This is a genomic window from Mesorhizobium sp. 1B3 (genome assembly GCF_050958605.1).
Taxonomy (GTDB): Bacteria; Pseudomonadota; Alphaproteobacteria; order Rhizobiales; family Rhizobiaceae.
Window position 1 is genome coordinate 1 of record NZ_JBJHDO010000014.1, and the last position, 161,770, is coordinate 161,770.

A 161,770-nucleotide genomic window follows, 5' to 3' on the forward strand; every position below is an offset into this window, starting at 1 on the left:
CTTGGGGAGAAGGTGGCCTCGCGAAGCGAGGTCGGATGAGGGGGGCTCCAGGAAGTGCCGACGATACGCGAGATGTGTGAATGTCGTAGCCCACAAGGGGGGAGATTGGCAGTTTCGGCGTCAGTGCCTCTTCCGCCACGTCGATGATTGGTCAGAACGTGCGTGACAGCCAATCTCCCCCCTTGTGGGGGAGATGTCCGGCAGGACAGAGGGGGTGCCGGGCGCCGACCTTCCCGGGGCAATGTTTGTGTTCAAGAAAAAAAGCCAAGCTAATCGTCGAGGCTGCGATCCAGATGCGCCACTTCGGAAGCGTTCACGCTATGCTCGGGAGCGATGTCGGTGAGCTGGTCTCGTGGACGGGGCGGAGACGAAGCGGCGGACCTCGACAAAACCTTATCGGGATTGATGTCGAGAACCATCGCCGCGACGGCGAGCCGCAGATAGCGCGGGCAGGCGGGACCATCCAGCGAGCGCAGCGCCGCCACCGAAAGCCCCAGCTCCTTCGCGATTCCGCGTTCTGATTTGCCAAGCAGTCTGGCGACTTGCGCTAAGAGACCACCAAATTTCATCGGCGCAGACTCGATGCGATCGAGGCGGCCGTGGCGGAAAGGCATCGCCCTCTTCTGCTTCTAATGCGGCGGCCGTGGCCGATCGGGTCGCCGATGGCGTCCGTGGTAGCAGGTTGCGCGTCGCTGATTGCAGAAAGGGAAACAGATCCCCAAATCAGGGCTATTCCGGACGGACTAAGCCGCAGCCGGAAACTGGTGGTACGACGCTGCATCGTCCTCGCTCTCGATGTAAGGGTTCAGCTCGCGCTGAAAACATCCCATCAAGCCCCAGGAAATAAGACACACGTTAATTGACCCACGGCAATCGCAAAATTGACGTGGTTTCGCCTCTTTCTCTCGATGGTTGCATTTCTGCAACAATAGGCTGAAGCGCAACGCTGTTCAGCGCGCCCTTCGAGGTTCGCTGCCCTACTCCGCCGCCTCCGCATAGGCTGCGGGCACGTAGTTGAGGATCGGGCCGAGCCAGCGCTCGACCTCGCCGATCTCCATGCCCTTGCGCCTGGCATATTCCTCGACCTGGTCACGCTCGACCTTGGCGACGCCGAAATAATAGCTTTCGGGGTGCGAGAAGTAGAGGCCCGAGACCGAGGAACCCGGCCACATGGCGAAGCTCTCGGTGAGGTTCACCCCGGCTTGCCGCTCCGCGTCGAGCAGCGCAAAGAGCGTCTTCTTCTCCGTATGATCAGGCTGGGCGGGATAGCCCGGCGCGGGGCGAATGCCCTGATAGGGCTCGCCGATCAGCTCTTCCGGCGTGAAGCTTTCCTCCGGCGCGTAGGCCCAGAATTCCTTGCGCACGACCTCGTGCATGCGCTCCGCGAAGGCTTCGGCGAAACGGTCGGCCAGGGCCTTCACCATGATGGAGGAATAATCGTCATTTGCACGCTCGAAGCGTTCGGCGACTGCCACCTCTTCGATACCCGCGGTCACCACGAAGCCGCCGAGATAGTCGGCCTTGCCGCTGCCCTCCGGCGCCACGAAATCGGCCAGCGCCATATTGGCCTTGCCGTCGCGCTTCGTGAGCTGCTGGCGCAGTGTGAAGAAGGTGGCTAGCTCCTTCGAGCGGCTCTCGTCGGTGAAGAGACGGACATCGTCGCCCACCGCATTGGCGGGCCAGAAGCCGATCACGGCCCTGGGCCTGAACCACTTCTCGTCGATGATCTTCTTCAACATCGCCTGCGCGTCGGCGAAAAGCTGACGCGCGGCCTCGCCCTGATGCTCGTCGTCCAGGATCTTGGGGTAGCGCCCCTTGAGTTCCCAGGTCTGGAAGAAGGGTGTCCAGTCGATATAAGTGGCGAGCTCGGCCAGGTCCCAGGTCTCGAACACTTTCGTCCCGAGGAACTTCGGCTTGGGCGGCTGGTAGGCCGGCCAGTCGATGCGATGCGCGTTGGCCCGCGCCCGCTCGAGCGGCAGGCGCTGCTTTTCCGCTTCCGAGCGCGCATGGGCGTCGGCCACCTTGCGGTATTCCTCGCGCAGCCTCTCGACATAGCCGGGCTTCATTTCGGGCGACAGCAGGGAAGACACCACGCCGACGGCGCGGCTGGCGTCGGTCACATAGACCGCCTGGCCGCGTTCGTAGCGCGGATGGATTTTCACCGCCGTGTGCACCCGGCTGGTGGTCGCCCCGCCGATCAGCAGCGGAATATCGAAACCCTCGCGTTCCATCTCGGCAGCGACATGCGCCATCTCGTCGAGCGAGGGCGTGATCAGGCCGGAAAGCCCGATGATATCCACCTTCTCCACGCGGGCGGTTTCGAGGATCTTCGTCGCCGGCACCATGACGCCGAGATCGATGATCTCGTAATTGTTGCAGGCCAGGACCACGCCGACGATGTTCTTGCCGATGTCGTGGACGTCGCCCTTCACCGTCGCCATCAGCACCTTGCCGGCGCTTTCGCGCGTCGCTCCGCCATTGGCCAGTTTCTCGGCTTCCATGTAGGGCAGGAGCACGGCCACGGCCTGCTTCATGACGCGTGCCGACTTCACGACCTGCGGCAGGAACATCTTGCCCGCGCCGAAGAGGTCGCCCACCACGTTCATGCCGGCCATCAGCGGCCCTTCGATCACATGGAGCGGGCGCTCGGCATTGACCCTCGCCTCCTCCGTGTCGGCTTCGATGAATTCGGTGATGCCGTTGACCAGCGCGTGCTCGAGCCGCTTCTCGACCGGCCATTCGCGCCAGGCGAGATCCTTTTCCTTGGCCTCGCGAGCCCCGGCGCCCTTGTAGCGCTCGGCGAGCTCCAGCATGCGTTCCGTCGCCGTGCCCCCCGCTTTGGGCTTGCGGTTGAGCACGACGTCCTCGCAAGCCTCGCGTAGCTCGGGATCGATCGACTCGTAGACGGCGAGCTGGCCGGCATTGACGATGCCCATGTCCATGCCCGCCTGGATGGCATGGTAGAGGAACACGGCATGCATGGCCTCGCGCACGGGCTCGTTGCCGCGGAAGGAGAAGGAAAGGTTCGACACGCCCCCCGACACATGCACGTGAGGCAGCGTACGGATGATCTCCCGGGTCGCCTCGATGAAATCGACGCCGTAATTGTCGTGTTCCTCGATGCCGGTGGCGATGGCGAAGATGTTGGGGTCGAAGATGATATCTTCCGGTGCGAAACCCGCTTCTTCCGTGAGCAGGCGATAGGCGCGGGTGCAGATCTCGACCTTGCGCGCCTTCGTGTCGGCTTGGCCCTGCTCGTCGAAGGCCATGACGACGACGGCCGCGCCATAGGCGCGACACAGCCTGGCGTGGTGAAGAAAGGCTTCCTCGCCTTCCTTCATCGAGATCGAGTTGACGATGGCCTTGCCCTGCACGCATTTCAGGCCGGCCTCGATCACCTCCCATTTGGAGCTGTCGATCATGACCGGCACGCGGGCGATGTCGGGCTCGGCGGCGATGAGGTTGAGATACTCGACCATCGCCTTTTTCGAGTCGATCAGGCCCTCGTCCATGTTGACGTCGATGATCTGCGCGCCGTTGGCCACCTGGTCGCGCGCCACGTCGAGCGCGGCGGCATAGTCGCCGGCGGTGATCAGCTTGCGGAACCTGGCCGATCCCGTGACGTTGGTGCGCTCGCCGACATTCACGAAGGGGATCTCGTCGGTCAGCGTGAAGGGCTCGAGCCCGGAAAGCTGCATCAGCGGCTTGTGCTCGGGCACGGCGCGCGGCGGATGCTTCTTCACCGCCTCGGCGATGGCGCGGATATGGTCCGGTGTCGAGCCGCAGCAGCCGCCCACCACGTTGACCAGCCCTTCCCCGGCGAATTCCTCGACCTGGGCGGCCATATAATCCGGGCTCTCGTCATACTGGCCGAAGGCGTTGGGCAGGCCGGCATTGGGATAGGCGCAGACGAAGGTGTCGGCCACGTCGGACAGTTCGGAGAGATGCGGGCGCATGGCCGCCGCGCCCAGCGCGCAGTTCAAGCCGATGGTGAAAGGCTTGGCATGGCGCACCGAATGCCAGAAGGCGCTCGGCGTCTGGCCGGAAAGCGTGCGGCCGGAAAGATCGGTGATCGTGCCGGAGATCATGACGGGCAGGCGCACGCCTTTCTCGGCGAAGATCTCCTCCGCCGCGAAGATCGCCGCCTTGGCGTTCAGCGTATCGAAGATCGTCTCGATGAGGACGATGTCGGCGCCGCCGTCGATCAGACCGCGAAGCTGCTCGCCATAGGCGATCCTGAGATCGTCGAAGGTGACGGCGCGGTAGCCGGGATTGTTGACGTCGGGAGAAATCGAGGCCGTGCGGTTGGTCGGCCCGAGCGCGCCGGCGACGAAGCGGCGCTTGCCGTCCTCCTGCTGGGCGCGCAGCGCGGCGCGGCGCACCAGCCGCGCGCCGTCGCGGTTGAGCTCGTAGACCATGTCCTCCATGCCGTAATCCGCCTGAGCGATCGATGTGGAGGAGAAAGTGTTGGTTTCGATGATGTCGGCGCCGGCGATCGCGTATTTATAGTGGATCTCCTCGATCGCCTTGGGCTGGGTGAGGATCAGGAGGTCGTTGTTGCCCTTCTGATGACAGGCGCAGCCGTCGAAGCGGTCGCCGCGGAAATGATCCTCGTCGAAGCCCAGGCCCTGGATCTGCGTGCCCATGGCGCCGTCTAGAACGAGGATACGTTCGCGTGCCGCGGCCTGCAGCGCGGCGAGCACCTCCGAACCGTCGGGCTTGGGCGCTACCGCGCCGAACAGGTTATCGAGCGGCGACGGTGATTGCGACATCTTCAATCCTTACTGCGACAAGCCCCTCCAATCACATAAAGACATCTTTATGTCAATATGCGGACGTGCCCCGTGTCGTCATGGAACGGCCCGATCCTTGCCGGTTCCATCTCTCACCCGCCCCTTCGGCCCACCCTCTCGCAGGGCGCGTACGACGAGCCCCCCTCTCCGTCTCGGCTTCGCCGAGCCACCTCTCCCCCATTTCATGGGGAAGAGGAAAGGCGCCGAGCGTGCGGCGGGCAATTCCTCTCCCTCACGAATGTGTGGGAGAGGTGGCTCGGCGAAGCCGAGACGGAGAGGGGGAGGAGGCTTTCGGCGCGTGAGCAGGACGAAGGGCTTTTCCTCTCCAGGGTTCGCCACACCGGTTCATGCTCGTATTGACACCCGGCATGCCATGCTGTCGGGTGCGGGGATCGCCTGTCACGGGGGTGGTGCGCCATGCCCTTGCTGATATGGACAGTGTCGGAGCATGCGGGGAGGAAATGCATGACCAGCCGAAAGGGGCCGCTTTCCGGCCTCAGGGTTCTCGAAATCGCGGGCATCGGGCCGGCGCCCTTCTGCGGCATGCTGCTTGCAGATCTCGGCGCGGACGTGGTGGTCGTCGACCGGCGTGAGCCCAACCCCGAGAACATCGCGCTCGGCAAGGCGGCCATCACCAGCCGCGGCAAGCGCTCGATCGCGGTGGATCTCAAGTCTGCTGAAGACGTCGCCACCGTCCTCGACCTCGTCGAAAACTGCGACGCCCTGATCGAGGGCATGCGGCCGGGCGTCATGGAGCGGCTGGGGCTCGGCCCGGAAACCTGCCTGGGACGCAACCCGCGCCTCGTCTACGGGCGCATGACGGGCTGGGGCCAGGAGGGGCCGCTTGCGCACGCGGCGGGCCATGATCTCAACTACGTCGCGCTATCCGGCGCGCTCTGGTATTCGGGTGAGCCTGGAGAGCCGCCGCTCTCGCCGCCGACCCTGGTCGGCGACATCGGCGGCGGAGCGCTTTATCTTGCGGTGGGCATCCTCGCCGCCGTCATGAACGCGCGAGAAAGCGGCAAGGGTCAGGTGGTGGACGCGGCGATCGTCGACGGCAGCGCCCACATGATGAACCTGATCCTGAGCCTCAAGGCCGCCGGCCAGTTCGTCTCGACGCGCGGCGAAAGCATATTGGACGGGCCGCATTGGTATTCGACCTATCGCTGCGCCGACGGCCGCTTCGTTTCGCTCGGGGCGCTCGAACCCAAATTCTATCGGCTGCTGCGCGAGAAGCTCGGCTTGGCCGACGATCCCGAATTCGCCAATGGCTACGACGCCAAGGCCTGGCCCGAGCTCAGGCGCCGGCTGGCGGAGCTCTTCGCGATGCGCTCGTCCGGCGAGTGGTGCGCCCTGCTCGAAGGTACCGACGTCTGCTTCGCGCCCGTGCTCGATCCCGACGAGGCGGCGCGCCACCCGCACATGGCCGCCCGCGGCGTCTACCGGGAGATCGACGGCGCCCTCCAGGCCGCCCCTGCCCCGCGCTTTTCCGCCACCCCCACGGCTGATCCGGGCCCGATCCCCCGGACGGGAACGGATACGGACTCGGTGCTAAGGGATTGGGTGGAAAAAGCGTGACCACCCGGGGAGGGTGAAAGATCGCGCGATGTGCTCGTGCACCGTGGAAGGCTGCAGACCAGGGTGGAGGGGCCGGTTATTTGACCTCTTCGAGATCATCGGGTCTCCAGCTCTTGTCGAACCAAGGCTCGAGCGGGCCATAGAGCCGCAGCAGCACATCCCTTCCCCGGCACGGTCTGCACCCATTTTCTTCCTGCCCTGCAGGGGCTGTCGGGCCAAACCAGACTGTCGCCGAGCCATCGGCATTCATCGCGAAATTCGGTAGCGTGCTGTCAAGCCCGGCAAGCTTCTGGTCTGTCTCGAGCATGGACCGCGTCTGGTTGCTGTAGACAGTGAACGACCAAAACCGGTTGGCTGGAATCGTCGCCGGGAGCGTGACCTTGTCGGTCTTGCCGCCGTCCAGGTACTCGCGGTTGGGATCCCGCGCCGTTCCGGTATAGGCCGACCCTGTGCCGGGCTTGGCCGCGGCCATTGCCGGCGTGATCCCGGTCGCCATGTAGTGGAACAGGGTCCGGGCATCGAGAATGCGTTCGCCGCTATCTATTCTGCATTCTGCAGCGAGAAAATCAGCGATGCTGCACGCGTCGACGCAAAGCGTTCCCGCGGGCTGTTCCAGGCCGCGCCTTCAAATCGTACGGCCCCTCAGGCCGAGGCCATAGGTGATATAGGACAGTCCCTGGAACATCAGGTCGACGGCCAGGAAAATGCCGAGTATCCAAAGGCTGTTGACCGGCCAACGCAGGAAGATCACCACGCCGACGATCAGCGTGAGGATGCCCGCGGCGACCATCCAGCCCCAGCCGCTCGACTGCCGCTGCGTGAAGCCGGCAAAAATCCTCACCACGCCTGCAGCCACGAGGCTCGCGGCAATAAGAAGCGTCAGGATCGCCGAGGCGAGAAGCGGGTTGTAGAAGGTCAACAGGCCAGCGATCGCATAGAGAACGCCGGTCAGGAACCACAGGATGAACCGGCCCCAGGATTTGACGCCGAAGGAGTGCACGATCTCAAGAATGCCTCCCGCGAACATCATCGCCCCCACGAACAGGACGCTGATGACCGTCGCGAGAAAAAGATTGGCCGCGGCAATCAGGCCGGCAGCAAGGACGATCACGCCCAGCACAACGAACCAAAAAGACTTCTTCCCCGCTTGCTGGGCTTCCGGCGGGTTTATCGATGCTTCGGCCATGACATCACCATTATACGTTTCAATAAACAAAAATATCCAGAAGACGTAAGCTTAGACCGAACAACGTACCGGCCGCAAGCGGACCGAATGCTGGCACCGGACAAGTATTCATTGGATGAGCCGGCACCGCATATTCTCTCATTGCGAGGATCGCCTCGACCTGAGAACGCCTCGAAATCCGACGCCAACGCTACAGCCATGCTGGCGCCGCCTAGAGCAATTCCAGCAAAAGTGCGAAGCGGTTTGCGTCCGGAATTTGCGTAAAAACAATTAGATAGAGCGCTGTCGCGTTTTGAAGAAAAGTGGAAATGCTCCAGGTTTTGCCTCGAACATCTTGTTCCCTATGGGACGTGATGCAAAGTTCCGGGATTTGTCGCTGATCACAAAAGCATCGCAGACGGCTAGTGTTTCAGATCGAGAATTCAGCCCCACCAGCGTCTAGAAACATTCCGACCAGTCCGAGTCATGGAAAGAGCCCAGCAGCAGCGTTTCTCGTTCACGACCTTGATGGCGATGGTCGTCGGATCGATGGTGGGAGCCGGCATTTTCTCGCTCCCGCAAGCCTTCGGCCGGGCCACAGGCCCGTTCGGCGCGATCTTCGCCTGGGCGATCGCCGGCGTCGGCATGCTCATGCTGGCATTCATCTTCCAGACCTTGTCGCGGCGCAAGCCGGAACTCGACGCAGGCATCTACGCCTATGCCAAGGCCGGCTTCGGCAACTATCTCGGTTTCCTGTCGGCGCTGGGTTACTGGTCGGCCGCCCTTCTGGGCAACGTGTCCTATTTCGTTCTGATCAAGTCGACGCTGGGCCTGTTCTTTCCCGTGTTCGGCGACGGCAACACGGTTGTCGCGGTGGTGGTTTCCTCCATCCTGCTCTGGACGATGCATGTCATGATCCTGCGAGGCATTCGGGAAGCGGCGGCACTCAACAGGATCGTCACCTTCGCCAAGATCATACCGATCCTGCTGTTTATCGTCGTTGTCGGCTTCGCTTTCGATGCCGAGATCTTCGCCGCGAATTTCTGGGGCGGAGAAGAGGTGAGCTTCCAAAGCGTCGCCGGGCAGGTGCGCGCGACGATGCTGGTCACTGTCTTCGTGTTCGTCGGCATCGAAGGCGCAAGCGTCTATTCACGCTACGCGAGGAACCGCGGGGATGTCGGCCTCGCCACATTGCTGGGCTTCCTCGGCGTGCTGTGCCTGCTCGTGCTGGTGACCATCCTGTCTTATGGCGTTCTCTTGAGGCCCGATCTGGCGGCCCTGCGCAATCCGTCCATGGCGGGTGTTCTCGAAGCGGTGGTCGGTCCCTGGGGTGCCGTATTCGTGAGCGTTGGGCTGCTCATCTCGGTTGGCGGAGCCTATCTGTCCTGGGTGCTCCTCGCGGCCGAAATCCTGTTCAGCGCATCGAAGGACGAAACCATGCCCCGTTTCCTGGCACACGAGAACAGGAATGGCGTGCCGTCGAGCGCCCTTTGGCTGACCAACCTCGTCGTGCAGGTCTTTCTGGTCCTGACGCTCTTTGCCGAATATGCATTCACGCTGGCGCTCGAGCTCACCAGTTCGATGATCCTGATCCCCTATTTTCTCGTCGCGGCCTATGCCCTCAAGCTGGTCTGGACCGGCGAGACATACGGGGCGGATCCAGAAGGCCGGCGCAACGATTTCTTTCGCGCCGCAATCGCGGTGATCTATACGGCGGGGCTGATCTACGCGGCAGGTGCGAAACACCTGGTCTTGTCGGCGGCGATCTATGGGCCGGGAACGATCCTCTACCTGATTGCGCGCAGGGAGCAGAACAGGCAGGCCTTCGCAAAGGCCGAAACTCTCGTGTTCGCCGTAGCCGCAATTGGGGCCGTGATCGCGATCCTTGGCCTCCTGACGGGGCGGATCACCGTTTGAGCGCCCGCGTATCCGAGATCCCGACGTAGAGCCAACCGGCCGATATCAGCGGCAGCGTCCCGAATGAATAGGACGAAAACCGTCGGCGCGTGCCAGGCACGCATTGTCGAACGTAAGCGAGAAGTTGCCGCGCCGCGCGCAGACCGGTGCGAATTCGCGCGTGCAGGCGCCGGGTCGGCCGGCGATCGGCCCGGTGCTTGAACGGCACTGCCCGCGATGCAGGATCTGAAACCCGGCGGAGCGAGCCAGGCAAGGATTGTCAAAGGTCCGCTCCCGGTTGCCGCGCCGGGCGCAGACAGGCGCGAACTCCCGCGTGCAAGCGACGGGCCCGCCGGCAACCGGACCACCGCCTGGACGACATTGGCCACGATGCAGGACCCGGAACCCGGAGGAGCGCGCCAGACACGCATTGCTGAAGGTCCGCTGCTGGCCGCCGCGTTGTGCACAGACCGGCGCATGCTCGAAGGTGCAGGCCTGTGGACGCGAGGGAACGGGGCGCTGGTCCACTTCGACCGTGCAGGCCGCCGTCGCCCCGAGAACGAGGAAGAGAGCGAGGAACTGACGTGCGCCGATCGACATTGCGTCACCTCTTTTGATCCAGAAAAGTATCAGCCTTTAATGAGTGCCCTGACGAAGCCAGCAAGCGCAACCAGGATCACTCCCCCTATCAACCCTGCTATTGCCGCTCCGATCAGGACTGTCGGCGTCAAGCCGTTCGCCGCGTGACCGATGAAACGTCCCACACCTGGAAAGCGCGCGGAGGGCCATACGAAGAGCAGTCCGCCGATGCCGCCGATCAGACCGTCGGTCAGCCGGCCCCAGCTCAGGCTGTGAACCCGGCGGCCAAGCGCGATGCCGACGGCTGCGCCGCAGAGAAATTCGATGACCGTCACGATGGCGAGCTCGGGGCCGGACATGCGCTAGACCTGCTTACGGTTGTCGAACGGCATCATGATACCTCCGCAGTCATGGGACCGGACATGGATCGACTCGCTTTGAAGTCAAGCCGTTGGGCGCAATCTATCTCGCTTGGCGCGAGAAGAGATTAGCGGAGAATCCCGAGATTGTGCTGGCCGTCCCCTTTGGCGACTTCACTCAGCCCGTCTTGCGGCGGGCGATCTCGGCCCGGATATCGCCGCCGTGCTCGTCGAGCACCGGCGGCGGCAGAACTTCCAGCTCCGGTTTTCCGTCGAAGCTGTAGGGCGCCCGCACCGTTCGGAACGGCCCCATCGTGGGATGCATCGCCTCAACGGCGATGTTGAGGTGCTTCGCCTGCGGATCCTCCAGCGCTTCATCGGAATCATAGGCCGGCGAATGCGGGACCTCCCCGGCCAAGAGGATCTCGCACCATTCCGCACGGCTGCGTGTGGCGAAGATCGGCGTCAGGATGTCGATCAGGCCCTGCTGGTTTTGGATGCGGTTCGGGCGTTCGGCGAAGCGCGGGTCCGTCAGAAGGTCCGGTCGGTCGACTGAAGCGGCCAGGCCTTCCCAGAACTTCTGCGGCGACGACAGGTGGATGGCGATCCATTTGCCGTCGGAGCAGGCGAATGTGTAGGATTGCGACACCATGGGCCGGCTGAGCGGTCCCATTACCTCGCCGACGCTGAAATAATGGGTGAAGCTGTCGAGGTTGAAATGGCACATGGCTTCCAGCATCGAAATGTCGAGCCGGCGCCCTTTGCCTGTCTTCGACCTTTCCAGAAGCGCGGCCGTGATGCCCAGTGCCGCATAGTGGCCGGTCACGGCATCGGCGATGGCCGGACCGATCACGCGCGGGCTGGCCGGGGGCGTGAGCAGCCTGAGATAGGCGCTCGCCGCCTGCGCCACCGTGTCGTAGGCGGGCCTGTCCCGAGCCGGGCCCGTCTGGCCGAACCCGCTGATCGCGCAATAGACGAGGCCCGGATTGATGTGCCTCAGTTCCGCGTCGCCGGCTCCCAGCTTTTCGGCGACGCCCGGCCGGAAGTTCTGGATGAACACGTCGGCCGTCGCGATGAGGTCGTGAAAGACCCGCCTGTCGTCGGCCTCGGCCGTGTCGAGCGCGATAGAGCGTTTGTTGCGGTTGTAGGTCTGGAAGTGGGGCGAATAGAGTCCGCCCTTGAAGGCCCGGAACGGATCGCCCGAACCCGGCCGCTCCACTTTGATCACGTCGGCGCCGAGATCGGCCAGATGCATGGCCGCCGCCGGCCCGGTGATGTAGGTACCCATCTCCACGACGCGGAAATCGGCCAGGATTCCAGTCATTCCGTGTCTCCGGGAAGCGGCTCCGCAACGCCGCCGTCATAGGCGATGGCGAGATCGGCGTGATGGGACAGGATGAAACCGATCGAACGCCGTGATTCCTCGTAGAGATGGGCGACAAGCCCGGCCGCGCGCGCCAGGAGGGGTACGCCCTTCAGCGCCTCGACCGGCCAGCCGGCGTCCAGCATCACGGCGGGGATCGCGCCGGAGATATTGATCGGAAGCGGCCGCTCGATGATACCGGGCGCGAGATCGCTGAGGACGCGCAGCGTCCTGACATGGTCGCCGGAGACGCCGAGATCGTCGGCGAGCTCGAGCAGCACGTCGGCGCGCGGATCGCCGGCGCTGTGCTGGGGGTGGCCGAGGCCGGGCACCTTGCTTCGGCTGGCCTTGAGCCTCTCGAGGCTGCGCCGGGCCGCCGCCTCGAGGCCGACGCCAGGCTCTCGGCTGCTGCCGAGCACCTCGACGATGTAGCGACCCGCCGCTTCGGAGCTGCCGGCCACCACCGAGCCCATGCCGAGCAGGCCGGCGGCCATCGCGCCCTGCCAGGCTTCCGGTCCGGCGGCGAGCGTCATGCGCGCCGTCTGCACGCTCGGCACCAGCCCGTGTTCGGCGATCGCCACAAGGCACGCATTCGTCACGGCGCGCTGCGTGTCGGTCGGCCGTGCGCCCGTCACCAGCAGCCAGAAATAGTCGGTGAAATCGATCTTGCCGATAAGGTCGCGGCACAGATCATGGCCCCGCACCGTTATGCTGTCGGCATCCGAGGTTGCGATGGCCGTGAGAGCCTTGTCCTGTTTTCCGATCCGCATGCGTCTCGCCCGCCAATATTTCGCATTCCGAAAAGATTTTCACTTGCCGCAAGCTACGGTAAGGAATAGGCTTCTGTCAACCGGCCGATGAGCTGTCAGCGGCCGCATGGCCCGAAAATCGGCCCGAAAATCGGAAGGTACGATGGAGGCTCTGGAGGGAGGGATTGCATGAAAGATATCAACCAGTTCACGATCACCGAAGCGGTCAAGAAAAGCTTCCGCACGGAGGAAGGCTCGCGCTTCAAATTTCTCCTGGAGAAGCTGATCGATCACCTGCACGACTTCACGCGGGAGACCAACCTCAGCCAGGACGAATGGATGCGGGTGCTCACCTTTCTCTACGACTGCGGCAAGATCTCCACGCCCGAGCGCCATGAATTCATCCTGCTGTCGGACGTGCTGGGCTTCTCCGCGCTCGTCGACATGATCAACACGCGCGGCGGCGCGACCGAAGGCAGCAATCTCGGCCCGTTCTATCTCGACAACGCCCCGCGCAAGCGGCTGGGCGCGGATATTGCCGGCGAGCGGGAGGGCGTATCCGTGCTGTGCCACGGTGTGGTGCGCGACACGCTCGGCCACGCCCTGCCCGGCGCGATCGTCGACACCTGGCAGGCCGACGGGTCCGGCACCTATCCGATCCAGGAGGCGGGCCAGGACAAATACGACCTGCGCGGCATCTTCGAGGCCGATGGAGAGGGTCGCTATTACTACACCACGGTGCTGCCCAAACCCTACACCGTGCCTTATGACGGCCCCGTCGGAGACCTTCTTCGCGCCGGCGACAGGCACGCCTGGCGGGCAGCCCATCTTCACTTCATGATCCGGTCCCCCGGCATGCGCAGCATCGTGACGGAGCTCTTCTTCGAGAACACGGATTACCTTGACAATGACGCCGTGTTTGGTGTTCGCAGATCGCTGGTGGCAAAGCTCGAGCCTTACAAACCCGGCAAGGCTGGCGATATCGAACTGGAGCGCCAGCCCGACGCGATGATCGGGTTCGACTTCGTGCTTGCCCCGGCATGAATGTTGTTTGGCCGCCTTTGAGTTCGGCCTTGTCCTGGAGCTCCGATGCTTGACGTTCCCACGAAAGACGACCGTCCGGCTGAGTTCGTCGAGGCCCTCGCCAAGGGCCTCTCGATCCTGGAGAGCTTCGGCTCCGATCACCCCGAGATGACGCTGAGCGAGGTCGCGCGCCGGGTGGGCTTGAGCCCAGCGGCGGCACGCAGAAGCCTGATCACGCTTCAGGCGATGGGTTATGTCGGCCAGACCAACAAGCGCTTTCACCTGCGCCCGAAGGTCATGAGCCTGGGCTCGGCCTTCTATTTCTCGGCGCGGGTCGACGAGGTGCTTCAGCCGGAGCTGCGCCAACTCGTCGGGACCTTCGGCGATGCGTCCTCCGTCGCCACGCTGGAGGGCCACGACGTGCTCTACATCGCGCATTATTCGGAGCAGCGGGCGCGGCGGCCGACCGCGGTGGTCGGCGCCCGCTATCCCGCTCATGTGACTTCGCTCGGACGCGTCCTGCTTGCCGCACAGTCGGACGCCGAGTTCAACAACTATTTGAGGGCCGTCAAGCCGGTGGCGCTGACGGCAAAGACCGTCGTCGACAAGGAGGAGCTGCGCCGCATCGTCGAAGAAGTGCGCCAGCAGAATTTCGCCACCACCGTCGACCAGCTCGACTACGGCATCACCGCGCTCGCCGTACCGATCCGCGGCAGTTCGGGCCGCACCATCGCCGCGCTCAACACATCCGGCTACAGCGGCATGACGACGGCTGAAGACCTCGTCGCCCATCGCCTGCCGGCCCTGCGGGCCTCGGCTGCCCGCCTGGCGCAGACCTTGTCGCGTTATCCCGTGATCGAGTCCATCATCGCGTCGCGGTAGAAACCCCGCGCCTCCCATTGTCCTGCCCCGTGGGGCGGGCGGCCGCTTGAGAACGGAATGGATACTCGGATCAACCTCGCCCGCTGGCGCGGGCTCGGGTCCGAGTATGACGAACTGCGTTGAGGTGCTTCCCTTAACCACCGACGTTTGCGATTGGCGTTTGCCACGGCACCTATCGTCATACTCGGACCCGAGCGAAGCGAGGTGATCCGAGTATCCATTCCCTGGCGGCCGGCTGCCCGACGGTGCAGGACATAAAACCTGCCGACGGCGACGCGTGCCGACCCAGGCGGTCGGCCCAAAGCGTTTGACAGGGCTCAAGTCTACAGAATACGCTTACCCTGCGAAATTATTTTCGTATAGCGAAATCTTGTGTCCTTGGGAGGAAAATCATGTGCCGCTATTGCCTGGAATGGCGCCCGCAATCCGGCGCCGGTTCGCATCGCGATTTCCTGCTGGCTTCGGGCGCGGCGGGCGTAGCGGCCCACGCATCCAACTACCTGGCCGCCGGCGTGGCCGGCGCGCATGAGATCCCCGCCGAAACCGGCAAGGCCGGGCGCAAGATGCTGATCCGCGGCGGCGCGGTGCTCAGCATGGACCCCGCCGTCGGTGACTTCGCGAAGGCCGACGTACTGATCGACGGCCGCACGATCGCCGCCGTCGGTCCCGACCTCGAGGCGGGCGATGCGCAGGCGGTCGACGCCGAGGGCATGATCGTCATGCCAGGCTTCATCGACACGCATCACCACCTTTTCGAGACGGCGCTGCGCAGCTTCCTGGCCGATGGCATCCTGGTCAATGACGGCCAGCCGCACGGCGCGGTGAACTATTACGAACACATCCTGCAGAAGTTCTCGCTGGCCTATCGGCCCGACGACGTCTACGTCAACGAACTGTTCGGCTCGCTGGCCCAGCTCGACGCCGGTGTCACCACCGTCATGGACGTCTCGCAGATCCATCATTCGCCCGAACACTCGGACGCGGCCGTAAAGGCCCAGGTCGATGCCGGCCGACGCTCCGTCTTCGGCTATTTCGAGGGCTGGGGCGACAAGACGAAATATCCCGACGACGCTCATCGCCTGAAGTCGCGCTACTTCTCATCCGACGACCAGCTCCTGACGATGGTGATGGGTGGCGAGATCTACATTCCGGGCTACGAGAACTCCTGGCGCATCGGGCGCGAGCTCGGCATCCCCATCGCGCTGCACGTCGTCGGCACCTTCGGCATGGCCCCGACCTTCGACGAGCTGGCACGCTCCGGTCAGTTCGGTCCGGACAATATCTTCATCCATATGACAGGGATGACCGATCTCGCGTGGAAGGCGGTCGCCGACGCCGGCGCCCACGTCTCGCTTTCCGTTCCGATCGAGATGACCATGCGGCACGGCACGCCGCCCATCCAAAAGGCGCTTGGCCTCGGACTGCAGCCCTCGCTCTCCACCGACGTGGAATGCACCATGACCGCCGACTTTTTCACCCAGATGCGCTCGGCGCTCACCTTGCAGCGTGTCTTCGTCAACGAGGCGGCGCTGCGCGGCGAAGAAAACCTGCCTCCCCTGCTCGCCTCGCGCGACGTGCTTCGTTTCGCCACGATGGAGGGCGCGAAAGGCCTGAAACTCGACCACAAGGTGGGCTCTCTGACGCCGGGAAAGGAAGCCGACATCATCCTGCTCGATGCCAAGGCCATCAATGTCGCGCCGCTCAACCACGTGCCCGGCGCCGTGGTCACGCTGATGGAGCGCAGCAATGTCGACACGGTGATCGTCGCCGGCAGGATCCGCAAATGGAAGGGCCGGCTGCTCGATGCCGACCTGCCCAAGCTGCGCGGCGAGTTGGAAGCCAGCCGCGACTTCCTGTTCGAGGCGGCTGGCGTGCCGCAAGACCTGTTCAGGGCGTAGGGCCGGCTGCAACGAAAGGATTGAACGACGGAGGGCGAGCAAACCGCAGCGAAGGGAGGTGTCATCGCAGGGCGAGGGCATGTTATGGTCGTCACCATCCACGAGACCGGAGACATGCACATGTGGCCTGATGAGCGCATTCAGAATTTGCTCGGCATCGAGCTGCCGATCATCCAGGCTCCAATGGCAGGGCCGGTCCTTTCCGACATGGTGGTCGCGGTGGCCGAGGCGGGCGGGCTAGGCTCCCTGCCATGCGCGCTGCTCAGCCCCGATCAATTCCGGAACGAGCTCGGCATAGTCAGGCAGCGGACATCGAAGCCCATCAACGTCAACTTCTTCTGTCACAAGCCGCCGAAGCAGGATGCGGAGCGGGAGAGAGCCTGGCGGCAGCGGCTCGCCGGCTACTATGCTGAACTGGGCATCGATCCGCAGGCCCCTGTTCCGACGTCGAATCGGACTCCGTTCGACAGCGAACTCTGTGAACTTCTCGAAGAATCCAGACCCGAAATCGTCAGCTTCCATTTCGGCCTGCCGGAGCAGGCGCTTCTCGAACGCGTAAAGGCGACCGGAGCAAAGATCCTGTCGTCGGCAACCACGGTCGCGGAGGCACGCTGGCTCGAGGAACGGGGATGCGACGCCATCATCGCGCAGGGCTCCGAAGCCGGCGGCCACCGTGGCATGTTCCTGACGGACGACATCGCCAGCCAAGTCGGCACGATGGCCCTCGTGCCCCAGGTCGTCGACGCCGTGAAGGTGCCCGTGATTGCAGCCGGTGGCATCGCCGACGCGCGCGGCATCGTAGCCGCCTTCGCGCTGGGAGCGTCAGCGGTCCAGATCGGCACCGCCTATCTCTTTTGTCCGGAAGCCCGCGTCGCAGCGCTTCATCGCCAGGCGTTGAAAGCCGCAAGAGACGATGAGACCGTGCTGACCAACGTGTTCACCGGGCGGCCGGCGCGTGGGATATTGAACCGCGTGGTGCGCGAGGTCGGGCCGATGTCGGAGCTTGCTCCGGCCTTTCCGCTTGCCGGAGGCGCGCTGGCGCCGCTGCGATCCGCATCGGAACCCAGGGGATCGGGCGACTTCATGGCGCTTTGGTCGGGTCAGTCCGCCCGCCTGGGCCGAGAACTCTCCGCCGGCGAACTGACCAGACGGTTGGCGGACGAGGCGTTGGCGAAATTCGGAGCCGCCTGACGGGCGTGCCGCGCGAGCATGTGATCTGCATCGTCGGGTGGCCGGCCGATAGCTAACGGAATGGATACTCGGATCAACCTCGCCGTTTGGGCTCGGGTCCGAGTATGACGAATGCGTTGAGAGTATCCGCCAATCGCCGACGTTGGCGACTGGCATCGCCCTAGAAGCTTCGTCATACTCGGACCCGAGCGAAGCGAGGTTGATCCGAGTATCCATTCCGTTACATGGCCGCATCCACGACGCCGAAGACTGCCCGCGTTACGCCCCGTTGACTCCCCCTCAAATCTCCTGCACCTTGAATTGGTCAGGCCAATTGACCGCCTGAGGGAGGAAACATGCCCATCGAGGCCATCGTTCCGCGCCGGCTCTATCGCCAGGTCGCCGACCAGCTTCGGCAGCTGTTCGACAGCGGCGAATATGCCGTGGGCGATCGGCTCCCCACGGAGCGCGAGCTTGCCGAGAAGATGGGCATTTCCCGCCCGACCATCCGCGAGGCCTTGATCGCGCTGGAGGTCGAGGGCCGTGTGCGCATTCGCGTCGGCTCCGGCATCTATGTCACCGAGCCGCCGGGCAACGCGCCCCTGCCCCTTCCCGGCGAAGGTCCGTTCGAGTTGCTGCGCGCCCGCGAATTCATCGAGGCGGCGCTCGCCGAGGAAGCCGCTCGCCACGTGACCCCTGGGCATATTGCCGAGATGGACGAGGTGCTCGACCGCATGGCCGGGGAAGATCATCCTTCCCGCTCCACGATCGAGCTCGACCGCCGTTTCCACACCACCGTCGCCGCCATGCTGGACAACGCTGTCCTGGTGCGCGTGGTGGGCGAACTCTTCGACCAGCGCATGAACCCCTATTTCGAGCGGCTCTCCAGCTATTTCGAGGACCAAGAGACTTGGCGAGCGGCGCTCGAGGAGCACAGGGCCGTTCGCGACGCCATCTCCGCCGGCAATCCGGCCGCCGCGCGCGCGGCCATGAAGGAGCATCTCCAGCGCTCGCAATCGCGCTTCTCGGGGGAAGGTTTCGGAACGAGCACCGCCGTCGGGGGGCGGCGGCGCAAGGAGGCAAGATCCAAGCATACGGGGTGATGGTAACCCCGGCGAAACAGCACAAGGAGGAAGTGCATGAAACGCCTGACCACGACAATTCTCGGCCTAGTCGGGGCGCTCGCCCTGCCGATCTCGGGAGCGCTCGCGCAGACCGCGCTCAAATGGGCTCATGTCTACGAGACCTCGGAGCCCTTCCACACCGAATCCGTCTGGGCTGCGGAGGAGATCGCGAAGCGCACCGACGGCCGCTACAAGATCGACGTGTTCCCTGCCTCGCAGCTCGGCAAGGAGTCCGACATCAACCAGGGGCTCACGCTCGGCACGGTCGACATCATCATCTCCGGCTCGAGCTTCGCGGCGCGCGAGTTCCCGCCGATCGGGGTCACCTATTTCCCCTTCATCTTCCGTGACGCCGACCATCTCCTCGCCTACACCAAATCCGACAAGTACAAGGAACTGACGGCCGGCTACGAGGAAGCTTCGGGCCATCACATCACCGCCACGACCTATTACGGCACACGCCACACGACCTCCAACAAGCCGATCGAAAAATGCGCCGACATGCAGGGTCTGAAGATCCGCGTGCCCGACGTCCCGGCCTATCTCGCCATGCCGCGTGCTTGCGGCGCGAACACCACGCCGATCGCCTTTGCCGAAGTCTATCTCGCCCTGCAGCAGGGCACCGTCGAGGCGCAGGAGAACCCGCTCACCACGATCGAGGCCAAGAAGTTCTACGAGGTGCAGAAGCATATCGTCCTCACCGGCCACATCGTCGATCACCTCAACACAATCGTCTCGCAGTCGCGCTGGTCGCAGCTCTCCGACGAGGACAAGAAGATCTTCACAGAGGTCATGCAGGAGGCGGCGAAGAGGGCGACCGACAAGATCGTCGCGCGCGAGAAGGAACTCGTCCAGGGCTTCAAGGACAAGGGCTTGACGGTCACCGAGGTCGACAAGAGCGACTTCGAGAAGACGGTGATGGAGAAGGTCACCTTCGAGGAATTCGGCTACCGCAAGGAAGACTGGGAAGCGATCAAGGCGGTAAAATAGCGAGGGAGTTTACCCTTTTTCCGCAAGGGGAGAAGGGAAGACCGGCCGCAACGCCGATGCCAAACGCCAGCGTTTGCGATTGACAGGAGCGCCTCGGCAAAACTCCACCTTCTCCCCTTGTGGGAGAAGGTGGCCGCGAAGCGGTCGGATGAGGGGTCCCCTCCCGCAAGGACCAACCAACAGCATCGAGGCCCATCCCATGACGCAAACCGCCGCCGACGAACACCACACCCAGGTCACCGCCGAGGAGTTGGCGCATGCCTTCGAGGAGGAGACGGCGCCCGCCGATCTCTCCCGCTATGCCGTGGAAGACTGGGTCACGCTGGCCGTGTTCTGGGGCATGGCCGTCTGCGTCTTCCTGCAGTTCTTCACCCGCTACGTGCTGAACGACAGCTACGCCTGGACCGAGGAGATCGCGATCAACTGCCTCGTCGTCGTTGTTTTCCTTGGCTCGGTGATGTGCACGCGGATGATGCGCCATATCCATGTGGACCTGCTCTACCGCTATCTGCCCAAGCGCGCCGGGCGTGTGCTCGCCCTTGCGGTGAGCCTCCTCACCATCGGCTTCTTCGCCTATATGAGCTGGCTGCTTTGGCGCTATACCGGCGTCGTCTATCGCGAGCGCATGGTCACCATCAACCTGCCGCGCAACATCGTCTTCTATTCGGTCTTCGCCGGATTCGTCCTGATGCTCGTGCGTCAGATCCAGGTCTTCATCGCCGATGTCAGGCGCGGCTATTCGGTGCTCGAGCGGCCCGCCGAATTCGACACCTATGGAGTTTGAGCCATGCTGCTGCTGATCGGCTCCTTCCTCTTGCTTATGCTCGTGGGCGTTCCCGTCGCCGTGTCGATGGCCGTGGCGTCCCTCCTCTATCTCGTCCTCTACGGCGTCGCGCCGGACATCATCGCGGCGCAGCGCATGATAGCGGGCGTCGAGAGCTTTCCCCTGCTTGCCGTGCCTTTCTTCATCCTCGCCGGAAACCTGATGAACACCGCCGGCGTCACCGGCCGCATCTACACCTTCGCGCTCGCCGTGGTCGGCTGGATGAAAGGCGGCCTGGCGCAGGTCAATATTCTGGGGTCGGTCGTCTTCGCCGGCATGTCGGGCGCCGCCCTTGCCGACGCGGCCGGCCTCGGCACGGTCGAAATCAAGGCGATGAAGGACCACGGCTATCCCGTCGAGGCCGCCGTGGGCGTGACCGCGGCTTCCTCCACGCTCGGCCCGATCTTTCCACCGTCGCTGCCTTTCGTGATCTACGGCATGATGGCCAATGTTTCGATCGGCGCCCTCTTCATGGCTGGCATCCTGCCCGGCGTGGTCATGATGCTCCTGATGATGGCAACGGTGGCCTTCTTCGCCTATCGCCGTGGCTGGGGCTCGGACACGCCTTTCAGCATGCGCCGCCTCGCCGCCGCTTCAGCAGAGGTCCTCACCGTCGCTGCGTTCCCGGTGGCCGTCTACCTGCTCATGCTGGCGGGCCTTTCGCCGAACCTCGCCGTCGGCATCGCACTCGTCGCGCTGGTCGCGCTCGACTGGTATTTCGACTTTTCCGCCGTCATGGCGCTGATGACGCCGATCATCCTGATCGGCGGGATGACGATGGGCTGGTTCACGCCGACGGAAGCGGCGGTGGCGGCGGTCATCTGGTCGCTTTTTCTCGGCCTGGTGCGGTACCGCTCGATGACGCTGCGCTCGCTGGCAAAGGCGAGCTTCGACACGATCGAGACGACGGCCTCCGTGCTTTTCATCGTCACCGCCGCCTCGATCTTCGCCTGGCTGCTCACCGTCAGCCAGGCAGCGCAGTATTTCTCCGACTTCGTCTTCTCCCTCACCGACAACAAATGGGTGTTCCTGATCCTGGTGAACCTGCTCCTGCTCGGGATCGGCTGCTTTCTCGACACCATCGCCGCGATCACGATCATGGTGCCCATCCTGATGCCGATCATCGCCAAATTCGACATCGATCCCGTCCATTTCGGACTGGTGTTGACGCTCAACCTGATGATCGGCCTGCTCACCCCGCCGGTCGGGGTCGTGATGTTCGTGCTGTCGCGGATCTCGAAGATGTCGATCGAGCGCACGACCATGGCGATCCTGCCCTGGCTGGTGCCGCTGCTGGTGGCATTGATGATCATCACCTTCATACCGGCCGTCTCGCTGTGGCTGCCGCAGCAACTGGGCCTGATCCGATGAAAACGACTGCCGCCACGCTCTACGGGCCGGAGGATCTGCGCCTCGTCGAACATGCCCTCGCGCCACTCGCTCCCGGCATGGTGCGGATCGAGTTCGGAGCAGGCGGCATCTGCGGCTCGGACCTGCATTACTTCCGTCATGCCAGGACCGGCAATTTCGTGGTGACGGAGCCGCTCATCCTCGGTCACGAGATCGCCGGCACGATCGTCGAAACGAAGGGGGACGTCGGCGGCCTCGAGCCGGGCGACCGCGTCGCCGTCAACCCCTCACGCTGGTGCCGTGCCTGCTCCCGTTGCCGCGAGGGTCGGCCGAACCTCTGCGAGAACATCTATTTCATGGGGTCCGCCTCGAAGACCCCGCATATGCAGGGCGGCTTCGCCGAGTTCTTCGACGCGGTGCCGGCGCAATGCACGGTGTTGCCCGAAAGCGTCTCCCTGGCCGATGCCGCGCTGGCCGAGCCTCTTGCCGTCGCGCTGCACGCAGCCGCCCGCGCCGGTGCGATTGACGGCGCCCATGTCGCTCTTTTCGGCGGCGGCCCGATCGGGCTTCTCACCATGCTCGCCGCGAAGCTCGCGGGTGCCGGCGCCGTCACGGTCGTCGACATCGCCGAGGCGCCCCTTGCCTTTGCCCGAAAACTCCGCGCGGATCACACGGTCGACATCTCGGGCGGCGAAGCCGAACTCGAGGCGCTCGCCGGAGACCACGCCATCGACGTCGCCTTCGAGGTCTCCGGCACGGCAGCCGGGCTTGCCTCGGCGATCCGCCATGTCCTGCGGGGTGGAACCCTCGTCCAGATCGGCAACCTGCCAGGCGGCGACATTCCCGTGCCGGCCAATTCGATCATGGCGAAGGAGATCGACATCCGCGGGTCCTTCCGCTTCGGCGACGAATTCACGAAAGCCGTCGAGCTGATTGCATCCGGCACGATCGAAGTGAACCGCCTCGTGACATCCAGCCGCCCGCTCGCGCAAGCGCCTGAAGCCTTCCGCCTCGCGCTCGACCGCAGCCAAAGCGTCAAAGTGGTGCTGACGGCATAACCCCTTCGATCTTCGTTTCGAGAATACGCGCTGGATTGACGATCGGCCAACTGCAATTTATGGTTGATTTCGGGGTTAGGGAGGGGCAGATGTCCGTAGTGTCGGCAGACGGTCCGGAGGGATTCGCTATCGGCAGGGCAATCGCCGACACGTTCGGCGTCATCGGGCGCAATATCGGCCTGATCCTGGGGCTTGCCGCGCTCCTATGCGGATTGCCAATGCTTATCTTCGAATATTTCGTGCCGGGCGCGGTACTCGAAGATACGGTAATCCTGCCCGAATCGTCTCAGTTGGCCGAAGCAGTCGTCTTATTGCTGATCGGGCTGATCAAATTTGGCCTGATGGTGATCCTGTTGGCCACAGTATCGCGGATAGCCATCGACGATTTGGAGGGAAGGAAACCCTCCTTCGATACTTGTCTGGAGACAGGCGTTACCGTCGCGCTGTCGATCGCCGGCATCGTCTTCCTCTCATGTCTGCCGATTTTCTTCTGCATGATGCTCCTGGTCGCCTTCGAAACATTCCTTCCCGACCAGCAGGCCCTTGGAATCGTCGTGTTCGTCATTCCCACCGTTTACATACTGCTGCGCTGGTTTCTCGCCATCCCCGTTCAGGTCCAGGAAAGGTGCGGCGTACTCACCAGCATGAAGCGCAGCGCCACGTTGAGCAGGGGCAGCCGCTGGGGTCTTTTTTCCCTGATAGTCGTCGTTGCTACGGTCGCGTCCGTCCTGTGCGTGCCTATCGCATTCCTTGCGGCCTTGCTTCCGGCGCGAGGCGTCGCATTCGGCGCCGGAATAGTCTTTGCAGTGTTCCCGACCGTGCTGGTCGTCGCCGCTGGAGTGAGCTATCTGCAGCTGCGAGTGATCAAGGAAGGAAGCGGCATTTAGAGCACGCTCCAGTTTCGGTCAGCTTTTTCCAGACCGGCGCGAGGACACAGAGCCCATCGATCGCTGGTACCGGCCAGGCACTTCGCCTATCTTCTGGCGATGAAGTTCTTCACGTGGAATGAACATGGCGCGTAGGGCGGGAAGCGCGGACCTGCCGCTGCATGGCGGACGCGTGCCGCCCTGGCTCGCCAATCGCATGACGCGGCTCGGCGCCGTCGTCACCGAGGCAATCGTGCATCACTACGGTCGCGACGAGCTCTTGCGCCGCCTTGCCCATCCCTTTTGGTTCCAATCCTTCGGCGCCGTCATGGGCATGGACTGGCATTCCTCGGGCATCACCACCAGCGTGATCGGCGCGCTGAAGCGTGGGCTCGGGCCGCTGTCGGGCGAGCTCGGCATCCATGTCTGCGGCGGGCGTGGCAAACATTCCAGGCAGACGCCGCATGAGCTCGTCACCATTGGCGACAGGGTCGGGTTCGACGGCGCGGTACTTGCCCAGGCGAGCCGCCTCGTCGCGAAGGTCGACAGCGCCGCCGTGCAGGACGGCTTCGATCTTTATCTTCACGGTTTCGTGGTGACGAACGAAGGCAACTGGGTCGTCGTCCAGCAGGGCATGAACGACGAGAGCCGCAAGGCACGGCGCTATCATTGGCTCTCGGAAGGGCTGAAGAGCTTCGTCGACGAACCGCATTCGGCGATCGACGGCGAAAAACAGGGCAAGATCGTCAACCTGACCGACCACCGCGCCGAAGCCTCCCGCCGCGCCCAGCTCGACCTGCTCGCCGAGATAGGCCCCGACGGCATCGCCCGCGAATTCGCCACGCTCGAAGGATGCAGGGGAAAGCTCAACTCCGAGCAACTCGTGCTCCCGCATCTCGTCATGCCGGCTCATCACGACGTTCGGGCAAAGGATGTGCTGGCGCCGCGCTTGCACGCCACGCTCGCGGCCGCCGCCGATCGCGGCCCCGCCGATTTCGCCGAGCTGCTGCTTGTGCCCGGCGTCGGCGCGCGCACCGTGCAGTCGCTCGCCATGGTCGCCGAAGTCGTCCATGGCACGCCCTACCGCTTCACCGACCCCGCCCGCTTCTCCTTCGCCCATGGCGGCAAGGACAGGCATCCGTTCCCCGTGCCGACCCGCGTCTACGACCAGACCATCGGCGTGCTGAAATCGGCGGTGCGCAAGGCCAAGCTCGGCAATGACGAGGAGCTCGCCGCGCTGAAGCGGCTCGACGACCAGGCTCGGATGCTCGAACGGCGCGTCTCCGGCCCATCGGTCGAACAGTTCATCGCCGAGGAGCGTTTCCAGTCGCATGCGCTCGGCGGCCGCAGCGTGTTTGGGTGGGAGCCAGAGCCGGAGGAGAAGGGGGCGGGCGGTCTTCGCAATTGAACCACGTCGGCGGCGGTTGGCCCACACCCCCCTCTGTCCTGCCGGACATCTCCCCCTCAAGGGGAGATTGGCTGTCCCGGATGGTTTCGCCAATAGTCGACAAGGCAGAAAGGGCGCCGACACCAAAGCTGCCAATCTCCCCCCTTGAGGGGGAGATGTCCGGCAGGACAGAGGGGGGTGCGACGCGAACCGCCAAATCACCGACACGCCCGGTATAGACGCCATCGTCAAACTCCATTCCCACTTGCGGCTCTGATGCTGTAGCCTCCGCGCCATGCCGCAAGGAAAGCTCAAGACCTATCGCGAGAAGCGCGACTTCTCGAAAACCGCCGAACCGCCGGGCGGCGGGGCCGGCGAGGCGGGCAATCGCTTCGTCGTGCACAAGCACTCCGCCACCTCGGATCATTATGATCTGAGGCTTCAGGTCGGTGACGTCCTCAAGAGCTGGGCGGTGCCGCGTGGCCCCTCTCTCAATCCGGCCGACAAGCGCCTGGCGGTCGAGACGGAGGCTCATCCGCTCGAATATATCGATTTCGAGGGCGTCATCCCTGAGGGCGAATATGGCGGCGGGCCGATGATCGTGTGGGATACCGGCACCTGGGCGCCGATGGACGACGTCGAGAAGAGCCTGAGGACCGGTGCTTTCAAGTTCCGTCTCGCCGGTGAGAAGCTCAATGGCGGCTGGATGCTGACGCGGCTCAAGAAACGGCTGGGCGAGGACGACGAACGAAACAACTGGCTGCTCTTCAAGGAGCACGATCTCGCCGCCGACGAAAAGCTCGATATCCTCGCCGCGCGGCCGGAAAGCGTGAAGAGTGGACGCCGCATCGAGGAGCTGGTCGAGGCGCCGAAGCCAAAACCGGTCGTTGCCCGTCCAGTGCCGGGCAAACTGCCCAAGGCTGTCCGCGCGCCGATGCCCAAGCGCATCTTGCCGCAACTCGCCACTGCGGTCGACGAACCGCCGCATGAAAAGGACTGGCTGCACGAGATCAAGTTCGACGGCTATCGGACCATGGCCCATGTCTCCGACGGCACCGTGCAATTGATCACACGCAACGGGCTCGACTGGACGAAGCGCTATGGCGATCTCGGCATGGCTTTCGCCAAGCTTCCATGCCGGGAGGCGATCATCGACGGCGAAGTGGTAGCGCTCGATGAGACGGGCGCCAGCCGCTTCGCCGCCTTGCAGGACGCGTTGTCGGAGGGCGCTGGCAACCGGCTGATCTTTTACGCCTTCGACCTGCTTCATCTCGACGGCTGGGACCTGCGCGCAGTGCCGCTCGCCCGGCGCAAAAAGGCGCTGGCCGGTTTGCTCGCCGGGCACGTCTCGGGCAACTCGGCCATCCAGATCAGCGACCATGTGGAGGGAGACGGCCGCGCATTCTATGAACAGGCGTCCAAGCTCGGCCTCGAAGGTATCGTGTCCAAGAAGGTGGACGCGCCATACCAGGAGGGTCGGTCGCAAAGCTGGTTGAAGGCGAAAGTGCCCGAGATCGAGAACTTCGTTATCGTGGGCTACACCATCTCGCCCGCCACGGACGGGCTCGGCGCCTTGGCGCTCGGCGAATGGGAAAACGACGAGCTTCGCTATCGAGGCAAAGTCGGGTCCGGTTTCGACGCCCCGTCGCTGCGCGACCTCCTGGAAAGGCTCGAGCCGCTCGCAGCAGGCGCGGCCCCGCTCGAAGGCGCACCGAAGGAAACTATCTTCGTGCGACCTGTGCTTTCGGCCCGCATCCGCTTCGCCAACCGCACCCATGACGGCATGTTGCGCCACGCCGTCTTCCTCGGCCTGCGCGAGGCGGAGATTTCCGCCCCAGCCACGGCGGAGCGGCGGCGCCTCATCACCGACGCGGACCTGGCCTCGATCTGGGTCACCAATCCGACGCGGCGTCTCCTCGGCAAGTCCGGCCCGACCAAGCTGGACATCGCGGTCTATTATGCGCTGATCGGCGACTTCATGCTGCCGCACATTATCGGGCGGCCTGTGTCGCTGTTCCGCTGCCCGACGGGAAGGCTACAGGACTGCTTCTTCCAGCGCCACGCCTTCACCGGCATGCCGGCCACGGTCGCGGTCATCAACACCACCAATTCCGACAAGGAAGAGAAGACCTATATTTCGGTCGAGGACGCCAAGGGTTACCTCGCGCTCGCGCAATTCGGCGTTGTCGAGTTCCACGCCTGGGGCGCGCTTCGGCAGAAGCTCGAGAAACCGGACCGGATCGTCTTCGACCTCGATCCCGGCGAGGGCATCGGCTGGCGCGAAGTGGTCGAGGCCGCTATTCATCTGCGCGGCGAACTCTCCGCGCTCGGCCTCGTGCCCTTCGTCAAGACCTCCGGCGGTAGGGGCGTTCACGTCGTCGTGCCGATCGCGCCGCGCCTCGGCTGGAAGGAAGTGCATCGGGCGACCAGCGAGATCGCTACGCGCCTTGCCGCCGCCGAGCCCGGCACGTTTACGGCGATCATGGGCAAGGAGAACCGCAAGCGTCGCATCTTCATCGATTTCCACCGCAATGCCAGGAGCGCCACGGCGGCGGCCCCCTACTCGCTGCGCGCCCGCACCGGCATGCCCGCCTCGGCACCGCTTTCCTGGCAGGATCTCGAAGCAATCGACGCGCCGGAGGATTTGAACTATTCTTCGCTTCCCGCGCTGGTGGCCAGCTCCGGCGATCCTTGGGCCGATATCGACGAGTTCGCCCGGGAACTGGCTGCGCCGCGCGGTGCTGGGCGCCGTTGAATCGCTCCGGAGCGGCGGACAGCGTGACGATGGGTCCGGGGAGAGAATACCCGCCGGGAATGATCAGAACGTTTTCTTAAAACATCGGGCCCGAAAGTGGGAATGGGTTCGGGGTCGGTGCGAAACCTAGGTATCGCGTAGGAGTAACCCATGGCGCCGAGAGCCAGTTGGAAAGGTTATCTGAAGCTCAGTCTGGTGAGCTGCCCGGTGCGGCTTTATCCCGCCACCAGTGCAAGCGAACGCATCAGCTTCAACCAGCTTCACAAGAAGACGCACAACCGCATCAACATGAAGCCGGTCGATCCGGAGATGGGGCTGGTCGAGCGCTCCGATCTCGTCAAGGGCTATGAATACGAGCCCAAGCAATATGTCATCATCGACGAAACGGACCTCGAAGCAGTCAAGATCGAATCCAATCATACGATGAACATCGAGGCTTTCGTCGAGGAAGGCTCGGTCGATGTCATCTACCAGGATGCGCCCTATTATCTGGCGCCCGATGGGGCCATGGCCGAAGAGACGTTCATCGTGTTGCGCGAGGCCTTGCGCCGCACCGGCAAGCTCGCCATCGCCCGCCTCGTGCTCTCCAGCCGCGAGCGCGTCGTGACCATCGGCGCGCGAGAGACCGGCATGTTCGTCTCGACGCTGCGCAATCCCAACGAGGTGCGCGGTACCGCCGAATATTTCGGCAACATCCCTGTCGGCAAGCCCGATCCCGAGATGCTGCAACTCGCCGAGGCGCTGATCGAGCAGAAGGTCACGACCTTCGATCCCCGGAATTACGAGGACCGCTACGAGATCGCGCTGATGGCGATGATCAAGGAGAAGCTCAAGGGCCACAAGCCGATCGTCGCGGCCGCGCCCGAGCGCGGCAACGTCATCAACCTGATGGACGCGCTGAAGGCGAGCCTGTCGCAAACCAAGCCGCCGGCGAAGAGCAAGACCAAAGCCGCTGCCGAGGCCAAGCCGGCGGCAAAGACATCGGCAAAGCCGAGCCGGAAAAAGGCGTGATGATATTCGAAGGGAGTGCCGCCACGTCGGGCTTCGCCCCCTCACCCGGCCTCCGCTCCGCTCGGCCGACCTCTCCCCAGAGGGGAGAGCGGGTTACCTCTGTCTGTGCCAAGCTGGATGCCCTTGATGATCGAACACAGCGGCTGACGATCCCCTCTCCCCCCTGGGGAGAGGTCGGCCGAGCGGAGCGGAGGCTGGGTGAGGGGGCCTCTCCAAGAGGACTTCGCCCATGACCACCGCCCCCGTCGCCGGCGTCACAATCGGCCTTGTCGGCGCGCTAGCCGCCTTCCCGCGAAGGCTGGCCGCGCGCGAGGTCGAGCGCCAGGGCGGCCAGCTACAGCGAGGCATAACCCGCCGCACCACCCATGTCGTCCTCGGCAGGAATCTGCTGGATCGCTGGAGCGAATCCGAGATCGAAGCTCGTTTCGAGGCTGAAACGAGTGCCGGCAGGGAACCGCTTTCGGAAAGCGGGTTCCTGCACCTGCTTGGTCTGATGGACGCGCCGGAGGGCTCGACCATGGCGGCCCAATCGCTCATCGATCAATCCGGATTGACCCCGCGCGATTTTGCGCTCCTCTCCCTGTTCGATGCCTTCGAGCACGACGCCGAGCCCTATTCCTTCCGCGACCTCATTCTGGCCAGGAAATATGCCGGGTTGATCGCCGGCGGCGCGACCTGGAGCGCGATTGCCCGCTCCGTTCACCGCTCGGGTCCCGTCGCCTCGCTCACCGCCCTGTCGCTGCAGGCACAGGGGCGCCAGGCCATTTATGCGCGTCTGGGCGACAAGCTCAGCGAGCTCGATGGCCAGATGCTGCTGCCGCTCGCCTCCCCCGATGATGCGGAGGTCGAGGAGCTTTTCGCGACCGCCGAGACGCTCGAGGCGGAAGAACGATACGAGGAGGCAGCCGCTGCCTATCGGCGCTGCCTCGCAGCCGATCCCCGCGATTCAGTCGCCGCCTTCAACCGCGCCAACTGTCTGCGCGCGGCGGGTCTCGCCGCTGAAGCGGCACATGCCTACAAACAGGCGCTAAAGCTCGATCCCGATTTTGTGGAAGCCTGGTTCAATCTCGGCGGACTGCAGGCCGAGCGCGGACATGCCGACAGCGCCCGGCGAACTCTCGCCAAGGCGATCGCCCTGGACGGAGCCTATGGCGATGCCGTCTTCAACCTGGCCAAGCTCGAATATGACGCCGGCAATCTCCTGGAGGCGCGGCGCTGGTGGACACGCTATTTGGAACTCGACCCCCACTCCGAATGGGCGCGCACCGCCGCGCGCGGCGTGCGGTATGTCGACCTGCACCTGGCCCAGAAATCGGCGGGCTAGCACCTGGTGATTGAAGCGATGGGCGCGATGGCATCGTCATGGAATGGATCCTCGGATCACCTCGCTTCGCTCGGGTCCGAGGATGACGATCGCGTTGAGGACCTGCCCAACTACAAGGTTGGCGGTTGGCACCGCCCTCTCCACTTCGTCATCCTCGGACGGGAGCCCGCACCAGCGGGCGAGCTGATCCGAGGATCCATTCCGTGACGTTGCGGCTGGCCCTCATGACCGACAAATTCCTTTTCGACGGGCCCGAAGGCGCTGATGTCACCATCCTTCTCGCGCATGGCGCCGGAGCGCCGATGGATTCGGCCTCGATGACGGCGACGGCCAAGGCGTTCGCGGCAGCGGGCTTCCGCGTCGCCCGCTTCGAGTTCTCCTATATGGCGAGCCGCAGGCAGGGTCTCCGCAAGCCGCCGCCGCGTGCCGAGTCGCTCAATCCGGAATATCGTGGGGCCATGGTCGAACTCGGTGCAACGGGGCCGCTGATCATCGGCGGCAAGTCGATGGGCGGCCGCGTCGCCAGCATGGTGGCCGACGACCTCCATGCGCAAGGTGCGATCGCCGGCCTGCTCTGCCTCGGCTACCCCTTCCATCCGCCGGACAAGCCGGAGCAGCTTCGCACGAAGCACTTGGCCGAACTCAAGACCCCGACGCTCATCTGCCAGGGAACGCGCGACGAGTTCGGCACGCGGGACGAGGTTACCGGCTACGCGCTTTCCCCAGCCATCGAAATCCTCTGGCTGGAGGATGGCGATCATGACCTCAAGCCGCGCAAGAGCATCTCGGGTTTCTCGGCCGCCGACCACTTGAAGACGCTTGCCCAGGCAGTCTCGGACTGGTCGACCCGGATCGCATGAAGATCGCCACCTTCAACATCAACAACGTCAATCGCCGGCTCGAGAACCTGCTTGGCTGGTTGGAAGCCGCCCGGCCGGACGTGGTCTGCCTCCAGGAACTCAAGGCGGCCGACAATCAGTTCCCGCGCTCGGCGATCGCCAGCGCCGGTTACGGTGCGGTATGGCGGGGCCAACGAACATGGAACGGCGTGGCGATATTGGCGCGGGGCGCCGATCCCGTGCTCACTCGCGACGCGCTTCCCGGCGATCCCGCCGACGGCCAGGCCCGTTACATCGAAGCTGCGGTGGAAGGCATCCTGATCGCCTCGCTCTACGCGCCGAACGGCAATCCGCAGCCAGGCCCGAAATTCGACTACAAGCTCGCCTGGTCGGAGCGACTGATCTCCCATGCCGCCGAACTGTTCGCCGCCGGCCTACCGGTGGTGCTCGCCGGCGACTACAACATCGTACCGGAGCCGCGCGACATCTACCCGACGAAGTCCTATGACAAGAACGCGCTGGTCCAGCCGGAGAGCCGTGCAGTCTTCGAGCGACTCCTCGACCAGGGCTGGGTCGACGCGATCCGCAAGATCCATCCCGACGAAACCGTCTACACCTTCTGGGACTATATGCGGAACCGCTGGCCCAGGAATGCCGGCCTGCGGCTCGACCATCTGCTGCTCAGCCGCAAGGTGGCGCGGCGGCTGAGGGACGCCGGCGTCGACAGGGAGGTGCGCGGCGTGGACGGCGCCAGCGACCACGCGCCGGTGTGGGTGGAGTTGAGGTAGAGGCGGAGGCCGCCGTACCCTCCCCTCTCCTACGCCCTCTCCTCCCAGACCTTCACCAACTCCACCACCGTCGCCACCGCCTTCTCCATGTCCTGTCGGCTGATCCATTCGAGCGGCGAGTGGAAGGCATGCCCACCGGCAAAGAGGTTCGGGCAAGGCAATCCCATGAAGGACAGGCGAGAGCCGTCGGTCCCGCCCCGGATGCTGCCACGCACGGGCGTCATGCCGGCGCGGCGGATCGCCTCCATGGCGTTCTCCACCACTTCGGGATGGCGGTCGAGGATCCGCTTCATGTTGCGATACTGTTCCTTGACCTCGAACGTGTAGGTGGAGCCGGGATAGGCGGCCAGGACATCCCTGATCAGAGCTTCGAGCAGGGCTTCCTTTTCCGCCAGCCCTTCATCGCGGAAGTCGCGAATGATGAAGCTCAAGGCCGCCTTCTCCATCGACCCGCTCATTGCGATCGGGTGGATGAAGCCCTCCCGGCCCGAGGTCGTTTCGGGAGCGATGTCCCGGGGAAGGCGATCGACGATGGCCCCGGCGACCTTGATCGCGTTCTCCATCCTGTCCTTGGCGAAGCCGGGATGGATGGCCACGCCCTGGATGGCGACCTCGACGCCGTCGGCGGAGAAGGTCTCGTCCTCGATGTGGCCCGCCGTTTCGCCGTCGAGCGTATAGGCGAACTCGGCGCCGAGCTTCTGAAGATCCACCTTGTCGACGCCGCGGCCGATCTCCTCGTCGGGCGTGAACAGAAGCTTGATGGTGCCGTGTTTGACACCGGGGTTGTCGAGCAGGAACTGCGCGGCGGTCACGATTTCCGCGATGCCCGCCTTGTCGTCCGCGCCGAGCAGCGTCGTGCCGTCGGTGGTGACGACATCGTTGCCGATCTGGTCGTTGAGGGCGGGATTCTCGGCGACGCGGATCACCTGGAGCGGGTCGCCCGGCAGCTTGATGTCGCCACCTCGATAATCCTTCACGACCTGCGGCTTGACGCCTTTGCCGGAAAAATCCGGAGCCGTGTCCATATGCGAGCAGAAGCAGATGACTGGCACCTCTTTCTCCACATTGGACGGAATGGTGGCGTAGACATAGCCGTGCTCGTCGAGATGGGCATCGGAAACGCCCATGGCGAGAAGCTCGTCGACGAGAAGACGGCCGAGATCCTTCTGCTTTTCCGTGGAAGGCTGCGTCTGCGATGCGGGATCCGACTGCGTGTCGATGACGACGTAACGAAGGAAGCGGTCGAGAACGGTGTCGGTCATGGGCCAGGTCCGGAGAGGTTCGTGGGACCATAGCTTTACAGCATCGCGGCCGAAAATGGGCGGGTTTTGCCGCCCGTTTGCGCATCGACGGTTCTGCGGCTTCGGCTCGATCTGGCCTCGTCATCCGGTCGTTCGCCGGCGCCGTTTGTATAGTATTCATCGATCTCGATTTAGCTTTGACAAGAAATGCCGGGATAAAACCGATGGACGCAATGTCGACCCCAAAGCCTATCTTGGAACTGGTACTCGGAACCCTTGGAATGATCGCGATAATCTTCGTCCATGGGGCTGGGATCAGGATCATCAACCAGCGCTTCAGCGATTCCTGGGTCCACGTGAACGAGATGACAGCGCACTGGCGTATCAACGCGCTGCTCGCATTCACAATCGGTTCCCTGGCGGGGCTGCACTTCGCCGAGACGCTTCTCTGGGCCATTCCCCTGTCGTTGGCAGGCCTGATCCCGTCGATGCGCGACAGCTACTACTACGTGCTCGAAAACTATACGACGCTGGGCGAGGGTACGGTCAGTCTGCCCGATCGATGGCGGCTTATCGGACCCATCATCGGTATGTCCGGCCTGTTCACGTTCGGATGGACCGGCAGCGTCCTCGTAAGCATCATGACTGAATTCGGGAAGGTCGACAGGATAAGGGCCAAGCAGAAGAGCAGCCCGGGGCCGGATGGCTGACCGACCCGTTGACGTCGCGCGTCAATCGTGAAACGGCTCCACGACGCGGCGTTTGCCGAGCATGAAGGCGTCGGCGACATGCTTTAACGGTGAGAGGTCGACATCCGACACGCCGGCGCGCACGATCTCGGCAAAGCGTCGATAAAGCATGGGATATTCCGCCTCCGGCTGGCGGTCGACGATCTTTCCGTCGATCGTCAGTTGCGAGCCGCCACCGGAGAGCAGCATGGATCCCGCGTCGGTATCGGCAACGATTTCCCAGCTCTGCGGGCCCGTCTGACGCCAGTCGAATTCCGCCGCCACGGCTACGCCGTCCAATGTCCTGAAGGCGATTTGCGCGGCGATCGGCGCGTCGCGATTTTCAGGAAAATCGAGAGTGGCGGCCGTGACGAACATTCCCGGAAGAATATGCGTGGCGATCGACAGCGCATTGATACCGGGATCGAAGACGCCGAAGCCGCCGGGCTCCCAGATCCATTGCTGGCCTGGATGCCAGCGGCGCACGTCCTCCTTCCAATTGATGGCGGCCGACCTGATGCGGGTCGAGGCCAGGAAGGCTCTGGCGGCCTCTACTGCCGGCGCATAGCGCGAGTGCCAGCTGGCGAACAGAGACACGCCCTTTGCCGCGGCAAGTTCCGTAAGGTGCTCGACTTCGCTGACGGTAGCGCCAGGCGGCTTTTCAAGAAAGACGTGCTTGCCGGCTTCGAGCGCGGCGCGTGCGGCGGCCGAGCGGACCTGAGGCGGCATGCACAGCGAGACCGCATCGAGCTCCGGAACCGCGTCGATCATCGCCGTGATGGAGGAATAATTGTCGATGCCATCCACCTTGCCATGACGGCTTGCCGCGGCGACGAGGCGATAATGGGGATCGTTGGCCAAGGCCGGCAGATGCTGATCGCGGACGATCTTGCCCACACCGACAATTCCGATCCTGATGGGGGGTGAAGGCATGTCGCTCGACCGCTGGTGACGTGCAATTCATACCAGAGGGCAAGCGAAGGACAAGCCGGATTTGCGGAAGGGCCTTGCACCGTCTGGCGCCCGGCGGAAAGGTCACGGAATGGATACTCGGATCACCTCGCTTCGCTCGGGTCCGAGTATGACGAAGCTTCTATAGCGAATGCCAATCGTCAGCGTCGGTGATTAGCCGAGCACATCAATGCAGTTCGTCATACTCGGACCCGCAGGCGAGCGAAGCGAAGCCGGAGGTGATCCGAGTATCCATTCCGTGACCTGGCCGGATCTACTGCGCTGAAGATTGTCGTCGCCACGCAAGCGCACAATTATCAGTGTCGGCCAGCCTTCTATGGGGAGGTCCGCACCACCAGCCGGCTATTCCTCCACCACAGGCTCCAGCCCGAGATCCCGCTTCGGATCCTTGCCCGCCTGCAGCATTGCGAGTTCCCGTTCATCGACGTCATAATATTCGCCGTCGATCAGGACGCGTGCCGACATGCGGCCTTGCGAATAGCGTTGGCTGGCAATGTGGAGCTTGTGCCGTTGGAGCGCCCGCCGCACTGCGGCGCGGGCCTTTATTTGGTTCTCGACTGCCTGGCGTCTTTCCCTCATCCCCCTACGTTAGCATGCGCCCGGCGGCGAGGAAACCGGAAGGGGCTTGAGCTTCCAGCAGGTGGAACGATTAGCGTTCGTAGTGCCGGTGATTCGTATGAGGGAAAACGGCGGCTGAACTGATGGACAAAGCCATAGGACATTCGCGATTGAGGACCACGCTGCTGGCAGCGCTGTTCTTCGTTCTGTCCTCGCTCCAGCCCGGGCTGTTCGCCACGGTGAATGCTGCGGGCTTCCATGCCGATGGTTGCATGGCATTGTCCATGCTGGGCTCCGCGGTACAGGCAGACGACGCCTGTCATGGCTCGGCCCATGCCACGCATGGGGCGGCAGCCGATGACGGCGGACAAGGCGCCCAGCACCATCACAAGCCCCAGGACGCCAAGAACAAGAGCTGCGAGATTCACTGCGCGCCGGTATTCGCCGTCCCCGTCGATTGCCCGGTCCTGGAGCGTACTTCCGTGCGCTGTTTCGCGCCCGTCGCCGCGGCACGCCTGCCTCTCGACGACTACGCCGAATTGATCCACCCACCTCGAAGCCTGATCTGACGCGGCCCGCAAGGGCCGGCCATGCGCGACGTCCGGGATCCGTTCCGGCGTCGCCGAACGCCTACGTCAAGATTTCAGGTAAGACATGAAGATCGCAAGCCTTGCGATGCTTTCCGCATCGCTGTCCATTGCCGGCTGCGCGGCGAGCACGCCGCCCACCCTGCTGCCGAGCTACAACCCCGTCGACCCCGCCATGGGCATCCACGAGACCGGTTACCGCCCCATCGTCGTCTATACCAGGCGCGAGCCGGTCGACCCGCAGGACTGGCGCGGCCTCAATGACAGGCTGTCACCGGCCTCCGACAATTCGACAACCAAGAACGGAGCCGGCTCGTGAACCGCCGTCTCCTCAAATCTCTTGTCGCGATCGCTCTGCCCGTCATCGTCGCCGGTTGCGCGACCACGGCCACTGGCGACGTGACCGACCCGATGGCGGGCTTCTCGACCGTCTCGGCGCGCACGGACGCCGCCACCGGAAGACAGGCCATTTGGATCCAGTCGACCGACGAAGCGCGTGCCGTTTCCGAGCGCGTCAAGAAGCTGGTGCGCAAGAAGACCATCAGCGCCGACGTTGCCGTCCAGGCGGCGCTCCTGAACAACCGGGGCCTGCAGGCCGCCTATGCCGATATTGGGCTGTCGGCCGCGGATGTGTGGCAGGAGAAGCTTCTGGTCAACCCGCGCGTCGGCATCGGCATCAGCGGGGTGGGCATCGGCCGCACGGTGGAATCGGCGGTGACATCGAACATCCTGGCGCTGATCACCCGACCGCGACGCGTGGCGGTGGCCGACGTGCGCTTCCGCCAGGCGCAATTGCGCGCTGCCGAGGAGACGCTGCGGCTTGCCGCCGACACGAGGCGCGCCTGGATCAACGCCGTCTCGGCGTGGGAGAACGTGGCCTATCTCAACCAGGCTCAGGCCGCCGCCGACGCGGCTTCCGAACTCGCCAAGAAGCTCGGCGAGACCGGCGCCATGCCCAAGGCGGGCCAGGCGCGCGAGCACGCCTTTTATGCCGAGCTCTCGGCCGAGGTGGCACGGGCTCGGCTCGACGCCCGGCTGGCCAAGGAGGAGCTGACGCGGCTGATGGGCCTGTGGGGCTCCGACGTCGACTATTTCGTGCCGAACGCGCTGCCGGCCCTGCCCAAGGGCGCCTCGGCCAAGCGCGCCATCGAGGCCGAGGCGCTCAAGAACCGCGTCGACCTAGAGGTCGCCAAGCTCGAGCTCGACGCGCTCGCCAAGTCCTACGGGCTGACCGAAGCCACCCGCTACGTTACCGATCTCGAGCTGATAACCGGCGTCGAGGTCGAGAAGGAGGAAGAGGACGGTTCGGAGAAGAACATCACCTCAGGCGCGTTCGAGCTGGAATTCGTCATCCCCGTCTTCGACACCGGCAAGGCGCGCATGCGCCAGGCCGAACTCAACTACATGCGGGCGGCAAACCTGTTGGCCGAGAAGGCGGTCAATGTCCGCTCCGAAGCGCGCGGCGCCTATGACGCCTACCGTTCGAGCTACGACATCGCCCGTCACTACCGCAACAACGTCGTGCCGCTGCGCAAGAAGATCGAGGAAGAGTCGATCCTCACCTACAACGGCATGATCACCAACACCTTCGAGCTGCTCGCCGATACCAGGGCCAAGATCGACGCCAATGTGCTGGCCCTCAACGCCAAGCGCAATTTCTGGCTGGCCGACGTCAATCTCGGCACCGCCATCCGTGGCGGCGGCGGCGTGGTCGCGGCCGAAGGCGGCGGCGAGACGGTCGCGGCGGCTGACGCCGGCGGCGGCCATTAAGGAGAAACACTGATGTTTTCCAGACGACAGATCCTCGGCGGCGCCGCCTTCCTGGCCAGCGTCGCGGCCTGGACCAAGACTTCCGCGCAACGGCTGCCCGAAGCGCCGATCATGGATTCGCCCGACATGCAGCCGCCGCTGTTCCCCAGCAGCGGCCCCGACTACCAGCCGGTGGTGACCCTCAACGGCTGGACCTTGCCGCACCGCATGAACAACGGCGTCAAGGAATTCCACCTCATCGCCGAACCGGTCGAGCGCGAGCTCGCGCCGGGCACGACCGCCTATCTGTGGGGCTATAACGGCCAGTCGCCGGGGCCGACGATCGAGGCGGTCGAGGGCGACCGCGTGCGCATTTTCGTCACCAACAAACTGCCCGAGCACACCACCATCCACTGGCACGGCATGATCCTGCCCAACGGGATGGACGGCGTCACCGGTCTGACCCAGCCCGGCATCCCGCCCGGCAAGACCTTCGTCTACGAGTTCGACCTCGTGAAGAGCGGCACCTTCATGTACCACCCGCATGCCGACGAGATGGTGCAGATGGCCATGGGCATGATGGGCTTCTTCGTCATTCATCCCAAGGACCCGACGCTTCACCGCGTCGACCGCGACTTCGTATTCCTGCTCAACGCCTATGACATCGAGCCCGGTTCCTACGTGCCGCGCGTCATGGAGATGACCGACTTCAACCTGTGGTGTTTCAACAGCCGGGTGTTCCCGGCGATCAGTCCGCTGGTGGTGTCGAAGAACGATCGCGTGCGGGTGCGCGTCGGCAACCTCACCATGACCAACCATCCCGTCCACATGCATGGTTACGATTTCGAAGTGACCTGCACGGATGGCGGCTGGGTGCGGCCGGAGGCGCGCTGGCCGGAAGTGTCGATCGACATCCCGGTCGGGGCCATGCGCGCCTACGAGTTCGACGCCAAATACGAAGGCGACTGGGCGATCCATTGCCACAAGTCGCATCATACGATGAACGCCATGGGCCATGACGTGCCGACCTTCATCGGCGTCGACAAGACCGAGGTGGCGGCCAAGATTCGCAAGGTCCAGCCGGACTACATGCCGATGGGCAATCGCGGCATGGCCGACATGGGCGAGATGGAGATGCCGCTGCCGGACAACACCGTGCCGATGATGACGGGTTGGGGCCAGTTCGGGGCGATCGAGATGGGCGGCATGTTCTCGGTGGTGAAGGTGCGCGAAGGCATCTCCGCCGACGATTACGCCGATCCCGGCTGGTACCAGCACCCCCATGGGACCGTCGCCAGGGAGTGGACCGGCGACACGCCGGAACCGGCCCGCGCGACCGAGCCCGCGACCCAGCCGCCCAAGCCGCGGCAAGGCGGACATGGTGGCCATGGCTGAAACACACCCCCGGAAGCCTGACTTGAAGCAAACCTTGGAGATGAAAATGAGAATCGGAATTGTTCTTGCGGCCCTGAGCGCCCTTCTGCCCGCGGCGGCTTTGGCCGCGGGCAGCCACAGCGGCGGCCATGACGAGATGATGGCCATCGGCAAACCCGGGGCGAACGCCGAGGCCGGGCGCACCGTCGACATCGTCATGGCCGAGAAGGACGACGGCGCAATGGTCTTCGAGCCGGCCGTCCTCGAGGTTAAGGCCGGCGAGACGATCCGCCTGAAGTTCACCAACAAGGGCGAGACCGACCACGAGTTCGTCATGGATACCAACCAGGCGGTGCTCGAGCACAAGGCCCAGATGGAGAAATTCCCCGAGATGGAGCATGCCGACGCCAATGCGCTGCGGCTGGCGCCCGGCGCGTCGGGCGAGATCGTCTGGACCTTCGCCCATGCCGGCGACTTCACCTTCGCCTGCCTGATTCCCGGCCATTACGAGGCCGGCATGAAGGGCGACATCACGGTTGCCCGCTGACTTGCCCCAATCCTCAACTGCAAAGGACATCGACATGAAATCCATCGTCAGGATCGCCCTCGCCGCCGCCATGACGCTGTCGGCCACGGCCGTCTTCGCCGCCGAGTACACCAAGGGCCAGGTGACCAAGATCGACGCCAAGCAGAATAAGATCACCATCAAGCACGAGGAACTGAAGAATCTCGGCATGTCGGCCATGACCATGGTGTTCGCCGTCGCCGACGGCGACATGCTCGACAACGTCAAGGAGGGTCAGGCAATCGAGTTCGTCGCCGACCGCGTCAATGGCCGCCTCACCGTCACCGAGATCAAGTGAATAGACCGGCCCCGGCCAGCACCGGCCGGGGCCGATCACGCTTGCCCAGAAAGACAAGGAGGAGGAAAATGCCCCTTCAGGAGATGAACATGAAAAAGAAGTTCTCGCTTGCCCTGCTTGCCATGCTGGCCGCCGCGCCGCTCGCGTGGGCGGGAGAAAAACCCGAGGTGGTCGTCTACAAGAATCCTTGGTGCGGCTGCTGCGAGGAATGGGCGGAGGCGCTGCGCAAGAACGGCTATCCCGTCGTGACGCACGACCAGGAGGATCTCAGCCATACCAAGAGGGCAGCAGGCGTCCCCAACGACATGGAATCGTGCCACACGGCGAAGGTCGACGGTTACGTGTTGGAGGGTCACGTGCCGCTGGAAGCGATTTCCAAACTGCTTTCGGAACGGCCGGCCGTAGCCGGTCTGGCCGTGCCCGGCATGCCGCAGGGCTCTCTCGGCATGGGCGACGATCCGAATGCGCGCTACGACGTCATGACACTGCCCGAACTCGCCGGTGCAAGGCCGCAAGTGTTCTATCAGGCCGGCGCGCGATAGGGCATCGCTCGGACAGAGCCGTGGCGGATCCGGCGCTGCATCTGTCCGTTCCCTGCAGGCCGGCTGCCCTACGGACATTCCACTTGGCTGCAAAATGCTCTACCAAGCTCGCATGGCCAAGAAGATCCTTTTCGATACCGATCCCGGCGTCGACGACGCCACCGCGCTGCTCTTCCTGCACAAGCACCCTGAGGCCGAGCTCGTCGGCATCACCACCGTTTTCGGCAACACCGACATCGACCGCGTCACCCGCAACGCGCTTTATTTGAAGGAGCGCTTCGACGTGGCGGCGCCGGTGGCGCGCGGCGCCGGCCGGCCTCTTGTTTGCGAGCCCGGGCCTTTGCCCGTCCTGGTCCATGGCGACAACGGCCTCGGCAACGTGACAATCCCGGAAAGCATTGCGGGCGATCTCGATCCGCGCCCGGCTGCGCGCTTCATCATCGATACGCTGCGCGAGCATCCCGGCGAGATCACCATCGTCGCGGTCGGCAGGCTCACCAACCTGGCGCAGGCGCTCGCCGAAGCGCCGGAGATCGCGGGACTTGCGAAGGAGGTCGTCATCATGGGTGGCGCCTTCGCCCTTTCGGGCCACAACGGCAATGTCACGCCCGTGGCCGAGGCCAACATCCTTGGCGATCCCCATGCCGCCGACCTCGTGTTCGGCGCCGCTTGGCCGGTGGTTGCCGTCGGTCTCGACGTCACCCGCCAGGTGATGATCACACCCCGGGATCTCGCGCGCCTTCACGGCGAAGGTGGCGATGCCGGGCGTTTCATCGCCGAGATCTCCGATCATTACAGGCGCTTCTACAGCCGCTTCGGCATCGAAGGCTTCTACTGCCACGACGCGTCGGCGGCCGCGCTCGCCATCGACCCTTCACTCTTCACGACACGCGCCGGCCCGGTAAGGGTCGCGACGGAAGGCATCGTCATGGGCCAGACGATCCAGCGCGACAACCGCATCCCGTTCGGACCCAACGCCTGGGACGGCGTGCCGGACCAGCATGTCTGCGTCGAAGTCGAGGCCGACCGGCTCAAGGCTCTGGTGATGGGCACGCTGTTGGGGTGATGTAGCCTCCGGCAGCGCCGTGTTCGTTCTGCACGGTTGGGCGGCCGGCCGCTTGGGAACGGAATGGATCCTCGGGTCAGCTCGCCCGCTGGCGCGGGCTCACGCCCGAGGATGACGATTCGCGTTGAAGGCCTGCGCCAACCCGCCAACGTTTGTGGTTGGCATCGACAGAGAAGCTTCGTCATCCACGGACCCGAGCGAAGCGAGGTGATCCGTGGATCCATTCCGTTCCCAAGCGGCCAGCCGCCCAGCCGTGCAGAACGAAGCAGCCGAACGGCAGCGACAACAGCCCACCATCCGCTCCTTCCGTACCGCCCGAGACGTGGGAATCCGGTGGGGCAGTGCCCTGCGACGGAAGTCACCCCGCCGTTGCGAGGCCGGTGATCATCGAGACGATCTCGTTCTTGTCGGTCTCGGCCGTTCGGCGGATGCCGATCTGGCGGCCGCGCCGTAGGACGCAGATGCGGTCCGAAAGGCGGAACACCTGGTCGAGGCTGTGGCTGATGATCAGGATTGGCAGGTTCCGCGCCTTGAGACCAAGGATGATGTCCTCGACCTTCGCCGTCTCCGCGACGCCGAGCGCCGCAGTGGGTTCGTCCATCAGCACGAGGTTCGTCGCCCAGTGGGTTGCCCTTGCGATCGCCACTCCCTGCCGCTGGCCGCCCGAGAGGTCGCGTATGATCGACTTGGCGGAGGGAATGCGCACGTCGAGCTCGCGCACCAGCTTCTCCGTCTCGGCGATCATGCCGGCCCGATCGAGCTTGCCGAACGGCCCCTTCGTCTTCTCGCGGCCGAGGAAAAGATTCATGTAGACGGTCTGGCTGTCGGCCAGTGCCAGGTCCTGATAGACCACCTGGACGCCCTTGGCCTGCGACTGGCTCGCATCGCTGAAATGGACGAGTTCGCCGCCGAGCCGGATCTCCCCGGAGGTCGGCTGGTACATGCCGGAGACGATCTTGACCAGCGTCGACTTGCCCGCGCCATTGTCGCCAACCAGCGCGACGACCTCGCCGCGATCGATGTCCAGGCTGAAATCCTCGATGGCGACGATACCGTCGAAGGATTTGTGGATGTTGCGAAGGCTCAGCGCCGATGTCGTGCTCATGGCGCTCACCATTCCGGCCAGTTGATGGGCCGGCCATAGGCATCGTGGATCGCTTCCACCTTCGGCGCGGCCGAAGCCAGGCCGGAAACGCCGATGACATAGGCGCGGGTGACGAAGGCCTGCGCGCGGAAGCCGAACACCACGCTGTCGCCGACTCGCGGCGCGGCGGCGCCGGTAGCGTCGATCATGCCGTAATAGTCGATCGCAGCGGGCGGCGGGATCTCGACGCTGCGCAGCGCCGAGGCTGCCGAAGTCGGCTCGCGCGAAACGATCGCCTTCACGTCGTAGTCGGGGAAGACCGGGTCGATATAGAGGCCGCCGCCGAAGCAATAGGCCCGCCCGCCATGGAGATGCGAAACCTCGCTGAGATAGACGACGGCCGGCACTTCCGGCAGGTCTTCCAGCGCGTGCAGCGGCGTCGTGCCGGTCAGTCCGTGGCCGGGCTCGCATTGCGTGGCGCCGACCTCGGCAAGAGGGGGAATCATCACCGACGATGTCGTTCCGGGCGCGTTGATTTCAATGTCCTTGCGTCCCGCGGCCGCCAGAGCGTCGGCAGCGCGGCGCAGCGTCTCGGTATTGTGCGTCGGCTTGATCTTGCGCGTCGCCGCGTCGAAGAGCTGGGCTGGAAAAGTCGTGATGCCGGCAAAGCGGCCTTCCCCTAAGCGATCGATGCGCTCGGCGACCTCGACGATGTCAGCGGCGGGAAAGCCGCCCTCATGCCCCCGGTAGAACGTGTCGCCCTCTGCCTGGATGCGGGCGAGCAGCCGCCCGTCATGACCGGAGGCCTTCAGCGCGGCATCGGCTTCGGCCGCTTTCTCGTCGTTGAAGACCGTCCAGTAGCGCGGCTTCATCCGCGCGGCGGCGGCCGCCTCGGCGCGAGGCACCTGGACGAGATGGCCGAGGTGGCCGAGGCCCAGCCCGGCACGATGCGTGGCGCGGGCGCATTCCATGTCGACCGCGACGGTTTCGTCGACGCCACCCCGCTGCACGGCCTCGCAGAAGGAAGCGTTGCGGCCCATCTGCTTGGTCATGGCGAAGACTTTGAGCCCGTGGCGATCGGCGATCTCGCGGATAATGCGGGCGTTGGCTTCGACGGCGTCCGTATCGATCACATAGCTATTGGCGGGCAGCCTGCCCTCTTGATGCAGCCGGATCGCCGCCTCGATGAGGCGGGGATTGCGGCGGCGAAGTACATCGAGAAACATTGTCTTATCCTCGCTAGGGCATTTTGCGGCCAGGTGGCATCACTTGGCGTCGCACAAATGCGGCTCGAACAATCAGCGCTGCGGTTCGCGCAGCGTCAGCGCCACGGCCGCCAGGATTATGAGGCCGCGCACGATCATCTGCTCGGAGACGGCAAGCCCCATCAGGATCAGGCCGTTGTTGAGCATTCCCATCAGCAGGGAGCCGACGAGCGCTCCCACGACCGTGCCCGTGCCGCCATTGAGCCGGGTGCCGCCGACGATGACGGCGGCGATCACCGTGAGAAGGTCGGTCTCGCCGAGCGTGTAGCGTGCGCCCTGGATGCGGCCGAAATAGAGCAGCCCGGCGAGCGCCGCGCACGTCGAGCCCAGCACCAGCACCTTGAGACGCAACCTGTCGACCTTGATGCCGGCCGCGCGCGCCGCCCTCGGGCTGTCGCCCGTCGCCAGCACATGCGCGCCGAAGCGCGTCTCGCGATAGACATAATGGCCAATGGCGACGGCGAGCACCGTCCAGATGACGAGAGACGGGATGCCGAACAGCGAACCCGAACCGAACAGGCCGGTGAAGGTGGCGTCCGTCACCGGCACCGACTGGAGGTTGGTCATCCAGCGCGCGACGCCGGCAAGCAGCCCCATCGTGGCGAGCGTGACGAGAAACGAGGGCAGCCGGCCATAGGCGACCAGCGCGCCGTTGATCAAGCCGATCACGACACCAGCCCCGAGCCCGGCGGCGACCCCGAGAAGCCAGTGATGCTCGCGCATGACCACGGCGGCCGTGAGCGCGGAGACCGCCACGACCGAACCGACTGAAAGGTCGATCTCGCCGGCCGTCAGCACATAGACCATGCCGATCGCCATGATGGTGACCGGGGCGGTCTGCTGCACGATGTTGAGCAGGTTGGACGCGGTCAGGAATCCGTCGTCCCGCAGAACCACGGCGAAGACGGCCAGGATCAGCAGGAAGCCGACATAGACGACATAGGCGCTGGGGTCGAGACGCCCGACCAGCGGCAGGCGGCGCAGGGTGTCTTGAACGGACATCACTCTACCCCGAGCGAGGCCGGCGGGTCGCGGTGCAGCGACCGGTTCCAGCCTTCTTTCACGTCTTCCTTGGTGACGGCGATCGCATCGACGGCGAGGAAGGGCGGCACCTTCTCGCCGAGCAGGCCGAGGGCCGCGGCGCGCGCCGCGGTCGTACCGATCGCATAGGCTTCGTCGGCGACGATCGCAGCGACGTTGCCGTCCCTCACCATGTCCAGCGCCAGCGGCTCGGAAAGGTCGAGCGTCACGATCTTGGTGTTCTTGTTGCCGGCGTTGCGTAGCGCGGCGAGCACCAGTTCGGCCGGTTCCGCCCAAGTGACGTAGATCGCGTCGAGGTTCGGATTCTGCGCGATGAAGGCATTGCCGATGTCTTCGGCGCGGGCGGGATCGGCAAGACCCTGCTCGGCGACGATCTTCATGTCGGGAAAGCTCTCGATCGTCGCCTTGAAGGCACGGTCGCGCTGGTTGGTCACGTAGAAATCGGCGTCGTGGAAGATGTAACCGACATTGCCCTTCCTGCCGAGCTTTTCGGCAAGCGCCTTACCGGCCTTGGCGCCCATCTGCGACAGGTCGGCGGAAGAGATGGCGATGTAGTCCGTGCCGTGAACGAAACCTCTGGGGGCATTGTCGACGAACATCAGCTTGGTGCCGGCCGCGAGCGCGGGACGATAGGCTTCGGGCGCCGTTTCAGGATCGACCGGCAACGAGACGATGACGCTGGGCTTCTTGGCCAGCAGCGTTTCGATATCGCTCTTCTGGCGCGCCGCGTCGAAGCCGGCGTCCGTCTCGCCGACGACATCGATGCCGAGCCTGGCGAATTCGTCCTTGGCGCCCTGGCCGACGGCGCCCGACCAGTCGGACGTCGTGTGCCAGGAGAGAGCAGCGGTGAACTTGCCCTCCTTCACCCTGGCTTCCTGCTCGGGCGTCAGCGTCACGCTTGCGGCTGACGTCGCCGCCTCGCCATGCGGCCCCTTGGTGGCATCGAGAGCGAAAGCCGGCGTGGCCAGCATCGCGGCGACGGCGATTGATGCCGCGGTCATTCTAAACATGATCTTCTTCCTCCTTGAGCTGCGGCGCCACGCGTCCAGTCAGGGCGCAAGGACATGCCGGCACGTTCAACCCGCGCATCCCCTGGAAAGCGGTCGCGGGCCGATGCGCCTGGCCCGCGACCCGCCGAACCTACTTGGCCGCGTCCAGAACGGACTGCGGCGCATCGCGATTGAGCGATTCCTTGTAGCCGTCGGCGACGTTCTCCTTGGTCACCGTGATCGCCGGGGCGACGACGAAGGCTGGGGCTTCCTTGCCGAGCAGCCCATAGGCGGCCGCGGTCGCCATGGCGCGGCCGAGTTCATAAGCCTTGTCGGCGACGATGCCCGCGACATTGCCGCCACGCACCATGTCGAGCGCCACCGGTTCGGAAAGGTCGAGGGTGACCACTTTCGTCTTGGCGTTCCCAGCCGAGCGCAGGGCGGCGAGAACGCCTTCGGCGGGCTCGGCCCAAGTCACATAGATGCCGTCGAGATCGGGCGTCTTGGTCAGCAACGCCTGTCCGATCTCCTCGGCGCGCGCCGGATCGGCGATGCCCTGGCTGTCGACGATCGAAATGTCGTTGTAGTCCTTCTCGATCGTGGCCTTGAAAGCGTTGTCGCGCTGGTTGGTGACGTAATATTGCGCGTCATGGAAAATCCAGGCGACCTTGCCCTTGCCGTCGAGCGACTTGGCGAGCACGTCCGCCGCCTGCTTGCCCATCTGGAAGAGGTCGTCGGTCACGATCGCGACATAGTCCGTGCCTTGCTTGTAGCCGGACGGCACGTTGGACAGGAACACCAGCTTGACTCCCTTGTCCTTGGCCGCCTGGAAGGCCTTCGCCGAGCCGACCGGATCGAGCGGCAGCGCCAGGATGGCGCTGGGCGACTTGGCCAGAACCGTCTCCACGTCGGAAAGCTGCTTGGCGGAATCGAAGCCGGCGTCGGTCGTCGCCACCACCTCGATGCCGAGCCGCTTGAACTCGTCGGTGGCGCCGGCCGTCACCGCGCTCACGAAATCCGACGAGGTGTGCCAGAGGAGAGCAGCGGTAAACTTGCCCTCCTTGAGCTTGGCGACCTCCGCGTCGCTGAGCGTCAGTGCGCTCGATGGCGTGGCCGCCTCGCCATTGGGACCGACGGTTTGCGCCACCGCGAAGCCAGCCGCGCCGAAGGCGAGCATGCCGCCCAGGGCGGCCACCATGATTTTCTGCTTCCACGACATGATTGCTTTCTCCCCTTTTATTTGCCCATGCCGGGCGGTTAAGCGATGACGCTGCGCTCTAATCTCGCGAGAACGCTTCGGTCGAACCTCGCCAGGAAAGCGGCGAAGGCGACGATGCCGTCGAGATATTCCTGGACGACCACATGTTCCTCGAGCGTATGGCAATTGCTGATGTCGCCGGGCGCGCAATAGACGGTCGGGATGCCGAGGCGGTTGATCAGGAAAGGCGCTTCCGACCAGTAGGGCGCGCCTTCTATCCGGCCGCGATCCGGGCGCGTTGCAAGGATCGCCTCCCTGAGCAGTCCGACCGCCCGCAGGTCGGCGGGCACTTCCGACGGCGTGCCGCCGATGGCGTGGTCCCGCCCTGCCGGATAGGCAAACGAAATCGTGATGCCGTCGGCGACGGGTGCGCTGCGCACCGCCGCCTCGAGGCCTGCCACGGCGTCGTCCAGGCTTTCCCCCGGAAGCAGCTTGAGGATAAGGCTGATGCGGCATTCGCCGGGAACGGCGATGTAGCCGCCTCCCTCCAATCCCGTGACCAGCGCGAATGGCCGGCCAACCAGTTCGTGGGGCGCCCGCGCCTCCAACTCGGCCGAGTGAACCCAGATCGCCGACAGGACCGAATGCGCCGCCTTCAGCGCATCGACGCCCAGTTCAGGCAGGCCGAAATAGGCCGAGCGCCCGGCAATGGTGATGTCGCAGATGAGGAAGCCCATCTGGGCGGGATAGATATTGAGCCGGGTCGGCTCGACATAGATGGCAAAATCGGGCCTGGGCACCGCGCCGGCCTCGATGTCGGCGACAAAGGCCTTGATACCCGCGCTGACGCCGGAACCGAGCTCGCCGCTTTCCTCGTCGCCGATGAAGGCGAAGAGAAGATCGGCGGCGGGTTTCAGCCCGGCAGCCCGAAGCAGGCGCGCCGCGGCGAGCGTCGTGCAGATGCCGGCCTTCAGATCACCCGTGCCGCGGCCCCACATCGCGCCATCGACGATGGCGCCGGAGAACGGGCTCTCGCGCTCGGTTCCCGCCCAGCGCTCTGCCCAGCCGCGAACATGAACCGTATCGGTGTGACCCGTGAGCAAAAGGCAGGGGCCGTCGCCCTCGCCGCGCAGGAGCCCGCGCACATTGGGGCGGCCGGGCGCGAAATCGGACAGCGTCACGTCGCTCGCGCCGAGCGCTTCGAGTTCGGTGCCGAGCAGCCGTGCGAAGGCCGCCTCCTCACCCGTGATGCTGGGCGTGCCGACCGCGCGGCGCAGAAGCGAGATGGCCGCCTCCGCGTCGAGAGCGGAGCGCAGGCGGGAGACAAGTTCACTGTCGATGGTCATTCGGCGGCCCTCGCGATGGGAGCGCCCGGCAGCGCGATGTCGCCGGGCAGCCCGGCCATTCCAAAAAGCTGGTTGTGCAGCGTGCTGACGGCAGACGACAAGGCGCCCACCAGACCCGCACGATTGCCGAGCGCGCTCGGCACGACGATGACGGGCCGCGCAAAAACCTGCGGTAGCTCGGCCGCGACCCGCGCCAGCAGTTCCGAGCGCATGCCGATGCTGCCGCCCATCACGATCATCTCCGGATCGAGAATGGAGCAGAGCGCGGCGACCGCCAGCGACAGGGTCCGTGCTGTCTCGTCGAGCACGGCTTCCGCAATCGTATCGCCGCTGTTCAGCCGCGCGAAGACGTCCCGCACGGTTTCCGCCTGTCCTCCGCCTTTCGCCCGGAAACGGCGGACGATCGCGTGAGAGCCGACCTCCAGTTCGAAGGCGCCCACCGCCAGCGCTTGCGCCGAGCGCAGTTCGGAGCCGACGGGAAGGTAGGATATTTCACCCGCGGCTCCGGTGGCGCCGCGCACCAGCTTGCCGTTGACGATCAGGCCGAGACCTGTGCCGGTGCCGAGCGACAGGAACGCGGCATTCTCGCAGCCCCGGGCGCAGCCCCGCCAGGCCTCGCCCAGCATTGCGAGGTTGACGTCGTTCTCGATCGCCACTGGCCGCTGAAAGAGGCCGCTCAGCATCGAGACGACGTCCATCTCCGACAGACCGCTTATGTTCGGGACGAGCGCGATGGCGCCGCTGGCGCGGTCGAGCACGCCGGGAGAGCCGACAACGACGCTCCCGATCCGCGTGGCATCCACCCCTCTTTCGGCGGCGAGCCGCAGCGCCAGCCGATGGATCTGGTTGAGGACGTGCCGGCCCCCGCGCGGGTCGGTCGGCTCCGTCGTTTCGGCGACGATCTCGCCAAGCAGATTGGCAAGCGCCGCCGAGATTTTCGTGCCGCCCAGATCCACACCCAGCGAGAATGCCGCCTCCGCCGCGATCTCGAAGGTCACGGCGTTGCGGCCCGGGCCGCCCGTGGTGACGCCGACCGGCCTCGCCCATCCGCCCGCTTCCAGCTCGCCGATCACTTCCGACATGGTCTGCTTGGAAAGACCGGTCGTGCGGGCGAGATCCGCACGCGAGATCGGCTCGCCCTTCAACAGGATCTCGGCGACCAACCGCCGCGAATATTGCCTGACCAGAGGTGAGCGTGAAGCGTTCACCGGGAACTGCCCTTTTAGTTCGGCACCTTGACGAACTAATTATTGAGCTGGAATTTCCGTTGTGTCAATCGGCATGATGGCAGTTCTGCACCGTCGGGCAGCCGGTGGCCAGGGAACGGAGTGGATACTCGGATCACCTCACTACGCTCGGGTCCGAGTACGACGAAGCTCCGATGTGGACGCTAACCGCAAACGTTGGCGATTGGCGCTGCCCTAAACGCGATTCGTCATACTCGGACCCGAGCCCGAAGGGCGAGGTTGATCCGAGTATCCATTCCGTGCCCTGGCGGCCGGCCACCCGACAGCGCAGAACAGCCCCCTCACCGGAACAGCTCCAACCATTCGGGATTGATGCTCTCGATCCGGCACCGGTTGCTGCGTAGCAATGGCTGAGATGTAACGGAATGGATACCCGGATCACCTCGCTGCGCTCAGGTCCGGGTATGACGAGCTGCATAGATGTGCTCCGCTAACGTCCGACGTTTGCGATTGGCGTTGCCACAGAAGCTTCGTCATACTCGGACCCGAGCGCAGCGAGGTGATCCGAGTATCCATTCCGTTTCCTCGCGGCCGCGCGCCCGACGGTGCAGAAAAAGGGCGCCTCATAGCCTCCGCCACAGGCGGACAAGGCTACCGCCCCGGCACCGACAGCAGCGGGCCGCCGCGGCGGGCGGGCTTCTGCTTGCCCTTCGTCTTGCCTTCGAAGACCAGCTCCAGGAACTCGTCGAGCCAGCGCTTGAGATGCATGTCCCAGATCATCCGGCCGCCGAGATGGTCGCGGCCGGGTTGCGCGCCGGGAAGCTCGAAACGATGCGCCCCGCGGACCACCCAGCGATGCATCATCACCCTGGTCAGCTCCGCGTGGAACTGGATGCCCCAGGCGTTGTCGCCGTAGCGGAAGGCCTGGTTAGGATAGGTTTCGGAGGTGGCGAGCAGCGTCGCGGCGGACGGAAGGGAAAAACCCTCGCGATGGAACTGGTAGACCATCTCGGGCCAATGCATCAGCGCCTTGCCCTCCTCTGTCGGGCGGATCGGATACCAGCCGATCTCGACCAGCCCGTCACCATGGCCCTCGACCCTGCCGCCGAGATGGTTGACCAGCATTTGCGCGCCAAGGCAGATGCCGAGGAAGGGCCGGTTCTCCCTGAGCGGAACGGCGAGCCATTCGGTCTCGCGTCGCACGAAGTCATCCTTGTCGTTGGCGCTCATCGGTCCGCCGAACATCACGGCGCCGGCATGTTCCTCGAGGGTCTCCGGCAGCGGATCACCGAGCGGCGGGCGGCATATGTCGAGGTCGAAGCCGTTTTCGATGAGCAGATGCCCGACCCTGCCCGGACTCGACGTTTCCTGGTGCAGCACGACGAGGATTTTCGGACGGCGTTTCGACGACATGAGCTGAATTTCAGACACCGTTCAGAATTCGCTGCGGTGGAGCAGATGATCCGGTTTGCGAGAATCGGTGCTGAGCGTACATGAGGCTGGCGGACACCGGAAGCACGGAAAAACCGCGTTCCTGGACCGGAATTCTGACGCGTGTCAATTCGCAAGGCGAAGGCGCAGCGTTGCTGCGGCAGCATTGCTGCGCCTGTAACGCGTCACGATCGTGATTTTTATCACCTGGAAGTACAGCTGCAGACTTTTCCGCCGGGGCCACAGGTCAGGTCGTCCGTGCAATGGGCTTTAAAGTTCTTGCATCCGTTGTAGTGCTTGCCGTTCCAGCAATAGCATTGAGTGGACGATGGCGGGCACCAGACCTCCTGCGGGCCTCCGGCGGCGGCCAGAGTCGAGCTCGCTGCGGCCTGCGTGTCGCGTGTTGCTGCTTCCCGGCACCATTGCTGATACTGCCGCCGTTCTGCGCGGCCAACCACAGACTTGGGAGCGCTGCATGCCTCTTGCGCGAAGGCTGGCGAGGCAGGAGAGAAACCGATGGCACCGCCGTCGGTGCGAATAGTCGGGGACCCGAGCAGCAGGAACAGGGCCGCGAACAAGCTGCGAAGTACAAGAATCTTCATCTCACTTCCCTCCAAAAACCTCGCGACCTGCATCGGCGCGACGACACGCTCCTAGGCGCTGTCCAGGCGGATGTCTTGGTCGGGAGCGCAGTGGATTTGGACGGATGCGCAAAGCGGCGTGCGAGGTGCGGTTATAACCGGCTCGTGCCTGAAGCGTGTCGCTGGCAATCGGATTCGGGTGACACGCTTTAGGTCTTTGTTTTTGCCGCATTCTCGCGACGCCGACCGAATCCGGTCGGCTGCGAAATGCTCTAGACGCGGCGCCCGCGAAGGCTCGTTGGTGTGGCGCCGAAGCGACGTCGGAAGCAGCGATTGAAATAGGAGAGGTCGTTAAACCCGCAACCATCCGCGATTTCGATCACCTTCCACTTGTCGTAACGGGGATCGGCGAGCATCTGGCGCGCTTTTTGGAGACGAAGCTCGAGGACCCTTTCGGTGAGGCTCCGGCCGGTGCCGTGCAACAGGTCTTGGACGTAGCGAGGCGAAAGGCAAAGGCGCCGCGCTACGCTCTCCGGCGAGATCGCCGGATCGGCAAAGCGCTGCTTGATTTCCGCGAGAAGGAGCTTCAGTTGCGCCGCGCGAAGACCCCGCGTGCCAGCCAGCTCTGCGGCTTCCCGGCCTGCCCCGAGGACCAGCGCCGTCAAGTCGGTCAGTGTTTCCGCAATATGCTCGTCGAGCCCCGGATCGCTCTCGGCGAGACCGCCTGGCTCGAACAGAAGCGCCATGTAGCGGGTCAAATGGCGGGCTGCCGGCAGGTCACGGTCAAGCGGCCGGGCGACAAGGTCCTCGGCATCGGCCACGAGCGCCCGGAGCCGGGCGCCAGGCAATTTTATCGATTGCCAGCGATTGAGCGGATGACTGTACAGTTCGCCGGGCTCGGCGAATGAATGCAGGCCGAACGAGCCGGGATCGTGAACGACTTCCCGCCGCAGCTGCTTTTGGACCAGTGGACGCCCCCCGCAATTGAGCCCGAGGCAGAAATCGTCGGTGCCGTCGGCAGCGATGTGGCGCGCGCTTCGGGCATGGCGGGTCAACGTGCTTTCATATTCGTCGAGGAGGATAGGCCCAACCCTTGAGACGCTGAGGCGGACGAAGAATGGCTTGTCGTCGGCATTGTTCAGATCGCGCGATGCGTAGAATGCCTCCGACATCTCCAGCCAGTGGCTTAGCCGCCCGCGCTCGTCGAGATCCGCGGGAAACCGATCAGAGGAGACCTCCAGGCAGCGCATCGCGGCTGAGCTATCGAGCCTGTCCACGGCCTCTTTCCCCGCAGGATGCGTCGGTCTAGATGCATCCGACGCGGCGAGGACCAATTGACGCCGTCACAACCGCGAGATGCACAATGTCCTTCTCATAGCAGCCTCGAGGCGAGCTGGCGAGACTTCATTCGAGCCAAAGTTGTCTGGTCGATCTGCAGGTTGGCGCTGCGCTGTAGGTTCTTGATTTGCGCATGTCTGTCCCGAAACGGCTGCACACTTCGGGAGACTTGCTTTAGTTTATCTTTCCGTCCTGTGCTTCGCGCTGGGCGCGCTGGCGCAAGGCGATGCGCTCGCGGCTATCGACGCCGATCAGCTCTGCGACACGCCAGACCGTATTGTCCTCCAGTTCGTGCATCTCGCCGTCGGCATAGACGACGTCCCACATGATGCCGATGAACTCGGCGCGCGCCTTCTCGTCGAGATGTCGCTTCAGCACGCTGGTGAAGGCATAAAGGTCGATCGCTTCCTGGTCGGCCTTCTCCGCGGCCCGGAACAAGGCTTCGAGAGCCTGGCCATGGACATCATAATGTTCCGACAGCGTTTCCTTCAGACGGCTGATCTCCGATTGCTGGCGCTCGCCATCAGCGTCCATGACATGGATCATCAGCGCGGCGGCGGCGACCTTCGGGTCGTCCTTGCCATCGAAGGAACCGGACGCGCCGCCGGGCAGGTCTTTCAGAAAGGACAGGAGACGTTCGATCATGGGGAGAAATCCGGAAGCCTGAGACGAGCGCTAAATAATGCCTGGAAAAGGCGTTTTTTAGATAGGCCAGTTGGCCTGCGCACGCACTCCAGTCAGAAGAGGCCGAAACGCTTGGGCGGCTCGGCGGTTTCATCGGGTTCGACGCCGGGATCGTCCGGCAGAGGCGGCCGGCCGGCGCCGCTCCGTCCGGTCTCGTCGCCTTTCCGTGCCGGCTCGACGTCGACGTGATCTATGACGGCCAGTTCGTCCGGTTCCGGCACGACCGAGGGCACGTCCGGCTCGGGTCGGGCGGGCGCGGGCGCTCCGGATACCGCCGCCAGGGCGGGGCGCGGCTCATCCTTTTCCTGCTCGATCACCTGACCAAGCCGTTCCACCGGCACGCGCCACTCGAACGCATCGAGCTTGCCCGTCACCGGCGAGCAGGGTGCCCAGCGCTCCGACACGTAGCCGTCGGCCACCCAGGCGGGATCACGCGGCGCCCGCACTGCCTTGCCCAGGAGCTGGCGGATGCGGCCCTGGTCGCCCGTCTCGGCTTCCTCGATATCGGCGAGCAGCAGATACGCGCTCTCGCGCGGCTCCATGCGGATCGCCGCCTCCGCCTCCTGCCGAGCCAGCTTGAGCTCGCCGGCATCGAGGGCGGCGCGCGCCAAAGCGAGAGAGGATTCGACATTGTTCTGGCGCAGCGACTGCAGCCGCCTGGCGCGTGACAGCCGGTCATGCGTGGCGTCGCCCGGCCGCGCATGGACGTAGGCATCGGCGACTTCCGGATGAGGCTCGACCTTCCAGATCGCCTCCAGGATCTTGGAGCCTTTGCGCAGATCGTTCTGCCGGAAGAGGGCGCGGGCCGCGGTCACCGCGGCCGGCACCAGCGCCGGCGCGAGCCGATTGGCCTCGACGGCGGCATTCTTGGCCGCCAGCGGATCGGAATCGAGCATGGCCATGGCCTTGGCGGTGAGCAGCACGGCGCGTCTGCGGTTGACGGCATCACGACCGATCTGATGGCTGGCCTTCTGCGTGTCGAGCAGCGCCAGCGCGCCATCCCAGTCGCCAGCCTGCGTCTTGTCGCCGAGCGCCACGTCCGACGCCCAGGAGAGTTGCGGCGCGATCGCCGCCGCACGGCCCGCATAGTGTCGCGCGACGTCGCGATCACCCAGGCGTTGGGCCTCGAGATAGAGACCGCGCAGACCGAGCAGCCGCATCTCGGGATCGTCGAGCATCATCTCGAACTTCTTGCGCGCGGCGTCATGATCGCCTTCGAGCAGCGAGGTCTGCGCGTCCAGCAACTGGATCAGCGGCTCCTGGTCGGAGCTGATGAGCTTCGCCGCTTCCTTGTTCTTCTTGCGCGCCAGCACTGCGTCGCCGGCGCCGGCCGCGATCATGCCGGTGGACAGCGCCTGATAGCCCCGGTCGCGCTGGCGCACCCGGAAATAGCGCGAAATCGTGTAGGGGCTGTTCCAGATAGCCTTCACCAGCCACCACAGGATCATCGTCGCCGCCACGATGGCGGTGATCGCGACGGCCGCCACCATGAGCGATACCTCGTAGCGGTAGCCCTGGAAGGTGACGACCATGTCGCCGGGCCGGTCGGCAAGCCAGGCGAAACCGAGGCCGAGGCCGAAGACGATCAGCAGGAACACAAGAATACGGATCATCGGCTTCAGCCCCTCACGCCGGCTTCAAGGCGCCGGCCAGCGCCTTGTCGACGAGTTCCTCGACCTTGAGACGACCGCGCAGACTTTCGGCGAAGCCGGCACCGGCCGCCCGCGAGGCTTCCGGCAGCGAATCGTATTCGGCAAGCGCCTTGGCGAGGTTGCCTTCCTTCACGGCCGCTTCGAGACGGGCCACCTTTTCCGGTACGCCCTCGCCTTCGACGGCGCCGGTCGGCCGTACCTTGACCATTGATTTGGCGCTGGCGACCAGCCGGTCGACGATGCCGGCATTCTCGTCGACCACCTGCGATGCGTCGACCATGGCGTTCGCGGCGGCCGCGGTCGCGGCGACGAGATCGTCGCGAGACGGCACGCCCTTTTCGGCGAACGGACGCAGCTCCGGAAGTTCCGGCGCGTCCGGCGCGACGGCGGCGAAGGTGTCCAACTCGGTCGCGAAAGGCCCGCCGCGATCGAGTGCGGCCTTGAGCCCCGAAGCGGCGATGGCCAGTGCCACGCGTGGCTGGCCCGCCTGTTCCTCGAGCTTCTCGGAAATCCCCGCGACCTTTTCCTCTAGCCCGGCGAGCCTCGCATTGGCGGCATCCGCCGTCGTCTTCGCCGCTGCGAGTGCGCTTTCCACCGAAGCGATCTTCTCGTTCAAAGCGCCCAGAGCCTGCACTCCGCCGCCGTCGCCCAACGCGGCGAGCGCACTTTCCAGTTCCTTGATCTTCTGGTCGAGCGCCTGCACCGCGGCACCGTCTCCTGCGCCGCCGGAGGACGCAGCGTCACGCAGGCCGGCAAGATCGGATGCGACCTTGTCCAGCGAGGTCGCGAGCCCGTCCACCCTTGCGTTTGAATCGGACAGAACCTTGCGGAAACCTTCGGCGTCGGCGACGCCCGCGCTGTCCTTCAATCCGTTGATCTCCTGCCGCAACACGCCGATCTCGGTGTGAAGGCTGTTCGTTTCCGCATTGCCGGGAGCCGGCACAAGCCCGGCATATTGCAGCGCGCCCGCGCCGAGAAGGGCGATCACGCCGCCGGCCAAGCCGGCAAGCAGCCCGCGCCCGGTACCGCTGGGCTCGTCCTGCTCGGCGTCGGCCTGCTCGTCGCCCGCCGAGCGGCCGAATGCGCTGGTGTAAGGCGGCTCGGAACCGATTTTGGCGGTGAGCTCATCGTCCAGCGACTTGTCGCCCTCCGGCTCCCTCGCTTCCGCGGGTGCTTCGCGAAACGAATCGCCATCGGCAGTCGGGGTTTCGGGGGCGGCGGTTTCCTCGGCCGCCGTGTCATTCCCGGCGTCCGGCTTCGGCTCTTCGATTCGCGAGACCTCCTCCGGCCCGAGATCGATCGTTACAGGGTCCCTATGGGCCTTGGAATGCCGCGTCTTCGGGGTCTTGACCATCAACCAGAGCTCCGATCCTGCCGTTCGCGGAACCGGACCGGCCCCGCGCATTGCTCTATAATATCAACCTCGGCCGAAAAGAGGCGGGGTCAAGTGCGAGCGTCCAGATGCCGCCGCAGAAGCGCCAGCAATTCCGCCTCTTCCGGCGCGGGCGCCCAGAAGATTTTTGTCTGTGGAATTCCAGCCAGAGCCGCGCCTATCCGCGAAGACAGGCAAAAAAAGAGCGTCTCGGCAAACAGCGGCGCCACTTGCGGCCACGCCACCAGTTCGGCGAGCCGGGAAGCGGCCCGTGCCGAGTGAACGAGAACAGCTCTGAAAGGCCCTGGCCCAAGCTGCAGAAGAATTGTTTCGGGGGCGTAGGGTATAAGCGGCGCGTCGTAGATTTCGAGTTCGGTGATCGCCAATCCGCCTCGGCTCAATCCCTTCTCCAAACCGCCGACACGCACGCGCCCGCAGAGATGAAGGACGTGAGCGCCCGCAGGCAAGGCGTGCAACATGATCGGCACCAGACCAGCCGCATCCCCCGGCCCCGTCACGACATCGGTGAAGCCGGCCTTCCGGGCGGCCGCAGCCGTCTCGCCACCTACGGCGAAACACGTCTTGTGCCGAAAATCGGCGATCAGCCCCGGCGGCGCGTGGCGCAGGGCATTGGCACTCGTGACGGCGACCGCATCGACAGTTTCGGTGGAGGGCGGCTTCTCGACCGGCAGGGCCCTGATTTCGGTCAGGGGCAGCACGATCGCGTCGAAGCCCAGCCCCCGCAACCGGTCCGCCGTCGCGGCGGCGCCGGGCTGCGGTCGCGTCACCAGAACCCGGTTCACGACCACCCGTCGAAGAAACTGGCGCCAGCCCTTGCCCGCACGGCTTCCCCGGCCTGACGGCCGATCGCGGCGGCATCCGACGCGGACCCCTCACCCGAAGCCTCATGCGCTTCGCGGCCATCCGGCGTCAGGATCAGCCCCTTGAAGGCGAGCCGGTCCGAGTCGATCGTCGCATGGCCGGCGATCGGTGTGCGGCAGGAGCCGTCGAGCGCGGCGAGGAACGCGCGCTCGCAGGCGAGCGCCTGGCTGGTCGGCCGATGATTGATCGCGTCCAGCAGTCCGTCGGTGGCGGCATCGCCGATCCGCGATTCCACGCAGATCGCGCCCTGGCCCGGCGCCGGCGGGAAGAGGTCGATCGGCAGGAGCTCGGTGATGACATGATCGAGACTCAGCCGGCGCAGGCCGGCATTGGCCAGCAGCGTTCCCGCCACGACGCCCTCATCGAGCTTGCGCAGCCGGGTCTGGACATTGCCGCGGAAGGTCACGACCTGGAGGTCGGGTCGCAAGCGGCGGATCAGCGCCTGGCGGCGCAGCGACGAGGAGCCTACTGTCGACCCTTTCGGCAGGTCCAGGAGCCGGGAGGCCGCACGGCCGATGAAGCCATCGCGCACATCCTCGCGCGGCAGGAAGGCCGAGAGATGCAGGCCATCGGGCAGCACGGTCGGCATGTCCTTGGAGGAATGCACGGCGATGTCGACACGCCCGTCGAGCAGCGCCTCCTCGAGTTCCTTGGTGAACAAGCCCTTGCCGCCGGCCTCCGACAGCGGCCGGTCCTGGATCCTGTCCCCGGTGGTAGCGATCGGCACGATCGCGAACGCCTCTTCCGGCAAGCCATGGGCCTCCATCAGGCGGGCCCGCGTCTCGGTGGCCTGCGCCAGCGCGAGCGCGCTGCCCCTGGTGCCGATCTTCAAGACAGTTGTTTGCATTGCTCGGTCCGTGTTAACCCGCGCCGGCGGGCATTTGCCCGGCAGTCCTAGAGCATTTTGCGGCCAAGTGAAATCACTCGGCACGGCACAAATGCCGCAGGAGCGAATGGAAAGAGCGGCCCGGCAATGGATCGGAACGGAGCGACAATACGCGTTCTCGGCATCGAGACAAGCTGCGACGAAACCGCCGCGGCCGTCGTCGCCTGCGATGGCCGCGAAAGCCCTGAGATTCTTTCCAACGTCGTCCTGAGTCAGATCGATGAGCATGCCGCCTTCGGCGGTGTCGTGCCGGAGATCGCCGCGCGGGCTCACGTCGAGGCCTTGGACGGGGTCATAGAGGCGGCGCTGGCGGATGCCGGCGTTTCGCTGGACCGCATCGACGCCGTGGCGGCGACGGCAGGCCCCGGCCTGGTCGGCGGGTTGATCGTCGGGCTGATGACGGCGAAGGCGATCGCCGCCGCCTCGGGCAAGCCGCTGATCGCCGTCAACCATCTCGAGGGTCACGCCCTTACCGGACGGCTCACCGACGGCCTCGCCTTCCCTTATCTCCTCCTGCTCGTCTCCGGCGGCCATACCCAGATCGTGCTGGTGCGCGGCGTCGGCGATTACGAGCGCTGGGCGACCACGATCGACGACGCATTGGGTGAGGCCTTCGACAAGACGGCCAAGCTGATCGGCCTGCCCTATCCCGGGGGACCCAATGTCGAGAAGGCGGCAAGGGATGGCGACCCCAGGCGCTTCGCCTTCCCCCGCCCGCTCAAGGGCGAGGCCCGACCCGACTTCTCCTTCTCCGGCCTGAAGACGGCCGTGCGCCAGGCGGCGAGCGCGATCGCCCCGCTCTCCGACAAGGATGTCGCCGACATCTCGGCCTCCTTCCAGGCGGCGATTGCCGAAACGCTGGTCGACCGGGTGTCGCGCAGCCTCGAACGTTTCCACCGGGAGCAGCCCGCCGTGGCCGAGCCCGTGCTTGTGGTGGCCGGCGGCGTCGCCGCCAACCGCGCCATCCGAACCGCCCTTGAGACGACGTGCAAGAGGCACGGCTTTCGCTTCGTCGCGCCGCCTCAGGTGCTGTGCACCGACAATGCCGCGATGATCGCCTGGGCCGGCATCGAGCACATCCGCGCCGGCATCGAGGAGCCCGACGCGATGACGACGGCGCCGCGTTCGCGCTGGCCGCTCGACACATCGTCGATCCCGCTGATCGGCTCCGGCCGCCGGGGAGCCAAGGCATGACTTCATCCCGTTTCACCATTCTCGGCGGCGGCGCCTGGGGCACGGCCCTGGCAATGGTGGCGAAAAGCGCCGGCCACGAGGTCCGGCTCTGGGCGCGCGACGCCGAGACCGTCGAGGCCATTGCCAAGCGCGGCGAGAACCCGCGCTACCTCCCCGGCATCGCCATCGACCCGGCCGTCAACCCGACGGCGGACGCTGCCGAAGCCCTCGACGACGCCCATCACGTGCTCCTGGTCGTGCCGGCACAGACCATGCGCAGCGTGCTCGAAACCGTGGGGCCGCTCATCCCGAAATCCGCAACGCTCGTGCTTTGCGCCAAGGGCATCGAACGCTCCAGCGGCCGGCTGCTCTCCACCATCGTCACGGACATCCTGCCCGAACATCCCGTGGCCGCGCTGTCCGGCCCGAGCTTCGCTACAGACGTGGCGCGCGGCCTGCCTACCGCGGTGGTCGTGGCCTCGCCCGACGGCGAGCGCGCGGCCGGGCTCGCCGCCCTTCTTTCGACCCAGAGCTTCCGCTGCTACTCGACCGACGATCTCGCCGGGGTCGAGGTGGGCGGCGCGCTGAAGAACGTGCTCGCCATAGCCGCCGGCACGGTGGCAGGCGCCAAGCTCGGCGCCAGTGCCCAGGCGGCCATGGTGACGCGCGGCTTCGTGGAGCTGCGCCGCTTCGCCGCCACCTTCGGCGCCCGGCCGGAAACCATGATGGGGCTTTCCGGCCTCGGCGACCTGATCCTCACCTGCGGCTCGGCGCAATCGCGCAACTTCGCCTACGGCCTGGCGCTGGGACGCGGCGAAAAGCTCGACGGCCTGCCGCTCGCGGAAGGCGTGCCGACCGCCTCGATCGCCGCCAGGCTCGCCCGCGAAAAGGGCATCCCGGCGCCCATCATCACCGCCGTCGATCAGTTGCTCGACGGTGCGGCCACCATCGGCGAAGCGGTGTCGAGCCTGATGTCGCGCCCGCTGCGCGCGGAAGACGAATGATAAGGAGAGAGGAAAGAGAAATGCTCTTTGCGCTGATCTGCAACGACAAGCCCGGCCATCTGCAGGTGCGTCTCGACACGCGGCCTGAGCATGTAGCCTTCCTCGAGGCGCTCAACGCCGAGGGCAAGCTCAAATTCGCCGGCCCCTTTCTCGGCGAGGAGGGCAAGCCGACCGGCAGCCTCGTCGTGCTCGACGTCGCCGACACGGCCGCCGCCAAGGCGCTTGCCGATCAGGACCCCTACGCCAGGGCCGGCCTCTTCGAGAAGGTCGAGATCCGCGCCTGGAACTGGGTTTTCAACAATCCGGCAAACGCATAGCTTCCGCACGAGCAAACTCGGGGACCGACATGAACTATTGGCTGTTCAAATCCGAACCCTCCGTCTTCTCTTTCGCGGACCTGAAAGCCAAGGGCAAGGCCGGCGCGGAGTGGGACGGAGTGCGCAATTATGCCGCGCGCAACAATATGCGCGCCATGAAGATCGGCGATCTCGGCTTCTTCTATCATTCAAACGAAGGTCTCGACATCGTCGGCATCGCCGAAGTCTGCAAGCTGGCCCATCCTGATTCGACCACCGACGACCCGCGCTGGGAATGCGTCGACATCCGCGCCGTACGCGACGTGCCGAACCCGCCGACGCTGCAGGACATCAAGGCCAATCCCAAACTTTCCGAAATGGCGCTCGTCCGCCTCGGCCGCCTCTCCGTCCAGCCGGTGACGCCGGCGGAATGGAAGGAAGTCTGCGGCATGGGTGGGGTAAGCCCGATACCTTGAAAACAGTGACGCCCTACGTTGCCCCCTCTGTCCTGCCGGATCCCACAAGAGGGGAGATTGGCTGTCAGCGGCGACGGCGATCCCTCTGCAACATTGCCGATTGGCGAAAACGGAAATGAAGGCCGATCTCCCCCCTTGTGGGGGAGATGTCCGGCAGGACAGAGGGGGGCAACGTAGGGCGCCAACCTTCCCGGACCAGCCCTAGTGCCCCTCGCCCCCGCCGATTTCGAACCCTTCGTTCGCGCCAACACCGCGCTTTGCCAGCCCCCGCACGTACCCGAAATCCACCTTCATCTGGCCGACGAGGCGCATGATCTCTGGCTGAAGACCGAGGAGGAACTGGCCGAGATCGGCTTGCCGCCGCCCTTCTGGGCCTTCGCCTGGGCCGGAGGGCAGGGCCTTGCCCGCTACGTTCTCGATCATCCCGAAACGGTGAAGGGCCTCGACGTTCTCGACTTCGCGGCCGGCTCGGGCCTGGTCGGCATCGCGGCACTGAAGGCCGGGGCGGACAAGGTGCTCTGCGCCGACATCGACCCGTTCTGCAGGGCGGCGCTCCGGCTGAATGCCGAAGCGAACGAGGTCCGGCCCGAATTCACCGCCGACGACCTGGTGGGCCAGGACCGTGGCTGGGACGTGGTGCTGGCCGGCGACGTCTTCTACGACCGGGCCTTCGCCGCCCGACTCGTGCCGTGGTTCGAGGCGCTCGCCGCACGCGGCGCGCTGGTCCTGGTCGGCGACCCCGGCCGCTCCTACCTGCCGAAAGACCGGCTGCAGCGGCTTGCGGTCTACCAGGTGCCGGTGACGCGGGCGCTGGAGGATGCGGAGGTCAAGAAGACCACCGTATGGCGGTTCGTCTAAGCGGCTTGAAGCATGTCTCCCGAAAGTGTGCAGCGGTTTCGGGAAAAAGACATGCGCAAATCAAGGACCTACAGCGCGTCGCCGAATCCTGTTCACAAGAGGCACTGTAGGCTGTTGGCGTCACTCTCCTGCCCCATCTCGCGCCTCCTCCACGATCCAGTCGCGAAAAGCCTTGATACGGGGATCGGCCGCCGCCTCCAACGGATAGACAAGGTGGTAGGCGAAGTCGGGCGGCATCTTCACGCCGATGTCGAAGGGCCGGACCAGCCGCCCGGCTGAGAGGTCGTTGGCGACCATGGCGAAATCGGCGAGCGCCACGACATTGCCTTCGAGCGCGGCCTGCACGACATGCGAGCTGTCCTCGAAAAGCACGCATTGGCTGTCGTCGAAATCTTCGATTCCTGCCGCCGCCATCCATGTATGCCAGTTCGGCCAGGTCACGCCCTGCCGCGACCATTCGATATGGACGAGCGTGTGGCGCAGCAGGTCGCGAGGCTCTGCCAGTGGCGGTCCATTCTTGAGGAGGAGCGGACTGCAGACCGGGATGATCACATTGTCGAACAAGCGCTCGGCCATCAGGCCTGGATAGACGCCGGCGCCGAAACGAATGCCGATATCGATATCGTCGTAACCGAAGTCGCGCAGCTCTTCGGAAATGTCGAAACGCAGTTCGAACTGCGGCTCGCGCCTGCGAAAACGGTCGATCCTTGGCAACAGCCATTTCGACGCGAAGGTCGCGTCAGCCGTCACTTTGAGCTCTGTCGCACCGCGTTTGACGCGACGGGCCCGCGCCACCGCGCGCGCCATGCGCTCGAGAGCTTCCGACGCCGCCTCATGGATCAGCATCCCGGCCTCTGTGAGTTCGATCGTCCGGCTGGTGCGGGAAAACAGCGCGACGCCAAGCTGCTCCTCGAACTCCTTGATCTGATGGCTGACCGCCGCCGGTGTGAGGCCGAGCTCCAGAGCCGCGCGCGTGAAGTTGAGATGCCGCCCGGCCGCCTCCAGCGTCCGCAGCGCGCGCATTCCCGGGATGTGGGGCGTCATCTCTGATCTTCAAACGAAACTATCTGGTCGAGCAAGAATTACTCGTTTCCTTACTTCGATTCAAACGGATAGTTTTCTTCTCGAAAAGTGAAATCATCAAATTCCATTTGAAGGAACAGTATCATGGCCGCGGCGACGGAATGTTTCCCGGAGCGGGAATCCTTGTGGCTGGCAAAAGCGATCCGGCGGACACTGCGCCAGTTTCGCGATGCTTTACGGTACCGCGCCGCCGAAAGCGAACTGGACAGTCTCTCGGAGCACTATCTGCGTGATGTCGGGGTCGAGCGCCGCAACATCTCCAGGGCGGTCGAGGCCGAGATCACCGGCATTTCCTTGCACGACGCCGGCTGGGCCAAGCCGCGCAGGCGCTTGCGGTAGCCTCCGCGGGATTGCGCCGATGCTTGGCCGTGCGTCCTTCTACCGCAACACTCTCATCACCGTCCGCCGCGACAGGCGCGGCAGCAATCGCGCCATCACGGCATGGGAGACCGCCACGCAGCCCTGCGTGGGTGTGAAGCCCGGCCGCGCCAGATGGAAGAAGATCGCGCTGCCGCGTCCGCGCCGGCGCGGGCGGATGTTCCAATCGAGCACGATGACCGCGTCGTAGAGATTGTCGTCGCGCTTCATGCGCTCGTGACTCGCTGCGTAAGGGATCTCGACCGGGCGGTTGTAGTTGCGGTCGTCCGGCACCTCGCACCAGCCAAGATCAGGCGAGATGGCCTTGAGCGGCAGCGCGCCGCGCATCGCGAATCGACCGCGCCGGAAATAGCCAGAGAGAAGCCGCATGGAGGCCAGCGGCGTGGCCCCGTCTCCTTCCCGCTTGTTGGCGGAGATGCCGCCCCTGCCCAGTGCACAGGGAAACACCGTGCCATCGATGTTGATCAGGCCCTGGGAGGGGTTCCCCGGCCGAGCCCGCACCGTCAACATGGTGAAAGGACTGCCGATTTTTCGGTCCGCCCCATTGCGCTCACTTTTTCTTGAATATGATCTTTTGGAGTATGATCGGATCACGAAGCAAATCACCCTGCCGTCCGCGGCTCGCAAGGATTCGCATAAAGGCCTGCCGGTCAACTATATTCTCGATTTCGAAGCAATGGATTGAGCCATGACCTCCCGGACCATTCTGATCGTCGATGATGATGAAGACCTGCGCGCCACGCTCGTCGAGCAATTGTCGCTCTATGACGAGTTCGACGTGCTGGAGGAGGCGACGGCCGCGAAGGGCGTGAACGCGGCGCGCGGCGGTATGGTCGACCTCCTGATCATGGATGTCGGCCTGCCCGACATGGACGGCCGCGAGGCGGTGAAGATCCTGCGCAAGGGCGGCTACAAGGCGCCCATCATCATGCTCACCGGCCACGACACCGATTCGGACACGATCCTGGGGCTGGAGGCCGGCGCCAACGACTACGTGACGAAGCCGTTCCGATTCGCCGTGCTGCTCGCCCGCATCCGCGCGCAGCTTCGCCAGCATGAGCAGAGCGAGGATGCAACCTTCACGGTAGGCCCCTACACCTTCAAGCCGAGCCAGAAGCTGCTGATCGACCAGCGCGGCGGCAAGGTGCGGCTCACCGAAAAAGAGGCCTCCATCATCAAATATCTCTATCGAGCCGACCAGAAGGTCGTTACCCGCGACATACTTCTCGAGGAAGTCTGGGGCTATAATTCCGGCGTCACGACCCACACGCTCGAGACCCATGTTTACCGGTTGCGGCAGAAGATCGAGCGCGATCCTTCCAATGCGGAAATTCTTGTGACAGAAAGCGGAGGTTACAAGCTGGTTCCCTGACCAGTTTGCGGAGAGGGGGGAATGCCGCAGGACGGGAGGGACCCGGTGCCTAGGGCATTTTTGCGGCCAGGCGGGATCGCTTGGCGTCGCATGAATGCTGCTTTAACAAGGAGATAGAGCGTCTTTGAACATGGCGCTCTGTCGAGCCGGGGACATAATGGCGCTGGATGATGACGTCCGCATCCTGTCCGGAGTGGGATTGTTCGATGGCTTGACGCAGGAACAGTTGCGCCTGCTGGCCTTCGGAGCGGAAAACATGCGGATTCCGGCCGGCCGGATCCTTTATCGCGAGGGCGATCAGGCCGACAGCGCCTTCATCGTCGTCTCCGGCCGCATCGAACTGTTCCGGGAAATCGAGGGCGGCGAACGCATTTCCGTCGGCACCGCCGGGCCGGACACGATCCTCGGCGAGCTCGCCTTGATCGCCGATTCGAATCGGCTGACCGACGCGGTGGTCGCCGATGATTCGGAACTCCTCCGGCTCAGCCGCAGCCTGTTCCGTCGCATCCTCGAGGAATTCCCCGAAGTCGCCGTGACGCTCTACGAACGCATCGCCGCCGAATTGCAGCGGCTGGTGAGCGATATCGAACGGCTCGGGCCGAAATTCGGCGAGTGAGGCGACCCCTCATCCGGCCCTTCGGGCCACCTTCTCCCACAAGGGGAGAAGGGAAGGCCGGCCGCAACGCCTATGCCAATCGCCAGCATTCGCAATTAGCAAATACGCCCATGCCAAGCTCCACCTTCTCCCCCTGGGGGAGAAGGTGGCCTCGCGAAGCGAGGTCGGATGAGGGGTCGCCTCACTCCCACGCGAATCTGGCAATCACCGGCACGTGGTCCGACGGCCGGTCCCAGCCGCGCGCGGCACGCAGGATCTCGATATCGAGCAAATCGCCCTTGATGTTTTCCGACGACCAGACGTGGTCGAGACGGCGGCCGCGGTTCGAAGCCTCCCAATCCCTCGCCCGGTAGCTCCACCACGTGTAGAGCTTCTCTTCCGGCGGCACGCGCATGCGCATCAGATCGACCCAACGGCAAGCATTGCGCATGGCCTCGAAGCCCTCGGTTTCGATCGGCGTGTGGCTGACGACGTTGAGAAGCTGCTTATGCGACCAGACGTCGTTTTCCAGCGGCGCGATGTTCAGGTCGCCCACCAGCACCGATGCGCTGAAATCGGCCACATCCGCCTTCACCGCCCGCATCTCCTCGACGAAATCGAGCTTGTGCCGGAATTTGGGATTGATCTCCGGGTCGGGCTCGTCGCCGCCCGCCGGCACGTAGAAATTATGCAGCAGCAGCGAATGGCCGCCCACATCCAGCCTTGTCGCCAGATGCCGGCTGTCCACGATGCCGCAGAACTGCCGTTTCTCGACGATTTCGATCGGGCGGCGGGCAATCGTCGCCACGCCGTGATAGCCCTTCTGGCCGTTGAAGGCGACGTGCTGGTAGCCGAGCTTGCGGAATGCCGCCGTCGGGAACTGCTCGTCCGGACACTTTGTCTCCTGCAGGCACAGCACGTCTGGCGCGTACTCGTTGAGGAGGCGCTCGACGATCGGCATTCGCAGCCTGACCGAGTTGATGTTCCACGTGACTATCGAAAATGGCATGAAAGGCGTTCCGGCAAAGAGAAAGCGACAGCCCGAGATCGTCGAGCATGTCGCCCTGCAGCAAGTGCCAGCCTCTGACGGTTAAGGCAAGGCGCCGGTTATTGCATGTGGCCCGAAAATGTGCAGCTAAAGCATCTCGCTCGACTGGATCGCGCGAGATGCTTAGCGCATGTTGCGCGCGCCGCGCGATGCCGCAGCCTTCTCATAGTCGATCCTGAACGTGTCGGCCGCGAAACGCACGCCTTGCTGCACGTTGAAGATCATCACCGTCGTGTCCTTGCCCTGCGCGTCCGTGAGCGTCCATTGACGCAGTTCGTAACTTTTGGGATCGAACATCATGGTGAGCCGGGCATTGCCGAACACCGACCTGTCGACGATCTGTATCGTCGTCATGTCGGGCTCTTCGCGCACGCTCCTGACCTTGTCGCCGGAAAGATCGATGTGGTCGTCGAGCAGGAGCTTCAGCGGCGTCTTCGACAGCGGATAGAGATCGTAGGTCTTGAGCCGCGGGTTGTTGAGAATGACCGACTTGCCGTCCGAGATGACCCGGAAGGCGGACGGCGCATCATAGTTGAAACGGATCTTGCCCGGCCGCTGGAGGAAGAACTTGCCGCCGGTCTGCTCGCCCTTTGGTCCGAACTGCACGAACTCTCCGGTCATGGAGCGCACGCTGGAGAAATGGTCGGCAATGCGCTGGGCGGTATCGGTGGCAGCCTGTGCCTGCGCCACCGCCGAGAGGCCGGGCACGGCGTTGCCGACGAGCGCCACGCCCAGGGCCGCCAGCGAGAGGCCGAGGAAATCGCGCCGTGTCGTAAGGAAGGGGGGCTTGCTGGTCTCGCTCGTCATGCCGTGATCTTTCCTGTTCGTCGACTTGGCTGCTCGATAGGCATGTAGTTGGGCTTAAGTTTGGCGCGTCAAAAGGGTTCCGCGCTCACTAGAATTTGTCCTCTTCGGTCGGAACCAGGATCTCCCGCTTCCCGGCATGATTGGCCGGTCCGACGATCCCTTCCTTCTCCATGCGCTCGATGATCGAGGCGGCGCGGTTGTAGCCGATGCCGAGGCGGCGCTGGATGTAGCTGGTCGAAGCCTTGCCGTCGCGCAGCACCACCGCCACGGCTTGATCGTAGGGATCTTCCGAATCCTCCATATTTCCACCGCCGCCGCCGCCCGAGCGGCCGGACGACTCTCCGTCATCCTCGTCGTCGTCCTGGGTGATGGCGTCAAGATACTCCGGCACGCCCTGCAGCTTGAGATGGGCCACGACCTTCTCGACCTCGTCGTCGGAGACGAAAGGCCCGTGCACGCGCTGGATGCGCCCGCCACCGGCCATGTAGAGCATGTCGCCCATGCCGAGGAGCTGCTCAGCGCCCTGCTCGCCGAGAATGGTGCGGCTGTCGATCTTCGACGTCACCTGGAAGGAGATGCGGGTCGGGAAATTGGCCTTGATGGTGCCGGTGATGACGTCGACGGAGGGGCGCTGGGTGGCCATGATCACATGGATGCCGGCAGCGCGCGCCATCTGGGCAAGCCGTTGCACCGCGCCTTCGATATCCTTTCCGGCGACCATCATCAGGTCGGCCATCTCGTCGATGATGACGACGATATAGGGCATCGGTTCGAGATCGAGGTCCTCCGTCTCGTAGACCGCTTCTCCGGTCTCGCGATCGAAGCCGGTCTGCACGGTGCGCGAGATCGTCTCGCCCTTCTGGGCGGCGGCGGCGACGCGGGCGTTGAAGCCGTCGATGTTGCGCACGCCGACTTTCGACATCTTGCGGTAGCGATCCTCCATCTCGCGCACCGTCCATTTGAGCGCGACGACGGCCTTTTTCGGGTCCGTCACGACGGGGGTCAGCAGATGCGGGATGCCGTCATAGACGGAGAGTTCCAGCATCTTCGGGTCGATCATGATCAGCCGGCAATCCTTCGGCGTCATGCGGTAGAGCAGCGACAGGATCATCGTGTTGATGGCCACCGACTTGCCCGAGCCGGTGGTGCCGGCCACCAGCACGTGCGGCATCTTGGCGATGTCGGAGATGACGGCCTCGCCATTGATGGATTTGCCGAGCGCCAGGGCGAGCTTCGCCTTGGTCTGCTCGAAGTCGCGGCTGGCCAGGATCTCGCGAAGATAGACCGTCTCGCGCTTGGCATTGGGCAGCTCGATGCCGATCGCGTTGCGACCCGGCACAACGGCCACACGGCAGGCTATGGCGCTCATCGAGCGGGCGATGTCGTCGGCAAGGCCGATGACGCGCGACGACTTGATGCCGGGCGCCGGCTCGAGCTCGTAGAGCGTGACGACGGGACCCGGCCGGACATGGATGATGTCGCCCTTGACGCCGAAATCCTCGAGCACGCCTTCGAGCAGGCGGGCGTTCTGTTCGAGCGCATCCTTGGAGAGGCTGGGGTCGCGGCCGACGCTTTTCGGCTCGGACAGGAAATGCAGCGTCGGCATTTCGAAAGCGCCGGAGCCGATGAAGGAAGTCTGGGCCTCGCGCTGCACGCGCGCGCCCTGCTGCGGCCTGGGCGCGGGATTGTCGACGCGCGATCTGCCGGACGTGCGGCCGGTGCGCTGTGCGGCCTCGGGAATGATCCCTTCAGGAACAAATTCGTCGAAATCCGCGTCATCGTCATCCTCGAAGCGCGGCTCGCGCATGCCGACGGGCTCGCGCGGCGCGAAGTCGGGCTCGATACGGCCGCGGCTTCCGCGGCGCGGCGCAGGCAGATCGAATTCGTCGGCCTCGTCGGCATGCCGGGAGCGGGGAAGCGGAAGGCGGCCACCGAGGTGACGACGGAAGAAGGCGCGCGCCGAGAGCCACCAATGAGCGACAGCGCCCAGCGCCAGCATGCCTTCGTCCTCGTCGTCGTCATCCTCGTCGATCACGGATTCGGCCGTACGCAGGTTCTCGCGCTCGGCGATGACGGCGCCGAGCCCGCCGGGCCGGTGGAGCAGGCCGGAACCGAAGGCGAAGAGCCACAGGGCGGGAGCGGCCAGAATGGCGCCGACCACGATCGACACGACGCCGCGCGGATAGGCACCGGTGATGCCGGCCGGGATCTGAAGCACCATGTCGCCGAAAACGCCGCCCAGGCCGGTCGGCAGAGGCCAGGTCTCAGGCGGCGTCAGGCAACCGGCGATCGCGGCGAACAGAACCGACGCGGCGAACCACGCCAGGGCGCGCCGCGCCATGCGGTCGATTCCCCGCGCGGTCGCGAGGAAGCCGCCCCAGATCACGGCAGGCACGAGGGCCGCGACCGAGGAAAGGCCGTAAAACTGCATGGCAATGTCGGCGAAGACCGCGCCGGGATATCCCATCGCATTGGTTACCGTGTTGGCCGTGGCGTGGCTGAAGCTCGGATCGGCGACGTTCCAGGTGCCGAGCGCAGCGAGCGCGAAGGCGACGAAGCCGAACAGGGCGAGGCCGATCGCACGCCAGAGCTGGCGCCGCGCGAAAGCGTGCAGCCCACGACTTTGTCCATCCAGCGAAAGGGGCGCCGAAAGCTCGGAACGCATGCCTGAACCCCGTCATAGAAGGACGGCCGGCGAACCGGCCGTGTGCAAGGAATCGGGCACCAGACTATGGCCGGGAAGGTTAAGAGCGCATTAACCATGCGGTTCGCCGCGCGCCTTAGAGATGGCAAAAGCTGCGGCAGGGGAACAACTTTCGATTTCGACGGTTCCTGTTTTCGGTCGGTCAGCCCTGATCCGATCACTCCCAAGGCTCTCCCGCGCCTCCTGATCTTGGAGGCGCGGGCTTTTTTGCTCGGCTTATCCAGCCGCATCAATGCTTCGCCTCTCCCTCCCGCTTGGCGGCCTCGAGGTCTTCGTCCGACAGGATCCGATCGTCCGGATCCGCGGCATCGGCATCGGACGGTGAAAAGCGCAGGCCTTGCATGTAGGGCGTGGGCATCTTGCGACGGTAGTCGGCGAATTCCTTGGCGTAATAGCGCCGCGCCTCCTCGATGCTGCGTTGTCCGCTGACAATGTCGTGCATCAGGTTGAGAGCGAGGAAATTGGCCTGCTCGTCATGGCATCGGGCAGAGACTTCGCCGGCTGTCCGGTCGACCATCACGCTTCCGTCGAACTCGGCCAGCGCCGAGAATTTCTCGGGCGGCACGCGGTAGGCGACGAAACATTCGACGGAATCGGTGTGGGGCGCCGGAAAATTGTGACGGTGGAACTCCTTGGAGGCGACGATGCGCTTCCATGGCCCGCAGTCGTGCCAGACAAGCTGGTGTTCGGTGGCCTCGTCCGGTTCGCCATAGCTCTCGATGACGAGCTTGGCGGCTTCGCGAGATTCTTCAGGCCATCTGTCGGCGATTTGCGATCCTCTGGTCATCATTCTCTGTCTCCTTCCATTTTCCGGGGGATGCACCCGAACGGCACCGGCACGGAATTGTTTCGTGTTCCCGCTGGCGCGACCCTCGCGATCTGGGCGGGTGACACGATGCCTCCGGCATGGCAAAGCTATGCCCATGCAAATGCACCACGTTTGGCTGGGCAGCATGCTGGCATAACTGGGGAAGACGCATGAAGCTGCCTGTGGCCGGCGCGGCCCTCCTGTCGCTGATCGCTTCCGATGTGCATGCTGTGTCGCGCTACGACGTCACGCAGATGAGCTGCGCCGATGTCCAGGCGCGCATCGAGCAGGAAGGCGCGGTGGTCCTCAGCTACCGCTCATGGCGTATCATCGGCCTGCCGATCTACGACCGCTTCGCCAAAGATCAGCGATTCTGCCCGGACGGCACCATCGCGGCCCCGGCCGGCGTGCCGACCGCCGACACGAAATACTGCCCGGTCAAAAAGTGCTTCTCCAGCGGCCGGTTCGTGGCGCGCTGAGCTTGTGCTGCGAGTTGAGCGCCGCAAGAAGCCTTGATACCCAACAATCCTAGAATTTCTGCCTGCCTGATACGGACGTCCGCAATACGGGTATTGTAACCGTTACAAGGCTTGCGGTCCTCGAACTCTTTCGCAAACATGCCGGCCTACGAGAGAGTGGTAGCATGAGATCGGAAGTTTGGTTCGCGGCGCTTCTCGTGGTCTCCGGAGCGAGCGGAGCTTGGGGTCAGGAGCATGAGGCGATCAACGAAGCCAACAATCCGCTCACCCCGAAGGTCACCATCAATTTCCATAACTACTACGTGCCGGAACTGACCGAACTGCCAGATCGCTACGCCAACCAATTCCTCTTGCGCGGCCTCATCCCCGCCGACGTCTTTGGCGCCCCACAGCTTTTTCGTTACACCTTGCCGATCGCGACAGCGCCGGAATTCCCGAGCGGTTATGTGACCGGACTCGGCGACCTCACAATCATGGACATCTTCGTCATCCCTGGAGAGAAGGTGTCGTTCGGTTTTGGTCCCTTGGTGGTGTTTCCGACCGCGACCGACGATTCGCTCGGTGCCGGCAAGTGGCAGGCCGGCGCGGTCGGCTTGGCAATCGCTCCGCAGCGATGGGGCCTCCTCGGTAGCCTCGTTACCTTTCAGACCTCCTTCGCCGGGCAAAGCGAGCGGGAGGATGTTTCGCTCCTCACAGTGCAGCCAATCGTCAATTTCAACCTCAAGGACGGCTACTATCTGCGGTCAACCGCCATCTGGAACTTCGACCTGGAGGGTGGCGACTATTCCATTCCGGTCGGCCTCGGCCTCGGCAAGGTCATCCAGTTGAACGAAAAGGTGACGATGAACGCTTTCGTCGAACCGCAATACACGGTTTCCAGCCATGGTGCTGGCCAGCCAGAATGGCAGATTTTCGCAGGCGTCAATTTCCAGTTCGCGATCGGCAAATGACGCGGCGACTTTTTCCTGTCCAGTTCCGGGCAGGCTCGAGCAAGAAGAAGATAGCTATGCGCTTGTTCCTCATCCTCGGTTTCCTGGCAAGCTTTCCTTCTTCCGCTCTCTCCCAGGCCAGTCACTATGACGAGCTAGCGGACGCACCCTACACACAGGGTTATCTCAGCAACGACAGCGCGAGAAAAATGCAGAAGGAGCTGATGTTTCAGCGCGCCGTGCAGACTTACTTGTGGGCGCTCCCGGCTCTGAACATGTACGGCATGAAGGAAGGTTCCGAAGCCGAGTTCGGCAAAGGTTACAACGTACTCCCGATCTTTAAGAAGCGGCTCGATGCCAAGACGCTGATCACCACGCCCAATTCCGACGTGATCTATGCGCTCGGCTATCTCGACTTGAGTAAGGACGGGCCAATAGTGATCGAGGTGCCGCCGGGCCTGCAGGGCATCATCGACGATTTCTTCCAACGGCCGATCCCTTCCGAAGGTGAGATCAACGGCCGCGAATGGGCGGGTGATGTCGGCCTGCCCGGTCCAGACCAGGGCAAGGGCGGCAAATATCTGATTCTGCCGCCAGACTACACTGGCGAGGTGCCGGACGGCTACTTCACCTATCGCTCGGGCACCTACGGTGTGTTCGTCTTCTGGCGCGGCTTCTTCAAAGATCCCGCTCAGCTCGAAGAGCCCGTGAAGGTGATGGAGCAGACGAAGATCTATCCGCTGGGCAAGGAAACCTCCGCGAAGCCGATGCAGTTCCCCGATGCCTCGGGCGTGCCGGTCAACATGCTCTACCCGCAGGATGGCAGTGCCTTCGACATGCTCGACCGTTTCATCCAGCACGAGTATGTCGATCCGAAGGATTTCGAAATGCGCGGCATGGCGGCCTCTGTCGGCATCGTCAAGGGCAAGCCGTTCGAGCCTGACGAGGAAACGCGCAAACTGCTTGACCAGGCAGCGAAAACGGCCTCCCGCATGGGGCATGTCTTCGCCTATGGCGGCAATGCACTTCGCTACTACGAGGATCGGCAGTGGCTGAATCCGTTCTCGACCAACGCCAATTTCTCGGGCGAGAGTTTCAACCGGCTGGATGAAAGGACGAGCTTCTTCACCTATGCCTATTCGACCAGTCCCGGCATGGCGATCAACATGGAGAATGTCGGGGCCAAGTACCCGAACGCCTTCAAGGATGCCGATGGCGACTACCTGTCCGGCGACCGAACCTACAAGCTGAAGCTACCGAAGGACATTCCTGCCAAGATATTCTGGTCGGTCACGGTCTATGACCCGGTCACCGGCTCCGGGCTGGACAACGGCCAACCCTTCCCCTCGCTCAACACGATGGACAAGCCGGTCCAGAATTCCGACGGTTCGACCGAAATCTATTTCGGCCCGGAATCTCCCGGCGAGGGCAGGAACTGGATTGCGACTGTTCCCGGTAAGGGTTTCTTCACGATCCTGCGCCTCTACGGCCCGACCAAGGCCTTTTTCGACAAGAGCTGGAAGCCGGGCGACCTCGAAAAGGTCGACGGTTAATTGATGAGGCGTGCATCCGACTGCCGAAGAGAAGGAGGCTGACATGACATCGCGCAAATCGCAGCGCGTTCTCACGATTGCCGGAGTGGCCCTCATGGCCGCGACTTCCGGCCTCGCCGCGATCTCGGCCTCTGCCGAACCGCTGCCGCTCTCGCCGAAGTGGAGCGCGAACATGCCCGCTGGCCCAGTCGCCGGCACGCGGATCACGACCGACTATGCGAAGCTCGTGGCGCGAGACGCATATTTTTGGGCTTGGCCGATGGTCAATATGTACAACCGACGTCTTGCCTTTTCGAAGGTCCCGGAACGATTCTATTCGGGTGCCGCTCCGATGGCCCCGATCAACCGGCTGACCATGCTGACGGACTATATCGAGCCGGAAGAGCGGCTCGTGGCTTGCCCCAATCAGGATGTCGTCTATGGCGCTGCCCTGCTGGCGCTCGACCAATCCCCGGTGGTCGTCCAAGTCCCCGACTTCGGCGACCGGTTCTGGGTGTACCAGATAGTCGATCTCAGGACGGACAGCTTCGTCGGTCTCGGCAAGATGTACGGCACGCAGCCTGGTTTCTACCTGCTCGTCGGCCCAAACTGGCATGGCGAGGTGCCGAAGGGGATCACCAAGGTCTTCCGGGCTTCAACCAATACTGCCAATGCGATCCCGCGCGTCTTCCAGGACGATACGGCCGAAGACAAGGCGGCTGTCCAGGAGGTGCTACAACAAATCAACCTCTATCCGCTCTCCGAGTTCGATGGCACGATGAAGACGATAGACTGGAGGCAGCTCAAGAAGGTGCCTGCCGCAAGTGGCGGAGAGGCTGAAACGCAATGGGTGGTACCTGAGAAGTTCTTCGATGAACTGCCTCTTGTGCTAGCAGATGCGCCGCCGTTGCCAGGCGAGGAAGCCCGCTACGCGCAGGTGCTGGCCGTTGTCGAGGCGGCAAAGGTCGACCCGGAGATCAGGAAGGCGGTCGACGAAGCTGCTGCCGAGGCCGAAGAGCAACTCGTCAAACCGCTTATCCAATTTCGCAACTTTGGGCTCGTCCTGCCTCACAACTGGACAACGACGTCGAACAACGCCGCGTTCGGCACCGATTATTTCACACGAACGGCCGTGGCCAAGTCGAACATCTTCGTCAACGCACAGAACGAGACCAAATACTTTTACCAGGATCTGGATAGCGGCGGTGCACGGCTGAACGGTGCGAAGAAGTACACGGTGACGTTCGCGAAAGACGAAACTCCGCCGGTCGACGGCTTCTGGTCGCTGACGCTTTACAACGAGCACCATTTCTTCGAACCGAACGACATCAAGCGCTATTCGCTGGGCACCAAGAACAAGTCGCTTCAATATAATGCCGACGGGTCGCTAACGATTTACATACAGGCGGAGCCGCCCTCCGAAGAGCTTCGCGACAATTGGCTGCCTGCCCCAAAGGAAAGCGACTTCTCCCTTTACATCCGCGCCTATTGGCCGAAGACGGCTGTCATAGACGGTTCATGGACGCCCCCCGAGGTCAAACCCGGCGACTGACAAACGATACCAAAAAAAGAACCCGGCGCAGCCGGGTTCAAGGTCAGGAGAGCTTGCGTTCTCCCAGACGGGATTTCTAGACTCGTTGGAGCGCGCGACTGCGCGCTGCGCCAGCCGAGCGCCGTGCGTCCGTTCGGACGCGCAAAGGACGCGCTGCCAGAGTATAGTTGCCGCATCGTGCTTTCCGAACCTTCGGTTCGGGCCGATGCGGTGGCGCGAAAGCCAAGCGGCCCGGATGGGCCGCACCGGCGACTGAGGCGCCCTGGATATGTCAACATCCAGGGCCAATGGGATCAATTATACGCGCGCTCGCCATGCGAGACGATGTCGAGACCCTCGCGCTCGCCGGCTTCCGGCAGCCTGAGACCCATCACCGCCTTGACCACCTGGAGCGCCACATAGGCGACCACCCCCGACCAGATGACCGCGACGATCACCGCCCAGGCCTGGGTGCCGAACTGGCCGGCGATCGAATATTCTTCCGCGCCGGGGCCGAAGCCGCCCAGCGCCGGCGAAGCAACGATCGCGGTGCCCAGCGCGCCGACGATGCCCCCGACGCCATGGATGCCGAACACGTCGAGCGAATCGTCGTATTTCAGCATCGGCTTCAGCGAGATCACCGCCCACAGGCAGACGAGGCCCGCGACCGCGCCGAGGAAGATCGCGCCGACCGTGCCGGCGAGGCCGGCGGCCGGCGTGATGGCGACGAGGCCGGCGACCGCCCCGGAAGCGGCCCCGAGCAGGCTGGCATGGCCGCGCACGATGCGCTCGGCGACCGACCAGGCGAGTGCCGCGGCCGAGGTCGCTGTGATGGTGTTGAGCATGGCTTGCGCGGCCAGACCGTTGGCCTCGAGGTTGGAGCCGGCGTTGAAGCCGAACCAGCCGACCCACAGAAGGCAAGCGCCAATGAGGGTGAAGGTCAGATTATGCGGCGCCATATTCTCCTTGAGAAAGCCAACGCGCGGTCCCACGACGAGCGCCGCCACCAGGCCGGCGATGCCGGAATTGATGTGGACCACCGTGCCGCCGGCGAAATCGAGCGCACCGATGCCGAAGAGATAGCCGGAAGGGGCGTCGGCCGCGCTCGGGCCTCCCCACCACCACACCATATGGGCCATCGGCAGGTAGGCGAAGGTGAACCAGAGCGCCAGAAACAACATCACCGATCCGAAACGCATTCGCTCGGCGACGGCGCCGACGATGAGCGCCGGGGTGATCGCCGCGAAGGTGAGCTGGAAGATCACGAAGGTGAGTTCGGGAATGAACACGCCCTGCGTGAATGTCTCGGCCAGCGAATCCGGGCCGACGCCGGCCAGGAAGGCCTTGCTCAGGCCGCCGATGAAGGGCGTGAGGAACGTCGCCTCCTCGGCTGTACCGGCGCCGGTGAAGGCCAGCGAATAGCCATAAACTACCCACAGCAGCGCAATCATGGCGAAGCCGGCGAGCACCTGCATCAGCACCGACAAGACGTTCTTGGCGCGCACCAGTCCGCCATAGAAGAGCGCAAGGCCGGGAATGGTCATCAGGATGACGAGGACGGTCGAGACCAGCATCCAGGTGGTATCGCCCTTGTCGGGCACCGGAACGGCCGCGGCGGCCGGTGCCGCTTCCTGGGCGACGGCTGCGACGGCACCCAGCACCCCCGTCGCCAATGTGCCCAGAAGGGCCAAACGTGAAGTCATACGCATAGATAAGTCTCCCCTGAGTCCTGACGGCCTAGAGCGCGTCCGTGTCGGTTTCGCCGGTGCGGATGCGCACGGCCTGGTCGATGCCGAAGACGAAGATCTTTCCGTCGCCGATCTGTCCGGTCTTGGCGGCGTTGGAGATGGCCTCGACCGCCTTGTCGACAAGGTCGGCGCTGACGGCGACCTCGATCTTGATCTTCGGCAGGAAGCTCACGGCATATTCGGCGCCGCGATAGATTTCGGTGTGGCCTTTCTGGCGGCCGTATCCTTTGACCTCGGTGACGGTCAGGCCTTGAATCCCGACGGCGGTCAACGCTTCGCGGACCTCGTCGAGCTTGAACGGCTTGATGATTGCCATCACGATCTTCATGAAGCTTCACCCTTCGCTATGCGGATTCCCGCGTTCCCACGACATCGGCCGCAAGCAGCCGAAACTGCGGAGAGCGATTCAAGCTCCGTGCCAGTTGCCGAAGAACCGGATTAATGTGCTGAAAAGGAAGAGATTTTCGGCCGCTCCACGACGTGGAGCCTGCGGGATGGGCAGCTTGAGCGCCTAAATATTAGACAAAAATACGAAAATGCCTACTTTGAAGTCAGTCGGCGCAGAGGCGAATTCTGGTGGAGGCCGAGCCTCGTGGTCAAAACGGTCTCAATCCTGCGTTACCAGTTGCTCCACGCGGGGCGCTGGCGATGATTTCTGCGTTCTAGCCGCCTCCTTCCTGCGGGCGGCAACATTGCTGTTCGTCTACATTGCCGAAAACGTGAGCTGGAAATGGACGAGAATGTGCTCGGGCGCTCAGAGTCGTCTCTTGTGCCCTACGCGACTTTCGCCCTGTGGTGATGCCTCGACGCATGCATTCCATCGGCGATATCAGGAAGATTCGACAAATGCTCAAGCAGGTAGAGGGCGGCAAGCGCAATATGGGCCGGGATCGGCTTGCTCCCGCGAAACGCGGCCACCTGCCGGCGTGAAATCTCGAGCTGAGCAGCCATGCCATCCAGGCTCAAAGCAAGTTGCCCCATAATCTGTCGGAACTCGGCATTGGTCATGCCGGCCGTGGGAAGCCGCTCGATCCACTCGGCCGACAATTCGATGCCGTCGTCCCATTCAAGTGCCATGCCGTCTTCGTTGACGCGCACAGTCTCGAATAGATCGCCGTTGTCGCGAAGCGGAATGAAGTGGCGATGGCTGAGAAACACCGGGGCGAGGTCGACGATTTTCGTCGACCCGTCCCGCCACGTCACGGTGACATGACGCGCTTCGCCGACCTGCACGGCGGCGAGACGCGGCAGTGGAGCACCAATCCCGATGATGTCGTCAGCGTCCGTTGAGGCGTTGCCATTCATCTTCGATCTCCTTCTGATGGTCGCGAGCCCACTCCAGCGCGATTTCCAGGTCGCGCCTGGATATCCGGCCCCGTAGGATCGTAAGGGTGTCGATCCTGACTTGAACGGAATATTGGGGCGTCACCACATGAAAATGCGGCGGGTGGTGATCGTCGACGTAAAGTTGGATTTATACTCCCGATCTGAACGAGCGTCGGCACGCGCGGGTCTCAGTTGATAAGCGTTGCGGTTGCGTCATGACATCATCAATAGTGCACACTGTGCACTATGTCAAGTCTTTAGTGCACACGACGCACTAGAGACCATCGAACGGAGCCTTAGCTCAGTGCTTGGTAATGTCCATGAATGGCTGGGCAAGCTCTTTCGATCACAGGCGGCTCCGTCGCGGTGGTGCCATTGGCGCATGATAGCCTTCACAGAGACTTGGCGTCAGGCCGATCGTCTGCCTGATCAACTGGAAGCAGGCGGCTTGCGCAGGCGGATCAGGCCTTCCTGCGCCACCGAGGCGATCAGCACACCCTCCTGGCTATAAATCGCGCCGCGCGTGAAGCCGCGCGCGCCCGAGGCAGAAGGACTGTCCTGGGTATAGAGAAGCCAGCCGTCGAGCGGATGCGGCCTGTGGAACCACATGGCGTGATCGAGGCTCGCAACCTGCAGGTCCCGGTCGAAGACGGCGCGGCCATGGGCGAAGGTCGAGGTGTCGAGGAGCGTCATGTCCGACAGATAAGCCAGCACGGCGACCTGCATGGTGCGGTCGGCGGGCACCGGGCCGGTGGTGCGCAGCCAGATGTTCTGGCGTGGCGGCAGCTTTTCGCGGCTCGTGTAATGGTCGAGATTGACGGGCTTGATTTCCAGCGGCCGCTCGCGCGCCCAGAAGCGACGGATGTCCTCCGGCAGGTGCTCGGCATGTTCCAGCAGCTCGCGCTGCGTCTTCAGGCTCGATGGCGGCGGCACGTTGTCCGGCATGGCGAACTGATGGTCGAGCCCTTCCTCGTCGCGCTGGAAAGAGGCTTCCAGGGAAAAGATAGCGCGGCCGTGCTGTATGGCGACGACCCGCCGCGTGGTGAAGGAGCTGCCGTCGCGAATCCGATCGACTTCATAGACGATCGGCACCGTGGTATCGCCGGGAAGCATGAAATAGCCATGCAGAGAATGGACATGGCGGTCAGGCCCAACCGTGCGGCAGGCTGCCACAAGCGCCTGAGCGATGGTCTGGCCGCCGAAGACGCGCTGCCAGTTCATTTTGGGGCTGCGACCACGATAGAGATTGTGTTCGAGTTCCTCCAGGTCGAGTATGGAGAGAAGCTCCTGCATGGCCTCCGACATGGTTTGCCCTTTATAGTGAGGAGTGCGGGTGGCGGCCGATGTCAGCCGAATGGCTGCCGGTGTCAAGGCGGAAGGGACGAAGCGATGGCCAAAGCGAAAGAAGCTCCCGCGAGCAAGACCGATATCGATGTGCTGGTGGCGGGCGCCGGCTATGTCGGCCTGGCGACAGCGGTGTCGATCCGCGAGGCCAGACCCAGCCTCTCCGTGGCGGTCGTGGACGCCGCTCCGCCCGGCGTCTGGCAGAAGGACGGCCGCGCCTCGGCCGTGGCCGCCGCCGCTTGCCGCATGCTGGAGCGACTCGACTGCTGGCGGGAGATCGAGCCGCACGCCCAGGCCATCACCGAGATGATTATCACCGATTCCAAGACGTCGGATCCGGTGCGCCCAGTGTTCCTGACCTTTGGCGGCGAGGTTTCACCCGGTGAGCCCTTCGCGCACATGGTCGAAAACCGCGTGCTCAACGGCGCGCTGCGCCGCCGCGCCGCCGAGCTCGGTATCGACATTATCGAGGGCATCGCGGTCTCCGGCTTCCAGAACGGCCCGAGCGACATGGCCGTCCATCTGGCGGACGGCATCACCTTCGACGCCAAGCTGCTGGTGGCGGCCGACGGCGTCAATTCCAGGCTGCGCGACATGGCCGGCATCAAGACGGTGCGCTGGGAGTACGGTCAATCGGGCATCGTCTGCACCATCGCGCACGAGCGGCCGCACAACGGCCGGGCCGAGGAGCATTTCCTGCCCGCCGGCCCCTTCGCCATCCTTCCGCTCACCGGCAACCGCTCGTCCATCGTCTGGACCGAGCGCACGGCCGATGCCGAAAGGCTCGTCAAGGGCGACGAGTTCACGTTCGAGGTCGAGCTGGAGCAGCGTTTCGGGCTGAAGCTCGGCGAAATCAGGGTGGAGACGAAACCCCGCGCCTGGCCGCTCGGCCTCACCCTTTCCCGCGCCTTCGTCGCGCCGCGCTTCGCGCTCGCCGGCGATGCCGCGCACGGCATCCATCCCATCGCCGGCCAGGGCCTCAATCTCGGCTTCAAGGATGTCGCCGCGCTCGCCGAGACGGTGGTCGAGGCCGACAGGCTCGGCCAGGACATCGGCGCGATCGACGTGCTCCAGCGCTACGAACGCTGGCGCCGCTTCGACACCGTGCAGATGGGCGTGACGACGGACGTGCTCAACCGGCTGTTTTCCAACGACATCGGCCCCGTTCGCGCCTTCCGCGACGTCGGGCTCGGCCTGGTCGACCGCATGCCCAGGCTCAAAGAGTTCTTCATCCGCCAGGCGTCAGGGCTAGCCGGTCCAACCCCGCGGCTGCTCAAGGGCGAGGCGATTTGAGACGCTAAGTCGGGGGCATTCTTTCTTGCTATTCCAGCACTTGGCCTTCGGCGAGGCTAATCGCAGGATTCGACGCGTCTGTTTCGCATGTCAGCACGGCGTTCGATACCCTACCGATAAAGGTCCACGGTTGACGCGCATAACATCGCCGTATGGCCGATCAGAAATTGCCATTTGACATGACCACCGGCGGCTCCAACAACTGACCAAGCGCCACATCGAGGGAATTTTCCAATGTTGATAGCCATCGTCCAGATCCCGGGCCTTGAACGCTCCGAGGAGGATGCAATCAGGGCAGCCAGAACATCGGCCCCGACCTACACCCAATTGCCGGGACTGATGAGCAAGTATTACCTCAATGGCGAGAATGGCGGCGGCGGCGTCTATTTCTGGGCATCACGGGAAGAGGCCGACGCCTGGTACAATGCGGACTGGGCCGACATGATCGAGCGACGATTTGGCGCGCGCCCGACGCTGACTTATTACGAGAATTACGTCGTCCTGGACAATGTCAGCAACGAATTGCGCGTCAACGGCGTCGCCGAGCTTCTCGGTGCGCCGAAGGCGCCGGCTTGAGTCAGTCCGCATGAACCAGGTTGCCGATCTCGTCCAGGCGTGAATGAATCGCCCGCGTCAGAGTCGTGAGTGGCTTCGAGCGCGGGCTTCCGGCCGGGTAGAGCAGCTTCGGCTCCCATTCCAGCCGGGGTTCGAAGGGGCGCGTCACCACCTTTTCGTGTCCGGTGCCGCGCGCGGAGAGCGAATCCAGGATCGAAATCCCGGCGCCCAGCGCAACGATCTCGCAGATCGAGATGCCCAGCGTGCATTCGCCCGCGATGTTGAACGGCGCGCCCGCCAACTCGAAACTGCGCGCGATTTCCTGGTGGAGGCGCGTGTTTTCGGGCGGGCAGAAGATAGACTCGCCGGCCATATCCCGCGGGCTTAGGGAAGAACGTGTGGAGAGCCGGTGCCCTCGCGGCAAAACGCAGACGATGGGAAACGTCGGCAGGTCTTCGAAGTCGATCCCGGCTGGATTGGGTGGAGTGGCGGTGATGCCAAGATCGCAGCGCCGCGTGCTGACCATGTCAAGGATCTCGGACGATCTGGTCACGGTCAGCTTGGTGCGAACGCCGGGATACTTCTCGCGCATTTTCATCAGGGCATGGGGTAGACATTGATAGGCGAAGGCCCCGGTTGCCGCGACATGAATGAATTTCTCCCGCTGCTGGCGAATGGCCGTGGCGGTCTGTTCGAGATGCTGCAGACCGAGGAAACTGCGCTCGACCTCGTTGAAAAAGGAGATCGCATCGGGGCTGGCGCTGATGCCCGAGCCGCTGCGCTTGAACAGCGCGAGTTCGGTCGTCTCCTCCAGATCGCGGATCAGGCGGCTCACCGCGGGCTGGGTGATCGACATCAGCCGCGCGGCGGTGGTCATGCTGCCGGTCTGGAAAACCAGGCGGAACGCCTCGATCTGGCGCAGATTGATCTTCACCGCGGACCCCATAACATTCAGTTATATCTGGTGCACGCAATGCATTAGACATTGGGCTTGAGGCTTGTCAAACACTGGTCCGCACATTCCTGGCGGGGTGGATTGATTTGGGAGTAGGCCGATGAAATCGGATGCGACGGATGTCGTCGTGATCGGCAGCGGGTTCGGAGGCTCTGTCGCGGCCGCGCGCCTGGCCGAGGCAGGGGCGAAGGTCACGCTGCTGGAACGCGGTCCCTGGTGGGACACGGTGCCGACGCGTTCGATGGGAATCGAGGAACGCACGCCGCTGCCGCGCGGACATCGCTTGTTCACCCATTCCTTGCGATCCGTCTATCACCCTCTTCTTCCGTGGGGGCGGATGCGGTTCAACCGCAAGGGCTTGTTCGAGGTCTATTTCTCCAAAGGCATGGAGGTGATCTGCGCCTCGGGCGTCGGGGGAGGCAGCCATGTCTACTCGGCCTTGCATCGCCGCCCCCTGCAGCCCGACTACTGGGACGGGCATTGCGACGATCTGAGCGAGGCTTCGATGGCGGCGCATTATGAGAGCTTCATCACGCGGGTCGGTTCTTCGCGTCCCGCGCCGGAGAATGCTCCGCCCCACACCGCCGTGCAGATGTACTCCAACCACCCGGATTTCACGCCGGCGATCCCCAAGGTCGACATGCGCGTCGGCTTTCTCTTCCCGCGCGACAAGGACAATCCGAAGCTGGTGACCACGGAGCATGGCGTGAGCCGCTGGGAGACGGACTACAAAACCGGCGATCACGGCTTCCTCGGAGCCCCGTCGGGATCGAAGTCGACAATGGACATTGTCTACCTGGCTCCGGCGCTGAAGCAGGGGCTGGACGTACGCGCGCTCAGCGAAGTGATCTCGATCACCGCGACCAAGGGTGCCGCGCGGCGCTTCCTGGTCGATTTCCATGATCATGCGAAGCGCACCCGCCAGACGATCGCCGCCGATCATGTCTTCGTAGGCGCCGGGACGATGAACACCTTGCGCCTGCTGCTGGAAAGCCGTGACCGGCACGGCGGGCTTTCCGGCATGCCGCATCTCGGCCAGAGGTTCAGCGGGAACGGCGACATCAGGGGCTTCTGGGATCTCAACGTGAAGGGAACGGATTTCACCGAGGGCGTGCCCAGCAAAGGGGCGTTCCTCTTGCGCGACGAGGCTTGGCCCCGGGTGGCGATCGGACGCAACAACATGCCGAGCGTGAATTCATATCCGTTCCCCAAATTTGTTCGTGAGCGGCTGAAGCGTGGCCTCGTGGTCAGCGGCATGGGCGCGGATGCGATGGATGGTACCGCCACCATCGAAGGCGGCCGGTTCCGCATCCGCTTCGACCCCAAGAACAGCCCTATCTACGCGCAGATCTATTCCACGATGCTGGAAGCCGCCCGGCTTTCTGGCCGAAAGATCTATGCCAGCCCTCGCCCCTCGACCGTGCATCCGATGGGCGGGGCCTGCGTCGGTCGCCCCGAGGCAGGCGGGGTCATCGGCGCCGATGGCCAGGTCCATGGCGTGCCTGGGCTCTATGTGGTCGACGCGGCCGCCTTTCCCGAGCCGACCGCCGCGCCACCGACGATGAGCATCGGCGCCTGGTCGGAAAACGTCGCGTCGCGGTTCGTTCAGGCCAATTGAGCCGTAGACGAGGAGCGATTGGCGGGAAGGAGAGTGGAACTCCTCCCCGTTCCGCGGCTTTCGATGCAGTCGTTCTCGGTTGAGGCGAGGCAGAAACCCGCGCCCTGCCCGGCGGGCATCGATCGCTTCGACCCGCATGGTCGGAATGTCAGAGACGGGAATTATCATTCTCTCGGATGCCCAAGGAAAGAAGATTTGTGCGTTGACATCCCGAGACGTAGCTAAATATGTTTGACATATTGAGCCACCCGTCGATCTCTGAGGGGTATGTCTGAAAGCTGTGCGGCTTTCAGAGCGTTGCGACCGCGCGTCGCTCAGGTGGGTGGACGAAGGGGAAAATGAACGTGAATGAAGCCGCCTTCGGGCAAGTCACCATCGTTGGAGCGGGTCTTCTCGGCCATGCGATCGGACTGGTTCATGCCCTTGGCGGTTGCCGGGTGATCTTGCACGACAGCAGCGAGGCTGCGGTCAGCCAGGCTCTGGCGCTGGCGCGTTCGGCCGCGGAGGTGCTCGTCGAAGTCGGGGCCTATGACCAGAAGAACGTCAGCCATGCCCTCGACAGGATCCGCACGGAGGTCGATCTAGCCAAGGCGCTGCAAGGCACGGATCTGGTGGTGGAGGCGATCACCGAAGAGGCCGAGGCCAAACGCGCGGTTTACACCCTGATCGACCGTCATGCCCCCGAGCAGGCAGTCATCGCCAGCAATACGTCCTATCTGGATATCTTCCCGTTGCTGCCGGAACGCAGGCAGGCGCGGGCATTGATCGTGCACTGGTATACGCCGCCCTATGCGATCGACCTGGTCGATGTAGTGAAGGGGCCCCAGACCGAGCCGGCAGTGGCAGAGGCGATGTGCGGTTTCCTTCGTGGGCTCGGCAAGAAGCCAATCCTTCTGGAGAAGTTTCTCAGCGGCTATATCGCCAACCGCATCCAGACCGCGATCAGCCTGGAGGCGTTCCATTTGATCGATGCGGGACTGGCCAGCGCCGAGGATATCGACACGGCGATCAAGTATGGCCTGGCGGAGCGCCTCGCCCTGCTCGGTCACCTCAAGCGGATCGACTACACCGGACTCAAGGTGACGCAGCTCAATCTCGCCAACAAGGCCTATAGCCCGCCCGAACTGCGCGGCCGCTCAGATGTCGTCGACCGGCTGGTCTCGGAAGGCAAGCTGGGTGTCGCCGCTGGCAACGGGTTCTACAACTATGAGGGCCAGACCCCGGCCGAGCTGTTCAGGGATCGCGACCGCAGGCTCTTTTCACTGAAGCACGCACTCAACGATATCGGCCGCTACTAGAGCGCCGCTATCGGAGACGAAGCCACACGAAACGGCGGCATACCGCATGTTGTGTCATTAGGGAGAAGACAAAAGATGACATTCAAACTCAATCGCAGAACGGTCCTGGCGGCGCTGGCCTGCACGGCGATGTCGGCAGGCTTCGCGCATGCTCAGGAGGTGCTCAAGATCGGCGTTCTCGGTCCTCTGACCGGTGCTGGCGCGGCCTGGGGTCTGGGCACCGACGGCGGCGTCAAGATTGCCGCGCAGGAGATCAACGGGCGCGGCGGCCTGAAGGTGGGCGACAAGAGCTACACCATCGAGGTCGTCTCCTATGACGATCAGTACAAGGCCGCCGAGGCCGTCACCGCGACGAACCGCCTGATGGGTCCTGATGGCGTTCGCTACATCTTCGGCCCGATCGGTTCGGCCTCGCTTCTGGCGATCAAGCCGCTGACCGAACGCGACGGCGTCCAGCTCTTCACCGGCGCATGGGCGGCGAGCGTGCTCAAGGACAGCAGGTACATCTTCCGCGTTGGCCCTACGACCCAGGAATTCGCGCCGTCGACCGTGGCATGGGTCAAGGAACACAATCCCGACATCAAGCGCGTCGGCCTGATCGCCGCCAATGACGAAACCGGTTGGAACAGCCAGAAGATCCAGCGCGACGCATATACGGCGGCGGGATTCGAAGTCGTCACGGCTGAGTTCTTCGAGCGCACCCAGAACGATTTCAGCGCCATCCTGACCAAGATGCTGGCGCAGAACCCCGAGACGATCGAGCTCGACACCACCCCGCCGCGCACCGCGGGCCTGATCGTGCGGCAGGCGCGCGACCTTGGCTACAAGGGTGGCTTCACAAAGTTCGGCGGCTTCGACGTCGAGGAAGTGGTGAAGGCGGCGGGAGCGGAAAATGCCGAGGGCCTGGTCGGGATCACCATGGCTGCGCCCGGAACGGACGTCTGGGACCGCCTGGGCGGCGAATTCAGCAAGCTCCACAAGGCCGAGATGAACGACTACGTCGTCATGTTCTACGATGCGGCCAACCTGCTTTTCTCCGCGATGGAGAAGGCAGGCTCGATCGAAAGCGATGACGTCGTTGCAGCTCTCGAAGCCAGTGCGCCGTTCGAAGGCTCGGTCGGCAAGCTGACCTGGGGCGGCGCGGACGCCTATGGGATCGACCACCAGATCTACCGCTCGGTCGTGATGGTCAAGATCCAGGGGGGCGACGGCGTCGTTATCGGCGAAGCCAAGCTGAACTGATCCCGACGGCACGGATAGCGCATGCTTCAGCAATTCCTCGTCGTCGCCGGACTGTCGTCCGCGACATACATGCTGGTGGCCCTCGGCTTCACGCTGATCTTCGGGATCATGCGGATGGTGAACTTCGCGCATGGTGAATTTCTGCTGATCGGCGCCTATACCGTCTTCGTCGCCCAATACACGTTGGGACTGGACTACATGATCGCACTTCCTCTGGCGGCCCTGGTCGCCGGAGGCTTTGGCGTCGTTGCCGAGCGGTTGCTGTTTCGACGCTTTGCCGGCGATGAAACCGGCGGCATGATCGTGGCCCTGGCGCTTGCCATCACCATCAAGGGCGCGGTGACCATCGTCTGGGGCGTGGACAGCCAGCCGATCGAGCGACCCTTCTCGGGCTCGTTCCAGATATGGGGCGCCTTCATCCCCAAGGATCAGCTCTTCGCAGCGATCACAGCGCTCATGCTGGTCGGGGTGGTCTACTGGCTTTTGAACCACACCCGCCTCGGTCTGGCCATGCGCGCGGTCGCGCAATCGCCGGAAGTCGCGCGGCTGCAGGGCATCACGCCGTGGAAGACCTATCCGGTCGCCTTCGCCATTGGCTGCGCCCTCGCCGGCTTCGCCGGGGCTCTGGCAGCCCCCATCTACGGCGCAGAGCCCAATATGGGTGACGCGGCGCTGATGAAAGCCTTCATCGTCGTTGTTCTCGGCGGACTTGGTTCTATCCCCGGAGCGTTGCTGGCGGCCTGCCTTCTGGCAACCATCGAGGCGGGCATCTCGATCACGTTCAACTCGACCATTGCGGCGCTGGTGTCTTTCCTGGCTGTGATCGTGGTTCTGCTGGTGCGTCCGGCAGGCATTCTGGGTAGGTCCTGATGCGCAACTCACACATCGTTCTCGCGGTTTTCATCGCCGCCGCCGCGCTCTCCCCGTTCCTCATCGGGGGGCGCTTCACATTTCACATCGCGATCCTGATCGGCATCAAGGCGCTCCTCGCGCTGAGTCTGCACCTGATGTTGCGTATCGGCCAGTTGTCGCTGGTCCAGGCCGGGTTCATGGGCATGGGCGCCTATGCGTCAGCGCTCCTCACGCGGGATGTGGGCTTTCCCTTCCTGCTCGGCCTCGCCTCGGCGATCGCCATACCAGCCGCCATCGCCTATGCGATCGGCACGATCATCCTCAAGGTGCGCGGGGTGCATTTCGCGCTGCTCACCTTCGTGATGGGTGAGGCGATCGTCCTGATCTTTGTGGAGTTCGTCTTCCCCTTCGGCGGCAACAACGGCCTGATGAGCATTCCGGCCGCTTCGATCTTCGGCCTGTCGCTGCACAGCCGGGAGAGCTTCTACATCTTCGTGCTGGTCGTCGCAGGTCTCGCCCTCTTGGTGCTGCGCGGCATGTTGCATGGGCAACCTGGACGTATCCTCGACGGATTGGACAAGAACGAGCCTCTGGTTCAGGCGCTCGGGATCGATGCCCTAGGCTGGCGCCGCTTCGTTTTCGTCGTCAGCGCTGGGATCGCGGGGGCTTCCGGCAGCCTCTATGCCCATTATCTGAGCTATATCTCGCCTGAGGCCTTCAATGTCACCACCACCATCAATGTGCTGGTGATGAACGTCATCGGCGGCGTCGGAGCAATCGCCGGGCCGATCATCGGCGCGATGATCCTCGTTCCGCTGCCTGAACTCTTCCGGACCGCGATTGCCTACCAGCAGTTCCTCTACGGTGTTTCGCTTCTCTTGCTGATGATGTTCCTCTCGCAAGGGCTCACTGGCGTGCTGCGGAGAAAGAAATGACCGGCGCGCAACTCGAAGTGAAATCGGTCTCGCGCAGCTTTGGCGGAATCAAGGCGGTCGAGAATGTCTCATTCGCGGTCGATCCGGGGCGCATCACCGGCCTGATCGGCCCGAACGGCGCGGGCAAGACCACGCTGTTCAACCTGATCACCGGCGGCATGCGCGCCAACAGCGGGCATATCTATTTCGATGGTCATGACATTTCCGGCTGGGCACCGGGCAAGGTGGCGCGTGCGGGCCTGGTGCGTAGCTTCCAGGCGGCGATGACGCTTCCGGACCTGACGGTGCGCGAACATCTGGAGCAGGCCGTTCTCTTCCGGACCGTGGGCACGCCGCTGGCACTACTGTCGGCGCGCAGGTTGCGTGCCGCGCGCGAAGAAGCCCAAGCGGTGGCGCAGGATGTGCTGGTCTTCACCGGGCTGGAAGAAAACGCCGGTGAAGTCGCGGCTGCACTTCCCTACGGGTTGCAGAAGATCCTCGGCGTCGCCATGGCGATTGCCACCACACCCAGAATGCTGCTGGCCGACGAACCCGCGGCGGGACTGAACGGGACGGAAACGGCGCGCATGGAAGCGCTGTTCCGCGCGATGCACCATGAACGCGGCATAGCGTTGATCGTGATCGAACATGATCTGCCGATGGTGATGCGGCTTTGCGATCGGATCGTGGCTTTGGCGCAGGGCCGGCTCATCGCCGACGGCACGCCGACAGAGGTGCGCAACTCTCCCGCCTTTATCGAAGCCTATCTGGGGAGCGCGGCGGATGCGGCTTGAACTCGACAACGTCTCGATCCACTACGGGGCCATCCATGCCGTGCGCGACGTCTCGATCGACGTGGCCTCGGGCTCCGTCGCGGCGATCATCGGCGCCAATGGCGCCGGCAAGTCCACCATCATGCGAGGCATTGTCGGACTGGTTCCCCTGTCGAAGGGAGAGATCCGCATCGATGGCCGGGTGATCACAAATCTGCCGACCGAACAGCGAACCCGCTCCGGCATCGCGCTCTCGCCCGAGGGCCGCAAGCTCTTCTCGGAAATGACGGTGCACGACAACTTGCTGTCCGGCGCCTATCTGCGCCGCGACGCGCGGGCCATCCGTGACGATCTGGACATGGTCTATGCGCTGTTTCCTCGACTGACCGAGCGGCGACAGAGTCTCGGCCGCAATCTTTCGGGCGGCGAGCAGCAGATGGTGGCGATCGGCCGCGCGCTGATGGCCGCCCCCAAGCTTCTGCTGCTGGACGAGCCATCCCTCGGTCTCGCCCCGGCTGTGATCCACATGATGGCTGGCGCTATCCGCAAGATTGCGCTGACCGGGGTGACGGTGCTTCTCGTCGAGCAGAATTCCCACCTCGCACTGTCGCTCTCGCAGATGGGGCATGTCCTGGAGGGAGGGCGTCTCGTCCGTTCGTCGCCGGCGTCGGACCTCTTGCACGACGAGGATTTGAAGCGCGCCTATTTGGGCGATGACCCCCTGGTGGTCAAATGACGGAGGAGACGCGATGAAACTGTTCTACTCGCCGAATTCGCCTTTCGCGCGAAAGGTATTGATCTGCGCGATCGAACTGGATGTCGACGCTCGGATCGAGCGGATTCCGGTTACGCCGCATCCGATCAACCGCAATCAGGACTTGGTGGCGCTCAACCCCCTGGGACAGGTCCCCACGCTAAAGACAGCCGACGGCGAGGTCATTTGCGACAGCCGGGTGATCTGCGAGTATCTGGCCGCATTGGCTGCGGAGCAGAAGGTGTTCCCGCAAGGCCCGCGTCGCTTCACCGCGCTCACCGAGCAGTCGCTCTGTGACGGACTTCTGGCCGCGTGCCTGTCGATCCGCTACGAGCGCAGCACCCGGCCGGAAGCCAGCCGGTCGGCCGAATGGATCGGGGGCCAGATGGCCAAGATCGAAAGCGTGCTGGATGAGCTCAACCGCCGCTATGCCCCGCCGCCGGCGGGATTTGACATAGGACATGTCTCGGTGGCCTGTGTGACCGGCTATCTCGCTTTCCGCTTTCCCGAGATCGAACTCGCGCCGCGCTGGCCGAATCTGGCCGCCTATGATGCCCACATGAATGAGCGTCCCTCATTCGTAGAAACCATTCCGGCGGGCTGACCCCGCCCCCCCATCATCCCCTCATTTCCGGTGAACCGCATGCTCTCCTCGCAACAATGGCTGCTTGATCATCTCGATGATCCACGTGTTCGCATCTTTGACTGCACTGTCGAGATGCGACCGCAGCCCGTCGGCAAGTCGATCCTGATCAGCGGTCATGGCGGCTGGGCTCGCGCCCATATTCCCGGAGCGCGCTATCTGTCGATGCCCGACGAACTCTCGGCTCCTTCCGGTAACATCCCTTATGGGCTGCCCCCCGCAGCGCAGATCGAAAACGTGCTGCGGGCCCATGGAGTCAACGACGGCGACATCATCGTGCTCTACGGCGCGGGTTATCTGGGGCCGGTCGTACGCAGCTGGTGGGTGCTGACCGCGTCAGGCGCGCCGGACGTGCGCATCCTGGACGGGGGGCTCGAAGGCTGGCGCGAGGCGGGATTGCCGTTGAACGACGCGTCGAGCACGCCCGCCGCGGGAAATTTCACCGCGCGCTCCCGTCCGGACCTGGTCGTCGGTGCCGACGAGGTGGACGCGGCGATCGGCGATCCGGATGTCGTCCTCCTGAATGCGCTATCGCCCGAGCAGTTCAAGGGGACCGGCGGCGTGCATTATGGACGGCCCGGCCGCATTCCCGGCAGCGTGAGCGTGCCCTTTCGCGATTTCCTGAAGCCCGGCACGTCCTGGTTCAAGAGCGGCGACGAAATCCGCGCTATTCTCGATGCGGCAGGGGTTTTGACGCGTCCCCGCATCATCAACTATTGCGGTGGCGGCGTCGCGGCGAGCGGCACGGCCTTCGTGCTGCATCTGATCGGTCGCGACGATGCGGCGCTCTATGACGGCTCGCTCACCGACTGGTCGGCCGACCCGGAGCGGCCGATGCTGGTCGACCCGGCCTGACTATTGCCGCACGGCAGGTTTTTGCAATCATCAGGAGGCGAACGTGATCAAAGCGGATCTGGCGGGAAAGACGGTGTTGGTCACGGGCGGCCTCTCGGGGATCGGTTTTGCCGCGGCAAGGATGTTTGGCCTGAATGGAGCCAAGGTTTGCATCAATCACCTGCCTGGTGATTCGCATCTCGAGCAGAGGCTTGAGGAATTGCGCGACCTCGGCATCGAGGCCGAAGGCTGCGCGGGCGATGTCAGCAAGCCGGGCGAGGCCGAGGCCATGGTCGCTGCGGCCATCGCATCGCTCGGCGGGCTCGATATCCTGATCAACAATGCTGGTACTTCGGGCGGACCGCAGCCCATTCCTTTCACCGAACTCGATCAGATGACCGAGGAGTTCTGGCAGCAGATTCTGTCGACCAATCTGCTCGGCGTGTTTCGCTGCACACGCGCAGCCGCCGATACGCTTCGCGCGCGCAAGGGGGCGGTGGTGAATACCGCGTCCATCTCGGGTCTCGGTGTCCGTGGCAGCAGCATCGCCTATGCCGCCAGCAAGGCTGCGCTCATCAACCTGACGCGCAGCCTTTCAGTGGCGCTAGCGCCCGAAGCTCGGGTGAACGCGGTCGCGCCTGGATTTGTCGACACGCCCTGGACGCAGAAATGGTCCGGCGAGCGGCGGGCCAACGCCGTAGAGCGGACTTTGCTCAAGCGCATGGCGCAGCCTGAGGACGTTGCGGAAGCGATGCTCTTTCTTGCCGGCGGGGCGGACTATATCACCGGGCAGACGATCGTTCTGGACGGCGGCGTCGCCAATTGAGCGCACCGGCGGCCCGCCGGAAGGAGAGAAAGCCGATGCATCATTGTCATTCGCAATGGGGCTGCCGTGAGGATATCGGGGCTGGAGTTCATCTGACTCCGGAAAAGACGCTCTCGGCGCTTGCGCTCGTGCGCGAGGGACAGGTCCTCGATATCAGCCATGACATCTACTACGGCGCGCCCTGCATGCCACCCAATCAGACGCCCTTCCTGATGTCGATCTTCTCCGGCTGGAAAGACACCATCAAGCGTCGTCGCAAGCTGGGCCATGTCAACGAGATGGGCACCAATCTCGAACGCGTCGAGATGACCATGCACGTCGGCACCCATATCGATGCTCTCGGCCACGCATCGATCGGCGATCGCCTCTTCAACAACCGCTCCGCCGAGGAGGTGGTGACCAACTGGGGGCTGGACGCGCTGGGCGCCGAACATATCCCGCCGATGATCACACGTGGGCTGCTGTTCGACGTGGGTGGCGAAGAAGGGCTCCGGACCGGCCAGGTGGTGAGTGTTGACGACCTGCGGCGCGCGGCCGATCGCGGCGGCTTCGCGGTCGAGAAGGGCGACGTGGCGATGATCCGCACCGGATGGGGCCGGCATTTCGAGGTCGACAACGCCAAGTATCTGCATGGCGAGCCCGGCATCGATGTCGCGGGCGCCGAATGGCTGATCGAGCAGGGCGTGGTCGCGATCGGCTCCGACAATATGGCGGTCGAGGTCCTTCCCAACCCCGACCCTTCGCTGGTCATGCCGGTGCATCAGCTCGCCCTGGCCGAACACGGCGTCTATTTGATCGAGAACCTTGCGCTCGAACTGGCTGGGCGGGAACGGCTCTATACGTCCTGCTTCGTCCTTCTCTCACCGAAGTTTCGTGGCGCGACGGCCGCCCCGGTGCGTCCGGTTCTCCTCCGGTAGAAGACGGGGCCGGTGCGCCCCTCAACTCCGACCGTCAGGTCTGATTGGCCGTGATGCGGGTCTTGTACTGCACCTCTTCGGGCGGATAGTATGAGACCGAGACTTCAAACAGTCTGTCGTCCTCGCCATAGAACCGGCGAATGATCAAAAGCGCCTGGCTATTGCGCCTCTTGCGCAGCACATCCGCCGCTTCGCGTGTAAAGGGCGCCGAGGAAACCTCCACATCGATGAACTTGACGGTCTTCTTGTACTTCTTCTTCAGAATTTCGTAGACGCCGCCGCGTTCATGTCCGATCAGGTCGACGACGCCCAGATACTCCTTGCGCAGATAGATGTAAGACCATGAAACCGCACGGGTGGTGCCCGGTGCGCAACGATAGGTGTCGAGCTGCGCCCAACCCTCGAGGTCACCATCCAGCCGGGCCTCCGCCGGTTGCTTCACCAGGTGCAGAATGGTCTGCTTTAGCTTGAGATCGGTATGTTCGAGATAATGACCCAGACTGTCCGATGATTCGAAGTTCAGGCCGTATAGTGGCATGGACGATGCGCTGATGACCCGGGTGCCCGCGCGCTTCTTGCGCTGGACGAGACCGCGGTTCTGCAGATTTCGTACCGCCTCGCGAATTGTGTAGCGGCTTGCGTTGAACTCCACGCAAAGGTCCACTTCATTCGGAATGTTGTCGCCGACGCGATAGAGGCCATCCGAGATGCGCTGGATCAGCACGTGGGCAATCCCGTCGATCTTGGAGCTATTGGCCTTGCTCGGTGGCTCCATTTGTCATCTCTCGTGATTAGAAAGAACGGCGTAGGCGGCTCGTGGCCGGAGCGACATGCAAACCGTCTTTGCCGTCGAAGTCCGTGGACCATCATCCGAAAATGGATGCGAGAAATCCCCTTGGATTGCAAGTCCTTGACACCGCGAAGCGGCCCCGAAATCACGCGGGATCACACTCGTGCCGGCCCCCTCGGTCGCACGTGGTCTGTCGGGTGTGGCGATAGCGACAGGTGTAGCGCGGAGCAAGTTTCCAGCGAACCGCTAGTCTTAGTCGGGATGTCACCGGCGAACCGGCCGCGCGCCCTCAATGCACCACGACGCCCAGCTTCTGCCGCAGCTTGTGCATGCGGGTCTCGAGCATCGGCAGCGGCTGGCCGCCTGCGGTGGCAACGCGCCGCGCCATGGTGATGAGGTCGCTTTTTTCCGCTTCGTCGAGCCGTTCGCGCAGGAGCGGCGTCAGCGTGTCGATCACGACGCCCGCATCGTCCACTCGGCCGGCCGCCCATTTCGCGTAGTCGATGGCATCGTCGGCCCTGCTCTGGGCAGCCACGCCCGCAATGACCTCGCGCAACGCCTGTTCGCGTTCCCTCGTCATCCGCGGCCCATCCGTGGCTATGGCCAGAATGAGCGTTGCGGCGGCCACGACCGGGTCATCGATCGCCGTGAGCGCCGACATCTCGTCCTTGCCCTCGAGCCGTTCGCGCCGAACCGATCCGCGCACGCGCCCGAGCACGTCGGCGACGTCGTCGGCCGCTTCCTTGATCATCTTGCGCCGGTACCACCACAGCACTCCGGCGACCAGCAGGACGATCACGATGAAGGTTACGGGCATTTCAGGCCGACTCCCTTGCGGCAACCAGCCACAATAGAACATCGGAACCGGAAGAGGGAACCTGTTTCGCGCCGGCTCCCTATCTGGCGAAGCGCCGGGACCCGGCGACGCAGAACACCACCGCGGCGGTGACCGCCACCATCAACATGCTGACGGGTTCGCCAAGCAGGAGAGCCGCCAGTGCCAAGCCGAAAAAGGGCTGAAGCAGTTGCAATTGGCCGACGCCGGCTATGCCGCCGAGCGCTAGGCCGCGATACCAGAAAACGAAGCCGACCAGCATCGAGAAGAGCGACACATAGGCAAGTCCGATCCAGGCCGGTTCGCCGATGCCGTTCCAGGATGCCGGGAGCGTAGCCAGCGCCAGCGCGCCCATGACGGGCAGCGACAGCACCAGGGCCCAGCAGATCACCTGCCATCCGCCCAGCTTGCGCGACAGCTTCGCTCCTTCCGCATAGCCCAGCCCGCAAGCGATGATTGCCGCGAGCATCAGGAGGTCGCCTGTCGGAGAGGCGGAAAAGCCCTGCACGGCAGCGAAGCCGGCGACCAGGGCGCTGCCCAGCCCTGAAAACAGCCAGAATAGCGGGCGCGGGCGCTCGCCGCCGCGGATCACGCCGAAAATCGCGGTCGCAAGCGGCAGGAGACCGACAAAAACGATCGAATGCGCCGCGGTGACGTGCTCGAGCGCCAGCGCCGTCAACAGGGGAAAGCCCACCACCACGCCCAGCGACACGATGACGAGCGGAACGAGGTCATCACGTTGCGGGCGCTTCTGCCCGAGCGCGACCAGCAGGAAGGCTGCGAGAAGGCCGGCAATCGTCGCGCGCGCCACTGTCAGGAAAACCGGATCGAAATCAGCCACGGCGACACGCGTCGCCGGCAGCGAGCCGCTGAAGATCAGCACGCCCAGAAATCCGTTGATCCAACCTTCCGTCGTCTTGTCCATCGGGCACCCCTCGTCTTTCGAAAACTTCTGTCCGCCGAAGCCCCTGGATTTTCCAGAGACGGTACATTACGGTTTTTACAAACTGTATTGGGGAAGGTAGCAGTACAGTGGAGAGCAATGCGTCGGACGATTCCGAGGGCACACGCGTCGAGCGGGTGATGGGCGTCATACACGACCGCATCGCCCGCCGCTCCCTCACGCCTGGGGCAAGGCTTCCCTCCATCCGCGCTTTCGCCGAAACCATGCAGGTCTCGAAATCCACCGTTGTAGAGGCTTACGACCGGCTGGCGGCCGAGGGGGCCATCCGGTCCCGGCCCGGCTCCGGCTTCTTCGTCGCCGCGCCCCTGGCGCCGCTGGCCTTGGCCGAGATCGGGCCGCGTCTCGATCACGCTGTCGATCCCTTCTGGGTGTCGCGCCAATCGTTGGAAGCCGGGGCCGACATGCTCAAGCCCGGCTGCGGGTGGCTCCCTGCCGAGTGGATGCCGGTCGAGAGCCTGCGGCGCGCGCTGCGCGGTATCATCCGCACGGCCGAACCGGCGACGCTGACCGATTACGGCTCGCCGCGCGGGCTCCCGGCATTGCGCCAGCTTCTGGCCCGGCGCATGGTCGAGCGCGGCATCGAGACCGCGCCCGACCAGATCCTGATCACCGAATCCTGCACGCAGGCTCTTGACCTGCTATGCCGGTTCTTGATCGAGCCCGGCGATACGGTGCTGGTAGACGACCCCTGCTATTTCAATTTCCTGGCTCTTCTGCGAGCGCACCGCGCGAAGGTGGTAGGCGTTCCGCTGACGCCGGCCGGACCGGATCTGGCGCTCTTCGCCCAGGCCTTGTCGGAACACCGGCCACGCCTCTACATCACCAATTCCGGTTTGCAGAACCCGACAGGGGCCTCGCTTCAGCCGAGCGTCGCGCATAGGCTCCTCAAGCTTGCCGCGGAACATGGGCTGATCGTCATCGAAGACGACATCTTCGCGGATTTCGAGCATGAACCGGCGCCGCGCCTCGCCGAACTCGACGGACTCGAGCGGGTGATCCGCATCGCCAGTTGCTCGAAAACCCTGTCTGCTTCGGTGCGCTGCGGCTACATAGCCGGCCCGCGCGACTGGATCGACAATCTCGTCGACCTCAGGATCGCGGCCGATTTCTCGAGCCGCCGCCTCTCGGCCGAACTTGTCCTGACCGCCCTGACGGACGGCAGCTACCGAAAGCACATGGAAGCGCTGCGCGCGCGGCTCGCAAAAGCCATGGCCGCCACCAGCCGCCGGCTGAAGGGGCTCGGCATAGAACCATGGCTGGATCCGGAGGCCGGCATGTTCCTTTGGTGTCGCCTGCCGGACGGGCTCGATGCCGGCGAGGTCGCGCGCCGGGCGCTCGGGGAAAAAGTCGTGCTTGCGCCGGGCAACGCATTCAGCCCGTCCCAGACCGCGCCGGACTTCATGCGCTTCAACGTCGCCCAATGCGCCGACGACAGGGTCTTCAAAGTGTTGGAAAGGGCGATGCGAAGCGAATAGCGAATGTCTCTTCCCTCACGCGCACGCCTGCCGTACGCGCCTTGGTGCGAAACTGCAGCCCAAAGCGGCACTTCCCGGGCCTATTGGCATTATTTCCACATTCCTCGCATGCGGCTCTTGAGGTCGATCTCGACCCGCGGTTGGGAGACGCGACCTTGCGGCATCGGCGCCGGGGGCCAGGCGACGCGCTCGAAACGGTCGAGGATATGGTCGGGGACGAAGCGCGTGCGCGAGGCATAGACGTGGCGGTCGCCGTTGCGCGCCTGGCCGTACGTGAAGAAACGCTGCGGCGTGATCAGGTGAAGCGAATCCTTGGCCCGTGTCATTGCCACATAGAGGAGACGGCGCTCCTCCTCGATCTCGTGTTTTTCGCCCACGGCGAGGTCGATCGGCATGCAGCCGTCGACGGCGTTGAGAACGAAGACCTTCTTCCATTCCTGGCCTTTGGCCGAATGGATCGTCGAGAGGATGAGATAGTCCTCGTCGAGATGCGGTGGGCCCGGCTGGTCGCTCACCGCATCCGGGGGATCGAGGGTGAGGTCGGTCAGGAAACGCTCGCGCGAGGCGTAGGCGGCAGCGATCTGCTCGAGCTGCAGGAGATCGGCGCGCCGGGCGGCGGCGTCCTCGTGGATGCGATCGAGATGCGGCTCGTACCATAGCCGCGCCCGCTCGAGATCGGCCGGCCATGTAGCGGAACGCGAGCGAAGGCCGGAGAACAGCGCCAGGAAGGCCGGCCAATCGGCCTCGGCCCGCTGCGGCACGCGGAAGGCGGAAAGCCCCATCACCGCGTCGAGCGCGCCTTCCATTGTCTCGACGACCTGCCCGGCCGTCGTCGGGCCGATGCCCGGCAGGAGCTGCAGCACCCGGAAGCCGGCAACGCGGTCGCGCGGGTTCTCCGCGAAGCGCAGCACCGCCAGCACGTCCTTGACATGGGCGGCGTCCAGGAACTTCAAGCCCCCGAACTTGACGAAGGGAATGTTGCGGCGGGTGAGCTCGATCTCCAGCGGCCCGCTGTGATGGGAGGCACGGAAGAGCACGGCCTGCTGCTTGAGCGCGGTCCCGCCCTCGCGCTCCTCCAGGATGCGCTCACAGACGTAATTCGCCTGGCCGGTCTCGTCGCGCACCGTCACGAGGCGTGGTCGTTCCGACGACCGGCGCTCGGTCCACAAATTCTTGGTGAAGCGTTCGGTGGCCTCGCCGATGACCGCATTGGCGGCTGCGAGGATCGTGTCGGTCGAACGATAGTTGCGGTCGAGCGTCACGACATCGGCGGAGGTCGGGAAGAGGCCGGGGAAATCGAGGATGTTGCGCACCTCGGCGGCGCGGAAGGAATAGATCGACTGCGCGTCGTCGCCGACAACGGTGAGCCCGCGCCCGTCGGGCTTCAGCGCCGTCAGGATCGACGCCTGCAGGCGGTTGGTATCCTGATATTCGTCGACCAATATGTGGTCGAAGCGGCCGCCGAGTTCTTCCGCGAGCGCCGGCTCGCCGACCATGCCCGCCCAGTAGAGCAGCAGGTCGTCGTAATCGAGCACGTTCTGCGCCTGCTTGGCCTCGACATAGGAAGCGAAGAGTTCCTTCAGCGCATCCGCCCACTCCCGGCACCAGGGAAAGACGTCGGCCAGCACCTCCTCGAGCGAGGTCTGAGCGTTGACGGCGCGCGAATAGATGGCGAGGCAGGTGCCCTTGGTCGGAAACCGGCTGTCGGTCTTCGACAGGCCGAGCTCGTGCCGGACGAGGTTCATCAGGTCGGCCGAGTCCTCGCGGTCGTGGATCGTGAAAGCCGGGTCGAGGCCAATCTCGGGCGCAAGCTCGCGTAACAGCCTTGCCCCGACGGCGTGGAACGTGCCGGCCCAGGAGAGGCCGTCGGCCAGGATCGCAGCCTTTTCGCCCATAACCTCGCCCGCGATCCGCTCGACCCGCCGCGTCATCTCGCCCGCTGCCCGCCGCGAGAAGGTCATCAACAGGATGCGGCGCGGATCGGCGCCGTTGACGATGAGGTGAGCGACCCGATGCGCCAGCGTGTTGGTCTTGCCCGAGCCGGCGCCGGCGATGATCAGCAGCGGCCCGGAGATGCCTTCTTCGCCATGCCGGACGGCCGCCCGCTGCGCCTCGTTGAGCTTGGCAAGATAGGCGGGTTGGAGGGACGAATCAGGTGCGGCGATGTTCATGGCCGGCATCAAGCATCGTTTCCGTTTCGTTCGCAATGCGGCGGCCGCTCGCAGAGCACCTTCGACATGGTTTCCCCTGCGGGAGATCGCGTTTTATCCTGCCGCGGTTCGGGCCGATTCGGCGTGCCCGCTGATGTCGGAGCAAGTATGAGCCGTTCGGCGGATTGGCTGATCGCATTGGCGGCAGGTGCCGTGCTCGCGGTCATGATCCAGGTGAACAGCGTTCTCGCCGCGCACAGCACCGCCTTCTTCGCTTCCTGGGTCGCGCATGGCGTCGGGGCGCTAGCCGCGCTTGCCCTCATCGCCGTTATGTCCAGGCCAACCGGCGCGGCTCGACCGGAGAAGCCGCCACTGTGGTCCTATCTGGGCGGCGTGCCGGGAGCCTTCACCGTGGTCTTGGCCTCGGTCACGATCAACGGCGGCTTGGCCCTTTCGGTAACGATCGCGCTGATGCTGGCGGGCCAGGTCGCCTTCGGCATGGCGGCGGACCAATTCGGCCTGTTCGGTATGATGCGTCGCAAGCTCGGCAGGCGCGATCTTCTCGTCGTTCTGGCGGTGCTGGCTGGCAGCCTGCTCCTTCTCTTTGGTGGCAGATGAGCTGGCTCGTTTGCCTCGCCCTGCTGAACGGCGTGCTGATCGGGGCGAGCCGGGCGATCAACGCGCGTCTCGGCATGTCGCTCGGGGCTTTCCGTTCTTCCTTTTGGAATCATCTCGGTGGCTTCCTGCTGCTTGCCGCGCTGCTCTTCGCACTGTTCGACCAGGGATGGAGGACCGCATCGGGCGCACCGCTTTTCGCCTATTTCGGAGGCGCGCTTGGCGCGCTTTTCGTGGCGATGAACAACCGGGTTATCCCGCGCATCGGCAATGTGGCGTCTCTGGTGCTGGTCATCGGCGGCCAGATGATAGCCGGGTTGGCGATCGACTATTTCGGAGGGGATCTGCTGCCCACCCCGTGGCAGCTCGCGGGCCTGGTGCTGATCGCGGGGGGCGCCAGCCTGGCGCGCGGCAGAAGATAGATCGAGGCCGCAGAGTGCCGCGCACTGGCCTTCGGCAGACGGCGGCAATCGCTGTGGTCGTATGCAAATGTATGAACCCATCACCCATTTCATGCACCCCTCTACGCCTTATGCCTAGGGCCTACGTGCCTACACGCTGTGGTAGCGTTTCGCCCAGGTGGAAAGGCCCCGCGTGCCGCGGGGCAACGGCTTGGAGGCCAGTCATGACAGACTTGAGAGCCTTGGTAGGGGCCGGCGCGATCGTGTTGTTGTCGCTCGGCCCGAGTTTCGCCTTGGGAGATCTGTTCCCGTCACTTCCGGGCGGCCCTGACAAGCCGCCGCATTCGCGCGCCGCGCCCGGACCGGTCATCGGCGTCGGCCTTCCCGTGGTGGTGGCGGCCGGCGGCTATGTCTGGTTCCGCTATCGTTCCAAGCAGAAGAAGAAATAGGTGCGCCCTCGCCGGCGACCGTGAGACAGTTTGTGGCATATGCTTCGTTGCGACAAGCAGGAGCGGCATCCGGTTTCGGGTCGGATACCCTGAGGCAGCGTGCCGAAAGGTGGATGCCGGTTTTCGGCAGGAACGCTGCGAAAAACAGGGGTCTACAGCATCGGACCGATTCCGAAATCGAGTCCGATGCCGTAGCCGGCCGTCCCCTCCTGCTTACCCGCAACGAACTGTACTGCGGACTGGCGATCGTCGGTTTCGCCAATGGCGTCAGCGAACGAGCCGGTGACGAGATCGCCCGGTCGGGAGTGGCCGGCGCTTTTTTCAACACGTTTGGCGTCAGTGTCGTCGTTTGGGCCGCGCTGATCGTCGTTCTCTGGCTGCTGCTGAGGGCCAAGCCTGAGCGCGTCCGAAGGGCCGATATCGCGGTGGGGGCAGTCGCCTCCGTCGCATTTCTCGTCCCGGTGCCCTCCCTCGCCTGGTTGGCGGTTGCCGGCACGGCCGCGCATCTCGTATGGACATCGGCGCCACGAAGCCGACTGCGCAGGGCCGCGGTCGTTCTCGGCGCACTCACCGTGCCGATGCTGTGGGCACGTCTCCTGTTTGGGGCTCTGAGCAACACGCTGCTGAGCCTCGACGCGAAGCTGGTTGGCTGGCTTGTCGGTGTCGAAAGCACTGGAAACGCCATCCCCTTCGCCGATGGCTCCGGCCTGCTCTTTCTCGAACCGGCCTGCTCGTCGCTCACCAACGTGTCGCTCGCGCTTCTCTGCGGCGTGATCTTCGTAAAGGCCTATGACCGGCCGTGGACCGGCTCCATCCTCGCCACCATGTTGCTGGCTTGCATAGTCACTGTGGCCATCAACGTCATGCGCATCAGCGTGATCGGGGTCCTCCCCGCCACCTACGAGTTGATGCATGGCGGAATCGGAGCGACGCTCGCAGCCTGGGCAACGATCATCGCCGTGACGCTCATCTACACGAAATGGATCAAGCCCGATGCGCCTGATCCTGCTTAGCCTCGTCTTCGGCCTGCTGCTCGTCGCCAGTCTCGGAGCCAAGATGCATGGCGATCTCGGCGGTGGACTGGCTGCGAGCGCCCCCGATGACGCCGACATCCTCGCCCTTTTTGGCCGGCATGGCTTCGCGATCACGCGTGCGGAGCCCAACACCGATCCGGTCTGGATCACCGGCAGGCAGGGAGACTGCGCCATCGACATCGCCAGCATTTCGCCGCGCGGCTGGCACCGCACGGTGGTCGACTGGCATGCGAGCGGCCGGACGCTGCACTATGCCGTCGACGGTGGACTCTTCGATCGCCAGCCGATCCTGAAACCGACGATGGTCCACTATCTCAACCGACTGAAGCGGTACGCCGGCCTCGACGCCCCGGCTGTGAAGGTGCGTGCGATAGTCCTCGCGCCGGAATGCCCGGCAGACGCCATTCCCACGGCGGAGCTTGCGGCCTTGTCCGAGTGAGAGGGCGGCGATTCCTCTTCGGCGGATCGACATCTGTCCGCTATCCCCGGACCATCCGGCTCAGGCAGCGTTGAAGAACGCCGGGACATCCTGTAGCTGGAGCAGGTCTTACGAGGGACGCGGTGCAGCACTACGTCATCAATCTCGCTCGGTCGCCGGAGAGGCGAGCCGCCATGAAGATCCGGCTCGACGCGCTGGGCATAGCCTACACATTTTTCGACGCTGTCGACGCGTCGAAGGGGGAGCATCTTCAGGGATCGCGCTACGCGCCCAGAAGGGCGCTGTGGTTTCGCCAGCGCCCCATGAGTCCGGCCGAGATCGGCTGCTTCGCCAGCCACTATCGTCTCTGGCAACATTGCGCCTCCGGCAGCGAGCCGATAATCGTGATGGAGGACGACATCACGATCGATGACGGATACGCCGACGTCGTCCCGCTGGCCATGGCCTGCATTGCCGGCACCGATTTCATCCGTTTGGCGGGTCTCAACGAGGTCCCCGCAGTGACGATCCGCCGGCTCGACGCGCGCCACGGGCTCGTCCGCCTGCTCAAGGGTCCGGCCGGGACGCAATGTTATGCGATCTCGCCCGGGGGCGCCCGCAAGCTTCTCGCCAAGGCCGATCGCTGGATCGAGCCGGTGGACGACTATCTCGATCGATTCTGGACCCATGGCGTGCAAAGCATGGCCATCCTGCCGTTTCGCGTCCATCACGACGACGACGAACCCTCACTGATCGGCAAGGACAGGAACAATCGAGAGCGCTCGATGATCGGAACGCTGGGCCGCACTGTCAGCCGGCTCCACGCATCGCTCGCCCGCCGCCTATCCAACATCCGCCATCTCGGCTTGACCGCCGGGCGGGGCTGACCCTATCGCTGCCGGGCAGTCTGCTCCCTGAAATACCACCCAAAAAAGTCCTTATCCGGGATTGACCGAACGAGGCACGCAATCAGAGCGGTTGCAGCGATCGCGAAAACAATCCGTCCGGCGAGCACGCCGAGAACATCCGCACCCAACGCCATGACAATCAAGGTGTCCTCGATGATGCTATGTGCAAATCCCATGAAGACGCATGAGATGAAGATTTGGCGGGGTGAGATCTCGCCTGATTGTGCTTCGCGGATCAGCAAGCCCCCACCATAGGAAATGCCCAGAAACAAGCCGACACTGGTGAATTGCCCGGCTTCACCCTCTATTCCGGCGAGGCGCAGCGAAGGCGCCAAAATCTTCATCAACAGAGCCATGAGCCCGGACAATTTCAGGATCTCCAGTCCCCAGGCGAGGGCAATGAGAATGACGAGCATGAAGAAAAGCGCCTCGATCAGCCCAGCGAGGAAGCCAAGCCAATCAGCGGAGGCGGCCACCGGAATCCAGGCCGGGTTCAGCGTTTCCGACAGCCAACCGGTGGCGGCAAACAGCTGATGGAGCATCATCGCGTAGAGTATGCCGCCGGCAACGCGGATCAGCGTGGTGATGGCTAATCCCGGACCGGCCTTTTGAATGATCTTCTGCTCGATCGGCAGAGCATGCGCGAAAAGCAGAAGTGCCGAGAAAACGGTAATATCCGCAACGCTCATCGATGCCGCCGGCACCAGTGTGAAGATCATGGGAATGGCCCCCCATATCCCCACAAGCATTCCGGTCAGCCATGCCAATCCCAGTTCCGGCGGCAGTCCGAAAAATCCCATGACTGGCGCCAGGGCCGGCGAGGCGGCCTCGATCAACCCGGTCCGGGACATCACCTCCGTCACGATCGTGACCGGAACGATGATGCGAACGAGCTGCCAATAAATTTGGAGCGTATCCTGGGTCTTGCGCATGGCGAATCTGAGCATTGAAAGAAGGTCTCTCCGCTTTGTTGCCGTCGTTCTCTAGCCCGACCTCATTCGCATTTGCGGTCAAAAATTGCGCTTGAGCGCAATTTTATTGCAACATGGTCTCGCGAGTTGGGAAGGGCATATGGATCGGATCGACAGGAAACTCCTCAACCTTTTGCAACGCGATGCGTCACGAACGAACGCCGACATGGCCGACGAGGTCGGGCTGTCTCCTTCAAGCTGCCTTCGCCGTATTCGAAGGCTGCGCCAGACGGGCTTCATCGACCGGATTGTCGCGATCCTGAATCCCGCCAGGACCGGGCGCATGTTGAAGGCGCTGGTGACGGTCGAACTGAAGCTTCATGGGGAGCACCATATGCGCCGGTTTCTCGATCTCGCGATCAGAGAGGACGCGGTGGCGCAGGCTTATGCCGTTACAGGGGAAGCGGATGTCGTCTTGATTCTGCGCCTGCGCGATATGGAGGAATTCGACGCACTTTGCGACAGGCTGTTTCGGGACCAGACGAATGTTGCGCGGTTCTTCACCATGATGGTGATCCGTACCGCAAAGGACGAAACAATAGTCCCCCTTTAATCAGCACGCAGTTGGCGTCCCCACGGTGATTAGACCTTGTCGATCTCTCCTCGAATATGAGCAGCCTCGGCGACGGTGCCGGCCAGCGCGAGCGCCCTTTCGAGGGCGGCACGAGCGTCGTCGCGACGGCCGAGCTGCTTCAATAAGGCGCCTTTCACCCCATGGAAATGAAAGTAGCCGTCGAGCGCGTCGCCGAGCGGCGCGATCATGTCCAGCGCCGCTTCGGGTCCGGCGAGCCGCGCCACGGCCACGGCCCGGTTGAGAGTGACGACGGGCGAAGGCTGCAGCCTTTCGAGGGTCGCATAGAGCGCATCGATTTCGGCCCAGTCGGTTTCCTCCGCACGATGCGCCGCGGCATGAACGGCGGCGATAGCCGCCTGGATCTGGTAAGGACCGGGCCGGCGATGACGCATGGCCTTCTCGATCAGCACCGTCCCCTCGGCAATTAGTCCCGCATCCCAGAGCCTCCGGTCTTGATCCGCCAGGAGCACGATCGCTCCGTCAACGTCGAGCCGCGCGGGTGCCCGCGCATGCTGGAGAAGAAGCAGGGCCGTCAGCCCCATGATCTCGGCCTCGCCGGGAAAAAGTTCCAGCAGGAGCCGGGCCAGCCGGATCGCCTCCTCGCAGAGCGCACCGCGGATATGCGCCTCGCCGCCGCTCGCCGCATAGCCTTCGTTGAAGACGAGGTACACCATGGCCGCGACCACGCCGAGCCGTTCGGCCCGCTCGGCCGCATCAGGAGCGCCATAAGGCACAGAGGCGGCAGCCACCTTCCGCTTCGCGCGGGTGATGCGCTGCTCCATCGCGCTTTCGCCGACCAGGAAGGCGCGCGCGATCTCCTTGACCGAAAGGCCGGATACGACGCGCAACGCGAGCGCGATCTGCTGGGCGGCGGGCAGATCCGGATGACAGCAGATGAAGAGCAGGCGCAGCACATCGTCGCGGTAGTGCGCATCGTCGAGCCTTTCCGCCATCGTGGCCTCGGTGTCGCCGAGATCGGAGATCGACTCCTCTGGCGGCAGCGCCTCCTGCCTTGCGCGCCGCCGCGTCTCGTCGAGCGACGCGTTACGCCCGACGAAGATCAGCCATGCCGTCGGATCGCGTGGCGGACCCTTGACGGGCCAGGTCTTCAACGCGCGCAGCGATGCCTCCTGGAATGCTTCCTCAGCCAGATCGAGGTCGCGGAAATAGCGCAGCAGCGCGCCCACGACCCGGGGCCGCGCCGCCGCCACTCGACCCCCGATCCAGTCGAACTCGTTCATGGCAGGGCGCCGCCTGGATTGTATTCCTTGACGGGCCGCAGCTCGAGTCCGCCGCCCGGCATGTGGCTGGCGAATTCCTTCGCGGTTTCGAGCGCCTCCTCGAGATTGGCGGCGTCGAAGACCCAGAAGCCGAGCAGCGCTTCCTTGGTTTCGGCAAACGGCCCGTCCAGCACCATGGGCTGCGGTCCGCCGCGGATCGACATGGCAGCACTCGTCGGCATCAGGCGAAGGCTGGGACCGAGCCGGCCGGCGGCCTTGAGCCCGGACTCGGTGGCCCGGTGCCGGACCAGGATGGCATCTTCGTCCTCCTTGCGCCAAAGCGCGGAACCCGCCCCGTAGCAAAGCAGCGCAAAACGCATCGTCACTTCCTCCCGTTTCTGCTCTCCAAGGACGTAGCATGGCAGGCCGCGCCGACAAGCGCCCGGTTTATTTTCCACCATGCTGTCGGAACAGCCTTCGCCCGTTCGTCCTCGGACAAACCGCAAGCAGGGAGAACAAGCATGGAAAGCAAAACCGACAAGGCCGCGATCCGCGCCGTCATCGAAGGCATCGAGAAGGCCATGCACGAGAGGGATGCCCGCGCCGTGTTCGCGCACTACATTCCGGATGCCGTGATCTTCGACCTTGCGCCGCCGCTCGTCTCGGCCATGGGGACCGATCCCGCCAAGCTGGAAGCCTGGTTCGCGGGCTGGGAAGGACCGATCGACCGCGTGACGCGGGATCTCGTCGTCACGACCGACCGGGACTTCGCTTTTGCCCACGGCCTGTCCCGCACCTCGGCGACGACCAGGAACGGCGAGCGCGCGGTCTTCTGGACACGCTTCACCATGGGGCTGAAACGCATCGGCGGTCGATGGAAGATCGTGCATGAGCACGAATCCGTGCCGTTCTATATGGACGGCAGCTTCCGCGCCGCGATCGACCTTGAGCCATGAGGAGGAAACAATGAGCAGGATCGCCGTCGAAAACGTGAATCATCCCGGCTCCAAGAGACAGGTCGATGCCGTTCCCTATGAGGCCATGAGACGAGCCTACCTCGCCGTCCTGTCCTCGGCGCCGAATGGGCTGACTATCGAAGAAATCCGGGCCCGGCTCGGAACCCATCTGCCGCAGGAGATTTTCCCCGGCGGAGCCAAGGCCGGCTGGTGGGCCAAGACGGTCCAGCTCGATCTGGAGGCGAAAGGCATCATCCGCCGGCAGAAGACCCGTCCGATACGCCTTGTGAAGGCGTGATTTCGAAGGGAGAGAAAGATGTTGAGCAACAAGCAACCCGTCGCCACCGTGGCGGTGCGCGACCTCGACGCGGCGCGCCGCTTCTACGAAGACAAGATCGGGCTCGCCGCGCCCAAGGAAGAGGAAGGGCCTGCCCTCAACTATCGGTGCGGCGCCTTCTCGCTGCTCGTCTACCAGTCGGATTACGCCGGCACCAACAAGGCGACCTCGGTGACCTGGATTGTCGGCGACGAGATCGGCGAGGTCGTTCGCAAGCTCGGCTCGAAGGGCGTCTCCTTCGAGCATTACGACATGCCCGACGTCGTCAGGGAAGGCGACGTCCATGTCTTCGGGCCGATCAAATCTGCCTGGTTCAAGGATCCCGACGGCAACATCCACGCGCTGGTGAATGGTTAGCTACACCTCGCCTGACCCGGCCAGCACGCATGTTCCTTGCGCGACTGTCCGGAAAGCTCAGGCAGGTGCCGGCGCTCCGGGACTGGATGTCATTGGCTTCGCCACCGCCTGAATGCCGTTCTCACGAAAGGCATTGTGCGCGGCTTTTAGCGCGGCGCGGCGGATCATGTATTGCTTGCCGGGCTTGGCCTTGAATTTGGCTCGGATGATCAGGGTGCCGTCCTCGACCTCGGCTATGCCCTGGCTCTTGAACGGTTCCAGCAGATCTGGGGCAAGTTCCGGGTCGGCCGCAATCTCCTGGCCGATCTTCTTGAAGAGCTTGCGGACTTTTTCCACATCCGTGTCCAGTGCGAGGCGGAACGTCAGCTTTTCGACGACCCAGTCGCGGCTGAAATTCTGGATCTCACCGATCTGGCTGTAGGGCACGGTCGCCAAAGCGCCGCGATGATGGCGCAGGGAAACCGACCTGATAGAGATCTTCTCTACAGTTCCCTTGGCAGTCGACGTTTCGATGTATTCGCCCAGGCGGAAGGCGTCGTCGATCAGGAAAAAAAGGCCGGACACCACGTCCTTGACCAAGGCTTGCGAGCCGAAGGCTATCGCGAGCCCAAAAACGCTGAGGCCCGTTATCAGCGGCCATACATTGACGCCGACCGACACCAGGATCGAAAGCAGCGCCAGCGCCAGAATGCCCGACTTGCCGACCGCGCTCAGCAGCGGCACCAACGTGCCCAACCGTGAACGCGGGGCACCTTGTCCGTCCTCGTCATTACCGACCGCAGGCAGTTCCGCACGCAACGCGCGTCCCTTTACGGTGCCGACCATATTCCACAGAAAGGCCGCAACCAAGGCGATCAGCGCCCCTCCTGTCGCGCCCCTTGCTACCTCTCGCAGATCTATGCCGAAGCCCGCCGCCAGCGGCGTTGCCCATAGCGTTCCGAGCATGGCGGTTATGATTACCAGGACCATGAAGCGGGCTGTCTGTCGCGCCGCCGCAATGGGGATGGAAATATCGGGTGATTCCATCCCTCGATGCGCCCAATTGCCGATCATCGCATCGAGGTGCGGCGTGGCGAGAAACATCAATGCGGTCAACAGGACGGCCGATCCGCGGAGCGGCGCTCCCATTGTCAGAGCGGCCTGAGTGCTGAAAAACGTGATGATCAAGAACCCTATCACGATTGCGGGCCACGATTTGGCAAGACGAGCGCGCCAGCGGCTTCTCGGGTGCGGACCGGCGACAGCGACGGCCATTGCGCGTTTGTGCCGCCATATCACCCACCCGAACAGCAGGTAGATCGGAATCGCCAAACCTGTTCGCATCAGGTCCCCCAGACCCGGCCCGACGGTCCAGAGCCGCAACGTCGCGATCAGCATAAGACCAATGATCGCGCAGCCGATGGCAAATGAGAGATCGCGCAGGAGCGCCGTCAAGTGGAAGGAGCGCTCCGGGAATTCGGCTCGCCGCGATCCCAGCAGCAGGGCTCTTACAGCGGCGAGTATGGCAATGCCGACAACTGTCACAATTGTCCAGAGTTGAAGGATTCTCGTCGGGAGCCCCGAAGCAGCGAGCAGCCGGGCAGCGATGAAGCCGACCACAAGGGCTAGCAACGCAGCCACGATCCCCGCGACGAATCTGCGCCACGCGCCGCTTGCGGCAGTCGCCTTTCGGAACCGCCGATTGGCCAGGAGGAAAACGGCTGCGACAAGCGCAACAATCAAAACGATCTGGAACAGGAGCAGGAGGAGAGACGTCCCCCCGGCCAGAAGTGAAGCTCTCAGACTTTCGAACTCGGCCGGCACACCGTTCAAAGCGGCAACCCTGGCATACAGGCCGGCGACGAAGCGGTTGCCCAGTTGTTCGAGGCTCGAAATAACAGACGTGACGTCCGCAACCGTTGTGGTCTCGTCGTTCACGATTCACCCCTTCGGCCCCTACTGAGCCAGTCCCGGCGGGTGCTCGGATCTGTAGCGCTATCCAGCGCCAGAACGTCGTACAAATCAAGCTTTTCTGTACGACAATCCAAGCCGCCCGGCTCTTCGCCGAGACAAGGTGCGCACCGCACAACAAGGTTCAGCTACAGTTCGTGCGCCACTCATTCGACACTCCAGGCGTCAGCGTCGCGCTTCCCGAAAATCGGTTCCGATTTTCGGGCCGATGCCGTAGACGTCGCGCAAATGCGATCAAATGACAGGCGTTCAAAGCTGGTCGTTGTAAGGCATCTTCGTCTGCGCGACCGTCCTGGCGAGCTGCGAGAAGGACGGAACGCCGGTCTCCGACTGGGCGAGGTTCGCCGATTGCAGGAAGCGGATCGGAAAACAGACTGCATCGCGGTTCGCCGGCGACATGTCCTCGTAGAGGCGCTCCTCTCCGGTGACGCTGGCCTCGGCCCGACGCAGGGCCTCGTCGATCTCGTCGATGGTGAGCAGCCCCTTATGCACGAGCACGTTGTTGATCGAGGCGATGGCCATCAACAGGCCTTCCAGTTGCAGATTGGCGACGTTCATGGATTTGGGCTCCCGTTCCGCTGATAACGCCCACCGTCCCCCTCAGTTTCGCAGACGCTCCAGATAAGGCAACGGGTCGGGTTGCGGTCCGACCGCGATCGCTCCGACCCGGGCAATCGCACGGTCGCGCGACTGGCGCAGATGATTCTCCAGGGCGCGCGCCGCCCCCTCGACGCGGTCGGCCTGCAGCAACTCGATCACCTCGAGATGTTCGGGCAGAAAAGGTTCGCTGTCGAACATGCGCGCCGTCCAGCGATAGAGGAAATGATGCGCGATCAACAGCGATTGCGGGAGCGTGATCGCCTGCATCAGGGCAGTGTTCGCGCAATGGCCGAGCAGAGTGACATGCAAGTCTCGCTCGAGCTGGTCGAGAACGGAGCCGTCGATCTCACGCGCTCTTGCGGTGGCGTCCTCCAGATTGGCGCGCAAGGCGGGCAGCAGGTCTTCCGGAAGGCGGGGCGCGGCCTTCCTCAGTGCCACGGGCTCCAGCAGCCAGCGCAGTTCGTAGAGCTCGCCGACGTGACTGGGCGTGAGGGCGGGCGCATACCAGCGGCCGCTCTCGTCCTTGCGTACGATGCCGCGCTGCTGCAGCCGCGCCACCACGTCGCGCGCCACGGTCCGGCTCACGCCGTAGTGGCGGGCGAGCAGGGCCTCGTTGACGCGCCAGGAAGCGAAGGAGGTCCGAGCCACGATCTCGCCTTCGACCTCGCCATGGATGCGCTCCCAGCTCGATTGCGAAACCAGTCGAAGCTCTTCCTCGCCGCCGCGGCGCGCGGGATTGCCGGTACCAGTTGCGCCGACACCCGGCTTGACGGCGAAGCCACGACCTGCGGTCTTTTCGACGAGGCCGGCCTCAGCGAGCGCGGCAAGCGCCTGACGGGCGGGAGCGCGGCTCACCCCGAATTGCGCCGCGACCGAGGTTTCGGTGAGCGTCTGGCCCGGCCGAAGAGCTCCCTCCCCGATCTGCTCGGCCAGGATTTCAAAAGCACGCTGGTAAAGACGTGGTGACGATCCCAGGCCGGGGTTCTTCTGCTGGTCCATGCTTTCCGCCTTCACGCCCTTTCGTCGTTTGGCGTCCAGCCTAAAGCATGTCTCCCGAAAGTGTGCAGCGGTTTCGGGAAAAAGACATGCGCTAAATCAAGAACCTATGGCGCGTCGCGTGAATCCTTTCACGCGACGCGCTGTAGAACAATGTTGCCGGGCCGGGGAGGTCGGCCGGCCGAGATCCGAACCTCACGAATGCGTCTTGCCAAGGATTGCAACTTGCGTCTAGTGTGCACATTGTACGGTCCAATGTACACAATAGACGCACGGGAGGAAAGGCGATGGGAGGCCGCCTCGAGGGCAAGACGGCGTTCGTGACGGGCGCCGGCCAGGGTATCGGGCGATCGGTCTCCCTCGCCTTCGCGCGAGAAGGCGCGCTGGTTTTCGCCGCGAGCCGGACCGGATCGAAGATGGCGGACCTTCCGCGGCTGGCGCCGGCCATTCGCCCGATCGAGCTCGACGTGACGGATGGCGACGCGGTAGCCAGCGCCATCGAGGAATGCGGGTCCCTGGACATCCTTTTCAACTGCGCCGGCTGGGTGCATGACGGCACGATTCTCGACTGCGACATCGCCGATTGGCGAGCGAGCTTCGAGCAGAATGTCGGTTCGATCTACAACACCATCCGCGCAACCCTCCCCGGCATGATCACCCGCGGCAGCGGTTCGATCGTCAACGTCGCCTCCGTGGCTTCCAGTCTGACAGGCGTGCCGAGGCGCGCGGCCTATGGCGCGAGCAAGGCGGCGGTGATCGGGCTTACCAAGGCCGTGGCGCGCGACTTCATCCGCTCCGGCGTGCGCTGCAACGTGCTCTGCCCAGGCACGACCGACACGCCATCCCTGGAAACCCGCATCGCTGCAACCGGCAAGCCCGAGGAAACGCGACGCGCCTTCACGGAACGCCAGCCCATCGGCAGGCTCGGCACCGTCGACGAGATCGCGGCCGCCGCGGTCTACCTGGCGGGAGACGAATCCGCCTTCACCACGGGAACGGTGATGGTCGTGGATGGAGGCCAGACATTGTGAGGACAGGCAAGGCGATCGAATCCGCGTCCGTGTCTGTCGAGATGGAGGCGCTCGAGCAGTTCGTCCGCGCCGTGCTGCTGGCGGCTGGAACGGACGAGCCGACGGCGGACGCCGCGACGCGCGCGATGATGCACGGCTCCCGGCTCGGCGTCGACAGCCACGGCGTGCGGCTCCTCGATCACTACGTGAAAGCTCTGCTCGGTGGTCGGGTCAAGGCGCGTCCTGAAATGCGGCTGGCCGGCGATTTCGGAGCGGTCGCGACCCTCGATGCCGATCATGGACATGGAGCACTGGCGGCCTATACGGCCATGGCCCACGCCACCCGGCTGGCCGGCCGCTTCGGCATCGGTGCCGTCGCCATCCGCAACAGCTCCCATTTCGGGCCGGCCGGCGCTTTCGCGCTGGAGGCGGCCGAACGTGGCTTCATCGGCATGGCCTTCTGCAACTCGGACGCCTTCGTGCGATTGCATGACGGAGCATCGCGCTTCCACGGCACCAACCCGATCGCCTGCGCCATGCCGGTGGAAGGCGGCAATCCATGGCTTCTCGATATGGCGACGAGCGCCATTCCCTACAACAGGGTGCAGCTTTACCGGAGCCTGGCGCTCGAGCTCCCCAACGGCGTTGCCTCCGATGCCGGCGGCCTGGACACTCAAGACGCCAATGCGGCCGAAATGCTCGCACCACTCGGCGCCGCGTTCGGCTTCAAGGGAGCCGGGCTCGCGGGGCTGGTCGAAATCCTGAGCGCGGTCCTTTCCGGCATGAAGCTCAGCCCCGAGCTCGCCCCCATGTCCGGACCCGATTTCGCCACGCCCCGGCAGCTCGGCGCCTTCGTGCTGGCGCTCAAACCGGACGCCTTCGTCGACAAGACGACCTTCGACGATGGCATGCGGCGCTATCTTGCAGCGCTGCGTGCCTCGCCGTCGCGCGCCGGACAAGTGGTCATGGCGCCAGGCGACCGTGAATGGGCGGAGGCGCAACGACGGGCAATGGAGGGCGTCCCCATCGATCCGAAGACGGCGGCTGCGTTTCGCAGCCTGGCTGAGCGCCACGGCGTGCCCCTGCCCTTCACCGACGAGGGGACTTGAACGAGACAAGAAAAGCAGGAGGAGCAAATGACCGGACTGAAGAGACTGAAAATCCTCGCGGCCGCGCTCGGTCTCGCGCTCGCGGGAACCGCCCTCGCTGCGGCGCAGGAAACCTACACGCTGCGCTTCAACCACGTCCTTGGCCCGGGAGAGCCTTATCACGAAGGCTTTCTGAACTGGGCGAAGCGCGTGGAGGAGCGCACCAGGGGCGGCCTCAAGATCGAGGTCTTCCACAGCGCGCAGCTCGGGGTGGAGGAAGACATCATCGAACAGATCCGCCAGGGCGCCAATATCGGCCAGAACACGGATTCGGCGCGGCTCGGCAACTACGTCCCGGGCATCGCCGTGATGAACGGACCCTATTTCGCAGATTCCCTGGAAGAGGTCTGGAAGCTCTCCGAAGCTCCGACCGTCGTGAAATGGCAGGAGGAGTTGGCCGGCCAGCATGGCCTTAAGGTCGTATGCTTCGACTGGGTGCAGGGCTTCCGGCACTTCTTCACCAACAAGCCGATCCGCAAGCCGGAGGACCTTGCGGGGCTGCGCATCCGCACCCCGCCCGCGCCGATCTGGCAGGAATCGATCCGCGCGCTCGGCGCGGCGCCGACGGCCATGGCGTTCGGCGACATGTATCCCGCATTGCAGCAGCAGGCGATCGACGGTGTCGAACTGGTCTACGCCAACATCCCCGGCGGGCGCTTCTACGAGGTACTGAAATACGCCAACGAGACCGGTCACATCCTTCTCATCAATTTCCAGGTCGTCAGCTCTCAATGGTTCGACGGCCTGCCGCCCGAGTACCAGACGGCGCTGGTCGAGGAATGCAAGGCGGCCGGCCGCGAAACCTCCGGGAAGATCGCCACGATGGCCGAGACCATCAAGGCCGATCTCCAGGCCAAGGGAATGGAGGTGGTGAGCGATGTGGACCGGGACGCCTTCCGGAAGGCCGGCGCGAAAGCTTACGAAGCGCTTGGCATAACGGAAGCCAAGGCGGCATTGGACAAGGAAATGGGCAGATAGTTTCCCGGAGCACTGCGCGCCCAAATGAACGCGCAGTGCCCTGGCAGGCGGGCGGAGTTGGGGCTACGCCCGCCTGCTTCCTTCACGGAGGCGTCTTCGAATGGCAGGGCTGCGCGCATTTCACCGATGGATCGGGCGGGTCGAGGCGCTCGTCGCGGCGGTGTTCCTCATCCTCATGGTTCTGCTCGTCTTCGCCGGCGGCCTTGCCCGCTTGGCCGCGCATCCGCTCAACTGGACCATCGATATCGCCACCTGCCTGTTCGCCTGGGCCTGCTTCCTTTGCGCCGATGTCGCCTGGCGCCGCGACAGCCTGATGTCGATCGAGCTGGTGACGGAGCGGCTGCCGGAAGGCGCCAGGCAATTCCTCCTCCAGCTCAACCACGTGCTGATCGGGGCTTTCCTGATCTATATTATCTACGCAGGCCTCTGGCTCTCCTGGGTAAGCCGCGCCCGCAGCTTCCAGGGCATACCCGGCGTCAGCTACTCTTGGGTCACGATGAGCCTGCCTGTCGGCGCGGCCCTGCTCTTGCTCACCACGCTGCTCAAATTCACCGACGCTGCGCGTTCGGTCCCCTCGAGGAGCTGAACGGTATGCTGATCGTCACCCTCGCCTTCATCATCCTCATCCTGATCGGCATGCCGGTGGCCTTCGCCATCGGCATCTCCGGCGCGCTGTTTTTCCTCCAGCATCCGGAACTGCCCTTTACCATCCCGATCCAGCAAACGGTCTCGCAGACGCAGAATTTCGCCCTGCTCGCCATTCCGCTTTTCATCATGGCCGGCAATTTCATGAACAAATCCGGCATCACCGAGGAGCTGCTGAACCTCGCCTCGGTGATCGCCGGGCGCCTGCGCGGAGGACTTGCGCAACTCTCGCTGGCGCTCTCCGTGCTGATGGGAGGCGTGTCCGGATCGGCCATCGCCGACGCCGCCATGCAGAGCCGGATGCTGGGCAACGAGATGATCAAGCGCGGCATGTCACGCGGCTTCGCCGCTGGCGTACTCTCCTTCGGTTCCCTGCTGACGCCGATCATTCCGCCCGGCCTGGGTTTCATCATCTACGGCACGATCGGCCAGGTCTCGATCGGCCGGCTTTTCGCGGCGGGCTTCATACCGGCATTCCTGCTGTGGGCGGCACTCGCGACGACCGTATCCTTCGTCGCGAAAAGGCGAGGCTATCCGCCGGCCCGGCAGGCGAGACCCCGGGCGCGCGAGGTGGCGACGGCCCTGCGGGGCGGCATCTGGGCGCTGCTGTTTCCGGTCATCCTGCTGCTCGGGCTTCGCTTCGGCATTTTCACCCCTTCGGAGATCGGCGCCTTCGCCGTGATCTATGCCGTCTTCATCGGCGTGCTGGTCTATCGGAAGCTGAAGGCCATGCCTTTTCGCGAGGCGCTCGACGGCAGCCTGGCCGACGTCGGGGCCGTCATGTTCCTGATCGCACTCTCGGCGGTGTTCAGCTACGGCATCGTGCTGGAGCGCATTCCCGAGCTCGTGTCCAATGCGATCCTCGGCGTCACCGACAGCCTCGCGGGCGTGATGATGCTGATCGTGCTTTTCATCCTGGCCTGCGGCTTCTTCATCGACGCAACCGTGCTCATCATCATGCTGACGCCGATTTTCCTGCCGCTGGTCCGGCAGCTCGGCGCCGACCCCGTTCATTTCGGCGTCGTATTCGTGATCGCCGCCACGATCGGCAATTTCACGCCGCCGGTCGGCGCTGCCATGTATGCGGTGTGCTCCATCCTGAAGGTGCCGATCGGCGAATATACGCGGGAATCCGTGCCGCTCTTCATCGCCGTCAGCATCGTCTCGCTGCTTCTGATCTTCGTGCCATCCCTCGTGCTTCTCGTGCCCAATCTCATTTTCGGCTTTTGAAAGACCGCTCCCATGGTTTCCCGAGCGGCCAGCGCTATAGTAGCAGAGGGCCGCTCGGCGGCGCCGCAAGAGGCCACGAGAAAAGGATCAGGAGAAAGCCAATGGACCGTCACGCAACAGCCGTCTGGAAGGGAAATCTGAAGGAGGGCAACGGCACGCTCGATAGCCAGAGCGGCGTTCTGACCGGCACGCCCTATTCGTTCAAGAACCGCTTCGAGGACGAAAGCGGCAAGTCCGGAACCAATCCGGAAGAACTGCTCGCGGCGGCCCATGCCGGCTGCTTCGCCATGCAGCTTTCGCATTTCCTCGCCGAGAACGGCACACCGGCCGAGAAACTCGACGCCAAGGCCGTCGTCACGCTTGTGCCGGGCACCGGCATCACCCAGAGCGCCCTGACGCTCACCGGCACCGTGCCGGGCATCGACGCTGCGAAATTCAAGGAGCTTGCCGAGAAGGCGAAGGAGAATTGCCCCGTCTCCAAGGCGCTCGGCGCCATCAAGCTCACGCTCGACGCACGGTTGGGGTGAATGCCTAGGCTTTTCATTAGATAACGCGTTGTCCCCCTCACCCGGCCTCCGCTTCGCTCGGCCGCCCTCTCCCTAAGGGGAGAGGAGGTTTTCAACGCCGAGCCAAGGTAAAATTCCAGCTATGGCGCGACGCTCAACGTTCCCTCCCCTTGGGGAGAGGGCGGCCGAGCGAAGCGGAGGCCGGGTGAGGGGGGGAGCTCCCCACGCGCCCGTCCCTTCCGCTCGATCGAGCTACGCCAGGAAAGACATTCCCCTTATCACGCTCCTGGCAGCAACAATAAACTACTTAGCCAGCCCGCCGGAGCAACCTTTTCCGTGTGACGCGGCGCGCGCCGGTTTATAACCCTCCGTAAAATCCCACGCGGAACCTACGGAGTTGTTCATGCGTCTCTCTCTGTTTTCCGCCGTCGTGGCGGTCGCTATGTCCCTATTCGGCGCGGCCCAGGCCGAGCGCCTCACCGAGCAGCCGCTCGTCGATGCGGCCTGGCTGAAATCCAAACTCGGCGATGAAAGCCTCGTCGTCATCGACGTGCGCGATGTCGAGAAGGGCAAGCCCGACCCGTACAAGGCCGGCCACGTGCCGGGCGCCGTGAACGCGCCCTATTCCACGGCCGGCTGGCGCGCCAAGGTGAATGGCGTTCCCGGCATGCTGCCGCCGGTCGAGCAGATCGAGGCGACGATCGCCGGCCTCGGCGTCGACAATGATAGCCACGTCGTCATCGTGTCGGCAGGCACCGATTCCAGCGAGTTCGGTGCCGCGACCCGCGTCTACTGGACCCTCAAGGTGCTCGGCCACGATGCCGTCTCCATCCTGGATGGCGGCTGGCGCGCCTGGCAGGCGGCCGGCGGCGAAGCGAGCGACGCCGCCGCCGCGCCTGAAAAGGCTGACTTCAAAGCAAATCTGCGCGCCGAGATGATCCCCGGGGTCGCCGATGTCGAAAAGGCGCTTGCCAACGGCACGACGCTGGTGGATGGCCGTCCCGCGGCGCAGTTCAGGGGGGAGTCCAAGAGCCCGGTCGTGCGTGTCGCCGGCACCATTCCCGGAGCGGTCAACATCGAGAACGACAAGTTCTACGACAAGCCGAACGCCTCCTTCGTCTCCCGCGAAACGGTCGCCGGCCTGGCCAAGGGTGCCGGTCTCGACGAAAACGAAGAAGCGATCGCCTTCTGCAACACCGGCCACTGGGCTTCCATCGCCTGGTTCGGGCTGAGCGAGGTGCAGGGCAACAAGAACGTCAAGATGTATGACGGCTCGATGGCCGAATGGGCCGCCGATCCCGCCCGGCCGGTCAAGTAAGCGCGGCCGTCAGACCCGAAGCAAGCGAAGTCCGGGCCGCCCGGACTCCGCTTTCGACGATAAGTAGCAAGAGAATGTCCCAGATTTCCGCCGCCCTGCCGGCATCCCAGTCGCGCTCCATCATCGACCGAGGGCCGGTCATCGTCGTCATGGCGGCGTTGCTCCTCGGCGCGGTCGCGATCGGCCAGGCGATCTCGCCGCGACAGGCAGCGCTGTTCCTGATCGGTGGCCTGCTCGGCGCTACGCTTTATCACGCCTCCTTCGGCTTCACCGGGGGCTGGCGACGGTTAGTCGTCGAGCGTCGCGGCAACGCCATGCGCGCGCAGATGCTGATGATCGCGGTCGCCGCGATCGTCTTCATTCCACTGCTCGATATCGGCTCTTTCGGCGGAAAAGCGCTGGTGGGCGCGATGGCACCGGTCGGCGTGTCGGTCCTCGTCGGCGCGACGATGTTCGGCCTCGGCATGCAGCTCGGCGGCGGTTGCGGTTCCGGCACGCTCTTCACGGTCGGCGGCGGGAGCGCCCGCATGCTCGTCACGCTACTCTTCTTCGTTGTCGGCGCCGTAATCGGCACCGCTCACTTGCCCTGGTGGCTGTCGCTCCCCTCCCTGCCGCAGGTCAGCCTCGGACAAAAGCTCGGTGTTCCCCAGGCGATAGCAGTCACACTCGCTGGATTGGCCGCTGTGGCGCTGCTGAGCGCCTGGGTCGAGCGGCGTGCCCATGGCAGTCTCGAAAAGGCGAAGCCGGCGCCACGCCAGGGAATGGCGCGGCTCCTTCAAGGCCCGTGGCCGATCGTCGGCGCCAGCTTGCTGCTTGCCGCGCTCAACATCGCGACCCTGCTGCTCGCCGGCCACCCATGGTCGGTGACGTTCGGTTTCGGCCTGTGGGGCGCCAAGGCGCTCGCCGCCGTCGGCGTCCCGGTCGAGACCTGGGAATTCTGGACCTGGCCCGGCCCGGCGCGCGCACTTTCGGGCAGCGTGCTGGCGGACATCACCTCGGTCATGGATTTCGGCATCATGCTCGGCGCCGCGCTGGCCGCCGGCTTGGCCGGAAAATTTGCGCCGAAGGCTGTCGTTCCCTTCGCGTCGTTCCTCGCCGCCGCGATCGGTGGCGTGTTGATGGGCTACGGCGCGCGGCTGTCCTTCGGCTGCAACATCGGCGCGCTCTTCAGCGGCATCGCCTCGGGCAGCCTCCATGGCTGGCTCTGGTTCGTCTGCGCCTTCGTCGGCAGCCTCGGCGGCATCGCGCTGCGTCCCCTGTTCGGTCTGGACGGATTCAAGTCGAAATGAGTTCCCGTAACACATTGCTCTTCGGGGCAGCTTTCGTCGCAGCCACCTCCGCGATCGCCGTCGATCACTATGCCAGCACGCAGCCGGCCGCGGCGCCCGCGCCGGCTGCGGCCCGATCGGCCCCGCCCTGCGCCGCCGACGCGGCCTCGTCGCCTTGCTCTGCGGCCTCCCCCTGTGCAGCCGCTTCACCCTGCGCTGCCGCGTCGCCCTGCGCTGCCGCATCACCGTGCTCGGCTGCGTCTCCATGCTCGGCCGCCTCCCCTTGTGCAGCGGCTTCCCCTGTGCGGCGGCCTCACCCTGCGCTGCCGCATCGCCGTGCTCGGCAGCGTCTCCGTGCGCAGCCGCTTCCCCTTGCTCCGCAGCCTCCCCCTGTGCGGCGGCATCGCCCTGCGCTGCCGCATCGCCGTGCTCGGCAACGTCTCCATGCTCGGCCGCTTCTCCTTGTGCAGCGGCGTCCCCCTGTGCGGCGGTCTCGCCCTGTGCCGCAGCTTCGCCTTGCGCCGCAGGCGCGCAGTAGGCAGACTTCCCGGCAGGAGATTGCCGATGAGCACCGACAAAGCCCTCGCGGCGCGGCAGGCGCTGTTTGCCGAAAAGGTCCTCGCCAAGACCGGCGACAACGTGCTGCTGGAAACCTTGCGCGGCGCCGAAGCGGTCCAGTCCTGGACCCACTATCCGCCCGGTGACGTTTTCGACGCCGAGACGGGGGCGCAATGGTACTATCATTGCCACCTGCCGGTCGAAGGCGCGCGGGAGCACGGCCATTTCCATTGCTTCATGAGGCCCGACGGCCCGCAGGGCCCCGTCCATCATCTCGTGGCGGTCGGCGTCGATGCCTATGGAAAGCTTGTGCGCCTGTTCACGGTGAACCAATGGGTGGTGGGCGATGCATGGCTCGACGCGGAGGCGACGATCGCCCTGCTGCCGCGCTTCGACCTTCACGTGGCGCGACCATCCTATCTCGTCAATCGCTGGCTGACCGCCATCCTGGACCTCTACGCAGACGAGATCGCCGAGCTCATCCGCGAGCGCGACCGCGTTATCGCCGCACACGCTCCGCCTGCCGGCGTCGCCGCCCGCGAAGATCGGGCATTGGAGGTCACTTCGGAACTCGCCGTCGATCTCCCGGCCAAGGCGGCGGAAGTCGACACCGCGAAATAGAGCGCGCGGGTCATACCCTGAAGTAGTTTGCACGTTTAATCGGCTTTTTTGGCGTTGGCGTGGCTGATCTCACCAATCCGGGTGATGACACGATATTTTCCCCGTCATACCCGTTGGTTGCTCACGCAACCCAAGGGGAGACAAATATGCGCATTTCTACAGTAATGCTGGCGATTGCACTCGCAGCATCTTCGATGATGATCATCCAGCCAACCGAAAGCATTGCCGCATCGAAGAAGACCACCGCTCAGACGGCGTCTTGGGATGGCACCTGGTCGGGAAAGTGGGGCGGCAAATCGTCTGGCAAAGTCACGATCAAGGATAACAAGGTGACCTCTTATTACTTCCAAGGCCGCCCTCAGAGGGTCGGCGGCACCAAGGTGTCTGGCAATACGATCCGGTTCGGATCGGGATACAGCGTAACGATGACCAAGACCGGTGCCAATTCGGCGAGCGCGGTATGGAAGGGCGACGGCACAGCCCAAGCCCTTATGACCCGCTAAGGGATCTCTGGCGCGAAGGCACTAGGGGGCTCGGGGGTCGCGCTGCAAACTTGCGGGAGATTGCAGGGGACAATCCTCCGGCTCGCGCAGGCAGCCCTCGCCATCCCGTCATGCGGAATGGACGAACTCCTCGTTGAGCACGTCCGCGGCGTCGAATCCGCGCGCGAGCAGTTCCTTGCGCGCGGCGGCAACCATCCCCGGAGGACCGCACAAATAGGCTTCCGTCCCGCAGCCGACCGGCACCCGTGTGACTTCGCGCAAGGCGGCCAGGGGATTGGCGACGACGCCTGGCCATCGGTTGCCGCCGACGCTGTCGGCGGCAAGAATCACCTCCAGCGGAAGTTTCTTGGACAACGCCCGCAGCTGGTCCAGGCTGTAGGCATCATCGGCATGGGCAAAGCCGACCACGGCCGAGAGCGGAGGCGCGCTGCCCGGGTCCATGCTCGACAGCATCGAGACGATGGGCGCCAGACCCGTGCCACCCGATACGAATAGCTTCGGCTTGGCGGTCGAACGCAGATAGAAGACGCCGTAGGGCCCGCGAACGGTGAAGGGGTCCTCCGGCCGCGCGCGGGTGCCTAGATAGTCGGACATGGCACCGCCCGGCAGGTCGCGCACATGGAGCACTTGCTCCGTCTGCGACGGTGCATTGGCCATCGAGAAGCGCCGGGCTCCATCAATGCCGGGAAAGATCGCCTCGACATATTGGCCGGGAAGAAACGGCAACGGGAACTGGAGACGATAGCGCACCTCCCACACCGATCGCGAAACCCGGGAGAAGCTGTTTATCTTCGCCCGCCGCAGCGAGGGGGATATGAGGTCCGTGCGCCGATAAGGCAGATTGAGAGAGATGTCCGCAACAGCCGGTGTGATGCAGAGCAGTACCTCCTCCTCCTTGTCGTCTCTCGCCAAGCAGGTGCGGCACGTACCCGCCCGGCAGTTGCTGGCAAGCGCGTGACCGGCTCTTTCGGCGGACGCCAGGATCGTCTCGCCGCCGATCGGGGGAAAATGCAGCGTTTCGCCATCGGAGAAGACGAGGCGTATCTGGCCGCTTGGATCCATCAGAAGTCGTCGGAGACGTAGCCCGTGGAAAGCCCGTCGATGCTGACTACATTGTTCGCTAACCGGTAGGCCTCGATCTGGTCCGGGCTCTGGCCGCTTGCCCAATTCACGAGTTCGTCGCGCTCTCGCATTGCGGTGACCACGGGCATGCTCCAGCCACAGGAGGTGGCGACGCTTTCCACATTCAGCCTGAATATCTGCCGCGCACCCGGCAGGTCGGGGAACAGAGGTCGCAGCGTCTCCCAATCCGGGTTGTCGGGACGGATCAGCTCGGCCTTGCCATAGAGGCGCAGCGTCAGGGGATCGCCCGAGAGTGCGCAGAACATCATCGTCATGCGCCCGTTCTCCGTGACGTGGGCGGCGGTCTCATTGCCCGAGCCGGTGAGGTCGAGATAGACGACCCTTCGCTCGTCCAACACGCGCAGGGTGTCCAGCCCCTTCGGAGAAAGGTTCACGCGTCCGTCATGCGGCGATGTCGCCACGAAGAACACCTTCTGCGCCTCGATGAAGGCGCGCATGTCGTCCGGAATTGTCTTCCATCTGAGTCCCATCGCTCAATCCTCCCCACGTAAAATCTGCAAACCGCCGATTTCGGCGCTGGCTTTCGGCATTTCACCCGCTCGGGCCAACTCGCTCATGTCAGCGCCTCCTGGAAAGTGCCTTGGTCACCCCTGTGCCTTCTCGCCGACCGAGGCCGGCCGCATCCGCTTGACCGCCGGGCCCCGCCGTCCGGAGCGCTTCTTCGATATGATCGAAGCCAGCCCTCCGGGGAAAAACAGCAGCACGACGATCATAGCCACCGCGACCAGCATGAAGCGGCCCTCCGCGAGACCATCGACATTGGCCAAGCCTTCCGACACGAAAGTCAGCAAGAGTGCCGCTATGGCCGGCCCGTAGATGCTGGACGTGCCGCCAACCAGCACCATGCTGAGAATGAGCGATACGGTCGAGAAGCTGAACACCTCGGGCGAGGCAACGCGCAGATAGATCACGTAGAAGCCGCCGGCGAGCCCTGCGAAGAACCCGCTGAACACCAATACCTTCAGGCGCTGCAGACCGATGGGAATGCCGCGCGAGGTGCCGTAGTCCTCGTTGTCGCGCAATGCCCTGATCGACAGGCCGAAATCCGAGCGCACGAGCCAGCGCAGGCAGCCGACCGTCAGGAGCAGCAACAGCAACGCGACGTAATAGTAACCGAACTTGTAGTCGCGAAGGAAGTTGTAGCCGAACAGTTCTATGGTGGGCACACGTACGAGCCCTTGCGTCCCTCCGGTGACGGCCGACTGGCTGATGACGACCTGCAGCACCAGTTGGCTGAAGGCGAAGGTGACCAGCACGACATAGATGCCCTGCAGGCGCACCACCGGCAACGCCACCAGCACCGCCGCGGCCGACGCCGCAAGCCCGCCGATCAGCATGGCGAGCCAGGGATCGACGCCGAGCAGCTTCGCCGTGAGGCCCGTCGCATAGACCCCGATGCCGAAAAAGGCGACGTGACCGAAGTTGAATATGCCGGCATAGCCGAGGCTCAGATCCCAGCTCGCCGCGACGACGGCATAGATGAAGGCCACGATGAAGAGATGGCGGACATAGGTGTCCTGCACGACGAACGGCACGACAAGGCCGACGAGCAGCAGCGCCAGGAATGCGAGCGTTCTGGCATTGAATGCGACAGACATCAGCGCTCCACCTTGCCGAGAAGTCCCTGAGGACGAATGAGGAGGATGGCGATCAAGAGGACGAAGATCATCGACGGCGCCCAATAGATGCCTATGACGAAAATCAACGCCGCTTCGAGCAGACCGATGAGATAGGCGGCAGCGATCGTCCCGCCGAGCGAGCCGAGGCCGCCGAAAATGACGATGATCAGCGCCTTCACCAGGGGTTCGGCCCCGAAGGTGGGGGTGACCAGCCGCACGGACCCGAGGAGAATGCCTGTCAGCGCCGCGAGCCCGGCCGACAGCGCGAAAGTGACGATGAAGAGAGCCGACACATCGATGCCGATCAGCTTGGCCGCGCTGGGGTTCTGACCCACCGCGCGAATTCCGCGGCCGATGCGCGAATTGCGCAGAAAGTACCACAAGAGCCCGAGCAGCACCGGCGCAAGAATCACGATCAAGGCTTCCTGGGCCGAGATAGTCGTCCCCAACAGGTTGACCTTGCCGGGCACGATCGGCCGAAGCTGCTTGAGCCGGGCACCCCAGGCGAGCTGCATGCCCTTTTCCAGGAAGATCATGGCGGCGAGTGTCGTCATGACCGTGATGAGCAGTATGTCGCGACGATCGTAGAAGGGACGTATGAGCAGCCGCTCCATAAGGATCCCCGCGCCGATCACGGCGGCGATCGCAACCGCGATGCCGGCAGCCAGCCACAGGTCGAGCCCGGCCGCGTCTGAGACCGTCCAGGCGACATATGCGCCGAGAGTCATCATCGCGCCATGCGCGAAATTGAAGATGCCGAGCGTCGTCCAGACCAGCGACAGGCCGCTGGCCATCAGAGCATAGACCGAGCCCAGGACGATACCGCTGACGAGGATGGCGCTGATCGTGTCTGCGGTCATGACGCGGCGTGCCCCCCGAAATACATGTCCATGATTTCCTCATGATCGACATCGCTGCCGCGATCGATCTCGCGTGCGATCTCGCCGTGATCGACGAAATACATTCGGTCGACCAGCGACAGCACGAAGGAGATGTCCTGCTCGATCAGAAGCAGTGGAATACCGCGTTTCGAGATCTCTCCAATCGCCGCCGCCAGCTCCTGCTTGAGCTTGGGCGAGAGCCCGAGCGTCGGTTCGTCGAGCATCAGCATCCGCGGCGCGCACATGAGGCCGACCCCGATCGACAGCATCTGGCGCTCGCCCCCCGACAGCGTCTTGCATTGCTGCCTGCGTCGTTCCGCAAGACGCGGAAAAAGCTCGAGCACATAATCGAGATTGGCGTTGCGATCCCTGCGCGCCCGCTCGGTGAAGGCGGCGAGCTCCAGCGTCTCCATGATCTCCATGTCGGGAAAGAGCTGATTGGCCTGGGGCACATGAATGAGCCCGCGTTCGACGATGCGACGCGCCGAGAGCGAATCCAGCGCTTCGCCCATGAAGCTGACTCTGCCGCTCCTGGGCACGATCACTTTCGAGATCGCATTGAGAAGCGTCGTCTTCCCATGCCCGTTCGGGCCGAAGAGACCGACGCGCTCACCGGCGCTCACATGAATGCTGATACCCTGCAAGACGTCGTAGGCATCGTAGCCGGCACGCAGGTCTCGCACTTCGAGCGCATAGGCCTTGTCGTTCACGGCGCTGCCTCCCGGCTTCCGAGATAGGCTTCGATCACATTGGGATCCTTCACCACGGAGTCTGGCGCGCCCGAGGCTATGATGCGTCCTTGATTGAGGACCATCAGGTGCTCCGAGACGCCGAGAAGCAGTGGCAAGACGTGTTCGATGAGAACGATGGTAATGCCGCGCTCCCGGACAGTTCGGATGAGGTCGGCGAGCCCGGCGACTTCCGGCTTGGTCAGGCCCGCGGCCGGCTCGTCCAGGAGCAGCACCTTGGGCTGGCTGGCGATGGCCGAGGCGATCATCAGTTGTTTTCGCTCGAACACCGAAAGTTCCCGCGCTTCCATATCGCGGCGCACCATCGGCAGGGCAACGTCGTCGAGCGCCTGCACGGCGGCCGATCTTGCCTCTTCACTTCCCAATCCGGCGCAGTAGACCGCGCTCGTATAAACGTTCTGGAACGCCGTCAGCGTGGCAAACTCGGCATCCTTCTGGAACGTGCGCAAAATGCCGGCCCGGCTGATCTGGTGCGGGCGCAAATCCTGGATCGGACGGCCCGACAGCAGCACCTCCCCGCTGCTCGGCGCGAACGGGATTCCGGTCATGACGTTGAAGAGCGTGCTCTTGCCGCTGCCGTTCGGTCCGGCGATGCCGAACACCTGCCCGGCCGCGACCGCGAACGAAACATCGTCCACGGCGACGAGGGCGCCGAAACGGCGCGTCACATGGCGCGCTTCGAGAAGCGGTACTGTGTGCTCATGCACGGCATTCGACCCATCAGAGCAATTCCAGGAAAAGTGGAAACCGGTTTTCCGTCCGGAATTGTACAGAAAACAAAGGGATAGAGCATCTTTCGGGATGCGAAGAGAAACGGAAATGCCCTAACCCGAGTGAATGGCTGGCAGCCGCGCGGATCGGCCGAGCGGCTGCCGTGTCGGCTGCTACTTCATCCAAGGCGGCGCGCGGAACTCGCCGGATGCGTAATTCGTCGGGTAGAACAGAATGCGCTCGCCATCCCACAGTTGGAAGAACTGGATCGGAATGGCGTCTTCCCCCTGGACCGCGAGGTGGGTGGCAGGATCGAAGCGCAGCTTTCCGGAGGCGATCTGCTTCTCCATGCCGCCGAGGGCCTGGCCGATCTCGAGCCGCTTGGTGGGGTCGCCCACCTTGGCCAGTGCATCGGCGTAGAGGTAAACCTGCTCGTAAAGCAATGCGCCGTAGGATCCCGGCACCACGCCGTATTTGTCCTCGTACTTCTTCACGACTTCCGCCGCACGAGGGTTTTGCGGCGTATCCAGGGGACCGCCGAGCATATTGTACATGATGCCGTTCGAACGCTCCTTGGTGAGTTCCAGGAACTCCGGCACCGACGGCGCGTACTGGATGAAGACAAGACTGTCGGTCGGCTGCTCGAGAAACTGCGTCATGAACTTCGCCGCGTTTCCGGGCAGGTAGTCGGTGTTGATGATGACCGCGGGGGCATCCTGGCGGACGCGTGCGAAGAAGGCGCGCCAATCGCTGATTTCGCCGAAGGGCAACAGGTCCGTCGAGGTGACGGTCCAGCCGGCGGCTTCGAAGTTCTTCTTCAACCCGTCCATGATGGTCTTGGAATACGAATTGTCGGACGAGATCAGTGCGACCTTCTTGTTGGGCAGCTTGACCTTGCCGCTCGATTCGAGCTGCGAGATCACCGGCACCATGGCCGTCTCATAGGCGTCGTAGGACGGAGTCACCGACCATACGGTCGGGAAGTCGTCAGGATTCGGAGCGATGATGTCGCGCGTCTGGGCCGAATTGGCCGAGATGAGATAAGGCATCTCCTGCTCGGCCATGAGTTCGATCTCGAAGTTGCTGCCGCTGGCGTAGCCGGTCATCATCACGTTCACGTCGCGATCGCCGGCCAGCCGCTCGAAGGCGCTGGTCACCGCATCGGCGGCCTGGTCCTGCGTATCCCCGGTCACCACTTCCAGTTTGTAGCCAGCGACGCCGCCAGCTGCGTTGATCTCTTCCACGGCCAGCTTCGCGCCGTTGACCATTTCGTTACCGTCGGCGGCGGCGCCGCCGGTCAGCGGTGCCAGAACGCCGATCTTGGCGATCTTGTCCTGTGCGCTGGCGGGCAAGGCCGCCAGCATGGAAGCCGCGAGAAGCGTACCTCTCATGATTGTTCGGAATTTCATCGTCGTTCCCCTTTTTTCTGGTTGATCCTAATGAAGATCAGCGCACGCCGCACCAATCGATGATGGTGGCCGCCAGCGTCTTGGTCGTCTCCTCGAGCGAAGCGATGTCGACATATTCGTCAGTGCCGTGGAAACCATCGCCGCTGGCGCCGCAGATCACGGCATCGACGCCGGCTCCTGCATAATGGGCGGCATCGGCCACGGCGACGAAGCCCGCGATCTTCGGTTTGCCGCCAGCCTCGGTCCGCCGCTTGAACAGCGATTGCACGACCGGATGGTCCGGAGACGTGTCCATCGGCGGGAAATGCAGCCCGCCCAGCTCCCACTCGACCTTGATCGGATGTTCCTGCAGCCACAAATCCTGCTGGCAGAAATGGTGGACGAAGGCTTCGAACTCGGCCCGGATCTCCTTGCTGGTCTGGTTGGGCAAGAACTTGTAGTCCAGATCGATGACAACCACGTCCGGAATGATGGCCGGGTTGGTCATGATCAGCGGCAGGCCGTCCGGCCCGAGGCCCGCGCCGCCACGGATGACGCCGACATTGATGGTGTTCATCCCGGGCGGCAGCAGCGGGTGCTGGCGCATCCGGCAGCGCGAGCTCTCGAATTGGCGAAGCGCCTCGATGAAGCGAGCGGCGATGTCGATGGCATTGGCTGCGGGACGAAGCCGGGCAGGCTCGTCGCGTTGCGGCCAGATCTCATTGTAGCGCCAGGCCGAATGTCCCTGGCGGCCCGCAATCGTGACGCGGATCCATTCCAGGCCTCCTTCGCAGGGCTGGATCTCACCCCAGCTCGGCTCCGTGATGATCGCCGCCTTCGCCAGATGACCGCGCCTCACCGCATCCATGGCGCCGAAGCCGCCGGCCTCCTCGTCCACCACCGAGTGGATGGAGACGCGGCCGTCGAGCTCGACCCCGGCCCTGCGGATGGCGCGCACGGCGGCGATTGCCGCGGCGACGCCGCTCTTCATGTCGACGGCACCGCGCCCATAGAGCCTGCCGTCCTTGATCTCGCCGCCGAACGGATCGACCGTCCAGGCCGATCGTTCTCCGACGGGAACCACGTCGATATGGCCGCAGAGCAGGAGGCTGCGCTCCTCCGAACCCTCGAGGTCGCCGACCACGTTGGGCCTGTTCTCGAAAACATCCCAGCGGTTGATGGACATGTCGAGCGCCTTGAGCTCCCGCTCGACCACATCCTGGACCGCGCTTTCGCGATTCTGCTCGGGATCGGCGACGAATTTCGGATTGACGGAGGGGATGCGCACCAGCTCCTGCGTAAGCCTGGTCGCGTAGTCCCGATCTTCGTCGAGCGCCTTCCATGCAGCCTTGACGGCGGTCTCGGTACTGGTCATCTGGTGCCTCCCTTCCAAGAAATTGCTCAGCCGCCGGCGGACCGGGCGGAAATTTCAGCGATCAGCGCATCGGTCGAAACCTGACGGCAATAGCCCTTGATGGCGCGCAGTGTGTTGTCGTGGCGCTCCTGGCTGTATGTGGCGCAGGCGTCCGGAACGAGCGTCACCAGATAGCCGAGATCGCAGGCGTCACGGATGGCGGATTCGACGCACTGGTCGGTGACCAGCCCGCACAGGACGAGCTGCTTCACGCCGAGATTGCGCAACAGATAGTCGATGTGGGTGGACACGAAGACGCTCGAAGACGATTTGGGCAGCACGATTTCGTCGTCGCCGGGCGCGATCTCGTCGATCACCTTGCCGTCCCAGGATCCCTTGGGCACATGGAAACCGGTTATCTTGTAGTCCAGGCTACGGTCGCGCCCGTCCTTGGTCAGGCTCTCGATCGTGGTGTAGAGAACTTCGATGCCTGTCGTCCGAAATGCCTTTTGCAGACGCTGCATGTTCGGGATGGCAAGGGTTCTCAGCCGGTCGAAATAGTACCCATATTTGCCGGTGATCTCGGCATCCGGCACGTCCTTGAACTCGCCACCGTCGCGACGGACGGAGAAGTTCTGCACGTCGATGAACAGCAATGCCGATGTCTCAGGGTCGAGCGGAATCTCGCGCGTATCCGGAAAATGTCTGGCCATGGATGGCATTTCCCTCCTCTTTGATCGCCGCGGCAAGGGCCTCGGCGACGAGCTTTGCCCATCGCGCCTGCCCGCTGCAGTCGGCAATGAGGTCGTTGCGGATTTCGAGTAGCAGATGCGGAATCCTGCGCGCCTCGCCATGCACGGGGATGGTGTAATCCGACATGTCGTCGACGATATAGGGCTGGTTGGCCGCCGCCGGAACGTCCGGGTTTTGCTCTCGAAATGCCGCGAGAAAGCGCTCGGCGAGCCGCCGGTCGCGATTGAACAGCACACCCAGGTGCCAGGGGCGCAATGCGCCTCCGGCCAGCCGCGGCGTGAAGCTGTGGACCGCGACCAGGATCGCAGCCTTGCCGGCGCGCCGCTCGAGCATCCCGGCCAGCGCGGCATGAAAGGGCTGGTGGATTTCCTCGAAACGCCGGCGCCTTGCGCTCGGGGTTAATTTTTCGTTTGACGGCACCGCGGTACCGTCGCTGACTTCGGGAAAGCAGTCCCGAGCCTCGAATGGGCGGTTGCAGTCGACCACGAGCCGGCTGTAGCGCTGGAGAACCAGCGGCGCATCCAGCAGGGCCGACAAGTGACGCGACACCTGTTCTGCTCCGACATCCCAGGCGATGTGCCGCTCCATGTCGGCCGGCGAGACACCGAGATCGCCGAGGCAAGCCGGAATGGCGCGACCGGCATGCTCGCAGGACAGCACGACGGCCGAGGGGCCGTCGCCGTTCACGAGTTCGACCGGATGAGGGTCGCTCGGCGTCAACAACCTCGTCAAGGCATCTTCTGACTGCAAACGTCTTCCCCAGAACCCTGCCGACCAGGATCGATCAAAATGGCGGGCTTGCCAAGAAATGAAAGAAACTTTTCCATCATAGTCAATCCTGTTTTTCGATTTGACTATTTTTTTTCAGAACAGATAATACCGCCGGGGAACCTGACAGAGAACGACAGCATCCATGACCGTGCGTGAAACGATCCGGCGTGAGACGGCCAAGCTGACCGCCAGCGAGCGCAAGATCGCCAATGCTGTGCTGGCGGATTATCCCTTCAGCGGCATTCAGACGATCCAGGAATTGGCGGAACGGACAGGCGTGAGCGCTCCCTCGATCACCCGCTTTGTCAGCAAGATCGGCTTTGCCGGCTATCAGGAATTCCAGCGACAGCTGATCGGCGAATTGCGGGAGGGTCGGCGTTCGCCGCTCGACCTGAAAGCCACCGAAAAACTTTCCGACGGCGATTTCCTCGCCGACTACGCCCGGCGCGCCTCGGTCCTGCTCGCCGATATGGCTGCTGCCGTGCCGCAGGAACAGTTCGATCGCATCCTCAAGCTACTGTCGGATCCGGCGCGCAACATCTTCCTGCTCGGAGGGCGTATCAGCGACACGATCGCGGGGCTCCTGTCGCGGCATCTGCGGCAGATCCGGCCCAGAATTCACCATTTGTCGCCCAACCCGGAACAGTGGCCGGATCAGCTCCTGAACATTCGTAGGCAGGACGTCCTTGTCCTGTTCGATTTCCGCCGTTACCAGCCGGATCTGGCCAGGCTCGCGGAGGTCGTCGCGAACAAGCGCCACCCGACGATCGTGCTGATCACCGACAGGTGGATGTCGCCCATCGCCCGACACAGCGACCATGTGGTTACCGTGCCGATCGAGAACGACACGGCCTGGGACACGGCCATCTGCGCGGTGGTGTTCGTGGAAGCGCTGATCGTCAAGGTTTCGCAAGCCGATTGGCCGGCGACAAAGACACGCATCGAGGCCTGGGACGAATTGCGTCTTTCGCCGCCGATCTCAAAAAACGGGGAACGGGATGACTCCTGAGGAAATGATCGTCGCTTGCTGCACGGACCTGGCGGGCAAGGTGCGCGGCAAGGCTTTTCCGGCCGTTCAGTTCGAGAAACGCATGAAGCGCGGCATCGGCTGGACGCCGACCAATGTACAGATCACCTGCTTCGACACCATTGCCGAAAGCCCCTTCGGCTCGCTCGGCGACCTCGTGTTGATCCCAGACGAGGCCGCCCATGTGCGCGTCGAGCTCGGGGGTGGGATCGAGCATTTTGCTCTCGGCGATATCAGTTACACGGATGGCCGGCCTTGGGAATTCTGCACGCGGTCGATCCTGAAGGAGGCGCTGGAGCGTCTGAGGAAGGTCGCCGGAGTTTCCCTCCTCGGCGCGTTCGAGCACGAGTTCCAGTTCCGCGGCGGGTCGAGCCCGCTCGGGGATGCCTTCTCCACGGCGAGCTTCCGCGCGGAGCGCCGGCTGGCGGAAACGCTCGTCGCGGCGATGCGCGCCGCCGGGCTGGAGCCCGACACCTTCATGAAGGAGTACGGGGCCGGCCAGTACGAAGTCACGATGGGACCGTCGCGCGGCGTGGCGATTGCCGATCATTCGACAATCCTGCGCGAGTTGCTGCGGGCCATCCTCGCCGAGTCGGGGCGCGAGATCACGTTCACGCCCATCCGCGATCCTGCCGGTGTGGGCAACGGCGTGCACATCCACCTGAGCTTCCTGCGCGGAGAGCACCCGGCCACCTGGGATCCCAACGGCAAGCACGAACTCTCCACGCTCGCCGGACAGTTCATCGCCGGCGTGCTGAAATATCTCGAATCGATCGTGGCGCTCACCGCACCAAGCGCGATCTCTTATCTCAGGCTCACCCCGCATCGCTGGAGCGCCGCCTTCAACAATCTGGGTTTCCGCGATCGCGAGGCATCGGTGCGCATCTGCCCCGTCTCGGAGCTGAGCGACGTCGCCAAGGCCGCGCAGTTCAATTTCGAGTTCCGCGCCGCCGACGCCTCGGCCAGCCCTCATCTGCAGCTTGCGGCGATCGTCCACGCCGGCGTGCAAGGCATCGAGGAAGGGCTGCCGACGCCCGATGCGACGACCGAGGATCTATCGCTGCTCGAGCAGGACGCGCTCGAGGCTCTGGGCATCGTACGCCTGCCCCAGTCATTGCCCGAGGCGCTTGAGCGCTTTGCCCGCAACGGCACCGTCACCGGATGGTTCCCGGACGGCTTCGCCGATGTCTATGTCAAGCACAAGCGCGGCGAGATGGCGTTTCTAGAGGGCAGGACCGAGCAGGAGGTCTGCGCCCTCTACGAGCAGACCTATTGATCTTCCCGGTCCACGGGAGCGCCTGGTTCTAAAATCGGTTCGGAAGGAGGAGAGCATGAGCCAATCATTCACCATCGACAGGGATACGGTCGACGAAGCCGTGAAGTGGCGGCAGCATCTTCATGCCCATCCCGAGACGGCATTCGAGGAAAAAGCGACGGCGGACTTCGTCGCCGGAAAACTCGAGGAGTTCGGGATCGAAGTCCATCGCGGAATCGGGGAGACGGGCGTGGTAGGCACCCTCAAGCGGGGCACGAGCCCCGTCGCCGTCGGTTTGCGCGCGGATATGGACGCCTTGTTCATCCACGAGGAGAACAGCTTCGACTACCGCTCTAAGGTGGAAGGGAAGATGCATGCATGCGGTCATGACGGGCATACCGCGATGCTCCTCGGCGCCGCCCGGTACCTTGCGGAAAAGGGCGAGTTCGACGGCACCGTGCACTTCATCTTCCAGCCGGCGGAAGAGACCGGTGACGAGCGGTGCGGCGGCAATGCCATGGTGAAGGACGGCCTGTTCGATAAATTTCCGGTGGAGGCCGTCTTCGGTCTGCACAACTGGCCCGGCCTTCCCGCGGGAAGCTTCCAGATGCGCGCCGGCCCTATGCTGGCATCGATCGACACGTTCGAGTTCTCGATCGGCAGCCAGCTTGCCCATCCGGCTTCGCAATTCGTCGTTCCGGACCCGCTTCTCGTCGCCGCACGGATCGTGCAGGACATGCACGCCTACAAGGCGCGGTATCTCAATCCGGCCGAGCCCGTCGTCCTTTCGATCACCCAGTTTCAGAGCGGCAATCCCGGCGATCGACAGAGTGTCCACGTCACGCCCGACAAAGCGGTCGTTCGCGGCACGCTCTACACCCTCAACGACGCGGTGCGCGACGATTTCGAAGCCGGGTTGGAGAAGATCGTCCGCCATGCCGCCGAAGCCTCAGGCGCCAGCCACACATTCGTTTTCGAACGCGGCTATCCTGTGCTGCGCAACACGGCAGGCGAAACGCAGTTCGCCGCCTCGGTGGCCAGGGACCTAGTGGGTTCGCAGTTCGTGGACGACACGATGCAGCCCTTGATGGGCGCTGAGGACTTCGCTTTCATGCTCGGCAGCGTTCCGGGATGCTACGTATTTCTTGGCGCGCACCGCGAAGGCGAGGCCCCGCGCCAGCTTCACAATCCTGGCTATGACTTTAACGACGACATCATACCGACCGGAATCGGCTATTGGGTCACGTTGGCGCAACGCTATCTAAGCGAGGCGTCGTCCAGGCGCATGTGAGAGAGCGGCAAAGCTGGAGTCAGGGATTGAGCTCGGCGGCGCCAGCACCCCCCTCTGGCCTGCCGGCCATCTCCCCCACAAGGGGGGAGATTGGCAGCTCTGACATCGGCGCGCCTTCTGCCGCGTCGACGATTAGCTAAACCACGCGTGACAGCCGATCTCCCCCCTTGTGGGGGAGATGGCCGGCAGGCCAGAGGGGGGTGAGGCGTTGCCGGCCGATGCGATTAATTAATTGCCAAGCCCGCTAGACCCGCCGTTCCACCATCATCTTCTTGATCTCGGCGATCGCCTTGGCCGGGTTCAATCCTTTCGGGCAGGTCTGCGCGCAGTTCATGATTGTGTGGCAGCGGTAGAGCCGGAACGGATCCTCGAGATTGTCGAGCCTCTCGCCTTTGGCCTCGTCGCGGGAATCGATGAGCCAGCGATAGGCCTGAAGCAGCACGGCGGGCCCGAGATAACGCTCGCCGTTCCACCAATAGCTCGGGCACGAGGTCTGGCAGCAGAAGCACAGGATGCACTCGTAGAGCCCATCGAGCTTTTGGCGATCCTCATGGCTCTGTCGCCATTCCTTGGCCGGCTCCGGCGATACCGTCTTCAGCCATGGCTCGATCGAGGTGAGCTGCGCATAGGGAACGGTGAGGTCGGGCACGAGGTCCTTGACGACCGGCATATGCGGCAGCGGATAGACTTTCACCGCGCCCGAAATGTCGTCCATGCCCTTGGTGCAGGCGAGCGTGTTGGAGCCGTCGATATTCATCGCGCAGGAGCCGCAGATGCCCTCGCGGCAGGAGCGGCGCAAGGTCAGCGTCGGATCGACCTTGTTCTTGATCCACAATAGCGCGTCCAGCACCATCGGCCCGCAATCGTCGAGGTCGACGAAATAGGTGTCGACGCGTGGGTTCTCGCCGTCATCCGGCGACCAGCGATAGATGCGGTATTCGCGCAGCTTCGTCGCGCCCTCCGGCTTCGGCCAGGTCTTGCCGGTCCGGATCTGCGAATTCTTGGGAAGGGTGAGTTCGACCATCAGAACATCCTCTCGGCGGGTGCGCTCAGTACACCCGCGCCTTGGGCGCGATCTTCGCGGGATCGATGCCGCCTTCCGACACCGGCAACATCGTCTCTGTGTGCACCGGGCGGTAGGCGAGCGTCACCTTGCCGTCGGCATCCACCCAGGACAGCGTATGCTTGCGCCAGTTGGCGTCGTCGCGCGCCGAGAAATCCTCGCGCGCATGGGCCCCGCGGCTCTCCTTGCGCGCCTCGGCCGAGTAGACCGTGGTGATGGCGTTGGCCATCAGGTTCTCGAGTTCGAGCGTCTCGACGAGATCGGAGTTCCAGATCATCGAACGGTCCGACACCCTGATGTCGGGAAGCTCCGTCCAGAGCTCCGACATGCGCCGGCAGCCGCTTTCCAGCGACTCCTGCGTGCGGAAGACGGCGGCGTCTTCCTGCATGGTCTTCTGCATCTTCTCGCGAAGGAAAGCAGTCGGCCGCGAACCGTTGGCATGACGCAGCCGGTCGAAGCGGTCCATGATCCTTTCCAGGGAAGCCGCGTTGGGCGACGGCACCGGCGCCTCGCGATCCACCACCTGCCCCGCGCGGATCGCGGCGGCGCGGCCGAAGACCACGAGATCGATCAGCGAGTTGGAACCCAGCCGGTTGGCGCCGTGGACGGAAGCGCAGCCCGCCTCGCCGACGGCCATCAGGCCGGGCGTCACGCGGTCCGGATTGTCGGCGGTCGGGTTGAGCACCTCGCCCCAATAGTTGGTCGGGATGCCGCCCATATTGTAGTGCACCGTAGGCAGCACCGGGATCGGCTCGCGGGTCACGTCCACGCCGGCGAAGATCTTCGCCGATTCGGAGATGCCGGGAAGTCGCTCATGCAGCACCGCGGGATCGAGATGGTCCAGGTGCAGGAAGATGTGGTCCTTGTTCCGCCCCACGCCGCGGCCGTCGCGGATCTCCAGCGTCATGCATCGCGAAACCACGTCGCGCGAGGCGAGGTCCTTGGCCGAAGGCGCGTAGCGCTCCATGAAGCGCTCGCCTTCGGAATTGACGAGATAGCCGCCCTCGCCGCGCGCGCCTTCGGTGATAAGGCAGCCCGCGCCGTATATTCCGGTCGGATGGAACTGCACGAACTCCATGTCCTGGAGCGGCAGGCCGGCGCGCGCCACCATGCCGCCACCGTCGCCGGTGCAGGTATGGGCCGAGGTCGCCGAGAAATAGGCGCGGCCGTAGCCGCCCGTCGCCAGCACCACCATCTTGGCGGAAAAGCGATGGATCGTGCCGTCGTCGAGGTTCCAGGCCACGACGCCGGTACACGTGCCGTCCGGCTCCATGATCAGGTCGAGCGCGAAATATTCGACGAAGAACTGCGCGTGGTGCCTGAGCGACTGGCCGTAGAGCGTGTGCAGGATGGCGTGGCCGGTACGGTCGGCGGCGGCGCAGGTGCGCTGCACCGGCGGCCCGTCGCCGAAATTCATCATGTGTCCGCCGAATGGGCGCTGATAGATCTTGCCTTCCTCTGTGCGCGAGAAGGGCACGCCGTAATGTTCGAGCTCGTAGACGGCGGCCGGCGCCTCGCGCGCCAGATATTCCATGGCGTCGACGTCGCCGAGCCAATCCGACCCCTTCACCGTGTCGTAAAGGTGCCATTGCCAGGAATCCGGACCCATGTTCTGTAACGACGCGGCGATGCCGCCCTGGGCGGCAACAGTGTGGGAGCGGGTCGGAAAGACCTTGGTGATACAGGCCGTGCGCAGTCCCTGCTCGGCCATGCCGAGCGTTGCGCGCAGACCGGCGCCGCCGGCGCCGACCACGACGACGTCGAACTTGTGGTCTACGTACTGATAGGCCTTGGTATTGTTTGTCTCTGCCTTGGCCACGCCTCAGCCTCCGAATGCAAGCTTGAGCAGCGAGAAGACGGCAACGACGCCGACTGCCACCGTGAAGAACGTATTGAGGACGATCAGCGCGAGCTTGTTCAGCTCGTTATGTACATAGTCCTCGATGATGACCTGCATGCCGAGGCGCATGTGATAGAGCACCGACACCAGCACCAGGATGAGGGGAAGCGCCACGAAGGGGCTGGCGAGCGTCGCCCGCGTCTGGACGTAATCGGCACCGTTGATCGCGATCAGCAGCCCGACGAAGAACAGCACCAGCGGGATGTTGGAGAGGGCCGTCAGCCGCTGTTTCCAGAAATGGCCGGTTCCTTCCCGGGCCGAGCCTAGGCCGCGAACCTTTCCGAGCGGTGTGCGCATGTCGGCCATGATCAAAAACCTCCGCGCGCGGCGTAGCCGGCAATCCAGATCAGGATGGTGAGGGTGACCGAGCCGGCCAATGTCGCCCATGCGATCTTCGAGGCGGTGTGCTTCTCCAGCCCGACGCCGGTGTCCCAGACGAGGTGACGAACGCCGCCCAGCATGTGGTGCATCAACGCCCAGGTGTAGCCGAACAGCACGAGTCGGCCGAACCAGCTGCCGTAGAGCCAGCTGACGAAATTGAAGTACTCCTCCGACGTTGCCGCCGCGATCAGCCACCAGGCGACCAGCAGCGTGCCGAAATAGAGCGCGCCGCCGGTGATGCGGTGCAGAATCGACATCGTCATGGTGATCGGCCAACGATAGGCCGTAAGATGCGGCGACAAAGGCCGTTGGCGGGTGGCTGTTGATTGGCTCATGGCTCCCCCAGGGATCGTGTCCCGCATTTCAGGCGCTCGAGGAGAACGCCGCCGCTTCGGAATGCGACTTCGGGCAGCGCTTTCTAATGCCGTTTTTACAGCACGTCAAAGGCCGTGAACGCGTTTCAAGGCATTGATTTCGTTTCAATCGATATGATGGAAACACGCCCGCGGCTTCAATCGGTTCAACCGAAGCCCCGTACGTCGCGAATCGGACAATACGGCGAAGGACTGATTCGCGACGCCGTGCGCCGGCGTGGGAAGCCGCCTATCGCGTGCAGGTGAGCGGCGTATGCTTGCCGCGCATCAGGAGCGCCTCACGGCCTTCGATCACGATCGCATCGGCCCCCGCCCCGAAACGGCTGTTCTGGCTGGCGGGAGCCGCCGGAAGCTCGAGCGAGGATCCGTCCGTATCGATGACGCGGACCGCCGGACCGAGATTCTCGACCGTGATCCTGGCGCCGTCGCCGCAATCGTAGCTTGCCATGCTCGGCTGCGCCGGATCCGCCGCGATGGCTGCCGTGGCTTGCGTATCCTGCGGCACGCAGGCCGAAACCGAACCAAGCAGGAGAAGCGCCGATATGACGGGAATGGAGTGGCGACCTGCCACGCGAGGTATGATCATCCGGGCAAGCTAGACACATGCCCGCGGCGGATCAACTCACGAATGCTGTCAGCGCGCGTCGAAGCGAATTACGAAGCTCGTCCAGTCGGCGGGAGCGGCGATCTGCTCGTAGAGCTTGCGCCCGTCTTCCGGCTGGCGGGGGGCATTCAGCATCAGCCGGGTCCAGCCGCGTTCCTCGGCTTGGTCGGCGAGCACGTCGATCAGCGCCTTGGCAATGCCCTTGGCGCGATGTTCGTGATGCACGTAAATGTGGTCGCAGGCACAGCAGCGCATGCCAGAGACCGGCTCCGGCATGTCGGTGAAGATGGCGAAGCCGACGAGCTTGCCGTCGACGCGGGCGCCGAGCACCTCGGCCGTGCGGTCCTGCAGCAGCGATTCGGCGTAGAACTTGTCCGGCCGTCGCGGCGCGCCGCGTTTGAGGGCCTGCGCATAGGCCGCGAGCAGCGGCGCCAACTCCAGGGCGTCCTTGAGTCTCAGCAGGGCGATGTCGATCGTGTGGCTCTCGGTCATTGCCTATCCTTGGGTGATATCGGCCATTCCTGTCAATCGCGATCGGCCAGGAAAGTCGAGCCCCGTGACAATGGTTGAGAAAAGGTTAATCTGGCCGACAGGTAACGTCCATGTCAACGAGAGGACGCGCATGCGTTCGACGCCGCACAGATCGACAATTTTCACGCTCGCGCTGCTGGGCTGCGGGGCGATGATGTCCGGACAGGCTTCCGCCGACAGCCGCTATCGCGATCGTGTCTCGGCCGATTCCTTCGGCAATCTGGTCGTCTACAGCGCGGCCGGCTACAAGCGCATCGTGGTCGGCGAGGGCCATCGCGCCAGGGAACTCGCCGCCTATACCGGCGGCCCAAAAATCGTCCATTTCGAAGATCCTGAACCGACGGTCGTTTATCGCGACTGCCCGGCCGTCCTGCTCAAGGGTCGCAGCTACATGTACGGACTGCCTGACCATGTCGTGCCGCAGCCCTCGCTGGACTTCTGCGATTGATCCCACGCATGCCCGGTAGCATGAAGGTGTCCGGTCGCGAGGCTGAACTGCCCCAGGCGGCCAGTTCATATTGCGACCGCATGCCGGTCAGCGTTGTCGGGGCGGCTCCTGGAGAAATTGGCCGGCCAGGCGCTCGAGGTGGGTCACGTCCTCGCGCAGATGGCTGATTGCAGCTTCCAGCGAGTGCGGAACCTCCCTGTCGGTCTCCCGTCTTTCGATGCCGCGTACGAGAAGTCCGGTCAGCGTCTGCGCGATCTCGGCCGGTTTCAGGCGCCCGCTGGGCGAATACCAGAGCGCCGTCCAGTTCGACATGCCGATCATCGCGAATGCGGCAAGCCTGGGATCGACGGGCCGGAACTCCTTGGCCTCTATCCCGTCGCGGACCAGCCTCGTATACAGATCCAGGATCTGGCGGCGGCTGCGGTTGTAGCTTAGGTGCAGTTCTTCCGGCACCTCGGACTCGAGCCGGTCGAATATAAGGAAACGGCTGCCGCCCCGCAGACGCTGCGTGATCGCGCCCTCCACGGCCAGCACGAGGCGCTGAAGTGCAGTCAGGTCCTTGCGGTCGAAGAGCGCCTGGAGTTCCAGGCAACGCCTCTCATATTCCTCCAGGAACAGCTCTCGAATGATCTCTTCCTTGTTCTGGAAATAGTGGTAGACCGACGACCGCTTCAGCGACAGGGAATCCGCGATGTCGTTGATGCTGGTCTTGGCGATGCCGTTCGCGCAGAACAGCTCGGCCGCCTTCTCCAGAAGCTTGTCGCGTACGAGCGCCTTTCGGGTGTTGCCGGCCGGCCGCCGCGGCCTGGACGCGCCGGTCGATCCTGCACTCCGCTTTGCGCCCGGCTCCTTGACCGCCGTCTCCGAGATCGATGATTTGGCGTTGCTCAAACTGCTTCCGTCTCCCGCTCAAATCAGTTCGATCAGGCCGGCGGCTCCCATCCCCGCGCCGACGCACATCGTTACTACTGCCAATTTTTCTTGCCGTCGAGCGCCCTCGCCGAGCGCGTGCATCGCCAGACGGGCGCCACTCATCCCGTAGGGATGGCCGACCGCGATTGCCCCGCCGTCGACGTTGAATCGCTCGGGATCGATGCCGAGCCGGTCGCGGCAGTAGAGCACCTGCGAGGCAAATGCCTCGTTGAGTTCCCACAGCCCGATGTCGTCCACCGAAAGGCCGAAGCGGGAAAGCAGTTTCGGCACCGCGAGCACCGGCCCGATGCCCATTTCGTCGGGCTCGCACCCTGCCGAAGCGAAACCGCGGAACAGGCCGAGGGGCTTGATGCCTCGGCGCGCGGCAAGGTCGGCATCCATGACGACGACCGCCGCCGCACCGTCGGAGAATTGCGAAGCATTGCCGGCAGTCACGGTGCCTTCGGGGGAAAGCACCGGTTTGAGATTGGCCAGCTTGTCCACCGTGGTATCGGGACGCACGCCTTCGTCCTGCCGGAGGGTGACCGTCTCGGAGCGGCGCTCTCCGCTCTCCTTGTCTTCGACGATCCGCACCGTCTCCATCGGCACGATTTCCCGATCGAAGCGGCCTTCCTCGAAAGCCCGTCGGGCGCGCTGATGACTGCGGGCGGCATATTCGTCCTGCGCGTCTCGCGAGATGCCGTAACGCGCCGCCACGTTCTCGGCGGTATTGAGCATGGGCATGTAGAGATCGGGCTTGTGTTCGAGAATCCAGGGATTTTCGCGGCGGTGATTGTTCTTGTGCGAATTCTGCACGAGGCTGATCGATTCCAGCCCTCCGGCGACCGCAATGTCGAGCGCACCGGTCTGGACCGCCTGCGCCGCGATGGCGATCGCGTGCAGCCCCGAGGCACAGAAACGGTTGATGGTTGCAGCACTCACCGAGACCGGCAGGCCGGCCCGAATGGCCGCCTGGCGGGAGATGTTGTAACCCGTCGTGCCTTCCTGCATCGCGCAGCCGAGGATGACTTCCTCCACCTCGCCGGGTTCCACGCCGGCACGGCTCACGGCGGCGGCGACCACATGCCCGCCGAGATCCGCTCCGTGCGTATCGTTGAAAGCTCCGCGATAGGCGCGCCCCACAGGGGTACGCGCGAGCGCGACGATTGCGGCTTCCTTCATGGGTCTGTCTTTCCTAGTGGGAGGGTCAAGCGTCCAGGAACCGGCCGCGGTAGAGGGAAATCGGCGGCCGGGCCGAGGGATCGGTGACGATGTCGACGATGGTCGGTCCGTCCAGCGCAAGCGCTTCGGCAAGCGCCGGGGCAAGGTCCCCGGTCCTTTCGACGCGTATGCCCCGGGCGCCACAGGCTCTGGCGAGCGCGGCATGATCGACGGGCGCGAAGTTGCACGCTTCCGTGTGCGCGCCGAAGAGCGCGTCTTCGGCATCCTTTTGGTAGCCGAGGATCTGGTTGTTGAGCACGACCACCGGAATGCCGAGCCTCATGCGGACGGCCGTCTCGATTTCGGACCAGCAATGGCCGAAACCGCCGTCGCCGGTCACGCAGACCACCGGCGCATCCGGGCAGCCGATCTTGGCCCCGATCGCCATAGGCAGGCCCCAGCCGAGGCCGGCCAGGCCGCGTGGTGAGATGAATCGCATGCCGGGACGTCGGGCGGTGAGATAGTTCGCCGTCCAGACCGATGCATAGCTGGCGTCCGACACGACTATCGATTCCGGCGTCAGCAGCCGGTCGAGTTCGGCCATGATCTGTTCGGGCCGGACGAGCGGCCCGGGCGACGCCACGCGCTCGGCAAGCCGTTGCCGATAGTGTTCGCGGGCCGATGCAATCTCCGTCTCGAAGGCGGTGCTGGTTTCGCGCCTTAGCGTGAGATCCGTTTCCGCGAGGGCTTGCGCAAGCGCCTGAAGCCCCGACCGGGCGTCGCCCACGAGGCGATGGGCTTCGTAGTTGCGCCCCACTTCCAGACCGTCGATGTCGAGATGGATGTAGCGGGCCTCGCGGGGATAAAGCCGCCAGTTGTTCGTGCCGTTCTGGTTCGTGCGATTGCCTACGAGCAGGACGACATCGGCCGCACGGACGAAGTCGTACAGCTTCTCTGCCCTGGCGCCATCACCCATCACGTAGCCGACGATGCCGAGCGAAAGGGGGTGGTCCTCGGCCACGGCCCCCTTGCCCATGAGCGTCGTCGCGACGGGGAGGCGAAAGCGTTCCTGCAGCTCGGCCAATATGTCCTGTGCGCGGGAGAGGTGGACACCGCCGCCTGCGATCACCAGGGGGCGGCGGGCGGCGGCAAGCATCGCGGCGGCCTCCCGCACCGCGTTCCGATCCGGCTCCACCCGATCGAGCGGGAAGGAGCCCATCGACAGCTTGCGCTGCGGTTCCGCCTTGGCCGTCGCGGTGAAGATATGACCCGGCACCAGGAGTACCGCTGGCCCCGGCCGCCCGCTCGTCGCGACCGCCACCGCCATGTCGACATAGTCCTCGACGCGGTTGACGTCGTCTATCCGCCGCACCCATTTGGCGACACCCGAGAACAGCGACACATGGTCGAGTTCCTGGAAGGCGTTGCGGTCGGCCGAATCCGGCGTCACCTCCTGTACGAGGGCGATGACGGGCACCGAGACCTTCAGTGCTTCCGCGAGCGGCGCCACCAGAAGCGTGGCCGCCGGCCCGTTCTGGGCAGTCACCAGCGCCACCCGGTTCGTCACCCTTGCATAGGCGTCGGCCATCGCGCCGCCGGCATTCTCCGTGCGATAGACGGCTTGGACGATGCCATGCGAGGGCGCCATGAGATGAAACAGCGACGGGATGCTCTGCCCGAAGGCGACGGTCACCCCGTGGCGGGCGAAAGCCTGCGCCAGGATGCGCGCGCCGGAGAGCGTGTTGCCCGAGATGGCATGATGCAGTTCAGTCGTGACGTTGTTGGCCAGAAGCATGGATCCGAACTCCAGAAGCGCTCTCTTTGTTGGGCCGCGTTTGTCCAACGCTTCCGCTTGGCTGCAAGGATGCTCTAGGCGGCTCGGGCTGCTTCTTCACGCTCCCAAAGCTCGCGCATGAGCCGCCCGCTCGCCTCGGAGCTCTCGAGACGACGCATGCCGGCCGGGTCGATGACATTGCGGATGACGTGCAGCTCCTCTTCGGTGGGGGCCGCCGTGACAGCGACTTCGGGTCCCGGATCGGGCAGTTCGAAGCCGGTCTGCTCCTGCACCTTCGCGAAGGTAACGCCCGGGTGAAGCGATACGACCCGCATCGTCCCGTCGGGGCCTCCGAAATCGAAGACCCCGAGATCAGACACGACGATGCCCGGCGCCGCGGGAGCCGTGGTCTGCTTGCCGAATCCGGGATTGCGGCCGAAACCGCAGAGGAAATCGACCTTCTCGACGAAGCTCTTCGGCGTGTGGTTGCGGATATGGAAGTTCAGCCGCTCGCAGCCCCACAAATCGTCTGGGATGCCGCGAGCACCGATGAGCTGCGCGCGCGGGCGATTCCAGTCGCCGATGACGGAGATGTTCGACGCCCCGGTGCGGTCGATCTGCACCGAACCTATCCAGATCTGCAGTTTCTGCTGCGCGATCAGCCGGAACATCTCTTCCCAGCCGAGCGACATCCTGGCCGTGCCGTCGAGCATCCACTCGTCGGAAAAGCTCTTGGCGTGGACGGCGGGGTCGGCCGCCGCGCGCGAGATCGTGGTCAGGAACAGGTCCGGAACGTAGAGCGCCTTGGCAAGCCTGGCGGAGAGATCGGCCAGGATGGTCGCTCCGACACCTAGCCTGCCGCCCCGGAATTCCCTGGCCATCCGCGCAATGAGGAGCTCTTCGAGGGTGTAGCTGCTGGTCATCACAGGTTTCCTATCTGTTGGGCGAGCCAGGCGCCGTCGGTGGCATTTTTCTGATAATCGAGGATGACCGGGAGATCGAAACGGTAGTCCGGGAAGACGGCGGAGAAACCGCCTCCGCGTGGTGCCTCGATGACATGGTCGACCCACAGACGAGAAACGAAGGTGGAGCGGCCGCGCCGCTCGCCCGGTATTTCCTTCACGATCCGCTCCGCGGTCAGGATCACCTTGGAGGCGGCCTGTATAAGCAGCAGATCCGCATAGGTATCGCTGTGGATGAGCGCATTGCCTTGATCGTCCGCCTCGTTGACATGGACGATGGCGATGCTGGGTGCCAACGGCGGCACGGCCACGAGCTGTTCGCCCGACAGCGGGCAGGAGATCTGCTGGAAGGGGGCCGTGGCCGTCGAGAGCAGGTCCGTGCCAAGCCCGAAGCGGGTCGGCAGGAATGGCAGCCGCTTGGCGGCCGCTTCATAGGCCGTCATCATCATCCCCTCGGAATATTCGACGATTTCGAGCTCGCCGGCCTGCCGGGCGGCGCGAAAATTCGGCGCCAGCCCGAACATGTCGAAGCCCACGAAAGCGAAATGCAGCTTCCGGACCTTCTTCACGCCGATAAGGAGGTCCACTTCCGGGCCGCCGAGAAACGACGCCACCTCGAGATTATCGAGATTCGACCGTGCGATCGCAGCGGCAGCCGCAAGCGGCTTGCGCTGGATCCCGCCGCCACCGAAGCCGATCATATCGTTCGGCCCGATCAGGGCGATCATTTCGTCTAGGTCGATACGTTTGCTCATTTGAAAACCCTCATTTCCGGAGATCGAGAAGACGCTTGGTCTTGTTCTGGGTGCCGAGCCCCGTGTGAGCCGCCAGCGACCCGGGATCGACGATCTCCACATCCACTCGTACGCCGAGGTCGCGATGAAGCGCCGCCTCCATGTCGATGCGCAGCGTTTCGGCATCGATCTCGCCGGCACGGCGCTCCACTTGCACCACGAACCGCTCGCGTCGGGAGAGGCCCTCGCCCTCATGGGAGACGACGCAGATATATTCGCCGTTGGTGCGTGGATCGCGCGACACCGCCTCCATGCAGGCCAACGGATAGACATTGGTGCCGCGCAGCTTGACCATCTCGTCGCTGCGGCCGCGGAAATTCGAGAGCTTCTGCGTGCACAGGCCGCAGCCGCAGGTCTCGCGCGGATAGAGTGCCAAGAGGTCGCGCATATTGAACCGGATGATCGGCGGAACACTGCGGTACAGGCTGGTGGCTATCAGATTGCCGGTCCGGCCCGGCGGCAGGATTTCGCCGGTGCCGATATCGGCGATCTCGACATAGACCGTATCCTCGCTGAGATGCATGCCGGACTTCTCCCGGCATTCGAAGGCGATGGCACCGATCTCATGTGTGCCGTAATTGTCGTAGACCGGAGCGTTCCACGCCTCCTCGAGTTTCCTGCGGCGGCTGCCGTCGGCGTCCGGACCGATGTGCGAATGGACTTGCCGGGTCTTGAGCTGATGGAGGTCGAACCCGGTTTCCTGCGCCACTTGCGCCAGGCGCGCGAGATATTCGGCGCGCGTGAACCAGGCGGTCGTCCCCCAGGCCTTCGCGTATTGGAGCTGGCGCTCGCTCGAGGTGACGATTCCTGAACCCGTCGTCATCGGGATTGCGCCGATCCAGTGGAAGGCGCCCGACAGCGTGCACCAGGCGGCATTGGCCAGCGAATTCGTGTAGGTGATCTGGATGATGTCCGAGGGACGAAGGCCCTGCGCCCAGAAGCCGCGCGCGCTCTGGATACCCTGAACCTCGAGCGCGTTCGCATCGAAGAGCGTGATCCGGGGCAAGCCCGTGGTGCCGCCGCTGGTTAGGATGCGGACATGGTTCTCGGTCAGAAATGCCGGAGAACCCGGCTGGTGGTCGCCGAAGGGCGGATCGCGTTCGATCGCCGCCTTGAGGTCATCGCTGGTGAAGGGTGGTATCTTCTCGATATCGTCGATGCTGCTGATGTCACCCGGCTCCAGACCGGCCGCCCGCCAGCGGTCGCGATAGAACGGGAACTTCCAGGCATCGGCGACGCGCTCGAGAAAACGTTCGTTCTGCAGGGCGCGGATCTCATCTCCGGACATCCGCCCAGTGGTCTGCTCGAACAGGCCGGGAGGAGGGTAGTCCCTCGTCAGCTTCTGCCAATCGAGCGCCTGCCAGTAGTAGTGTGGTCTTTCCATATTCAGTTCCCGAGACATGTGCCGGATCGGCCGGCTTTGGGTCGCGCCAAGGATGAGGATGGGGTCAACGCGTCTCCAGCCGACGCGCGGTGTAGATCTGGAACGGAACGACGATCAGCATCAGGACCGCCATCAGCATGACGGAGAGCGCTGCCGCTCCCGGCAAGTCGGGAAACTGCCACATGTTCCACAACGCCGACGCGGCGACGAGATTGGTCGTCGAGAGCAGCATCAGCGGGGCGGTGAGATCCCGTGCGCTGTGGGCGAAAACCCATAGCCACCCGTTGAGAAACTGCGGCCAGACGAGCGGCAAGGTGATCTTGCGCAACGCCGTGAGCCAGCTCGCTCCGCTGACGATCGCGGCATCCGGCAGTTCACTGTGAACCTGTATGAGGGCGCTGCTCATGGTGCGCACGCCGAAGGCCAGGAAGACAGTCGAATGGGCGATGACGATGACCCAGATCGTGCCGTAGACGGGCGTGCGCAGATAGATGAGCACGATGGCGAGTACCAGCACGATCGGCGGAATGGCCATCGGCGCGAATGACAGCGCATCGAGCAGCTTGCCCACCTTGCTGCCGGTCCGGGTCGTGAACCAGCCGATAAGGGTGGAGGCGACCATGACGATCGTCGCGCTGGCCACGACCAGGATTACCGTATTGACGGCGGCCCTTATGATCACCGGATTGGCGATGATGCGCCGATAGACGTCGAATGTGAGGCCGGAGAGCGCCTCGACGCTCGGCACGACAAAGCTGTTTTGAAGGCTGACCCACAGCAACATGAGCAGCGGCAGCGCCATGACGAGACAGTAGAGGGACGCGAACCCCACCGCGATGGGCGTCCAGTAGCCGAGCGCGATGCGCCGGGGACGGAAAGCCTTGCCGGTGACGACACGGTACTTCTCTCCGGCGCTCACGGTGCGCAGATAAGCCCACATCAGGCCGGAGGCGATGATGAGGAGGAGCACGCCAAAGGCGGCGGCAAAGCCGTAGTTCGGCAGGCCGTTGTCCGGCGAGGAGAGGAGATAGACCCGGGTCGAGAGGACTGGGAAGCGGGCAGTGATGCCGATGATTAGCGGCAGGTCGAACGTCTGCACCACCGCCATGAACATATAGATGCCGATCGAGAACAGGCCCGGCACAAGGAGCGGAAGGGTCACGCGTCGGATCACCGTCCAGCCTCCGCCGCCATGAACGCGGGCGGCGTTTTCCAACTGGGGGTCCATATTGCGCAGGAGTCCCGAGATCATGACGTAGGCTGTCGGCACGACGGCGAAGGATGTGATGATCGTCAGGGACCAGAAGGAGTAGAGCGGGAAGATCACGCCGCGCAGCCCCGAAAGCTCCCGGTAAAGCACGTTGAGCACGCCGTTTCCGGGGTTCAGGAGCAGGATCCAACCAAAGCCCACCACCAGAGCCGGCACCGCCATCCAGGAGAACATGAGCACGCGCACCGGGAAACGGCCGGGCATATCGGTCCGCTCGGTGAGCCAAGCGATGCAGGTCGCAATGGATACGCCGATAGCCATCGAACAGAGCGCGTAGACCATCGTGTTGCGCACCAGCCGCCAGGTCGTCGCGCTGGTCAGCAATGCGTGGAAATGTTCGAGACTGAACTGCCAGGTCTCGAGCGGCATCGTCCCTTCGGGCGCGAAGGAGGAGCGGACGAGGATCAGGATCGGGCCCAGGACCAGCACACCGACAAGAAGCAGCAGCAGGAGCAGAACCACCGTCTGCTGCGACCAGCGTGGTCCGAAGCGCGGGTGGCTTTGCGCGGAAACGGTAGCCATGCCTACGCCGCCTTCTCGGCCGGAACGATCACGCACCGCTCGGCCGGCATGTGCAAGAAGATTTCGTCCCCCCTTGTGTGCAGGTCGTACGGGTTGAGCATGAGGACAAGCTTCTGCCCCATCACCTGCACTTCGGTTTCGACGACATCCCCGAGGAAGGTCAGCGACAGGATCTGGCCGGCAAAGCAGTTCTCGAGCGTCGCCGAGGCTTCGCGTGTGACCAGCGAGACCGCTTGGGGGCGAATGACCGCCACCGCCTCGTCGCCCTTGCGCAATTCGGCGTCCGTTTCGGCCGCCAGCGGACCGAACGGCGTCTCGATGCGGATGCGCGCACCCTCATCGAGAACCCGTCCCGCAACCAGGTTGCTGCGGCCCATGAAATCGGCAGCGAATACGCTGTTCGGCCGCAGATAAATGTCGCGGGGACCGCCTTTCTGGACAATGGATCCCGCGCGCATCAGCATGATCTGGTCGGACATTCCGACTGCCTCGGTCTGGTCGTGGGTCACGAAGATCGTGGTGATCCCCACCGTCTTGACGAGGCTGCGAATCTCGTTGCGCATGGAATCGCGCAGTTTCGCGTCGAGATTCGACAGCGGCTCGTCCAGAAGCAGGACGCGAGGTCTGTGAACCAGAGCGCGCGCAAGCGCGACACGCTGTTGTTGGCCGCCGCTGAGCATCGGCGCGGGCCGGTCCGAGACATGGCCGAGCTGCACCATCTCGAGCGCCCGCGCGACCTCCTTCTTGACGTCGGAGCCAGAAGAGCGTCGAGGGCCGTGCAGCAGCGGAAAGGCCACATTTTCGAACACGGTCATATGCGGCCAGATCGCGTAGGATTGGAAGACCATCCCGAGTTCGCGCTTGTTGGCGGGAACCAGAACGCGATCGGAACTGCTGAACACGACCTGGTCGCCCATGCGGATCGTTCCGCTGTCCGGCGTCTCCAGTCCGGCGATGCATTGAAGCATCGTCGTCTTGCCGCAACCGCTCGGCCCGAGCAGGGTGAAGAAGGCACCCTCCTCGACCTCGAAGGAGACGCCGCCAAGCGCTTGGGTGGCCGTTCTGCCGTCGCGGCCGAGATAGGCCTTCTGAAGATTTTTGATCTCGAGCATTTGTTCGTCCATGCAGTGCGGCATCCCGGCAGCTATCGCCGGCCTGTCGGCGCTCGAAAAATGCTTCCGCCAACAGATGACTTCACCGGCGACAGGAAGTCTGCGCAATCGCACCTGCGGACGCGCAGACGTGGATTCGACGCGGTTACTGCGTCATCAGATCCGCGATCTGCTTGCGCAACTTTGCCGCGCTGTCGGTGTCGGCGAGCGAAGTCTCGCTGATCACCTTGCCACCGCCGGCCTTGACGTCGGCGAGCATCTTGTCGAGCGGGGAACCGTCGCCAAGCCGCGGCATCGGCTCGGACTCGTTGACGACCTTCATGCCTTCCGTCGCGAACCAGGCGGCGAAGAGGCGCGCAGTGTTAGGGTTCGGGGCGTTTTCCGGCACGTAGACGTGGAGCACGCCGATCGGCACGTAGTCAGTGAAGAGCTTGAACCCGAGATTTGCTGAGCGGCCGGCCTGATGGAACGAGGATATGCCGACCGGAGCCTGCCCAACCGAAATCGCCCGCGTCACCGCCCCCGTGCCACGCTCCAGGATCGGGCTGTTGTCGAGGATCGCCTGGGCCATTTCGAGGGTCGCGTCCGCGCCGAGCGCGAAGGAGTAGTAGTCGACCGGGTTGAGCGAGAACGCGTTGACGGAGAACCGCCCGGTCCATTCCGACGTCAGCAGCTCGGCATAGGTGTTCGGCACTTCTTCAGCCGAGATCAGGTCCTTGTTCCAAGCCGGGCCGTAAACATTATGCGCTATGGCGAGGCCTGCACCCTTGAGATCCTGGATCACCGGATCGATTGCCTGGTCCAGGCCCTGGAGTTCGCCACCGAAGGTTTCCTTCCACGGATACGGCTTGAGGATGCCGCGCTCGGCGAGAACGGCCATTTCCTGGTTGCCGCCGGCGCCGATGACGTCGGCAAAGCCCGCGCCGCCCTGTTCGGCGATCAGCTTGCTGCCGGTCTGGACCGGATTGGTTGCCGTCCACTCGATCTGCGTGTTCAGGCCGAAACGTTCGTTGAACGCCTTGGCGACCGCTTGGTGAGTTTCGGGCTTGCCGGGGCTCGACACCAGGACGAAGAGGCGCCCTTCCTTCTTGGCGCCTTCCAGGACTTCTTCAAATGTCGCCGAAAAAGCGGGGGCCGACAGCGATACGAGCATGATCGCCGATGCTGAGAGCACGTTTCTGATAGTCGCGATTGTTCGGTTCATTTTCTTCCTCCCATTGAATTCGATCGTCACACGGCACCGGCAGACGCCCGTATGTATGTTGCAATTGGCACGGCTTTGGAACCGCACGATCGAGGCCTTCTCCGCTTTTGTCTCCACTATGTGAAAGGCTTGAATTCGGGTCCAACCGCCCCATCGCGCTGAAGCGGGATAGCGCTTCAGCAGCCCCGATCTCCAACGGGAGCCGGATCGCCCGCCAGGGAGGTCCAAAAGGCTCCAGCCGAAAAAATTCGACATCACTATCGATCTTTCGACATCTTGTACTGTATATGACGGGTGGTCAAGCCGAGGAGGACGCTGAGGGAGGAGCGCTCGCCAGCCTCGCTCTTCGCGACACGCCGCAGAGCGCTGAGCGATCATGGCGGGACCCGCTCAAACCGTCGAAGGCAGACCGGCACAGCAGGTGCGCGGGATGATAGCGGCGGCATTTCGTATGTCGCGCGATTGGAGGAACCGGAGATGATCGAGATTCAGGCGACACCCGCACAGGGAACACAAATGATCGACCGCACGGTGTCGCTGCTTCGCCTGGTAGCCACCTACTGCCCGAAGGGCGCTCGACTGACCGACCTCGCGAAGGAAGCCGGACTGCCGGCCCCGACTGCACGTCGAATCCTGAAAAGGCTCATCCAGCACGGGTTGATCTCGCAGGACGTCACTGGGCATCGATATTCCCTGGGAAACTTCGCCCGGGAACTGGGGCTGGCCTCCGACGGAGCGCGCGAGGAAGCAAGCCGCCACAGGCCGTTGCTTGAAGCACTGGTGACGGAAACGAATGCAACTTTCTACCTGCTGCTGCGAAGCGGTCTCGACAGCTTATGCATCGACCGGCTGGATTTCGCGGGCGCCGCAAAGCAGCCGACCCTCGGCATCGGCGACCGGCTGCCTCTTGGCGCCGGGGTCGGCGGGATGATCCTGCTCGCGGCGCTGCCCGAGGATCAGGCCGAGCAGGCGATCTCCGCCAATGCGTCGGTCTATCGGCGGTTCGTGCGGACAACGGGTTCCAGCTTCCGGGACCATCTGGAGGCGGCACGGCGCGACGGCTACGTGGTGCGGCGCAGTCCGGTGACGCCGGGGATCGTCGGCATCGGAATCACGCTGCCGTCGCCCGACTCCCCGGCACGGCTGGCGGTTGCCGCTGCGCTTGAAACTGCGGAAGCTACCCCATCCCGCCGCAGCTTCACGATCGCCAAGATGCAGGAACTGACGCAGCACTTCACCCGGAGGCTTTGCTGATCCGGGAGCGAGAGAGCCGCTCCCCGGGAGCGGCTCTCATTACCAACATTGTCGGCCGTCAGGCGCTGGCCGCCAACGCCGCTGCGATGATGCTTTCGCCTGCGGCGGCCCGCAGCGGGATGGTGCCCCCGTTCCGAGCGTTGAGGCGGCGAGACCGCTTGAGGTAGAAGTGAAGCTCGAGTTCCCAGGAGAAGCCGAGGCCGCCGTGCAACTGGACCGCGGCCGCCGCTGCCCTGGTGGCCGCATCGGCAGCCAGGATGCGCGCATGGCGGGCATCCTCGAAGCAGGCATTCGCCCCTATAGCCCGGGCAACCGCCAACCGCGCCGCGGCCAGGGCGGTGTGCACGTCGGCCAGGCGATGCTTGATTCCCTGGAAACGACCGATCTGCTGTCCGAACTGCTTGCGCTCCAGCACATGGGTGACCGTTCGCGCCAGAGCTGCCTCGCCGACGCCGAGAAGATCGGCCGCCACGGCGATATGCAGGGCAGCAAGGACACGTCGGGCGGCCGTGGCATCGAGCACATGACTGATGCAGTCGCGCGGGTTCGCCAATTCCGCACGGCCTACCGTGCTCGAAGGATCCATCGGCTGCAAGAGGCTCACTGCAACCGATCCGGCCGGTGCCAGAAGAATTGCAAGGTCTTCCTCGCGCTGGTGCACAAAGATGAAATGCGTGGCCTCCAAAGCATGCTCGGCCAGCGCCGACACCGTCGTCCCATCCAATCTGTCCGGCTCGGCATAAGCGAGCCGCACCGCACCCGAAGCGACGGATGGGAGCAGTTCTTCGAATTGTTTCGTCTCGCGCGCCAGGGCGGGAAGCAGCACCGCCGTTTCCGCCAGGGGTCCGCAGAAGAGATGGCGGCCGGCTTCCTCGCAGAGATCGGCGGCGAAACCCATCCCGAGTGCCAGCCCACCCTGATGCTCGGGAACGAGGGCCGCCGTCCAGCCCATCTCGGTGGCGAGTTGCCAGTGCTGCCGGGCCAGTGCGGGCAGATCGTCATGTGAGGAGGAAAGGGCGACGTCCTCCAGCGCGGCGGCTACGGCTTCGCGCAACGCGGGGTCGCCGAAGCTGGCCGAGGGTGCATGGATATGTGTCATTTCGGTAATCCCAGGCCACGTTCGGCGATGATGTTCCTGTGCACCTCCGAAGTGCCCGCGAGGATCGTTTCCGCTCTCGTCCAGAGGAAGTCGCGTGCCCAACGCCCCTCGCTCGCGCCGGAGAGCTCCTGCGGTCCCAACATCGCTTCGCTGCCGAGCACATCCATCGCGACGTCGAAAAGTCGCTGATGATTCTCGCTCCACATGAGCTTGATGGCGGAACTGTCCACTCCCGAAGTCTCTCCCCTTTCGGCGGCGGCGAGGATCTGGTCGGCGAAGAGGCGAAGGGCGTGAATGTTGATGCCCAGATCCGTTATGGCCGAGCGGATCGCCGGATCCTCGATCGCCGGCCGGCCGTTCCGCATCTTCTGCGCGGCAAGGGCGACGAGTTGTTCGATCTCCGCCTGCATGCGCACCACGCGCGGGACGAAATAGGTGCTGCGTTCATAGTTGGCGGCAGCCATGGCCAGGCGCCAGCCTTCGTTCTCCTCGCCCAGAAGATTCTCCGCCGGAACCTTCACGTCGTCGAAGAAAACCTCGTTGTAATCGGCCTCGCCCGTGATCTGACGGATCGGGCGAACGGTGATGCCGGGAAGTCGCATGTCCACCAGAAGCACGGAAATTCCCGCGCGGGGGCTCGGGCCGCTACCGGTGCGTGCAAGCATCAGGCAGAAATCCGAAATGTCGGCGAAACTCGTCCAGATCTTTTGACCGTTGAGGACGTAAACGTCGCCGCGGCGCTCCCCCTTCGCGGCCAGGGCGGCAAGGTCGGAACCGGCGCCGGGTTCGGAGTAGCCTTGGCACCAGATTTCGGAATTGTCGAGGATGCGTGGCAGGAAGCGGCTCTTCTGTGCCTCGGATCCGTAAGCGATAAGCGTCGGAGCAACGATGCCATGGCCGATCATGTTCACCGGCAAGGGAGTTCCGGCGCGGGCGCATTCCTCGTGGAAGATAGCCTGCCGCTTGAGGGACAGTTCATGTCCCCCGACGGCGAGCGGCCATCCCAGGCCGGAGAGGCCCGCCTGGCAGATGTGATCTTCCCAGGCGCGGCGAAACTCCAAGGCATTGCGCCCGGCAGGTCCACGTCCTGCCGCCCGCAAAGGCAGCTCCCGAGCAAGCCACTCCCGCAGACCGGCGCGAAAATCAGCGTCTTCCTGCACGAGCAGGAACGCCGGACCGCGTCCGGAAGGCTCAGTCAGCCCCTGCGTCATTCCTTGCCCCTGTTGATCGCGCTCGCCAACCCCGCTTCGCGCATGCGCGCGAATTCGTCTGTGACATGAGAGAGTTGGTGGATGTCGAAATGCGCGGAAAGGGCCGTTCGGAACCCCTGCGCGTCGAAAGAACGGTTGAGCGAACGCTTGACGAGGCTCAGTGCGAAGGGAGGAGTTCCGGAAATCTTCTCGGCGAGCTCCCGCGTGGCCGCCTCGAGTTCCGCCCGTGGGACGACCCGATTGACCATCCCGATCTCACGAGCCTCGACCGCAGTCATCCTTTCGCCGGTGTAAAGGAATTCCTTGGCTCGGCGCAGCCCCATGACCCAGGGGTGAATCAGCACCTCGACCGCCGCGCAAGACAGCGTGCGCACCACCGGATCGGCGAAGAAGGCGTCGTCCGACGCGATCACCAGATCGCAGAGATTGGCGACCATGAAGCCGCCGGCGATGCAGGCGCCCTGGACACGGGCGATGGTCGGCTTCGGGCAATCCCATATCCGGAGTGCATAGTCGAAATAGCGCTTCTGCTCATAGGCCCACCGTTCCTCGACGGTGAAGCCCTGGCGGTCGCGTTGTGCTTCCTTCAGATCGTGTCCTGCGGAGAAGTGATCTCCCTGCCCGCCGATGACGATCACCCGCACCGCAGGATCGGCGACCGCTTGATCGAGTGCCGCATCCATTTCGTCCAGAAGCCGTTTGCTTTCCGCATTGCGAGCCTCGGGCCTGGCGTGAAGGATGTAGGCGACGGGCCCTTCGACCCGATAGTCGATGTCTTGGTACACAGCTCTCTCCAATCTTCCCCTGGTCTGTCTGGGCCTTGCCGTTTCGTACCGCCCAAAGCTATTTCGCGCCTTCGCAGATGCGCGAACCTTCGTGCAGCGGCATCATCTCGAGAATTTCGCCGATTTTGGCGTAACGGGGCCCGGCGATGCGTGCGAGCGGCCGCAGCCGGTCCGTCGGGATCTTGCCGTCTCCCAGAAGATCGTCGCGGACGTGAAAACGCAGGATCCGGCCCACCACCAGGAGCGCGCGGAGATCCCCGAACTCGATCGTCCGTTCGAGCCTGCACTCCATCGCCGCAGGCACGATTGCGAGGCGCGGCACCGATACGGCGCGGGAAGGCGCCACCCCGATCCCCAGCAATTCAGTTTCGCTGATGTCACCAGGCAGTTCGCGGGAGCTGCCGTGCACGAAGCCGGCAAGGTCCTCCGTCGGGATATTGACGACGAACTCACCGTTCGCGTCGATGTTACGCGCCGTGTCCTTAGGGCCGCCTTGGCGCTGCGCGATGCTGATCCCGATCATCGGCGGCTGCGTGGAAAGGAAAGTGAATGCGCTGAAGGGAGCGAGATTGACCTTCCCAGCGGGTGACAAGGTCGTCACCCAGGCGATCGGCCGGGGAACGATCAGGCCCGTCATAAGCCTGTAGATCTGTTCGGTGGTGAGTTCTTCCGAGATGAGGTCCATGGCGCTTTCTGAATAATCTTCGCGTCAAAACCTGTTGCGCCATGCCATTCGAGCGGGCCCTGTCCTTCCCGGAACGAACTGCCTCATCAGCACGGATGTTTTCCGCGCCACAGTCCCGAACGGCATGGTCCCACCTTCGGAAACCTTGCCGCCGCCGTCACCAGCGATCACGGGCGCCGGACCTGATCGCTTCCCGCCTCTCGACCTCCATGGACAGCGGTGGGCACCGGTCCGCGGCATCGACCCGGGCTCGCCCCAACCAGCATCGCCCGGCATCTCCTGCACCTGGACCGCACCATACTCGCGTCACGCGAATGGGAAAGACACGGGAACGCTTTTGTCTTCCACCATATAGAACAAGGCGGAAGATCGTCGTCGACGTACAGCGCGGCGCGTGAAAGGAGTGGCGAAGAACATCCTACACGGCCGACGACGCAAGGCATCGTTATCGGCAGCTAATCCCTTGCACCGCCGATACGTGGGAAGCCGGCAACGGCGTTGTTCGAGGCCACTCGCACCCTGTCCCGACCCGACTTCTTGGCGTCGTAAAGGGCCTGGTCGGCGCGCTGCATCAGGTCGGAAAGGCTTTCGCCCCTTGCCAGTTCGGCCACGCCGAAACTCGCGGTGAAGCGTAAGGTCTGCGGCAGCCCCTCGACATAGAGGCCGCCGGCGGTGCCGCGAACGCCTTCGGCGAAGAGCCGGGCCGCGACGAGATTGGTGCCGGGCAGGACGATGGCGAACTCCTCGCCGCCGATCCGCCCCGCGACGTGGTGCGCCGATAGCGCCGAGCGCAGGAATTGCGCGAAGGCCGAGATCACGCGGTCGCCCGTGGCATGGCCGAAACTGTCGTTGATGGTCTTGAAGTGGTCGATGTCGGCGATGATCAGCGACACCGGCATGCCCTGCTCGATCGCCTGGGCAGACGCGCGGCTGGCCAGACGCTCGAATCCGCGGCGGTTGAGCAGCCCTGAAAGAGCGTCGGTTTCGGACGTCTCCGTCATGTGCGAGACGAGGTCGCGCACCAGGATCACCAGCATCATCAGCGCGATCGCCATCGCGAGGATCGTACCGATGGTCTGCGAGGCCATGGCGTAGTTGCTTTGCAGGTAGGCCTGCGGATTGGCGCCCCATCCGCCGAGATGCGCCGCAAGGAACGGCTTGATCAGGAAATGCACGGCGCTTGCGGCGAGCAGCATCGCGAAGGCGTTGTCGAGAACGCGCCTGAGGCGCGACGACATCACCAGCCCCGCGCCGATGGCCTGCATGACGAAATAGGGCGCCTGGTAAGCCATCATGCGGACGAAGGAATGGCGTGGCAGATCCTGGACGAGTGCCACCGACACGACCGAAACCACGAAGATGGCCACCGACAGCCGCCAGGGGAAAGCAACCTCGTATTTGCGCGCGACGCCGACATTGAAGGCGGCGGTCGCGGCGAGAAAAAGCGCGAAGGCGAGAACCACCGGCCAGCGCGCATCCGCCACGAACGGCATCGCCGCCTCGACCATCAGGTAGGCGACGCCGAGGAAATAAGCCAGCGCCAGCCAGCGCGCCGAAACGCGGGCGCGATCATAGACGGCGATCATCAGGAAAGCCGTCGCGAGAAGTCCCGCGACGATCAGATTGATCGCAAGGATATAGCCTGCACCGCTCATGGGCCCGCCTCCTGGTGCAAGCTATGCACGGCCTGCCCCAAGATCACGTTAATCCGTTATGTGAACAGAATGTTGCCGACGCCGACTTTACGCCAAAGCGCGGCGAGGAGCGGCCAATACCATGCTGTGGGAGAAGACGCAAACCTGGTTGCGGCCGTCGTCCTTTGCCCGATACAGCGCTACATCCGCTCGATCGAGCATCCGCGAAAGCGTATCGTCTGCCATCTCCCTTTCGGCTATGCCGAAGCTGGCGGTGAACGAGGTGGCCTTGGGTACGCCGGGTATGGCGATATTCCCGAAAGAAATCCTCGCGCTTTCCGCGAAGGCCTGCGCTTGTGCGCTGTCACATCCGGGAAGGATGATCGCGAATTCCTCGCCGCCGATCCTTCCAACGACCGCGCCCTCCTTCGCCAACTCGCGCAGGGTGGTGCCGAAGGCCGCGATGACGCGGTCGCCGACCGCATGGCCGTAATTGTCATTGATGTCCTTGAAGTGGTCGAGGTCGGCGAGCACGAGCGAGGTCGGTGCGCTTTCCGCGTCCCTGCGCCCCAGCAACGCATTGCCGCTCTCCTCGAAGCCGCGCCGGTTGAGCACCCCGGACAGCGGGTCGTTCAGAGCATCCTTCCGCAGCCTGCCGATCACCTCGAGCGCAATCCCCGTCATCAGGCATATGGCCAGCAGCACTGAATTGAAGGCATGCGTTACCGCGGTGGTTATCCAATAAAGCGACATGAAAATGTCGCCATCGCTGGCAGGCGGCCCGACGAAGGCGACGATGACGACGGGACGCACCAGAAAATTGCATCCATTGGCCACCAGCGCGACCATCAGCAGCCGATCGACAAAGACCTTGTCCTTCACCGCCCTGAGCTCGGCCGCAATGACGAGACATATTCCAGCCAGGGTGAAATTTATCGCCAGGACGCGCCAGCCCATGTCTGGCTGAACAAAAAGAAACCAGGACAGGACAGCCAGCCCGATGCCGCTTATCAAGCCAAGCGCCACATGCGGGACTTTGCGCCCGAACTTCTCCAGAACGCCGAGCGCCATCATGTAGGCGGTAACGACGAAGAACGTGTTCGAGGCGAGCTTTGTGAGCGCCATGCCGACGGGCAAGGTAACGCTCTGCAGCAGGTACCCGCAGGCGGCCGCGAAATAAGATAAGGCAAGCACGCCTATATAGCGGCGCTCCCTCTGATGCCGCCACAAGATGAAGAAGCCGCCCGCAAAGATCGCTGAGATCGCCGGGTTCAGCAGCGCGATGAAGATGCCGTTGCCCAAGTCCGCCGCCTTTCCGTCGCGGCAATCCTAGCCACGAAGCGGAAACAAGCGGTTAAGCAGGCCTCACGATGACGTGAAAACGGCAGCTCCTCAACCGGGAGCTGCCGTTGGAAGGACGGGCGTCTTTCGCCGAGCGGATGCGGCCCGGTAGCGGCCGGTCAACGCCAGTCGCGGATGTCGACGAAATGGCCGGCGATCGCCGCCGCGGCTGCCATGGCCGGCGACACGAGATGCGTGCGGCCCTTGAAGCCCTGGCGTCCCTCGAAATTGCGGTTCGAGGTGGAGGCGCAGCGCTCGTGCGGCTTCAGCCGGTCGTCGTTCATGGCCAGACACATGGAGCAGCCAGGCTCGCGCCAGTCGAAACCGGCTGCGACGAAGATCTTGTCGAGGCCCTCGGCCTCCGCCTGCTCCTTCACGAGACCCGAGCCCGGCACGATCATGGCGTTGACGCGCGGGTTGACCGTCTTGCCCTCGACCACCCTGGCGACGGCGCGCAGATCCTCGATGCGGCCATTGGTGCAGGAGCCGATGAAGACGCGGTCGATTTCGATGTCGGTGATCTTGGTGCCCGGCTGCAGGCCCATATAATCGAGCGCGCGCTTCTTGGAATTGCGCTTGGTCTCATCCGCGATCTCGTCCGGATCGGGCACGACGCCTTGCACCGACGCGACGTCCTCGGGCGAGGAACCCCAGGTGACGATGGGCGGCAGCTTGGCCGCGTCGAGCACCACGACCTTGTCGAAATGCGCGCCTTCGTCGGTGTGGAGCGTCTTCCAATAGTCGAGCGCCATGTCCCAGGCCTGGCCCTTGGGGGCTTTCGGGCGACCCTTGATGTAGGCGAAAGTCGTCTCGTCCGGCGCGATCAGGCCGGCGCGCGCGCCGCCTTCGATCGACATGTTGCAGATGGTCATGCGGCCTTCCATCGACAGCGAGCGGATCGCCTCGCCGGCATATTCGATGACGTAGCCCGTACCGCCGGCCGTGCCGATCTCGCCGATGATGGCGAGCACGATATCCTTGGCGGTGACGCCTTCCGGGAGCTGACCGTCGACGCGCACCAGCATGTTCTTCGCCTTGCGCTGGATCAGCGTCTGGGTGGCCAGCACGTGCTCCACCTCCGATGTGCCGATGCCGTGTGCCAGGGCGCCGAAGGCGCCGTGCGTGGAGGTATGGCTGTCGCCGCAGACGATCGTCATGCCCGGCAAGGTGAAGCCCTGTTCGGGGCCGATGATGTGGACGATGCCCTGGCGCTTGTCGTTCTCGGAGTAATATTCGACTCCGAAATCGGCGGCGTTCTTGGCGAGCGTCTCGACCTGGATGCGGCTTTCCTCATTCTTGATGCCGGTCTTGCGGTCGGGCGAGGTCGGCACGTTGTGATCGACCACGGCCAGCGTCTTTTCGGGATGGCGCACCCCGCGTCCAGCCATGCGCAGGCCTTCGAAGGCCTGCGGGCTTGTCACCTCATGCACGAGGTGGCGGTCGATATAGAGAAGGCAGGTGCCGTCGTCCTGACGGTCGACGACGTGGTCGTCGAAGATCTTGTCGTAAAGGGTGCGAGGTCCGCTCATGATTCAAATCCGTCGATAGCGAGAAAGATGAAAAGTCCGGCAACGGCCGGAGGCCCGTCGGCCCCCTAGATAAGGCGGCTGGTCAGCGCGCCGGAAATCCGGGCATGGAATCGCGACGGCAGGCGCTTGCGGTCCTGCAGCACGAAGCCCTTGTAGGCCGGATCTCCAAAAAGCTCTTCCATCGATTGGCTCAATACCAAGCTTTTGGGGTTCCGGCAATTGGGGCGGATTGCGCGGGAACCCCTACATCTCCTTCCCCTTTATCCCCGAAGGCTCGCCCTCCTTCCTTGGCTGACGCCCATCTATGTTCAGCCGATCCGCCAGCTTCTGCATGAGACCAAGCACGATAAGCGCAAGCAGCGTGCCGAAGCCTGCCACCTGCCAGAGGCCGAAACCGCAGGCCAGGCCGATGGCGCCGGCGAGCCACATGCCCGCGCCGGTGGTCAGCCCCTGCACTTCCCCACGCGCGAAGAGGATCGTGCCGGCTGCGAGGAAGGCAATACCCGCCGTCACCGCTTCCACGGCGCGGATCGGATCGACCCGTGTCGCCTCGCCCACGAACATCGGCGCGTGAACGATCTCGATGGTGAGGATGCCGAACATGGCGGCGGCGAGGCACACCATGATGTGAGTGCGCAGCCCGGCTGGTCGGTTGTGCCATTCGCGTTCGAAGCCGATGGCGGCGCCGTAGACCGTGGCGAGCAGAAGCCGCGCCGCGATGACGGAGAAAGCGGTGTAGGTGGGATGACCGAATTCATCGACGAGCTGGTCCATGATTCCCCCGGAGATTGTGGCACCGGGTAACGCGTCGGGCGGGTGCCGGTTCCGCAGCCGTCTCGGGATTCAGCTTCTCTCGCCCGACCGGCGCATCCTGCGCTCCAACGCCCTCAACGCCAGCGACAGGCCGTCAGGATCAGATAGACATAAGCCACGATCGAATAGGTCTCGAAGAAACGGAAGGAACCGGCGGCATAGACCTTTCCGAGCTGCGTGATGTCTGCGACGCCGAGAACCGAAACCAGCGAGGAATCCTTCACCAGCGCGACGAAATCATTGCCGAGTGGCGGCAGCATGGTGCGGATCGCCTGCGGCATGACGATCAGCCGAAAGCGGTGAAAGCGGGAAAGGCCGAGCGATTTCGCCGCCTCGATCTGGCCGCCGTCGACCGACTGGATCCCCGCCCGGAACACTTCCGAAATGAAGGCGGAATAGCCGACGGTGAGCGCGATGATCGCCCGCCACAGCAGCGAGACGTCGCGGACCATCATCTCCCCGGCAAGACCTGCTTCCCGAAGCGGTACGGTAAGCCAGTTCCACGCCGCCACGAATGCCGGGACACCGACGAAGGCGATCCAGAACAGGAGCACGAGTATCGGAATGCCGCGAATGATCTCGACATAGAAGCGTGCGATCTGGCGCAGCCAGACGGAGCCAGACAGCGCCATCAACGCGATGCCGAGCCCTAGTGCTGAGGCCAGCGCGAAGCCCACGACCGTGACGAAGATAGTGACGCCGATGCCCTTGACGACGACCCGAAACACTTCCGCGTAAAGCTCGCTCGCGGCAATGGAGAACGCCACGATCGCGCCGAAACCGATCGTGGCGACCAGCCACCAGGGGAAGTCTTCGTTATGCTTCGAAAGGGTCACCGGATCAGGCGCGGATGGTCGCGCCGAGACGCGAACCAAGGGCTGATTTCCCACCTGCTAGCCGGCCCATGTTGCCCCTCACTGTCCTGCCGGACATCTCTCCCCGCAA

159 protein-coding genes and 1 pseudogene are annotated in these 161,770 nt (G+C 64.1%); 78 read left to right on the forward strand and 82 right to left on the reverse strand.

The genetic code is table 11. The features are described 5' to 3' along the window. Window positions 1-269: 269 nt before the first annotated feature. A complete protein-coding gene (locus ACCO56_RS27775) occupies window positions 270-614 on the reverse strand; it encodes a hypothetical protein (RefSeq protein WP_433644167.1) in 345 nt (114 codons plus the stop codon). A 363-nt stretch (window positions 615-977) separates the two neighbouring features. Next, a complete protein-coding gene (gene metH / locus ACCO56_RS27780; protein ID WP_433644168.1) occupies window positions 978-4,772 on the reverse strand; it encodes a methionine synthase in 3,795 nt (1,264 codons plus the stop codon). Window positions 4,773-5,258: 486 nt separating this feature from the next. On the opposite strand from metH, the gene ACCO56_RS27785 reads away from it, so the two are divergent. Continuing rightward, window positions 5,259-6,371: a CaiB/BaiF CoA transferase family protein gene (locus ACCO56_RS27785; RefSeq protein WP_433644169.1), complete on the forward strand. Its 1,113-nt coding sequence runs from the start codon at window positions 5,259-5,261 to the stop codon at window positions 6,369-6,371. Window positions 6,372-6,447: 76 nt separating this feature from the next. On the opposite strand, the gene ACCO56_RS27790 is transcribed toward ACCO56_RS27785, so the two are convergent. Next, window positions 6,448-6,843, reverse strand: coding sequence for a DUF1214 domain-containing protein (locus ACCO56_RS27790; protein ID WP_433644170.1), 396 nt, complete (start codon window positions 6,841-6,843; stop codon window positions 6,448-6,450). Window positions 6,844-6,996: 153 nt separating this feature from the next. Beyond that, on the reverse strand, window positions 6,997-7,557 hold the full coding sequence (locus tag ACCO56_RS27795) for an HdeD family acid-resistance protein (RefSeq protein WP_433644171.1): 561 nt from the start codon (window positions 7,555-7,557) through the stop codon (window positions 6,997-6,999). Window positions 7,558-8,022: 465 nt separating this feature from the next. Here ACCO56_RS27795 and ACCO56_RS27800 point away from each other — a divergent pair, with 465 nt between their 5' ends. Further along, window positions 8,023-9,453, forward strand: coding sequence for a basic amino acid/polyamine antiporter (locus ACCO56_RS27800; RefSeq protein WP_433644172.1), 1,431 nt, complete (start codon window positions 8,023-8,025; stop codon window positions 9,451-9,453). A gap of 45 nt (window positions 9,454-9,498) precedes the next feature. Here the strand turns inward: ACCO56_RS27800 and ACCO56_RS27805 are convergent, their stop codons facing one another. The 4 genes from ACCO56_RS27805 to ACCO56_RS27820 form a co-directional block, all read right to left on the reverse strand. Then, on the reverse strand, window positions 9,499-10,032 hold the full coding sequence (locus tag ACCO56_RS27805) for a Kazal-type serine protease inhibitor domain-containing protein (RefSeq protein WP_433644173.1): 534 nt from the start codon (window positions 10,030-10,032) through the stop codon (window positions 9,499-9,501). 29 nt (window positions 10,033-10,061) lie between these two features. Further along, complete coding sequence (locus tag ACCO56_RS27810; RefSeq protein WP_433644174.1) at window positions 10,062-10,370, reverse strand: hypothetical protein; 309 nt, start codon at window positions 10,368-10,370, stop codon at window positions 10,062-10,064. Window positions 10,371-10,548: 178 nt separating this feature from the next. Next, entirely contained in the window at window positions 10,549-11,694 is a 1,146-nt protein-coding gene (locus tag ACCO56_RS27815) for a CaiB/BaiF CoA transferase family protein (RefSeq protein WP_433644175.1), read from the reverse strand. Beyond that, entirely contained in the window at window positions 11,691-12,503 is an 813-nt protein-coding gene (locus tag ACCO56_RS27820; protein WP_433644177.1) for a citryl-CoA lyase, read from the reverse strand. Before ACCO56_RS27820 ends, ACCO56_RS27815 begins: the two co-directional genes overlap by 4 nt. 168 nt (window positions 12,504-12,671) lie before the next feature. Between ACCO56_RS27820 and ACCO56_RS27825 the strand changes: the two genes are divergently transcribed. The 16 genes from ACCO56_RS27825 (at window position 12,672) to xth (ending at window position 31,770) form a co-directional block, all read left to right on the forward strand. After that, complete coding sequence (locus tag ACCO56_RS27825; RefSeq protein ID WP_433644178.1) at window positions 12,672-13,526, forward strand: dioxygenase; 855 nt, start codon at window positions 12,672-12,674, stop codon at window positions 13,524-13,526. A gap of 45 nt (window positions 13,527-13,571) precedes the next feature. After that, window positions 13,572-14,387 (forward strand): IclR family transcriptional regulator domain-containing protein, encoded by an 816-nt coding sequence (locus ACCO56_RS27830; protein WP_433644179.1) that lies wholly within the window; start codon window positions 13,572-13,574, stop codon window positions 14,385-14,387. A 392-nt stretch (window positions 14,388-14,779) separates the two neighbouring features. Beyond that, window positions 14,780-16,285 (forward strand): amidohydrolase family protein, encoded by a 1,506-nt coding sequence (locus tag ACCO56_RS27835; protein ID WP_433644180.1) that lies wholly within the window; start codon window positions 14,780-14,782, stop codon window positions 16,283-16,285. A 120-nt stretch (window positions 16,286-16,405) separates the two neighbouring features. Beyond that, complete coding sequence (locus ACCO56_RS27840; RefSeq protein WP_433644324.1) at window positions 16,406-17,476, forward strand: NAD(P)H-dependent flavin oxidoreductase; 1,071 nt, start codon at window positions 16,406-16,408, stop codon at window positions 17,474-17,476. Window positions 17,477-17,811: 335 nt separating this feature from the next. Beyond that, on the forward strand, window positions 17,812-18,558 hold the full coding sequence (locus ACCO56_RS27845; RefSeq protein ID WP_433644181.1) for a FadR/GntR family transcriptional regulator: 747 nt from the start codon (window positions 17,812-17,814) through the stop codon (window positions 18,556-18,558). A 36-nt stretch (window positions 18,559-18,594) separates the two neighbouring features. Continuing rightward, complete coding sequence (locus tag ACCO56_RS27850; RefSeq protein WP_433644182.1) at window positions 18,595-19,569, forward strand: sialic acid TRAP transporter substrate-binding protein SiaP; 975 nt, start codon at window positions 18,595-18,597, stop codon at window positions 19,567-19,569. Window positions 19,570-19,768: 199 nt separating this feature from the next. Next, the gene (locus tag ACCO56_RS27855) at window positions 19,769-20,353 is read left to right on the forward strand and encodes a TRAP transporter small permease (RefSeq protein ID WP_433644183.1); all 585 of its coding nucleotides are present in this window, start codon (window positions 19,769-19,771) and stop codon (window positions 20,351-20,353) included. A gap of 3 nt (window positions 20,354-20,356) precedes the next feature. Next, entirely contained in the window at window positions 20,357-21,763 is a 1,407-nt protein-coding gene (locus ACCO56_RS27860; protein ID WP_433644184.1) for a TRAP transporter large permease, read from the forward strand. Continuing rightward, complete coding sequence (locus ACCO56_RS27865; protein WP_433644185.1) at window positions 21,760-22,800, forward strand: L-idonate 5-dehydrogenase; 1,041 nt, start codon at window positions 21,760-21,762, stop codon at window positions 22,798-22,800. The genes ACCO56_RS27860 and ACCO56_RS27865 overlap by 4 nt, the downstream gene beginning before the upstream one ends. A gap of 89 nt (window positions 22,801-22,889) precedes the next feature. Next, complete coding sequence (locus tag ACCO56_RS27870) at window positions 22,890-23,687, forward strand: hypothetical protein (protein WP_433644186.1); 798 nt, start codon at window positions 22,890-22,892, stop codon at window positions 23,685-23,687. A gap of 124 nt (window positions 23,688-23,811) precedes the next feature. Further along, window positions 23,812-25,074, forward strand: coding sequence for a DUF763 domain-containing protein (locus tag ACCO56_RS27875; RefSeq protein WP_433644187.1), 1,263 nt, complete (start codon window positions 23,812-23,814; stop codon window positions 25,072-25,074). Window positions 25,075-25,348: 274 nt separating this feature from the next. Further along, the gene (ligD, locus tag ACCO56_RS27880; RefSeq protein WP_433644188.1) at window positions 25,349-27,808 is read left to right on the forward strand and encodes a DNA ligase D; all 2,460 of its coding nucleotides are present in this window, start codon (window positions 25,349-25,351) and stop codon (window positions 27,806-27,808) included. Between the two features lie 150 nt (window positions 27,809-27,958). Next, a complete protein-coding gene (locus ACCO56_RS27885; protein ID WP_433644189.1) occupies window positions 27,959-28,819 on the forward strand; it encodes a Ku protein in 861 nt (286 codons plus the stop codon). A gap of 229 nt (window positions 28,820-29,048) precedes the next feature. Beyond that, entirely contained in the window at window positions 29,049-30,143 is a 1,095-nt protein-coding gene (locus ACCO56_RS27890) for a tetratricopeptide repeat protein (RefSeq protein ID WP_433644190.1), read from the forward strand. 224 nt (window positions 30,144-30,367) lie between these two features. Continuing rightward, entirely contained in the window at window positions 30,368-31,003 is a 636-nt protein-coding gene (locus ACCO56_RS27895) for an alpha/beta hydrolase family protein (protein WP_433644191.1), read from the forward strand. Next, entirely contained in the window at window positions 31,000-31,770 is a 771-nt protein-coding gene (gene xth, locus ACCO56_RS27900) for an exodeoxyribonuclease III (protein ID WP_433644192.1), read from the forward strand. Before ACCO56_RS27895 ends, xth begins: the two co-directional genes overlap by 4 nt. Window positions 31,771-31,799: 29 nt before the next feature. Here xth and pepT read toward each other — a convergent pair whose 3' ends face one another. Further along, window positions 31,800-33,032 carry a peptidase T gene (gene pepT / locus ACCO56_RS27905; protein ID WP_433644193.1) on the reverse strand — a complete coding sequence of 411 codons (1,233 nt, stop codon included), beginning with the start codon at window positions 33,030-33,032 and terminating at the stop codon, window positions 31,800-31,802. 203 nt (window positions 33,033-33,235) lie between these two features. On the opposite strand from pepT, the gene ACCO56_RS27910 reads away from it, so the two are divergent. Further along, window positions 33,236-33,721: a two pore domain potassium channel family protein gene (locus ACCO56_RS27910; protein WP_433644194.1), complete on the forward strand. Its 486-nt coding sequence runs from the start codon at window positions 33,236-33,238 to the stop codon at window positions 33,719-33,721. Window positions 33,722-33,742: 21 nt separating this feature from the next. Here ACCO56_RS27910 and ACCO56_RS27915 read toward each other — a convergent pair whose 3' ends face one another. After that, window positions 33,743-34,672 (reverse strand): Gfo/Idh/MocA family protein, encoded by a 930-nt coding sequence (locus tag ACCO56_RS27915; RefSeq protein ID WP_433644195.1) that lies wholly within the window; start codon window positions 34,670-34,672, stop codon window positions 33,743-33,745. A 381-nt stretch (window positions 34,673-35,053) separates the two neighbouring features. Next, window positions 35,054-35,176: a hypothetical protein gene (locus ACCO56_RS27920; RefSeq protein ID WP_433644196.1), complete on the reverse strand. Its 123-nt coding sequence runs from the start codon at window positions 35,174-35,176 to the stop codon at window positions 35,054-35,056. A 236-nt stretch (window positions 35,177-35,412) separates the two neighbouring features. Here ACCO56_RS27920 and ACCO56_RS27925 point away from each other — a divergent pair, with 236 nt between their 5' ends. From ACCO56_RS27925 to ACCO56_RS27960, 8 genes are all read left to right on the forward strand, one after another. Then, on the forward strand, window positions 35,413-35,838 hold the full coding sequence (locus ACCO56_RS27925; protein WP_433644197.1) for a hypothetical protein: 426 nt from the start codon (window positions 35,413-35,415) through the stop codon (window positions 35,836-35,838). A gap of 85 nt (window positions 35,839-35,923) precedes the next feature. Next, window positions 35,924-36,175 carry a hypothetical protein gene (locus ACCO56_RS27930; protein ID WP_433644198.1) on the forward strand — a complete coding sequence of 84 codons (252 nt, stop codon included), beginning with the start codon at window positions 35,924-35,926 and terminating at the stop codon, window positions 36,173-36,175. Further along, complete coding sequence (locus tag ACCO56_RS27935) at window positions 36,172-37,626, forward strand: TolC family protein (protein ID WP_433644199.1); 1,455 nt, start codon at window positions 36,172-36,174, stop codon at window positions 37,624-37,626. The genes ACCO56_RS27930 and ACCO56_RS27935 overlap by 4 nt, the downstream gene beginning before the upstream one ends. A gap of 12 nt (window positions 37,627-37,638) precedes the next feature. Beyond that, window positions 37,639-39,000 (forward strand): multicopper oxidase family protein, encoded by a 1,362-nt coding sequence (locus ACCO56_RS27940; protein WP_433644200.1) that lies wholly within the window; start codon window positions 37,639-37,641, stop codon window positions 38,998-39,000. 46 nt (window positions 39,001-39,046) lie between these two features. Next, window positions 39,047-39,526, forward strand: a complete 480-nt coding sequence (locus tag ACCO56_RS27945; RefSeq protein WP_433644201.1) for a cupredoxin domain-containing protein — start codon at window positions 39,047-39,049, stop codon at window positions 39,524-39,526. A gap of 34 nt (window positions 39,527-39,560) precedes the next feature. Then, on the forward strand, window positions 39,561-39,842 hold the full coding sequence (locus ACCO56_RS27950) for a copper-binding protein (protein WP_433644202.1): 282 nt from the start codon (window positions 39,561-39,563) through the stop codon (window positions 39,840-39,842). Window positions 39,843-39,931: 89 nt separating this feature from the next. Next, window positions 39,932-40,384 (forward strand): DUF411 domain-containing protein, encoded by a 453-nt coding sequence (locus tag ACCO56_RS27955; protein WP_433644203.1) that lies wholly within the window; start codon window positions 39,932-39,934, stop codon window positions 40,382-40,384. A 112-nt stretch (window positions 40,385-40,496) separates the two neighbouring features. Then, window positions 40,497-41,450: a nucleoside hydrolase gene (locus tag ACCO56_RS27960; protein WP_433644204.1), complete on the forward strand. Its 954-nt coding sequence runs from the start codon at window positions 40,497-40,499 to the stop codon at window positions 41,448-41,450. A 358-nt stretch (window positions 41,451-41,808) separates the two neighbouring features. Here ACCO56_RS27960 and ACCO56_RS27965 read toward each other — a convergent pair whose 3' ends face one another. The 15 genes from ACCO56_RS27965 to hemC all read right to left on the reverse strand — a co-directional run bounded on the left by ACCO56_RS27965 (window position 41,809) and on the right by hemC (window position 58,347). Next, complete coding sequence (locus tag ACCO56_RS27965; protein ID WP_433644205.1) at window positions 41,809-42,555, reverse strand: ATP-binding cassette domain-containing protein; 747 nt, start codon at window positions 42,553-42,555, stop codon at window positions 41,809-41,811. A 5-nt stretch (window positions 42,556-42,560) separates the two neighbouring features. Next, window positions 42,561-43,760, reverse strand: coding sequence for an alanine racemase (locus ACCO56_RS27970; protein ID WP_433644206.1), 1,200 nt, complete (start codon window positions 43,758-43,760; stop codon window positions 42,561-42,563). A gap of 72 nt (window positions 43,761-43,832) precedes the next feature. Further along, window positions 43,833-44,801: an ABC transporter permease gene (locus tag ACCO56_RS27975; protein WP_433644207.1), complete on the reverse strand. Its 969-nt coding sequence runs from the start codon at window positions 44,799-44,801 to the stop codon at window positions 43,833-43,835. After that, a complete protein-coding gene (locus tag ACCO56_RS27980) occupies window positions 44,801-45,850 on the reverse strand; it encodes a substrate-binding domain-containing protein (RefSeq protein ID WP_433644208.1) in 1,050 nt (349 codons plus the stop codon). The genes ACCO56_RS27975 and ACCO56_RS27980 overlap by 1 nt, the downstream gene beginning before the upstream one ends. A 130-nt stretch (window positions 45,851-45,980) precedes the next feature. Then, window positions 45,981-47,048: a substrate-binding domain-containing protein gene (locus ACCO56_RS27985; RefSeq protein WP_433644209.1), complete on the reverse strand. Its 1,068-nt coding sequence runs from the start codon at window positions 47,046-47,048 to the stop codon at window positions 45,981-45,983. Between the two features lie 38 nt (window positions 47,049-47,086). After that, on the reverse strand, window positions 47,087-48,373 hold the full coding sequence (locus tag ACCO56_RS27990; RefSeq protein ID WP_433644210.1) for a M20 family metallopeptidase: 1,287 nt from the start codon (window positions 48,371-48,373) through the stop codon (window positions 47,087-47,089). Beyond that, window positions 48,370-49,581 carry an ROK family transcriptional regulator gene (locus tag ACCO56_RS27995; RefSeq protein WP_433644211.1) on the reverse strand — a complete coding sequence of 404 codons (1,212 nt, stop codon included), beginning with the start codon at window positions 49,579-49,581 and terminating at the stop codon, window positions 48,370-48,372. Before ACCO56_RS27995 ends, ACCO56_RS27990 begins: the two co-directional genes overlap by 4 nt. 630 nt (window positions 49,582-50,211) lie before the next feature. Beyond that, a complete protein-coding gene (locus ACCO56_RS28000; protein ID WP_433644212.1) occupies window positions 50,212-50,973 on the reverse strand; it encodes a glutamine amidotransferase in 762 nt (253 codons plus the stop codon). Between the two features lie 221 nt (window positions 50,974-51,194). Then, window positions 51,195-51,593 (reverse strand): hypothetical protein, encoded by a 399-nt coding sequence (locus ACCO56_RS28005; protein WP_433644213.1) that lies wholly within the window; start codon window positions 51,591-51,593, stop codon window positions 51,195-51,197. A gap of 251 nt (window positions 51,594-51,844) precedes the next feature. Further along, a complete protein-coding gene (locus tag ACCO56_RS28010) occupies window positions 51,845-52,849 on the reverse strand; it encodes an AraC family transcriptional regulator (protein WP_433644214.1) in 1,005 nt (334 codons plus the stop codon). A 235-nt stretch (window positions 52,850-53,084) separates the two neighbouring features. Further along, window positions 53,085-53,555: a TerB family tellurite resistance protein gene (locus ACCO56_RS28015; RefSeq protein ID WP_433644215.1), complete on the reverse strand. Its 471-nt coding sequence runs from the start codon at window positions 53,553-53,555 to the stop codon at window positions 53,085-53,087. A gap of 92 nt (window positions 53,556-53,647) precedes the next feature. Next, complete coding sequence (locus ACCO56_RS28020; protein WP_433644216.1) at window positions 53,648-55,207, reverse strand: heme biosynthesis protein HemY; 1,560 nt, start codon at window positions 55,205-55,207, stop codon at window positions 53,648-53,650. A 13-nt stretch (window positions 55,208-55,220) separates the two neighbouring features. Continuing rightward, entirely contained in the window at window positions 55,221-56,600 is a 1,380-nt protein-coding gene (locus tag ACCO56_RS28025; protein ID WP_433644217.1) for a COG4223 family protein, read from the reverse strand. An 89-nt stretch (window positions 56,601-56,689) separates the two neighbouring features. Next, complete coding sequence (locus ACCO56_RS28030; protein ID WP_433644218.1) at window positions 56,690-57,421, reverse strand: uroporphyrinogen-III synthase; 732 nt, start codon at window positions 57,419-57,421, stop codon at window positions 56,690-56,692. Beyond that, on the reverse strand, window positions 57,418-58,347 hold the full coding sequence (hemC, locus tag ACCO56_RS28035; RefSeq protein ID WP_433644219.1) for a hydroxymethylbilane synthase: 930 nt from the start codon (window positions 58,345-58,347) through the stop codon (window positions 57,418-57,420). The genes ACCO56_RS28030 and hemC overlap by 4 nt, the downstream gene beginning before the upstream one ends. A 147-nt stretch (window positions 58,348-58,494) precedes the next feature. Between hemC and tsaD the strand changes: the two genes are divergently transcribed. The 5 genes from tsaD to ACCO56_RS28060 all read left to right on the forward strand — a co-directional run bounded on the left by tsaD (window position 58,495) and on the right by ACCO56_RS28060 (window position 62,193). Beyond that, a complete protein-coding gene (gene tsaD, locus ACCO56_RS28040) occupies window positions 58,495-59,580 on the forward strand; it encodes a tRNA (adenosine(37)-N6)-threonylcarbamoyltransferase complex transferase subunit TsaD (RefSeq protein WP_433644325.1) in 1,086 nt (361 codons plus the stop codon). Next, entirely contained in the window at window positions 59,577-60,563 is a 987-nt protein-coding gene (locus ACCO56_RS28045) for an NAD(P)H-dependent glycerol-3-phosphate dehydrogenase (RefSeq protein WP_433644220.1), read from the forward strand. The genes tsaD and ACCO56_RS28045 overlap by 4 nt, the downstream gene beginning before the upstream one ends. A 20-nt stretch (window positions 60,564-60,583) precedes the next feature. Then, window positions 60,584-60,880 carry a YciI-like protein gene (locus ACCO56_RS28050; protein WP_433644221.1) on the forward strand — a complete coding sequence of 99 codons (297 nt, stop codon included), beginning with the start codon at window positions 60,584-60,586 and terminating at the stop codon, window positions 60,878-60,880. 29 nt (window positions 60,881-60,909) lie between these two features. Continuing rightward, the gene (locus ACCO56_RS28055) at window positions 60,910-61,335 is read left to right on the forward strand and encodes an EVE domain-containing protein (protein ID WP_433644222.1); all 426 of its coding nucleotides are present in this window, start codon (window positions 60,910-60,912) and stop codon (window positions 61,333-61,335) included. Window positions 61,336-61,539: 204 nt separating this feature from the next. Beyond that, window positions 61,540-62,193, forward strand: coding sequence for a class I SAM-dependent methyltransferase (locus ACCO56_RS28060; RefSeq protein ID WP_433644223.1), 654 nt, complete (start codon window positions 61,540-61,542; stop codon window positions 62,191-62,193). Between the two features lie 120 nt (window positions 62,194-62,313). On the opposite strand, the gene gcvA is transcribed toward ACCO56_RS28060, so the two are convergent. Further along, on the reverse strand, window positions 62,314-63,237 hold the full coding sequence (gene gcvA, locus ACCO56_RS28065) for a transcriptional regulator GcvA (RefSeq protein WP_433644224.1): 924 nt from the start codon (window positions 63,235-63,237) through the stop codon (window positions 62,314-62,316). 123 nt (window positions 63,238-63,360) lie between these two features. Here gcvA and ACCO56_RS28070 point away from each other — a divergent pair, with 123 nt between their 5' ends. Next, window positions 63,361-63,615: a hypothetical protein gene (locus ACCO56_RS28070; protein ID WP_433644225.1), complete on the forward strand. Its 255-nt coding sequence runs from the start codon at window positions 63,361-63,363 to the stop codon at window positions 63,613-63,615. Between the two features lie 39 nt (window positions 63,616-63,654). Here ACCO56_RS28070 and ACCO56_RS28075 read toward each other — a convergent pair whose 3' ends face one another. Beyond that, on the reverse strand, window positions 63,655-64,164 hold the full coding sequence (locus ACCO56_RS28075; RefSeq protein WP_433644226.1) for a L,D-transpeptidase family protein: 510 nt from the start codon (window positions 64,162-64,164) through the stop codon (window positions 63,655-63,657). A 178-nt stretch (window positions 64,165-64,342) separates the two neighbouring features. Between ACCO56_RS28075 and ACCO56_RS28080 the strand changes: the two genes are divergently transcribed. Both ACCO56_RS28080 and ACCO56_RS28085 read left to right on the forward strand, forming a co-directional pair. Continuing rightward, a complete protein-coding gene (locus ACCO56_RS28080; RefSeq protein ID WP_433644227.1) occupies window positions 64,343-65,026 on the forward strand; it encodes a response regulator transcription factor in 684 nt (227 codons plus the stop codon). 157 nt (window positions 65,027-65,183) lie between these two features. Beyond that, the gene (locus ACCO56_RS28085) at window positions 65,184-65,642 is read left to right on the forward strand and encodes a cyclic nucleotide-binding domain-containing protein (protein WP_433644228.1); all 459 of its coding nucleotides are present in this window, start codon (window positions 65,184-65,186) and stop codon (window positions 65,640-65,642) included. Window positions 65,643-65,823: 181 nt separating this feature from the next. Here ACCO56_RS28085 and ACCO56_RS28090 read toward each other — a convergent pair whose 3' ends face one another. The 4 genes from ACCO56_RS28090 to ACCO56_RS28105 all read right to left on the reverse strand — a co-directional run bounded on the left by ACCO56_RS28090 (window position 65,824) and on the right by ACCO56_RS28105 (window position 70,970). Further along, window positions 65,824-66,630: an exodeoxyribonuclease III gene (locus tag ACCO56_RS28090; protein ID WP_433644229.1), complete on the reverse strand. Its 807-nt coding sequence runs from the start codon at window positions 66,628-66,630 to the stop codon at window positions 65,824-65,826. Window positions 66,631-66,792: 162 nt separating this feature from the next. Beyond that, window positions 66,793-67,476, reverse strand: coding sequence for an outer membrane lipoprotein carrier protein LolA (locus ACCO56_RS28095; RefSeq protein WP_433644230.1), 684 nt, complete (start codon window positions 67,474-67,476; stop codon window positions 66,793-66,795). Window positions 67,477-67,564: 88 nt separating this feature from the next. Continuing rightward, window positions 67,565-70,141, reverse strand: a complete 2,577-nt coding sequence (locus tag ACCO56_RS28100) for a DNA translocase FtsK (RefSeq protein ID WP_433644231.1) — start codon at window positions 70,139-70,141, stop codon at window positions 67,565-67,567. A 268-nt stretch (window positions 70,142-70,409) separates the two neighbouring features. Continuing rightward, window positions 70,410-70,970, reverse strand: coding sequence for a hypothetical protein (locus ACCO56_RS28105; protein WP_433644232.1), 561 nt, complete (start codon window positions 70,968-70,970; stop codon window positions 70,410-70,412). Window positions 70,971-71,158: 188 nt separating this feature from the next. Between ACCO56_RS28105 and ACCO56_RS28110 the strand changes: the two genes are divergently transcribed. The 4 genes from ACCO56_RS28110 (at window position 71,159) to ACCO56_RS28125 (ending at window position 75,480) form a co-directional block, all read left to right on the forward strand. Continuing rightward, window positions 71,159-71,467, forward strand: a complete 309-nt coding sequence (locus tag ACCO56_RS28110) for a hypothetical protein (RefSeq protein WP_433644233.1) — start codon at window positions 71,159-71,161, stop codon at window positions 71,465-71,467. A gap of 164 nt (window positions 71,468-71,631) precedes the next feature. After that, window positions 71,632-72,417: a hypothetical protein gene (locus tag ACCO56_RS28115; protein ID WP_433644234.1), complete on the forward strand. Its 786-nt coding sequence runs from the start codon at window positions 71,632-71,634 to the stop codon at window positions 72,415-72,417. Window positions 72,418-72,473: 56 nt separating this feature from the next. Further along, window positions 72,474-73,949, forward strand: coding sequence for a DUF1254 domain-containing protein (locus ACCO56_RS28120; RefSeq protein ID WP_433644235.1), 1,476 nt, complete (start codon window positions 72,474-72,476; stop codon window positions 73,947-73,949). Between the two features lie 43 nt (window positions 73,950-73,992). Then, window positions 73,993-75,480: a DUF1254 domain-containing protein gene (locus tag ACCO56_RS28125; protein WP_433644236.1), complete on the forward strand. Its 1,488-nt coding sequence runs from the start codon at window positions 73,993-73,995 to the stop codon at window positions 75,478-75,480. Between the two features lie 293 nt (window positions 75,481-75,773). Here the strand turns inward: ACCO56_RS28125 and ACCO56_RS28130 are convergent, their stop codons facing one another. The 5 genes from ACCO56_RS28130 to ACCO56_RS28150 all read right to left on the reverse strand — a co-directional run bounded on the left by ACCO56_RS28130 (window position 75,774) and on the right by ACCO56_RS28150 (window position 79,838). After that, window positions 75,774-77,168, reverse strand: a complete 1,395-nt coding sequence (locus tag ACCO56_RS28130) for an ammonium transporter (protein ID WP_433644237.1) — start codon at window positions 77,166-77,168, stop codon at window positions 75,774-75,776. A 28-nt stretch (window positions 77,169-77,196) separates the two neighbouring features. Continuing rightward, window positions 77,197-77,535 carry a P-II family nitrogen regulator gene (locus tag ACCO56_RS28135; RefSeq protein ID WP_433644238.1) on the reverse strand — a complete coding sequence of 113 codons (339 nt, stop codon included), beginning with the start codon at window positions 77,533-77,535 and terminating at the stop codon, window positions 77,197-77,199. A gap of 446 nt (window positions 77,536-77,981) precedes the next feature. Then, the gene (locus ACCO56_RS28140; protein ID WP_433644239.1) at window positions 77,982-78,512 is read right to left on the reverse strand and encodes a DUF2442 domain-containing protein; all 531 of its coding nucleotides are present in this window, start codon (window positions 78,510-78,512) and stop codon (window positions 77,982-77,984) included. Further along, window positions 78,484-78,639, reverse strand: coding sequence for a DUF4160 domain-containing protein (locus ACCO56_RS28145; RefSeq protein WP_433644240.1), 156 nt, complete (start codon window positions 78,637-78,639; stop codon window positions 78,484-78,486). The genes ACCO56_RS28140 and ACCO56_RS28145 overlap by 29 nt, the downstream gene beginning before the upstream one ends. 323 nt (window positions 78,640-78,962) lie before the next feature. Beyond that, complete coding sequence (locus ACCO56_RS28150) at window positions 78,963-79,838, reverse strand: acyl-CoA thioesterase (protein WP_433644241.1); 876 nt, start codon at window positions 79,836-79,838, stop codon at window positions 78,963-78,965. 84 nt (window positions 79,839-79,922) lie between these two features. Here ACCO56_RS28150 and ACCO56_RS28155 point away from each other — a divergent pair, with 84 nt between their 5' ends. Together ACCO56_RS28155 and ACCO56_RS28160 are read left to right on the forward strand one after the other, a co-directional pair. Continuing rightward, window positions 79,923-81,170 (forward strand): ubiquinone biosynthesis hydroxylase, encoded by a 1,248-nt coding sequence (locus ACCO56_RS28155; protein ID WP_433644242.1) that lies wholly within the window; start codon window positions 79,923-79,925, stop codon window positions 81,168-81,170. A 234-nt stretch (window positions 81,171-81,404) separates the two neighbouring features. Next, the gene (locus ACCO56_RS28160) at window positions 81,405-81,746 is read left to right on the forward strand and encodes a hypothetical protein (RefSeq protein WP_433644243.1); all 342 of its coding nucleotides are present in this window, start codon (window positions 81,405-81,407) and stop codon (window positions 81,744-81,746) included. A gap of 1 nt (window position 81,747) precedes the next feature. On the opposite strand, the gene ACCO56_RS28165 is transcribed toward ACCO56_RS28160, so the two are convergent. Next, complete coding sequence (locus tag ACCO56_RS28165; RefSeq protein WP_433644244.1) at window positions 81,748-82,659, reverse strand: LysR family transcriptional regulator; 912 nt, start codon at window positions 82,657-82,659, stop codon at window positions 81,748-81,750. 121 nt (window positions 82,660-82,780) lie between these two features. Here ACCO56_RS28165 and ACCO56_RS28170 point away from each other — a divergent pair, with 121 nt between their 5' ends. The 11 genes from ACCO56_RS28170 (at window position 82,781) to ACCO56_RS28220 (ending at window position 93,351) form a co-directional block, all read left to right on the forward strand. Continuing rightward, window positions 82,781-84,298: a GMC oxidoreductase gene (locus ACCO56_RS28170; RefSeq protein ID WP_433644245.1), complete on the forward strand. Its 1,518-nt coding sequence runs from the start codon at window positions 82,781-82,783 to the stop codon at window positions 84,296-84,298. Between the two features lie 338 nt (window positions 84,299-84,636). Beyond that, window positions 84,637-85,596 carry a 3-hydroxyacyl-CoA dehydrogenase family protein gene (locus ACCO56_RS28175; RefSeq protein ID WP_433644246.1) on the forward strand — a complete coding sequence of 320 codons (960 nt, stop codon included), beginning with the start codon at window positions 84,637-84,639 and terminating at the stop codon, window positions 85,594-85,596. A 75-nt stretch (window positions 85,597-85,671) separates the two neighbouring features. Then, window positions 85,672-86,838: an ABC transporter substrate-binding protein gene (locus ACCO56_RS28180; RefSeq protein ID WP_433644247.1), complete on the forward strand. Its 1,167-nt coding sequence runs from the start codon at window positions 85,672-85,674 to the stop codon at window positions 86,836-86,838. A 21-nt stretch (window positions 86,839-86,859) separates the two neighbouring features. Beyond that, complete coding sequence (locus tag ACCO56_RS28185) at window positions 86,860-87,708, forward strand: branched-chain amino acid ABC transporter permease (protein WP_433644248.1); 849 nt, start codon at window positions 86,860-86,862, stop codon at window positions 87,706-87,708. Then, window positions 87,708-88,625 carry a branched-chain amino acid ABC transporter permease gene (locus tag ACCO56_RS28190; RefSeq protein ID WP_433644249.1) on the forward strand — a complete coding sequence of 306 codons (918 nt, stop codon included), beginning with the start codon at window positions 87,708-87,710 and terminating at the stop codon, window positions 88,623-88,625. The genes ACCO56_RS28185 and ACCO56_RS28190 overlap by 1 nt, the downstream gene beginning before the upstream one ends. Then, a complete protein-coding gene (locus ACCO56_RS28195; RefSeq protein WP_433644251.1) occupies window positions 88,622-89,398 on the forward strand; it encodes an ABC transporter ATP-binding protein in 777 nt (258 codons plus the stop codon). The genes ACCO56_RS28190 and ACCO56_RS28195 overlap by 4 nt, the downstream gene beginning before the upstream one ends. Further along, window positions 89,388-90,113 carry an ABC transporter ATP-binding protein gene (locus ACCO56_RS28200; RefSeq protein ID WP_433644252.1) on the forward strand — a complete coding sequence of 242 codons (726 nt, stop codon included), beginning with the start codon at window positions 89,388-89,390 and terminating at the stop codon, window positions 90,111-90,113. Before ACCO56_RS28195 ends, ACCO56_RS28200 begins: the two co-directional genes overlap by 11 nt. 13 nt (window positions 90,114-90,126) lie before the next feature. Further along, window positions 90,127-90,735, forward strand: coding sequence for a glutathione S-transferase family protein (locus ACCO56_RS28205; protein WP_433644253.1), 609 nt, complete (start codon window positions 90,127-90,129; stop codon window positions 90,733-90,735). A gap of 39 nt (window positions 90,736-90,774) precedes the next feature. Continuing rightward, the gene (locus ACCO56_RS28210) at window positions 90,775-91,629 is read left to right on the forward strand and encodes a sulfurtransferase (protein ID WP_433644254.1); all 855 of its coding nucleotides are present in this window, start codon (window positions 90,775-90,777) and stop codon (window positions 91,627-91,629) included. Between the two features lie 43 nt (window positions 91,630-91,672). Further along, on the forward strand, window positions 91,673-92,434 hold the full coding sequence (locus ACCO56_RS28215; protein WP_433644255.1) for an SDR family NAD(P)-dependent oxidoreductase: 762 nt from the start codon (window positions 91,673-91,675) through the stop codon (window positions 92,432-92,434). A 35-nt stretch (window positions 92,435-92,469) separates the two neighbouring features. Continuing rightward, on the forward strand, window positions 92,470-93,351 hold the full coding sequence (locus tag ACCO56_RS28220) for a cyclase family protein (protein ID WP_433644256.1): 882 nt from the start codon (window positions 92,470-92,472) through the stop codon (window positions 93,349-93,351). A 34-nt stretch (window positions 93,352-93,385) separates the two neighbouring features. Here ACCO56_RS28220 and ACCO56_RS28225 read toward each other — a convergent pair whose 3' ends face one another. The 3 genes from ACCO56_RS28225 to ACCO56_RS28235 form a co-directional block, all read right to left on the reverse strand. Next, window positions 93,386-94,126: a GntR family transcriptional regulator gene (locus ACCO56_RS28225; protein ID WP_433644257.1), complete on the reverse strand. Its 741-nt coding sequence runs from the start codon at window positions 94,124-94,126 to the stop codon at window positions 93,386-93,388. Window positions 94,127-94,430: 304 nt separating this feature from the next. Beyond that, complete coding sequence (locus ACCO56_RS28230; protein ID WP_433644258.1) at window positions 94,431-94,958, reverse strand: hypothetical protein; 528 nt, start codon at window positions 94,956-94,958, stop codon at window positions 94,431-94,433. 79 nt (window positions 94,959-95,037) lie between these two features. Continuing rightward, window positions 95,038-95,901, reverse strand: coding sequence for a DMT family transporter (locus tag ACCO56_RS28235; RefSeq protein ID WP_433644259.1), 864 nt, complete (start codon window positions 95,899-95,901; stop codon window positions 95,038-95,040). Window positions 95,902-96,059: 158 nt separating this feature from the next. Here ACCO56_RS28235 and ACCO56_RS28240 point away from each other — a divergent pair, with 158 nt between their 5' ends. Further along, window positions 96,060-97,415 carry a PLP-dependent aminotransferase family protein gene (locus ACCO56_RS28240; RefSeq protein WP_433644326.1) on the forward strand — a complete coding sequence of 452 codons (1,356 nt, stop codon included), beginning with the start codon at window positions 96,060-96,062 and terminating at the stop codon, window positions 97,413-97,415. 89 nt (window positions 97,416-97,504) lie between these two features. Here the strand turns inward: ACCO56_RS28240 and ACCO56_RS28245 are convergent, their stop codons facing one another. After that, a complete protein-coding gene (locus ACCO56_RS28245) occupies window positions 97,505-99,586 on the reverse strand; it encodes an ATP-dependent helicase (RefSeq protein ID WP_433644327.1) in 2,082 nt (693 codons plus the stop codon). 147 nt (window positions 99,587-99,733) lie between these two features. Here ACCO56_RS28245 and ACCO56_RS28250 point away from each other — a divergent pair, with 147 nt between their 5' ends. From ACCO56_RS28250 to ACCO56_RS28275, 6 genes are all read left to right on the forward strand, one after another. Continuing rightward, a complete protein-coding gene (locus ACCO56_RS28250) occupies window positions 99,734-100,183 on the forward strand; it encodes a DMT family transporter (protein WP_433644260.1) in 450 nt (149 codons plus the stop codon). Continuing rightward, window positions 100,180-100,602, forward strand: a complete 423-nt coding sequence (locus tag ACCO56_RS28255; protein ID WP_433644261.1) for a DMT family transporter — start codon at window positions 100,180-100,182, stop codon at window positions 100,600-100,602. Before ACCO56_RS28250 ends, ACCO56_RS28255 begins: the two co-directional genes overlap by 4 nt. 203 nt (window positions 100,603-100,805) lie before the next feature. After that, window positions 100,806-101,030: a hypothetical protein gene (locus tag ACCO56_RS28260; protein WP_433644262.1), complete on the forward strand. Its 225-nt coding sequence runs from the start codon at window positions 100,806-100,808 to the stop codon at window positions 101,028-101,030. Between the two features lie 113 nt (window positions 101,031-101,143). Then, the gene (locus tag ACCO56_RS28265; protein WP_433644263.1) at window positions 101,144-102,043 is read left to right on the forward strand and encodes a hypothetical protein; all 900 of its coding nucleotides are present in this window, start codon (window positions 101,144-101,146) and stop codon (window positions 102,041-102,043) included. Beyond that, window positions 102,024-102,503, forward strand: a complete 480-nt coding sequence (locus tag ACCO56_RS28270) for a hypothetical protein (RefSeq protein WP_433644264.1) — start codon at window positions 102,024-102,026, stop codon at window positions 102,501-102,503. Before ACCO56_RS28265 ends, ACCO56_RS28270 begins: the two co-directional genes overlap by 20 nt. Window positions 102,504-102,625: 122 nt before the next feature. After that, a complete protein-coding gene (locus tag ACCO56_RS28275; RefSeq protein ID WP_433644265.1) occupies window positions 102,626-103,369 on the forward strand; it encodes a glycosyltransferase family 25 protein in 744 nt (247 codons plus the stop codon). Between the two features lie 2 nt (window positions 103,370-103,371). Here ACCO56_RS28275 and ACCO56_RS28280 read toward each other — a convergent pair whose 3' ends face one another. Beyond that, the gene (locus tag ACCO56_RS28280) at window positions 103,372-104,322 is read right to left on the reverse strand and encodes a nucleoside recognition protein (RefSeq protein WP_433644266.1); all 951 of its coding nucleotides are present in this window, start codon (window positions 104,320-104,322) and stop codon (window positions 103,372-103,374) included. 139 nt (window positions 104,323-104,461) lie between these two features. Here ACCO56_RS28280 and ACCO56_RS28285 point away from each other — a divergent pair, with 139 nt between their 5' ends. Continuing rightward, complete coding sequence (locus ACCO56_RS28285; protein ID WP_433644267.1) at window positions 104,462-104,914, forward strand: Lrp/AsnC family transcriptional regulator; 453 nt, start codon at window positions 104,462-104,464, stop codon at window positions 104,912-104,914. A 29-nt stretch (window positions 104,915-104,943) separates the two neighbouring features. Here the strand turns inward: ACCO56_RS28285 and ACCO56_RS28290 are convergent, their stop codons facing one another. Both ACCO56_RS28290 and ACCO56_RS28295 read right to left on the reverse strand, forming a co-directional pair. Beyond that, entirely contained in the window at window positions 104,944-106,176 is a 1,233-nt protein-coding gene (locus ACCO56_RS28290) for an RNA polymerase sigma factor (RefSeq protein ID WP_433644268.1), read from the reverse strand. Continuing rightward, window positions 106,173-106,535 (reverse strand): YciI family protein, encoded by a 363-nt coding sequence (locus ACCO56_RS28295; RefSeq protein ID WP_433644270.1) that lies wholly within the window; start codon window positions 106,533-106,535, stop codon window positions 106,173-106,175. The genes ACCO56_RS28290 and ACCO56_RS28295 overlap by 4 nt, the downstream gene beginning before the upstream one ends. 141 nt (window positions 106,536-106,676) lie before the next feature. On the opposite strand from ACCO56_RS28295, the gene ACCO56_RS28300 reads away from it, so the two are divergent. Genes ACCO56_RS28300 through ACCO56_RS28310 form a run of 3 tightly spaced genes read left to right on the forward strand, consistent with a single transcriptional unit; the run spans window position 106,677 to window position 107,805 of the window. Then, window positions 106,677-107,111: a YybH family protein gene (locus tag ACCO56_RS28300; protein ID WP_433644271.1), complete on the forward strand. Its 435-nt coding sequence runs from the start codon at window positions 106,677-106,679 to the stop codon at window positions 107,109-107,111. 10 nt (window positions 107,112-107,121) lie between these two features. After that, window positions 107,122-107,409 carry a DUF6958 family protein gene (locus ACCO56_RS28305; protein WP_433644272.1) on the forward strand — a complete coding sequence of 96 codons (288 nt, stop codon included), beginning with the start codon at window positions 107,122-107,124 and terminating at the stop codon, window positions 107,407-107,409. An 18-nt stretch (window positions 107,410-107,427) separates the two neighbouring features. Further along, complete coding sequence (locus ACCO56_RS28310) at window positions 107,428-107,805, forward strand: VOC family protein (protein ID WP_433644273.1); 378 nt, start codon at window positions 107,428-107,430, stop codon at window positions 107,803-107,805. A 57-nt stretch (window positions 107,806-107,862) separates the two neighbouring features. On the opposite strand, the gene ACCO56_RS28315 is transcribed toward ACCO56_RS28310, so the two are convergent. The 3 genes from ACCO56_RS28315 to ACCO56_RS28325 all read right to left on the reverse strand — a co-directional run bounded on the left by ACCO56_RS28315 (window position 107,863) and on the right by ACCO56_RS28325 (window position 111,354). After that, a complete protein-coding gene (locus ACCO56_RS28315) occupies window positions 107,863-109,722 on the reverse strand; it encodes a mechanosensitive ion channel domain-containing protein (RefSeq protein WP_433644274.1) in 1,860 nt (619 codons plus the stop codon). Window positions 109,723-110,004: 282 nt separating this feature from the next. Further along, window positions 110,005-110,313: a hypothetical protein gene (locus ACCO56_RS28320; RefSeq protein ID WP_433644275.1), complete on the reverse strand. Its 309-nt coding sequence runs from the start codon at window positions 110,311-110,313 to the stop codon at window positions 110,005-110,007. Between the two features lie 42 nt (window positions 110,314-110,355). Then, window positions 110,356-111,354, reverse strand: a complete 999-nt coding sequence (locus ACCO56_RS28325; RefSeq protein ID WP_433644276.1) for a GntR family transcriptional regulator — start codon at window positions 111,352-111,354, stop codon at window positions 110,356-110,358. Between the two features lie 284 nt (window positions 111,355-111,638). Here ACCO56_RS28325 and ACCO56_RS28330 point away from each other — a divergent pair, with 284 nt between their 5' ends. The 10 genes from ACCO56_RS28330 (at window position 111,639) to ACCO56_RS28375 (ending at window position 121,136) form a co-directional block, all read left to right on the forward strand. After that, window positions 111,639-112,382: an SDR family oxidoreductase gene (locus ACCO56_RS28330; protein ID WP_433644277.1), complete on the forward strand. Its 744-nt coding sequence runs from the start codon at window positions 111,639-111,641 to the stop codon at window positions 112,380-112,382. 41 nt (window positions 112,383-112,423) lie between these two features. Continuing rightward, window positions 112,424-113,470: an Ldh family oxidoreductase gene (locus ACCO56_RS28335; protein WP_433644328.1), complete on the forward strand. Its 1,047-nt coding sequence runs from the start codon at window positions 112,424-112,426 to the stop codon at window positions 113,468-113,470. A 27-nt stretch (window positions 113,471-113,497) separates the two neighbouring features. Then, the gene (locus ACCO56_RS28340) at window positions 113,498-114,487 is read left to right on the forward strand and encodes a C4-dicarboxylate TRAP transporter substrate-binding protein (protein ID WP_433644278.1); all 990 of its coding nucleotides are present in this window, start codon (window positions 113,498-113,500) and stop codon (window positions 114,485-114,487) included. 100 nt (window positions 114,488-114,587) lie between these two features. Then, window positions 114,588-115,073: a TRAP transporter small permease gene (locus tag ACCO56_RS28345; RefSeq protein WP_433644279.1), complete on the forward strand. Its 486-nt coding sequence runs from the start codon at window positions 114,588-114,590 to the stop codon at window positions 115,071-115,073. A gap of 5 nt (window positions 115,074-115,078) precedes the next feature. After that, on the forward strand, window positions 115,079-116,362 hold the full coding sequence (locus tag ACCO56_RS28350; protein ID WP_433644280.1) for a TRAP transporter large permease: 1,284 nt from the start codon (window positions 115,079-115,081) through the stop codon (window positions 116,360-116,362). 101 nt (window positions 116,363-116,463) lie between these two features. Then, window positions 116,464-116,889, forward strand: coding sequence for an OsmC family protein (locus ACCO56_RS28355; protein ID WP_433644281.1), 426 nt, complete (start codon window positions 116,464-116,466; stop codon window positions 116,887-116,889). A 382-nt stretch (window positions 116,890-117,271) separates the two neighbouring features. Next, window positions 117,272-118,186 (forward strand): sulfurtransferase, encoded by a 915-nt coding sequence (locus tag ACCO56_RS28360; RefSeq protein ID WP_433644282.1) that lies wholly within the window; start codon window positions 117,272-117,274, stop codon window positions 118,184-118,186. Between the two features lie 74 nt (window positions 118,187-118,260). Further along, a complete protein-coding gene (locus ACCO56_RS28365) occupies window positions 118,261-119,475 on the forward strand; it encodes a YeeE/YedE family protein (RefSeq protein ID WP_433644283.1) in 1,215 nt (404 codons plus the stop codon). 543 nt (window positions 119,476-120,018) lie between these two features. Beyond that, window positions 120,019-120,633 (forward strand): DUF6969 family protein, encoded by a 615-nt coding sequence (locus tag ACCO56_RS28370; protein ID WP_433644329.1) that lies wholly within the window; start codon window positions 120,019-120,021, stop codon window positions 120,631-120,633. Between the two features lie 59 nt (window positions 120,634-120,692). Then, on the forward strand, window positions 120,693-121,136 hold the full coding sequence (locus ACCO56_RS28375; protein WP_433644284.1) for a hypothetical protein: 444 nt from the start codon (window positions 120,693-120,695) through the stop codon (window positions 121,134-121,136). Between the two features lie 108 nt (window positions 121,137-121,244). Here the strand turns inward: ACCO56_RS28375 and ACCO56_RS28380 are convergent, their stop codons facing one another. The 10 genes from ACCO56_RS28380 to ACCO56_RS28425 all read right to left on the reverse strand — a co-directional run bounded on the left by ACCO56_RS28380 (window position 121,245) and on the right by ACCO56_RS28425 (window position 130,466). Continuing rightward, window positions 121,245-122,198, reverse strand: a complete 954-nt coding sequence (locus ACCO56_RS28380) for an FAD-binding oxidoreductase (protein WP_433644285.1) — start codon at window positions 122,196-122,198, stop codon at window positions 121,245-121,247. After that, the gene (locus tag ACCO56_RS28385; protein ID WP_433644286.1) at window positions 122,198-122,749 is read right to left on the reverse strand and encodes a pyridoxamine 5'-phosphate oxidase family protein; all 552 of its coding nucleotides are present in this window, start codon (window positions 122,747-122,749) and stop codon (window positions 122,198-122,200) included. The genes ACCO56_RS28380 and ACCO56_RS28385 overlap by 1 nt, the downstream gene beginning before the upstream one ends. Window positions 122,750-122,863: 114 nt before the next feature. Continuing rightward, window positions 122,864-123,877, reverse strand: coding sequence for a branched-chain amino acid ABC transporter permease (locus ACCO56_RS28390; protein ID WP_433644287.1), 1,014 nt, complete (start codon window positions 123,875-123,877; stop codon window positions 122,864-122,866). Beyond that, complete coding sequence (locus ACCO56_RS28395) at window positions 123,877-124,758, reverse strand: branched-chain amino acid ABC transporter permease (RefSeq protein WP_433644288.1); 882 nt, start codon at window positions 124,756-124,758, stop codon at window positions 123,877-123,879. The genes ACCO56_RS28390 and ACCO56_RS28395 overlap by 1 nt, the downstream gene beginning before the upstream one ends. Continuing rightward, window positions 124,755-125,489, reverse strand: a complete 735-nt coding sequence (locus tag ACCO56_RS28400) for an ABC transporter ATP-binding protein (protein ID WP_433644289.1) — start codon at window positions 125,487-125,489, stop codon at window positions 124,755-124,757. The genes ACCO56_RS28395 and ACCO56_RS28400 overlap by 4 nt, the downstream gene beginning before the upstream one ends. Continuing rightward, a complete protein-coding gene (locus tag ACCO56_RS28405) occupies window positions 125,486-126,235 on the reverse strand; it encodes an ABC transporter ATP-binding protein (RefSeq protein WP_433644290.1) in 750 nt (249 codons plus the stop codon). The genes ACCO56_RS28400 and ACCO56_RS28405 overlap by 4 nt, the downstream gene beginning before the upstream one ends. A gap of 177 nt (window positions 126,236-126,412) precedes the next feature. Next, a complete protein-coding gene (locus ACCO56_RS28410; RefSeq protein WP_433644291.1) occupies window positions 126,413-127,648 on the reverse strand; it encodes an ABC transporter substrate-binding protein in 1,236 nt (411 codons plus the stop codon). Window positions 127,649-127,685: 37 nt separating this feature from the next. Continuing rightward, window positions 127,686-129,002: an ArgE/DapE family deacylase gene (locus ACCO56_RS28415; protein WP_433644292.1), complete on the reverse strand. Its 1,317-nt coding sequence runs from the start codon at window positions 129,000-129,002 to the stop codon at window positions 127,686-127,688. A 26-nt stretch (window positions 129,003-129,028) separates the two neighbouring features. After that, on the reverse strand, window positions 129,029-129,694 hold the full coding sequence (locus tag ACCO56_RS28420; protein ID WP_433644293.1) for an isochorismatase family cysteine hydrolase: 666 nt from the start codon (window positions 129,692-129,694) through the stop codon (window positions 129,029-129,031). Then, window positions 129,648-130,466, reverse strand: a complete 819-nt coding sequence (locus ACCO56_RS28425; protein WP_433644294.1) for an N-formylglutamate amidohydrolase — start codon at window positions 130,464-130,466, stop codon at window positions 129,648-129,650. Before ACCO56_RS28425 ends, ACCO56_RS28420 begins: the two co-directional genes overlap by 47 nt. A 181-nt stretch (window positions 130,467-130,647) precedes the next feature. Here ACCO56_RS28425 and ACCO56_RS28430 point away from each other — a divergent pair, with 181 nt between their 5' ends. Genes ACCO56_RS28430 through ACCO56_RS28440 form a run of 3 tightly spaced genes read left to right on the forward strand, consistent with a single transcriptional unit; the run spans window position 130,648 to window position 134,078 of the window. Next, window positions 130,648-131,514 carry a MurR/RpiR family transcriptional regulator gene (locus tag ACCO56_RS28430; RefSeq protein WP_433644295.1) on the forward strand — a complete coding sequence of 289 codons (867 nt, stop codon included), beginning with the start codon at window positions 130,648-130,650 and terminating at the stop codon, window positions 131,512-131,514. Next, on the forward strand, window positions 131,504-132,808 hold the full coding sequence (locus ACCO56_RS28435) for a glutamine synthetase (protein ID WP_433644296.1): 1,305 nt from the start codon (window positions 131,504-131,506) through the stop codon (window positions 132,806-132,808). Before ACCO56_RS28430 ends, ACCO56_RS28435 begins: the two co-directional genes overlap by 11 nt. A gap of 55 nt (window positions 132,809-132,863) precedes the next feature. Continuing rightward, window positions 132,864-134,078: a M20 aminoacylase family protein gene (locus tag ACCO56_RS28440; protein WP_433644297.1), complete on the forward strand. Its 1,215-nt coding sequence runs from the start codon at window positions 132,864-132,866 to the stop codon at window positions 134,076-134,078. A gap of 244 nt (window positions 134,079-134,322) precedes the next feature. Here the strand turns inward: ACCO56_RS28440 and ACCO56_RS28445 are convergent, their stop codons facing one another. From ACCO56_RS28445 to ACCO56_RS28470, 6 genes are all read right to left on the reverse strand, one after another. After that, window positions 134,323-135,102 carry a succinate dehydrogenase iron-sulfur subunit gene (locus ACCO56_RS28445; protein ID WP_433644298.1) on the reverse strand — a complete coding sequence of 260 codons (780 nt, stop codon included), beginning with the start codon at window positions 135,100-135,102 and terminating at the stop codon, window positions 134,323-134,325. A 25-nt stretch (window positions 135,103-135,127) separates the two neighbouring features. Further along, window positions 135,128-136,960 (reverse strand): succinate dehydrogenase flavoprotein subunit, encoded by a 1,833-nt coding sequence (gene sdhA / locus ACCO56_RS28450; protein WP_433644299.1) that lies wholly within the window; start codon window positions 136,958-136,960, stop codon window positions 135,128-135,130. A 3-nt stretch (window positions 136,961-136,963) separates the two neighbouring features. Beyond that, on the reverse strand, window positions 136,964-137,347 hold the full coding sequence (sdhD, locus tag ACCO56_RS28455; RefSeq protein ID WP_433644300.1) for a succinate dehydrogenase, hydrophobic membrane anchor protein: 384 nt from the start codon (window positions 137,345-137,347) through the stop codon (window positions 136,964-136,966). Window positions 137,348-137,349: 2 nt separating this feature from the next. Continuing rightward, window positions 137,350-137,757 (reverse strand): succinate dehydrogenase, cytochrome b556 subunit, encoded by a 408-nt coding sequence (gene sdhC, locus ACCO56_RS28460; RefSeq protein ID WP_433644301.1) that lies wholly within the window; start codon window positions 137,755-137,757, stop codon window positions 137,350-137,352. A 268-nt stretch (window positions 137,758-138,025) separates the two neighbouring features. Beyond that, entirely contained in the window at window positions 138,026-138,382 is a 357-nt protein-coding gene (locus ACCO56_RS28465; protein WP_433644302.1) for a hypothetical protein, read from the reverse strand. Between the two features lie 48 nt (window positions 138,383-138,430). After that, window positions 138,431-138,892: a GNAT family N-acetyltransferase gene (locus ACCO56_RS28470; RefSeq protein WP_433644303.1), complete on the reverse strand. Its 462-nt coding sequence runs from the start codon at window positions 138,890-138,892 to the stop codon at window positions 138,431-138,433. 130 nt (window positions 138,893-139,022) lie between these two features. On the opposite strand from ACCO56_RS28470, the gene ACCO56_RS28475 reads away from it, so the two are divergent. Next, the gene (locus ACCO56_RS28475; RefSeq protein WP_433644304.1) at window positions 139,023-139,379 is read left to right on the forward strand and encodes a hypothetical protein; all 357 of its coding nucleotides are present in this window, start codon (window positions 139,023-139,025) and stop codon (window positions 139,377-139,379) included. A gap of 87 nt (window positions 139,380-139,466) precedes the next feature. Here the strand turns inward: ACCO56_RS28475 and ACCO56_RS28480 are convergent, their stop codons facing one another. The 9 genes from ACCO56_RS28480 to ACCO56_RS28520 form a co-directional block, all read right to left on the reverse strand. Beyond that, a complete protein-coding gene (locus tag ACCO56_RS28480) occupies window positions 139,467-140,270 on the reverse strand; it encodes a TetR/AcrR family transcriptional regulator (protein ID WP_433644305.1) in 804 nt (267 codons plus the stop codon). An 18-nt stretch (window positions 140,271-140,288) separates the two neighbouring features. Continuing rightward, entirely contained in the window at window positions 140,289-141,473 is a 1,185-nt protein-coding gene (locus ACCO56_RS28485) for an acetyl-CoA C-acyltransferase (protein ID WP_433644306.1), read from the reverse strand. 25 nt (window positions 141,474-141,498) lie between these two features. After that, window positions 141,499-143,247 carry an acetolactate synthase catalytic subunit gene (locus ACCO56_RS28490; RefSeq protein WP_433644307.1) on the reverse strand — a complete coding sequence of 583 codons (1,749 nt, stop codon included), beginning with the start codon at window positions 143,245-143,247 and terminating at the stop codon, window positions 141,499-141,501. Window positions 143,248-143,321: 74 nt separating this feature from the next. Then, window positions 143,322-144,149: a hypothetical protein gene (locus ACCO56_RS28495; RefSeq protein WP_433644308.1), complete on the reverse strand. Its 828-nt coding sequence runs from the start codon at window positions 144,147-144,149 to the stop codon at window positions 143,322-143,324. Further along, a complete protein-coding gene (locus ACCO56_RS28500; protein WP_433644309.1) occupies window positions 144,149-144,943 on the reverse strand; it encodes a CoA transferase subunit A in 795 nt (264 codons plus the stop codon). Before ACCO56_RS28500 ends, ACCO56_RS28495 begins: the two co-directional genes overlap by 1 nt. 10 nt (window positions 144,944-144,953) lie before the next feature. Beyond that, the gene (locus tag ACCO56_RS28505; protein ID WP_433644310.1) at window positions 144,954-146,366 is read right to left on the reverse strand and encodes a phenylacetate--CoA ligase family protein; all 1,413 of its coding nucleotides are present in this window, start codon (window positions 146,364-146,366) and stop codon (window positions 144,954-144,956) included. Between the two features lie 64 nt (window positions 146,367-146,430). Beyond that, window positions 146,431-148,158, reverse strand: coding sequence for an ABC transporter permease (locus ACCO56_RS28510; protein ID WP_433644311.1), 1,728 nt, complete (start codon window positions 148,156-148,158; stop codon window positions 146,431-146,433). Window positions 148,159-148,160: 2 nt separating this feature from the next. Further along, window positions 148,161-149,270, reverse strand: coding sequence for an ABC transporter ATP-binding protein (locus ACCO56_RS28515; RefSeq protein ID WP_433644312.1), 1,110 nt, complete (start codon window positions 149,268-149,270; stop codon window positions 148,161-148,163). A gap of 145 nt (window positions 149,271-149,415) precedes the next feature. Further along, window positions 149,416-150,474 carry an extracellular solute-binding protein gene (locus ACCO56_RS28520; protein WP_433644313.1) on the reverse strand — a complete coding sequence of 353 codons (1,059 nt, stop codon included), beginning with the start codon at window positions 150,472-150,474 and terminating at the stop codon, window positions 149,416-149,418. Between the two features lie 516 nt (window positions 150,475-150,990). Here ACCO56_RS28520 and ACCO56_RS28525 point away from each other — a divergent pair. Continuing rightward, complete coding sequence (locus ACCO56_RS28525; RefSeq protein WP_433644314.1) at window positions 150,991-151,728, forward strand: IclR family transcriptional regulator; 738 nt, start codon at window positions 150,991-150,993, stop codon at window positions 151,726-151,728. 58 nt (window positions 151,729-151,786) lie between these two features. Here ACCO56_RS28525 and ACCO56_RS28530 read toward each other — a convergent pair whose 3' ends face one another. The 9 genes and pseudogenes from ACCO56_RS28530 to ACCO56_RS28570 form a co-directional block, all read right to left on the reverse strand. Beyond that, entirely contained in the window at window positions 151,787-152,827 is a 1,041-nt protein-coding gene (locus ACCO56_RS28530; RefSeq protein ID WP_433644315.1) for an acyl-CoA dehydrogenase family protein, read from the reverse strand. Then, window positions 152,824-154,038, reverse strand: a complete 1,215-nt coding sequence (locus ACCO56_RS28535; RefSeq protein WP_433644316.1) for an acyl-CoA dehydrogenase family protein — start codon at window positions 154,036-154,038, stop codon at window positions 152,824-152,826. Before ACCO56_RS28535 ends, ACCO56_RS28530 begins: the two co-directional genes overlap by 4 nt. Further along, window positions 154,035-154,823, reverse strand: coding sequence for an enoyl-CoA hydratase (locus tag ACCO56_RS28540; RefSeq protein ID WP_433644317.1), 789 nt, complete (start codon window positions 154,821-154,823; stop codon window positions 154,035-154,037). The genes ACCO56_RS28535 and ACCO56_RS28540 overlap by 4 nt, the downstream gene beginning before the upstream one ends. A gap of 58 nt (window positions 154,824-154,881) precedes the next feature. Next, window positions 154,882-155,508: a flavin reductase family protein gene (locus ACCO56_RS28545; RefSeq protein ID WP_433644318.1), complete on the reverse strand. Its 627-nt coding sequence runs from the start codon at window positions 155,506-155,508 to the stop codon at window positions 154,882-154,884. 455 nt (window positions 155,509-155,963) lie between these two features. Beyond that, window positions 155,964-157,163, reverse strand: coding sequence for a diguanylate cyclase (locus ACCO56_RS28550; RefSeq protein ID WP_433644319.1), 1,200 nt, complete (start codon window positions 157,161-157,163; stop codon window positions 155,964-155,966). A gap of 87 nt (window positions 157,164-157,250) precedes the next feature. Next, entirely contained in the window at window positions 157,251-158,444 is a 1,194-nt protein-coding gene (locus ACCO56_RS28555) for a GGDEF domain-containing protein (protein ID WP_433644320.1), read from the reverse strand. A gap of 158 nt (window positions 158,445-158,602) precedes the next feature. Beyond that, the gene (gene leuC / locus ACCO56_RS28560; RefSeq protein ID WP_433644321.1) at window positions 158,603-160,012 is read right to left on the reverse strand and encodes a 3-isopropylmalate dehydratase large subunit; all 1,410 of its coding nucleotides are present in this window, start codon (window positions 160,010-160,012) and stop codon (window positions 158,603-158,605) included. A 243-nt stretch (window positions 160,013-160,255) separates the two neighbouring features. Continuing rightward, window positions 160,256-160,786, reverse strand: a complete 531-nt coding sequence (locus tag ACCO56_RS28565; RefSeq protein WP_433644322.1) for an MgtC/SapB family protein — start codon at window positions 160,784-160,786, stop codon at window positions 160,256-160,258. A gap of 69 nt (window positions 160,787-160,855) precedes the next feature. Next, window positions 160,856-161,661 (reverse strand): annotated as a pseudogene (locus tag ACCO56_RS28570) (amino acid ABC transporter permease). Window positions 161,662-161,770 lie beyond the last annotated feature (109 nt).

Excerpts from the sequence above, each read along its gene's own strand:
- ACCO56_RS27955 (WP_433644203.1), top strand. The coding sequence starts at position 39,932 with ATGAAAAAGAAGTTCTCGCTTGCCCTGCTTGCCATGCTGGCCGCCGCG.
- ACCO56_RS28445 (WP_433644298.1), bottom strand. The coding sequence starts at position 135,102 with ATGGTCGAACTCACCCTTCCCAAGAATTCGCAGATCCGGACCGGCAAG.
- ACCO56_RS28180 (WP_433644247.1), top strand. The coding sequence starts at position 85,672 with ATGACATTCAAACTCAATCGCAGAACGGTCCTGGCGGCGCTGGCCTGC.
- ACCO56_RS28250 (WP_433644260.1), top strand. The coding sequence starts at position 99,734 with ATGAGCCGTTCGGCGGATTGGCTGATCGCATTGGCGGCAGGTGCCGTG.
- ACCO56_RS28330 (WP_433644277.1), top strand. The coding sequence starts at position 111,639 with ATGGGAGGCCGCCTCGAGGGCAAGACGGCGTTCGTGACGGGCGCCGGC.
- ACCO56_RS27830 (WP_433644179.1), top strand. The coding sequence starts at position 13,572 with ATGCTTGACGTTCCCACGAAAGACGACCGTCCGGCTGAGTTCGTCGAG.
- ACCO56_RS27840 (WP_433644324.1), top strand. The coding sequence starts at position 16,406 with ATGTGGCCTGATGAGCGCATTCAGAATTTGCTCGGCATCGAGCTGCCG.
- ACCO56_RS28270 (WP_433644264.1), top strand. The coding sequence starts at position 102,024 with ATGCGCCTGATCCTGCTTAGCCTCGTCTTCGGCCTGCTGCTCGTCGCC.
- ACCO56_RS28100 (WP_433644231.1), bottom strand. The coding sequence starts at position 70,141 with ATGCGTTCCGAGCTTTCGGCGCCCCTTTCGCTGGATGGACAAAGTCGT.
- ACCO56_RS28080 (WP_433644227.1), top strand. The coding sequence starts at position 64,343 with ATGACCTCCCGGACCATTCTGATCGTCGATGATGATGAAGACCTGCGC.
- ACCO56_RS28340 (WP_433644278.1), top strand. The coding sequence starts at position 113,498 with ATGACCGGACTGAAGAGACTGAAAATCCTCGCGGCCGCGCTCGGTCTC.
- ACCO56_RS28435 (WP_433644296.1), top strand. The coding sequence starts at position 131,504 with ATGACTCCTGAGGAAATGATCGTCGCTTGCTGCACGGACCTGGCGGGC.
- ACCO56_RS28530 (WP_433644315.1), bottom strand. The coding sequence starts at position 152,827 with ATGACACATATCCATGCACCCTCGGCCAGCTTCGGCGACCCCGCGTTG.
- ACCO56_RS28265 (WP_433644263.1), top strand. The coding sequence starts at position 101,144 with ATGCCGGTTTTCGGCAGGAACGCTGCGAAAAACAGGGGTCTACAGCAT.
- ACCO56_RS28085 (WP_433644228.1), top strand. The coding sequence starts at position 65,184 with ATGGCGCTGGATGATGACGTCCGCATCCTGTCCGGAGTGGGATTGTTC.
- ACCO56_RS27960 (WP_433644204.1), top strand. The coding sequence starts at position 40,497 with ATGGCCAAGAAGATCCTTTTCGATACCGATCCCGGCGTCGACGACGCC.
- ACCO56_RS27845 (WP_433644181.1), top strand. The coding sequence starts at position 17,812 with ATGCCCATCGAGGCCATCGTTCCGCGCCGGCTCTATCGCCAGGTCGCC.
- ACCO56_RS28350 (WP_433644280.1), top strand. The coding sequence starts at position 115,079 with ATGCTGATCGTCACCCTCGCCTTCATCATCCTCATCCTGATCGGCATG.
- ACCO56_RS27910 (WP_433644194.1), top strand. The coding sequence starts at position 33,236 with ATGGACGCAATGTCGACCCCAAAGCCTATCTTGGAACTGGTACTCGGA.
- ACCO56_RS28320 (WP_433644275.1), bottom strand. The coding sequence starts at position 110,313 with ATGAACGTCGCCAATCTGCAACTGGAAGGCCTGTTGATGGCCATCGCC.
- ACCO56_RS28255 (WP_433644261.1), top strand. The coding sequence starts at position 100,180 with ATGAGCTGGCTCGTTTGCCTCGCCCTGCTGAACGGCGTGCTGATCGGG.
- sdhD (WP_433644300.1), bottom strand. The coding sequence starts at position 137,347 with ATGGCCGACATGCGCACACCGCTCGGAAAGGTTCGCGGCCTAGGCTCG.
- ACCO56_RS28135 (WP_433644238.1), bottom strand. The coding sequence starts at position 77,535 with ATGAAGATCGTGATGGCAATCATCAAGCCGTTCAAGCTCGACGAGGTC.
- ACCO56_RS28120 (WP_433644235.1), top strand. The coding sequence starts at position 72,474 with ATGCGCTTGTTCCTCATCCTCGGTTTCCTGGCAAGCTTTCCTTCTTCC.
- ACCO56_RS28095 (WP_433644230.1), bottom strand. The coding sequence starts at position 67,476 with ATGACGAGCGAGACCAGCAAGCCCCCCTTCCTTACGACACGGCGCGAT.
- ACCO56_RS27945 (WP_433644201.1), top strand. The coding sequence starts at position 39,047 with ATGAGAATCGGAATTGTTCTTGCGGCCCTGAGCGCCCTTCTGCCCGCG.
- ACCO56_RS28015 (WP_433644215.1), bottom strand. The coding sequence starts at position 53,555 with ATGATCGAACGTCTCCTGTCCTTTCTGAAAGACCTGCCCGGCGGCGCG.
- ACCO56_RS28110 (WP_433644233.1), top strand. The coding sequence starts at position 71,159 with ATGAAGCTGCCTGTGGCCGGCGCGGCCCTCCTGTCGCTGATCGCTTCC.
- ACCO56_RS27810 (WP_433644174.1), bottom strand. The coding sequence starts at position 10,370 with ATGTCCGGCCCCGAGCTCGCCATCGTGACGGTCATCGAATTTCTCTGC.
- ACCO56_RS27965 (WP_433644205.1), bottom strand. The coding sequence starts at position 42,555 with ATGAGCACGACATCGGCGCTGAGCCTTCGCAACATCCACAAATCCTTC.
- ACCO56_RS28470 (WP_433644303.1), bottom strand. The coding sequence starts at position 138,892 with ATGACCGAGAGCCACACGATCGACATCGCCCTGCTGAGACTCAAGGAC.
- ACCO56_RS27825 (WP_433644178.1), top strand. The coding sequence starts at position 12,672 with ATGAAAGATATCAACCAGTTCACGATCACCGAAGCGGTCAAGAAAAGC.
- ACCO56_RS28220 (WP_433644256.1), top strand. The coding sequence starts at position 92,470 with ATGCATCATTGTCATTCGCAATGGGGCTGCCGTGAGGATATCGGGGCT.
- ACCO56_RS27835 (WP_433644180.1), top strand. The coding sequence starts at position 14,780 with ATGTGCCGCTATTGCCTGGAATGGCGCCCGCAATCCGGCGCCGGTTCG.
- ACCO56_RS28185 (WP_433644248.1), top strand. The coding sequence starts at position 86,860 with ATGCTTCAGCAATTCCTCGTCGTCGCCGGACTGTCGTCCGCGACATAC.
- ACCO56_RS28310 (WP_433644273.1), top strand. The coding sequence starts at position 107,428 with ATGTTGAGCAACAAGCAACCCGTCGCCACCGTGGCGGTGCGCGACCTC.
- ACCO56_RS27815 (WP_433644175.1), bottom strand. The coding sequence starts at position 11,694 with ATGACTGGAATCCTGGCCGATTTCCGCGTCGTGGAGATGGGTACCTAC.
- ACCO56_RS28370 (WP_433644329.1), top strand. The coding sequence starts at position 120,019 with ATGAGCACCGACAAAGCCCTCGCGGCGCGGCAGGCGCTGTTTGCCGAA.
- gcvA (WP_433644224.1), bottom strand. The coding sequence starts at position 63,237 with ATGACGCCCCACATCCCGGGAATGCGCGCGCTGCGGACGCTGGAGGCG.
- ACCO56_RS28150 (WP_433644241.1), bottom strand. The coding sequence starts at position 79,838 with ATGTCGGAGGCCATGCAGGAGCTTCTCTCCATACTCGACCTGGAGGAA.
- ACCO56_RS28050 (WP_433644221.1), top strand. The coding sequence starts at position 60,584 with ATGCTCTTTGCGCTGATCTGCAACGACAAGCCCGGCCATCTGCAGGTG.
- ACCO56_RS27925 (WP_433644197.1), top strand. The coding sequence starts at position 35,413 with ATGGACAAAGCCATAGGACATTCGCGATTGAGGACCACGCTGCTGGCA.
- ACCO56_RS28385 (WP_433644286.1), bottom strand. The coding sequence starts at position 122,749 with ATGGGACTCAGATGGAAGACAATTCCGGACGACATGCGCGCCTTCATC.
- pepT (WP_433644193.1), bottom strand. The coding sequence starts at position 33,032 with ATGACCGACACCGTTCTCGACCGCTTCCTTCGTTACGTCGTCATCGAC.
- ACCO56_RS28195 (WP_433644251.1), top strand. The coding sequence starts at position 88,622 with ATGACCGGCGCGCAACTCGAAGTGAAATCGGTCTCGCGCAGCTTTGGC.
- ACCO56_RS28440 (WP_433644297.1), top strand. The coding sequence starts at position 132,864 with ATGAGCCAATCATTCACCATCGACAGGGATACGGTCGACGAAGCCGTG.
- ACCO56_RS28525 (WP_433644314.1), top strand. The coding sequence starts at position 150,991 with ATGATCGACCGCACGGTGTCGCTGCTTCGCCTGGTAGCCACCTACTGC.
- ACCO56_RS28390 (WP_433644287.1), bottom strand. The coding sequence starts at position 123,877 with ATGTCTGTCGCATTCAATGCCAGAACGCTCGCATTCCTGGCGCTGCTG.
- ACCO56_RS28495 (WP_433644308.1), bottom strand. The coding sequence starts at position 144,149 with ATGACCAGCAGCTACACCCTCGAAGAGCTCCTCATTGCGCGGATGGCC.
- hemC (WP_433644219.1), bottom strand. The coding sequence starts at position 58,347 with ATGCAAACAACTGTCTTGAAGATCGGCACCAGGGGCAGCGCGCTCGCG.
- ACCO56_RS28285 (WP_433644267.1), top strand. The coding sequence starts at position 104,462 with ATGGATCGGATCGACAGGAAACTCCTCAACCTTTTGCAACGCGATGCG.
- ACCO56_RS27895 (WP_433644191.1), top strand. The coding sequence starts at position 30,368 with ATGACCGACAAATTCCTTTTCGACGGGCCCGAAGGCGCTGATGTCACC.
- ACCO56_RS27885 (WP_433644189.1), top strand. The coding sequence starts at position 27,959 with ATGGCGCCGAGAGCCAGTTGGAAAGGTTATCTGAAGCTCAGTCTGGTG.
- ACCO56_RS28335 (WP_433644328.1), top strand. The coding sequence starts at position 112,424 with ATGGAGGCGCTCGAGCAGTTCGTCCGCGCCGTGCTGCTGGCGGCTGGA.
- ACCO56_RS28520 (WP_433644313.1), bottom strand. The coding sequence starts at position 150,474 with ATGAACCGAACAATCGCGACTATCAGAAACGTGCTCTCAGCATCGGCG.
- ACCO56_RS28210 (WP_433644254.1), top strand. The coding sequence starts at position 90,775 with ATGCTCTCCTCGCAACAATGGCTGCTTGATCATCTCGATGATCCACGT.
- ACCO56_RS27870 (WP_433644186.1), top strand. The coding sequence starts at position 22,890 with ATGTCCGTAGTGTCGGCAGACGGTCCGGAGGGATTCGCTATCGGCAGG.
- ACCO56_RS28045 (WP_433644220.1), top strand. The coding sequence starts at position 59,577 with ATGACTTCATCCCGTTTCACCATTCTCGGCGGCGGCGCCTGGGGCACG.
- ACCO56_RS28305 (WP_433644272.1), top strand. The coding sequence starts at position 107,122 with ATGAGCAGGATCGCCGTCGAAAACGTGAATCATCCCGGCTCCAAGAGA.
- ACCO56_RS28355 (WP_433644281.1), top strand. The coding sequence starts at position 116,464 with ATGGACCGTCACGCAACAGCCGTCTGGAAGGGAAATCTGAAGGAGGGC.
- ACCO56_RS28535 (WP_433644316.1), bottom strand. The coding sequence starts at position 154,038 with ATGACGCAGGGGCTGACTGAGCCTTCCGGACGCGGTCCGGCGTTCCTG.
- ACCO56_RS28000 (WP_433644212.1), bottom strand. The coding sequence starts at position 50,973 with ATGTCGTCGAAACGCCGTCCGAAAATCCTCGTCGTGCTGCACCAGGAA.
- sdhC (WP_433644301.1), bottom strand. The coding sequence starts at position 137,757 with ATGAGCCAATCAACAGCCACCCGCCAACGGCCTTTGTCGCCGCATCTT.
- ACCO56_RS28430 (WP_433644295.1), top strand. The coding sequence starts at position 130,648 with ATGACCGTGCGTGAAACGATCCGGCGTGAGACGGCCAAGCTGACCGCC.
- ACCO56_RS28545 (WP_433644318.1), bottom strand. The coding sequence starts at position 155,508 with ATGGACCTCATCTCGGAAGAACTCACCACCGAACAGATCTACAGGCTT.
- ACCO56_RS28005 (WP_433644213.1), bottom strand. The coding sequence starts at position 51,593 with ATGAAGATTCTTGTACTTCGCAGCTTGTTCGCGGCCCTGTTCCTGCTG.
- ACCO56_RS28170 (WP_433644245.1), top strand. The coding sequence starts at position 82,781 with ATGAAATCGGATGCGACGGATGTCGTCGTGATCGGCAGCGGGTTCGGA.
- ACCO56_RS27855 (WP_433644183.1), top strand. The coding sequence starts at position 19,769 with ATGACGCAAACCGCCGCCGACGAACACCACACCCAGGTCACCGCCGAG.
- ACCO56_RS28295 (WP_433644270.1), bottom strand. The coding sequence starts at position 106,535 with ATGCGTTTTGCGCTGCTTTGCTACGGGGCGGGTTCCGCGCTTTGGCGC.
- ACCO56_RS27820 (WP_433644177.1), bottom strand. The coding sequence starts at position 12,503 with ATGCGGATCGGAAAACAGGACAAGGCTCTCACGGCCATCGCAACCTCG.
- ACCO56_RS28200 (WP_433644252.1), top strand. The coding sequence starts at position 89,388 with ATGCGGCTTGAACTCGACAACGTCTCGATCCACTACGGGGCCATCCAT.
- ACCO56_RS28490 (WP_433644307.1), bottom strand. The coding sequence starts at position 143,247 with ATGCTTCTGGCCAACAACGTCACGACTGAACTGCATCATGCCATCTCG.
- ACCO56_RS28410 (WP_433644291.1), bottom strand. The coding sequence starts at position 127,648 with ATGAAATTCCGAACAATCATGAGAGGTACGCTTCTCGCGGCTTCCATG.
- ACCO56_RS28325 (WP_433644276.1), bottom strand. The coding sequence starts at position 111,354 with ATGGACCAGCAGAAGAACCCCGGCCTGGGATCGTCACCACGTCTTTAC.
- ACCO56_RS28380 (WP_433644285.1), bottom strand. The coding sequence starts at position 122,198 with ATGGATCCAAGCGGCCAGATACGCCTCGTCTTCTCCGATGGCGAAACG.
- ACCO56_RS28345 (WP_433644279.1), top strand. The coding sequence starts at position 114,588 with ATGGCAGGGCTGCGCGCATTTCACCGATGGATCGGGCGGGTCGAGGCG.
- ACCO56_RS28020 (WP_433644216.1), bottom strand. The coding sequence starts at position 55,207 with ATGATCCGTATTCTTGTGTTCCTGCTGATCGTCTTCGGCCTCGGCCTC.
- ACCO56_RS28505 (WP_433644310.1), bottom strand. The coding sequence starts at position 146,366 with ATGGAAAGACCACACTACTACTGGCAGGCGCTCGATTGGCAGAAGCTG.
- ACCO56_RS28245 (WP_433644327.1), bottom strand. The coding sequence starts at position 99,586 with ATGAACATCGCCGCACCTGATTCGTCCCTCCAACCCGCCTATCTTGCC.
- metH (WP_433644168.1), bottom strand. The coding sequence starts at position 4,772 with ATGTCGCAATCACCGTCGCCGCTCGATAACCTGTTCGGCGCGGTAGCG.
- ACCO56_RS27930 (WP_433644198.1), top strand. The coding sequence starts at position 35,924 with ATGAAGATCGCAAGCCTTGCGATGCTTTCCGCATCGCTGTCCATTGCC.
- ACCO56_RS27985 (WP_433644209.1), bottom strand. The coding sequence starts at position 47,048 with ATGTCGTGGAAGCAGAAAATCATGGTGGCCGCCCTGGGCGGCATGCTC.
- xth (WP_433644192.1), top strand. The coding sequence starts at position 31,000 with ATGAAGATCGCCACCTTCAACATCAACAACGTCAATCGCCGGCTCGAG.
- ACCO56_RS28160 (WP_433644243.1), top strand. The coding sequence starts at position 81,405 with ATGTTGATAGCCATCGTCCAGATCCCGGGCCTTGAACGCTCCGAGGAG.
- ACCO56_RS27975 (WP_433644207.1), bottom strand. The coding sequence starts at position 44,801 with ATGTCCGTTCAAGACACCCTGCGCCGCCTGCCGCTGGTCGGGCGTCTC.
- ACCO56_RS28175 (WP_433644246.1), top strand. The coding sequence starts at position 84,637 with ATGAACGTGAATGAAGCCGCCTTCGGGCAAGTCACCATCGTTGGAGCG.
- ACCO56_RS27980 (WP_433644208.1), bottom strand. The coding sequence starts at position 45,850 with ATGTTTAGAATGACCGCGGCATCAATCGCCGTCGCCGCGATGCTGGCC.
- ACCO56_RS28300 (WP_433644271.1), top strand. The coding sequence starts at position 106,677 with ATGGAAAGCAAAACCGACAAGGCCGCGATCCGCGCCGTCATCGAAGGC.
- ACCO56_RS27850 (WP_433644182.1), top strand. The coding sequence starts at position 18,595 with ATGAAACGCCTGACCACGACAATTCTCGGCCTAGTCGGGGCGCTCGCC.
- leuC (WP_433644321.1), bottom strand. The coding sequence starts at position 160,012 with ATGAGCGGACCTCGCACCCTTTACGACAAGATCTTCGACGACCACGTC.
- ACCO56_RS27795 (WP_433644171.1), bottom strand. The coding sequence starts at position 7,557 with ATGGCCGAAGCATCGATAAACCCGCCGGAAGCCCAGCAAGCGGGGAAG.
- ACCO56_RS27775 (WP_433644167.1), bottom strand. The coding sequence starts at position 614 with ATGCCTTTCCGCCACGGCCGCCTCGATCGCATCGAGTCTGCGCCGATG.
- ACCO56_RS27940 (WP_433644200.1), top strand. The coding sequence starts at position 37,639 with ATGTTTTCCAGACGACAGATCCTCGGCGGCGCCGCCTTCCTGGCCAGC.
- ACCO56_RS28290 (WP_433644268.1), bottom strand. The coding sequence starts at position 106,176 with ATGAACGAGTTCGACTGGATCGGGGGTCGAGTGGCGGCGGCGCGGCCC.
- ACCO56_RS28115 (WP_433644234.1), top strand. The coding sequence starts at position 71,632 with ATGAGATCGGAAGTTTGGTTCGCGGCGCTTCTCGTGGTCTCCGGAGCG.
- ACCO56_RS28510 (WP_433644311.1), bottom strand. The coding sequence starts at position 148,158 with ATGGCTACCGTTTCCGCGCAAAGCCACCCGCGCTTCGGACCACGCTGG.
- ACCO56_RS27915 (WP_433644195.1), bottom strand. The coding sequence starts at position 34,672 with ATGCCTTCACCCCCCATCAGGATCGGAATTGTCGGTGTGGGCAAGATC.
- ACCO56_RS28500 (WP_433644309.1), bottom strand. The coding sequence starts at position 144,943 with ATGAGCAAACGTATCGACCTAGACGAAATGATCGCCCTGATCGGGCCG.
- ACCO56_RS27970 (WP_433644206.1), bottom strand. The coding sequence starts at position 43,760 with ATGTTTCTCGATGTACTTCGCCGCCGCAATCCCCGCCTCATCGAGGCG.
- ACCO56_RS28515 (WP_433644312.1), bottom strand. The coding sequence starts at position 149,270 with ATGCTCGAGATCAAAAATCTTCAGAAGGCCTATCTCGGCCGCGACGGC.
- ACCO56_RS27875 (WP_433644187.1), top strand. The coding sequence starts at position 23,812 with ATGGCGCGTAGGGCGGGAAGCGCGGACCTGCCGCTGCATGGCGGACGC.
- ACCO56_RS28075 (WP_433644226.1), bottom strand. The coding sequence starts at position 64,164 with ATGTTGACGGTGCGGGCTCGGCCGGGGAACCCCTCCCAGGGCCTGATC.
- ACCO56_RS28475 (WP_433644304.1), top strand. The coding sequence starts at position 139,023 with ATGCGTTCGACGCCGCACAGATCGACAATTTTCACGCTCGCGCTGCTG.
- ACCO56_RS28260 (WP_433644262.1), top strand. The coding sequence starts at position 100,806 with ATGACAGACTTGAGAGCCTTGGTAGGGGCCGGCGCGATCGTGTTGTTG.
- ACCO56_RS28125 (WP_433644236.1), top strand. The coding sequence starts at position 73,993 with ATGACATCGCGCAAATCGCAGCGCGTTCTCACGATTGCCGGAGTGGCC.
- ACCO56_RS28025 (WP_433644217.1), bottom strand. The coding sequence starts at position 56,600 with ATGGTCAAGACCCCGAAGACGCGGCATTCCAAGGCCCATAGGGACCCT.
- ligD (WP_433644188.1), top strand. The coding sequence starts at position 25,349 with ATGCCGCAAGGAAAGCTCAAGACCTATCGCGAGAAGCGCGACTTCTCG.
- ACCO56_RS28465 (WP_433644302.1), bottom strand. The coding sequence starts at position 138,382 with ATGATCATACCTCGCGTGGCAGGTCGCCACTCCATTCCCGTCATATCG.
- ACCO56_RS27950 (WP_433644202.1), top strand. The coding sequence starts at position 39,561 with ATGAAATCCATCGTCAGGATCGCCCTCGCCGCCGCCATGACGCTGTCG.
- ACCO56_RS28070 (WP_433644225.1), top strand. The coding sequence starts at position 63,361 with ATGGCCGCGGCGACGGAATGTTTCCCGGAGCGGGAATCCTTGTGGCTG.
- ACCO56_RS27800 (WP_433644172.1), top strand. The coding sequence starts at position 8,023 with ATGGAAAGAGCCCAGCAGCAGCGTTTCTCGTTCACGACCTTGATGGCG.
- ACCO56_RS28485 (WP_433644306.1), bottom strand. The coding sequence starts at position 141,473 with ATGAAGGAAGCCGCAATCGTCGCGCTCGCGCGTACCCCTGTGGGGCGC.
- ACCO56_RS28105 (WP_433644232.1), bottom strand. The coding sequence starts at position 70,970 with ATGATGACCAGAGGATCGCAAATCGCCGACAGATGGCCTGAAGAATCT.
- ACCO56_RS28090 (WP_433644229.1), bottom strand. The coding sequence starts at position 66,630 with ATGCCATTTTCGATAGTCACGTGGAACATCAACTCGGTCAGGCTGCGA.
- ACCO56_RS28240 (WP_433644326.1), top strand. The coding sequence starts at position 96,060 with ATGGGCGTCATACACGACCGCATCGCCCGCCGCTCCCTCACGCCTGGG.
- ACCO56_RS28140 (WP_433644239.1), bottom strand. The coding sequence starts at position 78,512 with ATGAATGGCAACGCCTCAACGGACGCTGACGACATCATCGGGATTGGT.
- ACCO56_RS28565 (WP_433644322.1), bottom strand. The coding sequence starts at position 160,786 with ATGGACCAGCTCGTCGATGAATTCGGTCATCCCACCTACACCGCTTTC.
- ACCO56_RS28055 (WP_433644222.1), top strand. The coding sequence starts at position 60,910 with ATGAACTATTGGCTGTTCAAATCCGAACCCTCCGTCTTCTCTTTCGCG.
- ACCO56_RS27805 (WP_433644173.1), bottom strand. The coding sequence starts at position 10,032 with ATGTCGATCGGCGCACGTCAGTTCCTCGCTCTCTTCCTCGTTCTCGGG.
- ACCO56_RS27865 (WP_433644185.1), top strand. The coding sequence starts at position 21,760 with ATGAAAACGACTGCCGCCACGCTCTACGGGCCGGAGGATCTGCGCCTC.
- ACCO56_RS27860 (WP_433644184.1), top strand. The coding sequence starts at position 20,357 with ATGCTGCTGCTGATCGGCTCCTTCCTCTTGCTTATGCTCGTGGGCGTT.
- ACCO56_RS28230 (WP_433644258.1), bottom strand. The coding sequence starts at position 94,958 with ATGCCCGTAACCTTCATCGTGATCGTCCTGCTGGTCGCCGGAGTGCTG.
- ACCO56_RS28235 (WP_433644259.1), bottom strand. The coding sequence starts at position 95,901 with ATGGACAAGACGACGGAAGGTTGGATCAACGGATTTCTGGGCGTGCTG.
- ACCO56_RS28420 (WP_433644293.1), bottom strand. The coding sequence starts at position 129,694 with ATGGCCAGACATTTTCCGGATACGCGCGAGATTCCGCTCGACCCTGAG.
- ACCO56_RS28280 (WP_433644266.1), bottom strand. The coding sequence starts at position 104,322 with ATGCGCAAGACCCAGGATACGCTCCAAATTTATTGGCAGCTCGTTCGC.
- ACCO56_RS28360 (WP_433644282.1), top strand. The coding sequence starts at position 117,272 with ATGCGTCTCTCTCTGTTTTCCGCCGTCGTGGCGGTCGCTATGTCCCTA.
- ACCO56_RS27790 (WP_433644170.1), bottom strand. The coding sequence starts at position 6,843 with ATGGCCGCGGCCAAGCCCGGCACAGGGTCGGCCTATACCGGAACGGCG.
- ACCO56_RS27890 (WP_433644190.1), top strand. The coding sequence starts at position 29,049 with ATGACCACCGCCCCCGTCGCCGGCGTCACAATCGGCCTTGTCGGCGCG.
- ACCO56_RS28205 (WP_433644253.1), top strand. The coding sequence starts at position 90,127 with ATGAAACTGTTCTACTCGCCGAATTCGCCTTTCGCGCGAAAGGTATTG.
- ACCO56_RS28190 (WP_433644249.1), top strand. The coding sequence starts at position 87,708 with ATGCGCAACTCACACATCGTTCTCGCGGTTTTCATCGCCGCCGCCGCG.
- ACCO56_RS27990 (WP_433644210.1), bottom strand. The coding sequence starts at position 48,373 with ATGACCATCGACAGTGAACTTGTCTCCCGCCTGCGCTCCGCTCTCGAC.
- ACCO56_RS27785 (WP_433644169.1), top strand. The coding sequence starts at position 5,259 with ATGACCAGCCGAAAGGGGCCGCTTTCCGGCCTCAGGGTTCTCGAAATC.
- ACCO56_RS28550 (WP_433644319.1), bottom strand. The coding sequence starts at position 157,163 with ATGAGCGGTGCAGGCTATATCCTTGCGATCAATCTGATCGTCGCGGGA.
- ACCO56_RS28395 (WP_433644288.1), bottom strand. The coding sequence starts at position 124,758 with ATGACCGCAGACACGATCAGCGCCATCCTCGTCAGCGGTATCGTCCTG.
- ACCO56_RS28155 (WP_433644242.1), top strand. The coding sequence starts at position 79,923 with ATGGCCAAAGCGAAAGAAGCTCCCGCGAGCAAGACCGATATCGATGTG.
- ACCO56_RS27920 (WP_433644196.1), bottom strand. The coding sequence starts at position 35,176 with ATGTCGGCACGCGTCCTGATCGACGGCGAATATTATGACGTCGATGAA.
- ACCO56_RS28415 (WP_433644292.1), bottom strand. The coding sequence starts at position 129,002 with ATGACCAGTACCGAGACCGCCGTCAAGGCTGCATGGAAGGCGCTCGAC.
- ACCO56_RS28365 (WP_433644283.1), top strand. The coding sequence starts at position 118,261 with ATGTCCCAGATTTCCGCCGCCCTGCCGGCATCCCAGTCGCGCTCCATC.
- ACCO56_RS28225 (WP_433644257.1), bottom strand. The coding sequence starts at position 94,126 with ATGGAGCCACCGAGCAAGGCCAATAGCTCCAAGATCGACGGGATTGCC.
- ACCO56_RS28130 (WP_433644237.1), bottom strand. The coding sequence starts at position 77,168 with ATGCGTATGACTTCACGTTTGGCCCTTCTGGGCACATTGGCGACGGGG.